This is a genomic window from Chryseobacterium indologenes, assembly GCF_002025665.1.
Lineage (GTDB): Bacteria > Bacteroidota > Bacteroidia > Flavobacteriales > Weeksellaceae > Chryseobacterium > Chryseobacterium metallicongregator.
The window spans coordinates 1,902,877-2,133,562 of the sequence record NZ_CP018786.1; the positions used below are offsets into that span (position 1 = coordinate 1,902,877).

210 protein-coding genes, 4 tRNA genes and 1 riboswitch (2 of these 215 running past the window's edge) are annotated in these 230,686 nt (G+C 36.3%); of the genes, 114 read left to right on the top strand and 100 right to left on the bottom strand.

From position 1 onward, the window contains the following. The 5 genes from BUE84_RS08595 to BUE84_RS08615 form a co-directional block, all read right to left on the bottom strand. Positions 1-19, bottom strand: partial view of a DUF2000 domain-containing protein gene (locus BUE84_RS08595; RefSeq protein WP_079241275.1) — the start only. It extends 392 nt beyond the left edge of the window; the window shows 19 of its 411 coding nt (coding positions 1-19); it begins with the start codon at positions 17-19; the stop codon falls past the left edge of the window. Positions 20-22: 3 nt separating this feature from the next. Next, complete coding sequence (locus BUE84_RS08600; RefSeq protein ID WP_079241276.1) at positions 23-985, bottom strand: helix-turn-helix domain-containing GNAT family N-acetyltransferase; 963 nt, start codon at positions 983-985, stop codon at positions 23-25. Between the two features lie 16 nt (positions 986-1,001). Then, positions 1,002-1,820 (bottom strand): 3-methyl-2-oxobutanoate hydroxymethyltransferase, encoded by an 819-nt coding sequence (gene panB / locus BUE84_RS08605; protein ID WP_079241277.1) that lies wholly within the window; start codon positions 1,818-1,820, stop codon positions 1,002-1,004. Positions 1,821-2,093: 273 nt separating this feature from the next. Then, positions 2,094-3,869, bottom strand: a complete 1,776-nt coding sequence (locus tag BUE84_RS08610; RefSeq protein WP_079241278.1) for a flavin monoamine oxidase family protein — start codon at positions 3,867-3,869, stop codon at positions 2,094-2,096. A gap of 12 nt (positions 3,870-3,881) precedes the next feature. After that, positions 3,882-5,069, bottom strand: coding sequence for an FAD-dependent oxidoreductase (locus tag BUE84_RS08615; protein WP_079241279.1), 1,188 nt, complete (start codon positions 5,067-5,069; stop codon positions 3,882-3,884). A gap of 684 nt (positions 5,070-5,753) precedes the next feature. Between BUE84_RS08615 and BUE84_RS08620 the strand changes: the two genes are divergently transcribed. From BUE84_RS08620 to BUE84_RS08635, 4 genes are all read left to right on the top strand, one after another. Next, positions 5,754-7,487 carry a sensor histidine kinase gene (locus tag BUE84_RS08620; RefSeq protein WP_079241280.1) on the top strand — a complete coding sequence of 578 codons (1,734 nt, stop codon included), beginning with the start codon at positions 5,754-5,756 and terminating at the stop codon, positions 7,485-7,487. Next, positions 7,465-8,118, top strand: coding sequence for a response regulator transcription factor (locus tag BUE84_RS08625; protein WP_099049839.1), 654 nt, complete (start codon positions 7,465-7,467; stop codon positions 8,116-8,118). The genes BUE84_RS08620 and BUE84_RS08625 overlap by 23 nt, the downstream gene beginning before the upstream one ends. Positions 8,119-8,597: 479 nt before the next feature. Next, positions 8,598-9,005: an ACT domain-containing protein gene (locus BUE84_RS08630; RefSeq protein WP_079241281.1), complete on the top strand. Its 408-nt coding sequence runs from the start codon at positions 8,598-8,600 to the stop codon at positions 9,003-9,005. 149 nt (positions 9,006-9,154) lie between these two features. Continuing rightward, the gene (locus BUE84_RS08635) at positions 9,155-10,102 is read left to right on the top strand and encodes an alpha/beta fold hydrolase (RefSeq protein WP_079241282.1); all 948 of its coding nucleotides are present in this window, start codon (positions 9,155-9,157) and stop codon (positions 10,100-10,102) included. 68 nt (positions 10,103-10,170) lie between these two features. Here the strand turns inward: BUE84_RS08635 and BUE84_RS08640 are convergent, their stop codons facing one another. After that, entirely contained in the window at positions 10,171-10,566 is a 396-nt protein-coding gene (locus tag BUE84_RS08640) for a VOC family protein (protein ID WP_079241283.1), read from the bottom strand. Positions 10,567-10,667: 101 nt separating this feature from the next. Continuing rightward, positions 10,668-11,354 carry a Crp/Fnr family transcriptional regulator gene (locus tag BUE84_RS08645; protein ID WP_079241284.1) on the bottom strand — a complete coding sequence of 229 codons (687 nt, stop codon included), beginning with the start codon at positions 11,352-11,354 and terminating at the stop codon, positions 10,668-10,670. Between the two features lie 398 nt (positions 11,355-11,752). On the opposite strand from BUE84_RS08645, the gene BUE84_RS08650 reads away from it, so the two are divergent. Then, positions 11,753-12,478, top strand: coding sequence for a YoaK family protein (locus BUE84_RS08650; RefSeq protein WP_079241285.1), 726 nt, complete (start codon positions 11,753-11,755; stop codon positions 12,476-12,478). Between the two features lie 51 nt (positions 12,479-12,529). Here BUE84_RS08650 and BUE84_RS08655 read toward each other — a convergent pair whose 3' ends face one another. The 3 genes from BUE84_RS08655 to BUE84_RS08665 all read right to left on the bottom strand — a co-directional run bounded on the left by BUE84_RS08655 (position 12,530) and on the right by BUE84_RS08665 (position 16,988). Further along, entirely contained in the window at positions 12,530-13,348 is an 819-nt protein-coding gene (locus tag BUE84_RS08655) for a DUF4249 domain-containing protein (RefSeq protein WP_079241286.1), read from the bottom strand. 3 nt (positions 13,349-13,351) lie between these two features. Then, the gene (locus BUE84_RS08660; RefSeq protein WP_079241287.1) at positions 13,352-15,682 is read right to left on the bottom strand and encodes a TonB-dependent receptor; all 2,331 of its coding nucleotides are present in this window, start codon (positions 15,680-15,682) and stop codon (positions 13,352-13,354) included. 322 nt (positions 15,683-16,004) lie between these two features. Next, positions 16,005-16,988, bottom strand: a complete 984-nt coding sequence (locus BUE84_RS08665) for a helix-turn-helix transcriptional regulator (protein ID WP_079241288.1) — start codon at positions 16,986-16,988, stop codon at positions 16,005-16,007. A 199-nt stretch (positions 16,989-17,187) separates the two neighbouring features. Here BUE84_RS08665 and BUE84_RS08670 point away from each other — a divergent pair, with 199 nt between their 5' ends. From BUE84_RS08670 to BUE84_RS08695, 6 genes are all read left to right on the top strand, one after another. Further along, positions 17,188-17,907, top strand: a complete 720-nt coding sequence (locus BUE84_RS08670; protein WP_079241289.1) for a DUF6796 family protein — start codon at positions 17,188-17,190, stop codon at positions 17,905-17,907. Positions 17,908-18,064: 157 nt separating this feature from the next. After that, a complete protein-coding gene (locus tag BUE84_RS08675; RefSeq protein ID WP_079241290.1) occupies positions 18,065-18,667 on the top strand; it encodes a TlpA family protein disulfide reductase in 603 nt (200 codons plus the stop codon). A 38-nt stretch (positions 18,668-18,705) separates the two neighbouring features. Further along, the gene (locus BUE84_RS08680) at positions 18,706-19,269 is read left to right on the top strand and encodes a Crp/Fnr family transcriptional regulator (RefSeq protein WP_079241291.1); all 564 of its coding nucleotides are present in this window, start codon (positions 18,706-18,708) and stop codon (positions 19,267-19,269) included. A 100-nt stretch (positions 19,270-19,369) separates the two neighbouring features. Then, positions 19,370-19,759, top strand: a complete 390-nt coding sequence (locus tag BUE84_RS08685) for a RidA family protein (protein WP_079241292.1) — start codon at positions 19,370-19,372, stop codon at positions 19,757-19,759. A gap of 97 nt (positions 19,760-19,856) precedes the next feature. Then, positions 19,857-20,645, top strand: coding sequence for an SDR family oxidoreductase (locus BUE84_RS08690; RefSeq protein ID WP_079241293.1), 789 nt, complete (start codon positions 19,857-19,859; stop codon positions 20,643-20,645). 87 nt (positions 20,646-20,732) lie between these two features. Continuing rightward, on the top strand, positions 20,733-24,218 hold the full coding sequence (locus BUE84_RS08695) for a DUF2723 domain-containing protein (RefSeq protein ID WP_079241294.1): 3,486 nt from the start codon (positions 20,733-20,735) through the stop codon (positions 24,216-24,218). 57 nt (positions 24,219-24,275) lie between these two features. Here the strand turns inward: BUE84_RS08695 and BUE84_RS08700 are convergent, their stop codons facing one another. The 7 genes from BUE84_RS08700 to BUE84_RS08730 form a co-directional block, all read right to left on the bottom strand. Next, positions 24,276-24,728 (bottom strand): hemerythrin domain-containing protein, encoded by a 453-nt coding sequence (locus tag BUE84_RS08700; RefSeq protein WP_079241295.1) that lies wholly within the window; start codon positions 24,726-24,728, stop codon positions 24,276-24,278. A gap of 62 nt (positions 24,729-24,790) precedes the next feature. Then, complete coding sequence (locus tag BUE84_RS08705; protein WP_079241296.1) at positions 24,791-27,034, bottom strand: nitric-oxide reductase large subunit; 2,244 nt, start codon at positions 27,032-27,034, stop codon at positions 24,791-24,793. A 13-nt stretch (positions 27,035-27,047) separates the two neighbouring features. After that, on the bottom strand, positions 27,048-27,773 hold the full coding sequence (gene ric / locus BUE84_RS08710; RefSeq protein ID WP_079241297.1) for an iron-sulfur cluster repair di-iron protein: 726 nt from the start codon (positions 27,771-27,773) through the stop codon (positions 27,048-27,050). Positions 27,774-27,816: 43 nt separating this feature from the next. Then, complete coding sequence (locus BUE84_RS08715; RefSeq protein ID WP_079241298.1) at positions 27,817-28,245, bottom strand: c-type cytochrome; 429 nt, start codon at positions 28,243-28,245, stop codon at positions 27,817-27,819. A 14-nt stretch (positions 28,246-28,259) separates the two neighbouring features. Further along, complete coding sequence (locus BUE84_RS08720; RefSeq protein WP_079241299.1) at positions 28,260-28,709, bottom strand: hypothetical protein; 450 nt, start codon at positions 28,707-28,709, stop codon at positions 28,260-28,262. Between the two features lie 54 nt (positions 28,710-28,763). Then, positions 28,764-29,195, bottom strand: a complete 432-nt coding sequence (locus BUE84_RS08725) for an RrF2 family transcriptional regulator (protein ID WP_079241300.1) — start codon at positions 29,193-29,195, stop codon at positions 28,764-28,766. A 102-nt stretch (positions 29,196-29,297) separates the two neighbouring features. Beyond that, positions 29,298-30,110, bottom strand: a complete 813-nt coding sequence (locus tag BUE84_RS08730; protein ID WP_079241301.1) for a helix-turn-helix domain-containing protein — start codon at positions 30,108-30,110, stop codon at positions 29,298-29,300. Positions 30,111-30,242: 132 nt separating this feature from the next. Here BUE84_RS08730 and BUE84_RS08735 point away from each other — a divergent pair, with 132 nt between their 5' ends. The 6 genes from BUE84_RS08735 to BUE84_RS08760 all read left to right on the top strand — a co-directional run bounded on the left by BUE84_RS08735 (position 30,243) and on the right by BUE84_RS08760 (position 36,456). Further along, a complete protein-coding gene (locus tag BUE84_RS08735) occupies positions 30,243-31,565 on the top strand; it encodes a TolC family protein (RefSeq protein ID WP_079241302.1) in 1,323 nt (440 codons plus the stop codon). A gap of 4 nt (positions 31,566-31,569) precedes the next feature. Continuing rightward, on the top strand, positions 31,570-32,634 hold the full coding sequence (locus tag BUE84_RS08740; protein ID WP_079241303.1) for an HlyD family secretion protein: 1,065 nt from the start codon (positions 31,570-31,572) through the stop codon (positions 32,632-32,634). After that, positions 32,627-34,219: a beta-carotene 15,15'-monooxygenase gene (locus tag BUE84_RS08745; protein ID WP_079241304.1), complete on the top strand. Its 1,593-nt coding sequence runs from the start codon at positions 32,627-32,629 to the stop codon at positions 34,217-34,219. The genes BUE84_RS08740 and BUE84_RS08745 overlap by 8 nt, the downstream gene beginning before the upstream one ends. A 195-nt stretch (positions 34,220-34,414) precedes the next feature. Then, complete coding sequence (locus tag BUE84_RS08750) at positions 34,415-35,416, top strand: GlxA family transcriptional regulator (protein WP_158521350.1); 1,002 nt, start codon at positions 34,415-34,417, stop codon at positions 35,414-35,416. A gap of 105 nt (positions 35,417-35,521) precedes the next feature. Continuing rightward, positions 35,522-36,154 (top strand): DJ-1/PfpI family protein, encoded by a 633-nt coding sequence (locus BUE84_RS08755; RefSeq protein ID WP_079243895.1) that lies wholly within the window; start codon positions 35,522-35,524, stop codon positions 36,152-36,154. 229 nt (positions 36,155-36,383) lie between these two features. After that, positions 36,384-36,456, top strand: a tRNA-Lys gene (locus BUE84_RS08760). Between the two features lie 164 nt (positions 36,457-36,620). Here the strand turns inward: BUE84_RS08760 and BUE84_RS24395 are convergent. Further along, positions 36,621-36,782, bottom strand: a complete 162-nt coding sequence (locus BUE84_RS24395; protein WP_156106559.1) for a hypothetical protein — start codon at positions 36,780-36,782, stop codon at positions 36,621-36,623. Between the two features lie 326 nt (positions 36,783-37,108). Here BUE84_RS24395 and BUE84_RS08765 point away from each other — a divergent pair. The 3 genes from BUE84_RS08765 to BUE84_RS08780 all read left to right on the top strand — a co-directional run bounded on the left by BUE84_RS08765 (position 37,109) and on the right by BUE84_RS08780 (position 38,508). Beyond that, positions 37,109-37,181 (top strand) — tRNA-Lys (locus BUE84_RS08765). Between the two features lie 584 nt (positions 37,182-37,765). After that, positions 37,766-38,146, top strand: coding sequence for an alpha/beta hydrolase (locus tag BUE84_RS24685; protein ID WP_202971513.1), 381 nt, complete (start codon positions 37,766-37,768; stop codon positions 38,144-38,146). A gap of 289 nt (positions 38,147-38,435) precedes the next feature. Then, positions 38,436-38,508: transfer RNA gene (locus BUE84_RS08780), tRNA-Lys, on the top strand. 110 nt (positions 38,509-38,618) lie between these two features. Here BUE84_RS08780 and BUE84_RS08785 read toward each other — a convergent pair. Beyond that, positions 38,619-39,485: a serine aminopeptidase domain-containing protein gene (locus tag BUE84_RS08785; protein WP_079241307.1), complete on the bottom strand. Its 867-nt coding sequence runs from the start codon at positions 39,483-39,485 to the stop codon at positions 38,619-38,621. Positions 39,486-39,640: 155 nt separating this feature from the next. Continuing rightward, positions 39,641-40,129, bottom strand: a complete 489-nt coding sequence (locus tag BUE84_RS08790) for a GNAT family N-acetyltransferase (protein WP_079241308.1) — start codon at positions 40,127-40,129, stop codon at positions 39,641-39,643. 407 nt (positions 40,130-40,536) lie between these two features. On the opposite strand from BUE84_RS08790, the gene BUE84_RS08795 reads away from it, so the two are divergent. From BUE84_RS08795 to BUE84_RS08805, 3 genes are all read left to right on the top strand, one after another. After that, on the top strand, positions 40,537-42,030 hold the full coding sequence (locus tag BUE84_RS08795; protein ID WP_145953227.1) for a tetratricopeptide repeat protein: 1,494 nt from the start codon (positions 40,537-40,539) through the stop codon (positions 42,028-42,030). A gap of 171 nt (positions 42,031-42,201) precedes the next feature. Then, on the top strand, positions 42,202-43,626 hold the full coding sequence (locus BUE84_RS08800; RefSeq protein ID WP_145953228.1) for a tetratricopeptide repeat protein: 1,425 nt from the start codon (positions 42,202-42,204) through the stop codon (positions 43,624-43,626). Positions 43,627-44,271: 645 nt separating this feature from the next. Continuing rightward, a complete protein-coding gene (locus tag BUE84_RS08805; protein WP_145953229.1) occupies positions 44,272-47,274 on the top strand; it encodes a reprolysin-like metallopeptidase in 3,003 nt (1,000 codons plus the stop codon). Positions 47,275-47,388: 114 nt separating this feature from the next. Here the strand turns inward: BUE84_RS08805 and BUE84_RS08810 are convergent, their stop codons facing one another. Together BUE84_RS08810 and BUE84_RS08815 are read right to left on the bottom strand one after the other, a co-directional pair. After that, positions 47,389-48,549, bottom strand: coding sequence for an FAD-dependent oxidoreductase (locus BUE84_RS08810; protein ID WP_079241312.1), 1,161 nt, complete (start codon positions 48,547-48,549; stop codon positions 47,389-47,391). Between the two features lie 27 nt (positions 48,550-48,576). After that, positions 48,577-49,332: a helix-turn-helix domain-containing protein gene (locus BUE84_RS08815; RefSeq protein ID WP_079241313.1), complete on the bottom strand. Its 756-nt coding sequence runs from the start codon at positions 49,330-49,332 to the stop codon at positions 48,577-48,579. A gap of 184 nt (positions 49,333-49,516) precedes the next feature. On the opposite strand from BUE84_RS08815, the gene BUE84_RS08820 reads away from it, so the two are divergent. The 3 genes from BUE84_RS08820 (at position 49,517) to BUE84_RS08830 (ending at position 52,083) form a co-directional block, all read left to right on the top strand. Then, positions 49,517-50,311, top strand: coding sequence for a class I SAM-dependent methyltransferase (locus BUE84_RS08820; RefSeq protein WP_079243896.1), 795 nt, complete (start codon positions 49,517-49,519; stop codon positions 50,309-50,311). Between the two features lie 190 nt (positions 50,312-50,501). Continuing rightward, on the top strand, positions 50,502-51,083 hold the full coding sequence (locus BUE84_RS08825) for a Crp/Fnr family transcriptional regulator (RefSeq protein ID WP_079241314.1): 582 nt from the start codon (positions 50,502-50,504) through the stop codon (positions 51,081-51,083). Positions 51,084-51,147: 64 nt separating this feature from the next. Continuing rightward, the gene (locus tag BUE84_RS08830) at positions 51,148-52,083 is read left to right on the top strand and encodes a ketopantoate reductase family protein (RefSeq protein ID WP_079241315.1); all 936 of its coding nucleotides are present in this window, start codon (positions 51,148-51,150) and stop codon (positions 52,081-52,083) included. Between the two features lie 90 nt (positions 52,084-52,173). On the opposite strand, the gene BUE84_RS08835 is transcribed toward BUE84_RS08830, so the two are convergent. The 6 genes from BUE84_RS08835 to BUE84_RS08860 form a co-directional block, all read right to left on the bottom strand. Then, entirely contained in the window at positions 52,174-52,524 is a 351-nt protein-coding gene (locus tag BUE84_RS08835) for a 4Fe-4S dicluster domain-containing protein (protein ID WP_079241316.1), read from the bottom strand. A gap of 144 nt (positions 52,525-52,668) precedes the next feature. After that, a complete protein-coding gene (locus tag BUE84_RS08840; RefSeq protein ID WP_079241317.1) occupies positions 52,669-52,992 on the bottom strand; it encodes a 2Fe-2S iron-sulfur cluster-binding protein in 324 nt (107 codons plus the stop codon). Between the two features lie 5 nt (positions 52,993-52,997). Then, positions 52,998-54,050, bottom strand: a complete 1,053-nt coding sequence (locus BUE84_RS08845; RefSeq protein ID WP_079241318.1) for an NAD(P)/FAD-dependent oxidoreductase — start codon at positions 54,048-54,050, stop codon at positions 52,998-53,000. A 1-nt stretch (position 54,051) separates the two neighbouring features. Continuing rightward, the gene (locus BUE84_RS08850; protein WP_079241319.1) at positions 54,052-54,621 is read right to left on the bottom strand and encodes an NADPH-dependent FMN reductase; all 570 of its coding nucleotides are present in this window, start codon (positions 54,619-54,621) and stop codon (positions 54,052-54,054) included. 4 nt (positions 54,622-54,625) lie between these two features. Beyond that, entirely contained in the window at positions 54,626-55,126 is a 501-nt protein-coding gene (locus BUE84_RS08855; protein WP_079241320.1) for a DUF2480 family protein, read from the bottom strand. Positions 55,127-55,149: 23 nt separating this feature from the next. Next, on the bottom strand, positions 55,150-55,776 hold the full coding sequence (locus BUE84_RS08860; RefSeq protein WP_079241321.1) for a superoxide dismutase: 627 nt from the start codon (positions 55,774-55,776) through the stop codon (positions 55,150-55,152). Between the two features lie 195 nt (positions 55,777-55,971). Between BUE84_RS08860 and BUE84_RS08865 the strand changes: the two genes are divergently transcribed. Next, positions 55,972-56,592, top strand: a complete 621-nt coding sequence (locus BUE84_RS08865; protein WP_079241322.1) for a helix-turn-helix transcriptional regulator — start codon at positions 55,972-55,974, stop codon at positions 56,590-56,592. 36 nt (positions 56,593-56,628) lie between these two features. After that, a complete protein-coding gene (gene hxpB / locus BUE84_RS08870; protein ID WP_079241323.1) occupies positions 56,629-57,276 on the top strand; it encodes a hexitol phosphatase HxpB in 648 nt (215 codons plus the stop codon). Between the two features lie 86 nt (positions 57,277-57,362). Here hxpB and BUE84_RS08875 read toward each other — a convergent pair whose 3' ends face one another. After that, positions 57,363-57,989, bottom strand: a complete 627-nt coding sequence (locus BUE84_RS08875; RefSeq protein ID WP_079241324.1) for an RNA polymerase sigma factor — start codon at positions 57,987-57,989, stop codon at positions 57,363-57,365. Between the two features lie 240 nt (positions 57,990-58,229). On the opposite strand from BUE84_RS08875, the gene BUE84_RS08880 reads away from it, so the two are divergent. From BUE84_RS08880 to BUE84_RS08920, 9 genes are all read left to right on the top strand, one after another. Then, positions 58,230-59,186: a FecR family protein gene (locus BUE84_RS08880; RefSeq protein WP_238594391.1), complete on the top strand. Its 957-nt coding sequence runs from the start codon at positions 58,230-58,232 to the stop codon at positions 59,184-59,186. 51 nt (positions 59,187-59,237) lie between these two features. Continuing rightward, on the top strand, positions 59,238-62,540 hold the full coding sequence (locus BUE84_RS08885; protein ID WP_079241326.1) for a TonB-dependent receptor: 3,303 nt from the start codon (positions 59,238-59,240) through the stop codon (positions 62,538-62,540). A gap of 56 nt (positions 62,541-62,596) precedes the next feature. Next, the gene (locus tag BUE84_RS08890; RefSeq protein WP_079241327.1) at positions 62,597-63,883 is read left to right on the top strand and encodes a hypothetical protein; all 1,287 of its coding nucleotides are present in this window, start codon (positions 62,597-62,599) and stop codon (positions 63,881-63,883) included. A gap of 321 nt (positions 63,884-64,204) precedes the next feature. Further along, on the top strand, positions 64,205-65,497 hold the full coding sequence (locus BUE84_RS08895) for a hypothetical protein (RefSeq protein ID WP_079241328.1): 1,293 nt from the start codon (positions 64,205-64,207) through the stop codon (positions 65,495-65,497). A 76-nt stretch (positions 65,498-65,573) separates the two neighbouring features. Further along, positions 65,574-66,497, top strand: coding sequence for a T9SS-dependent choice-of-anchor J family protein (locus BUE84_RS08900; protein WP_079241329.1), 924 nt, complete (start codon positions 65,574-65,576; stop codon positions 66,495-66,497). Positions 66,498-66,677: 180 nt separating this feature from the next. Then, the gene (locus BUE84_RS08905) at positions 66,678-67,421 is read left to right on the top strand and encodes a hypothetical protein (RefSeq protein ID WP_238594392.1); all 744 of its coding nucleotides are present in this window, start codon (positions 66,678-66,680) and stop codon (positions 67,419-67,421) included. A 6-nt stretch (positions 67,422-67,427) separates the two neighbouring features. Next, positions 67,428-68,768, top strand: coding sequence for a S41 family peptidase (locus BUE84_RS08910; protein ID WP_079241331.1), 1,341 nt, complete (start codon positions 67,428-67,430; stop codon positions 68,766-68,768). A gap of 80 nt (positions 68,769-68,848) precedes the next feature. Then, positions 68,849-69,118, top strand: a complete 270-nt coding sequence (locus BUE84_RS08915) for a hypothetical protein (RefSeq protein ID WP_034698669.1) — start codon at positions 68,849-68,851, stop codon at positions 69,116-69,118. Between the two features lie 80 nt (positions 69,119-69,198). Continuing rightward, positions 69,199-69,921 carry a sterol desaturase family protein gene (locus BUE84_RS08920; RefSeq protein ID WP_079241332.1) on the top strand — a complete coding sequence of 241 codons (723 nt, stop codon included), beginning with the start codon at positions 69,199-69,201 and terminating at the stop codon, positions 69,919-69,921. Between the two features lie 10 nt (positions 69,922-69,931). Here the strand turns inward: BUE84_RS08920 and BUE84_RS08925 are convergent, their stop codons facing one another. Further along, positions 69,932-70,354, bottom strand: coding sequence for a MarR family winged helix-turn-helix transcriptional regulator (locus BUE84_RS08925; RefSeq protein WP_079241333.1), 423 nt, complete (start codon positions 70,352-70,354; stop codon positions 69,932-69,934). 51 nt (positions 70,355-70,405) lie between these two features. On the opposite strand from BUE84_RS08925, the gene BUE84_RS08930 reads away from it, so the two are divergent. Further along, complete coding sequence (locus BUE84_RS08930) at positions 70,406-72,655, top strand: ATP-binding cassette domain-containing protein (RefSeq protein WP_079241334.1); 2,250 nt, start codon at positions 70,406-70,408, stop codon at positions 72,653-72,655. Positions 72,656-72,985: 330 nt separating this feature from the next. Here the strand turns inward: BUE84_RS08930 and BUE84_RS08935 are convergent, their stop codons facing one another. From BUE84_RS08935 to BUE84_RS08965, 7 genes are all read right to left on the bottom strand, one after another. Then, positions 72,986-74,020 carry a phytase gene (locus BUE84_RS08935; RefSeq protein ID WP_079241335.1) on the bottom strand — a complete coding sequence of 345 codons (1,035 nt, stop codon included), beginning with the start codon at positions 74,018-74,020 and terminating at the stop codon, positions 72,986-72,988. Between the two features lie 7 nt (positions 74,021-74,027). Further along, the gene (locus BUE84_RS08940) at positions 74,028-76,838 is read right to left on the bottom strand and encodes a TonB-dependent receptor (protein ID WP_079241336.1); all 2,811 of its coding nucleotides are present in this window, start codon (positions 76,836-76,838) and stop codon (positions 74,028-74,030) included. A 133-nt stretch (positions 76,839-76,971) separates the two neighbouring features. Then, positions 76,972-77,355: a hypothetical protein gene (locus BUE84_RS08945; protein ID WP_079241337.1), complete on the bottom strand. Its 384-nt coding sequence runs from the start codon at positions 77,353-77,355 to the stop codon at positions 76,972-76,974. 66 nt (positions 77,356-77,421) lie between these two features. Beyond that, positions 77,422-77,955: a Crp/Fnr family transcriptional regulator gene (locus tag BUE84_RS08950; RefSeq protein WP_079241338.1), complete on the bottom strand. Its 534-nt coding sequence runs from the start codon at positions 77,953-77,955 to the stop codon at positions 77,422-77,424. Positions 77,956-77,965: 10 nt separating this feature from the next. Further along, positions 77,966-78,502: a TetR/AcrR family transcriptional regulator gene (locus tag BUE84_RS08955; RefSeq protein WP_079241339.1), complete on the bottom strand. Its 537-nt coding sequence runs from the start codon at positions 78,500-78,502 to the stop codon at positions 77,966-77,968. Between the two features lie 51 nt (positions 78,503-78,553). After that, on the bottom strand, positions 78,554-79,267 hold the full coding sequence (locus tag BUE84_RS08960; RefSeq protein ID WP_079241340.1) for a hypothetical protein: 714 nt from the start codon (positions 79,265-79,267) through the stop codon (positions 78,554-78,556). 123 nt (positions 79,268-79,390) lie between these two features. Next, on the bottom strand, positions 79,391-80,275 hold the full coding sequence (locus BUE84_RS08965) for a cupin-like domain-containing protein (protein WP_079241341.1): 885 nt from the start codon (positions 80,273-80,275) through the stop codon (positions 79,391-79,393). Positions 80,276-80,511: 236 nt separating this feature from the next. Between BUE84_RS08965 and BUE84_RS08970 the strand changes: the two genes are divergently transcribed. From BUE84_RS08970 to BUE84_RS24400, 3 genes are all read left to right on the top strand, one after another. Continuing rightward, entirely contained in the window at positions 80,512-81,813 is a 1,302-nt protein-coding gene (locus BUE84_RS08970) for an Ig-like domain-containing protein (RefSeq protein ID WP_079241342.1), read from the top strand. Positions 81,814-81,852: 39 nt separating this feature from the next. Further along, entirely contained in the window at positions 81,853-82,098 is a 246-nt protein-coding gene (locus BUE84_RS08975; protein ID WP_079241343.1) for a hypothetical protein, read from the top strand. A gap of 69 nt (positions 82,099-82,167) precedes the next feature. Then, entirely contained in the window at positions 82,168-82,332 is a 165-nt protein-coding gene (locus BUE84_RS24400) for a bacteriocin-like protein (protein ID WP_158521351.1), read from the top strand. 54 nt (positions 82,333-82,386) lie between these two features. On the opposite strand, the gene BUE84_RS08980 is transcribed toward BUE84_RS24400, so the two are convergent. Then, positions 82,387-83,361 carry an MFS transporter gene (locus tag BUE84_RS08980; protein WP_238594393.1) on the bottom strand — a complete coding sequence of 325 codons (975 nt, stop codon included), beginning with the start codon at positions 83,359-83,361 and terminating at the stop codon, positions 82,387-82,389. A 38-nt stretch (positions 83,362-83,399) separates the two neighbouring features. Further along, positions 83,400-83,525 carry a hypothetical protein gene (locus BUE84_RS24935; RefSeq protein ID WP_262487983.1) on the bottom strand — a complete coding sequence of 42 codons (126 nt, stop codon included), beginning with the start codon at positions 83,523-83,525 and terminating at the stop codon, positions 83,400-83,402. A gap of 107 nt (positions 83,526-83,632) precedes the next feature. Between BUE84_RS24935 and BUE84_RS08985 the strand changes: the two genes are divergently transcribed. From BUE84_RS08985 to BUE84_RS09000, 4 genes are all read left to right on the top strand, one after another. Next, positions 83,633-83,989, top strand: coding sequence for a winged helix-turn-helix transcriptional regulator (locus BUE84_RS08985; protein WP_079241344.1), 357 nt, complete (start codon positions 83,633-83,635; stop codon positions 83,987-83,989). Positions 83,990-84,055: 66 nt separating this feature from the next. Continuing rightward, positions 84,056-85,051: an MsnO8 family LLM class oxidoreductase gene (locus tag BUE84_RS08990; RefSeq protein WP_079241345.1), complete on the top strand. Its 996-nt coding sequence runs from the start codon at positions 84,056-84,058 to the stop codon at positions 85,049-85,051. A gap of 64 nt (positions 85,052-85,115) precedes the next feature. Next, on the top strand, positions 85,116-85,667 hold the full coding sequence (locus BUE84_RS08995; protein ID WP_079241346.1) for an AAA family ATPase: 552 nt from the start codon (positions 85,116-85,118) through the stop codon (positions 85,665-85,667). A gap of 42 nt (positions 85,668-85,709) precedes the next feature. Continuing rightward, positions 85,710-86,273, top strand: a complete 564-nt coding sequence (locus BUE84_RS09000) for a DUF6624 domain-containing protein (RefSeq protein WP_079241347.1) — start codon at positions 85,710-85,712, stop codon at positions 86,271-86,273. A 60-nt stretch (positions 86,274-86,333) separates the two neighbouring features. Here the strand turns inward: BUE84_RS09000 and BUE84_RS09005 are convergent, their stop codons facing one another. The 3 genes from BUE84_RS09005 to BUE84_RS09015 all read right to left on the bottom strand — a co-directional run bounded on the left by BUE84_RS09005 (position 86,334) and on the right by BUE84_RS09015 (position 88,305). After that, complete coding sequence (locus BUE84_RS09005; protein WP_079243897.1) at positions 86,334-86,678, bottom strand: YciI family protein; 345 nt, start codon at positions 86,676-86,678, stop codon at positions 86,334-86,336. Between the two features lie 61 nt (positions 86,679-86,739). After that, complete coding sequence (locus BUE84_RS09010) at positions 86,740-87,075, bottom strand: nuclear transport factor 2 family protein (RefSeq protein ID WP_079243898.1); 336 nt, start codon at positions 87,073-87,075, stop codon at positions 86,740-86,742. Between the two features lie 93 nt (positions 87,076-87,168). After that, positions 87,169-88,305: a tetratricopeptide repeat protein gene (locus tag BUE84_RS09015; protein WP_145953230.1), complete on the bottom strand. Its 1,137-nt coding sequence runs from the start codon at positions 88,303-88,305 to the stop codon at positions 87,169-87,171. 157 nt (positions 88,306-88,462) lie between these two features. Here BUE84_RS09015 and BUE84_RS09020 point away from each other — a divergent pair, with 157 nt between their 5' ends. From BUE84_RS09020 to BUE84_RS09050, 7 genes are all read left to right on the top strand, one after another. Then, positions 88,463-88,966 carry a DinB family protein gene (locus BUE84_RS09020; protein WP_079241349.1) on the top strand — a complete coding sequence of 168 codons (504 nt, stop codon included), beginning with the start codon at positions 88,463-88,465 and terminating at the stop codon, positions 88,964-88,966. A 547-nt stretch (positions 88,967-89,513) separates the two neighbouring features. Then, on the top strand, positions 89,514-91,676 hold the full coding sequence (locus tag BUE84_RS09025) for a type VI secretion system Vgr family protein (protein WP_079241350.1): 2,163 nt from the start codon (positions 89,514-89,516) through the stop codon (positions 91,674-91,676). Positions 91,677-91,681: 5 nt separating this feature from the next. Continuing rightward, positions 91,682-92,941, top strand: coding sequence for a tetratricopeptide repeat protein (locus BUE84_RS09030; RefSeq protein WP_079241351.1), 1,260 nt, complete (start codon positions 91,682-91,684; stop codon positions 92,939-92,941). Positions 92,942-92,959: 18 nt separating this feature from the next. Next, entirely contained in the window at positions 92,960-97,762 is a 4,803-nt protein-coding gene (locus tag BUE84_RS09035) for an RHS repeat-associated core domain-containing protein (RefSeq protein ID WP_079241352.1), read from the top strand. Between the two features lie 2 nt (positions 97,763-97,764). Further along, positions 97,765-98,430: a hypothetical protein gene (locus BUE84_RS09040; protein WP_079241353.1), complete on the top strand. Its 666-nt coding sequence runs from the start codon at positions 97,765-97,767 to the stop codon at positions 98,428-98,430. 86 nt (positions 98,431-98,516) lie between these two features. After that, on the top strand, positions 98,517-99,011 hold the full coding sequence (locus BUE84_RS09045) for a hypothetical protein (protein WP_079241354.1): 495 nt from the start codon (positions 98,517-98,519) through the stop codon (positions 99,009-99,011). 216 nt (positions 99,012-99,227) lie between these two features. Next, positions 99,228-99,312: transfer RNA gene (locus tag BUE84_RS09050), tRNA-Ser, on the top strand. Between the two features lie 123 nt (positions 99,313-99,435). Here the strand turns inward: BUE84_RS09050 and BUE84_RS24560 are convergent. Beyond that, positions 99,436-99,582, bottom strand: coding sequence for a bacteriocin-like protein (locus tag BUE84_RS24560; protein ID WP_165835290.1), 147 nt, complete (start codon positions 99,580-99,582; stop codon positions 99,436-99,438). A gap of 444 nt (positions 99,583-100,026) precedes the next feature. Between BUE84_RS24560 and BUE84_RS09055 the strand changes: the two genes are divergently transcribed. The 6 genes from BUE84_RS09055 (at position 100,027) to BUE84_RS09080 (ending at position 104,721) form a co-directional block, all read left to right on the top strand. Beyond that, positions 100,027-100,887 carry an alpha/beta fold hydrolase gene (locus BUE84_RS09055; RefSeq protein WP_167595387.1) on the top strand — a complete coding sequence of 287 codons (861 nt, stop codon included), beginning with the start codon at positions 100,027-100,029 and terminating at the stop codon, positions 100,885-100,887. Between the two features lie 7 nt (positions 100,888-100,894). Beyond that, positions 100,895-101,263 (top strand): VOC family protein, encoded by a 369-nt coding sequence (locus tag BUE84_RS09060; protein ID WP_079241355.1) that lies wholly within the window; start codon positions 100,895-100,897, stop codon positions 101,261-101,263. 105 nt (positions 101,264-101,368) lie between these two features. Beyond that, entirely contained in the window at positions 101,369-101,911 is a 543-nt protein-coding gene (locus BUE84_RS09065; protein ID WP_079241356.1) for a hypothetical protein, read from the top strand. Between the two features lie 211 nt (positions 101,912-102,122). After that, entirely contained in the window at positions 102,123-102,860 is a 738-nt protein-coding gene (locus BUE84_RS09070; protein WP_079241357.1) for a hypothetical protein, read from the top strand. 67 nt (positions 102,861-102,927) lie between these two features. Continuing rightward, a complete protein-coding gene (locus BUE84_RS09075) occupies positions 102,928-103,950 on the top strand; it encodes a sensor histidine kinase (RefSeq protein ID WP_079241358.1) in 1,023 nt (340 codons plus the stop codon). Positions 103,951-103,953: 3 nt separating this feature from the next. Continuing rightward, positions 103,954-104,721 (top strand): LytR/AlgR family response regulator transcription factor, encoded by a 768-nt coding sequence (locus BUE84_RS09080; protein WP_079241359.1) that lies wholly within the window; start codon positions 103,954-103,956, stop codon positions 104,719-104,721. Between the two features lie 23 nt (positions 104,722-104,744). Here BUE84_RS09080 and BUE84_RS09085 read toward each other — a convergent pair whose 3' ends face one another. After that, the gene (locus BUE84_RS09085) at positions 104,745-105,206 is read right to left on the bottom strand and encodes an Lrp/AsnC family transcriptional regulator (protein ID WP_079241360.1); all 462 of its coding nucleotides are present in this window, start codon (positions 105,204-105,206) and stop codon (positions 104,745-104,747) included. A gap of 195 nt (positions 105,207-105,401) precedes the next feature. Then, positions 105,402-105,588: riboswitch (cobalamin riboswitch) on the top strand. Between the two features lie 177 nt (positions 105,589-105,765). Here BUE84_RS09085 and metE point away from each other — a divergent pair. Together metE and BUE84_RS09095 are read left to right on the top strand one after the other, a co-directional pair. Next, complete coding sequence (gene metE, locus BUE84_RS09090) at positions 105,766-108,069, top strand: 5-methyltetrahydropteroyltriglutamate--homocysteine S-methyltransferase (RefSeq protein ID WP_079241361.1); 2,304 nt, start codon at positions 105,766-105,768, stop codon at positions 108,067-108,069. Positions 108,070-108,259: 190 nt separating this feature from the next. After that, positions 108,260-108,970 carry a hypothetical protein gene (locus BUE84_RS09095; RefSeq protein WP_079241362.1) on the top strand — a complete coding sequence of 237 codons (711 nt, stop codon included), beginning with the start codon at positions 108,260-108,262 and terminating at the stop codon, positions 108,968-108,970. Between the two features lies 1 nt (position 108,971). Here the strand turns inward: BUE84_RS09095 and BUE84_RS09100 are convergent, their stop codons facing one another. Next, positions 108,972-109,769 (bottom strand): helix-turn-helix domain-containing protein, encoded by a 798-nt coding sequence (locus tag BUE84_RS09100; protein ID WP_079241363.1) that lies wholly within the window; start codon positions 109,767-109,769, stop codon positions 108,972-108,974. 115 nt (positions 109,770-109,884) lie between these two features. After that, complete coding sequence (locus BUE84_RS09105) at positions 109,885-111,300, bottom strand: aldehyde dehydrogenase family protein (protein WP_079241364.1); 1,416 nt, start codon at positions 111,298-111,300, stop codon at positions 109,885-109,887. A gap of 491 nt (positions 111,301-111,791) precedes the next feature. Between BUE84_RS09105 and BUE84_RS09110 the strand changes: the two genes are divergently transcribed. Beyond that, positions 111,792-112,439 (top strand): DUF1062 domain-containing protein, encoded by a 648-nt coding sequence (locus BUE84_RS09110; RefSeq protein WP_079241365.1) that lies wholly within the window; start codon positions 111,792-111,794, stop codon positions 112,437-112,439. 47 nt (positions 112,440-112,486) lie between these two features. On the opposite strand, the gene BUE84_RS09115 is transcribed toward BUE84_RS09110, so the two are convergent. The 8 genes from BUE84_RS09115 to BUE84_RS09150 all read right to left on the bottom strand — a co-directional run bounded on the left by BUE84_RS09115 (position 112,487) and on the right by BUE84_RS09150 (position 119,600). Next, entirely contained in the window at positions 112,487-113,725 is a 1,239-nt protein-coding gene (locus BUE84_RS09115) for an RNA polymerase sigma factor (protein WP_079241366.1), read from the bottom strand. A gap of 90 nt (positions 113,726-113,815) precedes the next feature. Beyond that, entirely contained in the window at positions 113,816-114,727 is a 912-nt protein-coding gene (locus BUE84_RS09120; protein WP_079241367.1) for a PhzF family isomerase, read from the bottom strand. A 139-nt stretch (positions 114,728-114,866) separates the two neighbouring features. Next, the gene (locus BUE84_RS09125; protein ID WP_079241368.1) at positions 114,867-115,268 is read right to left on the bottom strand and encodes a DoxX family protein; all 402 of its coding nucleotides are present in this window, start codon (positions 115,266-115,268) and stop codon (positions 114,867-114,869) included. A gap of 13 nt (positions 115,269-115,281) precedes the next feature. Then, positions 115,282-115,902 (bottom strand): hypothetical protein, encoded by a 621-nt coding sequence (locus BUE84_RS09130; protein ID WP_079241369.1) that lies wholly within the window; start codon positions 115,900-115,902, stop codon positions 115,282-115,284. 65 nt (positions 115,903-115,967) lie between these two features. Then, a complete protein-coding gene (locus BUE84_RS09135; protein ID WP_079241370.1) occupies positions 115,968-116,567 on the bottom strand; it encodes a Crp/Fnr family transcriptional regulator in 600 nt (199 codons plus the stop codon). Positions 116,568-116,711: 144 nt separating this feature from the next. Beyond that, the gene (locus tag BUE84_RS09140; protein WP_079241371.1) at positions 116,712-117,125 is read right to left on the bottom strand and encodes a hypothetical protein; all 414 of its coding nucleotides are present in this window, start codon (positions 117,123-117,125) and stop codon (positions 116,712-116,714) included. Between the two features lie 197 nt (positions 117,126-117,322). Next, positions 117,323-118,525 (bottom strand): MFS transporter, encoded by a 1,203-nt coding sequence (locus BUE84_RS09145; RefSeq protein WP_079241372.1) that lies wholly within the window; start codon positions 118,523-118,525, stop codon positions 117,323-117,325. 118 nt (positions 118,526-118,643) lie between these two features. Further along, positions 118,644-119,600: a helix-turn-helix domain-containing protein gene (locus tag BUE84_RS09150; RefSeq protein ID WP_079241373.1), complete on the bottom strand. Its 957-nt coding sequence runs from the start codon at positions 119,598-119,600 to the stop codon at positions 118,644-118,646. A gap of 273 nt (positions 119,601-119,873) precedes the next feature. Between BUE84_RS09150 and BUE84_RS09155 the strand changes: the two genes are divergently transcribed. Further along, on the top strand, positions 119,874-120,719 hold the full coding sequence (locus BUE84_RS09155; RefSeq protein ID WP_079241374.1) for a hypothetical protein: 846 nt from the start codon (positions 119,874-119,876) through the stop codon (positions 120,717-120,719). Between the two features lie 135 nt (positions 120,720-120,854). On the opposite strand, the gene BUE84_RS09160 is transcribed toward BUE84_RS09155, so the two are convergent. The 3 genes from BUE84_RS09160 to BUE84_RS09175 all read right to left on the bottom strand — a co-directional run bounded on the left by BUE84_RS09160 (position 120,855) and on the right by BUE84_RS09175 (position 125,853). Further along, positions 120,855-121,466, bottom strand: a complete 612-nt coding sequence (locus BUE84_RS09160; RefSeq protein WP_079241375.1) for a response regulator — start codon at positions 121,464-121,466, stop codon at positions 120,855-120,857. A 5-nt stretch (positions 121,467-121,471) separates the two neighbouring features. Then, positions 121,472-124,462, bottom strand: coding sequence for a sensor histidine kinase (locus tag BUE84_RS09165; protein WP_079241376.1), 2,991 nt, complete (start codon positions 124,460-124,462; stop codon positions 121,472-121,474). A gap of 743 nt (positions 124,463-125,205) precedes the next feature. Continuing rightward, the gene (locus tag BUE84_RS09175) at positions 125,206-125,853 is read right to left on the bottom strand and encodes a DUF1349 domain-containing protein (protein ID WP_079241378.1); all 648 of its coding nucleotides are present in this window, start codon (positions 125,851-125,853) and stop codon (positions 125,206-125,208) included. A gap of 89 nt (positions 125,854-125,942) precedes the next feature. Between BUE84_RS09175 and BUE84_RS09180 the strand changes: the two genes are divergently transcribed. From BUE84_RS09180 to BUE84_RS09220, 9 genes are all read left to right on the top strand, one after another. Beyond that, positions 125,943-126,680 (top strand): LuxR C-terminal-related transcriptional regulator, encoded by a 738-nt coding sequence (locus BUE84_RS09180; RefSeq protein ID WP_079241379.1) that lies wholly within the window; start codon positions 125,943-125,945, stop codon positions 126,678-126,680. A gap of 97 nt (positions 126,681-126,777) precedes the next feature. Next, a complete protein-coding gene (locus BUE84_RS09185) occupies positions 126,778-127,131 on the top strand; it encodes a helix-turn-helix domain-containing protein (protein WP_079241380.1) in 354 nt (117 codons plus the stop codon). Positions 127,132-127,559: 428 nt separating this feature from the next. Continuing rightward, positions 127,560-128,816, top strand: a complete 1,257-nt coding sequence (locus BUE84_RS09190; RefSeq protein WP_079241381.1) for an aminotransferase class I/II-fold pyridoxal phosphate-dependent enzyme — start codon at positions 127,560-127,562, stop codon at positions 128,814-128,816. A 5-nt stretch (positions 128,817-128,821) separates the two neighbouring features. After that, positions 128,822-129,454: a TetR/AcrR family transcriptional regulator gene (locus tag BUE84_RS09195; RefSeq protein WP_034698548.1), complete on the top strand. Its 633-nt coding sequence runs from the start codon at positions 128,822-128,824 to the stop codon at positions 129,452-129,454. 98 nt (positions 129,455-129,552) lie between these two features. After that, complete coding sequence (gene dnaX, locus BUE84_RS09200; protein WP_079241382.1) at positions 129,553-130,638, top strand: DNA polymerase III subunit gamma/tau; 1,086 nt, start codon at positions 129,553-129,555, stop codon at positions 130,636-130,638. A gap of 38 nt (positions 130,639-130,676) precedes the next feature. Continuing rightward, positions 130,677-131,252: a hypothetical protein gene (locus BUE84_RS24810; RefSeq protein WP_238594394.1), complete on the top strand. Its 576-nt coding sequence runs from the start codon at positions 130,677-130,679 to the stop codon at positions 131,250-131,252. 400 nt (positions 131,253-131,652) lie between these two features. After that, entirely contained in the window at positions 131,653-132,732 is a 1,080-nt protein-coding gene (locus BUE84_RS09210) for a chorismate mutase (protein ID WP_079241383.1), read from the top strand. A 163-nt stretch (positions 132,733-132,895) separates the two neighbouring features. Further along, a complete protein-coding gene (gene rsgA, locus BUE84_RS09215) occupies positions 132,896-133,822 on the top strand; it encodes a ribosome small subunit-dependent GTPase A (RefSeq protein ID WP_079241384.1) in 927 nt (308 codons plus the stop codon). Positions 133,823-134,410: 588 nt separating this feature from the next. Then, positions 134,411-134,827 (top strand): nucleoside-diphosphate kinase, encoded by a 417-nt coding sequence (locus BUE84_RS09220; RefSeq protein ID WP_034687444.1) that lies wholly within the window; start codon positions 134,411-134,413, stop codon positions 134,825-134,827. 79 nt (positions 134,828-134,906) lie between these two features. Here BUE84_RS09220 and BUE84_RS09225 read toward each other — a convergent pair whose 3' ends face one another. After that, positions 134,907-136,754: an alpha-L-fucosidase gene (locus BUE84_RS09225; RefSeq protein ID WP_079241385.1), complete on the bottom strand. Its 1,848-nt coding sequence runs from the start codon at positions 136,752-136,754 to the stop codon at positions 134,907-134,909. Between the two features lie 154 nt (positions 136,755-136,908). On the opposite strand from BUE84_RS09225, the gene BUE84_RS09230 reads away from it, so the two are divergent. The 3 genes from BUE84_RS09230 to BUE84_RS09240 are packed head-to-tail and all read left to right on the top strand — an operon-like array spanning position 136,909 to position 138,755. Next, entirely contained in the window at positions 136,909-137,130 is a 222-nt protein-coding gene (locus BUE84_RS09230) for a hypothetical protein (RefSeq protein ID WP_079241386.1), read from the top strand. Positions 137,131-137,133: 3 nt separating this feature from the next. After that, positions 137,134-138,231, top strand: coding sequence for a DUF692 family multinuclear iron-containing protein (locus BUE84_RS09235; protein ID WP_079241387.1), 1,098 nt, complete (start codon positions 137,134-137,136; stop codon positions 138,229-138,231). 38 nt (positions 138,232-138,269) lie between these two features. Continuing rightward, entirely contained in the window at positions 138,270-138,755 is a 486-nt protein-coding gene (locus BUE84_RS09240; RefSeq protein ID WP_238594395.1) for a DUF1772 domain-containing protein, read from the top strand. Between the two features lie 215 nt (positions 138,756-138,970). Here the strand turns inward: BUE84_RS09240 and rpe are convergent, their stop codons facing one another. Then, positions 138,971-139,621: a ribulose-phosphate 3-epimerase gene (gene rpe / locus BUE84_RS09245; protein ID WP_034698534.1), complete on the bottom strand. Its 651-nt coding sequence runs from the start codon at positions 139,619-139,621 to the stop codon at positions 138,971-138,973. A 340-nt stretch (positions 139,622-139,961) separates the two neighbouring features. Further along, positions 139,962-141,035: a M42 family peptidase gene (locus BUE84_RS09250; protein WP_079241389.1), complete on the bottom strand. Its 1,074-nt coding sequence runs from the start codon at positions 141,033-141,035 to the stop codon at positions 139,962-139,964. 51 nt (positions 141,036-141,086) lie between these two features. Here BUE84_RS09250 and BUE84_RS09255 point away from each other — a divergent pair, with 51 nt between their 5' ends. Next, complete coding sequence (locus BUE84_RS09255; protein WP_034698532.1) at positions 141,087-141,791, top strand: DUF4294 domain-containing protein; 705 nt, start codon at positions 141,087-141,089, stop codon at positions 141,789-141,791. Between the two features lie 25 nt (positions 141,792-141,816). On the opposite strand, the gene BUE84_RS09260 is transcribed toward BUE84_RS09255, so the two are convergent. Beyond that, a complete protein-coding gene (locus BUE84_RS09260; protein ID WP_079241390.1) occupies positions 141,817-142,233 on the bottom strand; it encodes an NUDIX domain-containing protein in 417 nt (138 codons plus the stop codon). A gap of 213 nt (positions 142,234-142,446) precedes the next feature. Next, on the bottom strand, positions 142,447-143,121 hold the full coding sequence (gene mnmD / locus BUE84_RS09265) for a tRNA (5-methylaminomethyl-2-thiouridine)(34)-methyltransferase MnmD (RefSeq protein ID WP_047431425.1): 675 nt from the start codon (positions 143,119-143,121) through the stop codon (positions 142,447-142,449). Positions 143,122-143,206: 85 nt separating this feature from the next. Here mnmD and BUE84_RS09270 point away from each other — a divergent pair, with 85 nt between their 5' ends. The 5 genes from BUE84_RS09270 to BUE84_RS09290 all read left to right on the top strand — a co-directional run bounded on the left by BUE84_RS09270 (position 143,207) and on the right by BUE84_RS09290 (position 147,199). Next, positions 143,207-144,277 carry a branched-chain amino acid aminotransferase gene (locus BUE84_RS09270; RefSeq protein ID WP_034698529.1) on the top strand — a complete coding sequence of 357 codons (1,071 nt, stop codon included), beginning with the start codon at positions 143,207-143,209 and terminating at the stop codon, positions 144,275-144,277. Positions 144,278-144,448: 171 nt separating this feature from the next. Then, positions 144,449-144,961, top strand: a complete 513-nt coding sequence (locus BUE84_RS09275) for an FKBP-type peptidyl-prolyl cis-trans isomerase (protein WP_079241391.1) — start codon at positions 144,449-144,451, stop codon at positions 144,959-144,961. A gap of 82 nt (positions 144,962-145,043) precedes the next feature. Beyond that, complete coding sequence (locus BUE84_RS09280; RefSeq protein WP_238594424.1) at positions 145,044-146,081, top strand: peptidylprolyl isomerase; 1,038 nt, start codon at positions 145,044-145,046, stop codon at positions 146,079-146,081. 173 nt (positions 146,082-146,254) lie between these two features. Continuing rightward, entirely contained in the window at positions 146,255-146,830 is a 576-nt protein-coding gene (locus BUE84_RS09285; RefSeq protein WP_079241392.1) for a hypothetical protein, read from the top strand. A 147-nt stretch (positions 146,831-146,977) separates the two neighbouring features. Next, positions 146,978-147,199, top strand: a complete 222-nt coding sequence (locus BUE84_RS09290; protein ID WP_079241393.1) for a hypothetical protein — start codon at positions 146,978-146,980, stop codon at positions 147,197-147,199. A 169-nt stretch (positions 147,200-147,368) separates the two neighbouring features. On the opposite strand, the gene BUE84_RS09295 is transcribed toward BUE84_RS09290, so the two are convergent. After that, positions 147,369-147,599 carry a hypothetical protein gene (locus BUE84_RS09295; protein WP_145953231.1) on the bottom strand — a complete coding sequence of 77 codons (231 nt, stop codon included), beginning with the start codon at positions 147,597-147,599 and terminating at the stop codon, positions 147,369-147,371. Between the two features lie 596 nt (positions 147,600-148,195). Here BUE84_RS09295 and BUE84_RS09300 point away from each other — a divergent pair. Further along, positions 148,196-148,867 (top strand): hypothetical protein, encoded by a 672-nt coding sequence (locus BUE84_RS09300; protein ID WP_079241395.1) that lies wholly within the window; start codon positions 148,196-148,198, stop codon positions 148,865-148,867. 221 nt (positions 148,868-149,088) lie between these two features. Here BUE84_RS09300 and BUE84_RS09305 read toward each other — a convergent pair whose 3' ends face one another. The 7 genes from BUE84_RS09305 to BUE84_RS09335 form a co-directional block, all read right to left on the bottom strand. Continuing rightward, positions 149,089-150,447: a M20/M25/M40 family metallo-hydrolase gene (locus tag BUE84_RS09305; protein WP_079241396.1), complete on the bottom strand. Its 1,359-nt coding sequence runs from the start codon at positions 150,445-150,447 to the stop codon at positions 149,089-149,091. Between the two features lie 3 nt (positions 150,448-150,450). After that, positions 150,451-151,809, bottom strand: a complete 1,359-nt coding sequence (locus BUE84_RS09310; protein ID WP_079241397.1) for a M28 family peptidase — start codon at positions 151,807-151,809, stop codon at positions 150,451-150,453. Positions 151,810-151,811: 2 nt separating this feature from the next. Next, complete coding sequence (locus BUE84_RS09315) at positions 151,812-153,215, bottom strand: M28 family peptidase (protein WP_079241398.1); 1,404 nt, start codon at positions 153,213-153,215, stop codon at positions 151,812-151,814. Positions 153,216-153,269: 54 nt separating this feature from the next. Further along, on the bottom strand, positions 153,270-154,514 hold the full coding sequence (locus BUE84_RS09320) for a DUF1015 domain-containing protein (protein ID WP_079241399.1): 1,245 nt from the start codon (positions 154,512-154,514) through the stop codon (positions 153,270-153,272). Positions 154,515-154,516: 2 nt separating this feature from the next. Continuing rightward, positions 154,517-155,482 carry a D-2-hydroxyacid dehydrogenase gene (locus tag BUE84_RS09325; protein WP_079241400.1) on the bottom strand — a complete coding sequence of 322 codons (966 nt, stop codon included), beginning with the start codon at positions 155,480-155,482 and terminating at the stop codon, positions 154,517-154,519. Between the two features lie 109 nt (positions 155,483-155,591). Beyond that, on the bottom strand, positions 155,592-156,656 hold the full coding sequence (gene serC, locus BUE84_RS09330) for a 3-phosphoserine/phosphohydroxythreonine transaminase (protein WP_079241401.1): 1,065 nt from the start codon (positions 156,654-156,656) through the stop codon (positions 155,592-155,594). Between the two features lie 107 nt (positions 156,657-156,763). Beyond that, on the bottom strand, positions 156,764-157,114 hold the full coding sequence (locus tag BUE84_RS09335) for a 4Fe-4S binding protein (protein WP_034698512.1): 351 nt from the start codon (positions 157,112-157,114) through the stop codon (positions 156,764-156,766). A gap of 59 nt (positions 157,115-157,173) precedes the next feature. Here BUE84_RS09335 and BUE84_RS09340 point away from each other — a divergent pair, with 59 nt between their 5' ends. The 3 genes from BUE84_RS09340 to BUE84_RS09350 are packed head-to-tail and all read left to right on the top strand — an operon-like array spanning position 157,174 to position 159,422. Then, positions 157,174-158,208, top strand: coding sequence for an acyl-CoA reductase (locus BUE84_RS09340; protein WP_079241402.1), 1,035 nt, complete (start codon positions 157,174-157,176; stop codon positions 158,206-158,208). A 47-nt stretch (positions 158,209-158,255) separates the two neighbouring features. Continuing rightward, positions 158,256-158,693, top strand: coding sequence for a peptidylprolyl isomerase (locus BUE84_RS09345; protein WP_238594396.1), 438 nt, complete (start codon positions 158,256-158,258; stop codon positions 158,691-158,693). A gap of 39 nt (positions 158,694-158,732) precedes the next feature. After that, positions 158,733-159,422: a Bax inhibitor-1 family protein gene (locus tag BUE84_RS09350; protein WP_079241404.1), complete on the top strand. Its 690-nt coding sequence runs from the start codon at positions 158,733-158,735 to the stop codon at positions 159,420-159,422. 868 nt (positions 159,423-160,290) lie between these two features. Here the strand turns inward: BUE84_RS09350 and BUE84_RS09355 are convergent. From BUE84_RS09355 to BUE84_RS09375, 5 genes are all read right to left on the bottom strand, one after another. After that, entirely contained in the window at positions 160,291-160,539 is a 249-nt protein-coding gene (locus BUE84_RS09355) for a DUF6952 family protein (RefSeq protein WP_002980002.1), read from the bottom strand. Next, positions 160,539-160,847: a thioredoxin family protein gene (locus tag BUE84_RS09360; RefSeq protein ID WP_034698499.1), complete on the bottom strand. Its 309-nt coding sequence runs from the start codon at positions 160,845-160,847 to the stop codon at positions 160,539-160,541. The genes BUE84_RS09355 and BUE84_RS09360 overlap by 1 nt, the downstream gene beginning before the upstream one ends. Positions 160,848-160,964: 117 nt before the next feature. Then, complete coding sequence (locus BUE84_RS09365; protein WP_034698496.1) at positions 160,965-161,597, bottom strand: peroxiredoxin; 633 nt, start codon at positions 161,595-161,597, stop codon at positions 160,965-160,967. 146 nt (positions 161,598-161,743) lie between these two features. Continuing rightward, positions 161,744-164,683: a M16 family metallopeptidase gene (locus BUE84_RS09370; RefSeq protein ID WP_079241405.1), complete on the bottom strand. Its 2,940-nt coding sequence runs from the start codon at positions 164,681-164,683 to the stop codon at positions 161,744-161,746. Positions 164,684-164,716: 33 nt separating this feature from the next. Continuing rightward, positions 164,717-165,910, bottom strand: coding sequence for a pyridoxal phosphate-dependent aminotransferase (locus BUE84_RS09375; protein ID WP_079241406.1), 1,194 nt, complete (start codon positions 165,908-165,910; stop codon positions 164,717-164,719). A 178-nt stretch (positions 165,911-166,088) separates the two neighbouring features. On the opposite strand from BUE84_RS09375, the gene BUE84_RS09380 reads away from it, so the two are divergent. The 7 genes from BUE84_RS09380 to BUE84_RS09410 all read left to right on the top strand — a co-directional run bounded on the left by BUE84_RS09380 (position 166,089) and on the right by BUE84_RS09410 (position 175,303). After that, positions 166,089-166,925, top strand: a complete 837-nt coding sequence (locus BUE84_RS09380; protein ID WP_079241407.1) for a GLPGLI family protein — start codon at positions 166,089-166,091, stop codon at positions 166,923-166,925. Between the two features lie 69 nt (positions 166,926-166,994). After that, positions 166,995-168,332 (top strand): M20/M25/M40 family metallo-hydrolase, encoded by a 1,338-nt coding sequence (locus tag BUE84_RS09385; protein WP_079241408.1) that lies wholly within the window; start codon positions 166,995-166,997, stop codon positions 168,330-168,332. 98 nt (positions 168,333-168,430) lie between these two features. After that, complete coding sequence (gene rsmG / locus BUE84_RS09390) at positions 168,431-169,066, top strand: 16S rRNA (guanine(527)-N(7))-methyltransferase RsmG (protein WP_034698484.1); 636 nt, start codon at positions 168,431-168,433, stop codon at positions 169,064-169,066. Between the two features lie 62 nt (positions 169,067-169,128). Beyond that, complete coding sequence (locus BUE84_RS09395) at positions 169,129-169,533, top strand: hypothetical protein (protein WP_034698481.1); 405 nt, start codon at positions 169,129-169,131, stop codon at positions 169,531-169,533. After that, on the top strand, positions 169,533-170,069 hold the full coding sequence (locus BUE84_RS09400) for a DUF922 domain-containing protein (RefSeq protein ID WP_079241409.1): 537 nt from the start codon (positions 169,533-169,535) through the stop codon (positions 170,067-170,069). Before BUE84_RS09395 ends, BUE84_RS09400 begins: the two co-directional genes overlap by 1 nt. Next, on the top strand, positions 170,066-172,753 hold the full coding sequence (locus BUE84_RS09405; protein WP_079241410.1) for a PD-(D/E)XK nuclease family protein: 2,688 nt from the start codon (positions 170,066-170,068) through the stop codon (positions 172,751-172,753). The genes BUE84_RS09400 and BUE84_RS09405 overlap by 4 nt, the downstream gene beginning before the upstream one ends. A gap of 186 nt (positions 172,754-172,939) precedes the next feature. Beyond that, positions 172,940-175,303, top strand: coding sequence for a patatin-like phospholipase family protein (locus BUE84_RS09410; protein ID WP_079241411.1), 2,364 nt, complete (start codon positions 172,940-172,942; stop codon positions 175,301-175,303). 98 nt (positions 175,304-175,401) lie between these two features. On the opposite strand, the gene BUE84_RS09415 is transcribed toward BUE84_RS09410, so the two are convergent. The 8 genes from BUE84_RS09415 to BUE84_RS09450 form a co-directional block, all read right to left on the bottom strand. Continuing rightward, the gene (locus tag BUE84_RS09415; RefSeq protein ID WP_079243900.1) at positions 175,402-176,541 is read right to left on the bottom strand and encodes a cytochrome c peroxidase; all 1,140 of its coding nucleotides are present in this window, start codon (positions 176,539-176,541) and stop codon (positions 175,402-175,404) included. Between the two features lie 7 nt (positions 176,542-176,548). Beyond that, positions 176,549-178,063, bottom strand: coding sequence for a DUF6850 family outer membrane beta-barrel protein (locus tag BUE84_RS09420; RefSeq protein ID WP_079241412.1), 1,515 nt, complete (start codon positions 178,061-178,063; stop codon positions 176,549-176,551). A gap of 1 nt (position 178,064) precedes the next feature. Further along, positions 178,065-179,285 carry a DUF4876 domain-containing protein gene (locus BUE84_RS09425; protein ID WP_079241413.1) on the bottom strand — a complete coding sequence of 407 codons (1,221 nt, stop codon included), beginning with the start codon at positions 179,283-179,285 and terminating at the stop codon, positions 178,065-178,067. Positions 179,286-179,306: 21 nt separating this feature from the next. Then, positions 179,307-182,102, bottom strand: a complete 2,796-nt coding sequence (locus tag BUE84_RS09430) for a TonB-dependent receptor (RefSeq protein ID WP_079241414.1) — start codon at positions 182,100-182,102, stop codon at positions 179,307-179,309. 302 nt (positions 182,103-182,404) lie between these two features. Beyond that, complete coding sequence (locus BUE84_RS09435) at positions 182,405-184,363, bottom strand: T9SS type A sorting domain-containing protein (protein ID WP_079241415.1); 1,959 nt, start codon at positions 184,361-184,363, stop codon at positions 182,405-182,407. A 159-nt stretch (positions 184,364-184,522) separates the two neighbouring features. After that, positions 184,523-185,701 carry an acyl-CoA dehydrogenase family protein gene (locus BUE84_RS09440; protein WP_079241416.1) on the bottom strand — a complete coding sequence of 393 codons (1,179 nt, stop codon included), beginning with the start codon at positions 185,699-185,701 and terminating at the stop codon, positions 184,523-184,525. A 128-nt stretch (positions 185,702-185,829) separates the two neighbouring features. Then, a complete protein-coding gene (locus BUE84_RS09445) occupies positions 185,830-186,618 on the bottom strand; it encodes an NUDIX hydrolase (protein ID WP_051934549.1) in 789 nt (262 codons plus the stop codon). Positions 186,619-186,634: 16 nt separating this feature from the next. After that, positions 186,635-187,819 (bottom strand): MFS transporter, encoded by a 1,185-nt coding sequence (locus BUE84_RS09450; protein ID WP_079241417.1) that lies wholly within the window; start codon positions 187,817-187,819, stop codon positions 186,635-186,637. A gap of 176 nt (positions 187,820-187,995) precedes the next feature. Between BUE84_RS09450 and BUE84_RS09455 the strand changes: the two genes are divergently transcribed. From BUE84_RS09455 to BUE84_RS09480, 6 genes are all read left to right on the top strand, one after another. Continuing rightward, entirely contained in the window at positions 187,996-190,914 is a 2,919-nt protein-coding gene (locus tag BUE84_RS09455; protein ID WP_079241418.1) for a SusC/RagA family TonB-linked outer membrane protein, read from the top strand. A gap of 9 nt (positions 190,915-190,923) precedes the next feature. Continuing rightward, positions 190,924-192,453 (top strand): RagB/SusD family nutrient uptake outer membrane protein, encoded by a 1,530-nt coding sequence (locus BUE84_RS09460; protein ID WP_079241419.1) that lies wholly within the window; start codon positions 190,924-190,926, stop codon positions 192,451-192,453. Between the two features lie 3 nt (positions 192,454-192,456). Next, a complete protein-coding gene (locus BUE84_RS09465) occupies positions 192,457-193,881 on the top strand; it encodes a glycoside hydrolase family 30 protein (protein ID WP_079241420.1) in 1,425 nt (474 codons plus the stop codon). A gap of 9 nt (positions 193,882-193,890) precedes the next feature. Further along, positions 193,891-196,113 (top strand): beta-glucosidase BglX, encoded by a 2,223-nt coding sequence (gene bglX, locus BUE84_RS09470; protein ID WP_079241421.1) that lies wholly within the window; start codon positions 193,891-193,893, stop codon positions 196,111-196,113. An 86-nt stretch (positions 196,114-196,199) separates the two neighbouring features. Further along, entirely contained in the window at positions 196,200-197,009 is an 810-nt protein-coding gene (locus BUE84_RS09475; protein WP_079241422.1) for a family 16 glycosylhydrolase, read from the top strand. 39 nt (positions 197,010-197,048) lie between these two features. Beyond that, positions 197,049-198,488: a glycoside hydrolase family 30 protein gene (locus tag BUE84_RS09480; protein ID WP_079243901.1), complete on the top strand. Its 1,440-nt coding sequence runs from the start codon at positions 197,049-197,051 to the stop codon at positions 198,486-198,488. Positions 198,489-198,649: 161 nt separating this feature from the next. Here the strand turns inward: BUE84_RS09480 and BUE84_RS09485 are convergent, their stop codons facing one another. Both BUE84_RS09485 and BUE84_RS09490 read right to left on the bottom strand, forming a co-directional pair. Next, positions 198,650-199,459 carry an enoyl-ACP reductase gene (locus BUE84_RS09485; protein WP_034697597.1) on the bottom strand — a complete coding sequence of 270 codons (810 nt, stop codon included), beginning with the start codon at positions 199,457-199,459 and terminating at the stop codon, positions 198,650-198,652. A 120-nt stretch (positions 199,460-199,579) separates the two neighbouring features. Further along, complete coding sequence (locus BUE84_RS09490; protein ID WP_034697596.1) at positions 199,580-199,879, bottom strand: hypothetical protein; 300 nt, start codon at positions 199,877-199,879, stop codon at positions 199,580-199,582. 139 nt (positions 199,880-200,018) lie between these two features. Between BUE84_RS09490 and BUE84_RS09495 the strand changes: the two genes are divergently transcribed. Both BUE84_RS09495 and BUE84_RS09500 read left to right on the top strand, forming a co-directional pair. Further along, positions 200,019-200,573: a DNA-3-methyladenine glycosylase I gene (locus tag BUE84_RS09495; protein WP_079241423.1), complete on the top strand. Its 555-nt coding sequence runs from the start codon at positions 200,019-200,021 to the stop codon at positions 200,571-200,573. A 258-nt stretch (positions 200,574-200,831) separates the two neighbouring features. Next, positions 200,832-202,109, top strand: coding sequence for a hypothetical protein (locus tag BUE84_RS09500; RefSeq protein WP_079241424.1), 1,278 nt, complete (start codon positions 200,832-200,834; stop codon positions 202,107-202,109). Between the two features lie 78 nt (positions 202,110-202,187). Here BUE84_RS09500 and BUE84_RS09505 read toward each other — a convergent pair whose 3' ends face one another. Beyond that, positions 202,188-202,454: a hypothetical protein gene (locus tag BUE84_RS09505; protein ID WP_079241425.1), complete on the bottom strand. Its 267-nt coding sequence runs from the start codon at positions 202,452-202,454 to the stop codon at positions 202,188-202,190. A gap of 160 nt (positions 202,455-202,614) precedes the next feature. Here BUE84_RS09505 and BUE84_RS09510 point away from each other — a divergent pair, with 160 nt between their 5' ends. Continuing rightward, positions 202,615-203,043 carry a MarR family winged helix-turn-helix transcriptional regulator gene (locus tag BUE84_RS09510; RefSeq protein WP_079241426.1) on the top strand — a complete coding sequence of 143 codons (429 nt, stop codon included), beginning with the start codon at positions 202,615-202,617 and terminating at the stop codon, positions 203,041-203,043. After that, positions 203,040-203,801, top strand: coding sequence for an NAD-binding protein (locus tag BUE84_RS09515; RefSeq protein WP_079241427.1), 762 nt, complete (start codon positions 203,040-203,042; stop codon positions 203,799-203,801). Before BUE84_RS09510 ends, BUE84_RS09515 begins: the two co-directional genes overlap by 4 nt. A gap of 295 nt (positions 203,802-204,096) precedes the next feature. Here the strand turns inward: BUE84_RS09515 and BUE84_RS09520 are convergent, their stop codons facing one another. Beyond that, positions 204,097-204,951 carry a nucleoside phosphorylase gene (locus tag BUE84_RS09520; RefSeq protein ID WP_034696753.1) on the bottom strand — a complete coding sequence of 285 codons (855 nt, stop codon included), beginning with the start codon at positions 204,949-204,951 and terminating at the stop codon, positions 204,097-204,099. A gap of 22 nt (positions 204,952-204,973) precedes the next feature. Continuing rightward, positions 204,974-205,459, bottom strand: a complete 486-nt coding sequence (locus tag BUE84_RS09525) for a hypothetical protein (RefSeq protein ID WP_079241428.1) — start codon at positions 205,457-205,459, stop codon at positions 204,974-204,976. Positions 205,460-205,689: 230 nt separating this feature from the next. On the opposite strand from BUE84_RS09525, the gene BUE84_RS09530 reads away from it, so the two are divergent. After that, on the top strand, positions 205,690-207,519 hold the full coding sequence (locus BUE84_RS09530) for a cytochrome-c peroxidase (RefSeq protein WP_079241429.1): 1,830 nt from the start codon (positions 205,690-205,692) through the stop codon (positions 207,517-207,519). 216 nt (positions 207,520-207,735) lie between these two features. Here the strand turns inward: BUE84_RS09530 and BUE84_RS09535 are convergent, their stop codons facing one another. Beyond that, the gene (locus BUE84_RS09535) at positions 207,736-208,146 is read right to left on the bottom strand and encodes a helix-turn-helix transcriptional regulator (RefSeq protein WP_079241430.1); all 411 of its coding nucleotides are present in this window, start codon (positions 208,144-208,146) and stop codon (positions 207,736-207,738) included. A gap of 338 nt (positions 208,147-208,484) precedes the next feature. Here BUE84_RS09535 and BUE84_RS09540 point away from each other — a divergent pair, with 338 nt between their 5' ends. Next, positions 208,485-210,638, top strand: a complete 2,154-nt coding sequence (locus BUE84_RS09540) for an alkaline phosphatase PhoX (protein ID WP_079241431.1) — start codon at positions 208,485-208,487, stop codon at positions 210,636-210,638. Positions 210,639-210,695: 57 nt separating this feature from the next. Continuing rightward, positions 210,696-211,595: a leucine-rich repeat domain-containing protein gene (locus tag BUE84_RS09545; RefSeq protein WP_079243902.1), complete on the top strand. Its 900-nt coding sequence runs from the start codon at positions 210,696-210,698 to the stop codon at positions 211,593-211,595. 2 nt (positions 211,596-211,597) lie between these two features. Here BUE84_RS09545 and BUE84_RS09550 read toward each other — a convergent pair whose 3' ends face one another. Beyond that, complete coding sequence (locus BUE84_RS09550; RefSeq protein ID WP_034696743.1) at positions 211,598-211,921, bottom strand: translation initiation factor; 324 nt, start codon at positions 211,919-211,921, stop codon at positions 211,598-211,600. 193 nt (positions 211,922-212,114) lie between these two features. On the opposite strand from BUE84_RS09550, the gene gpmI reads away from it, so the two are divergent. From gpmI to BUE84_RS09575, 5 genes are all read left to right on the top strand, one after another. After that, positions 212,115-213,656 carry a 2,3-bisphosphoglycerate-independent phosphoglycerate mutase gene (gene gpmI, locus BUE84_RS09555; RefSeq protein ID WP_079241432.1) on the top strand — a complete coding sequence of 514 codons (1,542 nt, stop codon included), beginning with the start codon at positions 212,115-212,117 and terminating at the stop codon, positions 213,654-213,656. A gap of 150 nt (positions 213,657-213,806) precedes the next feature. Continuing rightward, positions 213,807-214,784, top strand: coding sequence for an acyl-ACP desaturase (locus tag BUE84_RS09560; protein ID WP_034696739.1), 978 nt, complete (start codon positions 213,807-213,809; stop codon positions 214,782-214,784). Positions 214,785-214,883: 99 nt separating this feature from the next. Then, positions 214,884-215,315, top strand: a complete 432-nt coding sequence (locus BUE84_RS09565; RefSeq protein WP_034696738.1) for a BT0820 family HAD-type phosphatase — start codon at positions 214,884-214,886, stop codon at positions 215,313-215,315. 156 nt (positions 215,316-215,471) lie between these two features. Next, on the top strand, positions 215,472-216,281 hold the full coding sequence (map, locus tag BUE84_RS09570; RefSeq protein WP_079241433.1) for a type I methionyl aminopeptidase: 810 nt from the start codon (positions 215,472-215,474) through the stop codon (positions 216,279-216,281). Further along, on the top strand, positions 216,281-217,048 hold the full coding sequence (locus BUE84_RS09575) for a class I SAM-dependent methyltransferase (RefSeq protein WP_034696735.1): 768 nt from the start codon (positions 216,281-216,283) through the stop codon (positions 217,046-217,048). Before map ends, BUE84_RS09575 begins: the two co-directional genes overlap by 1 nt. Before the next feature lie 57 nt (positions 217,049-217,105). On the opposite strand, the gene BUE84_RS09580 is transcribed toward BUE84_RS09575, so the two are convergent. The 3 genes from BUE84_RS09580 to BUE84_RS09590 all read right to left on the bottom strand — a co-directional run bounded on the left by BUE84_RS09580 (position 217,106) and on the right by BUE84_RS09590 (position 219,081). Further along, positions 217,106-217,816: a T9SS type A sorting domain-containing protein gene (locus BUE84_RS09580; RefSeq protein ID WP_079241434.1), complete on the bottom strand. Its 711-nt coding sequence runs from the start codon at positions 217,814-217,816 to the stop codon at positions 217,106-217,108. Positions 217,817-217,956: 140 nt separating this feature from the next. Then, positions 217,957-218,289: a DMT family transporter gene (locus BUE84_RS09585; protein ID WP_034696733.1), complete on the bottom strand. Its 333-nt coding sequence runs from the start codon at positions 218,287-218,289 to the stop codon at positions 217,957-217,959. Between the two features lie 228 nt (positions 218,290-218,517). Beyond that, the gene (locus tag BUE84_RS09590; RefSeq protein ID WP_079241435.1) at positions 218,518-219,081 is read right to left on the bottom strand and encodes a Crp/Fnr family transcriptional regulator; all 564 of its coding nucleotides are present in this window, start codon (positions 219,079-219,081) and stop codon (positions 218,518-218,520) included. A gap of 350 nt (positions 219,082-219,431) precedes the next feature. Between BUE84_RS09590 and era the strand changes: the two genes are divergently transcribed. Both era and BUE84_RS09600 read left to right on the top strand, forming a co-directional pair. Continuing rightward, positions 219,432-220,307: a GTPase Era gene (gene era / locus BUE84_RS09595; RefSeq protein ID WP_079241436.1), complete on the top strand. Its 876-nt coding sequence runs from the start codon at positions 219,432-219,434 to the stop codon at positions 220,305-220,307. A gap of 68 nt (positions 220,308-220,375) precedes the next feature. Next, complete coding sequence (locus BUE84_RS09600; protein WP_034696730.1) at positions 220,376-220,804, top strand: DoxX family protein; 429 nt, start codon at positions 220,376-220,378, stop codon at positions 220,802-220,804. 58 nt (positions 220,805-220,862) lie between these two features. Here BUE84_RS09600 and BUE84_RS24405 read toward each other — a convergent pair whose 3' ends face one another. Then, positions 220,863-221,012: a bacteriocin-like protein gene (locus BUE84_RS24405; RefSeq protein ID WP_156106471.1), complete on the bottom strand. Its 150-nt coding sequence runs from the start codon at positions 221,010-221,012 to the stop codon at positions 220,863-220,865. Positions 221,013-221,130: 118 nt separating this feature from the next. Between BUE84_RS24405 and BUE84_RS09605 the strand changes: the two genes are divergently transcribed. Further along, positions 221,131-223,533 carry a prolyl oligopeptidase family serine peptidase gene (locus BUE84_RS09605; protein ID WP_079241437.1) on the top strand — a complete coding sequence of 801 codons (2,403 nt, stop codon included), beginning with the start codon at positions 221,131-221,133 and terminating at the stop codon, positions 223,531-223,533. An 87-nt stretch (positions 223,534-223,620) separates the two neighbouring features. Here the strand turns inward: BUE84_RS09605 and BUE84_RS09610 are convergent, their stop codons facing one another. Further along, on the bottom strand, positions 223,621-224,310 hold the full coding sequence (locus BUE84_RS09610; protein ID WP_079241438.1) for an HAD family hydrolase: 690 nt from the start codon (positions 224,308-224,310) through the stop codon (positions 223,621-223,623). 76 nt (positions 224,311-224,386) lie between these two features. Here BUE84_RS09610 and BUE84_RS09615 point away from each other — a divergent pair, with 76 nt between their 5' ends. Both BUE84_RS09615 and BUE84_RS09620 read left to right on the top strand, forming a co-directional pair. Further along, positions 224,387-224,950 (top strand): Crp/Fnr family transcriptional regulator, encoded by a 564-nt coding sequence (locus tag BUE84_RS09615; protein WP_079241439.1) that lies wholly within the window; start codon positions 224,387-224,389, stop codon positions 224,948-224,950. Between the two features lie 486 nt (positions 224,951-225,436). After that, entirely contained in the window at positions 225,437-225,940 is a 504-nt protein-coding gene (locus BUE84_RS09620; protein ID WP_079241440.1) for a GNAT family N-acetyltransferase, read from the top strand. Positions 225,941-226,080: 140 nt separating this feature from the next. On the opposite strand, the gene BUE84_RS09625 is transcribed toward BUE84_RS09620, so the two are convergent. The 5 genes from BUE84_RS09625 to BUE84_RS09645 all read right to left on the bottom strand — a co-directional run. Then, positions 226,081-227,442: an MATE family efflux transporter gene (locus BUE84_RS09625; protein ID WP_079241441.1), complete on the bottom strand. Its 1,362-nt coding sequence runs from the start codon at positions 227,440-227,442 to the stop codon at positions 226,081-226,083. Positions 227,443-227,541: 99 nt separating this feature from the next. After that, positions 227,542-228,726, bottom strand: a complete 1,185-nt coding sequence (locus BUE84_RS09630; RefSeq protein ID WP_034696726.1) for a sigma-54-dependent transcriptional regulator — start codon at positions 228,724-228,726, stop codon at positions 227,542-227,544. Positions 228,727-228,782: 56 nt separating this feature from the next. Beyond that, entirely contained in the window at positions 228,783-229,442 is a 660-nt protein-coding gene (locus BUE84_RS09635; RefSeq protein WP_079241442.1) for a YggS family pyridoxal phosphate-dependent enzyme, read from the bottom strand. Positions 229,443-229,516: 74 nt separating this feature from the next. Then, a complete protein-coding gene (locus BUE84_RS09640; protein ID WP_079241443.1) occupies positions 229,517-230,383 on the bottom strand; it encodes a polysaccharide deacetylase family protein in 867 nt (288 codons plus the stop codon). A gap of 297 nt (positions 230,384-230,680) precedes the next feature. Further along, positions 230,681-230,686, bottom strand: partial view of a DUF72 domain-containing protein gene (locus tag BUE84_RS09645; RefSeq protein WP_079241444.1) — the 3' end only. 723 nt of this gene lie beyond the right edge of the window; only the last 6 of its 729 coding nucleotides appear in the window; its start codon lies off the right edge, out of view; its stop codon occupies positions 230,681-230,683.

Consider the following 230,686-nt stretch of genomic DNA (forward strand, 5'->3'; position numbering starts at 1 on the left):
CTACTTTTTTATCGTACATATCTTAATTTTTTAGAGATAATTCCATTTGAATGTTACAGCGCTGATAAGGTGTTGTGCGACCGGATACTTTTTGGAATCCCAGTTTATAATACAGGTTAATGGCGGGCTTCAGCATGGTATTACTTTCGAGATATATTTTTGATGCACCGGATTCTTTGGCTGTGTTGATGATTGCCTGTCCCAGCAGCCAGCCTATGTTTTTTCCCTGTGCTTTTGGAGAAACAGCCATTTTTGCCAGCTCAAAATCATAATCAGGATCTTCCATTTTGATGAGAGCACAGACCCCAAGCGGTTCATCATTATAGAGGGCGATAAGTATTTTCCCTCCTTTATTTAAGATATATTCTTCAGGGTTATCCAATGCTTTATAGTCGGCGTCTTCCATTTTAAAATAAGCGGAGATCCATTCTTCATTAAGTGCTTTGAATACAGATTGGTATTTCGGATTATAATCAACGATTTTTACGTTTTTACTTTCGCGGGTCTTTTTCTGTTCCTTTACTCTTGAAAGCAAGGATTTCTGTTCAAAAAGATGTTCCCATTCTGCAAGTGCTTCCCAGAGATTGTGTGTAGCTTCTTCAATAATTCCGTCAATAGCAAGATCTATATCTGCACATTGTATTGTTACCATTTTCTCTGCGATCTGTTTCCCTTCCGCAGTTAAGCCTACAATATTTCTTCTCTTATCACTTGATTTCAGATTATCCTCAACCAATCCTGCCTTCAGCATTTCCTTGATAATTTTTGTTACTGAAGGTTGAGAGTGTCCAATTTGTTCGGCAATCTCAGTAATGGTTTGATTGCTTTCTTCATGCAATACAAAAAATACAGGAAACCATTTGGGTGAAAAGTTTTCTACATTATACAACTCATAAATTTTAGTGGCATCTTCAGTCACTTTTGCTGTAAGCAAACGGAGCCTGCTACCTAACGCCATTTTACCTGTTCTGTTGAATAAGTCCATATTTCAAGATTTTTTATTAATAACTCTCAGTTTTGGCAGGGAAATTCATTGTTTTTACATCATCTATGTAATTCTGTGTAGCTTCTGTCATTACGGTGTGCAGATCTGCGTATCGCCTTAAAAATTTGGGTGAAAAATCTTTATTCATTCCCATTACATCCTGTATGACCAGTACCTGTCCGTCTGTACTCACACCGGCACCGATTCCTATTGTCGGGATAGAAATTTGTTGAGAAATTTGAGCAGCAAGATCAGCAGGTATTTTTTCAAGCAGTATTCCAAATGCTCCTAATTCTTCCATTAAATGGCAATCTTCTACCAGTTTTTTTGCTTCGTCTTCATCTTTTCCTCTTACAGCATACGTTCCATATTTATTGATGGATTGAGGCATTAACCCTAAATGAGCCATTACAGGAATACCGGCATCAATTATTTTTTTTACATCCTCCCTGATTTCTGCACCACCTTCAATTTTAATAGCATCTGCACCAGTTTCCTGCATCATGCGGATAGCTGCATCAAGAGATTTCAAGGGATTTCCAGACACGGTCCCAAATGGCATATCAGCGATCACCAAAGCTCTTTTGGTACCATTCACTACTGATTTTGTGTAATAGATCATTTGATCCAAGGTGATGCTTAAAGTCGTTGGATTTCCAATCATTGTATTGGATGCACTATCTCCCACAATGATTACATCAATTCCTGCTTCATCAATGATTTTTGCGGTTGTATAGTCATAAGCCGTCAAAACACTTATTTTTTCGCCTTGCTCCTTCATTTTTTTTAATTGAAGCGTGGTAATCTTTTTCTTATCGTCTTTATGAACTGACATTTTTATGTTTTTTGTTTTACACTAAATTCCTGTACTTTATATAACTATTATAAAATAACCAATTATATAACTAGTTATGCAAATGTAATAAATTAATAAGTACCATCATAAAAGTATTGAGTTAAAATTATTAATTGTATTTAAAACAGTGTCATAGAAGATCTTACAGAAGATTGTCCGTGCAATGATTTACTGTAAATAAGGAAATAATAAAGCTCCGAAATACTCCGGAGCTTTATCTATACACATCATCTTACTATTATGTATTTAAGATTACCATCCTAAATAATAATCAGGATCCAGCCAGTACGGCCAGTCTAATTTATAATGGGTCTGGAGCATTTTTTCTGCTTCACAGAAAGCACCTTCCACCCATCCTTGTTGGTCGGAATAAGCCTCCCCGATAATATGAATCTGCTCATCTATAAGCGGTTTTCTCATATAAGGCATTACATCTTTTACGGAAAAACCTGCTTTCCATGCATGGTATCCTGCACCGTAAGGGTCATCTGTCCAGTCTCTGAAATACGTTACATAGGGTTGTGGAATATCTATCCCATGTAATTCCTTCAGCTGATTCATCAATTCATTCACCATGAATTCTGTAGCCTGAACATCATCGAACTTATGCAATTCTTCTAATGAGGCAGATCTGGCAGCTCTTACTTTAAACAGAACTTTGTCATCAGAAAGCGCTTTCCAGAATGTTTCTGTTTCCATATCTCCGTAGCTTCCTAATAACATTGAGTTTTTGGTTTCAGTATCGGTACCGAAATAATAGCATTGTCTCATCGGTAAGTCTGTGATAGAATGCCCGGAATCTATTTCCAGATCTTCTCGCCACCACGGGCCTTCGAAGCCCATGAGGATTTTAAATGCGGGCTCCATAATGATAGAGCGCATATTTTCGTTCAGTTTCTGGTGTCTGCTGGCGTCAAAAAAGAAGTTGTTCTGATCCAGAAGTTCAAGTGATTTTCTTGGCATACCCAATACGATTGAATTGGCGTAAACTTTCCATGTTTCGTTACTTTGTATATTCAGAAAAGTTAATTCATATTTATGAGTAGCGGTCAAGTGATGGTCTTTGGTGAAAGTAATCAGTTTGTTTTCTGACCAGATGCGTGCTCCTTCATATTCCATATAAGTGTTGGCTACTGCATAGGCAATACTGTCATAGCCTTCCTCAATGGTTTTGTAGGTAGTATCAGCAGAGAAATCTCCAACCATATACGGAAAAGCTTCTGCAGAATTCCAGTTGATGGTATTGGAATAATAGCCGCCGGCATTGGCTAAGAATTCATACCCCTCCTGAGAAACCTGGTCTTTGATTAAGTTCCAGAAACCAATATCGTTTACCAGGCGTTTATCATAAGGAGAACTAGGGAAGTTGTAAACCATTCTTGGTTTTATAGCATCCCAGTCGCGGCTGGTTAGTTTGAATGTATAGTCATAACCATTAGGGTCAGCAATAATCAGGTTTTTATAGGTTTCAGCTACCCATGGATCTGCCATTAAGACATTATAGATAATTTTGTTGAATAGCTGATCAGAGCTGAAACCTTCATCATTTTCATTCAGATAATAGCGTGTAATCAGTTTATTGCCTTGTTTCTGTTCTTCTGTCCATGCATTTTGTTTGAAACGTTCTTTTCTGATGTACATCAACAGTTTCTCAGGTTCTCCCATATGGAAAGGGATAGGAGTCATTTTATCTTTCAGAACCTGGCTTCTTTTGCTCAGATCTTTTTCTGTTAAAGGATAACCTTCAATCAGTGTTGTTACAATTTCCTGAGAAGTCAGATAGCGCATTCCTCCGAGCTCACCCCAGAAATTCATTCCCGGCATAATTACGGATTCAAGTCTTCCACCTAATTTGTCACTCATATCGAAGATCTGTACTTCATGAGCTTTGTATTTATTATCTGTTACCAAACGGAAAGCGGTGTATAATCCTGAAGTTCCTGCACCGATGATGGCTACTTCTACTTTCAGATCGGGCTGCATTCCCGGATACAGCGGTGTATTTTTATTTACGTTTTCTTGATTCATGGTTCTATAATTTTAAAGTGCTAAGAAATATTTATATCCTAATCGGAAGGGTGTAATATCGAAATCTGTATGTCCGTCCAATGCAAGATCCGACATGATTTTTCCTAGGAAAGGAGTGAATTTGGCTGCCCATCCGGTAGCGTACACCACAATGTTTTTGTGGTTGGGAACATAAGATGGAGCAAAATCAATCAGCAGTTCTTTATTGGGGATTGTGCTCAAAGCGATAAGGCATGTTGAAGTATACTCCGGAACAATGCTGAGGCCAGTCATATGGTTTTTTATCCATTCAGAAGTGTAGGCCAGTTCCTGGGGATTCGGGATTAATGTTCTGTCGCTTGGTTCTTCCAAGGGTTTGATCACAAAATCCGGTGCTACACGGATGTACTCCGGATGATCCCATCCCACGGAAGGAAATCCGTAGAATTGATTCCCGTTTTCTCCGCTTGCATTCTGAAATACAAACCATGTTGGATATTGTATAGTTGGGTCGGTCTTTTTAAAATAAGCAGAAGACATATTCCAGTAAGTGGCTTCTATTTTAAAATCAAGCAGATTGATCACACTGTTGATATAAGGTCCGGGAATGATGGCCAGCTTTTTGGCGATATAAATACCATTAGGAGTAGTAAGCTCGAAAAGATCACCGTTTTGTTTGATCTCAAGCACCGGAGAATCTTCTCTTAACTCTACGGTTTCTTCCTTTTGACAAAGATCTAAAAGTGTTTCAATAGTTGCTTTAAAATTGATACTGGCACCATCGGGTTGAAATAATCCTGTATAATTATCCGGCAAGTTTTTGAAATGATACTGCTCTTCAATCTCCTTTGATGTTAAAGTAGTATAAGGAACTCCTAAAGCTTGTAAGGCTTTTTCTGCTTCAGCAATATTTCCTTCAGTGGAGTGTACTTCAGGATCTCCAAACCATAGGGTTCCTACCTTATCAAGCAATTGGGCATCTGTCTTTTTCTGCAGTTCATCCCAATAAGGCTGTGCATCCAGAGCCATTTGTACCATATATTCATCCGGATAAGGAATCCGGAACTGACGTGATACCCCTGCAGAGCTGCCCAACTGATTCACAAAAGTATATTGTTCCAATACTAAAGTCTTAGCCTGACGCTGGCCGAGATGATAAGCCGTAGCAAGTCCTATTGCTCCTCCGCCAATGACGATTACGTCGTAATTTTCTGTAATCATAGGTTATTTGTTTTTATGTTTTATAATCGTAAGAAGAGATACAGAAAAGTAAAGACATCAATATGAAGAAATGTACCATCATTACTGATTTTTAATACTCTCCGAACCTTATTTGCTACGATAGTTTAAGTGTAGAGACGAATCTTCCGGTACATGTGAATATTCTGGTTTTCCATTGAATATTGTCACTGTTAATAAGCATTTCAAAGTAACAAAGAAGAGGGAATAAGTTCTTAGAGTGTAAATAACCAAATATTGTATTGAGTAGAAATACGGAATGATAGGAAATCCATTTCCGGAAGGTTATTCAGCAATTATAAAGAGGGTATGGAATTAATGGTCTATGAATTATCTGTTCATTTTTTTGACTTATTGTTTACTATTTGTAATAAAATGAACAGAAAAATAATATTTTACTGAACCTCAACTTTTTGCAATTGATCTAAAAAAATAGATTTACATACATAAAACTGAGTGTTTACAAAGCGTTTTAATAGTAAAAAAAAATAAATTCTGTGAGTTTAATCAAATATTCATTATTATAAGAAGACAAAAATTACTTTAACTTTGCCAATTGAATGATATATGCTTATTATGAAATTATTGAAAATAATGCTATATTGTTAAAGGCTAATATCTAATGGACTTATGTCATCAGGAAATTAATTTAACTGATAAACAAATATGAAAAATAAATTCTTAAATTTTAAATTGAGAAAACTTGTTCATTACTCTTTGATCCTTTGTATTTTATTGATACAGGTCATTATTGCCATATTTTTCTACAATGAATTTGTCAACGGGAAGAAGCTGAAGTTTATTAAAGATCAGCTTGAGGAAAGCCGTGCATTGGGAGGATTGACTGATAATTCCAGGAAAGATTTCATGGATGCACAGGATCATCTTCAAAAATATATGGCTACCCAGGATAATAATGATCTGCAACTATATTTCCAGTCGTTGAGAAAACTTAAGACTAATTTTGATAAAATTGGTGAATACGAAAATACAAGCCCAAGATTGAAAAAAAATCTGGCACTTCATAGCCAGGATACTTTGAAGACGGCAAAACTGAAAACATTAATAGATTCAGTGTATCAGACTTCCCTGAATCCACCGGCAAAAATTGAGGATAAACAGTATGAGCCTGCCAAGTATAAAAATGATTTTGAAGATTTCAAGATTCAAACCCGTACTTATGCGGATACTGTAAAAAAGAAAGGCTTTTTTGGGCGCTTGAAAGATGCTGTAACAGGGAAAGTAGATGTTCAGAAGGAGAGTACGGTGATTACGATGACCAACAACAAAACCATAGATCTTTCCCAGGTAAAATCCAAAATGGACAATACGATAAAGTCTATTGACAAGCATTATGCAGCCGAAGTGAAGAAGGTTCAGCTACTTGCAGCCCTTAGTCAGAAAAATAATTTACAGTTTTACAGTAATTTCAGTAAGCTTTTGGTGTATAGTAATAACTTAATAGAAGTGTACGAAAATGCCATCAAAGATTTTAAATCTGAACTGGAACGAGAATACAACGAACAGAGCTCCAACAATAACAAAATCAGAACGTATCTGGTATTGGGACTGATGATTCTGATGTTTATTGTCTCTATTCTGATCATGTATTTTACAAGAATGGCTTTTGTTTATGAACAAAAACTGGATGCAGCCAATAAGGAAATTAAAAAGAACCTTAATTTCAAAAACAGGATTCTGGGAATGCTAAGTCATGATCTCAGATCTCCTTTGAAAATCATTAATATTTTCATTGATAAAATCCACAGAACTACTGAAGATGAAACGATAAAGGATTATCTTAAATCCATCAAGTTTACCAACAGCACTTTGCTTCTGCAGTCTAACCAGATTCTGGAATATACCAAAAACGAAAATGCTGAAAAAGAGCTTATACAGTCAGTTTTCAATCTTAAAGATGAAATAAGTTCTATTGTAAAGGTGATTACTCCTTATCTGGAAACAAGAAATAACAGGTTTGTGGTGACAGACAGAATTCCTGAAAATGTAGTGGTGTATTCGGATAATATCAGAATCAATCAGATTTTTATGAATATTCTGGGAAATGCCAACAAATTCACAGAAAACGGACAGATTGATCTCGTAATGTCAACAGAGTCTCTAGGAGACAATAAAATTTCTTTGATTACAACGGTAGGAGATACCGGAGTAGGAATATCAGAATCGGATCTTGGTAAAATTTTTGATCCTTATTATCAGGGAATGGTTTCTGATGAAGTTGATAATCTGGGAGCGGGACTTGGGCTTAATCTGGTAAAAGAAATTGTAGAACTTTTCGATGGCGATATATCCGTGGAAAGCAAATTGCATAAAGGAACGAAAGTGACATTCAGGATCAATTTAAATAGTAATAATAATGGAAACACCAATTCAAAATAAAGAAATTATATTCCTTCTGGCAGACGATCACAGCATTGTACGCCAGGGAATGGAAATTGTGATTAGTGATATTGTTCCTAACGCTAAAGTGTATCAGACATCATCTCTACATCAGGTATTGGAGCTCATAGAATCAAAAGGAATAGAGATGGCTGTCATTGATGCCCATTTCCCGGATGGAAATAGTCTTCATATTTTACCGCAGATGAAAAGTGTAAATCCTGATCTTAAAATTTTGATTTTTACAGGACTTGAAGAAGAGCTTCATGGTCTTAAATTCATCAAAGCAGGTGCTGACGGTTATCTGAGTAAATTGAGTGAAGAGGAAGAGGTAAGGGAAGCAGTCACAACCTTTATCGAGAAGGGAGAATATTTCTCTGCTCTTTTACGAAATCTATTGGTACAGTTTGTATACAACCCGGATCTGATAAGTCCACTCAACATTTTAACCAAAAGAGAAATGGAGATTGCAGAACTTTATGCTGATGGATATGGAAACCTGGAAATTTCAAACAGTCTGAATATCAAACAAAATACAGTAAGCACAATCAAAAAAAATATCTTTGAAAAACTAAAGATCGAAAATATGGTTGAGCTTGTAGAACTTGTCAAAACCCATCATAAACTATAGTGTTTCAAGGTAATCATCACTTCAAAGAGTCAGAATATTATATTTCATCGATAAATATCTACAAGTCGGTCGATATGTATCGATGGGGTTTATAGGGGATTTTATTTGGGAATGTTGTTCCTTTGTAATGTGAAATTTAAGTAATGAAAAAGCAACTGAGAAATGCTTTTTAACTTCTGAAATTTCAAACACAAAAACAACAAATGATTATAACTATACAAATAATAAACGGTAGTTATAGAAACACAAATGATGAAAAATTAATAAACACTGATGAAATTAAAGAAGTGTATGAATAACCTTAACCGGACTTCTTAAAAAAGCCAAATGATCAGAAAAAAACACAAACACATATAGTGAGGTTCAGTGATAGGTTACATTACAAACACAAAAAGGAGGCATACAGCCTCCTTTTTGTGTTTTTTATCAAATGATAAACAAATGCTGCCATTGATGCCTTAGTTTTGTATCAAAAAAAGATGTCAGGAGAAAAAGACTTAGCGGTACTGATTCAGAATATGGAACCAGTAGTGAATACCGGAGAATATGTATTTTGTACTGTTGAAACCTTAAGTGAAATACCGGATATTGAAAGAATTCTGTTTTTCTTTCGGGAAGCTGAAGCGGTGACTATTGTTTTAGAAAAAAATATTGCAGATGAATGGTCTTTAGACTATAGTTATATTTCTTCCTGGATTACCTTGAACATTCATTCTTCTCTTGAAGCGGTAGGACTTACTGCAGCTTTTGCCAATGCCTTGAAAAAGGAGAATATAAGCTGTAATGTAGTGGCTGCTTATTTTCACGATCATATTTTTGTAGCTGAAAAGGATGCTGAAAAAGCCATAGAAGCCCTTTATGCATTGAGATTGGCTCAGAAACCTTAAAAATTGTTTTTTGAATTTTTCACTTTTTTATTTTCACCTTCTAAAATGTCTAATTGGGCTGCTAAAATGTCCTGTTGATAAAGCTTTTGAGTGTTCTGTGAGTTTTTGTGTTTTATGTTTGCACCATAATCATACAAAAATAAACAACAATGAAAACAATCAGAAAAATCTCTGCCGTAAGCTTATTATGTTTAACTCTTTTTATGGTAGTGACCGTATCCTGCAATGAAGAAAATGAGCCTCCCACGACGCAGGAAGTACAAAATAACAGCCACCAAACTGCCAAAACCCAATTCATAACCGTTAAAGGAAATGCCATAGCATACCGTGTTTTAGGAAAAGAAGACGGAGTTCCTTTGGTTCTTCTCCCGGGATTAGGAGGCTCAATGGATGACTGGGATCCTGCAGTAACCGATGGATTGGCAAAGAAATACCAGGTCATTATTTTCGACAATAAAGGTGTCGCTTCTTCAAAAGGAACAACGCCCAATACTGTTCAGGCGATGGCAGATGATGCTGTAGATTTTATTAAAGCTTTAAATTATACCAAAGTGAATATTATGGGATTTTCTATGGGAGGATTTATTGCACAGAGAATAGTACTGACCAATCCATCCCTGATCAATAAAGTGATTTTAACAGGTACTGGTCCGCAGGGAGCCATAGGATTATCTAATCTTCCAAATATTATTGCAGGAACAGCAGGATTAAGCCCGGAAGCTTCCTTCCTGAAATTTGGTTTTACAGAATCTGCTCAAAGCATTGCAGAGGGGAAAGCTTCTTTTGCAAGAGTTCAGCTTAGAACTACAGATAGGGATTTTCCTTTAAGTGATGCCACTTCAAACTCGCAGTTTACCGCTGTATTGAGTTGGGCTCAACCTAATGCTGATGCCCTTACGGAAATTCAAAAGATTAAAAATCCGGTACTGATTGTTCATGGTGAAAACGATCTTCCGGTATCTGTTCAGAATGCGAAAAATATGGCTCAGCATTTAGACCATGCGGAACTGGTAATTTTCCCGGATTCAGGGCATGCTTCTTTCTATCAGTATCATGATACATTTGTTGGAAAAGCCATTGAATTCCTTGGAAAATAATATTGATTTTTAAAAATTAGAATAAAAACCTCACTAATCAACAGTGAGGTTTTATTTTTTACAGAAACTTAGCTGAATTTCTTCACAGCCTCTTCACTCACAGGAGTAAAAAAGTTGATCATATTGCCGTCCGGATCACAGAACAGGAGAGATCTGTTTCCCCATGGCATTGTTGTTGGCTCCTGAATAATTTCGGAAGTTATATTTTTGATTCTTTCATATTCTTCGTCTACGTTTTTAACCAAAAATTCGATAATGGTTGATTTTGTTCCTGCGAAGTCAGTCAGGCCTTCCGAAAATAGTTGCATTGTCCTTGTACTTCCGATAGCAATAGTAATAGAATCTGTAGCAAGTTCTGCAAAATCTTCCGTGTACCATGTAGCAGTTATACCACTTATCTGTTCATAAAATGCTGCTGCTGCTTTAATGTCTTTGCTGATAATTCTTAATGAGGTAAGTTTCATAAGGATACTTATTTGTTTAAACTAATTTTCAACAAAGGTAATAGGTAGTTATGACAACAGACTGTCAGTAGAAGTGTGAGATTTTAATCTGAATGGCTTTATTAATAAAAATTAGCAATATGAATTAACCGCTTAAAGTTGATGATCTGTATCTTCCTTCCTTCAGACCTGATGAGTTTTTCCTGTTTGAAATCATTGATGATACGGGCCAAAGTTTCTCTGGCAGTTCCTACCATATTGGCAAGATCCACACGGGAAAGAGTAATAAATACTTCGTCATCAGGTGTATCATTTGATTTATATTTATCATGGAGAATCAGCAAGCTGAGAGCAGCTCTTTCTCTTACGGTGCGATGAGATAGAACAGCAATAAGGTTGGCCATCACACTGAATTCATGACTCAAAGATTTAAGTAACAGCCTTGAAAGCACTGATGACTGGCTTAGAATCTCCAGAAAGCTGTCTTTTGAAATAAAGGAAATGACAGAATTCTCCAGTGTTGAGGTCGTATCTCCATAAGATTCGTTGCTCAGGATCGCAGAATACCCGAAAAATTCACCGGAACTGTAGATGTAAATAATCTGTTCCCTTCCATCATTATCAACTTTGTATTTCTTTATTTTACCCTCATTAAGGTAGTAAACACCGTTAGGTTTTGTTCCGTCAGTAAATATGGGTTCATTTTTACGGTAGTTTTTGGTTTTCATAGCTCCTGTAAGCAGATTTTTATCATACTCTGGGAGTTCATCAAAAAGATATTGATTGTTAAAAATAAATTTTGAGATCATAATTTTTCTATACAGGCTATTGAATCCGTACTCAGTTTTTAACTTAAATCACATTTTAAACCCATGTATGTCACAAGGTTTTTTTTCTGAACGAATTACTTTTACAAAAGTAATAAAATTGGTGCTGAAATAAGAAACAGAACATTTCAGAGAGGTTTTTGAAAAGTATTTTCACTTCATATGCCGATCTGTCATTTGTTACGGAAAAAGTAGGATTTTACGTTAGGGCACATAGTAACTCTATAAAGAACACTGGATAAATATTTAAGTGGACATGTTTTTCACGGCTTTATGCTGACATTTCTAATTTATTTTTTTTGCTTATCTATTTTATCCAGCTGTTTTTTTGAGTAAAATCTTAAAAAAAGAAAAATACACAACCCTTATAGAGATTTATAATGTTCAGGCACAGAGGGAAATACAGGACTTATTTTCACAATCTTAAGCTTGCATCCGTACTTTCGTTTGTTGCAGGAATAGTGAATATTGTAGGAGTAATGTCCGTTAAAGTGCTCACCACCAATATAACGGGGCACTTTGCCTTCTTTTCCGAAGAAATTCTACTCAGTCATTATAGTAAAGCTCTTACTTATCTTGTCTTTATTATGTGTTTTCTGGGAGGAGCATTCTGTTCAAGCTTTATGGTTGAATTTTCTTCCGGACGTAGCATGTTTCGCCCACATCTTATTCCTTTGATAACTGAAATTCTGATATTAGGTTTTGTGGGACTATCAGATGATGAGACACTGAAACTATCAATATCTTCTTATACTACTGCCGGTCTTTTGCTTTTTGCAATGGGTGTTCAGAATTCATTAGTAACAAGAGTATCCCAGTCTGTGGTGAGAACGACTCATCTTACGGGATTATTTACTGATCTGGGAATAGAACTTTCAAAACTTTTCTTTAAAGAACGGGAAAATGAAAAGAGACAACTTAAAAAGAATATCGCTCTTAAACTGGTGATTATTGCCTGCTTTTTTTCAGGATGCATCATTGGTGGTTTGGGCTACAGTATGATCCGCCTAAAAACATTGATGGTGACAGCAGGATTACTGTTTTTGGTGATCAGGTATGATAAGCTTCTGTACAGATATTATGCCTTAAAAAGGAGATTAAGATAAAACAGAAAATAAAAAAGGATATTCCAATGATGGGAATATCCTTTTTTAAATTTATGGAGTGGTCATCTGTTCAATGACAAAAGTTTCCGTATCTGTTGTATGGGCTGAAAAATATCCCAATGCTCCATTACTGATATTACTTGGTGGATTGGCAGGAGTAGCTGTTCCGCCATTGCCTCCTGAAATCTGAAGCAAAGAACTGTAATATGTGAATATATTGTTGTCAATACATTGCATTTCTACATGAATTTTATCTCCAACTACCACTTCATGATCTCTGCCTTTATTATCGTCATTAGGAAGAATTAAAGGCTGTTGATTGGGTAATCCGTTATTTACATTATCTGAAAAAGTATTCATGTACTTTTTAGTAAGATCATTGATGGTAAAGCTAAAAAGGTAGCGGTTTCCTAATGGTAATGGATCTGTAAATAATGGCAAGAGGGTATATGTAGTTTTATCTCCGAATTTGAAAGAACTCTGCTGTAATCCGTCAAAATAAACTACTTCAGGCATTTTGCTTTGAGCCGTATATTGTTTTCCTTCGGCCTGAACTTTTAAAGTATAAGTTCTGCCAGGCTCTCCGGTGAAAGTTGTCGTTTGATAGATTCCGTTTCCTACATAATGAAGGGTTTCTGTTTGTCCTATATCGTCACTTAAAATAACCTCAGCGCCAGTGACCGCCGGATATTGATTAGGTGATGAAAAACTTACTGACTTTGTAATTTTTACGGTATAAGGTCCTGATTGATTGGTTACATTTCCTTCAATGACAATATTTCCGCTTTGATCATTCAGATCCAGGTCGATCTCTTTTTCACAAGAAGTTAATGCAAAGAAAGATACTATGATATAAAATAAATTTTTCATGATTTAGAATTTGAAATTATAAGTGATATTGGGTACCCAACGGAATAAAGAGGTCTGCATTGCACGGGTTGTTCCGGGACGGTCAGGATTGTCTTCAAAGTTGATGGTGTAGGCATTTTCTCTCCCATATAGGTTGTAAATACCAAATGTCCATGAACCACGGAATCGTTTATTGGTACTGGGTTCATAAGTAGCACTCAGATCCATTCTGTGATAGGCCGGCATTCTGTCTGCATTTCTGTTGCTGTACTGGAATATGGTTTGTCCGTTCAGTTCATATTTTCCAGTAGGGAAGGTAACAGCATTTCCTGTGCTATATACGAAAAGCCCTGAAAAACTCCACTTTGGATTAAGCTGATAGGTGGCAACAATAGAGAGATCATGGGTTTTATCCATTCTGGCGTTATACCATTCGTTGTTATTGATTCCGTTGATTTTTCTTTCTGTTTTAGAAAGGGTATAGGAAATCCATCCTGTCAGTTTTCCGCTTTTCTTTTTGGCAATAAGTTCGAGACCGTAAGCTCTTCCTTTTCCGAATAGCAATTCACTTTCTACATCTGCTCCTGTATCAAAACCAATTTGAGCTCCATTTTTGAAGTCGATTTGGTTTTTCATATCTTTATAATAAATCTCAGCGTTCAGTTCATAATTATTGTTGTTGAAATTTCTGCTGTAACCAAGGCTGATCTGATCTGCAATTTCCGGTTTTACCGTGTAACTGCTTCCTATCCACTGGTCGGTAGGATTTCCACTGTTGCTGTTGCTCAGAAGGTGAAGATTCTGAGTATTTCTGGAATAACCTCCTTTTACACTGCTGACTTCGTTGATACGGTAGTTGGCACTAACACGTGGCTCAATATTCACGTAGGTTTTCCCGAATTTTCCTTTTTCTAAGAATTTACTGTCGGTTAGCACACCATTCTCATAGGTATTGAATGTGTCTCCTCCCAAAACACTAAACATGGAGAGTCTTGCACCATAATTAATCGTTAGCTTTTCCGTTGCTTTATAATCATCATTAATGTAAACAGCATTCTCCCATGAATATCTCGGATTTCTTGAAAAACTACTCACCGTAGTACCCGAAGCACTGCTCGGAGTAAGCGTATGATAAATAGATTGCAGACCGAAACGTACAGAATGTTTGTTTCCTGCAAACCAGGTAAAATCCTGCTTAAGATTCCAGTCACGGATTTTTGAATTTAAATCAAATACGGTATCATCATTTTTCAGACTGATCTTGTAATCATAATTACTGTAAATGAATGATGTATTGGAAAATAGTTTACTGCTGATAATGCTGTTCCACCTCAACGTAGCGGTAGTATTTCCCCAGTCTGTATTGAAAGTATCTCCCAATCCCAGAACATCTCTTCCAAAATATCCGGACAGGTAAATACGGTTGTTTTCATTAATCTGATAATTGGCTTTAAGGTTCAGATCATAGAAATATAATTTGTTGTCTTTATAATCTTTGTTGGTTTTAAGAAACAAATCGGCATACGTTCTTCTCCCTGAAACAATGAATGAAGATTTTTCCTTCTGGATAGGGCCTTCCACACTTAATCTGCTGCTGATAAGACCAATTCCTCCGTTGACGTTATAGTCTTTGTTGTTTCCATCCTTCATTTTAACATCTAGTACAGAAGAAAGACGGCCTCCGTACTGTGCAGGGCTGTTTCCTTTAATGATGCTGGCATCTTTCAGGGCATCACTATTGAATGTACTGAAAAAACCAAGAAGGTGAGAGGCATTATAAACCGGAGCTTCATCCAGTAAGATCAGGTTTTGGTCGGTAGCACCACCTCTTACACTGAACCCGCTGCTTCCTTCACCACTGCTTTTAATACCGGGTAAAAGCTGTATGGTTTTCATTACATCCTTTTCTCCGAACAGGACAGGAAGTTTTTCTATATTTTTAATGCTTAACGTTTCTGCTCCCATTTGAGCTGATGTTAAGTTTTTATCCTTTTTAATGCCGGTTATCACCACCTCATCAATTGCTTTTGCTACAGTTTCTGCAGGAAGGAGGGGAAGGTCAACTTTTATATTCTGATCTACTTTGATCTGCTGTTCAAAATCCTGATATCCAGGGTAGGAAATAATCAGGGTGTAATTTCCCTCAGGTAAGGAAAGTGAGTAAAATCCATACTCATTGGCTACAACATTAATAGTAGGATCTTCACTTACTTTTACAGAAACTCCGATGAGCAATTCACCGTTTTTTTTGTCTTTTACGGTTCCACTTACGGAATACGTTTGTTGGGCTATTGCCAGGCTACTGAAACAGAGCGCAGCAGTGGCTGCGGTGATTTTGAAAAAGGATGTTTGCATTAGTTTATTTTAAAGTAGTAGATCTCTTGTATAGGAATTAATGTTTAATTGATGTATGATTAGTTAGATGAATAGGGGATTTGTTACACGTAACAATTTAATTATGAAATAAATCCGGTGAAAAAACAGCTTCCCGGAAATGGTAAAAGCAAGGATAAAATAAGATGGTTACATAAACAATAATATTATGCATTGTATATTGATTTATTATTGTTTTTCAGTTGGTTTTATTGAAAAACAAATTATTAACGGGGATTGTTTAGTTTTTATTATTGTCCCGTATAAAAAATAGACAAATGAGCTCTTAAAAGACTGTACGATGTTATCTCTTTCTTACTTGACTGGGAAGAATATTGAATTTTCTTTTAAACGCCGATGAAAAATGTCTCGGATTTTTATAGCCGATATGATCAGAAATTTCACTGATATTCAGATTACTATCGAGAAGCATTCTTTTTGCCTGTTCCATTTTGAGATCGTTCCAGTATCCGAAAACGGTAGTTCCGAAAAGTTCTTTGAAGCCTTTCTTTAAAGTAAATTCGTTGGTTCCCACCAGATGCGCAAGATCATTCAGAGAGCTGTCTGCATTCAGGTTCTTTACAATATAATCTCTCACAGCGTACATTTTTTCTATATCTTTTTTCTGAAGAGAAGAAGGTAAGGATTCACTGTCAAGAAACTGTTCAAGCTGTAACAGAAGAAGTTCATTTACTTTAGCTTCAATATAAATTCGTTTGAATATCCCTTTCCTGTTACAATAAATGATATCGTTCAGAATCTGATACATTTCATGGGTAATGCGGTTATGCTCAGTCTGAATGAGAGATGAATTCTGCTTGTCAATCGAACTTCTGAATATTTCAAACAGTCCTGAATGTTCAGGCAGAAATTTTTTAAAGAACTCAGGGGCAAGGTTGATTTCGAATACATACATTTCCGGACCTTCGAATTCCATTCTGCCTTCCATATGATGGGCATAAATAATGTTGTGCTGATAGCTGTCAAACACTACAGTTTTCTGGAAGTTACCCGAAATTGCTTTGCTTTTTCCTTTCAGGGTAAAATGCATTTCTACCGAATCAAAATCACTTTCAAGGTATATTTCAAGCGGTTTGTTCAATACAATGTTTCCAAAACCGATGTGGACATGAGTAAAACTAATTTCGTGATAAAAACCATTTCCATAAGGAGGAATGAGCTGGGTAATACATTCCTGGATGCCTCCATCATGTAAGAAATAAGAAGAAGGATAATTTCGCTCCATGAGCATATTCCCAAGGTTTTCATCATATAGCCGTACTGTCATTTCCTTTTTTTGTTAGAATTTCCTTTTTACGGACTTTTTATTCCGTTTTACAGACCCTTTCTGTTGAATGTTTAGACTAAGTTTGCACAAAGGTAATAATTATTTAGAATGATTCTTAATAATTAAAATTTGCTTTTAAATAATGGAAAAAAATAATGAAACGATGTACATTTTATATAAAATTAATTGTTGAAAACTTATGAAATATTCAGGTAAAATAAACTGGTCTTTTGCTGCAGCAATTGCAGTGTCAATATGTTGGATTATTGGTGATATTTACGTTGCCGGATTTGATCCGAACCCTTCAGATTATCCATTATTTTCAAAGACCTATGCAGATCAGGTGAATGTAGAATTTGCAACTTTAATGCTGGAAGGTTCCACTCCAAGGTTGATGTTTGGAGCTTTGATTGGTGCTCTTACCGGACCCTTACTGCTTCCTGCCACGTGGCTAGTGTATCAGTTTTTCAAAGACACTCAAAAATGGTACGCAGTCTTGGTGTACTGGATCTTACTGGCAGGAGCGGTTTTATCACCTTTAGGACATGCCGGATTCTTTTATGTTGGGGAGATTTATAAAGCGGTTTACCATACAGATTCTGCTTCTCACCCTTATCTTCTGGAAACGGGAAGAAGTTTTATGAAAATGCTGAACATCGCCTGGGGAACAGCTATTGGTGTACTGGCAGTCGGATGGATTTCCTTTGCTGTTTGTATTCTTTTCAATAAAACCCTGTTGCCGAGATGGATGGCTTTGCTGACTCCATTTGCACTTACTTTGTTTATCATTCCTGTAAAAAATCTTTTACCTCTTCCTTTTTCAGGTTGGGTAGGAGGAGCGATATTCAATATTGCCTATCTGACATTTTTCAGTTCACTGCTTTTCCTTTTCAGAAAGAAACTGTTCCATAAGATATAGTTTTTAAAGAATCTTACCATGATAATAACTTAAAATAAAGCACAGAGAAAGGCCTTTAAATCTTAGTATTTTAAGGCTTTTTTGTTTTAAAAACAGTCCTTCCTTTCTTTTGATCAAAATATTAATCCTATATTGGCAGGGAATTAAGCGGGAGAATATGGAAAATCTGAAAATCTGGTTAAGAAAAAATGGCTCTACTGTAGTCCTTACAATATTGTTTATTATCATTTTGGTGAATAAAGATGCAAAGGCATGGCTGATGAGACAGGTGGCTTCCACAGGAATTCTCAATGCCAGTATATCAGAACCAAAAGAAACACAAAATACTTCAGCTAAAGTTTCCTATGCCGGATTGATGCTGAAGAATGAAGAAGGAAAGATTACAGATACTTCGGCATTACAAAATAAAGTAGTCTTCATTAACTTTTGGGCATCATGGTGCCCTCCGTGTCGTGCCGAGTTTCCGTCTGTTCAGAAACTGTATGATCGGTACAAAAACAATCCGGATATGGTATTTCTTATGGTAAACCTTGATGATACTCCTGCTCCTGGAAAATCTTATTTAAAAGAAAAAGGCTTTACGGTTCCTTTTCTTACACCGGCTGGAAATATTCCTGATGCATTATATAGTGGATCTTTACCAACCACTGTTGTACTGGATAAAAAGGGAGAAATACGCCTGCATCATAAAGGGCTGGCAGATTATAGTAAAGATTCATTTTATAAACAGATTGACGAGCTTTTGAAACAAAATCCCTAGCTATTTAAATCGTATTTTTAGATCATAAGAAACAGAATATGATGCAACAGCTAAGAACACACATCGAAAAAATAGTTCCTCTTAACGATGATGAATTTGAATTCATATCATCATGTTTTACCTATAAAAAATATAAAAAGCATCAGTTTTTAGTACAGGAAGGAGAAGCTGTTCCTTACAACTATTTTGTCTTGAAAGGTCTGTTAAAATTGGTTTATGCTGACGAAACCGGAAAAGAACATATTATAGGATTTGCTATGGAAGATTGGTGGGAAACAGATTTTCCGGCTTATTATCAGCAAACTGCAGCAACAATGTCTTTGGAATGCATTGAAGAGACAGAAGTATTATGCATTAAGCTGGATGATTATAAAAAACTCTGTGCACAGCTTCCGAAACTGGAACATTTCTTTCTTGAAAAAGCTTATATGGGATTTATTACCGCTCAGCAGCGGACTATTTCCATGATGACAACCGGAATAAAGGAACGGTATCAGCAGCTTTTGAAAAAATATCCTTCGTTGGTTCAGCGGGTTCCAAAATCTCTTTTAGCAGCTTATTTAGGAGTCTCAAGAGAGACCTTAAGCCGCCTGTCACTATAAAATTGTGACGATGATCACAGCATAATCGTGACTCTGATCACCGGAATTTGAGGCTTTTGTTCTGCAATTTTGTAGAGTAACATATAACAAATTCAAAACAATGGAAAAAAGAACCATTAATCCATGGAAATGGCAGGAAGAGAGAAGCTATTCTCAGGCTGTAGAAGTAAAAAATGTTGAAAGTACTTTATACTGCTCCGGACAGGCAGCTATTGATCCTGATGGAATATCCAGTACTCATGATATGAAATCGCAACTGGAACAGGCTATTGCCAATCTGGAAGAAGTGATCTATTCAGCAGGATATGAATGTGGAAATATAGTAAGATTAAATATCTATACAACTTCTACTGAAGAGCTCTGGCCTCACTTTCCCATTCTTCAGGAGTGGATTGCAAGGCATAAGCTTCAACAGGCCGTAACAATGCTTGAAGTAAAAAGTTTGTTTGAAACTTTAAAGGTGGAACTTGAAGCTACAGCCGTAAAATAAATGAGAAACAGAGCTTAAAAAATTAAACCTTCAAAATATAAATTTGAAGGTTTTTTCTTACATTTATCCTATACCAATTAGTATATCCAAAGATCATATGAATATTCAACTTTTTTCAAAAAATGCTTTAATAGGTGGAGCTACACAGGGAATCGGTGCCGGAATTGCTTTAGAACTTGCGAAATGTGGTGCTAATGTTACCGTTATGGCTCGTAATGAAACAAAACTTAAAGCCTTTGTTTCTTCACTGCCGGTCATCAATCCGGAACAGGAACATGGATATCTGGTAGCTGATTTTTCGGATTTTGAAAATTATAAGAAAATTATAAAAGGATTTTTTAATGATCATTCGATAGATATTCTGGTCAATAATACAAATGGTCCTGAACCTGGTTTAGCACTGGATAAAAGCGCAGATGATTATCAGAAAGCATTTGACCTTCTCTTTAAAACTGTTTGCGAAACAACATTATTGGCTTTACCGCATATGATTCAACAGAAAAAAGGGCGTATCATTAATGTTTCTTCTTTATCCGTAAAAGAACCGATTGGAAATCTGGCCTTGTCCAATTCTATACGTTCTGCAGTAATCGCTTGGGCAAAAACCCTTTCTAATGAGATTGCACAGCATAATATTACGGTAAATAATGTCTTAACAGGATATTTCGATACTGAAAGAATTCAAAAACTGGTGGCTCATGAGGCTCAGCAAAGTGGTTCAAAAGCAGAGGAAATAAGAATGGCGAGGGAAAATAAAATTCCTATGAAAAGATTCGGAAAACCTGAAGAATATGGACATCTTGTAGCTTTTCTCGCTTCAGAATATGCAGGCTATCTTACCGGAACAAGTATTCCTTTGGATGGAGGATTGAATAATACGTATTAATATCAATCAATTATTAAGAAAATAAATAAAATTTTCATGTAATAAACTCTTTCCTCTGGTTGTCATATCAATATTGGAAAATATGATATGAAAAACTGGTCTTTTAAAAAATGGAACACCGTACTGGGATGGTTCCTTTTCGCTATTGCGCTTATTACTTATCTTTCAACGATCGAACATTCCCTGAGTTTTTGGGACTGCGGAGAGTATATCTCTTCAGCCGTGAAGCTGGAGGTAACCCATGCTCCGGGAGCGGCTTTATTCCAGATTATGGGAGCGGTAGCAAGTATTTTTGCATTGGGGAATGCAGAAAATTATTCTATTGTAATCAATGCCATGTCAGCATTATTCAGTGCATTTACAATCCTGTTTCTGTTCTGGACGATTACCCATTTTTTAAGAAGACTTTTACATAAAGATGTTGAAAAAATTACAAGACATCAGGAAATATCGATTCTGTTTTCCGGAGTAATCGGAGCTTTATGTTTTACGTTTTCAGATACATTTTGGTTTTCAGCAGTAGAAGGAGAAGTGTATGCAATGGCTTCGATGTTTATCGCTTTGCTGGTATGGCTCATCACCAAATGGGAAAACGAATATAAAGCAGTCGACAGCGAGAGATGGATTATTCTTATTTTCTTTATCATAGGGCTTTCTGTGGGGGTGCATATGATGTGTATGCTGGCTATTCCGGCCATATGCCTGGTGTATTATGCCAGAAATTATACTTTTTCGTGGAAGAGTTTTATAGTAGCCAATTTGGTTACACTTGGAATTCTTGCCTTCGTATTCAAGATGATTTTCCCTTTGATAATGACAATGTTTGGAAAGCTTGAAATCTTCTTTGTGAACGGACTGGGACTTCCTTTCCATTCAGGGACCATTGTGGCGTTTGTTCTTATGACAGTCATAAGTTATCTCCTGATTAAATATGCCCGAAAAACAAAAAGAAAACTTTACCAGACTGTTGTTTTATCTCTGGTCTATATGATCATAGGATTTTCATGCTGGCTGGTAATTCCGATAAGAGCCAACGCCAATCCTCCGATGAACCTTAATGATCCTGATACCGCCATCGGAATGAGAGATTATTATAACAGAGTGCAATACGGTGACTGGCCTACGATTTACGGACAGAATTACACTGCATTTCTTGATAAAAACGGACTGGAAAAAGATGAAGACGGAAGTTACAAAAGGGAGATTACCGGAGATATTTACGAAAAAGATGAAAAAACCGGAACGTACAGAAAGACCGGAGAAAGATTCAACTATGTGTTTAACAAATCCCATATAAGTTTCATGCCAAGGATGTTCAATGAAGATAAAGAGGTGACCGCCAATTATATTTCTTTATATGGAGCACCTGATTTTACTTTTAATTATGATAATGAAGATGTTGCAGACAATCCCGAAGCAAAAAGAATTTTCGAAGAACTGAGAGCAAAATATGAAGGAGACTCCATCACAGCAGAAGATTATCTGAAAGTGAAACCTTATGATCTGATCAAGGTACAGCGTCCTTCTTTTGCCCAGAATATGGATTATTTTATTTCATTCCAGAACGGATATTATTTTGTCAGATATCTGATGTGGAATTTTGCAGGAAGACAGAATGATCTTCAGGGACACATGGAAAACACCAATGGAAATTGGATCTCAGGATTTTCTTTTATTGATAATGCTTTATTGGGAGATCAGGATCATATGCCTGCCCAATTTAAAAATGAAAGTACCGTAAAGTTTTTCTTTCTTCCATTGATTGTAGGATTGATTGGTTTCTTTTTCCAGCTGAACAGAGATTTTGGACGGTTTTATGCCATTCTTTCCTTGTTTATTCTGACAAGTATGGGAATTGTTTTCTATACCGGAGTAAAACCATTTGAAGTAAGAGAAAGAGATTATGCCATGGTAGGCTCATTTTATGCCTTTGCCATCTGGATTGGTCTGGGAGCCGGAGCCATCCTTTTGATGATTCAGTCTAAGGTTAAATCCAATGCTGCCAACATTATTCTTGGGCTTATTTTATTAGGAATTCCTTTGATGATGGGATTTCAGAATTACACTTCGCATGACAGAAGTAAGAAGACTGCAGCTCGTGACTATGCCTGGTCATTTTTACGGTCATTGCCGAAAGATGATATTATTTTTATTTATGGTGATAATGATACCTTTCCGGTATGGGCCATTCAGGAAACAGAAAGATTCAGGGATGATGTGAAAACGGTCAACTTTACCCTTTTGGCTACTCCATGGAATATAGATCAGGTGAAAAGAAGAACTTACAATGCGAAAGGGATTCCGGGTGAATTAACGCATGAAGAATATAGAGATGGCGTTAATGATCAGGTTTATCTGATGAAAAAAGAAAACTGGGAAGAACTTTTCCAAATGCTGAAAGAACAGGGAGCTCCGGATACTGCTTTTCAGGAATTCAGAAAATATCTGACTCAGGATTCTCTGACTTTGAAAGATGCTATGAAATTTCTGAAATTGAAATCTTCTGATAAAGATGAATTGCTTAAAATGTATTTCGGAGAAAAACAATATGAAAAATACAATATTCTTCCGGTGAGTAAATTTATTCTTCCGGTAAATAAGGCAAATGCGGTGAAAGCCGGGATCATTACTCAGGCAGATCTTCCAAAAGCTGTAGATCAGATCACGATTAATTATGAAGCCAACACACTTTATAAAAGTAATTTGATGATGCTCGATATGCTGGCTAATTTCGATTGGAAACGTCCGATCAATTTCTCTTCTGGCGGAATGTATGACAGCGAAAATATTTTTTATCTGGATGAATATCTTCAGTTTGACGGTTTCAGCTACAGGCTGGTTCCTATTCATACTCCACAGAGTCCGGATGGAGACAAAGGAAGGGTAGATGCGAATTCTCTTTATCATGTGGTAAAAAACTTCAGATGGGGAAATTTTAAAGATCTGAGTATTTATTATGATGAAACGGCTACGTCAAATATCTTGGGCTACAGAATGTCTGTCAGCAGGGCAGTGTCTGCATTGGTTGTCAATGGGCAGAAAGCTAAAGCGTTGGAGTTACTGGATCTTGCCGCAAAAGAAATTCCTGTGGAGAAATACAGTGATCCACGTTCATTAAGTGCAATGGTTACAGGATATATTGTTGCAGGAAAGGAACAAAAAGGTCTTCAGCTGGCAGAAATGCTCAAAAAAAGAATATTTGAAGAATATGATTATTACCAGAATCTTTCTCCTTCATTTAAAGCAATGGCTAAAAGGCAGATGAGGTCAAAACCAATGGAATATGCACTTGTTGTTGCAGCTGTTACAGATGCCTACAAAACTTTGGGACAGAATGAAAAAGCCCATGCTTACCTTTTACAATCAATAGAACCTATCGATAAGAAATTCAGTGTTTTTATCAAAGGACTTCAACAGATGGGCAAACAAAAAGCAGTGAAGGAAGCTGAAAATATACGCCAGATCGCTCCTTTTTATCAATATTTGTTCAATGTCATGCAGCCTTTTGATTCCACATATTCCAGAAAAAAAGAAATTGAAATCACCAATGCAATGATGAAAGTGACACAGTAAAACTTAAATAAAAGCCTTTAAATTAGATGTTTAAAGGCTTTTTAATTTACTGCAGATTTATTTCCAGAACTCATCTTCATAGTCGTCCTTTTCGTTATTATGAATCTGATGCAGCTCTGATCCTATTTTCTCAAAAGCAGAAGGATCCAGCTTTTCCTCCAGATGGGGAAACCATTCCCGTTCTTCAAAGCGGATATGCTGCTCCAGAAGATCGGCAAAACCTGACATAAGATCTGTATTTTCTGAGGAACTTATTTTTGAAACAATATCCTCAATATCTCTATGTTCTTTCTGTATACGAACTCTATATTCATCTTCAAGATAATGAAATAAAATCTGTTCTTCTTCCATGAAATGTTTTTCCAGATGATGTTTCCAGAAATACAGGATATAATTTCTTATCCGCGAAACCTCAGTTTCTTTTTTCAGTCCCTGTCTTACTTTCCAGCTGCAAAGAAGCCCGAAATGATGATCTTTGGAAAGCGGGATAATATTTTGATTGCGTTTCATGATTTTTTATTTAAAGATAATCAAACCTCATAAGTTAACTCATGAGGCTTGAATAAAGAATGCTAACGTTTTTCTTTCAACGACCAACCCAATTTAAGTCCGATGATGAAAATTACCAGAAGCAGCTCACCAGCAGCCAGTAAAATATCTCCCGGCACACGCATCCATCTCAGAAAATGCATGATGTCCGTTTGCATGAATTCTGCAGAACGTGCATACCAATAACCTTCTTTTATAGAGGCTACCGACTGCATAATACCTATCGGCAGAAGACTTATCGTTACCATTACCAGCAGTCCGATATTAATCATCCAGAAAGCCCAGCCAATTAATTTATCATTCCATTGTCGGTCAGGATAAAGTCCTCGCAAAACAAACATCATTAATCCGATTCCCAGAATCCCATAAACTCCGAACAAGGCTGCATGACCATGTACTGCAGTGGTATTCAATCCCTGGATATAGTACAATGCGATAGGTGGGTTGATGGCAAACCCGAAGATTCCTGCGCCAAGGAAATTCCAGAAACACATGGCAATGAAGCAGTAGATAGGCCATTTGTAAGCCTGAATCCATGGGGTTGATTTACTCAGTTGATAATTCTGGTATGCTTCATAGCCTATCAGAACAAGCGGCACTATTTCCAGGGCACTGAAAGTAGCTCCTAAGGCGAGTACAGCGGTAGGCGTAGCACTGAAATACAGATGGTGAAATGTCCCCAGAATTCCTCCGCCAAGAAAAATAATGGTAGAAAATAAAACGGCATTGGTGGCAGATTTCAACCTTAATAATCCCAGCCTTGTAAATAAAAAGGCAGCCACTACCGTTGCGAATACTTCAAAAAATCCTTCTACCCAAAGATGAACAACCCACCATCTCCAATATTCGGCAATCGCCATATGAGTTTGTCTTCCATACATTAATCCTGCTCCATAAAATAATGCAATGGCTACGGATGAAAGGGTAAATAGGGTCAGCAAATGACGGTCTCCATCTTTACGTTTCAAGGCTGGAAGCAATGCTCTGACCATTAAAACCAACCAGAGAATAAGCCCGATAAGCAGTAAGATCTGCCATACTCTTCCCAGTTCCACATATTCATAACCCTGATGTCCCCAAAGAAAATTATCAACCAGACCAAGCTTTTGCATTACACCAAGCCATTGCCCGGTTAATGATCCCAGTACAACAATCAGTAAGGCTCCGAATAATATATTGACTCCCAGTTTCTGATATTTCGGTTCATGCCCTGAAACTGCGGGAGCTATATAAAGTCCTGTGGCCAGCCATGAAGTGGCAATCCAGAATATTGCTAGCTGTACATGCCAGCTTCTGGAAACCGACTGTGGTAAAAACTGATCCAAAGGAATCCCATAAAATCCGCTTCCTTCCACACCATAATGGGCTGTAACTACACCGGCAAGCATTTGAACAAGGATCAGCAGAGCAACGACCCAAATATATTTCAAAGTGGCTTTCATAGAAGGGGTAGGTTTCATATTTCGTAATGGATCTTCCAGTGGCAGAGCTTCACTGATTTCTTCCTCTTTGTTTCGGGCATGATAAAATACCAAAAGACCTACGCAACCTAATAAAAGTAATATACTTAACCCTGACCATAAATGTAATGAAGGAGGAGGAATGTTTCCAACCGATTCATCATGGGGCCAGTTATTGGTATAGGTTACATCATCTCCTGGTCTTTCTGTGATGCAAACCCATGTGCTCCATGCAAAGAAAGCATTCATTTTAGCCATTCTTCCGGTATCTTTAATGGTATTCTCAGGAATAGCATACTGATCACGAAGTTTTGCCATGGAAGCATCATTCATGAATAATTTTGAATAATACTGTGAAAGCTGTTTCTGCACTTCAGCCCGTTCCGGGGAGAAAACAATTTCATTATTGCTTTCATTAAAAGTATTGGTACGAAGTTCTTTTTTTAACAGTACCTGATATTTTGCCTGTTCTTCATCCGGAAGTTCTTGATAAACTTTTCCATCCTTTTTTGCCAGTTCATCAAGCAGAAGAATAGATTCACGGTGAAGATAATCAGCCGTCCAGTCCGGAGCAATATAGGCACCATGTCCCCAGATACTTCCTACTGTTTGCCCACCAATAGACTGCCAGACGTTCTGTCCGTCTTTAATATCCTGTGCGGTAGCCATCACAGTTCCATCTGTGCTGACTATTTTGCCCGGAATGGGTGGTATTTTCCTGTAAATTTCAGTCCCGTAGAAGATAAGAACCGCAAACGAAGCAACCATTACTACAGCAAGCCATATCCAAAGTTTTTTAGGTGTCATTCTATATTAATTTTTAAGATTCAACGGCAAATTCTTTTTCCAGTCGGATGGCTTTGGGGAAAAGAATATTATTCTCAAGGTGGATGTGTTTATGCAGGTCATTTTCGAAATCCTGAAGCATCGCAAAAGCTACTTTATAAGTATTGCAGGCATCTGCAGGTGGAAGATATTCTTGGGTGATTTCTGCGATCCTTCTGAAACGGTCTCCTTCTACTGTGTGATCATGTTCCATCATGTGAACCGGATTTTCTACAGTTCCAAAATGAGGCTTTGGAAGAGAACTTCCGGATATTTTAGCCTTCACCATATTTTTTACAAACGGGAACAGAATCAGCTCTTCTTTTTTCATATGGGCAGCCAGATCGTGTGCCGATTCATTAAATAAAGAATTGATTTCAAACAGTTCAGGATGTCTTCCTCCATGTACTTTGCACAATTTATCAAGAAATGCCTGCAAAACCGGGGTCTTTTCTTCTACATAACGGTGATGGGTTTTCTCAATATAATCTGTCAGAAGATCTAGCGGCCAGCTGTTAAAGTCTATTGCAGAATCTTGATTTTTTGGAAGGGCTTCCAGTGCTTCATAAATCTTTTCAGGAGCAAGTTTCTTATTGCTACATGCCTCTTCAATGGTTCTTCCTCCTTTACAGCAGAAATCGATACCATGTCTTTTAAAAATTGCAGCTGTTCTGAAATCTTCAGCCACCATATTTCCTATAAAGTCTGTTCTTGTATTCATAATATAATACTTTTTTGTCTTTTATTATTTTAAAATTTTTTAATTACTTTTTAAGAGATAAAATATATTTTACCATCTGTCGGGCATTCTCTTTACTCAATCCTGTATGAGGAGTCATGGGAATTTCGCCCCAATTGCCTTTGCCTCCTTCAATGATTTTCTGTGCCAGCATATCAAGATCAGCATCTGTATATTTTGCTGCAACTTCCTGATAAGAAGGACCTATTAATTTTGAATCTATTTTATGACAGGTAAGGCAATCCGTTCCTTCAATTAATTTCAATCCTTCATGTTTTGATGCACCTGAGGAAGCTGCAGTTTCAGGAACTGTTTCGACTGGCTGTGGTTGGGCAACTTGTTGTTCGGAATAAGGTTCGGCCTGTGGAATGGGAGTTGTTTCCGGTTTTGAACAGGAGAATAATAATGTAGTTAAAGTCAATACAATAATGGTATTTTGAACGAGTTTTTTCATAATGAATAGTGTTATTATTGAACTGTATTTCTTTTGAATTGTAATATGATTGCTGTAATGAGCATTAATGCTTTTGCGGTTTCAGCATAAATAAAATAGTCGTGTAATGGAGTAGGAGATAATGTTTTTCCTGATGTAAGTAAATCAACACGGGAATCAAGTACCGGCAGAAGCCAGAACTGTTCTGCAGCAAGGATAGAAACTAAAACAGCCAGAATTATAAAGTCAGTTTTCGTATAATTTTTCCAACTGACTGACATCAGTATTAGTATTACAATAAGAAATCCCCATTGTATTTTTGAAGAGAATCCAAACATGAACTTTCCTAAACCTAATGCGGTAGGAAGGGTAATTCCCGGAACCTGAAACTTCATTGGTGTTTCCAGAAAACTGATGGTAAAAAACATTCCGGTCATCAGACAGAGTAACATCAATACGAAAGGATTTTTGAGTTCTAATTTCATTTTGATTCATTTAATATTAAAAGATCTTTTTATCTTTTATTTGTTTAAATTTTTTTAAGCCCTCAAATGAGTAAGCTGTAAGTCCAGATTATCAACAAACATTTGAATTTTTGAGGTTTCAAGCATAATTCGAAGATCCTGTCGGATACTTTTGAACTGATCATGGAGTGGGCACGGATGCGTTTCCGAACACTGATCAAGCCCAAGACCGCAACCGGTAAAAAGTTTGTCTCCGTCAATTTCTCTGACAATATCGGCAATGGAGGTATTCAGGTTTTTCTGATCCATATAGAAACCTCCGTTCGGACCTTTGGCAGATTGTACAAATCCTTTTCTGCTCAGATCCTGCAAAATTTTAGCAATAAAATGCTCTGGTGAATGGATGCTTTTTGAAATGTCTTTAATCCCGACCCTGCTGTCATTTTTAGACTGCTGGGCAATATAGATCAAGGCTCTTAAAGCATATTCGCACGTTTTTGAAAACATTTTACTGATTTTTATAGGACAAATATAGAAAGATATTTTTAATAAAAGACATATTAGTCTTTTATTTTTTTATCAATGTGATGAAGATCATACGTGAAGCGTTTAGCCCATCATGTTTTGAATTGTTTTATTACTCTTTCTAAGATCAGATGGTCTCGATTGGGTAAACTCATGAAAAGTATCACTGAAAGCACTGATAGAGCTATAACCCACATCATCGGCGATTTCATTGATGGGTTTGTCTGTATTTAAAAGCAGTTCAATCGCTTTGATGATTCTTAATGTTTTTAAATACTGGAGGAAAGAAATATTCATATCAGCCTTGAAAAGTCGTGACAGAGAACGCTCACTCAAACCAAATTTGCTGCTGACATTGGCCAGAGTCAATTTTTCTCCGATATTCCATTCCAGATAAGATACAATTTTCATCATCTGTTTGTTATGGGTTGCGGGCAAAATAATGGGTAATGGCTGTTTGTGAGTTTTTGGGAGGATTTTTTTTAAAGCTACCAAAAATTCAAAATTTTCATCTTTTGCCGTTACATGTTTTTCATCCCAGATTTCAGAATATTTGATCATCTGGATCAGGAGTTCTGATGCCGGATAAATGCCCAATCTGCTGTAGAAAGGATCAGAGACATCATCATGGGCATAGAAATAAAGAGAACGCAGAACCGTTGCCGTATATCCGATTTCTAAAATATGTTCCATTCCTTGCGGAATCCAGAAGAAATGTCTTGCCGGAACCACATAGGTTCTGTTATCAATCGTAATATAGGCGATTCCTCCTTCCACATAGCTCAGCTGTCCTTTCGTATGTTTGTGAAAAGGAATCAGTTTTTCTGATTTTTCGTGCATAACAAATACACTTTTATCGTCTTTATCAATGTCCGGAAGGGCAGCAATTAATCCCATAAAAAATTTTAAAATCCCATTGGAAATGCAAATATAATCATTTGGCCGGAATCATGTAAAAGTTGACTATTTTAGATAAATAAAATTTCCGGATTGCTGATAAATTTGCAATGCAATAATTCAAAAATTCAAATGAAAATTTATGTCGCCGGATTGCTGATGCTCGGAATTTCCTCCACTATATCAGCTCAGACCGGCAGTCCAACAAAGGATACCATACGACTCTCCCTAAAAGACGCATGGCAAAAAGCGGAAGAAAATAGCCGTCATATCAGAATCAATACCATCAATGTAGACATTGCTGAAGCTGAAGTAAAAGATGCCAAAAGAGAGCGCCTTCCGGAAATAGAAGTCAAAGGTTCTGCAGAAAAAGCTTCCAACATTCCCATCTATGAAAACGGAATTTTTTCCAAACCTACACAGCATGAAGTGATTCATACGCTTTACAGAGCCGGAGCAGATTTTTACCTTAACATTTATAACGGAAATAAGCTGAATCTTAAGATCAAGGAAAATCAGACGCTTCAGAAAATTAAAGATATTCAGAAAGAAAAATCGGTTTCTGATATTCATTACAAAACAGCAGCTCTTTATCTTGAATTACAGAAAACATTAATCTTCAGAGATCTTATCAAACAGGATATCACTGATCAAAAAACACAGCTTAAAGAGATACAGACTCTTTATAAAAATGGAGTGGTATTGAAAAGTGATGTTTTAAGGATTGAACTGGAACTTTCCAAAAGAAAAATGACTCTGGTGACTATAGAAAATGATATCCTGATTGCAATGCAGAAACTGAATATTATTCTTGGAATTCCGGATGAGCAGATTGTTATTCCTGAAGCACCGTTTAATCAGTGGAATGAGAGTACAACTTATAATGAGTATCTCAAACTGGCATTGGATCATTCTTTTGATTATCATGTTTCTGAGCAGCAGACAGCGCTTAGCATAATCAAACTGAAACAGGTAAAAGCCAATGTAAGACCTAAAGTAGGGATGTATGGTGAATTTTATTACGCCAATCCGCAGATTTTCCTTTATCCCTATAATCCTTATTGGTATTCACTGGGAATCGTTGGAATTAAAGCATCGTTTTCTATTTCTTCCCTTTACCACAACACTCATAAAGTGAAAGCTGCCCAGCTGGAGTTTGAAAAAGAAGAAGAAGTACACAAGGATACGGAAGATAAAGTAAGGCAACAGGTGAAAGAAGCTTATCTGCGTTACCAGGAAGCTTTAGAACAGATAAAAGTGGCAGAAGCCAATGTTGCTCAGGCAAAGGAAAATGCACGTATTATCAAAAATACTTACTTCAGCCAGACCTCACTTATCACTGAACTTTTGGATGCAGATATACAGCTGCTTCAGACAAAATTTGAGCTTGAAGCGGCAAAGATTATGGCACAGAACAATTATTATTTACTACAAAACATTACAGGCGTTTTATAATACAATGAAAAAAAAATATACTCCCACCGATAGAATGATCACGAAGATCACAGGATGGATTTCAGTTGTAATCGTTGCTGCACTTACTGTCTGGGGCGGTTTTACCTTAAAAAATTATTATGCATATGAGCAGACCAATGATGCACAGGTTCAGGAATATGTAAACCCTATTATTTCAAGAGCTGGAGGATTCATTGTAGCTGTAAAGTTTGAAGAAAACCAGGAAGTTAAAAAAGGTGATACTCTTTTGATTATTGATAACCGAGAATATATTCTTCAGGAAAAACAGACACAGGCTGCCATTCAGAAAGCCCGTGCACAACTGAGAGTATTGGAAAGTACTACAGGTACTACAGAAAAGGAAGCAGCAGCAGCAATGGCTCAGATAGATGCAAGCAAAGCGAAAGTCTGGAAACAGCAACTTGATTATAACAGATATAAAAAGCTTTATGATGAAGAATCTGCTACCAAACAACGTCTTGAGGAGGTGAAAGCAACCCTGGATGTCAATGAAAGCGATTATCAATCTTCACAGGATAATTATGCAGCTTCGGTATCCAAGATCAATGATATACGGGCAGAAAAAACAGTTGTTTTAGCCGAAATTGCAAGACTGGAAGCACTGCTGGACCGTCATAAACTGGATGTAAGTTATACGGCTGTTACCGCTGCATATGACGGAAGAATGGGAAGAAGAACCGTTGAGGTTGGGCAGATGATTGATGCCGGAGAAACGCTGGCCTTTATAGTCAATAATGAAACTGATAAATGGGTGGTAGCCAATTATAAAGAAACTCAGATTAAGGATATGCATATCGGAGATCATGTGAAAATTGTGGCGGATTCTTATCCGGACAAAGAATTCCAGGGAACTATTATTTCCCTTTCTCCTGCAACAGGTTCAAGTTTTTCACTGCTTCCACCAGATAATTCCACCGGGAATTACGTGAAAATTGTCCAGCGTATTCCTGTAAGAATCAGAGTGGATGGACAAAGAAGTCAGATTGATGTTCTGAAAGTAGGAATGAATGTGAATGTTTACGCCAATAAAAAGCATTCCAATGGCTAAAAGACAAATGCCCTATTTCAAAAAATGGGCTCCGGAATGGTTGGTGAAGATTATTCTTTTTTCAATGACGCTTCCGGGAATCATTATCTTTTTTCTGCCATTGTCTAATCTGAATGCCGCAGCCGGATATTATGGATGTGAACCAGCGGATATCCAGTTTTCAGTAGCCATGTTTTATGCAGGTTATGTAGGTTTTTATAGCCTGGAAAGACGATTTTTTAGTTTTTTGGCTGCAAAAGAATATTTTCTTCTGTTCACCACATTGCAGATTCTGGCTTGTCTGATATGCTATTTCACCCGTGAAGTCTATATTTTGTTTCCGGTTCGTTTTGTGCAGGGAATGTTATTTGCCGGAAATGTAAACCTTTCGCTTACCCTTATTTTTACGAGACTAAACAACGAGAGGGGGAGGGAAATCAGTTTTTCAGTATTCTTCGGAATTCTGATCTGTGCTTTGCCATTCAATAATCTGATTACCGCAGATCTTATTGATTCCTACAATTTTAATATTGTTTATAAAACAGCAATTTTCTCATACCTTCCGGGACTTATTTTCCTCACTCTTGCAATGAGCAACTACAGAACCCATGCGAGATTTCATCTCTATAAACTCGACTGGCAGAGTTTTGGACTTTTCAGTACGATATTGGTTTTAATAGGATATATTACCATTTTTGGTCAGGAATATTATTGGCTGGAAGATAGCCGGATTCTGGGAAGCGTCATTGGGATTGTTGTATTGGCGGGAATATCAATATTCCGTCAGCAAGCGATCAAAAGACCTTATATTGATCTGCAGGTTTTCAGATACAGGAACTTTAAAGTAGGTTTACTGATTCTTTTTGTCATGTATATATGCCGGTTTGCCTCAGGAATTGTCAATACCTATTTTGCCTCAGAGCTGCATTTAGATCCATTCCATATATCCTATATTAATATTTTCAATCTTGCAGGGTTGGTTATTGGGGTCATTATTGCCTGTTGTATGGTTTTGCAAAAGAAAGATATACGATATATCTGGGGACCAGGTTTTTTAATGCTATTGATCTTTCATGGATTAATGTATTATTCTTTTGATGTTCAGGCTGATGAGTTTAATTATTACGTTCCGTTATTTCTTCAGGGATTAGGGGTAGGATTGATAATGGTTCCAACGATTATTTATATTATTTCTTCCGTTCCCGCTATTATTGGACCTTCAGCTGCCGCAACAGCGTTAGCAATACGATATCTTGGATTTTGTATCAGCATTGCTCTGATCAATTTTTTTGAACTCTTTGAAAAAAGCCGTCATTACAATGCTTTTCAGGATCATTTAAGTGCGGTAGATCCGGAAGTTAAAAATTTTCTTCACCATCAGACGGCTAAGCTTGTTGCAAGAGGAATGTCTGAAGATAAGGCTGTAAAAGCTGCTGATAAGTTATTGGTAGGAAGAATGAATATTCAGAATCATGTGCGTTTTGCGATGGATTATTATGAAATGATGGTGTGGCTTCTTGCCGCTTCACTGCTGTTGATTTTTCTTTTCCCATACCTCAACCGAACCGCTCTTTATCTGAAATCCCGCAGACTGTCACCTGCATAAGTGAAATTTTATCGTTTATCAATCAAAAGTATAGCTTGTTAGCTAATTTTATAGTAGAGTGCTGAGACTGTCTGATAAGGCAGTCTCTTTTATTTTGTTAGAAAATGGATGAACACTTCTGGCCGGAATTGTATGTTTTTTGTCATTGCAGACAAGATCCTTTCTCTCTACATTTGTACTCATACAGAACGAGATATGAAGAAAGAAGGAAAACATAAAGGAATAAAAAATATAGTACTTCTGGCGTTACCACAGGTGCAGCTGCTTGATATTGCCGGACCATGGGATGTTTTTACAGCAGCCAACCGTTTTCTGAACATTGATAAAGAGGATAGCGGCTATCATGTATATCTCGTTTCCGGAACATCAGAGAAGATTATCTATTCCAGCTCAGGAATGCCATTATCATGCAGCCATACCATTTATGATATTGATTTCGCTGTAGATACTTTGCTTGTAGCAGGGACAACGTTGAGTGTACTGGAGGAAATCAGCCATGATCTCTATCATTATCTTCAGAATATAAAATCAGATGTAAGACGGCTGGGATCTGTCTGCGTTGGGGCATTTGTTCTTGCCAAAGCAGGTCTGTTGGATGGCAAGCAGGTAACTACCCACTGGAAATTTGCAGATACACTTCAAAAGTGTTATCCAAAGCTGGAAGTGAATGTCAATCCTTTTTTTATTTGTGATAAACCTATCTATACTTCAGGAGGTGTTTCTTCCGGGATGGATCTTGCACTGGCACTTTTAGAAGAAGATTTTGGAAAGCCTCTAGCTACAGAAGTTGCCCGTCATCTTGTTTTGCCTTTAAAAAGATCCGGAATGCAGTCTCAGTTTGGAGATGCGCTGCCGGAATATGAAATAATGTCTCCTTTTACAAAAGAAGTCCGTGACCTGTTGAAAGATAAACTGAATGAAGCCATAACAGTAGAATATATCGCTGAGTCACTGAATATGAGTCCCCGTAATTTTTCCAGGGTATTTCTAAAAGAATCAGGAATGACTCCCGGCCGGTTTCTTGAAAAAATGAGACTGGATCAGGCTAAAAATATGCTGGAATATACTGAGATGAGTGTTGACATGATTGCCGTTAAATGTGGATTTAGCAATGCCGTTTCGCTTCGCCGGGTATTCCTTAAAAATATTTCCCTTTCTCCGGCTCAATACCGGAAAGCGTTTAAAACTACAGAATAAATTTTTTCTCTTACGGATTTAAAATGAAACTGATCGTTATCAATGATCGGTAGGGAAGAACTATGTCTTTATCCAAAAAATAATCATCTTAAAAATAAAAGAATTATGAAACAAGATACTAAAACAATGAATGTCGCATTTTTAATTTATGATCAGGTAGAAGCTCTTGACTTAAATGGGCCTTTGGATGTTTTCGTTAAGGCGAATGTTGTACATCCCAACTCTTATCATTGCTTTACGGTCGGAAAAACAAAAGAACCAGTGTATATGGAAGCTAATACGATGGCTGTTATTCCTACTTACGATATACATACCTGTCCTAAGCTGGATATGATTGTTGTCCCCGGAGCAAATCCTGAACATATTATGAAATATATCAAGGATATGGATTTTCAGGAAACAGTTCTGAAATGGATCAGTAATAATTATAATGAAGGAACTACTGTCTTTACAGTATGTACAGGAAGTATGCTGCTTTCCGGAACAGGTATCCTTGAAAACCATGATATTACCACCCATAGCATGTTGTTAGATACTTTAGAACAGTATAATCCGGAAGCAAATGTGATCAGAAATGTTCGTTATGTGGATCAGGGACAGTTGATAACTACAGCTGGAATTACCGCTGGAATTGACGCTGCTCTTTATCTGATTGGAAAACATCTCGGTAAGGAGACAATGGATAGCATTATTGAGATTTTTGAATATCACAACAGAAAATCTGAAAATTCTCTTTAAAATATACAATCTTGAATTAAAAGTTTTCGCCGATTGTATACTCAGCGAAAACTATACCTTATATTTTTAATGAATAAAATATAATCTGTAAATGATTTATAAACAGGTGTTTAAATTTTAAAGAATAAAATTTATCATAAAAAAGCTTGAAAAAATTTGGATTTAAAGAGGGTTTTTCTATCTTTGCAGTCCCTTAAACAAAGGGATTTACTTGAAAAAGTAAGTGGCCGACTCGGTAGCTCAGCTGGTAGAGCAATACACTTTTAATGTATGGGTCCTGGGTTCGAATCCCAGCCGGGTCACAATGTGAAAATGAGAATTTTCAAAAGCATAAAAAACCTGCAAAAATAATTTGCAGGTTTTTTATTTATAGTGTTTGCTATAATGTTTCAAAATGGCCGATTATTTAAATTAACGGACCAGTTGATTGTACTCGTACTTTTGCAATTGAAATTCAGTTATATCTTTACTCCTCATTTTTGGGCTTAAAGTTTCTCCCGACTCCCTGACGGAGAAATGTAATTTTTCCCTGTACTTTTTTCGCTTTTTCAAGGACTTCCAATGCTTTTGTTCGTTCGTTAATTTTGCCAGCGTGTGTTATATTGTCCTGACGTTCATTTTTTTTCATATATCAATATAGTGAATTTATTTGAAAAAAACAAATTATTGATTGTAAGGCTGTTTTAAATTTTTAAAAATGAGATTTTTGTAGTAATAAATCACGATAAACAAGAGATTCAGTGAAGTGCTCATTTTTTCATTGAAAGCCTTTTTGTTCATCTTTGAATTTCAAACTAACCAATCTGCTCCAGAGCGTAAAATTTTTGTCGCTGATTTTATAAAAGTTAGCAAAATTCAGTTCGTGAAATTTTGCGAAAGTATTGTAAGTAAAGAAAAAGTTTCTATCTTTGCAGTCCCTTAAACAAAGGGATTTACTTAAAAAAGTAAGTGTCCGACTCGGTAGCTCAGCTGGTAGAGCAATACACTTTTAATGTATGGGTCCTGGGTTCGAATCCCAGCCGGGTCACTTGAAAAAGCTTCAACACACGTTGAAGCTTTTTTTGTATTCTGTTCTATTTAATATTTTTAATTTTCGTCATTCTGATAGCCTTATTTTATACCATCCATAAATAAGAAGAAGATTATAAAAGCACTCGTCTTTGAAAATCGGTAAAATGTTTCTTTTTTACCTTAAAATGTATCCTTATGTTAGAAGATAAAGAAACTACTTTTGTATACACATTATTTCTGAAGCAATGGCTAATAAAATATTTAATATAAAAGAATTTGCATCATGTTGATCGTCCGCAGAACAATCTGGATATTAATACTCCTAAGTCCGGCTATAATATTCTGGTAAGCGCCAAATATATCAAAAGCAGAATCATTTTTCACACAACCGCTGCTGGCAATTGTAGGAAGTGGGGCGAGAAGTGCTTGGATGAGTGATGGTCTTCTAAAGATTGCAGCAACTTCAGATAAGAAAAATATAGCATAGAAGGAGCAAACCATATGTGATTGTACGACAGAGAAAATAATGTAAATGACGCTGTTGATCAGCTGGCAACTTTCTTTTCTGAAAAATTATAAACATTATCAAATTTAATCACAATGATTACACAAAAAATAACATTTAAAAACGTAGCTTGGAACAATGCTGGGATTTTGCATTTTCCAACCGATTTCAATCAGAATAAAAAATATCCAACTATTATTTCCATGCATCCTTCACGCTTAGGAATAGGAATGGGCAGGGATGCGTTTGATCTTGCTGAAACCCTATTGGCCCAACCCATTCTGGTAGTGGTAGGTGATAAGCCAGGTGGATTTGGAGCATATAGGGACGGATACGAAATTACTCGTCGTGCTGCATCAGAAAAAAAAGAATTATTAGTTATAAAAGGATTTTCCCATTATGATCTTTATGACCAGCCTGAGCCGGTAAGACAGGCACTAGAAAAAGTTGTTCCTTTTTTTAAAGAAAATTTATAAGAATTTTAGGAAAGAAAGTCGCTTTAACAGAGACTCTGGTTTTTATGATAAAAAGGATTGTTCAATAGAATAATCCTTTTTCATTGAAAGTCTATTTTGGATCCGTTTTACAAGATTTGAAATTTAAAATTTATATCTGTGGCAGAAGCATTAAAATTTTTGTCTCTGATTTTGTAAAAGTTAACGAAATTCAGTTCTTTAAATTTCGGGAAAGTATTGTAAATAAAGAAAAAGTTTCTATCTTTGCAGTCCCTTAAACAAAGGGATTTGCTTAAAAAAGTAAGTGGCCGACTCGGTAGCTCAGCTGGTAGAGCAATACACTTTTAATGTATGGGTCCTGGGTTCGAATCCCAGCCGGGTCACAACAAACGGACAAACTATTTTATAATGGTTTGTCCGTTTTTCTTTATACTGAGATTTTAATTTTGTGATATCAATACAAGTTGAGATGAATACATTCAGAATTACATGTTTAAATAAAATGATTTAATTTATCTACGACATGTATCCAAAGCCTGTCTTTCATATTTTTTTTGAAAAAACCGAAATGGTCTATTTTTTTCAATCCTAATTCTGAAGGAACCAGTTTTGTGAAAGTGATATCTTCTTTACTGCCAATATGCTTCCAATATGTTTCGGTGTTTTTCTGGCTTGAAATGGTATCATCAGTAGTCCAGAATAGATGAATGGGGAATGTATAATTCTTGAAATGCCCTATAGGAACAGTGGTACCATAAAATTGAGCATCAAAAAAATAATCTTTCTTTTCAAGCCAGTTTCGCCACTCATATACTACATTTTTGGGCAGGTTTTCCATTAATCCAAAGGTTTTGGCTTTTACGTATCCTGTCATCAGAACACTTATGGGAACAAACATATAAAAATAAAAATAGGCCTTAATTCTGTATGAGAACGGCATATTCATATAATAGCCTGCAGATACAGCAAAATTGATCATTCCCTTTACATTATCCAGGTTTTTCATAAATCCGATTTGCTGCCCACCGGCACTGTGCCCTACAATCATAAACGGAAGATCGGGAAACTTTTTATTTAAAAAATCTTTGATGGCAGGCATATCTTTTACTCCATAATCTGAAAAGGTAAACTCACAGGTTTTCAGATTTCCGGAAAAAGAATCTCCGCTTCCTCTGTAATCCCAAAGACAGCACAGAAAATCATTTTCAGTAAGATAGGTAAGGAAAGACAAATAGAATTCTTTTTTTGTTCCGGTGCCACAGTTAAACTGAATTACTGCTTTTGGATGATCCGGAATAAGAAGAATACCTTTAAGCTTTATACCGTCATCACATATTGTTTCAAAATTTTCCGTTTTCATGTTTTAATTTAACTTAAAAAATTAATGATACATTGTATGGTATATAGCTGTATCCTTTTTTCGTTGTTAAATTTAGTAAATAGCCTGATTCCATTATAATATTTAACTATGCAGTACTAGGTTTCTGCATCAGGATTTTGAGGGGTATTCAATTTTTATTTAGGCATATATTTCATCATAATACAATTGCTGATATCTTGGGCAGAATTGTTTTCTACTTCCAAAAATCCTGTCTTTCTGTATAAATTGTAAGCTTTATCATTTCCCGGAGCAACTTCTAAAAAAATTTCAATATCATTAAATCGTCTGCCTGCTTCATGAATAACAGCTTCAATCAATCCTTGACCTATATTCTTTCCTTGAAATTGCTTTTTTACATACATTTGGTAAATAGTACCGGAGTTTTCGTCACTTTTAACAAAAGTACATATGCCTATAAGCAGATCATTTGCGTAGGCACCCAATACAAATCTTCCAAAAGTCTGTTCTTCAATATCGCTTTCTATTTGAAATTTTTCAATTTTCAGAGCTTCATAATAATTGGCTCCAAATGATTCCGGGAACTGCTCCAGACTTTCCAGGCGGATTGTTCGGTATGCTTTACTTTCTTCGGGAAGAAGTTTTCGATAGCTAATAATATTCATGCTGATCAGGTTTTCATTTACATCAATATACAAAGATGGAGATAATTTTATTTAGCAACAGAATTTTATATAATTGGTTAAAATTTTAAAACGATCTCATCTATTTGTAACAATTTTCATTTCAGATAGTCTTATTATAAACAAAACATACCTTTTTTGATCAGAAAAGCACATCAATGCAGTCTGTAAATTTTGAAAAGTGTTTGTTTAAAGGGGGAATATTACATTACTTTATTTGAATGTTACATTTTTGCGAAATAACTCGTTTATTTCATAAGGAACATGATAAATTATGTATATTTATAACACTCATTGGGGAATAATATTTAAATAACGACAAAAAATTATCAACTTATTTGCAAATAAGTGAATAGGTAGATATGTAGATATAGGGAAAAGTGGTGGTGATGGGAAAAATTGACTTAATCATCTTTAAAAATATAAAGACAAACTCAGAAGGTATAAAGAAAATAATAGCCTTTACAATCTGTATGGGAATATTTTTGGTTATATTTTCATGTCATAATGAACCTCAAAATACAGATAGAGAAAACTTTGATGTATCTCTATTGACTGAAAGTTCAGAACTTCAGCTGTCCGGTGAATATGAAGCTTTCGTCAAGCTTAATAAAGAATATCTGAAGAAAGCCGCCAAAATGCAATATACAGGAGGAAAAGGACTCTGCTATCTGAATATGGCAGGGGTAAATGTTTCTGCAGGGAATTATGAAAAAGCCCGATTTTTTTTCAATAAAGCCGAAAAAGACCTGATCAACTCTGAAAATACTTACCATAAAGCAGTCTTCTATGATGATTACAGCCTGTATTATTCTCATCTTAAACTCAATGATAAGGCGATAGAATGTAATAACAAAGCATTTTATTATTTAAAACAGGCAAAAAAAACGAAACTCACCCAAAAACTTCTGCCGAGACTTTATGTAAACAAAGGAATTTACTATGCTTGGAAAGGATGGTTTGGAACTTCTTTGAAATGTTTTACCAAAGCAAATATGCTGGAAAATTCAGCGTATACCAATTGTATGGTAGCACAATATTATTTATTTACCCATAAACCTGATTCTGCGGGTATATACATTGCCAGGGCAGATGAAAAAATGATCAGCCAGAAAACAACGGATGTGGAATCTCTTTGGGTTTATTATACAATGGGATATTACTATAATGAAATTGATAATAGCGAACAGGCTGAAAAAGCATTACAAAAAGCACTGGAGATCAACATTAAGACAAGACGAACCTATTCATCCCATATAAAAGAAGTTTACAAAGCGCTTGCAGAATTATATAAGAAAAAAAATGACGGAGGTAAGGCTTATTTTTATCTGAAGAAATATATGGAAGAGGAGGGAAGGTTTGATGCAGAACGATTTGCTGTTATGAATAAAGCTACCGAAGATTTTATTTCAGAAATGAAGCAGGAATCAGACTGGCATAAAAATGATCTTCCGTTGTTTATCGCATTGTCTATCACAGTACTTACCGTTTCAGGGGTATATGTGCGGAAAATAATTAATAGGTTACAAAAGAAGAAGAATACTTTAAAAGAACAAACCGATACGTTGAAAAACCATGTCCAGACAAAGCAGCGACAGGAAGTGATTGAACTTGCTAAAAGGAATGATTCTTCTTTCTTATTGAAATTTAAAGAATTCTACCCTGAATTTATTAAGTCGCTTCTGGAGATTAATCCGGATCTTGAAAATTCAGAGCTGGGTTTCTGTGCAATGCTGAAATTACGTTTTTCATCCAAAGAGATTGCAGATTATACTTTTGTACAGCATAAATCTGTTCAACAAAAGAAATACAGGATCAGAAAAAGACTGAATATTCCAGGGGAAACAGATATTTATGATTTTTTTGAAAACTTAGCAGAATAAAGCATTATATCACAATAAAAGCAGGAGGATTCTGTTTTATGAAGAGATTTTATTGTTGATCTCATCCGAAATAACCATTGAAAATATTATAATTATACAAAATCGTTATCTTAAGAAGATCATTGTTAAATCATAAATTTATATAGGAATTTAGCTTAATTAGAGAAACACATGATGCGTATTTTTCTTTCTGTCTTACTTTTTGTTTTAGTTTCGTGCCATTCTCATTCAAAGAAAGAGGCTGAAAAGAAATTTGACGTTGCCTTGCTGAAACAGAATGAAAAGTTCAGAATTGCCGGAGCATATGATTCATTGATTAATCTTAATAAAAGATATTACAAAAAGGCCGATGAAATGAATTATGCAGATGGGAAGGCACTCTGCTATATCAATTTGGCAGAACTCAATATATCCCTGGAAAATTTTCAGAAATCACAAATTCTCTTTGATAATGCAAAAGAGATTCTGGATAATTCGGAGGACAACATACACAAAGCCAGATTTTATAACGTCTATGGCCGTTTCAATATAGAACTTCGAAGGCTTGATAAAGCTTTTCAATACAATAACGAAGCCATGAACTTTATAAAGAAAAGTGATCCGTCAGAACTTAAAAACGATCTGCTTTTTAGTATTTATTTCCGACAGGCTATTTATCTTGTTCAAAAAAAAGACTATGGAAAGGCCCTTGAATATTTCCATAAAGCGAAAAAACTGGATGGTACAGGTCTTACAGATTGTGCGATCAGTGATTATGTTTATATACGGAGAAACAAGGATTCTGCCTATAAATATATAACGACAGCTTATAACAAAGCCAATATGAGAGGTAAAGAGGACGGAATAGCTCTTTATGCCAATACCATTATGGGGGAATATTTTCTTTATTATAAAGAATATGATAAGGCAGAACATGCTCTGAATAAAGCATTGAAAATCAATGATAAAACAAAACGGGTCTATGCTTATTATGGTAAGTATATCTATAACGATCTCAGAATGTTATATGAACGTACCGGTGATAAAGAAAAGGCCTATTTTTATTTGGAAGCCTATACAGATGCTTTTTATCGGACCAATACCTCTTTACTGGCTACCATCAATCAGGATATGGAGTCTTTTATTACAGTTGCCCAACAGGATGCTAATCATCATAAAAGTAAAATCTATTGGATTGTTTCTCTGTCGTTTATTGGTCTTTGTCTGCTGGGATTATATGCCTGGAGAATTATTCTTGCTTTAAGGAAACGGAAAAAAGTTCTTGCTATAGAAGCTGAAAACCTGAAAATAAGAATGAATGACAATAAGCAGGAAGAAGTTATAGAACTGGGTAAAAAAAATGACCCTGAATTTCTGGATCGCTTTAAAGAAACTTACCCTGAGTTCATCGCTCAGCTTTTAACCATTAACCCAAATCTTGAAAATTCTGAACTGATTTTTTGTGCGATGCTTAAACTTCATTTTACTTCTAAAGAAATAGCAAACTATACGATGGTTCAGCATAGGAGTATTCAGCAGAAAAAATACAGGATCAGAAAAAAGTTAAATATTCCGGGTGAAACAGATATTTATCATTTCTTTAATACCTTACAATAATCCAAAAAAAACTGTCTGATTTATCAGGTCAGACAGTACTCGAAATATTCTCTTTTCACCACTCGGTTTTTTTTAGTGGTCTCAATGGTCAAATATGAAAATTTTTAATGGAAACAAGAAAAAAGACTATACTACACGGGTACTACATGGTATATTTGATTGTTTAAATGTCTGATATTTAAATAATTGTGATTTCTTGTCGATTTGTTGACTTATTTTTGAAAAAGAGCAAGAGTTCTTGGGATGTCTCCCTTTTTAGACTACGTTTTTGATTATTCTTTTTTTAATTCATCTTTTTTTTATCTGATTTTCAGTATTGTTTTTTCATCCGTTTTGAAGGTGCAATTTTTAATAATACTTACTGATAAAACAGAGCTATTTGAGACAAAATTTGACATTAAATATAAGTGGTTGATAATTAATTGATTGTCGTTGCTGTTGTATACGTGTAGTATCATTTATTTTTGTTTTTTATTTAGAATATACAAGTTTTGCGAAGTGATTTGTTGTGAATTTCTCATCATTGATTTTGTTTTGTTGAATTTATGGCAATTTTTAAATGGTATTAATTACACTCCAAAATGATCTTTGATAAAAAATAAGAAACCTATTAATCATACAACCAAAGTAATTATAAATAAATCTATGAAAAAAAGAATTTTATTCGTTTGTGCATTAGCATCTTGTTTTACGGTTTTCAATGCTCAGAGATGGGAATCTGTCTCTCAGAAAACTTCACAGATAAGAGAAGGAGTAGCAGTACAACATTCTTATAGAGTGGATCTGAAATCTCTTCGAGAAATGCTAAGAAATGCTGAAGAAACCGGGAAAAGTGCAAGACCGGTAATTATTTCTTTACCTACTGTAGAAGGAAAGATTGAAAAATTTGCTGTTTATAGCAATCCTGTGATGGATGTATCACTGGCCGAAAGATATCAGCTCGGATCATATGTAGGAGTGGGCGTAGATGATCCGTCTAAGTATGTAAGATTCAGTACATCTCCCAATGATATGCAGTCTATGATCATTAAAGATGGTATATTCCAGTTTATAGAACCGATAAGTGCTGATAAACAAACTTATGGAGTATTCTATAAAACAAAGGATGAAGGAGAACATGGCTTTAAATGTGATACCGGAGAACATGATTTTAAGAATATTAATAAACTGGTAGAGAATGGTAAAAAAATGCTTTCGGGAGTAGGAATCGCCAGCAGACCTACTAATACAAAATACAGAGATTTTAGAATGGCATTGTCCGTTACAGGAGAATACAGCCAATATCAATTAACGGCAGCAGGAACTCCGGCCAATGCGACCAACGATGTAAAAAAAGGAGTGGTACTGGCTGCCATGAATAATACGATGACCCGCATAAACGGAGTTTTTGAACGTGATTTTGGAGCTCATCTAACCGTTCAGAACCTTCCGGATATCATTTATCTTGATCCGGCAACAGATCCTTACTCTAATAATTTAAATCTTCAGCTGCAACAGACCCTTACCTCTGTAGTTGGAAATGCCAACTATGATATCGGGCATGTTTTTAACCAAAATGCAGAAAGAAGCGGAAATGCAGGAGGAATCGGAATTGTCTGTGTAGATCCGGCCACTAATACTGAAATAAAAAAGGGTTCCGCTTACACTCAGGGACCTGTTCCTGTAGGTGAAGTTTTCGACTTTACTGCAGCTCATGAAATGGGCCATCAATTAGGAGCTAATCACACATTTTCAAATACTTCTGTCACAGATGCCAATCAGGGAGCTAATGTAGAACCTGGAGGAGGTACTACTATTATGGGCTATGCCGGGATTACGTATGATAATGTGCAGGCTAATGCTGATGGATATTTCCATTATAAATCCATTGATCAGGTATTAACTAATTTAGAAAATAAACTTAATTGCGGAGCCTCTCAAAATATAAACAATAATACTGCACCAGCTATTAATCCGTTGGTAGCTTATAATATTCCTAAAGGAACCGCTTATTATCTTGAAGCTTCAGCTACTGATGCCGAAAATGATCCTGTAAACTATACCTGGGAACAGAATGACAGTACAGATGAGTTTTCTACAATTTCAGGGGATAGTGGATGGGGATACAATCCAAAAGGAGCTTTAACAAGGTCAGTTCCTGGTACAGCAAACGGAAGAAGATATTTTCCAAAGCTAGCGAGTGTTATGAACGGAAACCTAACAGACAAGCAAACATGGGAAACGGTATCTTATATCCCTCGAATATTGAATTATGCTGTAACAGTAAGAGATCAAAACGCTCAACGTCCTATGGTTTCAAGTTCAACAACTACAGTGACCGTAGGGAATGATGGACCGTTCAAATTCAATGGGCTTACTGCATCTTCAATATTGTATAATGATGCTGTAAACATAATCTACTGGGATGTTGCCAATACAAATGCGGCACCTTATAATACAGCGAGTGTGAAAATAGATTACACTACAGATAATGGAACAACCTGGACAAATCTGGTTGCTGCAACACCAAACACCGGAAGTTATAGCGCACAAATGCCAGGAAATATAAATGGAGCTATAAAACTAAGAGTTTCAGCTGTAGGAAATATCTTTTATGCTGTTTCTCCTGCTATAAATGTGGGCAGTGCACCTACATCTCCTACATCAGCACCTACGGGCATTTCTACAACAGATACTGAGATTTTCAAAACAACAGCAAGAGTATCCTGGAATAGTGTTCCGGGAGCTACTTACTCTGTTAATTACAGAAAAACAGGAGCAGGAAATTGGTCTAATGCTGTGAGTCAGGCAAATTCTGTAGTTCTGAATAATTTAGAAGATGAAACCAATTATGAAGTACAGGTAGCTGCTGTAGTTAATTCTGTTTCCGGGACTTTCTCTAATAATTATACATTCAAAACAAAAGGATTAAAGACAGGAGTTGATTACTGCCTTTTAAATTCAGGTTCACCTTATGTAGGAGCCATCTTAAAAGTTACCGTTGCAAATCTTGATTATAGTGATCTTACAGCAAGATCCTATAAAGATTTAAGCGAAGATCTTACTAAGGTTGTTAATTTGACACAAGGCAGTACCTATACGCTTACGCCTAGAATAGGGAATCTGTTGCAAAACGGAATGCCGGTAAATCTATCTGCCTGGATAGATTACAATAGAAACGGAGTATTTGAATCTACAGAAAGGGTAGGGCAGACTTCAGCGACAACGAATGCAGGTAATATAGGGTTACCAAGTTTTAACTTCACCGTTCCTGCTACCTCTTACTCTGGAGATAAGGTGTTAAGAATGAGAGTGGTTGGTAAATTCGCGACGAGTGCTTTGAATAGCGTATGTGGTGAGCTGGCAAGCCAGGCCGGAGGTATTATGGATCTTCCTGTGAAAATTACTGCTAGCACCCTTGCTGTGAGAGAAACGGTAGATACAAAATCATCAGAGGTATCTATTTATCCTAATCCTGCAGATACATTTGTAGAAGTGAAAAACCTTAAAGGTAAAGGTGATTACAAAATTTACAGTGCGGATGGAAGACTTGTTCAGGAAGGTAAGATTGATGGAAAAATAAATGTAGTTTCTCTTGTAAAAGGAATGTATGTGATCACCATAAAAGATGAGAAAAATACTTACAACACCAAATTAATCAAAAAATAAACAGCATGAATGAATCTCCGTATCAGGATCTAAAAGCGGAGAGAAAAAGAATTATTTCAAGAGGGAAAAAAGGCTGTTTTCAACAGAAGGCAGCCTTTTGATTTTTGACGATAACTAATCCAAATGGCTATTAAAAAAATCAAGCATAGTGGCTAATGATTTTTCAGAATGCATTCGTTCTCCATTTTCAAGGGATTCTTCCGTGGCAATCGCAGCTCTTGTTCGCATTGTCTGTTCGTAACCGGAAATAGCTTCCTGTAAAGTATTATAATGATTATCCGTTAAATATTCACTCAGTTCAAGGGCATCCAGCATAGCCATATTAGCGCCTTCTCCAGCAAATGGAGGCATTACGTGAGCTGCATCCCCAATCAGTGTGAGGTTAGATTGAGTTTCCCATGTTTGATCTAACGGCATATAGTAAATCAGACGTGGAACAAAAGGAGTTGCAGCATTTTCAAACAATTCCTCCCAGATAGAAGCCCATTCCGAGTATTCTGTTTTGAACCATTTTAGCATCTGTGCACTATCAGAAAAATCAAGACCGCTAGTGGCAGGCCAGTTTTCATCTGCTTTAAAACTTGCATAAAATCCGAGATCTCCATTGCCTTTTTGTCCCAGTAAAATATTTTGAGAATTTCCGAATGCCATTATTTTTCCCCCTTTGATCAAAGCATCAATCTGAGGGGCATTTTCTTTTGAAATATTTCCTTCCAGCATAATGATTCCTGAATAAACAGGTTTATTATCAGTAAGATAAGGGCGGATTTTAGAATTGGCACCATCTGAAGCAATGACAAGATCAGCGTACACAGAATTTCCATTTTTAAAATGTAGCAGCCAGCCTTTATCCTGCCGCTCCATAGAGAGAAAATGACTGTCCCATACTACCGTTTCAGGAAATAGGGATTCCAGCAGCATATTTCTTAATGGACCACGATCTATTTCAGGGCGAAAATGTTCATGTCCAAAATCTTCTTCAGGCTTTGTTTCATGATCGTTAAAAAATATTTCGGCCTTTTCATTCATGATCAGAGTTCTGTCTGCACCCGGACGGAAAGTCTTTTTAAACTCCTCCAGAAGTTCTGTTTTGCGTATGGCAGCCAAACCTGAATCTTCATGCATATCAAGAGGGGAGCCCTGTACACGGGCATTTTTATTAAAATCTCTTTCATATACTTTTACATCTGCACCTTTTAATTGTAAAAGTCTTGCCAGTGTAAGCCCTGCAGGGCCACCACCAACGATTGCTATTGATTTATTGTCTATCAGCATTGTTGATTTAAATTTTACAATGCAAATTTATTTTCCTTTCAATACAGATAATAGTACAAATCGGTCGTTTTTATTTTTGGATAATTCTTTAGGAGCAACTCCTGAAAATTTCTTTACTTCTTTGATGAAATGATTCTGATCGGTATAATTGAGTTCCGGGAAAAGTCTTCCCTGAGCAATGTGTTCCAATGATGCTCTGAAACGCAAAATAGTAGAGTAGGCTTTTAATGACAAACCAAGTTGTTTGGTAAAGTACCGGTTGATCTGTCTGCTGCTCCAGCCTGTTTTCTCTGAAAGTTCCTGTACGCTCATTTCCCCTTTTGAAGCATACACCAATTCAAAAAGTTTGATTTTTCTTTCATCTGCTTTTTGAGGTAGCAACGCTTGTATTTTTTGAGTGGCTTTCGTACAGCAATGATTAAAATCCTTTAAGTCATCACTTTTAAAATTCCAGAAATCAGGAGAAAGCTCTTTTCCGATATTCAATAAATCTGCAATGGAGGTATTTAAAATATATTCCACAGCAAGAGGTTTAAAACTAACGATAAAAGCTGTTGTATGGGGATCGATATACCTTTGTTCAGGATAGGTTTCCAGTCCGAGAAGGGTAATATGAAATGGCTCTGAAGCCGACTGTGAGAAAAATAAATCAATTCTTCCGTCAGGAATGATAACCACTTCTTTCGCTTCATCCGAAAGGTTCTGAAAAGTTCCCAGATTTTCAACAAAATCTGCGATCTCTTTGTCCGGTTCTATGAAATGATAAGAGAAGTCATTGTCCATAATTATTGTCTGTGCAGACTGTTTTTAGATGAAGAAAATTACAAAAATTGTTGTAAACTACAAAGTACAATACAATTTGAATATTGAACTGGACTAGTACATTTTAGGAAATCTGTACCAGCTGATTTGCCTATGAATATGATATTTTTGTAAATTAAGAGTTAATGACCGGAAAATGAAAAATATGCAGGAAAGAGAAATCAATTTTATACAGCACAACGAAGCGGCCTGGAACAAACAGGCATTAGCCCAGAATGAATGGTCAAAAGCGGTAAGCACCGAAATAATCAATAACGCAAAAGAAGGAAAATGGGAGGTTCACCTGACTCCAAAACCACTAAATAAAGAATGGCTGGGAGAGGTAAAAGGAAAGAAGATCCTGTGTCTGGCATCAGCAGGAGGGCAGCAGGCTCCGGTTTTGGCTGCTGCAGGAGCTTCTGTTGTAGTTTTTGATATTTCCGGGGAACAGCTGAAACAGGATGAAAAAGTAGCAGAACGTGATGGACTGTCATTGCAAACACTTCAGGGCGATATGAGAGACCTGAGTGTATTTGAAGACGAAACCTTTGATATTATATTCCATCCGATTTCCAATCATTATGTAGAAGACGTGAATCCGGTTTGGAGAGAAGCTTATAGAGTCTTGAAAAAAGGAGGAGCATTGCTGGCAAGCTTTTTCAATCCTGTGGTGTTCGTAGCAGACAGGAATCCTCAGGATATAAAAGAGGGAATTATCAGACCGAAATATACGCTTCCTTATGCCGATATAAAAGATTTGGATCAGGATCAGATTAATAGAAAGCTGGAAAATAATGAAGCTTTGGTTTTCGGACATACCCTTTCAGATCTTATCGGAGGACAGTTGAAGGCAGGTTTTATGATTGCAGATTTTACAGAAGAAATGCAACCCAATCCACGTTTTTTAATTGATCAGTACCTTCCTACTTTCATAGCAACAAAAGCCGTGAAATTGAAATAATACAAGTCATGTAAGTCTCAACGGTTTTTAGGAGTGTCATTTCTAATGACGTGAGAAATTCCTCTCCTTTGGAAGGGTGGCGAAAATTCAAAAATTTTTGACGGTCTGGTTTTACCGCTTCAAATTAACCATACTTCCATGAATTATCGCTACTTTAGACGGCTCAACGTATATTTAAGAGGACATTTTAATGGACAAATCATCACTTAATACCTACTTTCATTCCTTATTCAGTATTGAAAAAGAAGTGGTTGAAAAGATCACTGAAAAATTTAATTGCTTTGAATTGAAAGCCAATACAATTTTGCTGGATAAAGATGCCATCAGTACCAAAACCTATTTTCTTGAAAAAGGGTATGTCCGCTCGTATATACTGAATGAAGATAATGAGGAGATTACCACCAATATTTATAAAGCTCCCTGCTTTGTTAATGATTTTTTATCCTTTTTCAGGCAGCAGCCTACCAAAGAAATATATCAAACTGTTACAGATTGCATTTTCTGGGAAACAGGATTGGAAAATGTACAGCATAATTTCCATAATATTCCTGAGTTTAGAGAGTTCAGCAGGCTTCTTTTTGTTCTTAATTATTATAATATTCATGACAGGTTGATCGAAATGGCGAGTCAGAAGGCTTCCACAAGATATTTTAACCTGATGAAGAAAGATCCGGATATTTTTCAGCATGTCCCTTTGAAGATAATTGCTTCTTACCTCGGAATTAAAGACAGTTCCCTGAGCCGGATCAGAAGAGATATTCATAAACTCTAATTTCTTTTCATTTGTCAAGTGATACTTTAAATGTCATCCCTGATCTTTGCTTAAAAATAATTTCATGAACAAAAAACATATTGTTGTAGTAGGATTGGGTGGTGTAGGTGGTTATTTTGGTTTTAAAATCAATCAGACCAATGAAACTACAGGAAAATATTCTGTTTCTTTTGTAGCCCGTGGAGAAACTTATGAGAAAGTAAAAGAAAACGGATTGACATTGCTGTCTCCGGAGCATTCCAATTCACAGACTCATCCTAATAATATAGTAGAGAACATCAGTGAGATCAAAAATCCTGATCTCGTGTTGATTTGTGTAAAAGAATACGATCTTGAAAATGTCTGCAAACAATTGCTGCCAGTCATTAATAAAGATACTGTCCTTCTTCCGATGATGAACGGAGCAGATATCTATGACAGAATACGTACCGTTATTCCGGATCATACCGTTCTTCCAACCTGTATTTATGTAGCTTCTCATATTAAAGAGAGAGGAATTGTAGAGCATAAAGGAAAAGCCGGGAAAATGGTTATTGGTAGAGATCCTGAGCATTTTTCCACTCCAGTGGAATGGGTTACAGACCTTTTGAGTGAAAGTAAAATTGATTTTGATTTCAAGGATAATTCATTAACGGATATCTGGACAAAATTTATTTTCATTGCCAGTGTCGGATTGGTAACGGCAAAGCATAATTCATCCATCGGAACCGTATGTACGGACGAGCAACAGAAGAAGGAAGCGACTGAAATTATGAAAGAAATACAACAGATTGCTGCTAAAAAAGAAATCCATCTTCAGGAAGATATCATTGATAAAACATTTGAAAAAGCCTCTACATTTCCTTTTGAAACGCCTACTTCCTTACAGCTTGATATCCATTCTGGAAAGAAGAATAACGAACTGGAATTGTTTGCAGGTGCTGTATTGAAATATGGTGCTGAAACAGGTGTAGAAACTCCTTTCACTCAAAAAATTTATACTGAGATTAAAGCAATATAAGTTGAGGCTAAAGCCGAATGAAAAAGAATGATAAAAAAGGCGGGTTTAAACCCGCCTCTATTGAAATTAAATATAAAAGATAGAAGTTGATTAAGCACTGTGCATGAATTTTTGTCTGTCCAATAGTACTTCTTCCGTTTCCCTGTGATCAGGATCATCTATACAACAGTCTACAGGGCATACAGCTTTACATTGAGGCTCTTCATGAAAACCTTTACATTCCGTACATTTTCCGGATACGATATAATATACTTCATCCGAGACAGCCGGATGGTAGGTATCAGCATCACCTTCTGTGCCGTCGGGGAATGTAATATGTCCTGAAAGCTTGGTTTTGTCTTTCCAGCGCCAGTCGATAGCACCTTCGTAAATGGCTGAGTTGGGGCATTCAGGCTCGCAGGCTCCACAGTTGATACAGGCATCTGTTATTTTTATAGCCATATTGTTTGAATTTAAAGGGTTTAAAAAAGGGATTTCTTCAACGCTGAATGGTTCGGAAATCCCCGCTAAACTTAATTACAGCAGTTCAACACTGTTCTTTGAAAATAAGCAGCATAAAGTGTGCTAATTTTTATTTTTAACTCATTAATCTGCAGCAATTTCTACCGACAGCCCATCCATTTGAGCTGTAAGATGAATCTGGCAGGCTAATCTGCTTGTAGCTTTGGAGGTAAATAGCTCTGATAATAAAGCTTCTTCAATATCATTTTTTTCAGGAAGAGCAGATGTTTCACTCAAAACAAAGCAATGACAGGTGGCACACATGGCCATACCTCCACACATGGCTTCCATAGGTAATTCATAAGCTTTGCAGATATCTTTAAGGGTAAGCCCCATTTCTAAAGGGCATAGCAAAGTGTGTGTATTACCGCTTTGGTCGATAACAGTAATGGTAATCTCGTTCTCCATAATCCTTAGTCAATAGTGGTTACTATCTGTTTTTCTGCTTGTTTTTTTGTTCCGTCAAAACCTTCGATTCCGCTTACTGTGGTATATTTTAAAACAAATTTTTTATTTGGATTAAGACGCTGATAAATACTTTGGCAGGCAATGGCCGCTTCATGGAATCCACACAGGATCAGTTTCATTTTATAAGGATAAGTATTAATGTCACCCACAGCATAGACTCCCGAAATATTGGTTTGAAAATCGGTACTGTTGTTTACTTTTATGGCATTCTTTTCCAGTTCAATTCCCCATTCTGTTAAAGGTCCCAGCCTTGGAACCAATCCGAAAAGAGGAATGAAATAATCTGTTTCAATAGACTGTATTGAACCTTCTTTTTCAACCAGAATTTCCTTTAAATGATCATTACCTTTTAATCCTATTACTTCTGCAGGAGTAATCAGATTGATTTTGCCTTCCTGTTTTAATTTTTTCACTTTTTCAACAGAATCCAGCGCGCCACGGAACTCATTTCTTCTGTGAATAAGAGTAAGAGAGGAAGCTATCTCAGCAAGATGAATGGTCCAGTCCAGTGCTGAATCTCCACCTCCGGCAATTACCACATGTTTTCCGGCATAGTCCTCCGGATTTTTGATGAAATAATTAACTCCACGCTCTTCAAACGCTGAAATATTTTCAATAGGTGGTTTTTTAGGCTCAAAACTTCCCAGTCCTCCGGCAATAATAACGGCTTTCGCTCGGTGTTTTGTTCCTTTATCAGTAATGACTTCAAAAAGATTTTCTTCCAGTTTGAGAAGATGTATGGCTGTTTCATTAAAGGTAAAGCCTGGTTCAAACTGTTTGATTTGTTCATAAAGGTTATCAATGAGCTCTCCGGCAAGTACAGTTGGAAATCCGGGAATGTCAAAAATAGGTTTCTTGGGATATAATTCTGATAACTGGCCTCCCATCTGTGGCAATGCATCGATAATATGGCATCGCATTTTGAGAAGGCCGGCTTCAAATACCGTAAATAACCCTGCAGGGCCGGCACCAATGATCAGTATATCTGTTTCTATCATGTTATGAATGGTTTATAGTCGTTTTTTCTATTTTTTTAGAAGTTGCAATGGTGATAAGCTTATCAAACTTACCGGAATAGAGATCCGAAATTTGCGTAGATTGGTCAGCTGCGAATAATGATGATCTGACAATGGGAACGCTGAATGGCAATGGCCAGGCACGCAATGATTTGGCAATAGAATCCATAGCATTGATTCCCTGCATAGCCTGCAGACCATCTGCCCAGCACACCAGGCCTACCATTTTATCTGTAAGATAAGGCTCATACCTGTTGGCGGTCACTTCAAGCCAGTCCAGACAGTTTTTCATCACGCCCGGAATGCTTCCGTGGTAAAGAGGAGCCAGCCATATATGAAGATCAGCATCAGTAAACATCTGAGTCATACGTTCTACAGCCAAAGGGGTTTTGGTAAGAGTAACATCGAATAACGGAATGCCGGAATCTGCAAGCGTAAAAATATCAGTCTGAATTCCCAGCGTTTTCAGACGTTCCGACAAATAATCTGAAATCAGTCCGGAAGTAGATAAAGTTCTTCTTTCCAGTGAACCGTTGAATATAATTGCTTTCATTTTGTTATTGTTTAAAAATTACTTTTGGTAATCCTATCTCACCGTACATCAGTGTTTTTACTAAAGGTTTTAATAATCCTGCTGCTAATAAATACAAAGCAGGATCATGACTGGTACTTGCCCGGACTACAACTTTTTGATTTCTATATTGTTTAAGGTCAGCATAAATAAGACGGCGTTTCCAGAGATCAAGCAGTATTGTTTCTGCGTTGTTTAAATCCACATAAGAAGCATAAGGAGACAGTTTTTCCATAATGAGCATGTAAGCCCAGGGAGGAATAATGGCATCCGTAGAGCAGATAATACCTACTGCTTTTTCATTGTATATAGAAAAATCCACCACAGCAATTGATTCCTTAAATTCTTTCTCCTTCACAATCATTTCCATAAAAAGATGATCTTTAATATCCAATTCTACAATTTCCGTAGTGGGTTTGTATTCTGAAAGGTCAAGGGCAATAATGCCTGAAGCCTTTGCTTTATTGATAAAATTTTCCTCAGTCATAGTTTGTTTATATTCAATATTATTTATCTTACTTTTGACAAAGCTTCTTCATATTTTCTTTCAACGGCAGACCAATCCAGTACAGACCAGAAAGCATCAAGGTAATCTGCACGTTTATTCTGATAATTCAAATAGTAAGCATGCTCCCAAACGTCTATTCCAAGAATCGGAAAACCTCTGTTTGTGGGAAGGATATCCATCATCGGATTATCCTGATTAGGAGTAGAACTGATGGCCAGAGATCCGTTGAACTTCACAAATAACCATACCCATCCGGAACCAAACTGTGACAAACCTGTTTTTTTCATTTCTGCTTTTAGATTGTCAATACTCCCGAAAGTGGCTGTAATATCATCATGAAGCATCCCTTCAGGCATAAGCTTAGGCTGAGACGAAAGAGTTTCCCAGAATAAAGAATGGTTATAGTGGCCGCCACCATTATTTCTTATGGCAGGACTGTATTCGCTGATTCTTTGTAATAAAGAATCCAGATCGGGATTCGTTTCGTTGGTTTGTGCCAGAGCATTATTCAGATTATCTACATAAGCCTGATGATGCTTTTGATGGTGAATCGTCATTGTTTCTTTATCTATAAATGGCGCTAAGGCATCGTAAGCATAAGGTAATTGGGGTAATGTAAATGGGTTCATCGTCTTTATTTTTTTTGATTACTATGTGACAAAGGTAGAAATATATTTCAATAAAACAACTTTTAGGTTGTTTTATTGATTCTGTCGTTTGAAAGTATAATGTCTTGTAAATGTTTGTTTTAAGCTTTGATTTTTGAGGTTATAGAAAATGACTATATTTGTTGTTGAAAAATAAAACAACCTAAATATTGTCAAATGAAGAAGCCGGCTGTGGATCGTATTCTGATGTTTTTAAAGATGAGAGGTGAAGCTACATCACTTCTTATTGCTGAAGAATTGTCGATCACTAAAGAAGGAGCAAGAAAACACTTGCTGAACCTTGCTCAGGAAGGATTGATCCGGTCTTCGGTGAAAAGTGAAGGAGTGGGCCGCCCTTCTACCTATTATACACTTACAGAGAAAGGATTGTCTCAATTTCCGGATACGCACGCAGATGTCACGGTTCAGATTTTGAAATCAGTAAAAAATCTTTTAGGGGAAAATGCTTTGGAATTATTGATCAGTGATCGGGAAAAAAATACCCATGAACGGTATGAAAAAGTTTTGTCTAAGGCGAAATCTCTTGAACAGCGTCTTGAATCTCTTTCAAAGGTTCGTAGTGATGAAGGTTATATGGCAGAATGGAAAAAAGAAGGTGAAGATTATTTTCTGATTGAAAACCATTGTCCGATATGTGCTGCTGCAACAGAATGCCAGGGTTTCTGCCGGGCTGAATTATCCAATTTCCAATCTCTGATAGGAAAGGAGTACAAAGTGGAAAGAGTAGATCACATCATTTCCGGCGGACAGCGCTGCGTGTATAAAATCAGCCAATAATTCATTATTCATAATCCCTCATTTATCATTCAAGAAATGGTTTTAAAAGCAGTAATATTTGACATGGACGGTGTTTTGATAGACTCAGAAAAATTCTGGACTCAGGCAGAACTGGATGTATTTTCATCCTATGGAGTGCAGGTTACAGATGATCTTGCGGCACAAACCAAATATATGACCACTCAGGAAGTCACAGAATTCTGGTATGAAAGATTCCCGTGGGAAAATTTTGATGCCTCTGAGTTGGAAAATAAAGTAGTAACGAGAGTAATCGAAATGATTCAAGGTCAGGACTGTACAATGTCTGGTGTACAGGAGTTTATTAAAAATCTTAAGAGTAAAGAATATAAAATAGGGCTCGCAACCAATGCTCCTTTGCGTGTAGCCCATGTGGTTCTTGAAAAGCTTCAGGTTCGTGAACTGTTTGATACCGTTCATTCATCAGAGTTTGAAACTCAGGGAAAACCCCATCCGGCCGTATATCTTACTTCTGCAAAAAATATGGGAATTTCTCCGGAACACTGTATTGCTATTGAAGACAGCCACTCAGGATTAAAGGCTGCAAAGGAGGCCGGAATGCAGACCGTAATTTTCACGAATAATAATGAAAACATAGATTCAAACCTTGCAGATTTTAAAATACTGGACTTTAATAAAGCTTTGCTCCCAGTGTTTAGTGAATAGTGAATACGCTTCGCTGTGAATCTTGATAGCTGTTATAAAAACTGACGATTGACTCGACCCAGAATCCCGAACCTCGCATCCCATTCTCAATACCTTGTCAAAACCTCCATTAAAAGCAGGATAGAAACCAGTTTCTTTGACGACTGATACTCAGGGTTCAGCTGTTCTCGGATTTCTCCCAACGCTTTACTTAATTTATTACTTACCGTCTTGTTGCTGATTCCCAGTGCTTCTGCTGTTTCATTGACCGACATATTTTTCCTGATTCTCATATCGTAGACCTGCTGCTCCGTTGAGGGAAGTTGAGCAACCACCTCGTCAATCATGGATAACAAAGCAGAAATTTCATTTTCCTCAAGAATTTCAAAATAATCTGAATCTGCGATCTCAATTTCATTCGGAATATCAAACTCATCAATGCTCAGCGTAGGAGGTGCTTTTTTGTAGCTGTTATAAAAATCAATGATTCTGTAATGAAGATGGCGGAGAAGGTAGCCTTTCGCACTTTCTGTATCATCGGTTTGTATCACGTCTGTATTTTCAAGAATCTTCATCCATAAGTTCTGGAGAATTTCTTCAGAGACTTCTTTATCCCGTGTCCGTATAAAAACAAAGCGATATAGACTATCCCAGTATCGGTCATACAGCAGCATAAATGCAGGATGATCGCCTGATTTTATTTTCTTTAATAATGTATAGTCTGTTGGGCTCATATTGTGATACAAAATTACCTAAAGGAAAATTAACTTTTTGTGAACTTTGGGTGTGATAAGATTAAATATTTCTGAAAAACAGGGCTCAAATGTGACGTTAATGTTGAGTAAATGTGAAAAAGGATGAAAATTATTAACAATTTGGTTGTAATGTGAATATAACATTAAGGATGCCCTGGGGAAGTTTTTCATTTTCACTGTCTTATAGATAGAAGTATCTGTGAATACATGAAAGACCTTATGAAAAAACGTTTACCATATAAAAATATTGAAGCCTTTGTTTTCAGACTTTGGGAACGGGAAGTTTCGGAAGACTCAATCTCTGAAAAAGAAAATGAACTTTTAAATCAATGGAAGAATATTGCAGAAAAAGACCTGGATATTGTTCATCTTAAAGAATCCAGAGAAAGGATATTATCCGGGCTGGAGTATTACTTTCCTCAAACAGATATTATTTCTATCCAATCTGCAAAGAGCTTTACAACCCATCTCTATAAAATAGCTGCAGTTATTATTCTGCTTTTATCATTGGGCGGAATATTTACCTACACCATGTTCATTAAACCTGATGTATATATTGCAAAATCCGGAAACCGTATTGTTCATCTTGAAGATGGATCTGTAGTTACTCTTTTATCAGGCGCTGTACTGACTGTAGAGAAATCTTTTCCTGCGTCCACAAGGATAGTAGATTTAAAAGGAGATGCAATCTTCTCTGTGGCAAAATCTAAAATACATCCTTTTATCGTTCGTGCGGATGGCTTCAGTACCAAAGTATTGGGAACGGTATTTAAAATCTCACAATCAGGGAAGAATAAAGCTGTGGATCTGTATGAAGGCAAGGTAGCGGTATCCTCTCCTGGAGTTGCTGTTTCTTTCCTTACACCGAATCAGAAGTGGACCAATTTCGGAATTGCTCATACTACAGCGGTTATTTCATTGAAGCCTGTAAAAAACTCAGTAAATAAAGCTCCTGCAATATTGTCTTTCAGCTTTAACGATGTTCCTTTAAAAGAAGTAGTAGCAGTCCTGGAAAGCAATTACAGTACAACGGTTCTATATCCTAAAGAAGCTGAAAATAAAAAGATTACTGCCGATTTTACTGGAGGAACCGTCGGTGAAAATATTGAATCCCTGGCCTTTATCCTCGGATTGGAAGTACAGAAAAAAGAAAGCACCTATATCCTTAAGAAATAAATCATTATTCAAAAAAATTAAATAATCATAATCAAGAGAACACTATTAAGTATGAAAAGTTTGAAATGTGGGATTACCATAGCAGCCTTATTTTTTACTGTAGCCGCAGAAGCTCAGGAGCTGGTGCAGAAAGTGACATTTTCTGTACCTGCCAACAGACCGTTGATTGAAGTTTTAGAAGAATTTGCCGGAAAAACGGGAATGAGACTGGCTTATTCCAAGGTAGACATTAAAGAGCTGAAGGTAAAAGGAGTGAAATGTGAAAATACTTCTGTCAACAATTGTCTGAAGGATATTACCAACGGACTTCCTATAGTGTACCGACTGCATGGTGACCTTATTTCGATAAAATATGAAAGCTCTACTATTTCTGCAGTGGGAAACGGACGAATTTCCGGTAAAATAGTGGATGAGGTGGGAAATCCCATTACCGGAGCAGAAGTTACTATTGCTCAGAAAACTGTAGTCACAGATAATAACGGAGATTTCACCATAGATCTTCCTTCAGGAACATATAATCTGACGATAAAAGCTCCTAAATATAATACGCTGAGAGTTGAAAAACTATCTGTTACCAATAAAGAAACCAATGCTGTTTCATTTGCTTTAAATAAGGCTTCTGATAAAATTACAGACATTAAGGAAGTTGTGATTACTGCATCTCGTAAAGCAGATACTCAGGCGGGACTTCTTGCCCAGCAGAAAAAAGCAGCCCAGATGAGTGATGGTATTTCAGCGGAGCAGATTTCCAAAACGCCGGACAGCGATGTGGGAGGAACTTTGAAAAGAGTAACAGGAATCACCACTATTGATAATAAATATGTAGTGGTACGATCTATGGGAGAACGCTGGAATACTGCTGCCATGGACGGAATCAACCTGCCAAGTACGGAAGCCTATAACCAGAACTTTTCATTTGATATCATTCCTACAGCAATGGTAGAAAGTGTAGTGGTAAGCAAATCTGCAACACCTGATATGAATGCAAGCTTTGCAGGAGGCTACGTAGAAGTAAGGACCAAAGATATTCCCAATGAAAATTTTACAACCGTAACGTTGGGAACTTCTTATAATGATCAGTCGGCCTTCAAGGAATTTCTGACCCGTAAACGTGGAAAGTATGATTATTTCGGATATGATGACGGAAGCAGGGATTTCCCTAAAGGACTTGAACCGATGAACTGGACAGATCCAAGATTTTTTGAACAATCCAGACAGTTTACCAATGATAATTTCAGCACCTATAAAACCAGAGGTGACATGGGATCTAATATACAGCTGGCATTAGGAAGAACATATGCGCTTAAAAACAATAATAAATGGGGTTTTGCAGGAGCATTTGTCATCAGAAATGAACAGAATAAACTGGACATTGACCACACAGGAAGAGGAAACTGGCTGGATACCACGGGACCTTATATTGCAGATTGGGAAACAAAAGGAGTCGCTCCTATACCATTTTATAACTTCAAAAATAAAGGTGCTTCCTATAATTACAACTCTACAGTTGCGGGGATGCTTAATTTCGGACTTCAGTTAGGGAAAAACAGAATTTCATTCCGTAATTCCTATACCCATATTTTTGATAATACCCTGACCAGAGTTACCGGTTGGAATGAATATACTACGGGTAGTGCCATGGCTTCCAATGCAGAATTAGCCTACAATTATTTTTATAACGGAATTATACCCAATAATGATCCTGCTCAGATCAAAAACTTAGACAGGCCTTATACTGATAATACGAATTATCCCATTTTTCAGATGCTCCTACAAAATAAACTGGAAGGGAATCATAAAATAGGAAATGCGGAAGTCAACTGGTTTGCAGCAAGAACCGGGATAACATCCGATACTAAAGATTATACCCAGTATCTGACGCTATATGATTTTATTGGGAGTGAGATCCTGACTTATCATAAAATCTATAACACAGGAGGAAATTTTTATAGAGGATATATAGCCAATAAAGAAACTGATTACAATTATGGTGCTTCAGTTAAATGGGATCTGGATTTTGGAAACGTAAAAAATACGGTGAAGACAGGATATGCAGGAACATTGAAAAATAATACCAATCAACAACAAAAATTCTTCCTACGGGTGGATGAGAACAGAAATGTTCCGAATAGTGAAAAAAATTATTTGACAATGTATGGAGCTCTTGCAGATTGGTTCAATGGATCTCACTATGTACCGGGAGGTATTGGATGGGAAACCCGGGCACTGTATAAAAATGATAAATATGAAGGAGAAGTTAATCAGCACGCGGTTTTTGTCATGTTTGATAACCGTTGGAAGAAATTAAGGTTAGTTTGGGGACTTCGTGCAGAATATTTTAAATATAATCTTATCTCACAACAATTAGACCCCAGTGATACCAAGAATGTAGAAAGAGCGGCCATTGAGGATAAACCGTGGCAATGGATGCCCTCTATGAACTTTACCTACAGTCCTACGAATAAAATGAATCTCAGGCTTGCCTACAACAGATCTGTAATTCGTCCGCAGTTTAATGAAAGAACTGGTTTACCCTATTTTGACCCGATAGCTAATGGTTTGATTTATAATACAGAAATGACATCTTCAGTCATCAATAATTATGATTTCAAATTTGAATGGTTTCCCGGATTGGGAGAAATCTTTTCTGCAGGGTTGTATTATAAAAATATAGACAGACCTATAGAACGTGAGGGACATATTTCCAGCGAAGGAAATCTATATCTCTATAATGGTAATTCGAAAAACGCAAAATTATTGGGAGTAGAGGCTGAGGTAAGAAAGAATTTAGGATTTATTGCAGACGGAACCTTTTTGGAAAAACTTTTTATAAGCGGAAACTTCACCTATAATCATACAAAGGTAGTAGCCTTTAAAGATCTTTATAAAACAGGTGAGAATGATGAAACCTATGAAGTAAAACGTCCGCTCTATGGACAGACTCCTTATGCCTATAATCTTGGATTGACCTATGATGGTGATCGTTTGGGACTTAGCTTTTTATATAATGCTAAAGGCGATCAGTATATTACTGTTGGGTATGCTTACAAAGGAGAAGAAATACAGCGTCCTTATGCTGTGGCAGACGCACAGATCTCCTACAAATTTCTTCGGAATAAAAATCTTGAATTAAAATTAAACGCCAGAAACTTATTCAACAGAGTGAAGGAATACTATAATAATTATAATTCCTATGTGATACCCTTGGGATTGGGGAGTGCCATTGGAACTGAGCGGGAAGCCTGGGGACTTTTGCCCGGTGCAACAGACAGATATGATAAGAATATTGATAAGATTATGTTTCGGGCCTATAGTGGAAGAATGTTCAGCCTAAGTGTGAACTATATGTTTTAAAACATAATCAAGATATAGGTCTAAATAAAATAGAATACAATAATTAAAGCGGTACAATGAAAAAGTTAATTCCAATTATAATATTATCATTCCTTACAGCTTGTCAGCATGACAGATTAGAGGATAAGAAATCTTCGTTTGAAATAAAGGCTACTTCATCTGAATATATTACAGCTTCTGCACTTCCGGTAACTACTGTAAGTGGTAATATTACCACTAATACAATCTGGAGTGGAGTCATCGAAATGGATGGAATAATAACAGTAAAAGATGGAGCTACACTGACAATCCTTCCAGGAACATATATTAAAGCAAAACCAAAAGGAACAACAGCTCCGTCAGGAGTTCTGATCATCACAAAAACAGGGAAAATCAATGCAGTAGGAACAGAAAGTCAGCCGATTATTTTTACAAGTTATAAGCTGTTGGACGGTAATGAAGATACTATTGGAGAGCCTGGCGACTTTGGTGGATTGATCCTGCTGGGGGATGCTTTAACGAATACTCCTTCTACAACAACCATTGAAGGACTTTTTGGACCTGATTATTATTATGGTGGGACTAACCAAAATCATAACGCAGGAATCGTGAAATATGTACGTATTGAATTCGGAGGAACAGATATATTCCCCTATACAATCCATGAAATTAACGGCCTTACTTTAGCCGGAGTAGGTAGTGGTACCACTATCGATCATATTCAGGTGTCTTATGATAAAGACGATTCCTTTGAATTTTATGGAGGAAACGTAAATGCTTCCAATCTCATTTCTTTTGCACCAGATGATGATAATTTCGATTTTAATAATGGATATACTGGGACTGTTACATGTGCACTTGCTTTGGCAGACTATAATTCTACACATAGTCTCAGTGGGGCCGTCAATGATTCTCACGGTATTGAACTCGATAATAATATTGATGGAACATCTACACCATTAGTAACACATCCTGTAGTGAATAACCTTACAATAATAGGTTCTTGGAAATCCACTATGGGTGCTAGGTACGGAAATGGAATTTATATCAGAAGAAATGGAAGATTAACATTAAATGATGCTACCATTACAGGATATCCTGTTGGAATCAAAGTAGAAGGTACAGGTTCAATGCTTGCTTCTGCCTCTAATTATAATACAATTTTTGTTCACGGATTTACAATTTCCGTCACAGGGGCTGGTACATCAGGAATTCCTATGGCTAACTTATCTACTGGACTTTCTGCTTCCGGTTGGGGAATGAATCAACCATTTTTTAATGAGGGAGGATGGAATGTATCACCAAGAAATTGTGGCAATTTTCAAGGACTTTGGACCAAATATAATTTCTCCATTCTAGAATAAGGAAATGAGCCTTATGAGCATGGAAATAGAAACTTAGAGTAAAAAGATATCTTAATTATAGAAGCGTACAGGTTTCGGTAACCTGATCAAAACTGAAAAAAACTGATGATGCGCACAGCAGTACAGTTCTGAAAAAACCGGACGTTAACAGCTTTTCCCACGCTTTAACGATTTCCATGGGAACTCCCGCAATGCAGTTCCTCCTGCAGCGATGGGATGAACACCAAAAAACAAATCGAAGGAATAGAGAGGAAGATATTCCTGAATAAAAAACTGATCTGGTATAAAATAACACGACCGGATTTATTAAAAATTATAACAATGAAAAGACTAACTCTAATTGCAGTGGCAGCATTATCTCTTACAGCTTGTCAAAACGATCAACTGGCGGATTCATCTTCTCCATTCGAAATGAAATCTACTTCTGCTGAGTACCTTACAGCTTCTGCTCTTCCGGTAACCAGCGTAAGCGGTGATATTACTTCAAATACTACATGGAGTGGTGTAGTTGAATTAAATGGAGTTGTAACCGTAAAAAATGGTGCTACATTAACAATTCAGCCGGGTACATTCATTAAAGCTAAACCAAGCACAAACAATACCGCTACAGGAGTTTTGGTAATTTCTAAAACAGGAAAAATCAACGCAGCGGGTACAGAAGCTCAACCTATTATTTTCACCAGCTACAAATTGTTAGACGGAAACGAAGATACAACTGCTGCTCCTGGTGATTTCGGTGGGGTTATCATTTTAGGGGACGCTCCTACAAACACACCTTTCACAAAAACGATTGAAGGATTATCTGGACCTGATTTCTATTACGGTGGTACAAATGCTTCTCACAACGGTGGAACATTGAAATATGTACGTATTGAGTTTGCAGGGTACGATCTTTTAGCGCCAAACTCAGGAAACGAAATCAATGGTCTTACATTAGGAGGAGTAGGGAACGGAACTACTTTGGATCATATTCAGGTATCTTTCGGAAAAGATGATTCTTTTGAATTCTTCGGAGGTACAGTAAACGCTTCAAACCTTGTTTCTTTTGCAGCAGATGATGATAACTTCGACTTCGATAACGGATATACAGGAACAATCACTTGTGCATTAGCTTTGGCAGATTACAACTCTACACACAGTCTTAGCGGATCAAGCCCGGATTCTAACGGTATCGAGCTTGATAACAACGCAGACGGTTCTTCTACAACATTGTTGACTCACCCGGTAATCAACAACCTTACCATCATTGGAGCTAAGAACTCTAATAAAGGAGTATTGTATGAAAACGGAATCCACATCAGAAGACACGGAAGATTAACATTAAATAACGCTGTAGTTACAGGATATCCTGTGGGAATCAAAGTAGAAGGTACAGGTTCTGAGCTTTCTTCAGCTTCAGCATACAACACGATTCAGGTTCACGGATTTACTACTTCAGTTACAGGTACAGGAACAGCAGGAATCCCTGCAGCTAACCTATTAACTGGAACACCTGCATCTCTATGGGGGATGAGCCAGCCATTCTTCAACGAAGGAAGCTGGAATGTATCTCCAAGAAACTGTGGAAACTTCCAGGGAATCTGGACAAAATACAATTTCACAATTGTAGAATAATAAAAACTTCTAAAAAGCAGGGAACAGCACATGCTGATTCCTTGCTTTTACTTCAAAAACATTAATAATCAGTATTATGAAAAAAATAATTTTATCATCTGTTCTGTTTTTATCTCACCTGGCTGCAGCGCAGTCTCTGGTATGGGGAAATTCTTTTGATACTCCTGCTGATCTTCAGGGATGGACATTCCATGATCTGAACAGCAATGGTAACGGATGGGTACAGGGACAAAACATTTACCATAACGGAACTACTCTTACTTATGGAACTACCGGCGTTCTTCGTCATTCTATCAGTTTGGTGCCAAGTGGAAATGCTAATGGCTTTACTGGGGAAAACGACTGGATCATTTCTCCTCAGATTGATCTTACCAATACTGCAGGTACCGTTACTTTAGCTGCGAATATCGGAAGGCAGAGAACTACCCATACTATTGTTGCCAGAGATCTTTTTATCTATGTAAGTACACCACAAAAAGAAGTTCCTACATTAGCTGATTTTCAGGCTATGACGGTAGATGCAGGTGGTAATGATATTCAGAGTCTTTATAAAATACAGGTAGGAGATTCAGCCAATCCATTTCCGGCAGATCTTACCGAGTTTGTACAATCTCTTGTAGATCTTTCTACTTTCGCAGGGAAGAAAATCTATATCGGAATGTGGGCGAACAGAAAAGCAAGTGGAAATAATATCCAGAACATTAATATTGATGAAATAGGAATTTATGCTACTTCATTTTTAGGAACTAAGGAGATAAAAAGAAACAAAATTACAACACAAATAGCTGAAAATCCGGTAAAAGAATCTTTACAGCTGCAGCTTAATCCATCATTGAAAGAAACTACAACGGTAGTTAATATTTACAATGCAGCTGGACAAAAAGTATTGACGACTCAGTATTCCAAAGGTATTCATATAGCTGGTCTTATAGCAGGAGCGTATATCGCAGAAGTTACAGACGGAAAGACAACGGAAAGACTGAAATTTATTAAAAAATAAGCATTCTGGCTCCTTAAAATCTGATTTTAGGAACACCATGAAATTTTATATAAAATAATGGGTAGTCTTTGAAAGAAGGCTATTCAGAATATATCCAACTAGTTTTTTTATAATTATATATTGCCCCGCTTATAGGGCTGGGCAATATTTTTAAGTTTTACAATGAAATAATTGAGAAAGATGAATAAAATCTTTGCATTACTCCTATTTTTTACGGTACTTTTTTCATGCACAGACAGCAATACGATGGAGTTGTCTGATAAGGTACAGAAACCCGGAGACGTTAATATCAAGGGATTTTCCAAACCGGATGCTCTTCAGCTGAGATTCAACGGACAACCTGTATCCATTGACGGAAAAACGTCCTATACCAATAAAATAGAAACTCAGCTTCAGTTTGTACTGGATCAGGGAGAAACCAATAAACTGTCTGTCTATAACCATGAAACAGGCACCGAAATTGCAAAATACAATATTACATATGACAATATAGAAGACTATAAAGACCTGTACTTTTTTAATCTTCCGGGAATTTACCTGCAGACGTATGCGGTAAAACCTCAGGTTAATTTTGGGAAAGTAGGTTTTGAATTTATTTTTCCCAATCTGGGAGAATTTTCAGGAACCTCACTGAAAAATGTGAAAGGTATTTTGAAAAGAGAAAACGGAGTAGTACTGGCAGAATTTGATAGTATAGGGAAAGACAATTTTACGGCTGTAAAGATTTATAATTTTTTCAGTTCCACAGCTCCGGTATATCTTGAATTATACAAACCGGGAGCTACGGAGCCTTATGCAGGAACTAAAATGATTCAGGTAAAATTAAAACAGCACACAGGGGCTAACATGATTATCCTTCAGGAAAAAATTGAAAATGGAGAATGGGTGGTAAAAGGAGATATTGACGTAGCAGAATATCTGTAATTATATATGGAAAACTTTTTAAAACTTCAATATATTGCCATCATAATCTTTCTCATTTCGTGTACCAATAATAATGACGAAAGCGCACCCGTTTTTCCGGAAGGAAGTACAGAATCTGTGAATCTATGGGTTCAGGACAGTATGAAACGTTATTATTATTGGGCAGATGAGATGCCCGTAAAACCGGATTATCAGCTTCCAGTAAAAGATTTTTTCAAAAGTCTGTTATCTTCCAAGGATCGGTTTTCTTTCATGGTGAATACGGAAGATTCCTCTTCGTATCCACGTTCAATAAGGAATATGTACGGTTTTGATTATACGGTTGTTCAGCTTAGCAATAATGAGGTTGCTACGGTGGTTAAGCTGGTGCTTCAAAATTCTCCTGCTTTCAATTCAGGACTGGAAAGAGGAATGATCATTACCAAAGTGAATGGAAAAGTAATGACAGCCGCAAATGCCGAAGCAATGGCTTCATCCATTAAAGACCAGACGGTTGTAGAACTTACCGTTGGAAAGTGGCAAAATGGAAGCGTTACGGATGAAAAAAACATTACCGTGTACTATGGTTTCTCTTTTGAGCAGCCTGTTTTATCCAAAGTTTTTGAAAAAAATGGTAAGAAAGTAGGTTATCTGTATATCTATGATTTCCCTGACGGAATGACTCAAACGCTATATCAAAAGTTTGGGGAATTGAAAGCCGCAGGAGTAAAGGAATTAATTCTGGATCTTCGATACAATTATGGTGGTTCGGTATCATCTGCCGCAGCACTTTGTTCCCTGATTCCTTCAGGATTATCATCTGGTTCACCTTTCATCATTTTTAAAGGAAATAAAAACGGAGGCGAAGTAAAAAGAACATTTGCCCAACAGATTGCTTACGATCCCAAAGCTTTGGACTTTACGGTTTTGCGTGCGAATGCATTGGGGCTGCAGAAAGTGTTTATCCTCACATCAAACAGTACGGCTTCTGCAGCCGAAATTGTAGTTAATAATCTGAAACCTTATATGCAGGTTATTCAGCTGGGAGATACTACGCTGGGGAAAGATATGGCAGGATTTGTTGTGGAAGACAAGCGTAAACCGAGAAAAATTTCCTGGCAGATTCATCCGGTGATCTATAAAGTCTTTAATGCCAACGGAGGCGGAGAATACAGCAATGGAATTTCACCACAGGTCAATGTCAATGAATTTGCCGGACTGCCATTACTACCTTTGGGTGATCCTAATGAAACCCTTATTTCTTCTGCTCTTAACGGAGGATATTTCAAATCAGTAGCTCACGAAAAGAATGGACATATCAAAATTTTATTTCAGAGTGATGTACCTCCGGTTATGATGGAAAAATAAGCTGGATCCAAAAACAAAAAATAATATAAAAAATATCTTTATCCTTTACCAATTCACAAAATAACTAAAATGATAAAATCATGCAGGGAATAGAACCAAAACTTCACATGAACCTGACCAGCCGTATTGAATATTACCGTCTGCTGATAGAAGCTGCGGAAGATCCCGAAAGCCAGCCTTCAGAAGTCATTACTCAGATTTCAGAACTGGGTCATCTGTATGAGGAATATCTTCTGAATAAGAAAAATCTGGAGAACAGCATTAAAAACTATCGGGAATATCATAACAGTTTAAGAAAGAAACTGACGTCAAGACTGCGGGAGTTGAGAAGAAAGGCAAGACAGAAATAAGGTCTGGAATATAACTTTATCGATTAATTTTACTTTGAAATTCATACCTTTATGACATCAAGCTGAAGGATGAAGGGCTTATGAATTTTAATCAAACAGAACTTTCCGGTTATTTACAGATATTTTGGCAGTTTTCCTGGCCACAATGGATTATATTCAGCCTGATTGCTAATATTTTCCTATATCTGTTTTCTATAGGGTTGTATATTTTTATTGAAAAGACTTGCCATAAAAGTCAGTTGCAGGAAAAAAATCATCCTGTTACCAGATCTGACTTTTATCTTAGTCTGCTTACTATAGCATGTAACAGCTTTGTAATGCTTTTGGGAGCTTTCTTATGGAAAACCGGATGGATTGTATTGGGACAGAATCAATCTGTAATTGGGATAATAGCGGAAGTTGTTGCTTTGCTTCTCTTAATGGATCTTCTGATGTATTTTTTTCATTGTGCTGCACATTTACCTTTTATCTACAAAGTTTTGCATGGAAAACATCATGAACATATCAGTACCAACTTTTTGAGCCTTTTTGTTCTGCATCCTTTTGAAACCATAGGATTTGGACTAATGATGCTGGTTTTACTTTTAGGCTATGATTTTTCTGTGATTTCCATTTCAGTTTATCTTTTGCTTAATCTCATCTGGGGAACGATAGGACACCTTAACAGAGAATTTTTTCCGGCTTCTTTTGACCAGTTCTTTGTAGGAACAACCAGATTTCACAACCAGCACCATTTGGATGAAAGTAAAAATTTCGGATTCTATACTTCTATCTGGGACAGAGTATTCGGCACCTATAAATAAGAGGCGAATACTACAATTTTATTTCATTCAAAACTTTGGCCAGCAGATTATTAAAATTTTCCAGTTCTTTAGAAGTAAGTATAGAAGCCGTTTGCTGGGTGATCGCTTTGCGGAAAGTTTCAGAATTATCTACAATAAACCTGCCCTTATTCGTGACTGAAAGGTTGAATTTTCTATGATCTGTTTTCTCCTGTTTCTTAATAATCAAATCATTGCTGATCAAAAATTTCAATTGCTTGGAGATAGCTGCCTGGCTGATATTAAATGCTCCTGAGATTTCCCTTCCTGTGGCTGTTCCTTTTCTTAAAATAAATTCAAGGATATTATAATGTGCTGCAGTGACTCCATTGATATTTCCCCGGTTCATATGCGCCAGAATAAGACATTGGAAACTTGTAAATGTGTTAAAAAATTCTTTTTCAATGGGTTTCATGATAAATATACTTAACTTAGTTAATTATTAACAAAGTTAAGCATTTTAAATATGGAAAATATAGAAATTACCAATGCCCGGCAAAATAATCTCAAAAATATTTCCATAAAAATTTCAAAGTACAGGATTGTCGTTTTTACGGGAGTATCAGGATCTGGAAAATCATCATTGGTTTTTGAAACCATCGGAGCTGAAGCACAAAGACAGATTAATGAAACACAGAACAGTTTTATCAGAAACCGTCTGCAGCACTATGGCCTGCCTGATGTAGATAAAATTGAAAATTTGAATGTTCCCATCATTATCAATCAAAAACGTTTGGGGGGAAATGCCAGATCTACTGTGGGAACAGCGGCAGATGTGTCTGCTTCCCTACGGTTGCTGTTTTCGAGAATGGGAGAGCCTTTTGTAGGATATTCTAACGTTTTTTCATTTAATCATCCTCAGGGCATGTGTCCTGAATGTGAGGGATTAGGTTTTGTTCAGACTTTGAATGTGAATGCGTTAATTGATCAAGAAAAGTCTTTACATGAAGGAGCTGTCCGTTTCCCTACTTTTCAGCCTGGAGGATGGCGCTTAACAAGATATACTTTGTCAGGTTATTTTGATAATGATAAAAAGCTAAAGAATTTCACCGATAAAGAATGGGAAACTCTGTTGTATGCACCGGAACACAAACCGAAACACCCTCATAAAGAATGGGGAAAAACAGTAAAATACGAAGGAATTGTTCCAAGAATTGAAAAAGCGTTTCTGAAAAAAGATTCTAAAGAAAACATCACAAGAAAAGATGCTCTGAAGAATATTGTGATCACCAAAACCTGCCCGTCATGCAACGGAAAACGGTTGAATGAAAAAATATTGTCCTGCAAAATCAAAGGTAAAAGTATTGCTGATTGTATGGCTCTTTCAGTGGATGAACTGCTTGAATTTATTACTTCACTGGATTCAAAACCATATGAAGTTGTCATCAAAGAACTTTCCGCAAAACTGCAGAATATCATCACGATAGGACTACAGTATCTGACGCTGGACAGAAGTACCAATACGCTTTCCGGAGGAGAATCTCAACGTATCAAAATGGTACGGAGCCTTGGAAACAGCCTGATTGATCTTTTATATATATTTGATGAACCCAGCATTGGCCTTCATCCCAAGGATCTGCAGAATATCATCACTATTATACAGCAGATAAGGGACAAAGGAAACTCTGTTTTAATCGTAGAACATGATCCGGATCTGATCAAAATGGCGGATCGGATTATTGATATAGGCCCTGGTTCAGGAAGAAATGGAGGAGAAGTGGTATACGACGGAACATTTAAAAACCTGAGAAACTCGGCAGGTAAAACAGGTTCTTATTTCGCAAAGAAACCTTCCATCAAACAAAAATTCAGAAAGCCGGATGACTATCTGAAAATAAAAAACGCGAATAGATATAATCTTAAAAATGTGACCGTAAATATTCCGACCGGAGTAATGACCGTCGTAACAGGAGTTGCAGGATCTGGTAAAAGTACTCTGATTAATCGTATTCTGCCAGAACTTTATCCGGATGTGACCATTGTTGATCAATCTTTGTTTGCTGCAAGTGTCCGTTCCAATCTGCTTACGTATCTGGAAATATCGGATATTGTCCGTAAGCTTTTTGCACAGTCTAATCATGTTTCAGATAAGCTGTTCAGCAGAAATAGTGAAGGAGCCTGTAAAAACTGTAAAGGATTGGGGATAGAAAAAATTGACCTTGCTTTTATGGACGATATTGAACAGCCTTGTGAAGTGTGTGGAGGTTCGGGATTTGATCCTGATGTACTGCAATACAGATACAACGGAAAAACAATTGTAGAAGTGATGAATATGACGGTTTCTGAAGCATCTGATTTTTTTAAGAAAGAATTTATTCTTAAAAATTTTGATCTGCTGATACAATTAGGTCTTGATTATCTGACATTAGGACAAAGGCTGGATAGCTTTTCCGGAGGTGAAAGACAGCGTCTGAAACTGACAAGAGAGCTGAAAAATACCAATCAGATCATTATTCTTGATGAACCCAGCACAGGACTGCACCCCAGTGATACCCAAAAACTGCTGACATTTTTTAATGGTCTTGTAGATCAGAATAATACGCTGATTGTTATAGAACACAATCTTGATATTATTTCGCAGGCAGACTGGATTATAGATATGGGGCCCGGTGCAGGGAAATTTGGTGGGGAAGTATTGTTTGAAGGAACTCCGGTGGAGTTATTGAAAAACAAAATATCATATACCGCAGAGTTTTTGAGAAAACAAGTGCAGTAAGAAAGTAATATTAAATGCAAAGTTTATCATATAAATGACTTATTTTGAAGAGGCAATGTACAGCAGCATTGCTGCTTATGAATAAACATTCTGCTTTATCAGTCGATTAAAAATCGACTCTTCTTAGCTACCTTAAAATAATATGTAATGCAAAATAATCTTTGCGTTGAAAAACTTTAAGATATGAACCATTAAGAAGAATGAAAAAGTGAAGAGTATTAAGATGAGCTATGTTGTCATTGCGAGCCGCAGGTGAAGCAATCTCGTGACTTTAACTCAACTTAATACTCTTACAATCTTATCCACCTTAATGGTTTAAAAGATTAATTTTTATTTTGCAGATTTCACGGCAGACTTAATGGCTTTTTCAACGATTCTCCAGTCATAAAAGTGAAATACCCTGCCATTACTCATGGCAACAAAAACGCCTTTGGGAAATTTTGAACCCAAATTAACATTCGCCACCTCAGACCCATCACTTTCCAGGGTAGAAACCGGAATTTCTGCAATTCTTCCTTTTGACTGATCCTCTCTTAAATAAACATTGAAGGTATCATTCTGCTGATTGGAAACAAGGATATATCCTTTCCCTTTAGAAGTAGGGTAGATGGAAATTCCTTCCACATCAGATTTAAAATCCCCTTTCCCGAAAACGGCTAATTCCTCATTGCCTTTCTCCGGATCTGCATAATATTTATGAACCCCGAACTGTTCATCAGAATAATAGATATAACCCATTTCGTCATCTACTGCGATGCTTTCAATCTCCTTCAGACCACTGTATTTTCCAAATTTACGAACCACCTCACCTGTTATAACACCATTCTTTTCAACCAGTTTATATTGCCAAAGGTAGCCGTCACTTGGTCCTGATTTTCTTCCGGCAATGACAAATATTTCTCCAGTTTCCGGATTTTTATACATTGAAACTCCCATCGGACCACGTTCTGTTTCTCCTTCAAATACTGAGATTTCTCCCACTTCTTTTAGTTCAGGAAGCGAGTATAATTTTACTTTATTGGTTTCCCTTTCAGTTACCGCTGCAATATCTGTTTTTTCCCCATTTAAAATAAAACCATATTCAAGATCAACATTGTTGGGACGTTTCAATCCTAGCACTTTATTGATAATTTTCCCGTTAAGATCAAAGGCATACAATCCACCGTCTGTATCCTTATCTGTTCCAATGATAATACTTTTTGAAGCATCCTGAGGATTGATCCATATGGCGGGATCATCCGTATCATGAACCACTGTTTCTGTGATCACTGTAGGTTTTAATTTTTCTGTTACTTCTTTCTGCCCGGTACAGTTGATCACAAGTGGAAGAACTGAAAGGGCTATTATATAATGTATGTTTTTCATGTGTATTTTAAAAATCAAATTTCACTCCCATCGTAAACCTTGGTCTGTAATATTCAGCCTGAGCGGTTCTGCTTTGGATTCCCTGGTAGTATCTTAACGGTTGATTGGTCAGATTATTGGCTTCCGCAAAAATTCTCAGCTGGCTTGTAATTTTGTAAGAAGCATTGGCATCAAGGAAAAACTGTTTGTCGTAATAACGATCATCAAATGCCTTGCCTCCAAGCTCATCAATATAATGAGAGGCATAGTTCATGGAAATTCTGGCTGAGAAACGTTTGTTTTCCCACGAAAGCGATCCGTTGAACATATGAGGAGCAGCTCCCGGAAGCCCTACATCTGTTCTTTCCACCCCATCTTCATTGGTAATTCCTTTTGCCTTGGATTTGGTATAGGTATAGTTTACATACACTCCAAGCCCTTTCCAGAAAGCTCCGGGAATAAAATCAAGCTGCCTTTGCAAAGCGACTTCAAATCCATAAATATCTACATTGTCACCATTGCGCTGCTGGGTAAACTTCCAGTTGCTTTCTCCTGCAGGAATAGGGTTGGACTGTCCTGCAAAATCGCTGGCAAAATCATTAGCCGTATAATTTCTTTTGGAATAGGTATAAATAAAGTCGTTCAGGTTTTTATAGAAAATACCTCCGGAAAGAATTCCCACAGACTTAAAATATTTTTCTGCCATGAAATCAAAATTATAAGCATAGGTTGCCTTTAAGTTTGGATTTCCTGCTGCAACGATCTCATCCTCTGAAATAACATTCAGATAAGGAACCAGTGAATAATAGTTCGGGCGGGCAAGAGCTGTTGTAAATGCTGCACGAAGTACCAGATCCTGCATCGGAACATATTTAAAGGAAATATTAGGAAGGACGTTTGTGTACGTATTGGTATTATTAATTTGTCCTACCAGATCTTTTTCATTCATCACATAATTTCCGGTATAATCTATCTGGGTAGTTTCAATACGTGCTCCAACAATCATGGATAACTGATCATTGAAATCCTGATCCCATCGGATATATCCTGCATAAATCTGTTCCTTTGCATTGTAATTGCTGGAAAGATACTTTTCAGGTTTCAGCTTACCATTAAACAAATTTGGATTGAATAAATCTAATCCTCCAAGAAAAGAAGGATCAACAAAAGTTCCCGGCACATAATTTCCGGCCTGGAAATTCTGACCATCAAGATTGATCGTTGGTACAGATAAGAGACTTCCCATATTGCTGACCGGAGTAAAAGCATAGAAATCATTCTCTCTTTCCTTCTTCTTCAAACGCATACGGAAACCGGTACGAAGCCTTCCTTTCTGACCATCAATAACAGAAAAAGGAAAACGTACATTCACTTTGGCACCAAGCTCTTTTTCCTGGGTAAAGTTATTGGCATCCGAAAGATCACTGAGTTTATAGCTTCCCAAATTGTCTGCTGCCAGAAGATTGAACATTGGTTTTTCAGGATTACTAAGGTCTGGAGCAAAATTCATCTTGCTGTTTTCAAATTCTATATAGCGTTGATGAGGCTTATCCTCACTGGCTATGGCATAGTTGACAGACCAGTCAAGATCTACTTTAGAACCTAATAAATGTTCTCCTCTTAAAGCATAGTTCTGAACTCTTTGTTTTTCCAGACGGGTATTGTCGTTATCGGCATCACCGCCTTTATTCTGTCTTGTAATACTGCCTTTCCAATCAGTAATCTCCGTTTCATCGGCGCTGTAGACAGGTTTTATTTTATATCCTAAGGCCAGTCTGGTTTCTTTATCATTTCTGAAATTGTACATGGCAGAAGCATAGATCTTGTTTTTAGAATTAAACTCATAATCCATATTAAGATCAAAACTGTGTCTGATACGATGTTCATTATAATAACGTACGCCCATTTTGCTGACATACACCGTTTGGGCAAGATCATTAGCCTGGCTCCATACAGGTTCAATATTATCTGAACCAAAATTGTTGTTATTATAAGAAAAACTGAATACAGCTCCTAGTTTTTTATCCAGAAATCTATTTCCATACACAAATCCCGCTGTATAATTTCCTTTTTCACGAATGGGATTGTATCCTCCTGCAACTGTCGCAGAAATCCTCTGTCCGTTCGGAGAAGCTCTGGTAATAAGGTTCACGGAACCTCCGATGGCATCGGCATCCATATCCGGAGTCAGGGTTTTATTAACTTCTATCGTAGAGATCATGTCGGAAGGAATCAGGTCCATCTGAACATTACGGTTATCACCTTCAGCAGACGGAATTCTGTCTCCATTCAGGGTAACGGAGTTCAGATTCGGTGCAAGCCCTCTGATGATAAGGTTTCTGGCTTCACCCTGATCATTCTGTATGGTAATTCCCGGTACACGTTTCAGGGCATCCCCGATATTGGCATCAGGAAAACGCCCGATCTGATCTGAAGAAATCACATTGGTAATATTGGCGTTATTTTTTTGCTTGTTTAAAGCTCTCGCCTGATTTTTTAAAGTAGCTCCTGAGACTACAACTTCTGCAATAGACGTTTCTTTCTTGTCGAAAATAATATTCTGACGGGTATTTTTCTCAGATTCTACGGTTACATTATATTCATGTACGCCATAACCTAGATAATCAATTTTCATGGTGTAACTTCCTGGTGGGACATTCAGGAATACAAAGTTTCCATGTTCATCAGAAGTTGTATAGATATTTCCCGGACTTAGGGAAATCTTGGCTCCTGGCAGGGCTATCTTCGAATCATCGTTGATATTTCCGGAAAGAGAACCGGTTTGTGCATAGAAAAAAATTGAAGCACAAAATAAAACAGACGTAAAAATTTTTTTCACTTTTCTTAGTTTTAGATAAAAATCACAACAAAATTAAACGTCTGTTTGGAAAAGGAGTTGAAGAGAAAATTAAGGTTTTCTTAAGAATTGTTAACATAGAAACTGAGTAGTGAAGGGGACATAAAGGTGTTATCTACCTCTCAGATCCTAAATTCTTTGCAGCATCATTACCCTCCACAAGTAAAGTCAATTCATCACATCGTATAATCTGATAATTTTGGATTGTAAATTCTGCCAGTACTTTGTGTACAACCTTACTTCCATCTTTTAGGGTAGATTTTGCGATGTGGTTGGTAAATATGATATTACCGTTTTCCGCATGGCTAATAATCTCAAGCTTTTGTTCACTTACTTTTTCTTTGAGCTTTTTGATGTGAAGGACAAATTCATCGTAATTCAGTTGAGCATGATCTACAAACTGAATGTATTCTTTTGAAAAATACTTTTCGATTAATACTTCTTCAAATACCGGATTTTCCAGAACTTCGCTGAAAACCTGTTGGATAAAATGCTTCATAACTTTATTATTTGAAACAAAATTACCTTACAGACTCATGACTGAACGATAACAATTGTAAAGAAATTACCTACGGTTGCGTATCCTGCTTAATGAAACACTTGTAATCCCAAGATAAGAGGCAATATAATGCTGTGGAAAGCGCAGAAGAAGCTCAGGTCGGTTTTTGAGAAGCTGTTCATACCTTTTCTGAGGAGAATCCCTGAGAAAAGAGATCAGCCGTTTATTGATTTCACTGAAACGTTTGTAAAAAAGCGGATAAAAGGTACGTTGGAATTCCTGATCTTCCAAAAGCTTTTGAAAAGTGTCAGCATGAAGTTCATAGACTGTAGCAGGTTCCAGGGTTTCAATAACAAAATCAGAGGGAATGCCATTCAGGAAACTGTCAAAAGATGATACAGCCTGATTTTCTGTTATAAAATCCAATGTAAGTTCCTTTCCATCCTGATAAAAGAATACCCTTAAAGCTCCGTTTTTTACAAGGAACATCTTATCGGAAATTTTTCCTTCCTCAAGCAGGATTGCTTTAGCAGGATAAGTAATTTCAGCTGATAAATGAAGATCAGTTTTCAAAAAAGAATGAAGATCCGGAATGTGCATATCTGAAGGATTAATGGGAGACGTTCAATATATCCTGTACGATTATTTTAGATTTTTCGATCAATTCATTCGATCTATAAAGCTGGCTGGTCAGTATGGAGCTCTCAAAAAGAAGATAGATATGTGCTGAAATTATATCGTTTTGAATGTCTTCATTGAAACATTCTCTCAATTTATTTTTATGATGACGGATGACTTTGTGAATTTCTTCTTTATCAGCTGGAATTTCCGACAGAATATTCAGAAAGCTGCATCCTCTGAAATCTTCTCTTTCATTCATGTAAATCAGGAAATCAAAGGATTTCTGGAACTTTTCCTGCAATGTTTCAGCTTCCGATGTGAATTTTTCAAGCTCAGTCACCCAGTAATCATACCTTTTGTTAAGGAATTCAATACAAAGATCATCTTTAGATTTAAAATGCTGGTAAAAACTTGCTTTGGACACATCAGCTTCATCGATGATTTGATTGATGCCCGTGTTGTTGTAACCTTGTCTATGGAAGAGAACCATAGCAGTGCTTACTATTCTTTCTCGAGGTTTGGGCATGATGTAAAATTTTTACAAATTTAAATAAAATATGAACAGACTGGTAGGTTTTTAAATAAATCCTCTCGCATAATATAGCTGAATAACAAAGAAAAGTACCGTGAAAAACCATACAACATACGGGTGATAGCTGAAGTTATTTTTCAGAATATAATGCAACGCTTTGAAAAGCTTGAAAACACCGATGGTTCCAATGATGATGAAAACAAGGAACACCAGGAAAAACAAATAGTCTCTGGTTCCATATTCACTCAATTTGCCCAAACGGTCAATATAAGCATCTACATTCAATGTTTGCCCCAGAAACATAGCCGAACTGATTAATATAAAAAAAGGAGTAGAGGTATACACCGTTGTATAAATGAAAGAAAATAATAATGTCCGGAAGGTTATTGTATTCACTTTCTCTTTTTTGTACCATAATAAAGCAACACTGAATACAACTGCAGTAATATTATTCATCAAAAATATAAATAGAGCTTTTTCTACCATACTTAGCCCTTTGATCTTTGAGATAATATTGTGCTCACCACCATAATCCATTAAAAGTACGGAGACAATGACTGAGGTGTAAACAGAAAGTTTGATAGGAGAGAGGTAGTCGTGGAAACGCTCAGTTTCTTCTTTTTCCATCTCATGAACAGACAGGTCATAGCAGCGGCGGGGATCCTGAAACAATTTGAAGATGGTTACCGGAACCAACAATATTTCAATAATAATCTGCAGGCATAGCTTCTCAAAGCTATCGATCAACTTTTCAAACATATAGACGGATATTAAGGGAACATTTTGCAATTTAACTAATTTTTGAATTGCATCTTAAAAGATAATAAAAAAGTGGATGATTCAGGTTAAATCATCCACTCATTAATTATTTAAAAAGTTTTATTACTTTTTGGGAAGCCCTTTTTTCAAAGCAATATGAGCTCTTTCTACTGCTTTTCTTTCTTTCCAGTCCATATACCTTTTTTTGTATCGGCCTTTCATGAAATTATCAAAATTACGCTGAACAGCAAGATTCCAAAGAGAATGTGCTTTTACAGCCCAGCTTTTATCCCATGCACGCAGGGAAATAGAGAAAGATCCATCCAGATATTTCATCCAGTGCCACCAACCTGTAGGCATGAATAATGTATCTCCATGTTCCAGGAAGCATTCAATTCCTTCAATACCATCCAATGCCGGGAATTTTTCAAAATCAGGATTGGCAATATCATAATCTTCCAGTGCATAGGTGGCATAAGGAAGCTTATACAGACGTGTTTTCCATTTGTATTCAAAGAGAAGGACATGTTTTCTTCCATTGAAGTGAGTATGGAAAATATGTGGCATGTCGATATCATAATGAAGAAAAGTCACAGAACCTTTACCTCCGAAAAACATACTTGGATATTTATCTAAAAAACCACCCATAAGGTTTTTTGGCGGAACATAATCGTCCAGCAGTTTTGGGGCAAATTTTATAGGGTCAAAGAAGAAAATTCTCAGATCTGTAGGCTCTCTCTGAATAAGGTCAACATAATCACGAAAAGGCATCTTCGTAGTCGGAGTATTGATAGGAGCGGCAGGATCTGCTTTGGAACTGTCATAAAGGGGAACTTCAACGTCGCCTACTACTTCCTTCATGTAATCCATCGTCCATTTTTGATAGGCGGGCCACTTTCTTGCCATATTTCTGATTACCACTGGCTTACATGGCTTTAGATATTTTTCACGGAAATCTTCTTGTGAAATGTCATCTACAATATCAATTGGTTTAAGGATTATTCCCATTCGTTCAAATTATTAAGCTAAAGTATTAAATATTTGCGACAATAAAATGGAAAGAATTAAAATTATTTGGAATTAATATAAATAAATAATAAAACCCCTATTTCGGTTGTGCTTTTTTTAGAGTTATTATAATATGATTTTACCTTCTATTCTTTTAAAATCTATAGTGTTTATGAGGTAAAAGATGGTTGTGAAATACAATAATTGTATGTATAATTGCCATATTAAAAATAGCCATGAAACGTTTTACTACAATTATTTTTTCACTTGTATTTGCCACTGCTTTTTCACAGAAATCAACCAGGATTTTCACTTCAGATATTGATAACTTTTGGGTGGCTTATGACAGCATTCAAAAAACAAATGATTATTCCGGAAAGCTGGATCTTATCAAAAGATTATATACTGATAAAGCAACAAAAGGCTTAAAAGCTTTTATGAATGCCAGAGATTATAACGATAGTGTGTATGTAAAAGTCATAGAAAAATATCCTAAATTCTGGAATTCAGTAAGGCCGAATACCTTAACGATAAAAACTAAGACCAAAGAGTTGGAAGCAGGTGTTGTCAGGCTGAAGCAATTGTATCCTGAACTTAAAGATGCCGAAATGTATTTTACAATTGGCGGGCTTAACGCTGGAGGAACTGTGAGTGGAAATATGGTATTGGTAGGCACTGAACTTGCTACGGGGATTGGCTCTACAGATGTCTCAGAATTTAAAGATGAGTGGCTTAAGGGTATGTTTGCAAATCAGTCTCTGGATAATATCGTTTTTCTGAATATTCACGAATATATACATACTCAGCAGACCGGATATCAAAATAGGGTTTTAAATCAGGCTATAAAGGAAGGATCATGCGATCTGATTGCAGAACTTGTGATGAATGAATCTCCGCAAAGAAAATATATTTCTTACGGAATGGCTCATGAAGCTGAAATTAAAGCTCAATTTAAAAAAGAAATGTTTACCGGTAATCTTGCCAACTGGTTTTATAATGGAAGACAAAAAGGAGAGGGCGCGGATTTAGGTTATTATGTGGGATATGTGATCAGTAAAATGTATTACCAGAATACCAAAGATAAAAAACAGGCCATCAAAGATATTATTGAACTGAACTATAGTGATAATAAATCTGTTGAAAGCTTCCTGAACAAATCAAAATTTTTCAGTGAAAAAATTGATAAGCAAAAGCTGATCAATGAATATGATAAGAATCTACCTTATATCGTAAAAATAGAGCCTGAAAACGGTTCTGCAAATGTAAGTGCAGATACAAAAGAAATAAGAATTACCTTTTCAAAAGAAATGACTCCCAAAAGCTATTCTTTTAACCTTTCTGATAAAGGAAAAGAGTATTTTCCATTTACTAAAGTTGTAGGAATGGAAAACGATAATAAAACGTTGGTTTTGCAGGCAGATCTTAAACCTAATAAAGAGTATGAATTTGTAATGACCAATAAAAGTTTTATCTCAAAAGATGGGTATCCTCTGAAAGATGAGAACCTTCTTATAAAGTTTAAAACGGGGAATAAATAGTTAGATAGCGATTCAACTTTTTTATTTTTAAATATGACTATGAAGAAAAATATACTAAAAGTGTTGATGATAAATATCTTGATATTGTCTTTGATAGCCTATATTTTAGGGCTTACAGACTCTGCTTTAGGACAGGTTTATCCATCAGAGAATCTGATTTCTTATCTGATGAACTCCATGAAATATTTTGTACTCTGGGTTTTACCTTATTGGTGGCTGATCATTATGGGAGGTGCTTTATTACTGACTCTTTTATATTATATATTAAGAAAAATAAAACTTTAACAATTGGAATCAAACCTGTTCAATGATTTTTTTATTAAATTACTTTTTCAAACTAATAACTTATTTATTATGAAAAATCTAAAGAAAATCGCGAGACAAAGTTTAAAGACAATCACGGGTGGTCGTCCACCTGCAGAGAGTGAGTGTATAGCATGTGGATGCCCTACATCAGCATGTTATTACAAAAACGGAAACGGAGGTGGTGGTGGTTGTGCTGATATCAGATGTGCATAATCATCTTTATAAAGAAAGAAACCTTCCGGAATAAGGAAGGTTTTATTTTTTATATTAAAGTTTAGTTTCTGTATACTTCCTTTTGATAAGCACCAGTATAAGAGCGAGAGTTAATCCTATAATGCTTGACCAAATTATGTGCTCTAACCCATAACGGGCAATCCAGAATCCTCCGAATAGAGTGCCGGCAGTAACAGCAAAATTCCCGCAGGAAGTAAAAATACTATTGATAAACTCCGAAGGACCGGAAATGGAAGAAGTGACATTCATATTACTGATCAGAAAGCCTCCGGAATGAACCAGCCCCCAACATCCGATAATCCATATCATAGGTAGAAACTGATTTCCATAATGTCCTATTAACAAATGAATTCCTGATAATAGAATTAAAAACAGAAGAGTGGTCTGAAACGGAAATCTGCTCATATATTTTCCCGCAATTTTATTTCCTGCAATTCCCACTGTTCCAAAAAGGAAGAGCATCAGACTGATCTGTTTTCCGTTCATTTTGGTAATACTCTTTAAAAATTCTGCCATATAACCATAGGTTGAATACATTGCTGTAATCGTAAAGAATGCCAGAAAAAGCCCAATCCATAGATGTTTATTGTTAAATATTTTAAAGGGAAACTTATTTGATGATGCATTGGTATTTTGAATCGATGGTAAATAAATCCATACTCCTGCCAGTGCAACGCCATTAATAAAAGCAGTAAGTAAAAAAGAAGACTGCCAGGAAAACAGATCAGACATAAAAGTAGCCAATGGAACACCCATGACGGTAGCCAGGGTAAGGCCTGAAAAAATAATGCTTACCGCTTTTGATTTCTCTTTAGGATCTGAGGTCTGTCCGGCAGCAGATAAGGCAATGGACCAGTATACCGGATGAAAAAATGCCGGAATCATTCTGACGGCAAGCAGCAGATAAAAATTGGTGATATACGCAGATAGAATATTAGCGGCAACAAAAATAAATAAGGAAAAGACCAGTAGATTTTTCCTTTTGAATGAAGAACATAAAAGCAGCATAAAAGGTCCAAAGACAGCCACAATCAATGCAAATACACTCAGCCTGCTTTTTCAATGGATATCCGGAATGTAGAAGCAATTTCTGGCAATACTCCAATCACTCCGAATTCAGTAGTGGTAATTCCGAAAACACCGAGTGCCAGCACATAAAGATTTCTGTTCATTTTCATTATTTTTTTGCAAATTTGCAGAATAGACTTTCAGAAAACTATATACTTACCTTTTAGTTCTATACTTACCTTTTTGAAAGTGATCCTAAAAAAAAATTATTATGCCTGAATTTTTCCATGATAAAAGATTGTACTATACTCCTATTGAATTCGCTTTAAGTCATATCGGAGGAACCTGGAAAATGCTTATTCTGTGGAGATTACAGGAGAAACCTCTTCGTTTTAGTGAACTTAAAAAAGACATTCCGCATATCACAGACAAGATGCTGACCAGCCAGCTGCGCGAACTGGAAGCGAAAGAGATGATTTACAGAGAAGTGTTTCCGGTAGTTCCTCCAAAAGTAGAATATAGTCTTACAGAAAAAGGAAAAAAAGCCATTCCGGTGATTGAAACCATTATGAAGTTTGGCTATGAGCTGATTAAGGATGAAGGAATTGTCTTCCCGCCTAAAGAATGATCAGATTATATTTTTCCATTACGTAACGCTTTTTTCATAACTTCACCATAAAATTGATTCAATAGTATGAAGCTGAAATTGGGGATATTAGATCAGTCACCTACAACCATGGGTGGCAATGCAGCATCCGCATTGAAAAACAGTATTAACCTTGCTGTATTGGCTGAAGAAATAGGATTTCATAGCATTATGTATTCCGAACATCATGGCGTAGAAGCCTATGGAAGCTCCAGCCCTGAATTATTAGCTGCTATTGTTCTCAGTAAAACAAACAGGATCAAAGTAGGAACAGCCGGTATTATGATGAGAAATTATTCTGCGTATAAAATTGCGGAATGGTCCAAAATGCTGTCAACCCTTTATCCTGAACGGTTTATTCTCGGGTTGGGAAAAGCACCGGGAGGATTAAAAAATGCTGTAATGGCACTGAACAATCATAAACCAGTCATTTTATCCAATATGGAAACAAAACTGGAAGAGATCATTCAATTCATAAAAGATGAAGAAGGGATATATGATGGGCTTATTGCACAGCCGACTCATGTACTGCATATTCCGGAAATTATGTGGCTGGGTTCAGGAATAACTTCTGCCAGAGAAGCAGCCAGGCACGGGGTCGGATATTCATTCGCTGCTTTTATGAATAGTAAAAATGGAAAGGAAAATACCGATACTTATCTCAAAGAATTTGATAGCACGCAATATTTTCCTCAGCCTTCATTACAGGTTGCTATAGCTGTATCCGTAGCAGACAACATTGAAGATGCCAAACGTAATGCTTATGGAATGGCCTATCAGTTTTTGCAATCCAGACAATTGGCAAGTCCCAATGCGGTTCTTTCTCCGGAAGCAGTAGAACAGAAAATTTTGGGAACAAAGGATGAAGAAGAATTCTTTACTACTTTAAACAGAATTATGATTGAAACACCAGAATCCGTAGATCAGAAATTACATCAGGTTGCGGAAAGGTACAATACAGATGATCTCCTGATATTGTGTAATATGTACCGGGAAGAAGATCGTATCAACACTTATAAAAGTATCATTAAAAACAATAACTAACCCTACGGCTTCTATAAAAATTCTGTTGTGCTATGGGGTTATAAATACACTAGAATGTACACTCATGAAGCAGAATATTTCAACATTGTATATCATTACCGGAGGTCCCGGAGCAGGAAAAACAACATTGCTGGATGAATTAACCCGTCATGAATTGATAACTGTGCCTGAAGAAGGAAGAAAAATCATTAAAGAGCAGATTGATTCTGGTGGTGAAGGGCTTCCATGGCTTAACAAAGAACTTTTTGCAGAACTGATGTTTAAAGAATCTGTAAAAACCTACATGGAAATAAGCAAGTTGTCCCATAAGAAACCTGTTTTCTTTGACCGTGGGATATTGGATACGTTGGGCTATATGAAACTTGAACACATTTTAATTCCGGTATCTATGGTAGCAAAAGCAAGAGAAATGGCTTATCATCATAATGTTTTCATTCTTCCCCCATGGAAAGAGATTTATGAAAACGATCCTGAAAGAAAACAAACCTTTGAAAAAGCGGTGGAAACCTTTGAGTGTATGAAAGACATTTATCAGGAATATGGTTATACTGTTATCGAAGTTCCTAAAGTTTCAGTAGAAAACAGAGCGCACTTTATTCTTGATCGAATCACATAGAGAAAGACGCTCATTCATCAATCATCATTTATCAACTACTATATGAACAATCTTCCTTTTGAAAAAGAACTGATCGAAATGGCTGGCCAGGATCTGTCCGTCAGAGAAAAACTATTGCTGGCTGGAAAATTATCCGGAGGCTATCATCCTGAAATGGAAAATATTCATAGAGCCAATGCAAAACGGCTGCGGGAAATTATAGCAGAAATAGGTTATCCTACCATCTCAAAAGTCGGCGAGAAAGCTAATGATGCAACCTGGCTGATTATCCAGCATGCCATCGGTGAACCTGAATTTATGAAAACGTGTTATGCTATGATGGAAGAGCATTCCAATGATATTAATCTTTTGCATAAAGCCTATTTATACGACAGGATTCAGGTTTTTCAGAGTAAACCTCAAAAATATGGGACACAGTTAACCTCTGAAGGAACAATTTATCCCGTAGAAAATAAAGAAAACTTAAATGCAGAACGTAAAAAGGTAAATCTGCGGGTCCTGCCTGAATCAGATATTAACAAAATTCCGGAACCTGAAGTCATTCCGGAAATTGATAGCAAAGACGTTGAATATACAGTTTGGAGAAAAAAAGCAGGCTGGATTTAAGCAATGCTGAATGCATGAAGAAATTTTCAACTTAAACTGTAATTCCTCCCAAATTCCACCTTACTTGCCGGTCTTCAAGACTTCACGAACTTCAATATTTCCTCCAATTTTAAAAATTGGGTTTCCTTTCGCTATTTCAACGGCTTCATCAATAGATTCTGCCCGTACAATAATATATCCACTAATGAATTCTTTGATCTCGGTATAAGGGCCATCCGTTACCATATTATCTGGTTTTACAGTTTTGGCAGCTCCCGGAGCGGGTAATAAAGTATTTCCTTCATCCACCAGTTTGTTTTGTGCAGCAATGTTTCCAAGCCAGATCATGCGCTCCCGGATCTGTTCAGGAGAAGGTTTAAAATCAGAAATGTCTTTCAGTCTGAAGATCAATGCAAATTCTTTCATAATCATATTTTTTTTATGACGATTAAGATAGATGAACAGGGACAGCGTTTTTAATGTGTTTTTATTTATCCAATAAAGGTCTGGGATCAAACAGAACTTTTAAGGTTTTGATTTTTCCATTCTGTATGTGATACCATCCCGAAGATTCTATTGTTTTTTCTCCCATGTTAATATTATACCAAAAACATACATCTTCACCGGAAGTAAAAGTCCTGAGAATTTCATACTTAAATTTCATCTGCTTCATATCTTTCATATAAACAGAAGCTCCTTCTCTCATACCTAATACTCCTATAAATTTAAAGCCAGGATCGAGACAGCTTTCCGCCTTGTCAAAATTTTCTTGATTTAAATAGTGGATAAACTGTTCTGCAATGTTTTGAATGGTATTGCTCATAAAGATTGTTTTTATTGTTGAATACAAAATTAAAGGTTCACTGAGCATTCCCTTGTGACTATAATCACAAAATGCTTTTATCTCTTTTTGAATTTATTTTAATACAGGAATTCTTCCTTTTGCATAGGCAATCTGTTCTTTTTCTTTGTTCTGATCCGGATTGTTTTTAAGATACATCTGATAGTATGTCGCTGCATTCTTAGGCTGTTTCAGGTTGAGATCATAAAGAAGTCCCAAACGGTAATAGATAATATTGCTGGTACCAAAAGTCAGTCCTCTTTTATAAGCTGTTACCGCCTCGTTATATTGGTTTTGGGCTTCATAAATACCCGCCAGCGCAGCATAGTAAAGGTTGGTGTGGTCTGAAATAGCTTCATCAATAGTCTTTTGTGCATAGATGGCTGCATTGTTATAATCTTTCTGTTCACGATAGCTCAGTGCCAGAAAATATAATGTGCTTTCATTTTGTACACCCATATCTTCCATCGCTTTGTAAAGCATAATGCATTTCTGATAATCCTTTACATAAAAATAAGCCTGTCCCATATCGTTCATTACATTCACATCAGCATGATTTTTCAGTAGTTTTTCACCAATTTCAATCACTTCAGAATATTGGGTTAACTGATTGGCAACCGGCAATAGAGCTTGTTGTAAAGTAAAGTTTTCAGTATCAGCAGCGATTGCTGTTTTCAATACATCATAAGCGGGTTGATATTGTTTGAGACCGCTGTAAGTTATGGAAAGATCATAAGCTACATCAGGATCGGTGGCATTCAAGGTATTGGCTTTTTTAAGATAATTAAGTCTGGATTCAGGTGTTTCTGCATAAGCCGCAAGTTGTTTATAAGCATTGAAATTAAGACTGTCAAGCAGAATAATCTGTTGAAGATAGGTTTTGGCATTAGAAACATTTCCACGTCTGGAATTAATACTTGCTAAGCTGAATAGAGTAGGCAGGTTGTTGGGTTGAATAGTGTTGATTTTCAGGTAACTTTTCTCTGCATCCGGCAGTTTTCCAGCCATCATATTACAGTAAGCAATTTGTGAAAGGGCTTTTATATCCTGTGTATCTCCGGGATATATGCTCTGAAGATAAGTAGCTGCATCAGCATAACGTTGTGTTTCATAATACTCAAGAAGTTTTTCAGTATCAATTTTTGCAGACTGGGCAGTAAGATTTTTAAAACTTAACAGGATAATACACAAGCAAATTCCTCTTTTCATCATGGTTATTTTTTAACTAAAATATTGGTTATTTATTGAGCTTCCAAATTTTAGACTCACTTATTGGGGATTTTTTTAATCTTATGATTGATTTATGATAAAACCCTAAACCAAATATTATTAGATTTCTTATATTCACTTTACAGAAAAAGCAAAAGATATGGAAATAAAAACTGTACACTCATTCCTTGAGTATTATAGGAAAATAAGAGAAAGAACCAATCGTATTATTGAAGTTGTTCCTCCTGAACATATTGATTTTTCTTATAAACCCGGGAAATTTACTATTGGCGATCAGATAAGACACATTGCTGCCATTGAACGGTATATGTATGGAGAAACTATTACAGGAAGGAGAAGTGCTTATCCTGGATGCGGTAAGGATCTTGCCGACGGTTATGAAAATACAGTGAAGTTTTTCAACGAAATGCACAGACAGACTCTTCAAATTATTGAAGGACTATCAGATGAAGATCTTACCAGGAAATGTCTTACACCTGCCAATAGTGAAATTTCCGTATGGAAATGGCTTCGTGCCATGATAGAACATGAAATTCATCACAGGGCAGAATTATATATCTACCTGAACCTTCTGGATGTAAAAACACCTCAAATTTACGGGCTTTCTGCAGAGGAAGTGCAGGAGATCAGTGTGAAATTATAAAAGATCATCAGACTATTAAAAATACAAACCAGCTGTCAATGTATAGCTGGTTTTTCTTGTTAAAAGATCTTATATTTTAATTTATTTCTATTTTAAGTGATAAATTGTTTGTTTGCGTTTATTAAAAATTGTTAATTATTTATTTGGTATAGAGGTATTTATTCCTTTTTTTTAATCATTCATTTTAGAATTATTTATGAAAAGTCGTAGAACTACGACAAAATTTCAGATTAAGTGTCTAAAATTTTTCGAATAGCAATTACCGTTTTATCTTTGTAATACCACAAATCCAATTACAAAAAATTAATAATGATTAAAACCCACATATTACAAGAATAACATCAAGAGAAATCTTGAAATTCCAACAGGGTTATAAAGTAAGCTTACTCTTATATTTTTCCTTTTTAATACCCTGTTATGATATCAATATCCGGATTTTACCATTACCAATGGAGTGCGGATAACGAAAAATGTATCTGAACCTTGCTGTCCAGATCAATTTCAGACTTAAAAAAACTGACACCCAATCAATCAAAATATTACAATTATGTTTCAGGACGATCATTCACCCAAAATGCCTGTTTCCAAAGATAAAATTTCAACTGTAAAGAATATTAAAGAAACATTGACAGATCAGGCTGTCAGCAAAGCTGCTCAGGAAGTACATGAAAAATCGAGCGGAACCATTAAGAAAGCTACAGAAAAAATGGCTCAGGCTCAGGCGTATACAGGGCTGGTTCAAAACGGTTCTCAAATGTTTATGAATCAGGTTAAACAACCGAACCCTCCCACACTGGTAGAAGATAAAGTATGGTCCAAACAGCCAACTTCAGGAATTTATAATGCCAATACAATCCCTGGAAATCAGGTTGCAGGAATTAATCGTGTGATAAAACTTGAAATTGTAATTGACGGAAAGGTAATTAAACATTTCAAGCATTTTCAGCTTAAACAAAGTGCTGTAAAACATCATGAATTTGATTTGATGCTGGCCCACGATACCTTAGGAAGCTCAGAAAATCATAATCTTGAAGAGGCCCAAAACTTTCTTGGAAAGAGAATTACTGTGATTTTCAGATATAAAGACGTTGAAGACGGCCCGGAAAGAAACTTTGTAGGAGTGATCACAGAAGTAGGTTTCAGCCAGGAAAAAGGAAGCCTGGGAAATATTGTTCTTACAGGATCAAGCCCTACGGTTCTTTTGGATGCAGCTCCTCATATTCAAAGTTTTGGCGGAGCACAGGAAATCAGTCTTAACAGTATTGCAGATCAGGTGATCAAAGAAGGACTCGGACAAAACAGTTTTGATTTCAGGGTAGATGCAGCCCATGGAAATGTTTCTTACAGCTCACAATATGAAGAGACTCATTATAACTATCTTGCCAGAATTGCAGAAGCCTATGGCGAACAGTTCTATTACGATGGTGAAGTATTGCATTTCGGAAAGCTTCCACCTCAGGAAAAACCTGTGAAACTTACGTATGGAAGCAGTGTAAGTGATGTCAAGATAAAAATGAAAGCACAGCACGTGAATCCTTCATTTTATGGCTATAACAGTAGTAAAAATGAAAAATTAACAGCAGGAAATTCAAAAATTAATCATACCTCAGATATAGCCAAAAGAGCATATGAAATTTCAGAAAAAACTTTTACAACTCCCTCACTGAGAGTAGCTCCCATAAAAGCTGTCTCTTTCATGGATGTGGAAAATTCCCAGAAAGGAACTGCCGGAAGTAAGGCTGCTGAAGTATTTGTTATTTCAGGAATTACTACAGTGCCATTTCTTTATCCTGGCTGTATCGCGGATATCGAAATGAGAAAAGCAGAAAGCAGTGAAACGACTTATTTTACCAAACTGATGATTACAGATATGTATCATGAGGTAGATGCCAGAGGATATTATACCGGAACTTTTGAGGCAATAGCTTCTGATACCGGATTTATTCCCCGTCCGGAGTTCCATACACCAAAAGCAGATGCTCAATTTGCCAAAGTAATTTCCAATGTAGATCCTTTGAATCAGGGTAGAGTTAAAGTACAGTTCGACTGGCAAAACGGCTCTACCACAACAGAATATATCAGGGTAATGACTCCAGATGGCGGAGGAAGTGAAAAAGTGAGTAAAAATCGTGGTTTCATGGCGATTCCGGAAGAAGGAGATCAGGTGGTGGTCAATTTCGCACATCAACATCCTGACCGTCCGTTTGTGATGGGAGGAATGTTCCATGGAGGCGTTGGCGGAGGCGGTGGAGCCGGAAATAATATTAAAAGCTTAAGCAGTAAAAGCGGACATACGATGAGTCTGGACGATGCTGGTGGAATTACAGTAAAAGATAAAGATCAAAATTCTGTTTTTCTAGATGGAGCCGGAAATATAACGATAGACAGTAAAATTTCTATTACCCTGAGTTGCGGAAACAGTTCAATCTACATGGATAAAGATGGAAATATTCAGATTAAAGGAAAAGAAATATTTGTACAGGGAGTCAATATTGGTGTTGGTGGAACAACGAGTATCGGAGTAGGAGTAGGACCTGAAGACGGTGAACCTACTTCGGGTGTCGGAATCAAATCTGATACGCTCGATATCGGAACCAATACACTTTCTATGAGGGGTGATACTGAAGCTAATCTTAGCAGTGGAGGAAAAATCAATGTTGGAGGAGGAAGTGAAACAAATATTGTAAGTGGAACTGTAAAACTGAATTAAGGCAGATGAATCCAGTAGATTTGGAGTTGGTGAAGTTAAAAAGACAATGGCAGAAAGTCGTTTCAAAAAATGAAGAAAAACCCATGCTGATCTGTATAGGAGAAAAACATGAAACGGATCTTTTTGACGGGTTTATCAAGTCGAAACTTTCTGAAGATGAAGAAAGTGATGATGTTTTTTTACTCCACTATCAGGAATTTAACGGAATGAACTCTTTCGGGCAAACCTTATTGGATGAATGGACTGAGTTCTATGAGATGTTAAAAAAAAGCGAAGAGAATATTCCCCAATGGGACCTGAAAAACCCAGAAGAAAACTTTACAACAGATGCATATAAGGCATTTTATCCTTTGATGGAATTAAAGAAGAACTTCCCTAATATTCAGGATGCTAAAATCTATATCTACATTGCTCCGCTCAGGATCAGTGGTATCGAGGAACTTTCTTTGTGGGTGAAAGAGTGGTGCAGGATCTGTGAGATCTCAGAAAATAAAGATATTAAACTGGTTTGGGCGGAACATCATACCTACAGAACCTTGCCCAATATCTCTTCTGCGCATAGCTTCAGAGTGGAAGTAGACATTCATCAGTTAATGCAGAATACGGCAGCTCATACTAACCGTAAAAAGAATAGTCCTGATACGGATTTTCAACAGCAGATTCTTATCGCAAGTAATCATTTAAGCAAAGAAAGATTCAAAGAAGCAGAGCATGCATTGAAAACAGCTGTGAAACTTGCTAAAGAACAAAAGAATAAGCAAGGAGAGATTTCTGCTTATTTTATGCTTACCCAGGCTTATACCGCAGACAGGAAGAAAGAAAAGGCAGAAGATACCTACCGTACAATATTGGAAGAAGTAGAATCGGAAAGCCCTTTAGCAGTTCAGATGTATATGAATTATGGTAGTTATCTGTTAGGAAACTCCAAAAAATCCAAAGCAGAAAAAATATTTGAAAAAGCTGCAGAAACCGCTCAGAAAATAGAAGAATATGCAATGGCAATTGAGTGTTACAGAATCATCGCTACATTGAATGATACGGTTCTGACAAAAGATAAAATGATCAGATATTTTGAAAAATGTCTGGATATAGCAAAAGTAATGGATTCCTCAGCAAGAGAACAGAGCAGTCTGAGGTTTGTAGCCTCAATGCTTATTCTAAAATATGAAAGCGACACTGATAAAAAAAGAATACTAGACAATGAAATGAAGACTTATTTTGGTGATGACTGGAAGGTGAGTGTAGAAAAACCAAAAGCAGGGTAATCTCAAATTAAAAGAATCATGGCAGATCTGAATAAAAAAACAGTAAAACCGATCAAGGTAGCAAAACCGGACATGAACCCGGACCGCTCCTGGAAGGTAAACGCAGACGTTACTTCGGTAAGTTGGGATAAAACCACACAGGGCTGGAAGAACGGAATGAAAAATAATTTTGATTCCCTGAATCCTGTTTCTATGGTGAAGTCCATTGCTGGCGGAGATGCAGATCAGTCAGCAAAAAGTAGCGGAGGCGGAGGTGGAGACAGTGCTGTGACCGCAGAAAGAGCAGCTCCGGAAAGCAAAGTAAAACTGATTAAAATCAATAACCCTGCAATGCCTTCCACAGCCATTCAGCATACAAGTAAACATTTTGATATTGTGCTGGCCATTGATATCCATTGGACTCTCATTCCGCCACCACCTTCATTCATGTTTATTCCGTTGCCATTGCCACATCCGTTTATCGGGATTGTTTTTGATATTATGGATTATATTACTATCAAGATTCCGATTCCGCAATTTGCAAGAAATCTGATGCCCTCTCTTCCGGAAAGTATTCCGATGGGAGGCTCAATATATGTTCACGGAAGACATAAGGCAACCACTACAACCAGTGTGATGGGAGTGGTTATTCCATTCAGACACGTTACATCGCTTATTCCGGTGTATCTCATTCCTTTCCCTCAGGAAGCTCCCCATGAAGGAGAAGTGTATTACGGTTCACAGACCGTTCTGGCACAGGGAAGTAAAATGAGCGGAAATCAGCCTCAACAGGTATTAACCTGTATGGGATTCCCTTTCGGAATGACCATGCTGCCTGCAATGCCTGATAAACCGAAGAAAAATCCATTGGCTTATTTTGCTTTCTATAATAACTTTTCAAGCATATATATCCAGATCAATACGGGCGGACCTGTATTGGTGGGAGGAGCATTTATTCCTCATACTTATACACCCGGAGAAATGCTGATGCGTCTTGCCGGAATGTTTTTAATGAGAAGTTTAACCAAGAAAATAGGGAAACTGGGAGCGAATGGTTTAAAAAAGCTTAATAACAGTGTCCTTAAAAAAGCTCCTTTCAATAAGTTTAAATTTTCAAATGCTCTTTCTAAGAAATTATGTCATTGGGGACTGGAACCTGTTAATTTTGCAACGGGTGCTATGTTTTTTGAATGGGAGGATTTCGAAATTCTGGGGAACACCCCTTTAATCTGGAAAAATAAATGGCACAGCGATAGACCTTATGATTTTGGACCTTTAGGAAACGGTGTTTTTAATAATCACGATCTGTTTATCCTTCCTGAAGAGAATAACAAATTTGCCGGATGGATGCATCCTGAAGAAAATATAGCCATGCTTGTTCCCGTACCTGAGATCGGAGAAGGAATGACCTACTTCAGAGATCAGAAAATCTGGCAGTACAGACCTAACAGCAGCATTTGGGTTGTTCGCAAAGGTACTGATATCTACACTTATACCCGCTTTCATCATGTTACAGAAGGAGTGATATATAAAGTTGCAAGGATCGAATATGGTGACGGAACCATTCGTGAATATGAGTATGAAGGCCGCAATATTGCTCTAAAAAGGATAAAAGATGTTAATTCTGAAACGAGTATAGAAACCACTATTCACCCTGAGTATAAAAAGATAACGGCAGTTTATTACTGTTATAAAAACCAAAAAGATGTGCAAGTCCGCTACGATTATGATGAACGGGGTAATCTTACTCATGTCTGGGATATTCACAAAAAACCGATTGTCTTTGAATATAATGGGAAAAATCAGATTGTAAGAAGAGTCAACCGGAATGGGATGAGCTATATCTGGAAATATGATAAAAAAGGTAGGGTAGTATATACTAATGGTTTGGATGGATATATGGAAGGAAGTTTTCATTATAATGATGAAGAAGGCTTCACAGAAGTAATATACCCTAAACAAGATAATAAAACAGAACGTTATTATTATGATGATCATTTTCTTGTATATAAAAAAGTAGATGGAGAAGGCGGAGAAACCTGGTATGACTTTACAGCATACAATGAACTGAAAATGATAGGAAGTCCGGAAGGACGTGTTCAGGGGTATACGTATGATGAAATGGGAAATATCAAGACTTTTCACAGTCCTGATGGAGAAGAATATCATTATCAGTATAATGAGTTCGGACAGGTTATTGCCCGTTTTTCACCTTCGGGAGCTTCTGAAACATGGAATTATGATGAGCACGGAAGATTAATCAGTCATACAGATGCGGCAGAAGAAAATGTTTATTATGAATATGCTGATGGGAAAAGGCTTCCGGAAAGGTGCATAAGAGAAAATGTTACGGCATCTTACGAATATAATGATAGAGGGCAGCTTATTCAGCTTACCAATACTATCGGAAGTGAGCAATTTTGGAAATTTGATGCCTATGGAAGGTTGCTGGTCTTTAGCCCGAAACCTTTAAGCAGAACTCTTTGGAAAAGAGATAAAATGGGAAGGGTGGTTGAAGTGAATGAACAGGGGCAATTGCCATTGAAACTTCGCTACGATGCCTATGACCTCCCTGTCTATGCTACAGATGGCCGTGCAGAATGGTTGATGAGTTATACTCCAATGGGAAGCTTGAAGCGGCAGATCCGCCGGAATGCATTCACCAATAAAAAAGAAGAAGCACTAGCATTTGGCTATGATGCTTACGAAAATTTAGTAAGCATGACCAATGAAAAAGGAGAGGTCTATATTTTTGAAAGAGATAATAATAACAAAATTATTGGTGAAACAGACTTTGAGGGACACAAAACTGTCTTTATCCGTGATAAAGATGGTTTGATAACCCAAAGAAGAACCCCTCAGGGAAGTACAATCTTTTATGAATATGATCTGGCAGGAAGAATAACACAGGTGGATTATCCGGACGGAGCCTGGGAAGCATATCAGTATGATACTTCAGGATTGCTTATCAAAGCGGATAACGAAGATAGTAGTGTTAGCTTTCAGAGAAACCAGTTGGGGCAGATTACCCATGAAAAACAAGGGGAACATTTAGTTCAATATAAATATGATCAGCTGGCTAATCTTATTGGTCTGGAAAGTAGCTTAGGAGCGAAAATTGATTATTCCTATACTGATCTGGGACAGCTTAGAAATATTTCCGCCAGCACTACAGAGGTAATTTTACCCTGGCAGATGAATGTTGAAACCCGTAGAAATGAGCAAATGATTTGCCGTCAAATGACCGGGAATGTGGAAAGTACTTTTGAATTTGATCATCTCGGAATGCCTATTAGTCAGAAAGTAATTACTCATAAAACAAATACTACTTTTCATAAAGACTATATATGGGGAGAAGGAAACCGTTTGTTGACTATATTTGACAGAGTAAAAGGTGGTAGAACAAGATTTGATTATGACGCATTCGGGAGTCTTGCTGCTGCAGAATATTCCAACGGAAAAGTTCAGCATAAAAATCCTGATGAAACAGGCTGTTTATATGAAAGTATACAACGTACCGACCGTATCTATGATAAAGGTGGAAAGCTGATGCGTGACAAAAACTGGTTTTATCATTATGATGAAGAAGGAAATTTGTTATTAAAGAGCAAAAGGGTGATCAATAATGTAAGACCGGAACATCAAGAAAAATCAGACAATGCCCATCCTTATTACAAAGCTATTGCCTCAGATTGGCTTAGTCGCCCGAAAATGCCGGAAGGTATTATTTTACCTAATGTGAATGATAGTTCCTCAGCAGAAATTCAAAAAACGGAATGGGAATCCGGTGACTGGGCTTATTCCTGGAGTGCTAATGGAATGCTGGCCAAAATTAAACGTCCGGATGGCAAGGAAGTAAGCTTTGAGTATGATGCACTGGGGAGAAGAATTTCTAAAATTGGCTGGCAGAAAATAACTCGTTATATTTGGGATGGTAATGTTCTTTTACATGAATGGAATTATGATATTGAGGCAAGACCTGTCAATGAAATTGATGATGAAGGAAATATTATAAATAGGCAAGAGCCCATAGAGAATTTAATAACATGGGTTTATGAAACAGGAAGCCATGTGCCATCTGCAAAGATTGAAGGAAACAGAAAGGCCTCCATTATTTCAGATTATATAGGGAGACCTGTGCAGGCTTATAATGAGGATGGAAATCTGGTCTGGAGTGCTGAATATGATATTTTCGGAAGAATTGAAAATGTAAAAGGAGAAGAATCCTTCATTCCTTTCCGGCAGCAAGGACAGTATGAAGATGAAGAGACGGGACTTTATTATAATAGATTCCGGTATTATGATGGGAAAAACGGGAATTATCTTTCTCAGGACCCAATAGGCCCGCTTGGAGATAATCCTAATCTGTATGCTTATACTCATGATAGTAATTCGGAAATTGATCCGCTGGGATTAATAGAGGTTGATGGTGGTTGGTCACGAAGAAAAGCAGAACGAGGCTCAATTATAAAATCAAAAAGGCCTACACCTCCGTCTATTCACGCTACTAAACATATTCAGGCAACTTCTATGGAAGATGCTAAAGCCAGAAGTATTAAAGGAGTAGGTGGCAAACCCGAAGGATCATATTTCCCGGATGTAGTAAAAGATAACTTCAAAAATTTTGAGAAAAAAGCTGCATTTGATGCTATGAGAAAGGGTAATGTAGTGCCGAATGGTGGAGTTACTTACTATATTTATGAACATCCTACCGATATTGGATATAATATGGGAGAAAAAACAAGGTTTATGAGAGTGGAAGTGGCTTCTGGTACCATACACAGCCATCCGATATCAGAAGCAGATGCCAATAGTTATATAAAAAAAGCAAATTATCCATAACAATGAAAGATAAAGGAATCGTAAATACTGGAATTCAGGTGGAAGGCGGATGGAGTATTGATGCAAACGTTTTTATAGACAAAAATTATAATATAGAGGATATCCCTTTTGATGATACCTTATTGTTTAGTGCTGTAAATCACATTACAGGAAAAACTATTTCAGTTTCCTATGAAAATATCAATGTAGGATATTCTTTTGATTTATGCATGTTATCCAGAAGGCTAGGAGAATGGCATCATGATGGTGCAACTATTTATAAAACGATAGAGACAGGTCATCAAATTGATAAATTCTACAATGCATTATCAGAATATCTGAATCCATCAAAAAAAGAGCTCATCCCTTTAAAAATTTCAAGCTGGACCATTGTTTATAATAATCTGATAAGAGATGAAGGTTTGTATGATGATATAGAATTGATTTTTTCAGCAGTAAGAGGAAAACTTTTTATAGACATAACCTACAATCGGAATTCCGAAAAACCTTACTATATCTATATCGGATTATCAAAATATGAATATTCCCAAATTGTTTACAGTTTGGATAAGCCGGCAAGAGAATATCAGGAAATCTTTTTAAAAAATATAGATGAAGTTGTTGTCATAATTAATGATTTTCTCATAGAGAAAGACAATTATTTATCTGAAATTCTAAGAAAAACCTGATTGCTGTATTGATGTGGAATGGACCGTAAGTCAAAAGCACAGCAATAGAGTTTAAATATTTAATCCAAATCCAATTCAAATATATTATGAAGAAAATATTCTCAGAACTTAAAGGCTTCGTGGTGTTTAGTCCACAGCTTTTAGCAAAATATCTGGAAGAAAATCATCTTGCAGGTAATAATATTTTAAAATATTTTGTAGAAAACGAACATGGGGATGAAATAACAAAATCAGGAATTGCTATTCCAATTATAGGGGTGGAGGAAGACTATTACGCATTCCGGGTTTCTGTAAATGAAGAAAAAATTCTAAATGATGAGGAAGTAGAGGTCGAATCAAGAGGCTGGGTATTTCAGACGGCTAATAATGAAGTGAAAATTGTAGGAATTGGCTATTTAAAAGATATTACTACCATTAATGAGGAAAACAGTATTACGCTTTCGTTGGAAAATGGATGGCATTCTTTAAAGATTCGGGGAGGAAGTCAAAATGGCGAAAGATTATTTGAGCTACATATGGAGAAACAGGATGCATACCCAGCATTCAGCGGAGATGTTACTACCGAATATTATTACGGATAAAAAATATTTTTAAAAAAATATACAAGTAGAAATATTTCGTTTCTGAGTTTAAATATCTGATGTTGAGATTGTAGAGTCTATGTTTTCTCTAATTGAGAACACAACTGTCCCTTTAAAACTCCAAGAAATTCGAATTTTATTGAAAAAATATTTTGTCAGTAATAAAAAACTTTCTATATTTGCACCACTGAAAACAACGGTACTACCGGAGTTAAAGGAGAGTTGGCAGAGTGGTCGATTGCGGCAGTCTTGAAAACTGTTGACTGTAACAGGTCCGGGGGTTCGAATCCCTCACTCTCCGCAAAGAAAAACCTTAAATCAATTGATTTAAGGTTTTTTTATTTTTACATCATGTAAATGAAGAATAAAAAAGCCCTGCAATATTTTGAATTGCAGGGTTTATTTTTGAGTATAAAGTCTTTTTTTAACTTAAAATCTCACATGGCGCTATGCAGATCACCCATGGGCATCTTTTGATTCCCGGAGGTGGGCAGCATGCTTCAGAACAGCTTACCGCTCCGCCATTAATACTCTTTAATTGGTCTCTTGAAATTTTTTTAGAATTTTTCATAGTCAAGTAATTGTATTAAACTTAAGATTAAGGCTGGTTTCCACCACCACATCCGTCGTAAGGCATACATTGCCACTTACCACCGATTAAACATAGCTGACCACCTCTGCAGTCAATTCCACCTTTAATTGTTTTCAATTCTTGTCTTTCGATTTTCTTTAAATTTTTCATAATAATTTTTAAGTTTAGTTCTATTCGAAATTAATCAAATTTTATCAACTATTGTAGAATTATTGTAAAAATATTTATTTTTAATTGATTAATTGTATGATGTTTTGTATTTGTTTTATGGAATTGCGTAAAAATATTTTGTGGAGAAAGTTTTGAGATTCAGTTGTTTTAAATTCATTTTATTTCAATAAAATCTTGCCTTGTGACAAGTCTGGTTTCAGAATGACTTGGTAATTTTGATTAAAAGTTTAATCCACCAAATCTGATAATATTATGAAAAATTTATTCAAATTCTCTGCATTATTGGTCCTAACTGTTTTTCTTACAGTATCTAAGATATATGGGCAAAAAATAAAACCATCTGAAAGCGGCTATGCACCTGCTAACGGAATCAAAGTGTATTATGAAGTTTATGGTAAAGGAAAGCCTATTGTGCTGTTACATGGCGCCTTTATGACCATTGATCTGAATTGGGGCGAGTTGATTCCTGAATTGTCTAAAAACAGGAAAGTAATAGCGATTGAATTACAGGGACACGGACATACCCCGTTTTCAGAACGGAAGTTATCCCATGCAACTTTAGCCAGTGATGTTACAAAGGTAATGGACTATCTGAAAATTGATAAAGCTGATGTTGCAGGATATAGTTTTGGTGGGGAAGTGGCTTATCAATTAGCGATACAGAGTCCGGAAAGATTGAACAAACTGGTTATTATTTCGTCAACCTATAAAACTAACGGCTGGCTGCCCGAAGTAAATAAAGCGCTTGAAGGAATGAAACCCGACCTCTTTACAAACAGTCCTATGCATACTGCCTATAATGCTGTAGCACCAGATAAAACAAAATGGACTCCATTTCTGGAGCAGATGATGGCTTCCGCCGGACAACCTTTTGATCTTGGTGATAGTAATATTTCTAAAATTCCTGTACCTGTTTTAATTATAGCCGGAGATAATGATGGACTGGACAAAACAGAACTCTCAAAAACCTATAAACTATTAGGCGGTGATGTTTTTGCAGACATGGGGGCTATGCCGAAATCTCAATTGGCTATTGCCCCGGGACAAACTCATGTGAGTCTGATGATGCAGACGGCAATGATTCTGAACTATCTGAATAATTTTTTAAAATAGCTTGAGGATGAATCCAAAATTTGAAGCAGGAATTAATATCGCTATAAAAATTCCCAAAAATAAATATGAAAAAACAGTTACCTTCTACAGAGAAATTTTAAAATTAGAAGTGGAGGAAAGACCCATTAATAATCCTACTGTTTCCAGAACTCACGAGGTAAAATTCGGGAATAATATTATTTGGCTGGATTGCGTCGACAATTATACCCATTCCGAAACCTGGTTACAACTCACTGTCCCTGACGTAGAAACGGCAACAGAATATTTGAAGTTAAATGGTGTGGAAACCTGTGACGAGATTGAAGAACTTCCTGACAACATGCACTGGATTACTGATCCTGCTGGTACGGTGTTTAATTTGCAGCAAAAGAAGTAAAATCGGGAATTTTACAGATAAGGTTTCACCATAGAATTATATCACACAAATTGTGTAATTTTAATACCTTTAATCATCAAATTATTAAAATTTTAAAACATTCTCATGCAGACGAAACCATTTAATTTCATTGTAACCCTCTTTTTTCTGGCATTAAGTGTGACTGTATTTTCACAAAAAACAGCCGCTTTGAATTCTTTATTGGATAAGAATTCAGAATTTATCTTCCCACAGACACCCGATAAAATATCAAAAGCACTGAATATAAAAACCGTTTTTTATGAAGATGCCAATGAAGAAAAATATGCAAAATGGCCAATGAAAACAGGGTTGGAGCTTTATTGTGGTCTTGCAAAAGATAATGTTGTCAATGAGATGTTTTTCACAACTTCAGACAATAAATCTTTAGTGGTGGAAGGACTTCCTTTTGGCCTTGTTCTGAATAAAAGTACATTACAGGATAGTAAAACCAGGTTCACTAAATACAATGCTAAAACACAAAAATTAGGAGCTGACAGTGAATTCCCAGGTGGATCAAAACTGGTTTTTAAAAAAGGAAAACATTATGCAACATTGTTTTTTGACAGCAAAAACCTGTTGAAATCATTAGGTTTAACACCAACGCTTATTGATCCGGCAGTCAATTAATTGCTGAAAATTACCATTATATCTCACCCGTCATTTTTTGATGGGTGTTTTTATTTCCCGGATCAAATATGAAAGAAGAAGGATATAAAAATACTCAATGGTGAAAGTCATTCATTCATCTCGTTATTTCCTTAGTTCATTGTTTTCTGATTGAATGACATACACGGTTATCATAGCTTTGACCTGTCAAAACAATTAATAAGATAACAGTATGAACAGAGAGCTCATTTTTTTAAGAACATTTGCCTTTACAGCAGTCATTGGAATTGTATTTTTAACAGCTTCAGCCTTTAAAACATCCGGAAATCAGAAATTTACTGAAATAGATGTGGAAAGAATCAATATCGTCGAAAAAGACGGTACGGTAAAGATGGTTATTACCAATGTTGGGAAATTTCCTGCCGGAGAAGATAAAATAAACAGCAGGCCTACCAATAAAACAAGAAAGAAACGTTCCGGTATGCTCTTTTTCAATGAAGAAGGAATCGAATGCGGAGGTTTTATCTATGACGGACAGAAAAATCAGAACGGCCACAGTTCAGGATTATCTCTAACTTACGATCAATATGACGGAGATCAGGTCATGCAGCTTTTGACCCAGGATTATAAGAAAGGTGACAAAAGAGTAGTATCCAGCGGACTTTATTTCAATGACCGTCCTTCAAAAGAATCACAAATAAAAACAGGGGAAATCTTTGCGGAGCTGGATCAGATGAAAGATCCTGAAGCAGCACAGAAAAAGTACAAAGAATATGAACAGCAGGGACTTATTGGAGGCGCACCAAGAATGATGCTTGGGAAAACCAAAGATGAACATAACGGGCTCTTTTTATTTGACAGCAAAGGAAAGCCCAGAGCCAGATTCTGTGTAGATAAAAATAATGAAGCCAAACTGGATTTTTTAGATGATAACGGAAACGTTACCGCATCATTTCCTGAAAAAAAATAATACTGTAAAAACACCCCTGTAAAAATATAAGGCTATTTTTGTAAAAAAGTGATCCTTCATAAAACCGATGAAAACCCTTTTAAACAAAATTAATCAAAACAGATATTTCCTGCTGTTTATCCTTTTGTTTGCCTATGTACAGTCTATTCATACCCGTATTGGCATAAGAAGAACACTGGATTGGTATATTTTCACTCCGGAAGCGGCTGTTGTTACACTCATCAGTTCCTGTATTCTGTTTTTTGTCATTGATTTTTTTATTAAAAACTGGCAGAAATCATCAACGTTCAGCATTGCTGAAGTCTTGAAAATATTCAGCTTTTCATTGCTGACTTACTTGTTGGTGATGAAAATAATAGGCTTTGTGATTGCTCTTATTTTTGGAAAAGTTGAGAAAAATTTTAATCAGGAAGTTGTTATTCTTTCTACTTTTTCAGATTTGATCGGAGGCTTTATCTATGGAAGTTTTTTTCTGGCGTACCGTTACTACAAAAAAAATACAGAATATCAGAAACAACTGGCTCTATATGATCATGCCCTGTCTGAAAGTAAAATTAATCAGTTGAAAACCCAGCTTAATCCTCATTTTTTATTCAATAATCTTAATGTCCTTGATCAGTTGATAGAAGAAGACAAACACAAGGCTTCAGATTTTCTGAATGAATTTGCCGAAATATACCGTTATGTTTTAGACGTTTCTGATAAAAAATTAGTGTCTGTGGAAGAAGAACTGGCCTTTGCAGAGAAATATTTTAACCTGATACAATACAAATACGGAAATGCGTATTCATTAACAATCAATTCTGTTAAATCATCAGGTTATATCATCCCGCTTTCATTACAATTGTTACTTGAAAATGCGGTTCAACATAACCTTGGTACTGTTGATAAACCTGTCCGGATCATAATAAAAATAGACAAGACAATAACCGTTTCGAATAATGTAATCCCTAAACGAAACCGTAAAAAAACTTCAGGGAGGGCACTGAACAATCTCAAAGAGCAATATACTTTATTAACTGATCAGCAGGTAAATATTTTAAAAACAGAAACTGAATTTTCAGTTACCATTCCTATAATTCAAGCATAAAATATGATAAAAGTAGTAATAATCGAAGACGAAATTCCTGCAAGAAACAAATTAAAACGTTTCATCAGCGAACTTGAAACTCCTATTGAAATTGTTGCGGAAATTGATACCATAGAACAGGCTATTGTTTTCTTAAAAAACTCATCTGTTGATCTGATCTTTTCCGATATTGAATTATTGGATGGAAATGCCTTTGAAATCTATGATCAGGTGAATATTTCATGTCCGGTTATTTTCACCACAGCGTATGATCAGTTCTGGATGAATGCCTTTGAAAGCAATGGGATTGAATATTTACTAAAACCTTTTTCACAGAACCGTTTCCAAAAAGCATGGGACAAATTTCTTTTATTGAGAAAAGCACCTTCAGAATCTCAGCAGGTTTTGGCAAAACTTCAGGAAATGCTGAACAACAAACATACTCAGAAAAATTACAAGAAAAGATTTACTGTCAGTTCATACCAGGGACTTTATTTTATCAATACGGAAGAGATTTCTTTCTTTGGAGCAGAGGAAGGAGTTGTTTTTGCCTTTGATACAGCAGGAAAAAAACATCTGTTAAATGAATCTACTTTAAAAGAAATTGAAATGCAGTTGAATCCTTCTGATTTTTTCAGGATCAACCGGAGTGAACTTGTTCACAAAAATCATATTGAAAGAATAGAGCGGTACAATAAAAATACACTTTCCGTTCAGATAAAAGGGCAGAAAGATCATCTTATCACAAGCCAAAGCAATACTTCCACGTTCAGAAAATGGATTGAAGAATAAATGGGTTCTCCGGTTTTATTCCATTAAATGGTGAGCCCATGGTTATTTTTTACCTCAGCCATCACAAAAGTACTGTGAGTACTTCCTATGGAATCTACAGATCCCAGCTTATTGAATACAAAATCCTGATAATGCTTCATATCTCTTACCTGAACTTTCAGAAGGAAATCAAAATCTCCGGAGATATTGTAGCATTCGGCAACTTCTTCAATTTCTAAAATCTCTTTTACAAAATCATAACCTACAGATCTGTCGTGAATTTTGAGTTTGATCTGGCAGAAAACAGTAAATCCGCGATTCAGTTTTTCAGCATCAAGAACGGCTGCATATCTTTTAACAAACCCATCCTGTTCCAGTCTTTTTACTCTTTCAAAAACAGGTGAGGTGGATAGGTTCACTTCTTTTGCAAGCTCCTTGACAGTAAGTTTTGCATTTTTCTGGAGCAGCCTGAGCAGCTGTAAATCCTTATCATCGAGTTGTTCCACAGAATATTATTCTTTTAAATGATTAAAACAGTCAAATGTACAGAATTATATTCTTCTATGTGTATATTATAAAGTTTAATTTGCTTAATTATTTAGTGTTAGTTGTGGTTTTATTCTGTATTGTTAATTTTACACAAAATTAAAAACTTTTACTGATGGCCATAGTCAAAGGTAAAAGTACAGTTCTTTACAGATACTTCATCAAACAGGAAAGGTTTTACTTAAGGTAGATTAATAGGGAATCGTGTGTAAATCACGAGCTGTCGCGCAACTGTAAGTAACACACCAAAGGTTTCTGTCCTTGCAGATCCACTGCCAAAAGCGGGAAGGATGGCGGAAACTGTTACAAGTCAGGAGACCTGCCTTTACTGAATTGACAATGCTTTCGCGGTCTGAAGCTTTGGGTCATACAGATGATATACCGGATTCGAGTATTTTCTTTTTTAAAAGGAATTACCCTGTCTGCTATGTCATGACTTTCCTGAAACTTCTTCCGCTAAAACATACCGAAGCCTTTTAAAGAACTTTCCCAATAAGTTTAATTAAAAAGTTTAAAAAAATGCAAACTCACATCCTTGGCTATCCGCGTATTGGTAGCAAAAGAGAACTTAAAAAAGCCTGTGAACAGTATTGGTCAGGTAAAATCCTTTTGGAAGAACTTCTGAATACCGGAAGAACTATCTGTAACCAAAACTGGAATTTCCAGAAAGAAGCAGGGATAGACCTTATCCCGTGTAATGATTTTTCATACTATGATCAGGTATTGGATATGAGCCTTGTAGTAGGAGCAATTCCAACACGTTACCATGAAGTGGTGCTGAAAAAGAACAATACTGAGTTGGATCTTTATTTTGCGATGGCAAGAGGATATCAGAAAGACGGGTTGGACATCACCGCAATGGAAATGACCAAATGGTTCGATACCAACTATCACTATATCGTTCCGGAATTTTATAAAAATCAACAGTTTAAACTGAGCTCAGATAAAATTTTCAATGAATTTGCAGGAGCAAAACAAGCGGGAATTAATGCAAAACCGGTAATTATCGGACTGGTTTCTTATTTGTTATTGGGAAAAGAAAAAGAAGAAGGATTTGATAAGCTGGATCTGGCTGGAAACCTTCTTCCTGTTTATACAGAGATTTTAACTAAACTTCAGGACCAGGGAGCAGAATGGATTCAGTTTGATGAACCTTTTCTGGCGTTGGATTTATCAGAAAAAGCCAAAGAAACGTATCTTTCTGTATATGCCGAAATCAGAAAATGTTTCCCGAAACTGAAATTTATTGTGGCTACTTATTTCGACGGAGTAAAAGATAATGCATCATTTGCCGTTTCCCTTCCGGTGAATACATTGCATATTGATCTGGTGAGAAATCCTGAACAGCTGGACGAAATTCTGAACGTTATTCCGGACAGTTTAAGCCTTTCATTGGGGGTCATTGACGGTAGAAATATCTGGAAAAATGATTATGAAAAATCATTGTCATTCATCAGAAAAGCTGTTGAAAAATTAGGCTCTGGAAGAATTTTCATTGCACCATCATGTTCATTGCTTCATTCACCTTGTGACCTTGATTTTGAAACCAATCTTAATCCTGAAATTAAAAACTGGCTGGCTTTTGCTAAACAAAAAGTAAAAGAAGTCGTGACACTTAAAGAACTGGCTTCCGGAAATGAAAACGAGCAGATTCTTGAAGAGTTCGAAGAAAATAAAAAAGCAATTGAGAGCAGAAAAACTTCTCCTCTTATTCATAATCACCAGGTAAAGCAAAGAGCAAATGCTATTACTGAAAAAGATGCCCAAAGAATAAATAAATTCAAGATCCGTAAAGAAGAACAGCAGGAAGTGTTGCAGCTTCCTTTATTTCCAACCACGACAATTGGGTCATTCCCACAAACTACGGAAGTAAGAAGCTGGAGAGCAAAATTCAAAAAAGGAGAGCTTACCGCAGAACAATATGACACCTTGTTGAAAGAAGAAACTCAGAGAACAATCCGCTGGCAGGAAGACATCGGAATCGATGTATTGGTTCACGGAGAATTTGAGCGTAATGACATGGTGGAATATTTCGGAGAACAGCTGGAAGGATTTGTATTCACTAAAAACGGTTGGGTACAAAGCTATGGAAGTCGTTGTGTGAAACCTCCTGTGATCTTCGGTGATGTTTCCCGCCCGACTCCAATGACGGTGTATTGGTCTGAATATGCACAATCTCAGACTGAAAAATGGGTAAAAGGAATGTTGACAGGTCCGGTTACGATTTTGCAGTGGTCTTTTGTACGTGATGATCAGCCTCGTTCAGAAACGTGTAAGCAGATTGCTTTGGCAATCCGTGATGAAGTGGTCGATCTGGAAAAAGCAGGGATCAGAATTATTCAGATTGATGAACCTGCGATCAGAGAAGGACTTCCATTAAGAAAAACAGACTGGCAGAATTACCTGAAATGGGCTGTGGAAGCTTTCAGAATTTCTGCAAGTGGAGTAGAAGATGCCACTCAAATTCATACTCATATGTGTTATTCTGAGTTCAATGATATTATTGAAAACATTGCCGATATGGATGCAGACGTGATTACTATAGAATGCTCACGCTCTCAGATGGAACTATTGAATGCTTTTGCAGATTTCAAATATCCGAATGAAATTGGTCCGGGAGTATACGATATTCACTCACCAAGAGTTCCGTCAAAAGAAGAAATGATTGAACTGCTGAGAAAGGCTCAGAATGTCATTCCTGCCAATCAGCTTTGGGTAAATCCTGATTGCGGACTGAAGACAAGACACTGGGAAGAAACTGAAAAAGCTTTGATCGCAATGGTTGCCGCTGCTAAAGAAGCTTCAGTAGAATATGCTGTTTAGAAAAATTTTAAATAATTAGATTCTATAATTCAGATCGTGTTATGATTTTCATGACACGATCTGTTATTTTTAAAGGTTAAAATAATGGATATTCTATAATATTCTATTTTTGCAGCTCGGCAAATTTTGATATACTATCTTTAAATAGATATTAAAAGCTGGTCAAACTAATACACTATACATTAAAACCATGAAAGAAGCATTTCCTGAAATGAGATCGGAAACCTATAATCCTCAATACATTGCCAGAGTGAGGTGGAGTATTGTTATTCTTTTTGCAGCCATTGCTGTTGTTTTACTGAGGTTTTTTATTGATGCCCTATCAGATCCTTCTACAGACACAGCTTCTGATATGATCTTTTTATTACTGTTTTTTATTGCAGCTTCACTGGCTGGTTGGCTGGTGTATGAAATGATGAGGAATCAGGATGAAAAAATCAGTGGTCTGCTCATCAATCATCAGGGAATACTATTTCTCAACAGGAATGATGAAGTGCTGTCAGCAATCAAATATTATGATTTGGTAAAAAGTGACAATCCCTATACAAAAGATATATTTTCAGAATCCCGAGCTTCCGGAAAGTACAGCGATTTTAGAAAGAATCTGTATGTTCATGAAAAAGATGAAAACAGAAACCCTCAGAAGAAACTGGTCAATCTGGATGTGATTCCGCTTAAAAACCGATATGATCTTATCGGGCATTTTCTGAAAGGTGTACATGTGTTTCGCCCAGATCTGAAAATTAACCCTGAGGTATACAAAGACTTTTATCTTGATGAAAAAACACTGCGTTATGCTCCTGAAAATCTTAAGAGTGATATGAAGATGAAAATTATTACAATAGCAGTCGTTATTCTGGTGATTCTTGCTTTCAGGTATTTCTTTTTAGAGGAGATCTAAGTTATTTTGCCTGTAATGCGCTTGGCGGATAGCCGAACTGTTTTTTAAATGCAAACGAGAAATGGGATAGATTTTCAAACCCAAGATCAAGATAAATATCAGAAACGGATCTTCCTTTTTGAGTAAGCAGAAAATGGGCTTCCTTTAATCTACGAAGCTGCAGCCACTGTCTTGGCGGAACTCCGAATATTTTTTGAAAATCTCTTTTGAACGCAGACAGACTTCTCCCCGTTAAGTAAGCAAAACGCTCTACATTGACATTGAAATGAAAGTTTTTATTCATAAAAGTTTCAATATCTATCTTATATGGTTCAGAAAAGTCAAATAAAACATCCTTAAGACCCGGATCATAATTCAGCAGCAAGAGGAGAGCTTCTTTTTGTTTAAGCCGAAGAATTTCCTCAGAGGCAGGAAGATCTTCATAAGGCAATAATGAGTACATAAATGAATGTAATGCCTTTTGTTCCGGTTTTATATAGGCAGGAACATTGTCTTTCTTTTCGGCCTGATATCCATACTCGCGGCTGAAATCATGAAGCATGGCATCATCAAAATAGATGGATATGGTTCTGATTTCTCCATTTTTAGGAGGATATTTTGCGAATTTCAGTAAACTGTTTTTCCTTGCAGAATAGAGTTCTCCTTCCTTGAATATCGTTTTTGTGATTCCGTCATTCAGTTCCATTTCCCCCGAAAGAACAAGACCCAGACTGTGAATCCGTGCAAATTGTTCTCCTTCCCTGAATTCTGAAAAGTGACAGGAATAATTGATGGGAAAAGGAATATTATTTTCGCTCATGGCTCAGATAGGTATTTCTTGATAGATTCTTATTCAAACTTACAAAACTTTTTAGGATGATAGAATCTTCACAGCAAAACAATCATAAGAATATTTTGCTGTGAAGAATATCATATTAAACCAGAATTGCTTTGGGTTCCAGATAAGCTTCCAATCCGAATACACCAAACTCACGCCCGATACCACTTTGTTTGAAACCACCGAAAGGAGCATAAGGATCATGGGCAAACCCATTAATGCAGATTCTTCCGGCATCAATCTGTGCAGCTACACGTTCTGCATGTTCCTGATCGGCAGAACTGATATAAGCTGCCAGACCATATGTGGTGTCATTGGCAATAGCAATAGCTTCCTCTTCATTGGTATAAGGAATAATAGACAGTACAGGCCCGAAAATTTCCTCTTGCGCAATACGCATATCATTACGAACATTGGTAAAGATGGTCGCTTTCACGAAATTACCATTTTCAAGACCTTCCGGTTTACCTTCACCACCTGCAAGGAGAACAGCACCTTCTTCCTGTCCCAGACGGATATAACTTTGTACTCTTTCAAATTGTTTGGCACTTACCATTGGACCTACAAGAGTATCTTCTTCGTTAGGATTTCCTACTTTTACCTGTCCTGCAGCTTTTTTAGCCAGTTCATTTACTTCCTCCAGTTTGTTTCTCGGAACAAGAAGGCGGGTAGGAGCAATGCATGCCTGTCCATTGTTCATATAAGCCCCGAAAACTGCCATAGGAATTGCTTTCTCAAGATCGGCATCTTCCAGGATAATATTAGGAGACTTTCCTCCAAGTTCTAAGGTTACTCTTTTCATGGTGTCTACAGCTCCTTTAGCAATTGATTTTCCCGTTAATGTAGATCCGGTGAAAGATATTTTAGCGATATCATGATGCTGTGTAATTTCATTTCCGACTACATTTCCTAACCCGTTGACAATATTGAATACTCCTTCAGGTAACCCTGCTTCATGAAAACATTCAGTAAGCAATTGGGTTTGTGCAGCACTCATTTCACTAGGTTTGATGACGGCTGTACATCCGGCAGCAATGGCAGTAGCCAGTTTATTACAGATGAAGCTGTTGCTGGCATTCCATGGAGTGATAATTCCAACTACACCTAAGGATTCAAAACGTACTTTAGAATGTCCTGCCGTTCTTTCAAAATCATAAGATTCTAAGGTGTTGATGGTGGCTGTAAAGGCAGAGATTGCATTTTGAACACTCATTCTGCAGAATTGTAATGTTCCGCCATATTCATTCACCATAGCAGAAACCAGTTCATCTTCTCTTTTGCTTACGGCTGCGTGTAGTTTTCTAAGTAGGCTGATTCGTTCTTCTTTTGTTGTTTTTGAAAATGTTTTAAAAGCTTTTTTTGCAGCTGCAATAGCTATTCTTGTATCTTCTTCATTTCCCAGAAGCACTTCTCCTGTTTTTTGATTGGTAACCGGATTGATAAGATCAAAAGTCTCTGTTCCTTTTGGCGTAACAAATTCGCCGTTGATGTAAATTTTATTAATCTGTCTCATTTTGATGATTTTAATACCACAAAGTTCGGCAGAAACGGAAAGGATAGGTTTGTTGTATAGTTCAATTTTTCTTTGTTGTATAGTCCATTTTATAGATTGTCCATTTTATTTTTTGAATTTACCTTTGAAAATGCTCTGTTCTTCAATAAAATTGACTATTTTTATCATAACCAAGTAAATAACTCGTTTTGAGAACCTCTCTTAAACTTATTTTCGCTTAGTATCAGTCTCAGTAACCACAGGCTGATCGTTCTTTCGTTTGGGTAATTCTACCCGAACAGGTTTTTATTTCATCATATTATTTTATCGTATTACCTAAAGGTGACTTTATCTGCTGTTTTTGCTTTGAGTATTGATCAAAACTGAAATATACAGCAAGACCATGGCTTAAGAAATAATCTTTGAGCTATAATCCGGATATATGTAACCCTTGTAATGCGTGAATACTATGGAAAAAATCCAACAAAGAATATTAAGCACGATTATAAGTAATGAATACCCAACATATCTGGGAGGTAAAAGCGAAAAATACTCCCTTACTCAAAAAGAAATGCAATCAATGTAGCAGCGACAGATTTCAATGCAGCGATAAATTCAGACTGAATGCGCAGAAAAAGAATATTGATATATGGCTGATTTATCGATGTGTAAAATGTAACAACACCTATAATATGACGGTATTTTCAAGAATCAGAACAGAATCTATCAGTAAAGAAATATTCAACAAATTTTCAGAAAACAATACGGAAATTGCCTGGCAATATGCCTTTTCACAGGAAATAAGAAGAAAAAATAATGTAGAGGCCGACTGGGAAAGTGTAGAGTATGAAATTCTGTATCCCAATCTTCCGGTAGAAGATCTTATCCATATGGAGAGCGAGGTAGTTTCGTTTCAAATACAGTCTCTTTTTAATTTTAATATGAGAGTTTCAACAGTACTCAGAACCTGTTTAGGTCTTTCATCCTATAAATTGAACTTCCTGCTTGATTCTGATGCAGTTTATTTTAATCAAAAACCGTTGCTGAAGAAATATAAAATTACCAACGGTGACCGGATCGAGATCAACAGGCATGCATTGATTAATACATACCTTATAGGAAAAGAAGATTTTTTTCTCAATACGGTAGACGATCAATAATTAAAACCGCCTTCCGGTTATTGATCGGAAGGCGGTTTATTTATATTTTAGTTTGGATGTTGTAAAAGATGAATATGTTTCCGTAAATTCTGCTTTTCCTGTTTTGATTGGGTCAGACGAATCGCTTCTTCATAATGATGAATCGCCTTATCAATATGAAGTTCAGAATATAAATATCCAAGTAAACCATGATAATACCCGTTGCTGATGAGATTGAGTTTTTCTGCTTCAGCAAGTGCTTTCTCATTTCCATAGACTTTGGAAAAAGCAAAAGCTCTGTTTAAAGCAGTAACAGGAGAATATTCAATAATGATAAGCTGATTGTAAAGGGTTAAAATATGCTGCCATTTATCTTGGCTGGCAGATGTAGTATGCCAATACGCAATTCCTGCTTCAAGATGGTATTTTGAAACTTCATTGCTGTGAGTTTGGCAGGCTTCTATCAGATAATAGTTACCTTTTTCAATCAAAGCTTGATCCCACAATGATTCATCCTGTTCATCAAAAAGAGTAGCTTCTCCTTCATCATTGATTCTCGCTTCCAGCCTTGAACTCTGAAAACACATCAAAGCGAGCAAAGCATTGGTTTTAGGGGTGTTGGTAAAGGTGTTGTCAGTAAGAATCAGAGTAAGTCTTATCGCTTCCAGACAAAGGTTTTTCCGGATTAAAAGATTATTAGTTCTGGAAAAATACCCTTCATTAAACAGCAAATATAAAGTAGTCAGTACGGTTTCCAAACGCTGATAAATATCCTTTTCGCTCAAAGAATCTATGGTAAAATGATGCGTTCTGAGAGCTTGTCGCCCCCGCTGTAATCGTTTTTTTATGGTTTCTTTTTTGGAGAGAAAAGCATTGGCAATTTCCTCTATGCTGAAACCGCAGAGAATCTGCAATGCCAGAGATATTTGGGTTTCCTGAGAATTGACTGGGGTGCAGATCGCAAAAATCATTTCCAGCTGACTGTCGGAGATGTTTTTGGTATCAAAGTCTATTGCTGGAAACTCCATTTCAGTTGTTTTTATATCTTCCTGTTTGTTTTTTTCAACCACGGAAAGGTGTTTGAAATAATCTTTTGTTTTATTCTTGGCCACTGTGTAAAGCCACGCTGCAGGATTATCAGGAATTCCGTTTACAGCCCAATATTCTGAAGCTTTCAGAAAAGTTTCGCTGGCAATATCTTCCGCAATTTCGATATGTTTTATATCAAATATTTTGCAAAGCACCGCAACGATTTTGCTGTATTCGGTTCTGAATAAATGTGGAGTAATTTCCTTCGGATTTGTCATGGTATATGAAAAGGGTCTGCCCAATTTTTATTTTACCTTTAATGACGATCAATGGTCTTCAATAGGGACATTTTTCTCTTAATATCGGTATTATTGCAGATTCATAGTCGTTCTGAAAACACATACTGCACTTCCGGTGATATGTATGATATCAGGTTGATTGTCTTTGATACTGACCTTTACTTTTACTTTACCAATCCTGTTGATAGCTTCACCTTGCTTTCCAGTGAATTCAAAAATACCATCAGCAGCTTCTTTGATTTTGTTTTGAATAAGATAACCTCCCAGAGGACCGTTAGCATTTCCAGTCACCGGATCTTCAGAAATACCGATGGCTGGAGCAAACATTCTTCCATTGGTTAAAATATCTTTTTCATCTGTATCGAAAGTAAATACAAAATATCCGTTACATCCGATTTCTTTGCTAAGCTTTGCTAAAGCTGAAAGATCAGGTGTCAGTTGATTTAAAATTATATTGCTTTTGATGCCGATCATTACTTTTGAATGGCCTGTTGAAGCAATCTGTACCGGACATTTTTCATCAAGATCATCTATGGTCAATCCCAAAGCCTGCACAATTTTTTGAGTGGCTTGAACATCAAAAACAGGACTCAATTCAAAACTTCCCTGTGTCATCGTGATGAGATAATCATTGTTTTTTCTTTCAATATAAATCGGTAATATTCCGATTTGTGTTTTAATTCTAATGGTACAGGAATCCAATTGCTCTTCCTGAGCTTTTGCATACAGTGCTGCAATGGTAGCATGCCCGCAGGATGGAACTTCCGTGGTAGGAGTGAAATAGCGAACGTTATAATCAAAGTTTTCTTCTTGAGAATCAGATGTAAAAACAAATGCGGTTTCAGAATTGTTCAGTTCTCTGGCGATAAGCTGCATTTCCTCAGAGGTCATATTTTCTGCATTTAATACAACTCCGGCAGGATTTCCTTTGAATTTTTCTTTGGTAAAGGAATCAATTTGATACACGATTACTTCTTTCATGACTAACGATTAAGGTTACTGTAAAAATACGGAATGAAACCGGTGTCTAATGCCTGTTTTTATTGTCATTTGGTAAAAAATAAACCAGAATCCTGAGATTCTGATTTATCAATGAATAGAAAGTTTTTGTGGGGGAATTTTAATCCCATTTATTTTGGGTTGAAACGGCATATTTTCCAGCACCAGTAAAGAAAAAACTTAGACTTACAAGCATATAAATCACAAGCAGTTCCAAAGCCCAGCCTCCAAATTCATTAAGCTTGAAAATATTGGCTGTTTGTGCCAGTATGGTAGCCGTGAAGCAATTGGCAGCAAAGATCAATCCTGCAAGACGAGCCCTGAATCCTATGATTAGCAGTACAGGAGCTATAATTTCTCCGGCAAACACACCATAGGCAAAGAATGATGGTAAGCCATGCATGATCATCATGTCTTGAATAAACCCAATTCCGTTAATCAACTTACTGATTCCATAAACAGACATGGGAAACCCGATTGCTACTCTGGTAATAAGTAGTCCTAAATCAATGTTCTTTTTCATTTCTTATCATTATTTAAAAGTTATATTTTACAAATGCCCCGATATTTTCCAGGGTCTTTTTTCCATTATTAAACTGGTCGAAATTGGAAGCCAGTCCGTACATCATTTTATCCTGTTTTACTCCTAGTCTGATAAACTGCAAACCTCTGGGATATCCGCTGTCATCAATATTCCCAATAGCGAGTACACTGAAATATCCTTTGAAATTTTCTGTCAGATAAGGTGTGTACTCAAATGATATAGATTGTTCCAGAGAAAACCCTTTCTGATACGTAGTTCCTATAGAATAGGAGAGAGAATAGGAGGGTTGGATAATCTTATACTGCAGGTAAGCACTGAAAAATGCTCCCGGGTTTTTCATTCCAAATGCAGCATTGGCACTCAATCTTTTGGTAAGAGAATAGGATAGGGTATTTCTGATGAAGAATATATTCTCTTTGTCTTTGGTATATTCTGTATCAAATAAGGTGAGATTGTTCAATTTCAACCGGTCATTCAGTTGAAAATTGACATTATGCATATAAGTATAGGAACGATGTCCTAAAACAAGATCCGGGGTATAGGAAAGTTTCTGTGCATTCAGGTTCAAGGAAGCTGATGCCAGAGCTGTTATAGCGATAATTTTTGCCTTCATATTTCACTCTTTAAATTTCTGAGAGCAAAATTATTCGGGCTGGAGGGGAATAAACTTAAGAAATCTTAAGAAACATCAGACAGGTGTTTTTTTCTCAGATAACTCAGATATTCTACCGTTATTCCAAGGTAGGAAGCGATCATGTATTGAGGGAAACGCTGCTCGATATTACGGTAAGTAGTGACAAATGTTCTGTATTTGGTGTAGGCATCAACGCGAGAGTGCTCAAAAGTTCTTTCCTGTAAAGTAACATAGGCAGACTGCATTTTCAGACGCCAGAATTCTGAGATAGCCGGAACTTCTTTGTACAGTAATTCCAGATTGCTTTTACTGATCTGGATGATGGTGGTATCTTCATTAGCCTGAATAAACATTCTTGAAGGCAGCTCACTCAGATAGCTGTAAAGATCATTTACCCACCAGGTTTCAATGCCTAGCTGGGTGGTATTCTCTTTTCCTTTTTCATCAATATGATATGCATACAGACTTCCCTGCGCAATGAAACGCATATGTCTGGATACCTGCCCTTCACGAAGCAGATAGTCTTTCTTTTTAAGCTGTGTGATTTCTAATTTGGATAGGATACAGTCAATATCTTTCTCTTCTAAAAAGACAATTTCCTTAAAGTGTTCTATGAGTTGCGAAAGTATTATATCTGTATCCATTATGAAGTCTTGTACTGATAGTGTACGGGAACAAATTTACGGAAATATTAAATTATCAGGACTTACTTACATGAAGCTATTATACATAAGAAGACCACAATTTACGGGCTAAATTGTGGTCTTCCTCAACTAAGAACTATTTAACTACGATTCTGTTTTCAAATAACCATAATGTGAAATAGTTTCCTTTCCGAATAAGCTTGAGAAAATATTCTGAAACTCATGGATGTATTTACATTTTATGGCGTTCCCGTATATTTTTAGTCCTTCCAGTATTTTTCTGGAACTCAGGTCTATATCATATTTTATAAAGGATTCCGGTCTTTCATACCGGATGCTCTGTTCTGAACTGTACGTTCTTGAGAATCCTAGTTTTTCAAGCCATTCTTCAGTGATCTTAATGGGCTTGATAGAGGCTGCCGGAACTGAAATACTTTGAATATCATTTTCAATTTTAACAAAATAAGCCTGCTCAACATTGTGAAAGATCTCAGTGATGGTATAAATCTGATTTTTGTACTCGACCAAGTTCTTGATTTTTAGATCTGCTACGTTCATAATATTTTGAATTTTAGTTGATGATATGGTCTCAAATAAACAGCAAATAGTATGCCCGGCATTGTATTGTTAAGCCTTGTTTTAGTGAAGATTAGGTTAAATTTTTGCTATAAAAAATTAATGATATGTTAAAATAGTACACTCATAAGCGAATTATCAGCTTTCCGTGAAAAACAGGATGTGGTATGTATGTGGTACTAGTTTTTTATTCTTGCTTTTGGAGTGGTATTAAAAGTTGTCAGAAGAAGAGCTATAATAACGGATATCATAAGAACTCCTATGAAGACATTCCAGGAATAAGCATGAAGCAGATAGCCGGTACCACTTCCCAGAATACTTGAACCAAAATAATAAAACAGCCAGTAAATAGAAGTTGCTGATGATTTTCCACGTTTGGCATACAAAGCAGTCATCTGACTGGCCATAGTATGTGCTGCAAAAAATGATAAAGTAAAAAGCCCGAGTCCAAAAATAAGGATATAAATATTTTCAGACAACAATAAAGCAGCTCCGATAATCATAGACAGGATGGATGCTTTAAGAATATTATTCATGGGAAATCTCCTTGAAAGGCGACCTACGATCATTGTCCCGAAAACTCCAAAAATATACATCAGAAAAATAAAGGCAATGATAAAATGGCTTAATGAAAATGGTTTTGCTTCTAATCTGAATGTCAGGTAATTATAAACGCTCACAAAAACTCCCATCAGTAATGCCGCAGTAAAATATAAACGGAGCATATAAGGATTGGTAAGGAAAAATTTCATCTGTTTTATCTTAAGGTGATAATCCGTTTTCTGTGGATTGAAAAATTTTGACTCCGGAAACATTTTCCAGAATACAGCTCCCAGAATGAAACTTTCTACACCAATCAGAAGAACAGCATTACGCCATCCGAATTCTCCAGCAAACAGAGTAGCCATTATTCTTCCACTCATTCCACCGATTGTATTCCCACTCAGGTACATGCTGATGGCTGCCGGTACTGCCAGAGCGCTCACTTCTTCTGTAAGATAGGCAAGAGCAACTGCGGACACTCCGGAAACAACAAAACCTTTCAATACTCCGATGGCAATCAGGAGGCTTAAACTTGGAATCCAGGTTGAAATAATGGTGAGAATGGCAGATGAAATCAATGAAAAGACCATCAGATTTTTTCTGGAATAACTGTCAGCTTTAAAAGCAAAAAACAATAATCCCAATGCCATACCTATTGTGGATGATGATACCAGCAGGGAAGTATCACCTACAGACACTCCAAACTGTTCTGCCGCCATGGGCAGCATCGGCTGAAAAAGATAAAGTTGTGCAAAAACTGACAGCCCGGAAAAGAATATACAAAGTTTTATATATCGGAGACGTTGGCTTCCCTGAAGAGCTTTTTCAGATGAATTCATTATGATTTGCCATTAAATAAATGCAGTGGTTTGACAGAAAAATTAAGTTTTGTAAATTTCCTGATTATTTTCCGAATTTAAAAATCATTATTTCAATGATATTGATTGGTGAAACAAATCAATGAAGTTGCAGGCTGCTAATGTATTCTGAAGGAGTAGTGTTCTCCATCTGTTTGAAAACCCTGTTGAAGGTAGACTGATTAGAGAAACCAGCCTCTGTGTAAATGTACATAAGGGTAACTTTTTCAATATCATTTTCATTAAGCAACCTTTTTACACACTCAATTCTGTGCATATTCAGATAATTATTGAAATTGGGATATCCTTTTGCACGAATTGATTTTGAAATATAACTGCTGTTAATGTCCATTTCTGTAGAAAGTTTTGAAATATTAAAATTGACATCTTTATACAGCTGTTTTTCTCTCATGACATGCTCAATTTTTTCAAACAATTCATCTGCAAAGGGTGTTTTCTCTGTCACCGAAACTGGCTGAATTACTGTATGTACATTCTTTTCTTCAATTTCATGGTAAATTTCAACACGTTTTATTTTATCTTTAAAATAGAGCAGAAGTGATATTACTGCCACATTAGACATCATAAGAATGGTATCAGTAATTCTCACGTCTTCAGGTCTGTGTATCGGGAATTTAAAGCTGAAGGTTTTGGAAATAAGGTATCCCGCAATAATATTCACTAAAACAAACATGCTGTAAATGAAGACATACTTTCTTTGGAAGAAAACGTAGGCAGCAAGAGGAATCGGGATAAGCCACACAAAACTTGCAATAGAATTGTTCCAGAAAGCAAGCATAATGTAGAAATTATAAAGAGTAGCAATAATGATGTAGGAATGTACCATTACATTCACCGAGTAGGTTTTACGTACAATAAGATACGTATAGACCATTAAAAAAAGTCCACCAAAAAGATACCAGGCCATTATTTTATCCGGAATGATAAAGGTGTATATCAAACCAAATACAGCAAGAATGACAGACATCAGAATGTTATAATAATAAACGAGCTGTCTTTTGTAGTGTTCAATTTTTATGTCTTTTTCGGTGGTCATTTGTGGTAACAGATAATTTTAAATCATTTTAATAAGTTTCCATATCAGTCAAGTTTCGAAAAATGACTGGGTTAATATTTTGATTATTAGTTGTTTGTGTTTTGTTGAGCCGTTTCCGGTTTTTCATTGATTCTTCATGAATTTGATTTATCAATGCCGGTAACTTTGCACCAGCTAGCTCAATAAGAGGCTGATTGATGATCTGTCAATTGACCTCACATGATTTATTCATTCCTTAAATAAATCAAATAATTTTTAAACAAATATACTAAAATGAAGAAAATAAAATTACCTCTTGCCAGCATAATGATGTGTTTTTCAATAGCTGCATATTCCCAGGTAGGCATCAATACGGACTCTCCTAAAGTAACATTACATGTGGAAGGAAAACCAGACGTGGCTACCGTACCTGATGGTGTAATGGCTCCCAGAATGACAGGAGACCAGTTAAGAGCTAAAGACGATGTCTATTTAGCGGCTCAAACCGGAGCTTTGGTCTATGTAACTCAGGCTGTAACTGCCCCTTCAGTAAAAACGGCAAAAGTAGATAAAGCCGGTTATTACATGTTCAACGGAACAACCTGGAAGTTTGCTTTCGGAGGAAAAGATGATGACATTACCATTGGAGATCTGATCTACTATCATGGAAGCATTCCTGCAGGTACTTCCGGGGCCACCACATTAGCCAGTACCTATCTTACTGACCTTCCTGTTCTGGGAGGTTTCCTAAGACTTGATGCGCAATTTAACAGCAGTTCAGCAGGAACTGGAGCGGCTACCACTTTTAATCCGAGACTTTATAATGTAGGAACTTCAGATGTGAAAATCTGGGTCTCAGAAATGTCTACCCATACCGGTGATTCTGACAACGGAAATATTAAATTATCACCAGGTGCTTACAGGCAATTTGATGATGGTGTTTATCTTACTCAGACTCATAATGAGACTGTAACATTTGATATTACCATACAAGAACCGGAACCAAGGTGGTACAGAGTGTATTATGCATTCCGCGTAGATAATAAATCTACAACGGGAAGCAGTGATGCTACAACCACAGATTCCAATACTTCTGACAACACTAGAGAACTGTTTCTCTCTGTACAGAGACTGTATTAATTTGTTGCCTGAAGATTCTAAAAATACAATGATTCTATAAAATTATACAAAATCAATGGGTTAGCTGTTTAAAAATCTAATGAGATTTGTGTTTTTTCTGGGGCTGGAATACTATGAAGTTCCGGCCCCGTTTTCTTAATGCATCATTTCATAGACTTTGATCAGTTCTGCAATATTTCCAACATTAAGCTTTTGAAAAATCCTTTTTTTATAAGTACTTACTGTAGACATCTGAATATTGAGCCTGTTGGCAATTTCCAGATTGCCATTACCGTCCGCCAGAAGTTTGAAGATTTCGTATTCTCTGGACGACAACTTTTCTACGGGATTATTTCTTTTGTTTTGAATAATAAGACCAATCAGCTCTGCAGGGTAGAAATATCCCTTTTCAATTACTGTTTTCACAGCATTTTTAATTTCCTCTTCACTGCTTTGTTTATTCAGATAGCCTTCAGCACCTTCTCTGATATATTGGATGGCTACATCTTTGTCATATCCTGAGAATATGAGAATTTTAAGGTCATTCTGTATATCTTTAAGCTCCGGGACCATTTTTTTATACTGAGTTCCCGGCATATCAATATCTAAAATAATAAGGTCATACCGTTGATTTTCCAACTTCTTTTTCACCTGGTCATAATTTTCCGCAAAATCTATATTCAGCCCCGGATAAGCAGTTTCAAGAACCAGAGAGGTTCCTGCTCTTACCACATAATGATCATCAGCGATTAAAATTCTTTCATTCATAAAGATTAGTTTTTTTTGAGTGTTATTTCCACAACAGTTCCTTTAGGATGGTTTTGTCTGAAGTTCATTTCAGCATTGATCTTTTTTACCAGATGGATAACCATATGCAGACCCAATCCTTTTCCTTTAAAGCTGGGTGTTTCCAGTTTTGGATTTCTGAACAGGTTCATATAAATAGAAATCTGTTCTTCAGACATTCCTGTTCCTGTATCAGTAATGAGTATGGTGGATTTTTGTGGATTTTCGGTAATAGTAAGGGTTATATTTCCTTCAAAGGTATTTTTCACTGCATTATCAAGGATGTTATGAATAATAGCAGTTAAAATACTTTCGTTTACCCTAGAAAATATAATACCTTCAGTAAGATTGGTAATTGTAGTCCCTTTTTCTTTTGCAATTTCACAGAATAATTTATTCTTGATTTCCAGAATTCTGTTGATGGGATATTCTTTTTCTTCAAAAATATTTTCAGCCTTATAAAGTTCAGTGTACTCTTTCAAATTCAGGGTAAACTGATACAGTTGTTCAGAAGATTTATAAATACTGTCAAAGTACTTTTTCTGAAGTTCTACATCATCAGATTCATGCAGTTTCTGAGAAAGCATGGCAATAAATCTGATCGGAGTGGTAATGTCATGACTGATAGTTTCCACAAGTTTCTTCTGATATTCCGTTTCTTTCTGCAGGTTGTTTTTTACGACCTCCAGGTGAAGAGAGGTTTCCTTCAGTTCAGAGTTTTTATTATGAACAATCTGTTTTAAAGCTTTATTTTTTATCCTTAGAAAATTAGTGGTTAACTGAACAATAATGATGATGATAATAAGGATAATAATGGACGCAGAAACCCTGAAAAGCAAGGTCTGATAAAAAAGAGGCTGGATTTTAAAACGTATGGTCTTTTCTTCATATTTCCCGTCAGCAGAAATCAATACCCTTACACTCAAGGAGTAATCTCCGGGAGAAAGGTTGCTGATGGTGTATTTTAATTCTTTTCCTGTGGCAATCTTTTCCCATTCGGTATTTTCTTTTCCTGATATTTTTGCCTCTATATAAAGGTTTTCAGGATTGGAAAAATAAGGAATATCAATAAAGACATCCGCTGTTTTGTAATCATTTTTCAAATCAAGGATCTGATGAAAATACTGAGGTTCAGAATTTCCTATTTTTACCCGTTCAATGTAAATTTTATTTCTTCCAGGATAATAAGTCTGAATATTTTCCGGATTGAAAAATACAAAACCATCCATGGAAGGAAACACAAAATCTCCATTTTCAAGAGCGTAAGCATTAGGTTCTGAACTTCCATTAAATTCATTGGTCAGAAAACCATCTTTTTTAGTGAAACGATAGTAAAAAACCGGAGTTTTTTTGCCTTCCGCATACTGCAGTAATTGTTTCTTAGCGACTTTAAACATTCCATTATTCGAAGAAATCCAATAATATCCTTTCTGATCTTCAAGAATATAATGAGCCGACTGGAGATAATCGTTCACGTCGTTTGGCATCTTGATAAGCTTGTGATTCCTGAAAAGATAGAATCCGTTTTTGTTTGTAGTAATCCATATCAGATTGTCCTTTGTTCTGATAATACTTTTGACATGTATGTTTTTGATTAACGGAGTTATGGTATTGCTGCCAAGTGTGATAGAATAAAGTCCGTCACTGTTTCCTGTCAGAATTTCATTCTCATTGTATTGATAAAAAATATTGACAAAACTTTTAAAAGTATAGGTAAAATCCGGTTGTTTAAATATGTCCTTTCTGTAAAGATGAAGCTGAGTTCCTGAAAGATCTGTAAAGGTAGTTCCATAAAGATTTCCGCTTTTCATAAACGTTTCAAGCCCTTTTTTAACAAAAGTAGAATCCTTTTTTTTGTACCCTGAATTTTTATAAAACCTGATAATAGTGTTTCGTTTTCTGATCAGAATATTTCCGGAATGGTCATACATCATCAGATAATTGTCATTGTTTCCGAATAGATGGTTTTTTACAATCCCATTTCGTCCGAATTCTGTTCCGTCCTCAGCAATAATCGTATTTTTACTGAAAGGAAGTGATGCAAAATATACATTACTGGAAAAATCGGCCTCTTTCCTTGAAACATAGAAATTGGAAAGTTGCAGCACATTCAATCCATTATTAAGAGTTCCCAGATACAATTTGTTGAAACTCTCATCATAGTACATGGAGCAATATGAGTGATTACCGATTTCTTCAAAGTTGACAAGAAATTTCAAACGGAGATCCTTTTCATTTCCTTCTAAAAGGTAAATATTGTCATGATTGATAATAAAAGTCTGATTGGTGATCTGTTGCCAATAGATTTTAGTGTCAGGATGATTAAAAAGTGTAGGTTTATCAGAAACAGAAAGGTGCCCTTTGTAGATGGAGTAGGTTTTTCTTTTTTTCAGATCATTGACGAACAGGTGGTTATTCAGTACAAAAATATAGTTCAGGTCTTTATTGGTAAAAGGAAAAGCAATTTTTATTTCCTTTTTTCCTTCCTTATAGATGATGGCATTCTTTTCTGTAAAATGATAAACAGAATTTCTAAGCTGAATAAAATATTGGATGTCATTATAGAAATCCGATGTAATGATATTATTGGCAATGCGATGCAGGATATCTGTACCGTTAGAATAGGTCATTTTATCACCCTTAGTAAGGCTTGCCAACTTTGGAAACCTGTTTCTGATAATGATTTTATTTTCCTGGAAATTATTAAGAACGGTGATGCTGTCAAGGCAGGGATCTCCTATAAACTCACCAAAATGAAGATTATTTACCCTGAAATTATTAAAGGTAATAAAAGAGCTCCCGTCATACCGTACCAGCCCGTTTTCAGTAGAAATCCAGATGAAGCCATATTTGTCTTTGACAATGGCCTTTGCACTGCTTTGGGGAAGCCCGTTATCTATGTTATACCACGTAGATGTATAGTGCTGCCCGGAAATGTTTAGATAGATACAAGCAAAAATTAATGCCCAAACTCTCATATATGTGCAAAACTGATCTATATCTGCTGCTAATGCAATAGACGGTTAATAATAGTATTTGTACAAGTCAAAGTTTTTTTAAAGGGCAGGAACGATTGAAAATAAATTTTTATCATTGAAGTTTTCTGGTCTTTTGTGTTTTATATTTTTTGATCGTGTAAAAATAGTGAAATTATGGCGATAAATTAGTATTGCATATTTTGTTTTCTATAAGTTTTATCATGTATTGCAGACAATAGGCCATTCAATTTTTTTTGACAAATTATCATATTTCAATAATAAGTGATAAATTTATATCACATTCATTTTAAATCATCTTTTGTAGATCTCTGTATTGTGCTGGATTTCTGAATTGTTTTAGAATTTTATAAATGAGAAATATTTTCGTGCTTGAATAATTTTATTAGTTTTTAAATTAATGGTTAAAGTTTTGTTTAATTGATTTTGTAGTAAAACTTCGACAAAAAAAAGATGGTTTATTCTACATGATAACTTTGTCAGGGCTTATGGATATTCATATTTTTGCAAAAATATTCTCACAACAATTAAGAAGCTTTATTGTCAAAATAATGATTCTAAGAACACAAACGGTTTTTATCTCAAAAACAAAAGAGACTGTACTAAAAGTAAACAGTCTCTTTTTTATTTTTAAACATTCAGAATCCTTTTTAAATCAAAAAAAACCTCCCGGAAATGATGGGAGGTGAATAAAATTGACTGTATATTGAAGTGTAATTCAATCGTTATTGGTGGGTTTCAAGCCACTTGAGTCTGCGCTGATCCGGCAGATGTTTTACTCTGAAGTTTTCAAAAACCGCAGTGAATCCTTCTCCGTCCGGACAGGCTGCCATTAACCCAACCATTACAGGAATATTATCCTGAAGAGGCGCATTTCGCATCATGATATAATTTTTATCATCAAAAGAATAAAATATCTCAACAGCATCCAGTCTTCTTACTGCTTTGATCCATATAGCTGGGGGCGTTTTTTCTAATGTAATGACACTCCAGTCACTTTTATTATGGGTGACCACAGTGCTGAGATTGTATTTGCCATCTACGAATTCTACTCCGGCTTTGATATAATGTTCCTGATCTGTTCTCAGCATAAGCCCCATCTGGTCAAATCTTGCTTTATAGCTGCCGGTTATTTTTACTTTTGCCTCAAATTCACCGCCATATGTTGTGTAGTAAAAAGGGGCATCATCTACCGTAAATCCATAATGTGAAACCCTCCAGTAATCGCTCTGTGGTGTTACAAACACAGAAAGGCTATTATTTTTGATTTCCCATTTTTCAGGTTCATTAAACCATGTCATTTTCTCAAGACTCTGGGCGGAAAACTTTTGAATCAGGAATAAGATGCAAAAGCCGAAAATCAGTTTCTTCATTCTCTTTGGGATAAGTTCTAAGGGTAAATTATTATTTTAGCAAAAGTATTATTAAACTTTATTTGCGTCAATACTGATAAATAACCATTATGGAAATCCGTGAACAACTTAGTGATCAATTACTGGATAACGCTTCGAAAAAATGCCAACTTGATCTAGAGATCTATAAACAGAGAGCATTAGCATACTCTCAGATGGAAGGTGCAATATCTGTGCTGAGCGATATGCAGGAGAATAAAAGTTTTATTTATAAATCTGCGGCAGCAGACGAACTTGGGCTAAAGATGGATGAAAACCCTACAGAAATAGACTCTATCTGGGAAGAAGAAATGCTGAAAAAGATACATCCTGATGACCGCCTGAAAAAATACATCCATGAACTCCGTTTTTTCAAATTGCTGGATACCATGGAATTAAAAGAACGTACGGCATATAGTGTGGTTTCAAAAATAAGAATGAAAGATAAAAATGAAGACTACAGATGGGTGAAGCACCGTATGTTTTATGTTTATTCGCCCGATAACGGCAGGCTTAGGCTGGCTCTTTGTCTTTATAATATTGCATTGACTTCATCTGGTGTTCCTGATTTTATGATTGTTAATATGATAAAAGGGGAAGTAGTTGTAAAAGATAAACTTGATTATAAAAATATTTTAAGCCTCAGAGAATTGGAGGTTTTAAAATGGATTGGAGAGGGATATGCAAGCAAAGAAATTGCAGGTCTTCTTTCTATAAGCGTCAATACGGTCAACAGACACCGTCAGAATATCCTGGAAAAGTTAAAAGTAAAAAATTCTACACAAGCTTTTAAAGACAGTTTTTCTTAAATATCCAGCTTGAAATATCCGAAAAGCTTACCTTGTTATTTTGTATCTTAATGATTAAATTTATATCTTGAATACACATTAGCAAGAAACATACACGATGAAAAGAAGCGAAGAAATTACCCGCCAGTATTTTACTTTTTTAGATAAGCACATTCAGGAGGTTATTTCCGGTGTTGTTCCTGAATTTATGGAACTGAATGAGATCGCCAGAGAGCTCGCTATATCCCATAAGCACCTTACCGATACCGTTAAAAAAGAAACCGGACAGCACCCTTGCTCCTTTTACGATGAAAAAATTATTGATCAGATCAAGAAAATGCTCGTGGGATCCGATCAGTCTGTGGCAGAAATTGCCCGTATTTTTACTTATGATCCTTCCAATTTTTCAAAATTTTTCAAAAAAATGACTGGCTTTACTCCCGGAAATTTCAGAAATTCCAAAAAAGTTTAAATTGACTACTTTTTTTGTTTAATATTGTTGTTGCAAGAGATTTGCGCTGGTTTTTGTCTCAGAGTAGGGATTTGAACGTTCGGATTGATGTGTTTTAAAGGCTGTTTAGTGAATTAAAATGTTAAAATAATAAAAAAATAATCTTTTATAAATGAGTCGTTTGTGAAAAATAATTACAATTTTTTATTATTTATGTATTAATATTTCTTTATTGTTTGATTTTTTTATTAAATTTAGGTAAGAAAAAACTAATTAATTCAAAAGCAGAAAACGTTAAAAAAGATAGATGTATATTTAAATACTTTGGTTTCCAGATAATAAGATAAAAATATTGTGTCTTTAATAATATTTAATCTTAACAGAGGCACTTAAGCCTTTTAAATAGTTATATATTTGTTTCTTTTAAACCACAACAAACAAGATTAAGGATGAGCATCAATTTCACAACAGCAACTATTAAAGACTTTGAGAATATACCAGATAATGATATGGCTCAAAGAGCTGAAATTTTTTATGAATATTTAGACTTTGTAAAGTCTAACGGACACATGAATTACAGACTGAAGAATACTTCAGGAACCAATGCAATACTGAATGTAAATATTGCAGACCAAAACAGAGAATTTGTTAGTTTTGTATCAAGTGATTATTTAGGATTTACACAACACCCGAAAGTAAAGCAGGCTGCTATCGAAGGAATAGAGAAATATGGAACGGGAACAGGAGCTACGCCCCTTATCGGTGGCTACTTTGATTATCACAATGCTTTAGAAAAAAGAATTTCAAGTTTTTTTCAAAGAACAGAAGATGAAGCCGTAGTGTTTACTACCGGATATACTGCTAACAGCGCTAGTTTACAGTGTTTAATGCAGAAAGAAGATCTTGCTATTTTAGACATGGCAGTGCATGCCAGTGTACATGAAGGATGTGCTTTTACCAATAAAAAAACATTTCCGCACAATAATTTGGAATCTTTGGAACACATTTTGAAGGTATCTGAAAATCTGTACCGTACGAAACTCGTTATTGTGGACGGAGTGTATTCCCAAGATGGTGATACTTCCCGTATTAATGAGATCTATAACCTTGTGAAAAAGTACAATGCCTTTCTAATGGTAGACGACGTACATGGTGTCGGCATCCTTGGAGAAACCGGAAGAGGTACTTTGGAGCAGGCTGGGTTATTGGATAAAGTAGACATCATCACAGGTACATTCAGCAAAACATTTGGAAATCTGGGAGGTTATGTCATTGCAGATAAAAAAATAGCTGCCTTTATAAGATTCCATTCACGCCAGCAGATCTTCTCAGCCACAGCTCCACCATCATCCGCAGGAATTGTTAAAGCCATTGATTTAATTGACGAAGAACCTATCTGGAGAGAAAAACTCTGGGATAACATCAATTATTTCAAAAAAGGACTGGATGATTTAGGATTAGATACAGGAGTTACCTGCTCCGCGATCGTTCCCGTAAAAATTGGAGATCCTTATGTAACAGGAGATGTAGGAAAACTACTAATAGAAATGGGAATCTATACCAACCCGATTCTTTATCCGGCTGTACCAAGAAAAGACGCACGTATCAGGATGAGTGTAACGGCAAGACACGAAAAAGAACATCTCGACAAAACGCTTAATGCGTTTGATGATATTAATAAAAAATTGCATATTGCGAAAAAATAATAATTATGCCTAGAAAAGTAGTGCAGGGCCCCATTAGGGACAAAGAAAAAACAAAGCAGAAACTGCTTGCTGCAGTTGGTAAAATTTTAAGAGTAAAAGGATATTCCGGATTAAAAGTAAGCAAGATAGCTGCCGTTGCCGGATTTGATAAAAAATTGATCTATGAGTACTTTGGAAGTACTGATAAACTGATCGATGAATATATCAAATCTCAGGATTACTGGAGCCAGGTCAACCAGGATGTTGATATGGATTTCTCGGACGGTGGGCACGAACTTACTAAAATGGTTGTATTGAACCAGTTCGAAAACCTGAAGAAAAATAAAGAACTTCAGAAGATCATCCTTTGGGAGCTTTCGGAAAGTAAGCCTATTCTTAAGAAATTGGTTGAACAACGTGAAGAAGTAGGAGAGGTTTTATTTGGAAACATCTCAGATCCTTACTTTGGTGAAGGAGTAGCAACAAGACACAGAGCAATTATGGCTTTGATTGTGTCTGGAGCTTACTATCTCAACCTTTATACAGGATACAACGCCAATAAGTTTTGTGGTATTGATCTGAAAACTGAAGAAGGAAGAAAAGAGGTTGAAGCCGCTATTGTTGAGTTGATCGACTTTGCATACAGCAAAAAGAAATAGAAATTAAAAGTTTTCCGATTTGAGCAGAAATACGTTTTTGTTAATAATTTGAAAACTTTTAATTTTCAAATTAAAACTATATTTCTTACTTTTGGCCAATGGAAAATTTTATAGTATCTGCAAGAAAATATCGTCCTCAGGAGTTTGATACGGTTGTAGGGCAATCCCATATTACGGATACTTTAGAACATGCAATTGAAGAAAGTCAATTAGCTCAGGCATTACTTTTTTGCGGTCCTCGTGGTGTGGGTAAAACTACCTGTGCCAGAATTCTGGCAAGAAAGATCAATGAGAAAGATGGCTCGGTTTCAGAAGATGGCTTTGCTTACAATATCTATGAACTGGATGCAGCATCCAATAACTCTGTAGATGATATCAGAGAACTTATAGATCAGGTACGTTTTGCACCTCAGGTTGGTAAATACAAAGTATATATCATTGATGAGGTTCATATGCTGTCTTCTGCCGCTTTCAATGCTTTCCTGAAAACGCTGGAAGAGCCGCCTGCTCATGCTATTTTTATTTTGGCTACAACGGAGAAACATAAAATTATTCCAACAATTTTATCCCGTTGTCAGATTTATGACTTCAAGAGAATTACCATTGAAGACATCCAGAATCATCTGAAAGATATTGCCCAAAAAGAAAATATTCAGTATGAAGATGACGCGCTGTATCTGATTGCTCAGAAAGCAGATGGCGCATTAAGAGATGCACTTTCTATCTTCGACAGACTTTCTACCTTCTCCCAGAAAAATATTACACTGGCAAAAGCCGCAGAAGTACTCAACATTCTGGATTATGATCAATATCTGAACATTGTGGATCTTGCGAAGGAAAACAAAATTCCTGAAGTGCTTTTTGCGTTCAATGAGATTGTGAAAAAAGGTTTTGATCCCCATATTTTCATTGCCGGATTAGGAAATCATTTCAGAGATTTGATGATGGCACAGAATACTTCCGCCATGGAACTCATTGAAGTAGGAGAGAAAACAAAGGCTAAATTTGTAGAGCAAGGACAGAAATGGGCCGCCCAGCAGCTTATTGATGGCATTGAGATCTGTAACCATGCAGATATTAATTATAAGAATTCCAAAAACCCAAGACTTACGGTTGAAATTGCTTTAATGCAGCTGGCTTCACTGACAGCTAATTTAGGTGATACTAAAAAAAAAAGTTCCTGATACTGGCTCCGTTTCTCAGTGAGAAACAGGAGGTGAAGATGCCGGAAAAGGCCCAGGAGAAGAAAGAAATTAAAACAGGACAACAACCTGCTGCTTCCCAGGCAGTTCAGGAAGTTTCAGTAACAAAAACCACCAAGCCATTGTCAAGACCGGGAATCTCTTCCGGTTTCAGCATCAATTCCTTTTTGAATAAAGAAGATAACGTAGAAACAACAGAAGATGTTGTGGTAAAAACTGATAATCTTCCTCAGAACCATTTTACAGATACAGATCTGCAGGTGGAATGGAAAATTATGCTTAAACAGCTTCAGGTAAAAAATAATTTTGTATTTAATGCAGTTAAGACCTTCAAACTGGTAAAAGCTGAAGAGCATAAAATCAAAGTTTTGTTCCCTTCAGATTCTGCAAAAGTAGAATTTGATAAAATAAGTGGAGAATTTTTTAATCATTTTAAAAGAAAAATTCAGAACCATATTATCGAGGTAGAATACGTCAGAGACGTTGAAAATCTGAAGATTGAGGTGGTGACGAAAAGAAAAATGTTTGAAAAATTTATAGAAAAAAATCCACTTTTGAAAGATCTTGATGATTTAATGAAGTTTGATTTGACATAATTTTTATATATTTGTCAAATATTTCTGTCGAAAATAAGTTTTTGACAAAAACAAATTACAACCAGAAACGCTAAATAAAGACATTTCCAGAATAAAATGGAAAATTTGACTAACACATATCAGTCTTTTTTTGCACCCGCTAATTACTTTTTTAGCGGTTATTTTAGTTTTTCTGCTTCTTATTATAGAAATTTCAGAACGTATTACCGATTTTATTGGTACTGTTAACTGAATTTCTTTCCAAAAAATACAGGAGAAGTAGAGCCCTATTATTTTCCTGATTCCTTTAAACAATTTTGAACGGCATTTTTTGAAAAGAATTATAAATTAAATTTTATAATCCAAAGGGCTATTGCTGTTAACGAAAAAATTATATAAAAAAACAATAAAATTTAGAATAATGAATTTAAATGATTTAAAAAATGAGTGGATCGATGGGCTTACACAACCTCTAATGATTGCAGGGCCATGTAGTGCAGAAAGTGAAACTCAAATGCTTGAAACAGCCAGGAGAATTAAAGAATCCAATGCTAATGTATCGGTTTTCCGTGCAGGAATCTGGAAACCTCGTACCAAACCAAACGGTTTTGAAGGAGTAGGAGTGATCGGTTTGAACTGGCTAAAAAAAGTAAAAGAAGAGTACGGTTTTAAAACGGCGACTGAGGTAGCCAATGCACACCATGTGTTTGCAGCTCTGGAAGCAGATGTAGATGTTCTTTGGATCGGAGCACGTTCTACAGTGAACCCGTTTACAGTGCAGGAAATTGCGATGGCTTTAAGAGGAACCGATAAGCCTGTCTTCGTGAAAAACCCTGTGAATCCGGATCTTGCACTATGGATCGGAGCTTTGGAAAGACTTTTAGGACAGGATATTAAAAACCTGGGAGTAATCCACAGAGGATTTTCAACATACCAGAAAACAAAATACAGAAACAATCCAAACTGGCAGATTGCCCTTGATTTCAAAAGCCAGTTCCCAAATATTCCAATGTTAATCGATCCTTCTCACATCTGCGGAAACAGAACTGGTCTTGCTGATATTACACAGGAAGCACTTAACGTAGGATACCAGGGAGCGATCATTGAATCGCACTGCAATCCTGACGAGGCGTGGAGTGATGCTTCTCAGCAAATTACCCCTGAAGTTCTTGCAGATCTTATTGGTAATCTGAAGGTAAGAAGCTCCAATCTTGCAGGTTTTGAGGGAGAGATGGGCAGACACAGAACTTTGATCTCTGATCTTGACTTCCAGTTAATTGAACTTCTTTCTCAAAGAATGAAAATTTCTGAGAAAATCGGTAAACTTAAAAAGGAAAATGACATTGCAATCTTCCAGCCTGAACGTTGGAAAGTAATTACAGAATACGCTACTCAGAAAGCAAAAGAAACTGGAATGTCTCAGGAGTTTATTGAAAAAGTATTCAAAGCTATTCACGAAGAGTCTATTGAAGTTCAGAATAACATTATGATTGAGAGATAAGCTGTGGATAAAAAGTAAAAGAGACTAATACTTTTACTAAATTTTCAGCTAAAAAATAAATTAGGGCTTAGACATCAGCATTTAGGGCAATTGAAACATGTGTTTTTAAACCTATTTCCTGAATGCTAAGCCCTAATTGCGTATATTTGCACCAGCATTATCTATGAAAGGAAAAATCATTAAATCTACAGGCAGTTGGTACCAGGTTTTGGAATTGGAAACAAATAAAATTTTCGAGGCCAGAATCAGGGGGAAATTCAAATTAATAAAAACTAGACTTACCAATCCACTTGCTGTAGGAGATTTTGTTGAGTTTCAACTGGAGCAGGATGATATCGCATGGATCACAAAAATTGAACCGCGCTCCAATTATCTAATCAGAAAATCCGTAAACCTTTCAAAAGAAGCCCATATTATTGCATCCAATATTGATTTGGCATGCTTTATCTTCACTCTGAAACATCCTGAAACATCTTTAGGATTTCTGGACAGGTTTCTGGCATGTTGTGAAGCCTATAATATTACCCCACTCATTCTTTTTAATAAGATCGATGTTTTACACGACGAAGAAATTGAAATTGTAAAGGATGTTGAATTCCTATATCAGGAAATTGGATATGATACTTTGGAAATTTCTTCCTATTCTAAATTGAATCTTGATCAGCTTCAGGAGATTCTTAAAGATAAAACTTCAGTATTTTTCGGCCACTCAGGTTGTGGGAAATCTACTTTAGTGAATGCTTTACAGCCAGGATTAAATTTAAAAACATCTGAAATTTCAGATACTCACCTGAAAGGAAAGCATACCACAACCTTTGCTCAGATGCACTTCTGGCATTTTGGCGGAAACGTTATCGATACTCCGGGAGTTCGTGAATTTGCAATGATTGATATTGAAAAAGAAGAAGTACAGCATTACTTTCCTGAAATTTTTAAAAAGAGAGAAGAGTGCAAATTTCACAACTGTCTTCACATCAATGAACCGAAATGTGCCGTTATCGATGCTCTTGAAACAGGCGAGATTCAACATTCCCGCTATGCTACATATATTAAATTGATGGATGAAGCAGAAGAGGCTTCTCAAAAATAAACAGCAAAAGACATTCTCTTTTTAACAATTACAGATTAATTCGGACAATCTGTACTATTTTATGTATCACTATATTAGAATAATATTCTAAAAAATCATTTCTCTAAAGATTGTATTTAATTCTGTTTTGAAATGTGTATTTTTTTAGCTTATTTTTTTTAGTTTTTAATGAAAAAAAATCTCTTTTTAGATAACTCTACTTTCTGGCACTCTTTTTTCGGCACATAACTCCACTTTTGTCACATTTTTTCCGATCTGAAAAATGATATTACTCGATTTTTGGATATTGTATTAATTTCAATAAAAGTTTCAATAATGTTGTATATGGGGCTATTTGAGTTAAAAAATTATTAAATTGATAAAAATATAGAGTTTTTTTTGAAAATAAAAAACCCAGCCGAAGCTGGGTAAAAACTAATAACCATGAAAACTCAAATTAAACATGAGAATCGCAATAGAATAAACAATTACTGTGCCAAAGTTTAGTTTACAATTTCTTAATAAAAGTTATTTTTATGTTAAAAAAAAATTAAAATAAAAATCAAAGATATTTTTTGTAATTTTGCGCCATTAAAAAAATATACATTTATGTCTAACATTACATTCACTATGATTAAGCCTGATGCTGTTGCTGACGGACATATCGGTGCTATATTGGGTAAGATTGCTGAAGGAGGTTTTAAAATCAAAGCTTTAAAATTAACTCAGCTTACAGTTGCTGATGCAAAAAAATTCTATGAAGTACACGCTGAAAGACCATTTTATGGAGAATTAGTAGAATTCATGAGCTCTGGTCCTATCGTTGCTGCAGTTTTAGAAAAAGACAATGCGGTTGAAGACTTCAGAACATTAATTGGTGCTACTAACCCTGCAGAAGCTGCAGAAGGTACTATCAGAAAAATGTTTGCAAGAAGCATCGGAGAAAATGCTGTTCACGGTTCAGATTCTGACGAGAATGCATTAATCGAAGCTCAATTCCATTTTTCAGGAAGAGAGATTTTCTAAGAAAATCATCTTACAAAATAAAAAATCCGGAGAATTTTCTCCGGATTTTGTTTTTATATGAATGCATCTTTCAGATATACTAAAGATTGTTTTCAATTGCTCCCACATTTTCTCTGTAGAGTTCTAGAGGTTTATTCAATAATACAGCAATGATGGTCATTTGCTTGTCCAGTTTTTCCTTTGGAACGTCAATATAAATAATTCCCGGTCTGTCACTCCAGTACAGCTTATTGTAGATGGTATGAGGCAGCATAGTGCCTTCTCCAACAACTCTTATTCTGGCAATTTCATTTTTTATTCCTTTCAGAGCAATAGGCCCAGTAGGTATTCCTTCTACAAAAAGATAAAGAGTCTGTTTGTCTTTTGATAAAGCGCTCATTCCTGGGTAGTGACCAGCCGGAAGACCTTTTCCTGTCTCAAACAAAGCTTCAGTATGCTTACTTATCCATTCTATGGTTTCCGGATTTGTTTTAGACGTTTTTTTAATTTTTATGTCAAGACCATCATTTGTAAGACCATCATTTGTAACTAAATTCTGATCATAGTTCAGGGCATTGGCAATCTCATAGACTGCTTTCTGGGTGTTTTTGTTTTCCAGTATTTCGGGAAGAGTATGTTTTTCCTTCTTAAAATCTTTCAAAAATGCAGGAGATGTGTCAAAAGTAATTTCTGCCACAGTGACATCATTGTCAAATTTTACATTGGAGAAATTCAGTGTCAGTGTTTTTTCTGCATTATAATTCATTGTAACAACAGCGGATGGATCTCCAATGATTTTTACTGATGCAGGCGGGGTTGCCAGTCCGTAAATTTTTGTGAATTTTCTGGTTTCTTCCAGATATAGGAATAAAGATTTTTTAGAAGTTGATAAAGAAGACTTCCCTTTATAATTATCAAAAGGAATTCCGCGGGTTGTTTCATAGATAGCATGCTGATTTTTGGAAGTCCAGCGCCCAAGATTTTTAAGAATCTCAATTTGTTCCTCAGGAATCGTTCCATCTGATTTCGGACCCATATCAAGAAGAAGATTTCCTCCCATGCTGATCACATCAGCCAGAGTTCTGACAATCATATTGGGAGTTTTGTAATTTTTATCAAAAGGCTGATATCCCCAGGAATCATTCATGGTGTAACAAAGCTCCCAGTATGGATTTTGTGGTGGAACAACAGGAATGCCCTGCTCGGGAGTATCATAGTCTCCGTGATGATTAAGCCTTGAATTAATGATAATATTAGAATTGTATTTTTTGAGTAAATCCAGGGTCTGAGCCGATTTCCATTCTTCAGAAGTATGTTCCCAGTCTCCATCGAACCAAAGAAGATCAGGAGAATATTGGATACAAAGCTCATTGAGCTGATCTTGGTAGTAGCGGATAAAATTCTGCCAGCGCTTTGGATCATTTTTGAGTTCGTAGCGTTTTTTTGTCCGGGTATTGATATCATAATAGGGATGGCTCCAATCCGGCAAAGAGAAATAAAGTCCTGTTTTTAATCCTGATTTTTTCAGCGCTGATACAAAAGGAGTTAACACATCCTTTTTTGCCAAAGAGTTTTGAGGAATGCTTGTCGCTTTTTCTGCTCTTGAATTCCATAGCGAAATTCCGTCATGATGTTTGGTGGTAATGACAGCATATTTTGCTCCGGATTCCTTAATGAGATTTACCCATTGTTCAGGTTGATATTTTGAAGCTGAAAAACCATTCAGCTGTTTCATATAATTTTCGTGGTTAATATAATTATTGAAGAATGACCAGGATTCTGAGATTCCGTTAACAGAGTAGATTCCCCAATGAATAAAAATACCCAGTTTTGCATTGCTGAACCATTCCATTTTTTTGCTGTTGTCAGCTATCTGAACCTGTGCGCTGATATGATTTGCAGATAATATCAACCCAAGGAAAACAGCTTTAATCAGACTTATTTTCATATATAGATTTATTTTAACACTAAATATAGATAAAGATAATGGTATCATATATAAGGGTTGCTGATATTTATTAATAATTGTTATCAAAACGTTTCTTATTATTGTATTTTTATAAATGGAACGTTTATTGTAAAATTTATCTGAAAAAGAAATTATGAAAATTCCAGCAATATTAATGGCAAGTTTATTAGCGGTGGGCGTGTCTGCACAAACGACTAAACCGGAAACTAAAACGAAAAAACCTGTTAAAAAAGTAAAGAAAGCCACTTCTACGGATACCGTTGAAAAGAAAAAACCGGGAATACCTAAACCGGTTGTTAAAAAAGATACACTTGTGCTTCGTGGACACGGCTGTCCGGCTTGCGGAATGGGGTAGAAGATGAGAAAGCCAATGTTAGGTGTATCCATGATGGCAGAGGCAGATTTTGTTTCTGCTATTTTGCCATTGTTGCAGAATAATTCTATCAAAGTGATGGAATGGTCTTTTGATACCCTTTATCATACCAATGAACCGGATTGGCTTCGGGATCTGTTGAATTTCTACGCAGAAAATGACCGTCTGATAGGACATGGAGTGTATTATTCTTTGTTTGATGCGAGATGGACAGAAAGACAGGAAGAATGGCTGAAAAAATTAACAGAAGAAGTCAGTCTGCGGAAATACAATCATATTACGGAGCATTTTGGTTTCATGAATACTGAGAATTTTCATCAGGGAGTACCTTTGCCGGTATCTTTACATTCCAAAACTTTACAAATAGGAAAAGACAGGTTATGCAGACTACAGGATGCTGTAAACATTCCTGTAGGGGTAGAAAATCTAGCATTCTCATTTTCTATAGATGATGTTAAAGAACAAGGCGTTTTTCTTGACAAGCTGACGGAAGATACCAATGGCTTCCTGATTCTTGATCTTCATAATATTTACTGCCAATCATGTAATTTCGAATTAGGAATGCAGGAGATCATTGATTTATATCCTTTGGATAAGGTAAAAGAAATCCATCTTTCCGGAGGAAGCTGGCAGGATAGTGTATATGGAAAAAAGCAGGTGAGAAGAGATACTCATGATGATATTATTCCCCAGGATATTCTTTCTGTTCTGCCATCTGTACTTACACAATGTGGAAACCTGGAATATGTGATCATTGAAAGGCTGGGGCATACTATGAAAACAGAACAAGAAAGAGATGATTTCCTGAATGATTTTAATCAAGTTAAAGCCATTATTGAAACTTCAGATTTTAATGGGAAGGAAAAAAGTAGCTGGAATAAGATGGAAGTGGAACACTCGGAAAAACCTTTAGAAGACTTGGTGTTATATGAAGAACAATCAAGGCTTACCCGATTTCTGTATGATAATTCAAATGTTGAAACCATTAAAGATCTGGATTTTCATTATTTTAAAACAGAGAAATGGGATTCTGAAATGATTCTTACAGCAAAGAATATCATTAAAAAATGGAATCCCTATTAATTCTATTCTTCTGATAACCAAAATCAAATTATATGAAAATGACAACACTAGTATTGATCATTACCGCTGTCCTCACTGCTCTGATAGGAGGACTTTTCTATGCTTATTCATGCTCAGTTGTTCTTGGGCTCGGAAAACTTTCTGATACAGAATACCTGAAAGCAATGCAGAACATTAACCGGGAAATCCTAAATCCTGTTTTCTTTATGAGCTTTATGGGAACAGTGATTTTTCTTCCTGTATCTACCTTCTTACTCCGTGGACAGCAACCTGTTTTTATTTTTCTTCTGTTGGCTACACTGGCTTATGCGATTGGTGTTTTTGGAGTAACAATTGCCGGAAATGTTCCTATGAATGATACTTTGGATAAGTTTGATATATCCGGATCTACAACAGAAGTCATCAGAAAGATGCGGGAAAATTTTGAAAACAGATGGAATTTTCTGAATAATATCAGAACAGTCTTTTCAGTTATTTCGATCATTCTTGTAGTCTGTGCCTGTGTCTGGAATAAAGAAGTTTGAAAAATATAATGGAATTAAGTAAAAATACTTACTGTTAAATTAGGTGTTTCTACGGATGTGTACGTAGGGTTTTATTCAGATCTTTGTGTTGTTAGCAAGATAGTTTTAAACATTTTCAAATAAGTTGAAAAAAAGATTATAACCAAGACGACTTAAATTTCCAAACAAGAGAAAAGGCAGCCACTGGCTGCCTTTTGTTTTATAAAGATAATTTTTTAGATCTTTAAAAGTTCAATTGTTCTTTCAGGACTTTCAGCTGAGAAAACAGCATTTCCTGCAACAAGAACATCAGCTCCGGCTTCAAATAATTTAGAAGCGTTGTCAAGGTTTACTCCTCCGTCTACCTCGATAAGTGCTGTAGAGTTGTTACTTAAGATCAGATCCTTGGTTTCAGCAATCTTTTTGTAAGTATTTTCAATGAATTTTTGACCTCCAAATCCTGGATTCACACTCATTAATAATACAAGATCAACATCTGCAATAATGTCTTCAAGCATTAATACCGGAGTAGAAGGATTTAAAACAACACCTGCTTTTGCTCCTTTGCTCTGAATGTGATGAATAGTTCTGTGAAGATGGGTACATGCCTCATAATGTACAGAAACAAGATCAGCACCATGATTGATAAATTCATCAACATATTTTTCAGGTTCCACGATCATCAGGTGAACATCTACAAATTTCTTAGCATGCTGCTGAACAGTTTTCATCACCGGAAAACCAAAAGAAATATTGGGAACAAATCTGCCGTCCATTACATCAATGTGGAACCAGTCGGCCTGAGAATTGTTCAGCATTTCAATGTCTCTCTGCAGATTCCCAAAGTCTGCTGATAAAAGGGATGGAGCAATAAGCTTCGTTTTCATTTTTACTTTTTATACTTTTACTTAGATTTCTTTCTTTAAAATGGATTAACAACCAAAAAATAATATAAGGAAATACCTCCAAATATAATAGTCTCTATGATTGTTAATTTCATATTATTAATTTTAATAACTAATAACCTGTCAATTATAAATAATCCTAAAGGTACAACACTGACAATTAACAGCATCTCAAGGATCATATTATATGCCGACCCTATTTTGGGAGGATAAAATATTTTATATACCGCTAAAAAAATGATATAACTAAAAAAGACAGCAGTTAAAATTGATATTAATGTTGGTTTTCGGATCAGATGATAAAAGAGGTTTTTCATTTTAATTAATGATACTTCAGTTTCATTTCCGGCTTGATCTTAAGAACGGTTTCATAGATAAGTTTGATCACATTACCTACATCTTCTTTAGATACCATTTCTACCGTAGTATGCATATAACGCAAAGGTAAGGAAATTAAAGCACTTGGTACTCCGCCATTAGAATGGGCAAAGGCATCTGTGTCGGTTCCTGTAGCTCTGCTTGCTGCGGCTCTCTGAAAAGGAATTTTCTTGGTTTTTGCGGTATCAATAATTAATTCTCTGATGGTATGATGAACACTTGGAGCAAAAAATACTACTGGTCCTGCGCCACATTTCTGATCTCCTTCTTTTTTCTTTTCAATCATCGGAGTTGTAGTGTCATGGGTAACATCTGTTACAATCGCGATATTGGGTTTGATGGTGTCAGCAATCATGTCTGCTCCGTATAAACCTACTTCTTCCTGTACAGAGTTGGTAATATAAAGCCCGAATGGGATTGATTTCTTATTTTCTTTTAAAAGTCTGGCCACTTCGGCAATCATGAAACCACCGATTCTGTTGTCAAGAGCTCTGCAGACGAAATATCTGTCATTCATTTCAAAGAATTCATCTGGATAAGTAATCATACATCCTACAAAGATTCCCATTTCTTCTACCTCTTTTTTGGAAGTAGCACCACAGTCGATAAATATGTTTTCGATTTTTGGAGTAGGCTCATTTTGATTGGTTCTTGTATGAATAGCCGGCCACCCGAATACTCCTTTTAGAATTCCGTTTTCACCGTGAATATGAACTACTTTTGAAGGGGCAATGGTTTGATCTGAACCACCGTTTCTGATGACGTAGATCAATCCGTCATCCGTAATATAATTGACGTACCATGAAATTTCATCAGCATGTGCTTCAATCACTACTTTAAATTCAGCTTCCGGATTAATGATCCCATAACAGGTTCCATAATGGTCTACTTCTATTTTGTCCACATAAGGTCTGATGTAGTCCATCCAGACTTCTTGTCCTTTGTGTTCGTAACCTGTTGGGGATGATGTGTTTAAATATTTCTCTAAAAATTTCAAAGATTTCTTTTCAAATTTCATAAAAAGGAATGATTTTTGCGTTTAATTTTTCTTCTTATAAGTGTAAAAATAATGAATTTTAGTAAGATTATCTGCCTTTTTATTTTCTTTTTTGGAGTCAGTGTTTTTGGTCAGAAAGATGGAATAGTGGCAAAACCACTCAATCAGTATCCGCCCGAATCCCTGAAAGTGGATGAATTTGGTAATAAGTATTATTATGACGAACAGCAGAAGATTAAGGTGTATGAAATCAATGGAGAGCCTGTAGTTGTATTGGATGAGTTGGTTTTAGTGAATAAACCGAGATTTAATAATCAGCTGGATAAGAATTACTATTATTTTCTGAATAAAAAGCTGTACAGAGTATATCCTTTATTTGTTACTGCACTACAGCAGTACAGAGATATCCAGAAAGACATGAATGATATGGACAGCAAAGCCAAAAGAAAGTTTGTAAGAGAAAGACAGAATATGCTTGCAGACCAATATGAAAAGCAACTAAGAGATCTTACTACTACCGAAGGGCAGGTTTTTGCAAAGCTGATGAACAGAGCAACCGGAAAAAACGTATTTGAGATTATCAAAGAATTAAGAGGCGGATGGAGTGCTTTCTGGTGGAATGTAAAAGGAAAAATGGCTGATATTGATCTGAAAGAGCGCTATGATCCTCACGCTAACAGAAGTGACGAATTTATAGAGTCATTACTACAGTCTAATTGGAATTCAGGTTATCTGCAGCCTTATCCCGGAGCAAATGATTTTAAAGTAAAGAAATAATATAAAAATTCCTGTAAGAATATGCTTACAGGAATTTTTCTTTTAATTTATCGAATACAATTTTATCTATTGGCAGAGGAAAAGGATTGTCTGGTCTGTCTATATCAATCCATTCTGTTTTTTCGATGCAGGGATCCAAAATAATAAAGTCTTCCTCGTTGACGATGTCTACTATATAATATATGGTAAGAAGCTGCTCGTTTTCTTTGAAACGGGATACCAGAAAGTTTTCCTGAGTATAGAAATGTTCCAGCACATTGATTTTTACATTCAGTTCTTCATCAAACTCACGATGCAGACATTCCAGTACTCCTTCACCGTATTCCAATCCACCACCCGGAAATTTCATTAAAGGCTCGCCGGCATATTCTTCAAATAAAGTCAGAACTTGTTTATCTTTTACCGCACAGGCATACACTCTAATGTTGATCTTATCTATCATATATATAATGTATAATATTTGTATAGCTAATGTAAGGAATTTTGTTGGAAAAATCCGAAAGCTGGAAGTGCGAAGCTGGAAGTTTTAACACTATTTATTCTTAATAATGTTGAACTAATGTATCTTATTATTGATTATTATTTTAAAATAAAAAATCAGAATTAATTTAAGGAGCCGACCGTAAACATCCAGCTTCCATCCTCAAGCTTCCTTCTACAACTTAATGGCATTAATCATCTCTCTTTTTCCTGGAGGGCCTTGTTTTTTCTCTACCTGGAAATTCAATTCCTGCAGGATTCTTCTTACACTTCCTTTAGAAGAGTAGGTGGTTAATAATCCGTTAATGGCCATTTTGTCAGATACCAGTTCGAATAATGGTTTTTCCCAAAGATCTGGCTGTACTCTGGCTCCAAAACAGTCGAAGTAAACAAGGTTGATTTTGGGCAGATCAATGTCTTTCAGGTCGAAAAAATCACATTCTATCTTTTTTAAATTGAATCCACTAATGATTTCTACTGACTTTTCCCAATCTGCCAGATGAATTTTCTGATAAATATTTTTAAACTCTGGGTTATCAAAAAGTTCAAAGTAAGCCAAATCCTTAACTTCGGATTCATTTATGGGGTATTTTTCTAGCGAAAAATAATTGATGACATGATTTTTGTCAGTTTTTAAATATTCATTAATTGTTACTAAAACATTCAAACCTGTTCCAAAACCGAGTTCTAAAATATTAATTTCGCAATCATTTATTAAATTAAGTCCGTTTTTGATAAACACGTGTTCGGCTTCCTGTAGTGCCCCATGATGAGAATGGTAGTTTTCGTTTAAATCATTGATAAACAATGTTTTACTACCGTCGTTTGTGGTCTTTATTTCTCTTTTCAAGCTATTTTTTTGTCAAATTTACTCTAAAATTTTTATATTTAGAAAATTATGTTAAATTTGTAGAACATCGTAAAAATTTTAAAAAATGATAATTCAAAAAACTGAAAACTCCAGAATTTCTACATTTGACCCTAACAATTTTTCATTTGGTGGTACTTTTATTGATCATATGATCATTTGTGAGTACGAAGATGGAAAATGGGGTGATGTAAAATTAGTTCCTTACGGTCCGATTCCATTTACACCTGCCATGATGGGAGTAAATTATGGACAAGCTTGTTTTGAAGGTATGAAAGCCTATAAAGACAAAGACGGGCAGGTTTTCCTTTTCAGGCCTGAAAAGAATTTTGAACGTATCAACAAGTCAGCGAAGCGTCTTGCAATGCCGGAAGTGACTGAAGAAATGTTTTTAGACGGATTAAAGGCATTAGTAGATATCGACAGAGAGTGGATTCCACAGGGGGAAGGAATGTCTCTTTATATCAGACCTTTGATTTTTGCTACTGAAGAAGCTTTGAAAGCAAGAGTATCTAATAAATATATGTTTGCTATCGTTGCAACACCTGCAAAGAGCTACTATTCTGAACCGGTATCTGTAAAAATTTCTGATCACTATTCAAGAGCTGCAAACGGTGGAGTAGGTTCCGCGAAAGCTGCAGGTAACTATGCTGCTTCTTTCTATCCAACTCAGTTGGCAATCGAAGAAGGATATGAGCAAATCATCTGGACAGATGATGCTACTCACGAATATTTCGAAGAGAGTGGTACAATGAATGTATTTGTAAGAATTAACGATACCATCTATACACCTCCAACATCTGAGAAAATCCTTGACGGAGTAACAAGAGATAGCTTCATCCAATTAGCTAAGAAAAGAGGTATCGAAGTAAAAGTAGAACCAATTCCTGTGAAAACAGTTATTGAAGCTTTAAAGAACAATGAGCTTAAAGAAGTATGGGGAGTAGGTACGGCAGTAGTAACTACACAGTTCCAGGCTTTAGGATATCAGGGTGAAAAACTTGAACTTCCAAGATTATCTGATGAAGAAAGCTATGCGGCTCTTCTTAAGAAAGATTTGGTAGACCTTCAAAATAACCTTTCTGAAGATCCGTTCGGATGGAGAGTTATGGTTGATCACGCTCTTGAAACAGTTTAATAGTATTTAAATAACTATATGAAAGCCGGGTTTTTCCCGGCTTTTTTGTATTTATGCATTGATATAAAATAGAAGAATAGTTTTATTGAAGATGAATACATTCCTCCATTCACATATTTCTGTGTCAAGTTTTGTAATTGATTCCCGAAATGTGTATTTTCGCAAAAGTTTATGAGAAAAATACTCTTCATATCAGCCATAAGCCTGTTGAGCTGCAACAGAAATGCACAGACGGCCCATCCTCCTGTAGGCGGGGTTTTAAGCCAAAAAGATCTGGATGTTTCTAAGAACAGGATGAAAAATTTGAATGTCATAGAAAGAGGGCAGATTCAGGATTGGATCAGCGGTCAGTCTGTGAAGTATTATCCTACGCAGCTTAATTATTGGGTAACGGTAGAGGGCTATGATCAAAGAGAAAGAAGGAAGGATGAAACTACAATTTCCTATTCTTATGATCTGTATGATTTTGACCAGACTAAAATCTATGATCAGCCTTTTGAGAGAAGAGATGCCAGATTCGGGCACTTTGATGAACTGAGAGCAGTGGAGAACGCTTTGCGTTTTATACATGATGGAGAGGAAGTAACTCTTTTGGTACCGTCTTCTTTAGCCTACGGAACTTACGGAGACGAAAAGAAAATAGACAACGATATTCCATTAATCATAAAATTAAAAGCTTTATAAATACATGAAATTGTTTAACAAGAATATAATTCTGGCAGCGGCAAGTATTTCGCTGATGAGTTGTACCCCAATTTATAAAAAAATGAACGTAGACAAAGAAACTTACGAAGGTCTTAATGACGGACTTTATGCCAATCTTCAAACTACAAAAGGTAACTTAATTGTAAAATTTGAAGACAAGAAAGCACCAGTAACTGTAGCCAACTTTATCGGTCTTGCAGAAGGGAAAATCGACAACAAAGCTAAGGCTAAAGGAGTTCCTTACTATGACGGAACTATTTTCCACAGAGTAATCAAAGATTTCATGATCCAGGGAGGAGATCCTCAGGGAACTGGAATGGGAGATCCTGGATATAAATTCGAGGATGAAAGAAACGACCTTAAACATACAGGAAAAGGAGTTCTTTCTATGGCAAACTCAGGACCTAATACAAATGGTTCTCAATTCTTCATCACTGAAGTTGCTACCCCTTGGTTAGACGGAAGACACACAATCTTCGGAAAAGTGGTAAAAGGAAATGATGTAATTGATGCTATTGCTAACGTTGAAAAAGGAGCTCAGGATAAACCTAAAACTGATATCGTTTTAGAAAAAGTTTCTGTTTTCAGCAAAGGTGATGAGTACAAGCACTACGATGCAGCTAAGACTTTCAATGAAGGAAAAGCTAAAATCGCAGAAAATAATAAGGCTTTTATCGCTAAAGAAGAGGCTGAAAAGAAGAAAAGAGAGGAAGAATTCAAAGCTAACCAGGAAAAAATGGTGGAAAACCTGAAAGCTGGTATGCAAAAAACTGAATCTGGTCTTTACTATAAAATCACAAAAACAGCCGACGGTAAAGCTCCAAAAGCGGGTGACAATGTATCTGTACACTATGCAGGTAAATTGGTAGACGGAACTGAATTTGATTCTTCATTCAAGAGAAACGAGCCTATCGAAATTCCAATCGGAATGGGAAGAGTAATCAAAGGATGGGATGAAGGTATCCTATTGTTAAAAGAAGGCGAAACTGCTACTTTATTGATCCCGCCGGCAATGGCTTACGGAGAAAGAGGAGCAGGAGGAGTGATCCCGCCAAATTCCTGGTTAGTTTTCGATGTTGAGCTTGTAAAAGTAAAATAATTGAATCTTCAAGATATTATCAAAAAGCCGTCCGGAAGGATGGCTTTTTTTTATTGGTCTCAAATACATTCTGTAACGATTGACGTACAGGTTACGACCCATTTTAGTATCTGGAAAGATTATCCGTTTTTTCAGTAAAAAGTAATTTTCAAATTTATAATAACCATGTAACAATGAAAACCAAATCACTTCTGTTTCTGTTCGTTCTGCTGTCGTTGATGACTTTTTCACAGACTAAGGCCAATCCTGATGATTCAACGATAAAAAAATCACTTACTTATTTTGTAAACAGTATTCAATCTAAACAGATAGATCAGGCGGTAAGCTGTATATATCCCAAATACTTCAATGTCGTTTCAAAAGAGCAGATGACGCAGATTTTAAATATGACTTACAATAATCCATTCATGAAAATTGAAGTACAGGATCTGAAGTTTGGAAATATTGAGAAACCCGACCTCATTACCGGGGAATATTTTTCCATTATCCATTATTTTTTGAAACTGAAGTGTAATGTCAGTTCATTAAATGATGAAATAAAAAAGAAGATGAACAGTGCTTTAACATCTAAATATGGTGCTAATAATGTGAAGTATCTGGCCAACGAGGGTTCGTATCTCATCAACGCTAATATGAAAGCCTGTGCGGTTTCAAAAGATAAAAAGGCATGGAAATTTGTGATTCTTGAAAAGCAATATAAAAAAGAACTTTCGACCGTTTTACCGAAGAAAATTCTGGATAAATTCTAAAGGGTTAAGCATTAACTTTTATAGTTAAGATTATACGTCTTAAAAAAGCTGTTTTTTTTGTTTTGTAAATACCGTAGAAATACGGATTTCGGCAAGGCTTTATTACTTCTATCTTTATCATGCACTTAAAGAATAAAATAAAAGAATATGTTTAACCTGAATTACGACCAGATAAAGACAGAAATAGAATCTGAAGTATGCGGAGAACATGGCATGCATCCGGAATTTGTAAAGACAGATGAAGGCTTTGGAATAAAGGCCTGCTGTGAACCTTTCAGAGAAGAGCTTGTTGAAAAATCAGGAAAAATGATTGAAGAAGAAACCCAAAAGATCCTTGAAGAAATGATGAAGGATCTGTTTAAAGAATAAGTTTTTACGATGTTAAGATAACTTTGTTATCACCAGAGCTGCTCCGGATGGAGTGGCTTTTTTTTGTTGGAAATACTGATGATATAATAATGGAGTAGGACTGTAAACAAAAAACCACCCTAAACAGGATGGTTTTTCAGTAAAAATAAATTGAAAGTTATATGTTCTGTTATCTTTTCTTCATACTCGTTCCGGCTAAGGAACTGATGAATACAAGGCCAAACCCGATATAAACGGCAAATGCCGTCAGGTATATAATTAAGCTGTTAAAGCTTGGTTCTAGGGCGTATACCAACACAGAAAATGCAGCAAAACTTAATACCAGCAATAGGCTCCATATATGCAATTTTGCAGCATCTTCATTTCTCTTAAAAATCATTTCAAAAAAGGCTCTCATCATTACTAACATTTTAAGGGTTATACATTAATTAATAGAATAAAGGCGCATCCATCACGGTAAAAAGAATAAATTCCTTTACTGGGCTAAGGTTCACGATGACTTTGCCATTTATTTATATCATAACACCGGGCTGAAAGTCCGGGATATTTTTGTTTTTTTGAATCAATAAAGATTCTTGCTTATTGTGATACCAGTTAGATACGGGGTGCAAAAGTGCTGTGAAGAACTAACGGGGGTTAGTTAATCACGAACCCGTATCTTTTACGGCATCGTAGAAAAAAAAGGATTCATATACTAGATATGAACTTGAATCGGTGGAAAAACTGAAAATCCACAGAAAACCTCTTTTCTCATCCTTAGTGTTTTTTTAATTTTTTCTCAATATTTTACATGCTAATATCATGCCAAAGTTCTATTTTTGTGATTATTGCTTTGTTTCACAAGGGTAGTGAAGTCGTGAGTCCGAATGTTTTTTTATCTATCATTTGGTGAAATAAAGAAAAATTTTCTGCTTTTTAAATGGTATAATTTGAAATGCAGAAAATATTACGGTGAAATGATGTTTTTGTCAATTAAAATAATTATATAATAACCTAATGGAAGATTATTCAGCATTACAAGAAGAATTGGAGTTGCCTTTTCCTGAAGAATTAAAAAAGCTTCTTACCCATAAAAATCTGAGTGAAATCAGTCTTCGTGCCTATGAAAAAGACAACGAGGGCAGCTTTATTTTTACTTTTTCTCTTACAGTCACTAATAATGGACTGTATGATTATCATTTCTGGAAACTTATTTGTGAGAAGAATAAGAGGGTGAAAATAACTCCGGACGAATTAGAACTTCATTTTTCATACTATAAAGAACACTTTTTATTATCAGAATTCAGGGAAGGGGTAACAGAACTGTACTTCAGAAAAAAATCTCAGAATCCGGATAAACTGGTAAGTGAGTTATATGCCCTCCATAAAAAGACTTTTGAGGATCTCTTTGCTATTGAAAAGTTTTTACATGCTGACCTCAATGCAGTTTGCCATTATGCAGGCGGACGCTTTGCTGAGGGACCTGTGAGCATCCTGAAGCACTATTATGCGCTCCTTGAAAAGCATAATATGGAACCTTACTATTATCAGTCGGAAGGTGAGAAACGAAGAGGTGAAGAACGTGCAGAATTTTTTAAGGATTATAAGCTGGTCATATTGGGAAACACGTATTGTATCGGAGAAAATTTTACATTTGAAAAAGATGAATCAGGAAAGTTTAAAAAGTAATTCCAGAAAGGTTATAAATCATTTTAAGTTTTGGCTAAAGCCATCGGAAAAATATTCATAAAAATAAATGGGCCAAAGCCCATTCCTATTGATATTATTGAATTCGTGTTATTCGTGAAATCATTTGTTTAATTTGTGTTTAACAATGAATTGGACGACTCTGTGAAGAAAATCATGTTCATAAAAAATAAAAACCGTCTATACAGACGGTTTCTTATATATTACCAGTTTTTATCAACCATATAAATAATCTGGGTTAAAGCGGTTGCTCCCAATAAAAGTTCTCTTCGGTTCACCTTTTCAAAAGTATCTTCTTCTGTGTGGTGAATATCGAAGTAGCGTTGAGAATCCGGCATCAGCTCAGCTGTGGGAATGCCCATGTCGTGAAGCGGATAAAGGTCTGTTCCTGAAAACCGCTCTTCAAAATTATAAACTCCATAGGGAAGGAATAAATTCGACCAGCTTTTAATCTGATTTCTTTTCACATCATCCATATCCAATGCAATACCTCTCGGTGCGAAACCTCCGGCATCTGTTTCAATGGCAAAAAGATGTTTTTCGTTTTTCTCTTTTACGGTTTTACCATATTGGATTCCGCCTTTTACTCCATTTTCTTCATTGGCAAAACAAACAACTCTGATGGTGTGGTTGTTCGGAATACCTAACTTTTTAAAAGTCCTTAATACTTCAATGCTTTGTACAATTCCGGCTCCGTCATCATGTGCGCCTTCGCCTACATCCCAGGAATCAAGGTGTCCACCGACAACAATGACGCTTTGGTCTTTTTTACCTGTAATTTCTCCGATCACAGAATGGGATAGTTTTTCTCCTTTCATTCCGCAGTTGGAATTGAGTTTTGCAATAACTTTCTGGCTTTTCAGTAAAGCTTCCAGTTCATCTGCAGTTGTGCTTCCGATAGCAATTGCCGGTATTTTGGAAACCTTGTCTTCGTAGCGCATTGCTCCTGTGTGAGGTACGTCATCAAAAGCAGAAGACAGAGATCTTACGATGGCAAATTTACCTCCTTTTTTAGCGGTTAGAGAAGCTGCGGTAGTTCTGTATTTTGCAGCATCACCATAGGCTTTAAAGGTTTCTATGAAAGACTGACTGAAAGCATAGTTGAAGAATACAATTTTATCTTTTACTTTTTCAGCGGGAAGTTTATCATATTCTTCCATAGATTTTACCATGATGATTTCTCCGGAAACATCTTTTCCTCCGGTTCCTTCAGAATTTCCAAGGGAAAGCATTTTAAGGCTTTTCCATTTTCCGTTGGAAGTCTGGATGTTCAGAGATTCTTTTCCTCTTACCCATACTGGGATCATCACTTCCTGAAGCCATACTTTATCAGCTCCTGCATCACGAAGTTTCTGTTCAGCCCATTTTACGGACTTTTCATAGGCTTCTGATCCGCTTAAACGGTGGCCTATGTTTTTTGTAAGCTCTCTCAGCTCGCTATATCCTTTTCCGTTGTTCAGGATTTCTGTTGAGATTTTTCTGAACTGGATAGAATCATCTTTAGACTGGCCAAAAGCGACCATTCCAAAAAGTAATAATGAAGTTCCTAGTATCTTTTTCATTGTTTACCAATTTTTGTCAATCATATAAATAAGTTGTGTCATCACCGCAGACCCGAGCAACAGCTCTCTTCGGTTGACTTTTTCAAAAGTGTCCTCTTCGGTATGGTGAATATCAAAATAACGCTGTGGATCAGGAACCAGTTCAGCCGTGGGAACTCCCATTTCATGAAGTGGGGCGATATCAGATCCGGAATATTTACCTTCAAAGTTGTAAACGCCATAAGGTAAAAACAGATTTCCCCAGCCTTTAATCTGGTTTCTTTGATACTCATTCATTTCCAGAGAAATTCCCCGTGGTGAAAAACCTCCTGCATCCGATTCTATGGCAAAGAGATGCTTCTCGTTGTTTTCTTTAGTAATTTTGCCATATTGTTTTCCGCCTTTCGTACCATTTTCTTCATTGGCAAAACAAACGGCGCGAATGGTATGATTATTCTGAATACCTAATTTTTTAAAGGTTCTTAATACCTCAATACTTTGAACAATGCCGGCTCCGTCATCATGAGCACCTTCTCCAACATCCCAGGAATCTAAATGTCCACCAACAACAATAACACTTTGGTCTTTTTTACCGGTAATTTCCCCAATAACAGAGTGGGAAAGTTTTTCTCCTTTCATTCCACAGTTGGAATTGAGTTTTGCTGTTACTTTCTGGTTTTTCAATAAAGCTTCAAGTTCATCAGCAGATGTATTTCCAATGGTTATGGCTGGTATTTTGGAAATATTTTCGTCATAGCGCATATTGCCTGTGTGAGGAACATCGTCAAAAGCGGAAGAAAGTGACCGGATGATGGCAAATTTTCCTCCTTTTTTAGCTGTCAATGAAGCGGCAGTTCGTCTATAAGCTCCTGCATCACGATAAGAAATGAAGGTCTGTACATTTTCCTGATTAAAAGGGTAGTTGAAAAATACAATCTTATCTTTCACCTTTTCTGCAGGAAGTTTATCATATTCTTCCAGTGATTTTACCATAATAATATCACCTGAGACATCTTTTCCTCCTGTTCCTTCGGAATTTCCAAGGGAAAGCATTTTCATACTTTTCCAATTTCCATTAGAAATTTTGATGTGCAATGACTCTTTTCCTCTTACCCAAACCGGAATCATGACTTCCTGAAGCCATACTTTATCGGCTCCGGCATCACGAAGCTTCTGGGCAGCCCACTGTACGGATTTCTCATAGGCTTCAGAACCGCTTAAACGGTTGCCTATGGTTTTGGTAAGTTCTCTAAGTTCATTGTATCCTTTACCGTTATTTAGAATTTCAGTGGAAATTCTTTTGAATTGGATGGAATCATCTTTAGTCTGTCCAAAAACGACCATTCCGAAAAGCAATAATGCTGTTCCTGCTATTTTTTTCATTGTTACCAGTTTTTATCAACCATAAAAATCATCTGTGTTATGACGACAGCCCCAAGAAGAAGCTCTCTTTTATTTACTTTATCAAAAGTATCCTGCTCGGAGTGGTGATAATCAAAATATCTTTGTGTGTCTACCACAAGCTCTGCTAAAGGAATGTCGAGTTTTTTTAAAGGTGAAATATCCTGAATTGCTTCTGTCTGGTCGAAATCATAAACGCCATAAGGAAGGAAATATTCTTTCCACGGATACACCAGTCTTCTTCTCTGAGGAGACATATCCAAGGAAAATCCTCGTGGAGAATATCCTCCGGCATCGGTTCCTAAGGCAAATACATGCTTTTCGTCTTTCTTTTTTACATATGCAGCATACATCTCACGGCCTTGTCCTCCGTTTTCACTGTTGGCATACAAAACTACACGGATGGTGTGGTTATTTTCATATCCAAGTGCTTTCAAAGTTCTTAACACTTCGATGCACTGCACTACACCTGTTCCATCATCCACTGCACCTTCACCAATATCCCACGAATCCAGTTGAGCCCCTAAAACAATTACTTTAGAGTCTTTTTTGCCTCCAATTTCAGCAATGATATTGGGATTTGTAGTGTCACCTTTCGCTTCGGCGGTCATATTGATTTTAGCTGTGACTTTTTGCTTTTTTAAAGTTTTCTCCAATTCATCTGCAGATCTTACTCCAATTGATAAAGCTGGAATTTTAACTTTATCATCAGGTTCGTAATAAATCATTTTAGCATGAGGAGTGTCATCATTAGCTGTGGTCAGCGACCTTATAATTAATGCTTTTGCACCTGTCTTAGCAATCACAGAAGCGGAAATTAATTTTGATTTTGCAGTTTGTAAATAGGAATCACTTGTATTAATAATTTTCGGGTCCATAGGAACATTCACAAAAACTATTTTATCTTTTAACTGGCCTATTGACATGGCATTCAGCTCTGATGTGGAATTGATTAAAACGATTTCACCCACCAGATCTTTTCCGCCTGTTCCTTCAGAATTTCCGAAAGAAAGCATTCTGATGTTTTTCCAATCTCCATTTCCTGCTTTGATTTGTAAGGATTCTTTTCCTCTGATCCAGACTGGTGCTTTGGCTTCCTGTCTCCAGATCATATTAATACCGATTTCCTTAAATTTTTTTTCTGCCCATTCTACAGCTTTGGTATAACCGGGAGTTGCACTGAAACGCGGACCAATTCTTTTGGTGAGTTCTCCAAGATTATCATAAGCAGTACCGTTAGCCATAATTTCATCTGAAATTTTTCTGAACTCATCATGATAATTAAATTTGGCAACAGTACCTTTTTTTGCCGGGCTTTTTTGTGGCTTTTTCTGAGAAAATAAAAATCCACTCAAAAAGAGTGGAAGTATAATGAATATTTTTTTCATTTTTTATTTACTTATCTTTTCCATTGATAAAAGTAGGGAAAAAATAGGAATTTATTAAGGTTTCATGTCGTACATTAATAAGGCTGTAATTAATTTGGGCTCAATAAATGTACATTTTGGAGGCATGCTTAATTTTAAGTCTGAAATTTTAATCATATCATTAAAACTTACAGGGTAAATTCCAAAACCAACTTTACCTTCACCGTTGTCTACTTTTTCTTTTAAAAGATTAATTCCATTGATATTGGAAGTTCCCTTTACATAAGAAATAAGTTCAGAGCTGTCCGGATCTTCAATTTTCAGAATGTTTTTGAAAATATACTTATCTAAAAGATGGTGATCCAGATTGTCAAGAGACATTTCTTTGGAACGAAGATCGTGCTTCACGTGAAGAGAATAGAACTTCCCATCCATATACATTGAAATATGGAATTTTTGAGAAGGATAGTATGATGCTTCTCCTTTTTCGTGAATCAGGAAATATTTCTCAAGCTCTTTCAGGAAATCTGCCGGAGAAGTACCATTCAGATCGTGTAAGATTCTGTTGTAATCATGAATCTTTATCGACTGGTTGGAGACAATAAAGCTGTATACAAAGTTGTAAAGTTCTGTACCATTATGCTTTTTGTTTTTCTCCTTGTGATATTTTGCATTGATTGCAGTGGAACCAATTCTGTGATGTCCATCAGCAATATAAAACGAATCAATCTGATCAATCACTTCTTTAAATTGCTGTAGCTTCAGGCGGTTGTCTATTCTCCAGATTTTATGTCTGATACCCATAGAATCTACATGATTGAAGATAGGAACATTTTTTTCCTCATGATTCATCAGCAATTCAATTTTTGAATTGGCAGGGTAGGTAAGAAGCACAGGTTCAGCCTGCAGGTTTACTTTTTCAAGGTAGTGAGCCAGTTTTTCCTTTTTTTGCGGGATGGTACTTTCATGTCTTTTGATTTTTCCATTCCAGAAATCTTCAATACTTGCCAATCCCAGAAGTCCTCTGAACATCTGTTTGTTGGGGTAGATCTGCTCATAAAGATAGTAGGCTGAGTTGTCCTGGACCAATTTCTTTTCTTCCAGAAGCTCTTCAAATGTGGAACGGATCTTTCGAAGGTTCCGGTCAATATCTTTAGATTTACTTACAACATAAGGTTTAATCATATTGATGTAAGTATTTTCAACTTGAGCCTTCTCTGCGATCTCTTCCTGGGTGAAATTATCCAGTGGATGGGTAGGGAAAGTGCTCTCAAAGTCTCTATGAGGTCTTATTCCACGGAAAGGTTTAAAAACAGGCATATTTATCTTATAGTTTCTTTTTGTAGCTTAATAATTTGTTCTGCAAGTTCGATACCGATTTTTTCTTGCGCATCCACCGTATTGCCACCTACGTGAGGGGAAAGTGATAATGCAGGGTTCATCAGTAAAGGCAGTTCCGGACTTGGTTCGTTTTCAAAAACATCCAATGCAGCTCCGGCTACTTTTCCTGACTCGATAAAATCGATAAGGGTCACTTCATTGATGACACCTCCTCTTGCAGTATTTACAATATAGACTCCATCTTTCATTTTTTCAAACTGAGGGGTGTCTATAATATACTCATTCGTTTTCGGCGTATTAATACTGATGAAATCCGCCTCTTTAAGGAATGCATTCATATCATTGGTGGAAGTGATTTCAAAGTTCACAGACTGTCCGTTGAAGAAGTTCAGTGTAAGAACTTCTGTTTTCGGGCTTCTTGTCAGAACGATTACTTTCATTCCTAAAGCAATCCCTATCTTTATGACTTCCTGGCCAATGCTTCCAAAGCCGATTACTCCTAATGTTTTTCCTGAAAGTTCATACGCATTGCTGAATGACTTTTTCATAGCATTGAAATGAGTTTCTCCTTCCAGAGGCATCAATCTGTTCGATTCGTGAAGGAATCTTGCTAATGAAATGAAGTGTCCGAAAACCAGTTCTGCCACTGATTTTGAAGATGCTGTAGGTGTATTGATGACTTTGATGCCTTTACTTTTGGCATATTCTACATCAATATTGTCCATTCCGATACCGCCTCTTCCGATAATCTTAAGGCCCGGGCATGCATCAATCAGATCCTGTCTTACTTTCGTTGCACTTCTTACCAGAAGAACATCCACATTATTATCGTTGATAAAATTAATAACGTGATCCTGAGCCACTCTATTGTCCAGAATTTCAATTCCGGCTTCTTTTAGAGCCTTTTCTCCTGCTTTTGAAATTCCGTCGTTTGCTAAAACTTTCATGAGTTATTTTATTGATGTTAGATTAAAGATGTCAGAAGTTAGATTTTGAGGTCTGTTATCTGACATCTTTTGTCTTATATCCTTTTATTTTTCGGTCGCCTAATATAAGCTATTTTATTGACTTCATTACATCCACCAAAACCTGTACACTTTCGATAGGTAAGGCATTGTATAAACTAGCTCTGTATCCGCCCAGGCTTCTGTGTCCGTTTAATCCGCTGATCCCTGCTGCTTTCCACGCATTGTCAAATTCTTCTTTCTTGCTTTCGTCTGTAATTTTGAAAGAAACATTCATGAGTGAACGGTCTTCTTTTACACAGAAAGTTTCGAATAACGGGTTGCTGTCGATTTCGTCATATAAAAGTTTGGCTTTAGCTTCGTTTCTTTGTTCTGCAGCAGCAATTCCTCCATTTCTTTCAAGATACTGAAGAGTAAGTAAAGAAGCATATACAGGGAATACCGGTGGAGTATTGTACATGGATTCTTTAGCAATATGCTGAGAATAATCCAGAATGGAGAACATATTTTCTCTTCCTGTTTTACCAAGAATTTCTTTTTTTATAACTACTAAAGTAACTCCTGCAGGTCCCATATTTTTCTGAGCTCCGGCAAAGATCAGATCAAATTTAGAGAAATCCAGTTGTCTTGAGAAAATATCAGAACTCATATCACATACCATCAGTGTATCTACTTCAGGGAAGGATTTCATTTGAGTTCCATAAATGGTGTTGTTGGAAGTACAGTGGAAATAATCATATTCTGCACCTACCGTATAATCTTTAGGAATAAAAGAATAGTTTTCTTCTTTTGAAGAACCTACTACATCTACTGTTCCTACTTTTTTTGCTTCTTTAATAGCTCCGGCCGCCCAAGTTCCTGTATCCAGGTAAGCTGCTTTTCCTCCTACTTTCATCAGGTTGTAAGGAACCATTGCAAATTGCAGGCTGGCACCACCTCCTAAATAAAGTACTTCATAATCATCACCAAGATTCATCAATCTTTTTACAATGGCACGCGCTTCATCCATTACAGCAACGAAATCCTTACTTCTGTGGGAGATTTCAAGAAGAGATAATCCAATACCGTTAAAGTCCAGGATAGCCTGTGCTGATTTTTCAAATACTTCCTGTGGCAAAATACATGGCCCTGCGCTAAAATTGTGTTTTTTGTTCATATTTTTATTTTTGGATGCTTTGGGAATTAATTATCCTTCTGCTTTATTTTGATTTAATTGGATTTTGGGTTAAAAAAACCGCCTCACAGATGATGAGACGGAATTTTTTATTCACCGTGTAAGAATGCTTTTTTATTAAGAAGAGCTTCTTCAGATTCTACGTGATCTTCATCAGGTACACAGCAGTCTACAGGGCATACCGCTGCACACTGAGGTTCTTCATGGAATCCTTTACACTCTGTACATTTATCTGTTACAATGAAGTATACATCATCACTTACAGGTTCCTGTGGTGAATTGGCATCTACAGTAAGTCCTGACGGCATCGTAATCGTACCTTGAAGAGCCGTACCGTCAGAAGCTTTCCAATCTACAGCTCCTTCATATATTGCATTGTTTGGGCATTCCGGTTCGCAAGCCCCACAGTTAATGCATTCATCAGTTATTTTAATAGCCATCGCTAATTTTTTTTAAATTTGCACAAAATTACAAAATTTTACCCAATTTTAAAGTAATTATGAATACCGAAAATCAAGTTTTAGGACTTATTAAATTAAGTGGTTATATAAAAGCGTTTTTAGCTAAGAAACCGGAAAATCACAATGAAGATGATGTTGATATTGAATTATTGTTAAAAAGATCTGAAATAGAGAATCCGTGGTTTACCATTGATAATCAGAAATTTGCTTTACAGCAATGGACAGATCTTCTGACTGAAGAAAATATCAAAAACTGGCTGAGAAATTATTCAATCTCTAAAATTTCTAAAAGAGTTGGACTTATTTTAGCCGGAAATATCCCTTTGGTAGGGTTTCATGATGTGATGTCTGTTGTGCTAAGCAACCACATTCCTGTCATTAAGCTGTCTTCAAAGGATAAGTATATGATCCCGTTTTTATTAAAAAAGTGGAATGAGTTTTCCAATGGGAATGTAGCTTTTGAATTTGTTGAAAAATTGGAAAATTTTGATGCAGTTATTGCTACCGGAAGTAATAATACAGCAAGATATCTGGAATATTATTTTAAAAATCATTTAAATATTATCCGTAAGAACAGAACTTCCGTTGCAGTGTTGAAAGGAGATGAAACGAATGAAGAATTGCAGCTTCTGGCAAAAGATATTTTCCAATATTTCGGATTAGGATGCAGAAATGTGACGAGAATTTTCATTCCGCAGGATTTTATTATTGACAGGTTGTTTGAAAACTTCATAGGCTTCCAGGATATTATCAATCATAATAAATATGCAAATAATTATGATTATAACAGAGCGGTTTATCTTTTGAACCAGGATAAATTCTGGGATAATAATTTTGTAATGCTGAAAGAGGATGATAAGCTATTCAGCCCACTTTCTGTAATTAATTTCAGCAGATATGAATCGTTGGATGATGTGAAAAGCTTTATGGTTGAAAATGAGGAAAATATCCAGTGTGTAGTAGCAAAAGAAGAGGTCGGATTGGATGCTATCCCATTTGGTGAAGCACAAAATCCGGGACTTGATACGTATGCGGATAATGTAGATACAATGAAATTTTTAGAACTGGTCTGATTTTCGTATCTTCCATCACTTATTTCACCAGAACAAAAATGAATACTATGAAAAAATTATTGCTGGGACTTGCTCTTGTGGGCGGACAGTTGATTTTTGCACAGAAAGTAACAGGTGCAAAGATTGAAAACAGTCCCAAAAAAGAGCAGCAGGCTAGTATAAGTAAGGAGAAGGTTAGTTTGTATAATGAAAACTTCCTGAAGTTCGTTGAAGCTTTACAGGCTTCTGACCGTACAACCATTGATGGATTGCTTTCTGATAAGGTAAAGGAAATTGTTACGGATGATGTTCTTAAAAAAGTCAAAGAAGGTATTAATCCCAATAAAAAGCTTGAAATCTTAAAAGCAGGATACTATAAAACGATGGATGGAACCAATCATCCAAGTATTAAATATAAATATGCAGGAGAATCATCTTCAAAAGAGGCCATTACAGCAGTATTTGAAGATGATGGTAAAATCCTGGGTGTTTTGCCTGCGAAGTAAATAAAATTTATTTTCGATTAACTAAAAAAAATATTAACTATGATGACAGATGTTTTAGTCGCTCATTCTTCGGACGTGGAGAAGGCGAGTTTTTACAAGAAGACGTATTTGCATGTTGCTTTATCTATTCTTGCATTTATTGGAGTTGAAACGATATTATTGAAAACTGTTCCGGCAGAACTTATTGCGATGATGTTTAGCCAAAGGTATATCTGGCTGTTGATTATCGGAGTTTTCTGGCTAGCTTCGGTTTTAGCTTCCAAATGGTCACTTTCGCAAAGTAAATCTACCCAATATATGGGGCTTGGTTTTTATATCTTGCTGGAAGCGATTATCTTTTTACCTCTGCTTTTTATTGCAACCAATATGACGGGTGGTACCAATGTAATCTTCCAGGCTGCTACTTTAACGATTGCTATGTTTGCAGGGATTTCTGCAGTAGCATTCACTTCTAAAAGAGATTTTTCTTTCTTGAGAAATATCATTGTAATCGGTGGATTTATTTCCATTGGATTAATTGTAGGAGGGATGATCTTCGGATTTAACCTTGGGTTGTGGTTCTCTGTTGGAATGGTGATTTTAGCGTCAGCTACCATTCTATATCAGACAAGTAAATTAAAAGATTCTTATGGAACGAATCAGTATGTAGGAGCGGCATTGCAGCTTTTTGCTTCAATTATGCTTTTATTCTGGTACATTCTGAGTATTCTGATGAGCAGAAGAAGCTAATTGATAAGTAGATTTTATCTTTTAAAATATAGAGTCCCGGTGATCTTTCATCGGGATTTTTTTATTATTTAAACACAAAATTTAAACACAAAGTTCACAAATGTTTTCACGAATAACACGAATGTAATAATATCAATAGAAACAGGCTTTAACCCGTTTTATATTTTATGGATGCCTTCCAACGACTTAAGCCGAAACTTATAAGTATCCCACAAATTGACACGGATGCTTTCGTATATTTATTTGTGTTACTTGTGGTTTTTAAAATTAAACACAAATGTCACTATAATTTCACGAATAAACACAATTTAATATATCAGTAGGAACGGGCTTTAGCCCGTTTTATCATTATGAACATCTTCCAACGGCTTAAGCCCAAACTTATAAGTATCCCACAGATTGATACGGATGCTTTCGTATATTTATTTGTGTTATTTGTGAAGGAATATTTGTGTTACTTGTGGTTTTTAAAATTAAACACAAATGTCACTAATAATTTCACGAATAAACACGAATTTAATAATATCAATAGGACGTGTGATTTGTATATCTTTTTTTTGATGAATGATTTTTGAACAGCTGTATTAATATTTGTGATATCGGTGAAAATTATTTGTGTTATTCGTGGTTTCAGAAGTAAACCCCAAAAATCCTGATGAAAATATCACCAGGATTTTAATTGGTTATTCTTTACAATTTTTCATACAACTTCCAACCTCATGTGACTGATTACAGTCCTTTGAAGTACATTTTATAGTTGAAAGAAAAGATTCTTAAAGAATAGAAAAAAGTATAGTAATGAGGAAAACCTCAGGTATTGTATAGTTTGTGTTTTTACAGTCTTCTGATTAAAAATAATCGAGAGATGTTACTTGTCAATGGATCCTAAAACCTTCTGAGCAAAAGAGTTTAAAGCATCTTTTTCGCTCATTCCATTTTGTACATTCGCGTGAACTTCTAAAGCTCCACAGATGTTGGTGATCAATTCTCCTGCAACATTCAGATCTTCTTCGCTTGTTCCTCTGAATTCGCAGAAACTTTCCAGTACTTCTAAAGTCTTTTCAAGATTTTCAGGAGTCTGATTCTGATAAAACTGTCTGATTACGGGTAATTTCATTATGCTAATTCGTTAAAAAGGTTAATTAAACTTTCCGCCTGGTTTGATTGAACTTGGTTAACCAATTCTCCGTTTTTAAAGATTGCGAAAGTAGGTAAGTTGTCTACTTTTGCTAATTTTCTGCTTTCAGGAAGCTTTTCAGCATCAACATATAAAAATGGAATAGAGTCATTTTCAGATGCTAATTTTTTGAATTTCGGCTTCATAATTCTGCAGTTTCCGCACCATGTTGCGCCATACTGAACAACTACTTTTTCATTGTCGTTCACTATATTTTGTAATGTATCTTCGGTTAATTCTGTGTACATGATTGTAATTTGAAAATTTATTAATTTGAAAATGTGCTAATGCTTTGTAAAGAAGAAAATGAGATAATTTTTGATAATCCTCCAATTATCTCATTTTCAATATTTTAACACATTCTATTAGTTCTTCGCTAAGTATTCTGCTGTAGAAGTTCTGTCAGCTTTCATAGCGTCTTTCCCTTCTTCCCAGTTTGCAGGACATACTTCACCGTGCTTTTGTACGTGTGTGTAAGCGTCGATTAATCTTAAGAATTCTTTTACGTTTCTTCCTAGAGGCATATCGTTTACCGCTTCGTGGAAGATTTTTCCAGTTTCGTCGATAAGGTAAGTTGCTCTGTAAGTTACGTTAGAACCTGTGAAAACTTCATTTCCATCTTCGTCATATTCGAAGTCCTGATCAACAATTCCCAAAGTGTTAGCCAATTGTCTGTGAGTATCAGCTAAAAGTGGGTAAGTTACTCCTTCAATTCCTCCGTTATCTTTTGGTGTGTTCAACCATGCGAAGTGTACTTCGTTAGTATCACAAGATGCACCGATTACTTTAGTGTTTCTTTTTTCGAATTCACCTAAAGCCTCCTGGAAAGCGTGAAGCTCAGTAGGACATACGAAAGTGAAATCTTTAGGGTACCAGAATAAAAGAACTTTTTGCTGGTTGTTTACTGCTTCATCAAGGATGTTGATTCTTAAATCGTCACCCATTTCAGACATTGCGTCGATTGTTAAATTTGGGAATTTTTTTCCTACTAAAGACATAATTTTCTGTTTTATATTTAAATTTCTAATGCAAATATATAAAAGATTCATCTATCAAACAAACTAAAATCGATAAATAAAATCTATAATTGTTTTTGGTGTGATGTTAAATAAAAAAGCCCTGATATCAGGGCTTTTTGTTTATTTTAATAACCAAATATTTCAGTTAAATTAAGTTTTTTTACTTCGCCTAATTTCTGCATATCAGCCTCATTCACTTTGTCTTGAGAAGCGACAAGGCAGTAGGTGTAGTTCTTGTTTTTCATTTCCTTATCATGGAATGAGTTGATGTCTGTGAAAGACAGTTTTGGTGCCTGTTCATAAACATTCTTTCTCATATCAAAGTTGTTTCCAAGCTTTTGAGATTTCAGATAAGAGAAGATGATTCCGTCCTGAGTAATTCTTTCAGAAGCAATTGATTTTTTCAATCCGCTTTTCGCTGTTTCGAATAACTGCTCAGACTTTGGAAGGGTCGTCAGAAGCTCATTCATAGCCGTTGTAGACTCATTGAATTTGTCTGCCTGCGTTCCAACATAAGCCATAACCATGTCTTTGTCTGTTTTCTTACTTGGAAGTGCAAAATAAGAATAGGTAGAATAAGCCAGTGCTTTTGATTCTCTGATAGTCTGGAATACAATAGATCCCATTCCGCCTCCGAAATAGTTGTTAAATAAGCTTACCGTTGGAGTAGTGGATGCATTGTACGGATCAGAATTTCTTACCCAGAAAACTTCAGCCTGTACCATATCATAATGAGCAAATAAAACTTTGTTCTTATCAGTTGGGATCTGAGCGAAAGTTTTAGACTTAGGAAGATCTTTCAGGGTAGCAGGAAGTTTGTGAACAGGTTTCAAAGCTGCTACTACATCATTTCCTGATTTTGGACCATAATACAGTACTTTGTGCTTGAAATTGAATAAATCATGAAGAACATTAATTAAGTCTTCAGCTTTTAATGCATCAAGTTCAGCATCGCTTAGTACATTATTGAAAGGATTCTGTGCACCGTATTGAGCATAACTTCTCAACCCGGACATAATTACTCCTTTATTCTGTTTTGCGTTTGCTCTGGCTTTCTTCAATCTAACTTTGTAAGCATCAAGAGCAGCCTGGTCTGCCTGACAGTTTTTGATTAAATCTTCAAATAAGGAAATGGTTTTATCAAAGTTTTCATTTAAACCTTCCAGTGATACGTAAGTTTCCTCGTTTCCTGCACTCACATTGAAGCTTGAGGCAAGTTTGTAGAATTCCTTACTGATGATTTCAGAAGACTTGTCTTTCGTTCCTAAATACTGAAGATATTCTGCTGCTAATGGAAGAATTTTGTTGGTCCATTTTCCTGAATCAAAGTGATAATACATTCTGAACAAAGCGTTGTCTGTATTTTTTACAGAAAGTACATCTACAGCAGCTAATTTGTTTTTAGCGATGTCTTTGTCATAATTCAACCATACCGGAGCGATAGGGTTTTCAGGCATTTCATCAATCTTCTTAAGAAAAGGAGACTGGTCTTCTCTGTTAACGGAAACCGGTGTAATGGTTGGTTTATCAACTTTTACAATGCTCTTATCTTCCCCTTTTCTTTTGTAAACTGCAACGTAGTTATTGTTCTGAAGATATTTGGATACAAAATCCATGATATCTTTTTTCGTTAGTTTTGAAATCTCATCAACATACTCAAGCGATGCTTTGTGATCAACTTCTGAAGTGAATTCATCCATCAGGATGCTTGCTCTTGACGAATATTTTTCATCTTTCTGAATAATACCTTTCTTCTCGTTGTTTACGATAGACTGGATAAGGTCATCAGAAAAATCCCCTTTTCTTAATTTATCAATTTCCTGAAGAAGAAGATTTTTTACTTCATCCAGAGACTGTCCTTCAGTGGGCTTACCCTGTAAAAGTAAAACAGAATAATCTTTCAAAGCATAAGCTCCGGCATAAGCACCCAGTAGTTTCTGTTTTTTTACCAGATCAAGATCGATCAATCCTGCTTGTCCGTTAGTAAGCATGTTTCCAACAAGATTCAGCATTCTGGCATCTTTGGTAGAAGCTCCCGGAAATCTGAAACCAAGCATTACGTTTTCAGGATTCGGTCCTACCACTTCTTTTACAACCGGAGCGGTGATAGGTTTTTCCTGCCCGACTTTATATTCAGGAATTGCTTTAGGTTTCATGTAAGAGAAAGCCTTATCAATTTTTGCAATCACTTCATCCGGATTAAAATCTCCGGACATGATGATTCCCATATTATTCGGAACGTAATAATTGTTATAATATTCTCTGATCGCGTGTAGAGAAGGGTTTTTCAGGTGTTCAATGGTTCCGATAGTGGTTTGCTTTCCATAATTGTTATTAGGGAAAAGGTTGGCAAACATCGTATCGAAAACTTTATCTCCGTCATCATCAAGAGATCTGTTTTTTTCTTCATATACCGCTTCAAGCTCTGTGTGGAAAAGTCTTAGAACCGGTTCTCTGAATCTTTCAGACTGTACGGCAAGGAATTTGTCAAGAACATTTGCAGGTACATCTTCTGTGTAGACCGTTTGTTCAAAAGAAGTGAAGGCATTGGTGCCATCAGCTCCCATACCAGCCATCATTTTATCGTATTCATTTGCGATTGCAAATTTTGCTGCCTCTCCGGAAACTCTGTCAATTTCTTTGTAGATTTCTTTTCTTTTGGCTTCATCCTTGGTCTGGTTGTACTTTTCGTAAAGAGCGTCAATCTGGTCTAAAAGAGGTTTTTCTTTTGCCCAGTCTTTAGATCCAAACTGGTTTGTTCCTTTGAAAAGCATGTGCTCCAGATAGTGGGCAAGACCTGTGTGGTCTGCAGGATCGGTTTTGCTTCCTGCTTTTGTTGCAATATACGTTTGTATTCTCGGATCTTTATTGGTGGGACTCAAAATTACCGTTAATCCGTTTTTCAAAGTATAATACCTTGCGGAAGTTGGGTCATTGGTTACATATTTATACTTGTAGCCATTGGAAGTCGCTTCTTTCCATTGGAAATCCTGGCCAAAAGCATATCCTGCGAAACTTGCAGCGGCAATACTTGTAGCGATGGTTAGTTTTTTTAACAGATTCATTGCTGTCGTGTTTTATGTTGGGTTATTAATTTGTTAATTGAATTTTTCCAATAAATTTTTAATTCGTTTCATGGCCTCTCTTAAATCTTCCTCAGAAGCGGCATAAGAGAATCTGATACATTCCGGGCTTCCAAAAGAGAATCCACCTACACATCCAACGTGAGCATTTTCCAGAAGGAACATGGCAAAGTCGTCAGAGTTTTTAATTTCTGTTCCATCAAGGGTTTTTCCAATATAGTACGAAATATCCGGGAAGAAATAGAAGGCAGCCTTTGGAAGTACCACTTTGAATCCTGGGATTTCTTTGATCAGTTCATAGACAAGATCTCTTCTTTTTTTGAAAGCATCAATCATGTATCTGTATTCGGAAGGATCTGCTTTCAGGGCAACAATAGAAGCTCTTTGTGCTACCGTATTGGCGCCGCTGGTCATCTGTCCCTGTACTTTTTCACAAGCTTTTGCCAGCCATTCCGGACATGCAGAATACCCGATTCTCCATCCGGTCATAGCAAATGCTTTTGACATTCCATTGATTACCGCAGTCTGTTCATACACTTCTGGGAACTGAGCAATCGAAGTGGTGTTCGTTTCATAATTAATGTATTCATAAATCTCATCAGAAATTATCGTTATCTGAGGGTATTTAGCAATTACTTTGGCAATGGATTTCAATTCGTCATAGGTATAATATCCTCCTGACGGATTACATGGCGAGCTAAAAAGTACAGCTTTGGTTTTCTCAGTAATAGCTTCTTCAAGCTGTTCTGCAGTCACTTTGAAATCGGTAACATAAGATGTAGGAAGCATTACAGAAGTTCCACCCATCATTTTTACCATTTCATCGTAGCTTACCCAGTATGGTGCAGGAAGAAGAACTTCATCACCATCATTGATAATAGCGGCCAAAACGTTGATAATAGCCTGCTTAGCTCCATTGGAAACACAAATCTGGGTAGGTTTATATTCCAGATTATTATCTCTTTTTAATTTATATGCAATAGCCTCACGCAGTTCCAGAAATCCGGGAACAGGAGAATAGTGGCTGTAATTTTGATTGATGGCATCGAATGCTGCCTGTTTGATATTGTCCGGAACATCGAAATCCGGTTCGCCAAGAGTTAAGCTAATCACATCTATTCCGCTGGCTTTCATTTCTCTGGCTTTGTTTGACATTACAAATGTCTGGGAGTATCCTAATCTTTTTACTCTATCTGAAAGTTTATCCATTGTATTTTTTTGAATTTTAACAAATATATAATAAAAACGTGGTGTGGAGGTAATAAAAATAAAGGTACTTTAAAGATTTTTGTCAGGTTTTAGTCAAAACTTCTTTTAGGTTATAAAAATCATTTCTTTTGGTGTATGAGACTAATTTTAATCTTATTTTAGCCAAAAACTTAATTCCATGAAGAAGATATTCAAAGCACTTTTTTTGTTATCCGTGCCGCTTTTATATGCACAGAATTACCGTTTTGTCTACGAGTATAAGATGAAACCAAATATTGAAAAAAAGGATTCTGTAGTGATTGATTATATGAACCTGGATACGGATGGAAAAAAATCCTATTTCACTAATGCTGTTAAATATGAAAGAGATTCAGTATATCAGGCAGACAAAAATTATTCTGCATTGTTGAAAGGCAAAAATTATGACCGTAATCTGAACTATATTATTGAGAAAAACTATTCCCAAAAGACGATAAACCTGTATGATAAATACAAAAGCGTAAGTCTGGTAACTATAGATCAGGAAATCCCAAAATGGAAAATTGAAAATGAGTTTAAAAAGATTAACGATCTGAACTGCCAGAAAGCGGTTGCAGATTATAAAGGCCGAACTTGGGAAGCGTGGTTTAGCAAGGATTTTCCCATAAGCGATGGCCCATACAAATTCAGTGGTCTTCCGGGGCTTGTTGTTGCCATTAAGGACGGGGACAATGATCATGGTTTTGAATTGGTTCAGATTAAGAAAATTAAAGCAATCACAGCTTTTGTACCGAAAAATAATAAGCAGATGAGTGGTGAAGAATATAGAAAGCTTATTAAGAATTATACTTTTAATCCGGCAGAAGACATTGCGGCGATGAATATGGATTCCAAAAGCGGAACGATGGAAATGCAACTGAAGGACGGTTATGTTGCTCAGCTGGATATCAATAAGCTCAAAAAATATGGAGCAAAAATGGATGATGTGATCGCAGAAATGCTAAAAATGGGCACTAATCCTATTGAAAGAGATTAAAATAATTTCTCATAAGGGATGATTTTGCAGCGTAGGGTTTTGTATCTTTAACAATCTAAGATCTGTTATATGAGGTATTCCGTTTTTTTATTACTGATTTCCTGTACTGTTTTTTCTCAGAAGCATTCAAAAGATGACGAAGTGAAAAAATATGTCTCGCAGGTGAATGAGGATTCATTAAAATCATATATAGGAAAGTTGGTAAGCTTTGAAACCCGGCATACCTTGAGTTCGATAGATGATTCTAAACACGGAATAGGTGCCGCAAGGAATTGGGTGATCAGGAAATTCAATGAATATGCTAAAAATTCCGGTGGAAGAATGGAAGTATATCTACAGCAGGAAGATATTCAGCCGGATGGAAAACGAATTGATAAAGTGGCAAATCTTGGAAATGCTGTTGCTTTTCTCAAAGGAACAGATCCGAATGATAAGAGAATTTTCCTGATCGGAGGCCATCTGGATTCAAGAGTTACTGATGTGATGAACAGGACTTCCAAAGCACCTGGTGCCAATGATGATGGGAGTGGAGTAAGTGCTGTGATAGAGTCTGCGAGAATACTGAGCAAATCTTCGTTTCCGGCGTCTGTCATTTTCGTGGCCTTTTCGGGAGAAGAACAATCTTTGTTAGGCTCTAAACAATTGGCTGAAAAAATTAAAAGAGAAAATGGGCAACTGGAAGCTGTTTTGAATAATGACATGATTGGTAATCCCAAAGCAGGAGAAACTGGAGAAATCAACACCCGTATACTTCGTGTGTTTAGTGAAGGATTGCCTTACAAAGATCTGGATAAAAAGGCAATGACAATCAGAAATCTTGGTTTTGAAAATGATAGTGAATCCAGGCAGCTGGCTCGTTATATCAAAGAAATTACAGAACAATATGTCAACGGATTAGAGATTAAACTGATCTATAGAAATGACAGATTTTTGCGTGGAGGAGATCATACCAGCTTTGTGAATAACGGATTTCCTTCTGTAAGACTGACCGAATATTATGAAAATTACGATCATCAGCATCAGGACATAAGAATTGAAAATAATAAGCAGTATGGTGATCTTCCTGAGTTTATAGATTTTAAATATCTGAAAAAGAATGTCGCAGCCAATGTTGCCGTATTGGCAAGTCTTGCAAAATCTACCTCGAAACCAGAGAAAGTTGAAATGGATGTGAAGGAACTGACAAATTCAACAACTTTACATTGGGAAAAGCCAAAATCCGGAATCCCCGCAGGATATTATGTGCTGGCAAGGGAAACAGACAGTCCGGTATGGCAGAAAAAAATATTCACCACTGAACTTTCTATGAAGATTCCGCTTTCGAAAGACAATTATATTTTTGCTGTACAGAGCGTGAGCTCGTCAGGAAACCTGAGTGTCCCTGTCATACCAGGAATTGCAAAGTGATGGATTTTACTGAAAACCAGAATTTACTGCCGGATCAGGAAAAGTAGATTTGAATACAAGAGAAATAAAACTTATTTTTGCGGTTTATAATAATTCACATGTCTGCATCGTTACTATTAAAATATTTCCCGGATCTTACTGAAAAACAGAAAGAACAGTTCTCAAAACTGGAAAGTCTGTACAATGAATGGAATGAAAAGATCAATGTAATTTCCAGAAAAGATATGGAATCACTGTATGAAAAGCATATTCTGCACTCGTTGGGAATTGCAAAAGTGATGGAATTTGCACCGGGAACCAAAGTTTTGGATATCGGAACCGGAGGTGGTTTTCCAGGTATTCCTTTGGCGATCCTTTTTCCTGAAACAGAATTCACGCTGATTGATTCTATTGGTAAGAAAATCAGTGTGGTACAGGCTGTGGCAGATGGAGTAGGACTTACTAATGTAACGGCTATCCATGGAAGGGCAGAAAAGCTTAAAGAAAAATTCCACTTTGTAGTCAGCAGAGCGGTAACTCAAATGCCGGAATTTTTAAGATGGCTGAAGGGGAAATTTGAAAAAGAACAGTTTAACCCTAAACATAACGGAATTTTATATTTGAAAGGCGGTGATCTTGCTGAAGAGCTTGCCGGACTTAAATGTGAAATTTTCAATCTTAAACACTATTTTGATGAAGAGTTTTTTGATACGAAGAAAGTAGTTTATGTATCAAAAGGTAATTTTAATTCCTGATTTTTATGTGAATAAGGAATAATTTTTGCTAATATTTGTTAATAATCAGAAAAGTAAAGGTTATGAAAAAACTTTTAAATATTGGATTTTCAGTATTCGTGCTAGGCGTGCTTCTGGTTTCGTGTGATGATGATGATTATCATACCATTGAATCTATTGGTAAAATCAAAATAGACAGCGTAAAAATTGTCAATGATACCATGGATGTCTTTGCGATACAGAGTATCAAAACTTATTCCACTTATCCGTCTCATTGTGAGGGTTTTTACGGATATGATTATGTTTACAATACCAATCTGGAAAGAACGGTTACTTCCTATAAATATATTACCAACGGACCTTGTACACAAGGGAATTACGTGGGAGCGAATCAAATCAACTTCAGCCCTCAAAGAAAAGGTACTTATACTTTTAAATTCTGGAATGGAGGAAATAACTGGATCACGAAAACAATTGTAGTGGAATAATGAGATTGACTTTTGTATTATGTTTATTGGCAGCGCAGGCTGTATCCGGACAGAAAATTATCTGGGAAGAAGGCAAAAAATTAACATGGGATAACTTTAAAAGCCCGGTTAGCAAGAAAAAGAATCCTGATGTAGCAGCATATACCCATTGTGGCTGGGAGTTTTATTCTGAAAAATCTTCCAATCCAAAAGCGCCGGTTACGATTACCATTAAAACGCTCTTTCATGAAGATAAATCCTGGAAAGATGTCAAAAGAATGGATGATTATATCCTGCTGCATGAACAAAAGCATTTTGATATTGCAGAATTATTTGTGAGAAAATTCAGAAAGGCTGTTGCTGAAAAAATTAAAAATTCTGGAGATTATAATAAATATTTCAAAGCAATTTATAACGGAATCGCTATTGATTATAAAAACTTCCAGATGGCCTATGACAGCGAAACCCGTCATGGAATCGATAAAGAAAAACAAACCGAATATAATCAGTTGATTTCTGAACAACTAGACAACTTAAAAAGCTATAAAACCCTTTGAAATTCCTCAATAAGATCATCCACGAACTGCTATCACAAAACACTGACCTTTCTGCGTTTAATATCATTCTACCCGGAAAACGTCCCATTGTGTTTGTCAGACAGATTCTGGAGGAAAATAACTATTCAGGGTTTCTTCCCAACTTTTTTACCATCGAGGAGCTTATCAATAAAATAGCGGATCATCAGACTATTCAGGGAATTCCGTTGTGGCTTTTCTCTTTTGATGTATACCGAAGCCTGAATCTTATCCCAAGAGATGATTTTTCCGATTTTCTGAAATGGTTTCCCACCTTACAGAAGGATTGGGATGATATTCTCAAATTTTCAGACAGTGATCAGGCAGTTCTGCAGTATATGTTTGATGAGGAAAGGATCAAAGAATGGGCTCAGGACCTTGGAGAGGATGACGATGTTCCAAGAAAAAAGTTTCTTAATTTCTGGCAGAATATGAACGTTTTTCTCCCTGTTCTAAAAGAAAGATTGCAGGAGAGGAACTGGGCAACTTCCGGAATGATTCACGAGGTGGCTAAAGCCAGGATTGCCGACTTTGCAAAAAATACCAAAGAAGAATTTGTTTTTTGTGGTTTCAATGCCTTTACTCCAGTAGAAGAAAAGCTTGTAAGAAGCCTTTTGCAGTGGAATAAAGCGCAGTGCTTTTTTCAGGCAGACCGTTATTATTTCGATGATGAGAGACAGGAAGCCGGAAAATTCCTTAGAAATCATAAAACATGGAAAGAGTTTGATGATAACAGGGCTTTTCAGTGGATAGAAGACGATTTTAATCAACCTAAAAAAATTAAGGTATACGAAGTGTCCGGGAATGTAACCCAGACCAAAGTATTGCCTGAGATCTTTAAAGAGATCAATAATAAAACTTACTCCAATACTGCGGTAGTGCTGCTGGATGAAAACCTTCTTCCTGCCAGCCTTGATGTGATGCATGGTGTTGATAATTTGAATATTACAATGGGATTTCCGTTGAAAAACTTATCTTTCTCCAATGCAGTGAAACGTCTTTTCTACCTGCAGAAACAATTGGAAAAAAACAAACTGTCTTATTATTACAGAGATGTTTTCCCCATTTTGGAAGAACTTCCCAAATCTGTAGAAGATGAACAGATTATCAATGATTTTAAAGCCAAAGTAGAAGAGAGGAATATTGTCTATATTTCTCGAAAACTTTTACATGAACTGCTTAGTGGTCTGTCTTATTATGGACTTCTTCAAAAAGCAACAGGAACCAACGGCTATCTGGATATGCTTATTGAGTTCTGTCAGCAGGTAAAATGGCTTGAGATAGATGATATTCAGTATGAGAATGTCTCTCACTTTGAAAATGCATTCAGAATCATCAAAAACCAGTTGACTCCCTACAATATTGAGATCAAAATGGAAACGCTGGAAATCCTGATTAATCAGCATATCAATTCTGAGAGTATTGATTTTCAGGGAGAACCTCTGAGAGGACTTCAGATCATGGGACTACTGGAAACGCGTCTTCTTAACTTTGAAAACGTTATTCTGCTTTCTGTAAACGAAGGAAAACTTCCGCTTGGAAACTCTCAGAATACCTATATTCCTTTTGATATCCGAAGGTTCTTTGATCTTCATACTTTTCTTGAAAATGACAGCATTTATGCCTATCACTTTTACAGGCTGATTCAGGATGCGAAAAATGTACATTTGCTGTACAATGCTTTAAGCTCTGGAGTGAATACCGGCGAGAAGAGCCGTTTCATTACACAGATCGAGATGGAGAGTTCTCATGACATCGAACATCTCATTATTGAAAATTCTTCTGAACCTATTGCCACCAAACCCATAGAAATTTCCAAGACACAAATTGTACAGGATCGTCTTCAAAAATGGAAGGAAAAAGTATCAGCTTCCCATCTGACGAGTTATCTTTATAATCCGATTGATTTCTACCTTTCCAAGATTTTAAACACTTCGGAAACGGATGAAATTGAAGAGGAGCTGTCGATAAAAAATTATGGAAATCTAGTCCATTATTCACTTCAAGAAGTTTATGAGGTATTGAAGGGTAAGGTTTTAAAAGAAAGTGATTTAAAGAATTCAGTTAAAGCAGTAGATGAATATATAAATATTGCTATTGAAAAACTGAAGCACCAGCCGGAATTCTATGAAAAAGGAATGAATTATATCCATAAGGCCATTGCTAAAAAGGTAATTGAAAATGTGCTGAATCATGATCTTGAACTCATAAAACAGGGCAATAAACTGGAGATCATTGATATTGAAAGAAGGTTTGAAAATATAGATTTTCCTCTCGATGGAAATGATAAAATTTCTTTCTTTGGATTCATTGACCGGATTGATAAGCTGAACGGTACTCTAAGAATTATTGATTATAAGACAGCGAAGATTAAAAATCTCAATGTAAAGATTGATCAGGATAATGTAGATGAATATTTTCATAACAGCGACAGGAAGCAGGCACTTCAGCTTTGTATTTATCATTACGTTGTTCAGCACCTTCCTGAGTTTTGGGGATTCCCGATTGAAACAGGAATATGGAGTTTTGCAGACGCTAAGAAAGGAATGGTTTCATTGCAGTTCGATAAAGGAAATATTGACGATGCCATGAAATCGGTTAAAAGCCTTATTCTTGAAATCCTTAACCCGGATATTAATTTCGTGGAAACTATAAAAACGTATTAAAAATAGCTGACATGTATTGGGAAACATGTCTGGTCTGAAAAATGAGGGAATATTTGTTTTTAAGTTATAGACTGAAATGCATTTATTTACTTCACAGAATAGTCAGTTAATCAGGTAACTTTTTGTGTATCTTTACTACTTATTAAAAACTTTTAAAGTTTAAATCAGATACATTAAGCAGCACCAATGAAAAAGATCCTGATATTTTTAGCTATTGCTTTTTCTCTTATTATCAAATCTCAGCAAAAGAATGATTCTCTGAATATTGCTCTTCAGAATGTAACTAAAGACACAAAATTTGGGCTTGCTCTTAGTGGTGGAGGTGCAAAGGGGTTTGCCCATATCGGAATTCTCAAGATGATTGATTCATTGGGAATTAAAGTAGATTATATCACAGGAACCAGTATGGGAGGTATTCTGGGAGGTTTATATGCAATGGGATATAACGCAGATCAGCTGAAACATACAATCTATAAAATGGATTGGAACAGGATTCTGAGCAATAAAATTCCTTATAATAAAGTAAATATCAGTGAAAAGGATGAATACGACAAATATATTCTTGAATTTCCGGTAGTCAAAGGATTTCCGACTCTTCCGAGTTCTTATATTGAAGGACAGTACATGGGAGAGGTTCTTAATACGCTTACTTTCAATGCAAAACATATCAACGATTTCAGCAAACTGAGGATTCCCGTGCAGCTTACTTCTTCCGATATTGAAAACGGAGGTCTGGTAATGCAGAAAGAAGGATCACTACCGTTGGCTATTCGTTCTACACTGGCCATTCCTGCCGCTTTTGCTCCTGTTTATATTGATGGGAAACTTTTGGTGGATGGCGGTTTGGATCGTAATTATCCAGCCAATGAGGTGCGTGAGATGGGTGCTGATTTTGTTATTGGTGGATACACGGGTTTCAGGCTTTTTACGAAAAAGGAGATTGAAAACCCGATGAAGATGATTTATCAGACTCATGCTATCCGTTCGGTGGAGGATTTTAAGCATCAAAAAGAACTCTCTAATATTCTCGTAGATTTTGTAGATCCATTGGGAGAAATTACAACGAAGGATTTTGCCAGATTCAGAAAGATTATCAAAATAGGAGAGGTTGAAGCCAGAAAGCACCTGCCTGAGTTTGTAGCTCTTGCAGAGGCGCAGCGAAAAGCCGGAATTACGTATGAACATATGATGATTGAAGAGGTGAAACTGCCCACCACAAAATTTACTTTTAATGAAGAAGACGGAACGCCTATTACTGATGCGGCAGAAATTGAAGTACTGAAAAAGCAGATGGGGCTTACGGAAGGGAAGTATTACGATGCAAAAACCGTTAATGAAGCTATAGACCGTGTGTTTGGAATGCGCCAGTACGTTAAAGTGTATTATACCTACACGAATGTAAACGATGGTCTTGTGATGAATGTATTTGTGAAAAGAGCGAAAAAAGGAGCGTTTAAACTCGCGCTGCACTATGATACTGAACAGTCCGTAGGGATTATTGTCAATTATACGTACAGAAATATTCTTCTCAACCGATCAAGATTTCTGGCAACAGTGGATATTTCTGAACGTTTCAAAGCTAAACTTGCTTACCAGCAGTTCTTAGACAGTGGAGAGCGTCTGTGGCTGGATCTGGAAGCCAAAATGGTTCACCTGAAAAGTAATGACCTGAACTTCAGGCTGTATGATATCAGTGAAGATGGCGGGGACCGTTTTCCTAACCATATGTACCGTAATATAACCGGAAAGATTGCGCTGAATTATAACATCAATCCCAATGCTTATCTATCTCTGGGAACGGAATTTAGTACGGAAAGAATGTATAGTTTACTGGATAAGGTCGATCAATCAAAAGTAGATAATTACAGCAAGAAGCTTTATAACCACAGTAATTTCAATACTTTCCTGAAATTTGAACAGAACAATCTTAATAAAAGATATTTTACTACAAAAGGAAATCATCTTCAGGTGAGTACAAGATTTTATTACGGAGATCAGTATGAGCTTTATGATCTGAACACCGTGCAGCCTCTCTTGTACCTGATCCTTAATCCAAAAGAATCTTACTATTCCGAGCCTAAAAACCTTGTTTCATTCACATTAAATGAGAACTTTTTTTACCCGATCACAAGAAGGCTGACGGTAAAGGCTAACGTGTTTTTGGGTGCGAGTTTTGGATCAAAGAAAGAAGATCAGGTTCCCTATCTGTTTTTGAATCAAAAGTATAATCTGGGAGGGAGCGAATACAATTACGATCTGCTAAGCCCTGAATTCAACGGTCTTCGCCAAAAAGAACTTCCGATGACTTCGGTAGCTAAGGCTGCCATTTCATTTCAGTACAGAATTATGAAAAAACTTTATCTTACCCCTTCGTTCAGCTATGGAAAGGTAAGTGAAGAACTTTCTCCTTTTAATGACAGTTTTGATATGTTTGGTTATGGACTAAACCTTGGCTACGAATCTCTTATCGGTCCTATCAGTATGAATATTTCCAGAAACAGCCAGCTTGACTTTTCAAGGATCTATTTCAGTATTGGCTTCAAATTCTAAACAAAAATTTTATCAATTTAGAAGATAGTAAAAATCCTTTTATCTAAATAAGTACTTTAGATAAAAGGATTTACTGTTTATAGAATCAATTATTTAATCTATTTTCTTGGGATTTCCGGTCTTGGCATTTTGTAATAGCTTCCGGACATACTTTTTAAAAATGCAACAATGGCATCTATCTCCTGCTCATTCAGATGTAGAGGCTTTATCAGATGATCTGTGACCGGAAAATTAGGATCAGCTTTTTTTTCTTCCGGAGTAGGGTTAATCATCTGCATTCCGCTGTTGTATAAACTGACAACACCATGCATGTCATCCATCAGTCCGTTATGCATCCATGGAGCAGTGTAATCAAGATCTCTCAGCGAAGGGGTTTTAAATTTACCGGTATCATCAGAATTTTTGGTGATATGATAGAGACCCAGATCCTCATATTCCCGTTTGTAATAAGTAAGCCCTATGTTGTGAAAAGATTCGTCTGTAAGATTTTTTCCGTAGTGACAGTTCATGCACCTTGCTTTGGTACGGAAGAGATGCATCCCGTAGATTTCCTTATCACTCATGGCTTTATAATCACCTTTAATGAAATTATCAAGTTTGCTGGGCTGACTTCTGATTGTCCTTTGGAAAGTAGAAAGAGCTTTGGCGATTTTATCAAATGTAATCTTATCAGTTTGATAGACATCTTTAAAAAGCTTCTTGTATTCTTTAAATTTTGAAAGTTTTCCGGCCAGCTTTTCCGGCTTCATATTCATTTCGTTATGAGCAGAAATAGGTCCTACAAGTTGTTCTTCCAATGTCTTGGCTCTTCCGTCCCAGAAATAGGATTGGCGATCCGCAATATTGAAAAGCGATTGTGTATTTCTTTTTCCCTGCAAATGATCGGTTCCCAATGCCACTTCCTGACCGTCTGCCCAGCCCAGTTCAGGGTTGTGACAGCTGCTGCAGGATACCTGGCTGGATTGTGACAGTTTGGGATCAAAAAACAGCTTTTTTCCAAGTATTACTTCGGGTAATTCCTGTGTATCATAATAATTGGAATCCCATTCTATGGCTTCAAATTCTTTCCATTTCACCTCTGCATCCACTGTAGGTTTGGGCCAGTATTGTACAGGTCTTTTATATTGTTCTATAGTTTCTCCATAGTCTACTTTGTATTGTTGAAGAGTATGCTGCATAGAGAATAGAGCAATTCCTCCAAGAACAACGAATAATTTAATATCTGAAAATTTTATCATCATGTGTTTAAAATATACTTCCTATACTGACTGCCAATAAAGTATTGCTGCCATTGTTAAAATTACTGTAGATCATCTTAGCTCCTACAAAAGCATTTTTCACGACAGGGAAGTTGAAATGAAAATGAATATCAAGTTTTGCCTGCCAGAAATCCGAAGACTGAAAGACATAATTTTCCTGAAGCATTGTATTGATGGAAGGTTTTCCGGAATTGTTGAAAAGCGCATCTTTTTGATAGACATTGGTAGCTGAAAGTCCTGTTACAACAGACAAGGTCTGCAGATTTTCGAAAGTTTTCAACCATTGATAATCCGCTCCATACATAAGTTTACTTAATTCTATTCTTGATAGAGGACTGCTGTACTTTTCTTTTTCCTGAACCCATCCAAAGAAGGGAAGCAGAGATGATTTTGCCTTTTCATTGCCCACCTGTATAAGCCCTTTGAAAATAATAGTATTGATCTTATGGTTGTATTTTTCCACACTTCCGATCTGTATATAATTTCTTGAGTTCTCGTTCATAAAGAGGTTTTCTGTTCCTTTTCTTTCTGTACTGCTTCCTTCTGCAGAAATTCCCCAGACTGTTTTTTCTGAATCAAAGAATTTTCCAGCCGAAAAGGTAAACTGCTGTTCATCAATTTTTGAGGCATTCAGATCTGCATATTCTGTCAATAATTTATCAAGATTAAACTTTTTAAGACCTATATTCAGATACCAGTTTCTGTTGTCTGCTTCAAAGATCTGTAAACCTCCTCCGTAAGACCAACCTTCGTAATAGGCCTGACGAAGTTTTCCGGAAAGCAGCTCGTTGTAATTTCCCAATCCACTCATATTATAAATCATAGGGTATCCCTGATTGCTTACAAAGCTCAGATAGTGTTTTTGAGTATATTTTTCAGCATGTACATAAGCTCCAACTCTGAACTTCTCCAGAATCAGTTTATCAGCTCCCATTGCCAAAGAAAAATGAGCCGCTGTATTTTTCGGTCGTGGATCTATATCTCTGTAACTCAATGTTGCCTGGTAACTTCCTGTAATTCCTAAAGTGTAAGTGTCTATTTTTCTGGAATATCCTCCTGAAAAGCTATAGTTTTCAAATTTCATATCACCACCCACACTGTCCGCTGCTACATAAGGATAGATGAGATCATAATCTGAATTTTCATTCCATACCATGTGCTTATTTTTCCCTTGTGTGTAAGAAGCATTTCCCCAAACTGAAGTTTTATCATCGAGCTTCTGTAAACTGTACACTTCCGCGCCCCATAAGTTTATTCCTTTTCCTTTTTGTTGCAGCTGGTTAGGAGTGTTGCTTTTTTCTGTCAATACATTAAAAATAGTGCTGCTATACTTCCTTGCCCCGGAATAACTGGCCGGATTAATGGTAATACTGTTTTTAATAAGCCTTTCAAAGCTATATTCTTCACGCACTTTCTCTGTGATAGTGTCATTGATCTGGGCATGCATTCTTATCCCTGAAAAGGAGCTGAACAGGATAGATATGGAAAGAAAATATTTCATTTTAATTGAATAAAGATGGCTTTACACCATGTTCAAAGTCTGTTGTGGAGTTATTGGTATCTTTAAGGATATTTTTACCATCTATTGTTTTTCCTGTCACTTTTCTGCGGACAGCTTTTCCGAAACGATTTTTATCTCCGTCAAAAGTAGTTACAGAAGTCCATCCCATATCTAGAGAAGGTGAAGTTACCAGCCATTGGAATGAATCCTGTACACTTAAATTAACGGCATCTGTGATCCACTCATTAGGAATTTTAACAGCAGTTCCGTCCATGGGATATACATCACCGTTAATGGTAAGGTTATATGTGTAAGTATAAGAGTTTTGAGCAACCAGAGTTTCATTAGTCATTCCCTGTGGCATACGTGCCAAAGCATAGGCATAATATCCTTGGGTATGAATTACCATTTTTTCAAAAACATTCACCATTTTCGGAACGGTAGGATTGTCAATGTCATCTGAGTCTTCCTTGAAAATCTGGAAGTTGGCATTGGATAGATTAATAGAAGAAGGGTTGAAATCTTTATGATTAATAGCGTCTTCTGCAATAATAATGGATTCTCCGGCTTTTACGGGATAGATGGTTCCATTTCCCGGAATTCTGATGATGGCACCTGCAGATAGAGTAGTTGCCATGATATTGGGGCTGTAATCCTGTTTTTCATTGGTCATAAAACTGGATTGAATTAGTAGCATACCATCTGCATACAAAGTCTTGTCCGTATTATTGGTAATTTTAAAATACTGATCACCGAAATACATCGCTCCCTGTGGTGTTTTTGTTCCGGTAAAGAAGACTTCTTCTAAGATCAGATCACTGCTGTTACCTGATTTCAAAGAGAGATCCAGCGTTTTGCTGGTTTCATTACCATTGATAACGATTCCGTTTTGTACGCCGGCAACTTTAGCTTCTACCGATCCGGAGTTATCACCATATATAATGCTTCCTTCCGCAGTAATGTTGTACGTTCCTGAAGGAAGGACAACTTGCAAAACGTTGGTGTTTTTAAGTTCCTGAGTAATAGTAAATCCTGAATTTAACTCTTTGAAACTGATCGAAAGGTTTTTATATTCTTTAACCTGAATATTGTCAGGAACTACTTTAAGTTCCAGCTTTAATGAGGTTTTTGCTTCCGGAGCTTCATTGGAATCTGAAGAACAGGCTGTAATGGCAAAAGCTGCGCACAATACGAACAGTGTTCTTAATACATGTTTTAACATAATTTATTGAATTGAAATTGTTTATAAGTTGAAATTGATTTCCATTCCGAAATAAGGATCATAAGCTCCTTTTCTGTTGATGGTAAATCCGTTGATGTTGTAGGGAGTATAATAATTGAATAATCGGTTTGCAAACATAGAGACCACAACTGCTTTATTTCTGAAGCTTTTGGTTACTTTCATATTGAGATTCATTTCCATAGGCCTTCTTGTGGTATTGTATAAATCCTCATTCTGAGCAATGATCAGGCTTTCCAGAATAGTTCCTTTTACAGAATCAGGGTTATAGGGAAGTACAGAGCCATTCTGGTCCACATAATGACTTGGAATTCCGCTCATAGGAAGAATTTGCCTCGTAGAATACCAGGAAAACTGGAATGATGAAGAAAAAACAAGATCCAGACGGGGAAAATAAGTATCCAGCATCAGATTAGTATTCAGCACTTCATTCACCGAACTGGGTTCCATTCCTTCATACAATCCAAGGTAAGGATAAGGTCTTCCGTTGATCAGTAAATCTCTTCCTCTGTATACCGGCAGACTATTGCCATATTTTGTTCGGAACCATGCTCCGTTTAAAGTAAATCTTGTATTGATCCCAGGAATTCTGTTGGAAGAATATTGAAATTCAATCCCTTCTTTGTCCACTTTGCTGCCATTTCGCTGAGTCGTATAGAGAAAGTTTTCATTCACTGTCTGGTAGGGAAGTGTATTCACATCCGGCGGGGAAGTGATGGCATCATGATTCAGTCCTGAAGTATCATATTTTTTATATTGATACAGAGCATATTCATTCATAGAACGGAATGCATTACGCATATTTTCTTTGAAAACCGTCACAGACAGCTGATGTGCTCCCAGACTGAAATCAACTCTTGCTTCAAATTTTTCATTCATAGCAGGTTCTATATCTGGATTCTGTGGATTGTAAATCAGTGTTTTATAATTGATTCTTCTGTAGTTTGGGTTATTATGAAAATAATTCAGCTGCTGGATATCTTTATAAATGAGTTCCGGATACAGAAGATTGAGATCCGGGAATAGACTTTGCTTACCATATCCTAATGTTAATGCTAAAGTTGTCTTTTTGTGCATCAACTCAAAAGAGGGAAGTTCCCATTGAAAATTGGCTCTGGGATCTGCATACCAATTTCCGTTCATTTTGAAAGAAGAAGGTAAATTCATCATGGTATTTCCTCTTAATCCTAAAGCCAGTGTAAGTTTGTGCTTACCCACATTCAATGAGTTGATAGACTCCAGGAACAATGCAGAAGTCATGTAAGCAGGAATATCACGATACGCACGCGGTCTGAAGGTAGCCTTAGGGTCTATAGGTCTGTAGATGTCAAATAATTGTCCTTTGCCCCAGTTTTTACTCATTTGCCAGTCGAATCCGGCGTTGAACTCATGCGTCGTCGATTGAGAATTAAGCTGAAAATTATTAATCATTTTGACAAAAAGATCAAGAGGCTTTCCGTCTACTGTATAATTTGAAATATAGCGTGGTTCAGGGTAGTAACCATCGTATTCTCCTTCGATTCTGGATAGAGGAAAGGCCGTGGCATTTTCAAGCTGGATAAATTTAGTCTGCTTTATTTTCTCAAACCTCTGATTGATCGTTGTCTGAATTTCAGTGGAACGGTAGAACGATGGTTCGTTTTTAGTATAATTGAAGATATTGGAAAGGCTCAGGAAATGATTATTCACTTCATAAGAATTCAGTTCAGACAAATCGATATCCGGATCAGATTTTGAACCATCCAGAGAACCTGTATAACTGAGATTACTTTGCCATTTTGCCGTTCCATGATCATATTTTTTTTCTTTAACAATACCAAGATGGGCGGTGATTCTTTTATAGCTTTCCAAACGGTCTCTTGGGTCGGTCTTTGCATTCAGATAATCCAGTCCTGCATTGATTTTCAGATCTTTTTCTTTATTTTCAAAACCTTTGCTCACTGCAAATAGTTTGCTGTAACCATCTGCCTTAAATCTTGCCTTCCATCTTGTATAGCCGGATTTGTTGGTAATTTTTACAATTCCTGAGGTAAGATTTCCATAGATTACAGAAGGAATTCCACGAAGAACCTCCACACTTTCAATTTGGTCTGTAGAAATGGTTCGCATGTCTACACCGCTGTTTACAGTAAGTCTTCGCTTCAGTCCGTTATTGGTTTTGTCTAAAAAATCATAGGAATACTGAAGATTAGCATTAGAATTTAAAGGAGCACCATCCACCAAAAATGTTGTTCCCATAGAAGAGGTGTTGTAATCAGTACCTGGTCTTCCGGTTTCACGGAGACTGATTTTGTTTGCCTGATTAAGAACCGGATCATTGGATCTTCCGCCGGGAAGAAGCTCCAGAAGCTCGGAAAAACTTGACGGCTGCAAATGTTGCATAGCCCGTTGAGTAATGATGGAAGAAGAGGTAAGCCCTTTTCCTTCTTTGGCTGTAATCACGACTTCTTCGATGGTGTTGAGTTTCTCCTGGACGGGTAAGATAAATGTTTCTGTTTTTGATACAGATATTTTACCGGAATATCCAAGAATTCCATTTTTCCAGGCTTCTGTTTTATATTTTCCAGGAATTAATGAAATTACTGCTATTCCTTTTTCATTTGTAGAAACTGAATAGAAATTTTCTCCGTTGTAGATCTTGATTTCAGAGCCATTTATCAAATTTGAATCAAGACTTTTTATTTCAAACGTGATGGTGAATTGTAGGTTTTGCGCCTTGACGGCTGTCATTGTAATGATAAAAATAAGAAAACTGAGAAATCGAAGCCTCAAAGGAAAGCGGGAGTCATGATGTACCATCTGGCATTATTCTTTCGGCAAAAGTAGCGTCCTCAATGCAAGTTTACTAATTTTATTTAGAATAATTCAAAATAAATGACAAGAATCATTTGTTGTATTTTGATGTAATTTTTGTTAAAAGTTTAAAATGAATGCTGTAAAATGATAAATTATAATGGATTACGTAATTTTATGAATTTCAAAATAAAATTTATCTCCAATTATTTTTAGTGGAGTTATTTGGGCTGTTTATTCATAAAAAAGCACTTCATTGCTGAAGTGCCAAAAATTAACTTGAAATGAGATATGAAGAGTGATTGATTTTACAGTTTTATTTTTTTGTTGATGGTTTTTCCGTTAGAAAGTATGATTTGTACAAGATATACTCCAGATTCTAAGCTTCTGGATTCAAAAATTGGTTTATTAACTTCCTGCTGAACGATCAAAGCACCGGAAATACTATAAATAATAATGTTTTTAATATCATTACCGGATTTAGCTACAATTTGTTGTCTCTGGGTGTAAATATCAGTACTGTTCTCTGATGATATTGTTCCTCCAACCGCTTTACTGAACTGAAGATTGTAGTAAAGAGTAACAACTTCAAACGTATAGTTTCTATTTTCCAGATCCTGAATGTTGATTCCTCCGGCTTCACGATACTGTTTTTGGGAAATACTTTTGATCAATGTTTTATTTTCATCAAAAATATTCACAGCAATAATCTCCTCCTGATCTACTTTTAATTGCAAAACAGATGCATTCACAGATTGTACAATTTCATTTTCGGTAACTTCCTTAGGCGTGTTTTTGATATACGGAATTATTTTATTTTCATTGTTTTCTGATACTTTCAATAAATAAACCCCATCATTTAAATTTGATAAATTTTGGTTACTGGCTGCTCTGCTCTGGGTTTTTTCTTTATTGAAATCTGTAATTTCTATCAGCTGCATATTACCCAGATCCGGTTTGATCTGTGAAGACAGAAGGGAAGGGTTTTCAGATGTTTTCTCTGCAGACTGCTTACCGAAGATTGATCCTGCAATGGCCCATTCATTAAGAAGCCCGCCGCTTCTCAGCGTATTGAATTTAGCATTGGATGCTAAGGTAAAGGGAAGAATTCCTCCCACATGTCCCAGCGGTCCCCAGTAAAAAGAATCCAGTTTATACTTATTCAGATCCCACCATGGATAATAGCCACGCTGAACATCAATAGTTTTAGAAGTATTTTCTGGCGGAATAGCTAAATCTACGGTAGAATGTCCCAATGTCATTGGTGTTTTATTGTACCAGTCATACACATCCTTAGGTTTCATGCATAGTCTTAGCTTGTTATTGGGATTGTTGGTGACATCATTTACGAAGTTGGTGGTAAAGAGCTTTCTCCATATAACAGGACCCCACAGAAGTCCGCCATTATCCTGAACAACATGATAGTTGTATTTATCGAGGTATTCTGCAGATATAACTTCTGAAATGTCATTATTATAAGTTTTATAACCTGTATTGTTGCAGGTATGAAGAACATTTGCCAGGAATGAGGTGAAAGGGTAAATATCTTTTTCAAGGACTCCTTTATTTAACGTTACTCCGGAAAAGTCATAAGGCCCGTCTCCCATGTAGGCATATTTGAATTTTATATTATTGGGATTTGAAATGCTTAATCTTTTCAATGTAGACATCGCAGCATGGGCGCCCTGAGAATATCCAGCTAAGAAATATTCGTCATAACGCTTAATATTCAGTTGGGACAATACTTTATTTGCTGCGGTTATAAAATCTATGGTAGCACCGGCTTCTGTAGCATAATCTACATATGGGTGAGTTCCGTCTCCAGTTCCCATCCCTACGTAGTCGGGTGCCATCAAAATATATCCGTTGAGTACATAAGATAGTTCCACAACAAATCCTGCTGTTAAAGCCCCTTTGAAATTAGACGGAACATTATTTCTGCTGTCTGTAGTTCCGTGATCGGATACTACTGTTGAGAGTTTGAAGGGTACGTTAGGGTACATCAATAATCCTGTAGCTTTTACAAGAACATTGTTTTCATTTTTGGTGTAATAGGTGATTTTGTAACCTTTCAGTCCAAGATTGAAGCTGTTCAGGTAGTTGGCAAATTCCGGAGCATTCTGATCACCAAGATTACCGGCGATAAAATTGATGACTCCTTGTGGTGTTAAATCCAGTTTTTGCTCGGAACTTACAACATCACCCGCCTGCTGTGCAAAGTAAAATGAAGTTGTAAGACTTAATAAAAAAGTTGTAATTTTTCTCATATTGTTTGTTTTTGTGTGGTATTAAAGTAATAATTTTAATAAAATCACAAAAACTTTAGAGTATTAATAATTATTCATTGAATATCAATTCTCTGCAAAGTGAGTAAAATCAAAGAGTCTGACCATTGGCCAGACTCTCTATTTATATTTTTATCTTTTTTAGAAAGCGTTGATTCCTGTAATATCCAATCCGGTAATGAGCAAGTGAACATCATGCGTTCCTTCATAAGTAATTACAGATTCAAGGTTTGCAGCGTGTCTCATCATCGGGAATTCACCCATGATTCCCATACCTCCAAGGATCTGTCTGGATTCTCTGGCAATTTCAATAGCCATATGTACGTTGTTGCGTTTAGCCATAGAGATCTGAGCAGGAGTTGCTTTGTGGGCATTTTTAAGATTTCCTAGCTGAAGACATAATAATTGAGCTTTTGTAATTTCTGTCAGGAATTCAGCCAGTTTTTTCTGCTGAAGCTGGTAAGAACCAATTGGTTTTCCAAACTGTTTTCTTTCTTTAGAGTATTGAACAGCAGTACAGTGGCAGTCAATAGCAGCACCAATTACTCCCCATGAAATTCCATATCTTGCAGAGTTCAGACAAGATAAAGGTCCTTTTAATCCTGTTACTCCAGGAAGAAGATTTTCTTTCGGAACTTTTACATCATTAAATACCAGTTCTCCGGTTTTGGAAGCTCTTAAGCTCCATTTATTGTGAGTTTCAGGAGTGGTGAAACCTTCCATTCCTCTTTCAACGATTAATCCCTGTACTTTTCCTTCCTCATTTTTTGCCCATACTACAGCGATGTGGCATAAAGGAGAGTTAGTGATCCACATTTTAGCCCCATTTAAAAGATAATGATCACCCATATCTTTAAAATAAGTTTCCATTGAACCCGGGTCAGAACCATGGTTAGGCTCAGTCAATCCAAAAGATCCAATCATTTCTCCGGCAGCAAGCTTTGGAAGATATTTCTTTTTCTGTTCTTCAGAACCGAATTCGTTAATGGGGAACATCACCAATGAACTTTGTACCGAAGCTGCAGAACGTACTGCAGAATCTCCTCTTTCCAACTCCTGCATAATCAGACCATAAGAAATCTGGTCTAATCCTGAACCGCCATACTCAACAGGGATATAAGGTCCCAGTGCTCCGATTTTCCCCAATTCTCTCATAAGATTAGGAATATCTGTATGATTTTGAGCGGCCTGATCTATCTGCGGCATTACAAAACTTTCCACCCAGTCTCTTACAGATTGGCGGATTAGTTTATGTTCTTCAGTAAGTAAAGCATCAATTCCATAATAATCAGGGATGCTAGTAAGAGGATAATATGACATGATTTTTTGATTTGGTTAAAAGTAACATTTTTCGTGGTGTCTAGAAAATTTTTTTGAAAACTTGTTTTACTATTGATTTTCAGAGGTGTACTGCTACTTTGTTTATGATTTTAATTAAATTTATATTTTTATGACTCCTCATCATTAGAGATAGGATACTGATTGGTAGAATTATGAACTTCAGTTTTAAATTTATACAGATATGGGGCTTTATTGGCTGAGCCGTCATACAGTTTTTCCATTCTGTCCAGAATATTTAAACTTAAAATTTTTCGCTGAAAATTATTTCTTCTGAATTTCTGTCCTAAAATAGTTTCATAAAGAGCCTGAAGATCTTTCATTGTAAATTTTTCCGGAAGAAGGTTACTTGCTGCAACCTCTGTATTGATATTCATTCTCAGATATTCAAGACCTGTCTCTATAATTCTGTCATGGTCGAATGCCATTTTAGGAAGATTGTTTACTTCAAACCATTCACAGCTTTCATTGAAAGCATCAGGGAAAGTGTCAGTTAGTGAAAAATCGATAAGGCTGCAGTATCCTACTGTAACGAACCGTTGGAAAATCCAGTGATCTTCAGGAACTGTTATTCCTTTATTTTTAAGGAGAATCTGATGTACATTGTTCTCTGTACGGTCTATTCTTCCGAAGGTATGAAATTGTTTCAAAAATAATCCTTTAAGATGTGTTCTTTCAAACAACACTCTTTCAGCAGCTTCTCTAAGATCTTCGTCATTGAAAACAAAACCTCCCGGAAGTGACCATAGATCCAGATCATGATATTTTAAAAGCAAAACTTTCAGAATGTTATTATGAAAGCCGAATATGGTGCAGTCAACAGAAATATGCGCTACGAAATCTTTCGTGTCAATGAGTTCCTGTAGCGTTTCTTTACTTTTTGTGTCTTTGATTTTCATGGCAGTAAAAATAAAACTATTTTCTATTTGTGACAGTAAAATATATAAAACTAATCACAAAAAGCAGAATTACAGAAGATAAGATGTATAATGGATAATAATTTAACAATTGCTTTTCAAACAGAACAGCCATAATAATAGAGCTTACAGAGCTACCCAGGGAAGAAAATATAACAATAAGAGAGGTGAAAAGATTAATCTTATCTTTATCCACCTGCGCAATCATTCTTGAGTTGATCACAGGGTAGAGGGGTGAAAGAAACAAGCCAATAACCGGAAATAAAAAAAGTAAGAATCTGGAATCTTCGGAATCAAAATACTGTATGCCCAGTATAATGATCAGTAAGGTGATAATCAAAGTCATACAAGTAATATAATATCTGGGTAATGAAAATCTTTTGATGATATTGGCTGTAACCGTTCTCCCGGCATAAGAAAAAATGGATAAAAAAGAAGTGGCCTGAAGTGCGAAAAAGGAATTGACCTTCAGGTGGTTTTTATAAAAAGAAGGAAGCCATGAATTGAATCCCTGTTCTACGAAGACAATAAAAAAGACCACTCCTAAAAACAAAGCTACTGCTGGTGTAGTAAACCCTGATAGTTCTGAGAGAATACTCTTGCTTTCCATAGGCTTGGACTCTACTATTTCTATCTTCGAAAGCAGAAAAATGGTAAATACTGATAATAAAGCAATCAGCAAGAAACCAAACTTCCAGAATTCCGAATACTGGCTGGAGATTACCCATCCAAAACCGGTATTCACTACGAAAATTCCAATCATAAAAGAGGCTTCTACATTATTCATCGTCTTTGCCAGAGATTTTTCATCCGAAATATTATTCCTTATAATCCCAAAAACACAGATTTTACCAATAGCGAAACAGGCTCCTATAATCGCAAACCACAATTTATAAAACCAGAAAACCTTTACAAAAGGGAGAAGGCAGGAACAGAATCCAACAATAGCCAGGGCCAGGATCAATGCTTTTTTAGGACCGGTTTTGTTGATAAAGCTCACTGCAAAAAGTGAAATAAAAGCAATGGGCAGATCTTTAAAAGATTCTAAAAGCCCCAGTTCTCCATAGGTGATTTTCTCTTCTGACAACTGCAGAATCACCAATCCCATACAGTTCAAAACCATTGAAAAAATAAGAAAGGTAAGTTTTAGTGGAAGGGAAATTTTGGATGGCTTGACGATCATTTTGGGAGATAACTTTATTAATTTTTTATGATATTTTATGAAATATTGATGCGAAGATAGGGCTTCTAACCCTGAAAAATAAAAGAAAAATTAAAATATTTATGAATAGAATGTTAATTAATTAAAAAAAAATATATTTTTATTGTCTCAATTTGAGAATTAAACAATAACTGTATATGAATGTAAGAATATCAAGAAGCGTAGGAGTGGTTGCCGTCCTCTATTTTACGGCCAACTTCAGTGCCCAGACCAACAAGGCGAAGGACACACTTGCGAAAGAAAACAAAATAGACGAAGTGGTAGTCATCGGTTACGGTACTCAGAAAAAGAGTAATGTAACAGGAGCTATCTCCAGTGTAAGGGCGAAGGATATTGAGGATATTCCTTCAGGAAAGCCTGAACAAGTCCTTCAGGGGAGGGCGGCTGGTGTTTCTGTGGTCACCAATTCCGGACAGCCTGGGTCTGCAGCCACAGTGAGGGTTCGTGGTGTTACGAGTTTTGGTGCAGGAAGTAATGATCCTTTGTGGGTTGTAGATGGTATTGTTGTGGATAATATTGCATGGCTCAACCAGTCTGATATAGAAAATATGGAAATTCTGAAAGATGGTGCCTCTGCAGCAATCTACGGGGTTTCTGCAGCGAAAGGTGTTATTCTTGTAACGACCAAGAAAGGGAAAAAGGGAAAGATGAATTTAACCTATAATGGTTTTTATGGGGTGGGATCGGCGTCAAAAAAATTAGATCTTTTGAATGCCAGCCAATATGGAACTATTATTAATGAAGCTTTAACTAATGCTGGGAAGGCCCCTCGTTTTACTAATCCCCAATCTTTTGGAACTGGTACAGACTGGCAGGATGTTGTTTTTAACACTGCTGAAAGAAAGTCTCATGAATTCAGTCTGAGTGGAGGAAATGACAGATCTACTTTTTATTCTTCTTTCGGATATTATGAACAGGACGGAATTGTCCTGAAAGATATCTCAAATTACAAAAGAATGAATGTAAGGCTGAATTCTACCCATAAAGTTTTTGATTTCCTTACCATTGGACAAACATTCTCCTATACTCATCAAAAAACGAAAGGAGTTAATGCAAATGACGAATTCGGAGGTCCTTTAAGTTCAGCGATCAATTTAGATCCTATCACACAGGTAGTGGTTACAGATCCTGCCTTATTGAATACAAGCCCATATAATAATGCAGGTATTTCTCCTTATCTGATTAGAGATGCTTTCGGAAATCCGTATGGTGTATCAACTATTGTAGAGAATGAGATGACAAACCCACTGGCATTCAGACAAACTCAGCTTGGAAGATACAACTGGTCTGATGATTTTGTGGCGAATATATTTGCAGAGTTAAAGTTTTTACAACATTTTACTTTCAAAACTACCCTTAACGGAAAGCTATCTTATTGGGGAAAAGAGCAGTTTACCCCTAAATTTTATCTTAATACCAATTCAAGAAACACAGTATTTAACAGCTTCTTAAGGGAAAGCAATAGAAAACTGGAATGGAATACAGAAAATACATTGACGTATCAGAATAAATGGGGAAATCATAATTTGAGTGTATTAATCGGACAGGGAGCTTACTTTTATAATATAGGTTCTGGAAATAATACCACCTATATCAATCTGCCGGTTAATAACTGGGAGGACGCGTCCTTTAATTTTGATGTTCCTCAGGAAAATCGTTCAACATCGGCTTATGATGGTGTTGAAACCCATAAGGCCTCTTATTTTGCCAGAGTGATTTATGATTATGAAGATAAATATCTGTTTACAGGTACAATCCGTAGAGATGGTTCTTCTAAATTTGCAAAAAACAGACACTGGGGGAACTTTCCTGCCTTCTCTTTGGGATGGAATGTCTCCAACGAAAATTTCTGGCCGGAGAATAAGATCGTTAATACTTTGAAGTTCAGAGGTGGATATGGTGTTTTAGGTAATGATGCTATTGAAAACTTCAGGTTTGCCAACTTCCTTAAATCAGGAAGCAACTATACCTATGGTGATAATAATATCATTATCGGATATGCTCCAACTACTCTTGAAAATCCGGATCTTCGCTGGGAAGAAACTTCTCAGTTGAATATTGCTGCCGATTTAAAATTCTTAAATGATTTTACTTTAACCGTGGATTGGTTTAAGAAGAAAACAACGGATATCCTTCGCCAGGTGGATATTCCAGGATATGTAGGTGCTCCGGACAGACCTTGGAGAAATGTGGGGGATATGAACAATACTGGAGTTGAAGTTAATCTGGGATATAAAAAGACCTGGTCTGATTTCGGAATTTCAGTAAATGGTAACTTCTCCTATTTAAAGAATGAAGTAACAAGACTTGAAGATGACAAGATCTACGAAAACTTTGCCTCTTTCCAGTCTATGGGACCCGTAACAAGATTCCAGGTGGGTTCTCCCTATGGAGCTTTTTATGGATATCAGAATCTGGGTATTTTCCAGACACAGGCAGAAATTGATGCCTATAGAAATGCCAGTGGAGGCCTGATACAACCTAATGCTAAGCCTGGTGACTTTAAAAGACTTGATGTAAATGGTGATGGCAGAATCAATCAGGATGATTATGAATATCTGGGAAGTTCTGTCCCTAAGTTTACCTATGGTTTGACATTAAACCTTAATTATAAGAACGTAGATCTGATGGTATTTTTACAAGGCCAGGGAGGAAATAAAATTTTCCAGGGTCTCAGAAGACTTGATCTGTTCTACAGTAATTATCAAACTACAATTCTTGATCGATGGACAGGACCAGGCACTTCAAATACAGTGGCAAGATTGGATGCTGATGATAAAAATGAAAATTATACCAAAATGTCTGACTATTATCTTCAAAAAGGAGATTTTATGAGAATCAAACTGGTTCAGCTGGGATATACCCTGCCAGTAGATATTTCCAAACGCTTTGGTGCCAGTAAAGTAAGGTTTTATGTAACAGGAGAAAATCTTTTCACTTTTACAAAATATACAGGATATGATCCTGAAATTGCAGTTAATGATTCCTATGGTATAGATAGGGCATATTATCCACAGGCCAGAACATTCATATTTGGTGCTAACATTCAATTTTAAAAAACAAACATGAAAAATAGATTCTATAAAGCAATAGTACTGATTGCACTTACATCAGGTATTGGATTCAGTTCCGTATCTTGTGGTGATGAGTTCATTGAAGATGTACAGAATAAAGGAGCTTTTGACTCCAATAACTACTTCCAGAATGAAGAGCAGTCTTTTAGTGCGCTGGTATCAGTATATGACCTGCTAAGAAAATATTCTGGCGGGTTTGAAAATACGGTCACTTTCTTTAATGCTGCTTCCGATGATTTCTATTCCGGGGGTGGAAGTCCTACAGACGGTACCGGAATACAAAGTTTCTCTAATTATTCTATTGATCAGATCACGGTTCCTAAAACCTATTGGAATGATTTCTATCAGGGAATTGCCAGAGCAAATCTCCTTATTCAGAGAATTCCGGGTGCTAAAATGAATGATCAGGTACGCAACAGATTTATTGCTGAAGCTAAAACGCTGAGGGCTCTTTACTATTTTGAGCTGCTGAAAATGTTTGGAAATATTCCTCTTATCTTACAGCCTATTACAGCAACTGATGATTATTATAATATCCCTCAGACGGAGCCTCAGAAAGTGTATGAGCAGATTGAATCAGATATTGTAGCATCCATTAATGATCTTCCACTATCTATTGCACCTACTAATAAAGCTGAGGTGGGAAGGATCAGCCAGGGGACAGCCAGAGCTATTTTAGGAAAAATTTATCTGTATAACAATAAGAAAGATCTTGCTGCAGCTCAATTTGCAGAAGTGAACGGAACGCCGGGACAAGTCAGCCAGTACGGATATAAATTAATTGCCAATTACAATGACCTGTGGAGAGTGGACAATAAGTTCACCACAGAATCTATTCTGGAAGTAATGCACACCAATAAAGGAAATTCGGATTGGGGCTTCTGGGGCCAAGGGAAGGATGAAGGAAACTCTATCTGTATAATGATAGGACCGAGAGGATATGATAGGTTAAAGACTACAGCACCTGATATTGTTTCAGGATGGGCATTTAATACAGCAACAGAAGATCTTTATAATTTCTTGAAAGACGATCCTAGAGTCAATGCCACTATTCTGAATGCAAAACAACTGACTGCAAGCGGAGAGATCAAATATTCACCTGCTCATAATGATACGGGTTATTTTTTGAATAAATATCTTCCGAGAAGAGATGAGGTATCTAATCTTCCCGGAGCTCCGGAGCTTAACTACAACAGGAATTATATCGTAATAAGGCTGGCAGACACTTACTTAATGGAAGCAGAAGCATTGAACGGCTCAGGTGCGAGAGCCCAGGCTTTACTGGATGCAGTAAGAGCCAGAGTTGGACTGCCTTCTATACCGGTAACCCTGCAAGCTGTTAAAGATGAACGTAGACGTGAACTAGCTGGTGAAGGGCACCGATGGTTTGATCTCGTAAGATGGAAAGAAGCTCCTTCCAAATTAGCATCAAGAGGATTTAAACCCAATAAGAATGAGCTTTTACCGATTCCTTATAATGAACTTCTTAATACGAAGATCAAACAAAATCCTGGTTACTAAAATATGAAGTTTCACAACTTATATAGTTTCTTTAGAGGTGCCGCACTACTTAGTGGTGCGGCCCTTTTTCCTTTATCATGTACCTCAGTGGTTTCTAATAAAGGAAACGAAGTGCAATACTGGCTTACAAAAGGTGATGAAAGTGTAAAATTACAGCAGCAGACTCCCGTTAAATTTGTAAATAATACCAACAGCTTTCAGAATATTGAAATTGATGATACTCAAAAGTTTCAATATGTTGACGGCTTTGGATATACATTAACAGGAGGAAGTGTTGAGGTAATCAACCGGTTGTCACCTTCCAAAAGAAAAGCATTGCTTAACGAACTTTTTGGAAATGATAAAAATTCAATCTCCATCAGCTATTTAAGATTAAGTATAGGAGCTTCCGATCTTGATGGTGAAGTGTTTTCATATGATGATCTTCCTGAAGGGCAGACTGATCCTTCGCTTTCAAAATTCAGTCTTGCAAAAGACAAAGCTTTGATTGGAATGCTGAAAGAGATTCTGGCGATCAATCCTTCTATTAAAATCATTGCTGCTCCATGGTCTGCTCCGGTTTGGATGAAGGACAATGGAAAATCGAAAGGAGGAAGTCTGAAACCGGAATTCTATAAAACATATGCTGAATATTTTGTAAAATATATTCAGGGAATGAAAAAAGAAGGGATCACCATTGATGCCATAACTCCTCAGAATGAACCTTTACATCCGGGAAATAATCCAAGTTTGTATATGCCGTCTGAGCAACAGAGAGATTTTATTAAGAACCATCTTGGTCCGGTTTTTAAAGCCAACGGAATTACTACTAAAATTGTTGTGTATGACCACAATTGCAACAAACCTGAGTATGCGATTGATATTTTAAAAGATTCTGATGCCAATCGGTACATAGACGGGTCTGCATTTCATCTGTACGAAGGAGATATTTCAGCTTTAAGTACAGTACGTGATGCTTTCCCTGATAAAAACTTATATTTTACCGAGCAGTGGACAGGTTCAAAAGGAACTTTTACCGAAGATCTGAACTGGCATTCGAAAAATGTAATCATAGGCTCTATGAGAAACTGGAGCAAAACAGCTCTTGAATGGAATCTTGCCAATGATCCGAAATTTGCCCCTCATACAGATGGCGGATGTACAGAATGTAAAGGAGCTATAACCGTTTCCGACAGCGAGAATTTCACCAGAAATGTGTCCTATTATATTATTGCACACGCTTCAAAATTTATTCCTGCAGGTTCTCAGCGCATCGCTTCCACACAGACGGATCAACTTTCAACGACTGCTTTTAAGACTCAATTTGGGAAAATAGTTTTAATTGTACAGAACGATAATCAGGCAAATGAGAATTTTAATATTAAATTTGCCGGCAAAACCGCTGCAGTAACAATTTCAGGACGTTCTACAGCAACCTATATTTTTTAATTTGATACTATGAAAAGAGTTTATTTCTTACTGGCATTTTCTGCATTTGGATTGAAGGCTTACGGACAAAAGACCATTGATCAGAAAGTAGCAGAGCTATTGTCTAAAATGACTTTGGAAGAAAAGGTAGGGCAGATGGTTCAGTACAGTGGTTTTGAATATGCCACAGGACCTCAGCAATCCAATTCTGCTGCTGTTTTAGAAGAAATTAAAAAAGGGAAAGTAGGTTCCATGCTGAATGTAGCAGGTTCTGAAGAAACCAGAGCTTTTCAGAAACTGGCTATGCAGTCAAGGCTGAAAATCCCTTTATTGTTTGGGCAGGACGTTATCCACGGCTATCGTACCACATTCCCTGTCAATCTTGGACAGGCAGCAAGTTGGGATCTGGCCATGATTGAAAAATCAGAAAGAATTGCAGCAACAGAAGCTGCCGCTTACGGTATTCACTGGACGTTTGCCCCGATGGTAGACATTGCCAGAGATCCTAGATGGGGAAGAGTAATGGAAGGTTCAGGAGAAGATACTTATCTTGGAACAAAAATAGGACTGGCAAGAATTAAAGGATTTCAAGGGAGAGGTTTAGGAAGTCTTGATGCTGTAATGGCCTGTGCAAAACACTTTGCAGCCTACGGAGCTGCTGTAGGCGGAAGAGATTACAATTCTGTAGATATGAGTCTCAGACAATTGAATGAAACTTATCTTCCACCATTCAAAGCTGCAGCAGAAGCAGGAGTGGCCACTTTCATGAATTCTTTCAATGATATTAACGGAATTCCCGCAACAGCCAATCAATATATCCAGAGAAACCTTTTAAAAGGAAAATGGAATTATAAAGGTTTTGTAGTATCAGACTGGGGAAGCATCGGAGAAATGGTGCCTCATGGTTATGCTAAAGATGGTGCCGAAGCCGCTGAAAAAGCAATACTGGGAGGAAGCGATATGGATATGGAAAGCCGTGTGTATATGGCAGAACTTCCCAAATTGGTTAAAGAAGGAAAAGTAAATCCTAAACTGGTAGATGATGCAACGGGAAGAATTTTAACCAAGAAATTCGAAATGGGTCTTTTTGATGATCCTTACAGGTTCAGTAATGAGAAAAGACAGAAAGAGCAGACCGATAATCAGGAAAACAGAAAATTCGGAAGAGAATTCGGTTCAAAAAGTATTGTTCTTCTTAAAAACCAGGGAAATATTCTCCCACTTTCAAAAACTACAAAAACAGTGGCTCTGATCGGCCCTTTCGGTAAAGAAACAGTAGCTAATCATGGTTTTTGGTCTGTTGCGTTCAAAGATGATAATCAAAGAATCGTTTCACAATTTGACGGAATTAAAAACCAGCTGGATAAGAACTCTACTTTATTATATGCAAAAGGCTGCAATGTAGATGATCAGGACAAAAGTCAGTTTGCAGAAGCTATAGAAACTGCAAAAAAAGCTGATGTTGTCATCATGACGCTGGGAGAAGGTCATGCGATGAGCGGAGAAGCAAAAAGCAGAAGTACTATAGGATTTACAGGTGTTCAGGAAGATTTGTTAAAAGAAATTGCCAAAACAGGTAAACCCATCATTCTGATGATCAATGCCGGACGACCTCTGATTTTCAACTGGGCATCAGACAATATTCCTGCCATTATGTACACATGGTGGCTGGGAACAGAAGCGGGCAATTCTATTGCAGATGTAGTATTTGGTTCTGTAAATCCCGGGGGAAAACTTCCAATGAGCTTTCCAAGAACAGAAGGTCAGATTCCTTTGTACTATAATCATTATAATACAGGAAGACCTGCAAAGAATAATACAGACAGAAACTATGTTTCAGCGTATATAGATCTTAATAATGATCCAAAATATCCGTTTGGATATGGTTTAAGTTATACAGATTTCAAATATTCTGATATGGTTTTAAATTCCACAAACCTTACAGGAAATCAGACCTTGAATATCAGCGTTACTGTTTCCAATGCAGGGAAATATGACGGGGAAGAAGTGGTACAGCTTTATATCAGAGATCTGTTTGGAAAAGTAGTAAGACCCGTAAAAGAACTGAAAGGCTTCCAGAAAGTATTCATCAAAAAAGGAGAAAGCAAAAAAGTTGATTTTAAATTGACACCGGAAGATCTGAAATTCTTTGACGATAATCTGAATTTTGACTGGGAAAGCGGAGAGTTTGACATTATGATCGGAACTGATTCTCAAAATGTTCAGACCAAAAGAATCACCTGGACAAAATAAATTGAGTTCAATTTAATTCAATAGGGGTGGGCTTTAGCCCACTTATGAAATATAAAAAGAACGGCTTTAGCCAAAACTTAATACACATGAAAATCAAATTCAGAAATACAATAAGTACCTGTGTAATAGGAATATTCTTTCTTTCGGCTTTCAACTGTGCTTCAAACAAGTCAGATTCCCGCAGGATGCTGATTTGGAGTGATGAATTTAATGGCAAAGGACTTCCGGATTCATTAAAATGGAATTATGATATCGGAGGAAGCGGTTTTGGAAACGAAGAAGCTCAGTTTTATACCAAAAACAGGCTTGAGAATGCCAGAATGGAAAAAGGAAATCTCATCATTGAAGCCAGAAAAGAAAACCGGGAAAACAGTAAGTATACCTCTGCAAGACTTTTAACCAAAGGGAAATTTGCTTTCCAATATGGCACAATTGAAGTCAGGGCAAAACTTCCTAAAGGTCGCGGAACCTGGCCTGCCATCTGGATGATGAGCGAAAATATGAAGAAGTGGCCGGATGATGGTGAACTGGATATTATGGAACATGTAGGCTATCATCAAGGTTATATCCATGCTTCTGTTCATACAAAAAAATACAATCATATCCTGGGAACACAGAAAACAGATACTTTGTTTGTAAAGGATGCAAGCGAAAAGTTTCATGTCTATAAAGCAGACTGGACACCCGAAAAGATCGATGTTTATATAGATGATAAAAAATTTTTCACCTACGAGAATAAAGAGAAAAATAATGAAGCATGGCCTTTTAACAGACCTTACTTTATCATTCTGAATCTTGCTGTAGGAGGATTTTGGGGTGGAAAAGAAGGTATTGATGATGCAGTTTTTCCACAGAAGTATTACATAGATTACGTAAGAGTCTATCAAAATAAATAATGAAAATGAGGACCAATGAGTCCGGAAACAGAAAAAATCATGAGAAAACTAATTGTAAGTTGTTTTGTAGTAGGCGTTGTCATGAATGTCAATGCTCAGAATTATTGGAAAAAAAATGCAGGAAAAACAGCTAAAGTAATTCTTACCAACTCGAAAGTAAATGAGAAGATGGTGGATAAAGGAGCTGTTACATTTGTGCAGTTCGGACAGCCTAAAGAAACGGATGCCTGCATTTTTGTAGCTCCCCATTTTAAATATCAGAAACTGATAGGAATAGGAGGTGCTATTACAGACGCCTCAGCAGAAACTTTTTATAAAATGCCAAAGAATAAGCAGAAAGAAATTCTGGATGCTTATTTCGGAAAAAGCGGATTGGGATACACAGTAGTTCGTACCAATATGAATTCCTGTGACTTTTCCAGTGATTCTTATACCTATGTAGAAGATAATGATACTTCGCTAAAGACCTTTAACGTGGCTCACGATGAAAAGTATAAAATCCCAATGATTAAAGAAGCTCAGAAAGCTATTGGTAATAATTTTACGTTTTATTTCTCGCCATGGAGCCCACCAGCATGGATGAAATCAAATAAAAGCTTGTATAAAGGCGGAAGATTGGAAAATCAATACTACCAGACCTGGGCAGATTATTATATCAAATTCATCAAAGAATATGAAAAAAGAGGAATTAATATCTGGGGATTAACGGTGCAGAATGAACCGATGGCTACGCAAAGTTGGGAATCATGCATTTATACTGCTGAAGAAGAAGGAGAGTTTCTGAAAAAGAACCTTGGACCAACCCTTTGGAAAAACGGATATAAAGATAAAAAAGTAATGATCTGGGATCATAACAGAGACTTGATCTATCAGAGAGCAACAACTACTTTAAGTGATCCTGAAACCTCAAAATATGCCCATGGTATCGGTTATCACTGGTATGAAACATGGAATAACAAAACACAGCTTTTTGACAATTTAGCAGAAACCCACAGAGCTTTTCCTGATAAATTCCTGGCGTTTACTGAAGGATGCAAAGAACAGTTCAATATGGATAAAATCTACGATGTAAGCCTGGGAGAACTGTACAGCAAAAATATGCTGAACGACTTCAACAAAGGAAATGCTTTATGGACTGACTGGAATATTCTGTTGGATGAAACCGGTGGACCTAATCATAAAGGAAATTTCTGCTTTGCCCCAATTATTGCTGATACTAAAACAGGAGAGGTATTTTATACCTATGAATACTATTATATAGGGCATGTTTCAAAATACATCAAGCCGAATGCCCAGAGAATCGGAAGCTCTTCCAACAGAGCAGCGTTGACATCTTCTGCATTTATGAATGAAAACGGACAGCTGGTAACAGTTATCATGAACGATTCAGACAATGATATTGAAACCAATCTATGGATAGAAGGAATGGCTGCCAAGCTGAATGCTCCTGCACATTCTATACAGACCGTAATTTTATAATTTCATATTAATTTAATATTATTTTTGACAGAATCGGCGGCCTCGAAGAGGCCGCCGGTTTTATTTGTGAATGATGAATATCAGAATGATAAAAAACAAAAAACCCATGAAACAATTCATGGGTTTTATTTATTTTGAACGGAACTTTTGTTAGTTCGTTATTATTCAGCGTCATATTTACTGATCACTTTCTGAGTAACCCCTGAGCTGCTGAAACCTCCATCATGGAAAAGATTCTGCATGGTTACTTTTTTAGTAAGATCAGAGAATAAAGTTACACAGTAATCTGCACATTCAAGAGCTGTAGCGTTTCCTAGTGGAGACATATCTTCAGCATATCCAAGGAATCCTCCGAAACCTTTCACTCCACTACCGGCAGTAGTCATTGTTGGAGACTGAGAAACCGTATTTACACGTACTTTTCTTTCTCCCCAATAGTTTCCGAAAGTTCTTGCGATACTTTCCAGATACGCTTTGTTATCAGACATATCATTGTAGTCTGGGAATGTTCTCTGAGCTGCAATATAAGTAAGGGCCAAAATACTTCCCCATTCATTCATACAGTCTTTTTCCCAAGCTACACGCATTACTTTATGGAAAGAAACAGCGGAAATATCCCAGCCTTTTTCCAACCAGTCGTAATTCATTTCTGTATAGTGTTTTCCTTTTCTTACGTTGATAGACATTCCGATAGAGTGAAGGATAAAGTCGATTTTTCCAAATTTTGCAACAGCGGCATCAAAAAGTTTTTCAAGATCTTCTATAGAAGTAGCATCAGCACCTATTACTTCAGAACCTGTTTTTTCTGCTAAACCATTAAGTTCTCCCATTCTCAAAGCAATAGGAGCGTTAGATAAAATGAATTCAGCACCTTCCTCATGGCATCTTTCAGCAACTTTCCATGCGATAGATTGTTCATTAAGGGCTCCAAAAATAATTCCCTTTTTGCCTTTAAGTAAACCGTATGACATAATTTTTTAATGTTTATTATAATACAAATGTAACAATAATTGTGCTTATGGCATAATAAAAAATGGAGCCTTATCAATTTAAGACTCCATTTTATTGAAAATATTTATATGACTGAAATACTAATTGGTTTTCTTATTCCATTCTGCCTTTACATCCTCTGCCGCATCTTTGGTTTTTTCCCATGCTTCATCCGCTTTATCTTTGATATCCTCCCAGGCATCGGATACATTAGCTTTTACCCTGTCGAGCCAGTCTTCCTGGCTGGCTTCCTGATCATTATTCCTTTTCTCATTGATATAATCTTTAGCCTTGTCTGCCAATTCATTGATTTTCCATTTGGCTTTGTCCGTTGCATTCTGTAAAGAATTTTCTACATTATTTACTGCATTTTCCGCTTTGTTGTACTCTGAATTGTTCATAATAGTATAAATTTTAGTTTGGTATCAGTAATTAAACAATAACCATTCCTAAAACTGAACCTCTTTGTTAAACTTTTCATAATATTTTGTTATATTTTTCTAAATCAGTAGTAACTTTAAGTGATAAAAATTGATTATTATGGAAAAAATACGTTGTGGCTGGTGCGAAAAAGATGATCTCTACAGAAAATATCATGATGAAGAGTGGGGAAGACCTGTGTATGATGATGAAACAATATTTGAGTTCCTGATTCTTGAGAGTTTTCAGGCTGGCTTGAGTTGGTATACCATTTTGTCTAAAAGAGAAAATTTCAGAAGAGCTTTTGATCATTTCGATTATAAGAAAGTAGCAGCTTATTCAGATAAAAAGATTGAAGAACTCATGAACAATCCCGGAATTATCAGAAATCGGCTTAAAATTCTTGCCGCAGTCTCCAATGCTCAGAAATTTATAGAAGTTCAGAAGGAGTTTGGAAGCTTTTCCAACTATATCTGGGGCTTTATTGATGGAAAACCAATTGATAACAATCCTGAAAAGCTGTCTGATGTTCCTGCCACAACAGAGATTTCTGATCTTATTTCCAAAGAACTTAAAAAAAGAGGATTCAAATTTGTTGGATCTACCGTCATTTATGCCCATATGCAAGCTACGGGAATGGTGAACGATCATTTAAAAAGTTGTTTTATTAGATAATAACCGTTGATATTTATTCATTTTTTAGTGAAGTTTATTGCTAATTATATAATTAAAAAAATTAAGCAGAAAATTAGAGATATCTGAAAAGCCTAATGGATGCTGTATTTGATAAGTAGCTGATATTTAAACATTTTTCAATGTTTCGTGATTAAGTTTTATTTTAATCACCATAATGTGTTTTTAATTATGATTTTTTCAATAAAATTAATGATTTATTAAAAATTTGTATATTTGCACCTCCTAAAAATAGAGGAAATGCAAAAAAACTATAAACTAGACTACACTTTACTTTTATTATTCTTTACTTGTTTTATATATGCTCAGGTTGGGATAGGAACTCCTGATCCTGCACCTTCAGCAATGCTTCATATCAATGCCAGCAATAAAGGAGTGCTGCTTCCAAGTGTTGCTTTAACTGCTACAACAGACAATATTACAGTACCTTCACCGGCGGACGGACTTATCGTGTGGAATAACGGAAGCTCCACCCTTACAGATATTGGATTTTATTACTGGTTTGAATCAAAATGGAATAAAATTCTGGCAAACGGAGGTGACCCCACTAAAATAGAAGATGGAACAAACTGGAATCTTACAGGTACGAACGTTGGAAATTATGGAGGAGCGAATACAACGTTGGCTTTAGGAACAAAAACCTACGATGATCTGATCTTTAAAGTCAACGCTTTAACAGCAGGAAAACTGGGAGTTGACAATTCTGTAAGCCTTGGAATAGGATCTGTGGCCGGTCAGAATGGGATTGCCCTTGGAAGCGCCAGTTCGGCATTTATGGGAATTGCTATTGGGAGTGCAACAGCAGTTTCTGGTAATGAAGCCTTAGCAGTAGGAAATAAAACCACTGCAGCAGGATTCAGGTCTACAGCCATAGGTTTTCACGCGCAGACCGGCAGTAATGAATCTGTTGCAGTAGGAAACAACTCCTCAGCAGATGGATTTCAGTCCATTGCATTAGGATACAACGCAAAAACGAATACGAATAGTGAAACTGCCTTAGGATATAATGCGGTAACAAATAGTCAGAATTCAACAGCTTTAGGTTCAGAAGCCAATGCTTTGGGGCAATTTTCGACAGCAGTAGGATATGGAGCTACTACTTCACAGGCTAATGCCATTGTTTTGGGAAATAATAATGCTAATGTAGGGATTGGTACCGGAACTCCGAATGTCTCTGCAAAACTGGATGTAAGCGGACAGTTTAAATTAGGAGAAAAAGGCAGTGTTCAGAAAAGTCAGATCAGCTTTGAAGCATGGCCCGGAATTTCGATTAATAATTTGCCTCCGGGAAAATCTACAACCATTGATATTCCTATTCCATCAGGATATCAACCTGGCTCTACGCGAGCTGTAGTCGTAGTTTCTCCGGCAGGAGATTTTGTAGGAAATTCCTCATTTTCCATCTCGAATCCAAGGTTGACTTCTGCTTCCAGTATTACAATTAATCTCACTAATATTTCAGGAACAGCTAACAGTTTGTACTCCGGACATTTTTATGTGATGATCAATGAGTTTTAAATAATAGGTTTTTTATTATAGTTGATATGGTGTGAAGGACTTCCGGACTGGAAGTCCTTTTTTTATTGACCGTCAATTTCAATTAAGTTTTCGGGACTGAAGTTCCTTTCGGGCATTTTGCCAGCTTTTTCTAATAATAAGGTATAAAGGGGAAAAAGCCAGAGGAAGCGGAGTGATACCATTGAACCCTTTTTTAATGGTAACATAGATGCAGGCGCCTATCAGTATTCCCATAATAATACAAAAGGAAATATGAGCAGCAGAACGTTTTTTTTCTTCTTTTGTCAGTTCCTCAATGGAGAGTTCTGAAAGTTTATTGTTTCCTGTTTGAGGCGTGTTTTTCATGTTCACAGTGAGTTGTATGGTTTTAGTTGAGCTAAAATAACAAAATAATCACAGCCTGAAACTAAGATGTTTCTTTTTATTTAATTGAATAAAAAAATATTTTAAACAAAAATATTGTGCACAAAATAAATGGATTATCTTTGTTTCTTAAAAGAAAACGATGACCCCATTATCCGAACATTTATGTTTTAAAACGTATGCTGTTTCCAGATATATCACGGGCTTATATAAGCCTTACCTGGAAGAAGTTTTACTTACATATCCTCAATATCTTGTCATGACTGTTTTATGGGAACATGGCGGAATGAATATCGGAAAGATTGGTGAGCATCTGCATCTTGACAACGGAACACTTACCCCGCTTTTGAAACGTATGGAAAAAAACGGATTGATCATCCGAACCCGCAGTGCAGAAGATGAAAGAGTTGTATTGATTAATCTTACCGAAAATGGAATAAAGCTTAAAGAAAAAGCGAAACATATTCCCAAAGCTGTTCAGCAGTGCATGAATCTGAGTGAGGATGTAAAGACCCAGCTAATGGCTTCTTTAGAGAATATATTAACAATACAATCTGTTTCTGACATATGAAGAAAATAGGAATTATAGGCTGTGGCTGGTTGGGAGAAAGAATAGCCTCTTCCTTATCCGGAAAATATGACATAGCAGCAACGACTACAACAGAAAATAAAGTAAAGGATCTCAACAGTAAAGGAATTCATGCTGTACTTGCTTCTTTCCCGGACTATCAGCTGGCAGAACCCTATAATGAATGGTCTGAGATTAAGAATGCTGATGTTTTAATTATTACCATTCCTGTCCATGAAAAAAGTTGTTGTGTAAGCTCTTTATATAACAGGATTCAGAATTTGTCAACATTTATAGGGGATTTTAAAGGACAGATGTTTCTGATGAGCTCTACAGGTGTTTATCCTGATCTGCCCAAGGACTTTACAGAAGAAGACATTCCTTTGGAAAAAATTTCAGGTGAAAGAATGTTGAGAAGTAAATATCCCCAGCTTAATATACTAAGACTTGGTGGCCTGATGGGAGATAACAGACTTCTGAAAAACTATAATGTGAGCAATCTGGATCACGCTGTAAATCATATTCATTATGCTGATATCGGTGCCATCATCACACAAATGATTGAAAGGAAAACTGAAGCTAAACTTTATAATGTTACTGCCCCGATTCATCCTGCAAAGAGTCAGGTGATTAATGCACAGAAAAATATACCTGAGGAGGAAGTTTCCGAAGTAAAAGGTAAGAAGGTCTTGTCTTCAAAACTGGTTTCAGAGCTGGATTATGTATTTCAGTATCCGGATCCGAGAAGGTTTCATTTGTAATTATTTATGGTATTTGATTCATTTTACTTACAGAATTTCCTTTACTACCTTTGTCATTCCGTAGGAATCTCTACGTTATTTTTAAAGTTTTGTATTTAGATTCCTACGGAATGATAAGGAGAGTGATGAGCTTTATTCATGGTGAAAGGAACAAAATTCAACAGTATAAATTCAATAGGAATGGGCTTTAGCCCGTTTTCAGAATAAATCAAATTCCATAGGCTTTAGCCAAAACCTATAAAAAACCTCCGGAAAAAGCTTCCGGAGGTTTTTATTTTATCATAAACAGAATTGATTATTTAATAATTCTTTCCAACACCCATTCAATAAGGTTTTTCTCAGAAGCATGGTGATCTGCAGAGAATTCTCCACGTCTTCTGTTGGCAATAACGTTATTTACGGTAATGGCTTTATGTCCTAATAATTTTGAAAGAGCATAGATTGCAGAAGTTTCCATCTCAAAATTGGTAATGCCAAGATCATTCAGCGTTTCTAAGAATTGATCATCTACTGCTTTCAAACGAAGCTGTCTTCCCTGTGGAGCATAGAATCCCGGGAAAGTTGCGGTATTTCCATGGTATTTGGCATCTTTGTAGTATTCTCCCATTTCTTCTGCCCAGTCTGAGAAATAAAGCATTGGCTTGATTCTTTCATAAGGGAATTTTTCTAAGAAGCTCTTAGAAAACTCATTTTCGAAGTTGTAGTCCTGGTAGAAGTGCATCAATCCATCCAAACCTACAACATTCTGAGTAACCAGCATATTGTCTACCTGTACATCCGGGTTTACACTTCCGCAAGTTCCCATACGGAAAAGTTCAAGAGCCTTGTGCTCAGTCTTGAATTCTTTGTTTTGAAGATCAATGTTTACCAAAGCATCCAGTTCGTTCATCACGATATCGATGTTTTCAGTTCCGATCCCGGTAGACATTACGGTAATTCTTTCACCACGAAGTGTTCCTGTATGCGTATAGAATTCTCTTTTATTTTTTTTGATTTCTACGGTATCAAAGTATTTTGAAACTTTTGCCACTCTGTCAGGATCACCTACAAGGATGATTTTGTCAGCAATGTCTTCGGGTAAAAGATTCAGGTGGTATACACTTCCGTCTTCATTCAGAACAAGTTCTGAGGCAGCAAGTTTGTTTAGCATAATATGTATATTTTTTGTTTTTTTAATTAATCATAATGGCTTCTTTATAAGGAGATGCCATAACTTCGTAGATGTCATTGTATTCTTCTACAATCCTTTTCTGGCCGTTCATTACCTCATATACAGTAATGACAGTCTTTTCAATGTTTTTAGGATCTTTCCTCTGTGAAGTGATTTCGTAGAAGTGATCATCTTTTTTAAGAATAGAAATCAGTTCTTCCTTTGTTGAATTGTTGGAAGTCATCATTCCAGGGAATTCTGTAACAATATCTTTCAGGTCAGAATAATTTTTATAAGGCTTGGTTACTCCATTGGAATGCACATAAACATTGGGAATGTTTTTATCTTTTTCCAGGCGAACCAAATAATAATCAGATCCTCTTTTCTCAGCATAGACAGCCATTTCCTGTGGTTTTCCGGATGGCTTTTCCGGTTGCTTTTTTTTCTGGGAAAATGCCGTCATAGAAAGGAAACTTGCCATAACAGCAAACCATAGTTTTGTTTTCATACTCCTATTTAGTTTTTTTGATGTGTTGAATTTAATTTAAAAAAATCCTCTCCCAATAATCTCCCGCCATTATTTTTCCGGTATTTCGAAGAACCGTTCTCTTTAGAATAATGAATTTGATTTCGGGGTTTAAAATTAGTGAAAAATATGTTATCAGAAATATAAACATTATTTAATCTGTTATTAAAACTGAGATAACATCAGTTTAATAGTTTTGCCGCTAAAAATTCATGAGATCTTACCCACTGCTTGTAATCGTCCTTCTGATAGGATTTGCAGTAATGTCTTTTAATCCTGTTTATAAAGGAAAAGAAAGCGAAAATACATTTATCAATAAAGGGTTGTCCGACTTTAAAACCAAGCTTGAACAGCTGAAATCAGATGTTGATAAGTTCTCTGAAGACCGTATTTCTCTGAAAGAACTGCAGAAATCACTAAGCAGCACAAGAAATTCATTCAAAGAAGTTGAATTCTATATCGCTTATCATTATCCTGAATTTACCAAGACTCACCTTAACGCAGCACCTTTGTTTCACATCGAAGCGGCAGGTACATCATCATATACACTTCCTCCTGAAGGATTACAGGTGCTTGATGAACTTATATTTTCAGATGAAGCAGGAAATGAAAAGGAAAAGATTAAAACAATTACTACTTTTTTGTATAACAGTTATGCCGGGTTTTATTTAAGTGCATTAAAAAATGGACTGAGTAAAGGAAATAATAAGACATTACCATTACGTATAGAACTGATCAGGATCTATTCACTTGGCGTATCAGGTTTTGATACACCGGGTTCGTTGAATATTTCTGAGGAAACAAGCCATGCTCTTGCAGGAATGCAGAAATACATCAATGATGATCTTTATTTTAAAAATTATAATACTGAAAAGGCTGACCAGATTTTAACAGAAGCCATTAGTTACCTTTCAAAAAATACCGATTTTGAAACTTTCGACAGGATTGAATTTTATAAAAAATATGTACAGCCTTTATACGAAGAATTAGGGAAATGGGATGGAAGACCGGATGATCTTAAAGAATTTTCAGGCTGGAACGTAGGAAACAAAAACTTTTTCAGCAGTGATTTTTTGGATCCTTATTTTTATACCTTATTGAAATCCTCAGAAGATAATCCGGAACTCCGAAACCTTGGAAAATCCATTTTCTACGATCAGAACTTAAGTGGTAACGGGAAAATGAGTTGTGCGACTTGCCACCTTCAGGAAAATGCCTTTACAGATCTGAAAGCAAAATCACAAAGTAATGTGGAAGGGAAAACGGTTCTGAGAAACTCTCCGTCTTTATATAATGCTGTTTTTGCCAAAAGGTTTTTCTATGATCTTCGTGCTTTTTACCTTGAACAGCAGGCGGAACACGTCATTTATAATGAGCAGGAATTCAATACGAGCTATGAAAATATTATTCAGAAACTAAAAACAAAACCTGAATATAAAAAGGCTTTCCGTGCAGCTTTCAAAGATGGAAAGATCAGTAAAGAGAATTTTTCAAAAGCATTAAGTTCTTATGTGGCTTCATTGTACTCATTTGACAGTGATTTTGACCGTTTCATGAGGAATGAAAAGAATGTTTCTGATGATGTAAAAAAAGGATTCAACCTGTTTATGGGAAAAGCCAATTGTGCAACCTGTCATTTTGCCCCTCACTTTTCAGGATTGGTACCTCCGTTTTTTAATGAAAATGAATCTGAAGTACTGGGAATCACTACCAGACCCATCAAACAGCTTCCTATAGAACTTGATCAGGACTTAGGAAGAGGAAACAGTCCGGTGAAAAAGGAAAAATCATGGATTTATGATTATTCTTTCAAAACAGTGACGGTTAGAAATATTGCCCTTACCAAACCTTATTTCCATAACGGGGCTTTCAATACTTTAGAAGAAGTTCTGGATTTTTATAATGAAGGAGGAGGAGAAGGATTAGGATTAAAAATGAAAAATCAAACCCTAGCACCAGATAAATTAAACCTTACCGAAACAGAAATCAAACAGATTATAGCCTTTCTGAATGCTTTTACGGATGTGAGTAAAGCGAAGTAGGCGGGTTACGGGGTTTGTGGGTTTGTGGGTTGGAGCGTGGGAGAGTTTGAGAGTGAGATTGTAGAGATTCGGGATTTCGGGTTTGCGAGAGCCGAGATTCGGTAGGAATGATAGGTTTTAATAAAAATAGGCTAAATTTTGAAACTTGTGTAAATGTGATCTACGAAGGTTTCAGAATTTAGCCTAAAGTTTTACAGATCGGATCAACCTGTCTGTTTATTTGTTTTGGATCAGCTTTTCCAGCTTATCAATCATTTCCTGCTGTTGTTTCAGCATACGCTCGTAAAGTTCAACCATTTTGTCAAGGGGATTAAAGGTGGGTTGGTTATTAAAAAAGGCTGGTTGTTGACAATTATCAAAAGACGCTGTATTAGAAATGATGTTTATCGCTTGTTCTTCATCAAAATTCTCAATCGCTTCTGCCGGAACCTTCAAAATCTGAGCTACCTGCATCAAAACATCAGACTCTACAGTTTCTTTTTGTTCCAAAAGAGAGACTTTCTTCTGATTCCAGTCGTCACCTAATTCAAAAGCTAAAGCTTCCTGCTTGATACCAAGCATTTCACGGAAACGTTTGATATTTCTGCCCTGATGTATTTTTTTATTTTGCATAGCTGTGTCAATCATAATAACAAATATAAAGTTTTAAGAGATAAGAATAAAGCTCGTTTTGAAAATAAATTATCTTCTAAAATACTCATGTTTCGAATAAAAATTTCTCTTTTCTGGCAGATTTATCGTGTTTAATAGATCTTGTTTGGTAACAATTAGTAAATAAAATAATTGCATTTCACTTCCAGCCCGAGATCCCGAACCTCGTATCCCGGATTACTTAACACAAAATTAATCCCCTTAACATTAGGTTTTTGATAAGTTAATATTGGGCGTTTTAGATTTAAAATCCTATTAACAGAGAAAAAGTTCTAAAAAAATAGTTTTGCAGGGTCTAATAAATCAAATAAAAAATGAAGAAAAAACTACTAACAGTGGGAGCTTTGGCTATACTGGCCAGTTCTGGTCTTCAGGCGCAGACTCTGATATTCAATAAGAATGCGTCATGGAGCTACAAAGATAACAACCAGGCGCAGCCAGCCGGATGGAATGCTCAGACGTATGACATTTCAACATGGGCAGTTGGAAACGGCCCGTTAGGATATGGAGATCCTGTAACAACGACAATCAACTCAGGACTTACAACTGCTTATTTTGCTAAAGATTTTACAGTAGATCTTTCAACACTTTCCGATACTATGGAACTTGGAGTAATGAGAGATGACGGTATTATTGTATACCTTAACGGAGAAGAAGTCGTAAGAGACAATATGCCTGCGGGTGCTGTAACATTCAATACTTTCTCCAGTACTACCATTGATGGGGCAGCAGAGAGCGTTTATAACATTTTCTCTATTCCAAAGTCAAAATTTGTAAACGGTGTTAACAGATTTTCTATTGAACTACATAACAGAAGTACAACCAGTTCAGATTTAAGAATTGATGCTTATCTGAAAACAACTACCAATACAACTATCCCTGTAGCTTGTAACGGAACACACATCAGCTGCTTTACTTCCATTGTTCCTACCGCACAGACTAATAAATTAATTATCCCTGCTGAGCACAAATACCAGCTGATTTTAAAAGAAGGAGACAACTATACTGAAGGCGGAGGATTGGTAGGTGGTCAGAATGACTTTACGGCTTATGTTCCAAAAACAGGAAGTAGTACCAACGGATATCTTTCTGTAAACCATGAAACCAATCCTGGAGGAGTTACCATGGCAGAGATTAACTATAACGCGACTTCAAAACTTTGGCAGCTGACCAAATCAAGAGCGGTAAGTTTCTCAGCTCCAAGTTTGGTACAAACGATCAGAAACTGTTCAGGAGGAATTACGCCTTGGGGAACTGTGGTGACGGCTGAAGAATCTGTTACTTCCAATGATGTGAATAATGATGGTTACAAAGATTACGGTTGGTTAGTAGAAATTGATCCTGCAACAGCACAGGTTATTTCTAAAAATGCTGACGGTTCCAAAGGAAAACTATGGCAGATGGGAATCATGAACCACGAAAATGTAGTGATCAATAATGCAGGAACTATAGCATATTATGGAGAAGACGGTGGAACTCACATGGTATACAAATATGTAATGGATACTCCAAATGATCTTTCATCAGGAAACCTTTATGTGTTGAAACTGGATCAGGGATTAACGGCTGCAGGAGATCCGGCAGGAACTACAGCAACATGGATTCAGGTTCCGAACAAAACTAAAGTTGACCAGAACAATACCAATACCAATGCGTTGTCATTAGGCGGAACAAAATTCAATGGAGTAGAAGATGTTGATATCAGCCCATTAGACGGGAAAATCTATTTTACTGCAAAAGGATTAGACAGAGTATACCGTTTACAGGATAACGGAACTACCGCTTCTCAGGTGGAGACATTTGTAGGAGGAGGTTCTTCTGTATATTCTTTCAATACTGCTCAGGGAATGAAATCTGAAGCTTGGGGAGACGGAAATGACAACCTTACTTTCGATGAGCTTGGAAACCTTTGGGTACTTCAGGATGGAGGAAAAAACTATATCTGGGTCATTGCTCCGGATCATACACAGGCTAATCCTAAAGTAAGATTATTTGCTTCTATGCCGGCTGGTTCAGAACCTACAGGATTGACATTTACCCCTGATCACAAATTCGGTTTCTTCTCTATTCAGCATCCGGATTCAACCATTTCTACAGATGTGGATGCAACAGGAAATACAATTGATTATAAAGGAAAATCAGCAACAATTGTAATTGCCCTTAAAAGCAACCTGGGAGTTGAAGGAACTTTAGGAACTATTGATAGTAAAATTGAAGAAAATACAGTAACAGTAGCTCCAAACCCAACTTCAGGAATCGTGAAAATCAATTCTGTAAAAGGATTGAAAGATATTTCTGTAACAGCTTACAGCATGGACGGGAAAATTGTTTATACAAAGAAGTTCAACGGGACCAACAAAGTATTGGACCTTGATTTCACACAGCAGTTGGAAGGATCTCGTGTTTTAGTTTTAAATATTGAAGCAGAAGGAGGTTTCCAGAAAACAGTTAAACTTGTAAAGAAATAAATTATTTATAATTCTTGTCTGTCAGTGACTTTTGTTGCTGGCAGACCTTTTATGTTTATGAAAAAGCTAGTCTTATTTATTGCCATACTCTCTCTTTCTCAGATCAAAGCTCAGATTGATCCGGTGAAGTATCCCACTTTTACTAATATTGAAGAGGCTCTGAAGAGTGAAAAAACAGTTTACAGTATGAGTTTCAGAGAGAAAGGGCTTTTTAATCTTCCTCCTCAGATCGTAAAACTGAATTCATTATTCTTTTTGAATATTATGGCGAATAAGCTTGAGAAAATGGATCATGAACTTTTTACCTTAAAAGAACTGGAAATTTTAAATGTGAATGAAAACAGCATTAAATATATTCCCGATGAGGTAAGCAAGCTTAAGAAACTGACCACTTTTTCAATGAATCTGAACAGTCTGACAAGTATTAATCCTAATCTTGCAAAACTTCAGAGCCTAAAAGTAGTGCATTTTGATGCCAACAATCTGAACACTTTTCCCGAAGCTCTTATGGAAATTCCGACACTGGAAGAAATAAACCTTCAGGGAAACCAGATCAGCTTTATTGCAGACAAACTTGATCAGATCAAAAACCTGAAATTTTTAAACCTTTCAGATAATCAGATCAATGATCTTGGGAATTTGTCTTTTCCTGAAAATTTAAAATATCTTGAACTGCAGCAGAATGCTATTATCAGACTTCCGGAAAATCTTTTCAGAGCAAAGAATCTGGAATTTTTGAATGTAAGTGGAAATAATATCACAGAAATATCACCCAAAGTAAAAGGGCTGAAAGATATCGTCAGTATGAATCTGGCGAACAACAAGCTGAAAGATATTCCTGAAGAAATCAAACAGCTTAAAAACCTGAAAACGTTGATTCTTACAGGAAATCCTATAGAAAAATCTAAAATTGAAAACTTAAAAACCTTACTGCCGGAAACCCAGATCTATTTCTAGAACTATCCGCCAACACGTTTGGTTTTATAGCCCATTTCTTTAAGGATATTCATGATTTTATCACGGTTATCCCCTTGAATGATAATCGTTCCATCCTTCTCAGAGCCGCCTATACCCAAGGTGGTTTTTATTTTCTTTGAGATTTTTTTAAGGTCTTCCTCACTGCCTTCCCAGCCTTCAACAATCGTTACAGGCTTACCGTTTCTTCCTTTCTTCTCAAATTTGCATACCAAAGGTTCTTTCTGCTTGAATTGCTCTTCAGGCATCTCAAAATCCTGCTCTTCGTGATCAGGAAAAAGATTCTTCAATTGATCTCGTAAATCCATACCGCAAAATTAAAAAGATTTACCGATTAATGGACTGAAATAATCAACGAAATTTCAATTTTTCTAACCTTGCCAAGGTTTTAAACCTTGACATGGTTAGATGACTTATCATCATCAGTCCATAAAATTCGAGTCTTCAAATTCTTCTATTCATAGGAAATTAGGTAAATTTGTCTAACAAAAGTTTTACAAAATGTCAAAAAAAGCAATATTGGCCATTCTTGACGGATGGGGATTGGGAACAAACCCTAACGTTTCTGCAATAGATAAAGCAAATACACCATTCATAGACAGCTGTTACCAGAAATTTCCACATACTACGCTTGAAGCAAGTGGATTGGCTGTAGGTTTACCAGCCGGACAGATGGGGAATTCTGAAGTAGGACACATGAACCTGGGAGCCGGAAGAGTAGTTTACCAAAATCTGGTAAAACTGAATATGGCCGTTGAAAACGGAACAATGGGTCAGGAAAAAGTGATTCAGGATGCTTTTGAATATGCCAAAAAAGAAAATAAAAAAGTACACTTTATCGGATTGGTTTCCAATGGAGGTGTACATTCACATATCAATCACTTAAAAGGATTACTGACCGCTGCAAAAGAGTTCGGATTGAATGAGAACGTTTTTGTTCATGCATTTACCGACGGTAGAGACTGTGATCCACATTCAGGATTAGGATTTATCGATGAGCTTCAGAAGCATATGGAAGCTACTACAGGAAAACTGGCAACAGTGGTAGGAAGATACTATGCGATGGACAGAGATAAAAGATGGGAGCGTGTAAAACTGGCTTATGATGCTCTTGTAGAAGGAGTTGGAGAGCCATCAACAGACGCATTAGCTTCTATTAAAGCTTCTTATGACAACAACGTTACCGATGAATTCCTGAAACCAATTATTCTGATGAATACTACGGCTACAGGAAATGTAGTGCCGGTGGCAAAAATCATAGATAATGACGTAGTAATCTGCTTCAACTTCCGTACAGACAGAGGTAGAGAGATTACGGAAGTGCTTTCTCAGAAAGATTTCCCGGAATATGATATGAAAAAGCTGAACCTTTATTATGTCACATTAACGAATTATGATAAAACCTTCCAGAACGTACAAGTAGTTTTTGATGAAAATGTACTGACGGAAACAATGGGTGAAATTCTTGAAAAAAATGGAAAGACCCAGATCAGAATTGCAGAAACAGAGAAATATCCACACGTTACTTTCTTTTTCTCAGGAGGAAGAGAACTGGAGTTTTCAGGCGAAAGAAGACTGCTTTGCCCAAGCCCGAAAGATGTTCCTACTTACGACCTGAAGCCGGAAATGTCAGCATATGATATCACCAATGCTATCGTTCCGGAACTGGAGCAAGGAACAGCTGATTTTGTTTGTTTAAATTTCGCCAATACAGATATGGTTGGGCATACAGGCGTTTTTGAAGCTGCTGTAAAAGCTGCTGAGGTGGTGGATCAGTGCATTGAAAAAGTAGCTACTGCTGCCTATGAAAACGGATATGCTGTTTTCATTCTTGCTGACCACGGAAATTCTGATGTTATGATCAATGCAGACGGAACCCCTAATACTCAACACTCAACAAATCTGGTTCCTTTTATCGTTATGGATAAAGACCATACATGGAATTTAAAACCAGGAAAACTGGGGGATGTAGCGCCTACCATTCTTAAAGTAATGGGCGTTGAAATACCAGATGCAATGACTGGGGAAGTTTTGGTTAATTAATATTCAATAATATTGTTAAAAAAATGCCGTTATGCTTTTGCAGCGGCATTTTTTTTATGATTTATGTCAGATAAGGTATGACTTGCATACTTTATTATGCGTTAAATAATAAATAAATCTTATCTTTGTAAATTAAAACTGAATAGTAAAATGTATCAAAAGCTTGTTAGGAAAGAAGTAATGGGATTATTGGAAAAGGAAGTAGGTTCTTTTCTTGATAAATTTTTAACGCCAATTGAAAAAATCTGGCAGCCTTCCGATTATTTACCAGATCCTTCAAGCGATGAATTTAAACATGACTTAGAAGAAATTCAGACTTTTGCCCGTGAAATGCCTTACGATCTTTTTGTAACATTGATCGGTGACTGTATCACAGAAGAGGCACTTCCTTCCTATGAATCTTGGTTGATGGGTGTTGACGGAATCAATCAGGAAGAAAAAGTAGGCTGGGCCAACTGGGTAAGAGCATGGACTGCTGAGGAAAACAGACACGGAGATTTATTAAACAAATATCTTTATCTGTGCGGAAGGGTAAACATGAGAGAAGTTGAGATCACTACTCAATATCTTATCAATGACGGATTCGACTTGGGAACAAGTATGGACCCATACAGAAACTTCATTTATACAAGTTTTCAGGAAACAGCTACCAATATCTCTCACAGAAGAGTAGGAACATTGGCAAAACAATCCGGAAACGGAAAATTAGCAAAAATGTGTGGGGTAATTGCTGCAGACGAAGCAAGACACGCTAAAGCATACAAACATTTCGTAGCAAAAATCCTTGAAGTAGATCCTTCAGAAATGATACTTGCCTTTGAAGATATGATGCGCAAGAAAATTGTAATGCCTGCTCACTTAATGAGACAGTCCGGACAAAAAGCTGGTGAACTTTGGGGACATTTCTCAGATGCAGCACAAAGATGTATGGTCTACACAGGTCAGGATTATATCAATATTATGAAAGACCTTTTAGATGAATGGAAAATTGAGCACGTAAAAGGACTTACAGAAAAAGCAGAAAAAGCTCAGGAATACCTGATGAAGCTTCCTGCAAGGCTACAGAAGATCACAGACAGGGTTTCTACTCCGGATCTTCAGTTCCAGTTTAGCTGGGTAAAAAGCTAATAAGATCTATATTATTATTTAAAATATAAAAGTAATTGAGTGCCTTTCTTTTGGGCACTCTTTTTATTTCTTATCTTTGCAAAGCTAAAAAAAGACAAAATGTTAAATAATAAAAAGATTGCTGTTGACTTTGACGGGACTATTGTTGATGATGCTTACCCGGCAATTGGAAAACCGAAAACTTTTGCATTCGAAACTTTGAAAAGACTTCAGTCTGAAGGATTCAGATTGATACTTTGGACATACAGACACGGAAAAACATTAGATGAAGCGGTAGAATTCTGTAAAAAAAACGGAATAGAATTTTATTCTGTGAACTCAAGCTTTGAAGGAGAAGTTTTTGATCCAGAAAATCAATCCAGAAAATTAGATGCAGACTGGTTTATTGATGACAGAAACTTGGGAGGATTTCCGGGATGGGGAGAGATCTACAATATTATTCAGGAAAGAATAGAATTTCGTGTTGAAGGAAAAGAAGTTCTTGCCTATTCAAAACTTAAAAAAGAAAAGAAAAAAGGCCTTTTTTGGTAAAATAGAAATTAGAAGCTAGATATTAGACGTTAGTTTTTAACGGCCAATCAAAGCTTCTGTTTTTTATCAAAAAGAGTTTATAGATTGTTATAATATAGAAATACACATAACGCTGTAATCTAGCTTCTAACATCTAATATCTAACATCTATATACAATGATTCAATTAAAAACGATAGACGAATTACGTCTGATGAAGGAGAGTGCCCGACTGGTTTCTAAAACATTGGGAATGCTGGCAAAAGAAATTAAACCAGGGATTACTACTTTATATTTAGATAAACTGGCTCATGATTTTATTAAAGATCATGGTGCTGAACCTGCATTCTTAGGGTATGGAGGATTTCCAAACTCTCTTTGCATCTCTCCGAATGAGCAGGTAGTTCATGGTTTTCCTAACAACGACGTAGTGAAAGAAGGAGATGTTCTTTCTGTTGACTGTGGGGTGATCCTTAATGGTTTCGTAGGAGATCATGCCTACACTTTTGAAATCGGGGAAGTGAAACCTGAGGTTAAAAAATTACTACAGGTTACCAAAGAATCTTTATACAAAGGAATTGAGCAGGTTGTCAGAGGAAAAAGAATAGGAGATATTTCCTATGCAATCCAGGCACACTGTGAAAAAGAAGGGTATGGAGTAGTAAGAGAGCTTGTAGGACACGGATTGGGAAGAAAAATGCACGAAGATCCACAGGTTCCTAACTACGGAAGACAAGGAAGCGGAAAAGTAATTAAAGACGGTTTGGCAATTGCAATTGAGCCGATGGTGAACATGGGAACCGAAAAAGTGAAGTTCCATAATGATGGCTGGACAGTAACGACTTTAGATAACATGCCTTCTGCTCACTTCGAACATGATGTAGCTGTGATCAATGGTAAGCCGGTATTGCTTTCTACATTTGATTATGTATACGAAGCTTTAGGGATTGTAAGTGATGAAGAAAAGCAGTTCCAACTGGATTTTTAATGAAAAAGGTAACTAAGCTTTTACTGAATAAAATTCCACGCCCTATGCTTATTAAAATGAGTATCTGGGCAAGACCGCTTATTTATCAGTTTTTCAAAGGTGACAAATTCTTTGATCCTATTGATGGAAGATCTTATAGAAAATTCCTTCCCTATGGATATGGAAAACAAAGAGAAAATGCACTTTCTCCGGGAACGTTAAGTTTGGAAAGACACCGTCAGATGTGGCTGTATCTTCAGAATGAAACTGATTTTTTCATTAAGAATTATAAAGTCCTGCATATTGCTCCCGAACAGGAATTTTTAAGGAAATTCAAGAGAATGAGCAATCTGAATTATATATCTGCAGACCTCTATTCTCCTATTGTAGATGTGAAAGCAGATATTCTGGATTTACCTTTTGAAAATGACAGTTTTGATATCATTTTCTGTAATCATGTTCTGGAACATATTGAAGACGATGCAAAAGCAATGAGCGAGCTTTACAGGGTAATGAAACCTGGCGGATGGGGAATTCTTCAGGTTCCGATGAAAAATTCGTTGGAGAAAACCTACGAAGACTTCACGATTAAAGATCCAAAAGAACGTCAGAAACATTTCGGACAGTACGATCATGTTCGTTGGTACGGAATGGATTATTTTGACCGCTTAAGAAAGGCAGGCTTCGAAATAGACCCCAACTTCTATTCACAGAAATTCTCTGAAGAAGAAATAAAAAAATTCGGGTTAAGACATAATGAAATCTTACCTGTAGTTTATAAAAAATAAAATAAAAACCGTTTCAATAGCTGAAACGGTTTTTTATATACATGAAATGTTCTGTTTTTATTTTTTAATAAAAGGGTAGGACTTATAATTTTCTATCGTTACGATATATTGCCCTTTCTGTAAACTGCTTGTGTCAATTGATGTTTTGTTGCTGTTAGTTGTAGTTTCAAATACCAGTTTTCCTGATAAATCGTAGATCTTAAGGGGAAGGTTTCTCTCAATATTTTCAAGATGCAAAACTTCTTTTACAGGATTGGGGTATGCTTTAAAATTTTTCGTTACTGCAGCAGTTTCTTTAGTGCTCAATTGGTCAGTATTGTTATAGTAAATTTTGTTTCCTGAAGGATCTGTAATCACCAAAGTTTTTACACTTCCGTTGGTTGTAATTTGGTAACTGTATATTGAGGCATAAGCTCCTAAACCATAAATATCACAGTTTTTCTGATCATAAGCACGAACAGGCGCTGCATTTCCTCCGTTATAAAACAAAAGAGTACATGCGCTTGATGTTTTGATAAGATTGTTGCTTCCGGGCATAATCCCGAAACCCATTATGGAAGTATTGTAATATCTGGAATTAATAACATAGCTTGTTCCTCCTGCCGAATTAAATGTAGTTGCGGGAACTCCATTATCTATTAAAGGTGTATTGGTAGTCTGGCCACTGCTTGTTACCATTTTGGAAATATACCAGTTATTGGAAAGTAATTCGGAGGTTTGCTGGGCAGTCAGTAAGCCACCTGCTAAAAGGAATAGAATTTTTTTCATAGGTTAAAAGTTTCTCACAAAGATAAAAGAATTTCGTCCTTCTCAATTCCATTAGATTAAATAAAAATAGAAACGCAAAAACCGCCTTCAATACGAAGACGGTTCCCATTTTTAAATATAGATAGAAGTTTATGCGCTTTTTAGTGTGAGGAAGAAACAGCCTTTAATCCTACCACAGAACCAATAAGCGTTACAATAAAAAATACTCTCCAAAAGCTTACAGGATCCTTAAAGAAAATAATCCCCATTAAAGCAGTTCCCACAGCCCCAATTCCTGTCCATACCGCATAAGCAGTACCGATAGGCAAGGTTTGGGTAGCTTTGATCAGTAAAAGCATACTGATTGTCATTGTTACCAGGAAACCCGCATACCACAGGTACATTTCAGTTCCTGATGTTTCTTTTGCCTTTCCCAGACATGATGCGAAGGCAACTTCAAATAATCCTGCGATAACTAATATTAACCAATTCATTTTTTAAAATTTTACTACTGCAAATTTCAGAATTTGACAGGAGAAAAAATTTTACAATTGTTAAAAAATGAAGATGGTTTTTAAGAAAGAAAGATGGAAGCTTGAGGAAAAAAATGGTTATATCAATAGGAGTGGACTTTAGTCCACTTTCAAAAGAAAATGATCATTCCTTTGGCTTTAGCCAAAACATAAGAATTTTTAAATATTTCAATTCTTAAATCTTTAAATTTATTTAATCTCCGCCCGAATTCTACTTAAACTCACCTGCGTAATTCCAAGATAAGACGCAATATAACCGAGCTGAACTCTTTTAAGTAAGTCAGGCTGATAATTAATAATATCTTTATAACGTTCCAAAGACGTTTTGAACTGTCTGGAAATAATCAGTTCCTCGGATTTTATCATCTCTGCTTCTGCCAGCTTTCGTCCCCAGTTGGCAATATGGATATCTTCATTGAACAGTTTCCTTAGATTTTCTGTTTCCATTCTGTACAGGTCGCAGTCTTCAAGTAATTCGATGCTTTCATAACCGGGTTTGTCCTCCACGTAGCTTTTCATCGAGAGAATACATTGTCCCTCGCTTCCGAACCAGAAAGTAATATCATTGTCAGCTGTTGAAGAATAAGCACGTGCAATCCCTTTCCGGATAAAATACAGATAAGGAATCACTTTATCAGCCTCCATCAGACAAAAGCCTTTAGGATGGGAAACTTCGGTGATATGCTCTTTTAAACTGTTTTTTGAGGTCTCAGGAAGAAGGTAAACCTTATCAAGAATCTGGTCTATATTCATAAAGATGAATTCTAATAGTCAAAAATATCAGTTTTAAGTAATGCAATACAAAATTATCAGGTAATTTTTATAATAAATATTACTATGTGTATATTCAAAATTCTTCCGAATTCAACTTATTTATCGTCAAAATTGCCAAGGAAAGAGCAAATTCCCTTCCTCTGGAGGGTGCCGAAAATTCAAATAATTTTTTGACGGGGTAGAGTTAGCCCAGCAATTGCTGTTCACTATAAATTTCCTTTCCTCACGATATATTTAAGCACATAACTCTCTTTTTTCTTTTAATTGTTAAGATTAACCGTAAAGACCAATTTTGTTTTACTAACTTTGCAGTTCGTAATATTATTTTTATGCACAAAGCTGGATTTGTAAATATAGTTGGAAAGCCCAATGCGGGAAAATCGACCTTGCTTAACCAATTGATGGGAGAGAAGTTGGCGATTGTAACGCAGAAAGCTCAGACAACCCGCCACAGAATTTTTGGTATTTATAATGAAGATGATCTTCAGATTGTATTTTCTGATACTCCAGGAGTATTGGATCCAAAATACGGACTGCAGGAGAAAATGATGGATTTTGTAAAGGACTCTTTGCAGGATGCTGATGTTTTTCTATTTATTGTAGATGTTACCGATAAAGCAGAACCATCAGAATTTTTAATTGATAAATTGAATAAAATCCCTGTTCCTGTACTTCTTCTATTAAATAAAGTAGACCAGACAGATCAGGCAGGTCTTGAAAAATTGGTAGAAGATTGGCATGCCAGAATTCCAAAGGCTGAGATTTTACCTATCTCTGCATTGAATGCTTTTAATACAGAAGTTATTTTACCTAAAATAAAATCTTTGCTTCCTGAGAATCCGCCTTACTACGATAAAGATCAGTATACGGATAAACCTGAAAGATTTTTCGTTAATGAGACAATTCGTGAGAAAATTCTTTTAAATTATGATAAAGAAATTCCATACTCTGTAGAAGTAGTGACTGAACAGTTCAAGGAGAAAGAAGGAATTATCTTTATAGACTCTATTATTTATGTAGAAAGAGATACCCAAAAAGGAATTATTATCGGGCACAAAGGAGAAGCTATTAAAAAAGTTGGAACTGAAGCCAGGTTAGACCTTGAGAAGTTTTTCACCAAAAAAATTCATTTAAACCTTTTTGTAAAGGTGAAAAAAGACTGGAGAAAGAACGATAGAGATCTTAAAAATTTCGGTTACAGATAGACTAAAATAGCTTGTAATCCCGTTGTATTAAAAGATTTTTTACTACCTTAGTATAAATTTTTTAGTACATGAACTATAATAATTCAAATTTCAGCTCAATACCTAAAGATATTATTTTACTGGCAGTAAGAGTGTTTGTTGGTTTTGCCATGCTTTCTCATGGTTTTCCAAAGCTTCAGATGCTATTGGCTGGTGGTAAAATAGAGTTTTTTGATTTTATGGGATTAGGACCACAGGTGTCATTGATTCTTACGGTTTTTGCTGAATTTGTATGTTCAATACTCCTGATATTAGGGCTTTTTACAAGAGTTGCTCTGGGATTTTTAATCTTTACAATGATCATTGCAGGTTTTGTAGTTCATGGAGCAGATCCATTCGAAAAAAGAGAAATGAGCCTTATCTATCTTTCTGTTTATCTTTTGCTTATGGTAATTGGAGCAGGAAAAGTTTCAGTAGATCATATGATTGAAAGAAGAAAAAGAGCTTCAGACTGGTAATCTTACAACCATACAAAATAAAGAAGGCACTTCAGAAAATGAAGTGCCTTTTCCGTTACTAATAATTGCAGTTAGGTAAGCATTCCCAGATCAGGGCTCCGTTTTCATCTCTTACTCTGCAAGCCATAAAGCCTGCATCACATAATGGAGCACTTCCTCCGTTAATCATTTTTAAATTTCCTTTTGATAATTTTTTTAAATTTTTCATATTATTTTAATTTGTAAGATAAATGTAATGAAAAAATAAATATGACACCAAAAGGAGTCTTATTTTTCAATGTTAAAATTATTTTAAAATTCACTACATTCGTAGAAAATGAATTTATATGAAGATAAAACTGACTATTTGCCTTCTGGCATTTCTCAATTTTTATGATGCACAGGAAAATATTACCTATCAGAAACCTTCTGCTGAGATTTTAAGACTCGCAGATTATGAAAGACCTCCAAGTGTTCTGATGAACAGCAAAAAAGACTGGGTTGTGTTTACGTATCGCCCTACATATAAAACATTGGAAGACCTCAGTCAGAATGAAATGAAACTTGGTGGACTTAGAATCAATCCGGTTACAAATATTTCAAGCAGCATGATCTACTCCAATAATCTGAAGATCAGAAAGCTTAATGATAAAAATGAGATTCAGGTTAAAAATTTACCTTCCAATTCAAAAATTGCCTATCTTTCGTTTTCACCGGATGAAAAGAAACTGGCTTTTACCAATACAACTGCTAAAGGGGTAGAGCTTTGGATTGTAGATATGGAAACAGCGTCCGCCAAAAAAATTACAGCAGATAATCTGAATGCTAATTTAGGAATGCCTTATATATGGTATAATGACTCTCAAAGCTTCCTGATCAGAACACTTCCACAAAACAGAGCTGCTCTTATCAATGCAAACGAAGATCTTCCGACAGGCCCGATTGTTTCAACAGCAGATGGTAAGGCTTCCCAAAACAGGACTTATCAGGATCTTTTGAAAAATCCTCAGGACGAAAAGAACTTTGAGACCCTTACTGCTTCTGAAATTTATAATGTAGATCTTACAGGAAATCTTAAGAAACTGAAAGATCAGGATATGTATGCCGGCTTAAGTTTATCTCCGGACGGAAATTACCTGTTGGCTACCGTTATTAAAAAGCCATTCTCCTATATTGTACCCCTCAGTAGATTTCCATCAACAACAATAGTGTATGATATGAAAGGAAATGCTGTAAAAACAGTAAATGACGTTCCTTTGAATGAAATCATGCCAAAAGGATTCTCCTCCGTAAGAACCGGGAAAAGAGAAATGACATGGAGAAGTGACGCTCCGGCTACTCTCACCTATGCTGAAGCTTTGGATGGAGGAGATCAGTCTAAAACAGCAGAGTACAGAGACGAGATATTTACCTGGGAAGCTCCGTTTACAGTGGCTCCGAAGTCTTTCTTCAAAACAAAGCAGAGATATAAGGACGTAACCTGGACTAATGATCATTATGCTATTGTTTCTGAAGGCTGGTATGATACAAGAAATACAAAATCTTACCTGCTGGATCTTAAAAGTGGAGAATCTAAAGTTTTCGATGACCGAAATTATCAGGATGTTTACAGTGATCCTGGAAATTTTAATACAACGAAAAACCAATATGGGAGATCTGTAATCGATATGAAAGGCGGAAAAGCCTATCTTATCGGAAATGGATTTACCAAAGATGGGCAGCACCCTTTTATTGACGAAATGGATATTAAATCATTGAAAAAGAAAAGACTTTATACCTCTGATCTTAAAAATGCCAAAGAAGGGATTGTAGATATTTTAAATCCTTCAAAAGGAGAAATTCTGACAACTCAGCAATCGCCGAGTCAATATCCGAATTATTTTAAAAAGAATATTAAATCTAATAAAGCAGAAGCCGTAACCAATTTTGCAAACCCTTTTGAAAGTATCAAAGACGTTTACAAAGAAGTGATTACTTACAAGAGAAATGATGGTGTTAGCCTAACGGGAACACTTTATTTACCTGCAAACTATGACAGAAAGGCAAAGAAAGAAAAACTACCTTTATTAATCTGGGCTTATCCTAGAGAATATAAAGATAAGGATACTGCTGGGCAGAGTACTCAAAATGATAATGACTTTACATTTCCTACATATGGCTCTTTTGTATATTGGACGGCCAAAGGGTATGCTGTTTTAGATAATGCAGCTTTCCCGATTGTAGGAGAAGGAAAAACGGAACCTAATGATACTTTTATTCCTCAGTTGGTAGCCAATGCTGCTGCTGCTATTGATGCCGTAGATCATTTAGGATATATCGACAGAAAAAAAGTGGCTGTAGGGGGACATTCTTACGGTGCATTTATGACAGCAAACCTTCTGACACATTCTAACCTTTTTGCCTGTGGAATTGCAAGAAGTGGTGCTTATAACAGAACTTTGACACCATTTGGGTTCCAGAGTGAACAGAGAAACTATTGGGATGTTCCGGAAATCTACAACACGATGTCTCCGTTCATGCATGCAGACAAAATGAAGACACCGCTTCTTTTGATTCATGGGGATGCAGATAACAATCCGGGAACATTTACATTGCAGACGGAAAGATACTTCCAGGCACTGAAAAATCTTGGAGCTCCGGTAAAAATGGTTCTTCTTCCGAAAGAAGCCCACGGATACCAGGCTAAAGAGAATATCTTCCACCTTTTATGGGAACAGGATCAGTTCCTTGAAAAGTGCCTGAAGAAATAAATAATAAAAGAGACTGTTTCCTATAAACAGTCTCTTTTTTTGATTAAAAAATATAATAAGGAAGTTGGGGACGTTACTATATCGTATTTAAAAGCGCTTCAAAATCTCATCAATACTCTTAAGCTCCATAAAATTCGGATGCTCCAGGTTTACATCATGCTGTTCATGACTCCAGGTGATATGATAAGGAATATGAGCGGCAGATCCACCGATTTCTAATACCGGCAAGACATCTGATTTGATAGAATTTCCAAGCATCAGAAAGTTTTCAGGTTGACAGTCCAGATGTTTCAAAAGCTTTTTGTAATCGTGTTCTTTTTTGTCACTCATGATTTCAATGTGATGAAAATACTCCTGTAACCCCGAATTTTTCAGTTTACGTTCCTGATCCAGCAAATCGCCCTTTGTGGCAACAACCAGTCTGTATTTTCCTTTTAAACTTTCAAGGGTTTCGGTAACGCCATCCAATAATTCTATTGGTTTCTGAAGAAGTTCCTGACCCAAATGAATAGCTTTGTTGACTAATTCCAATGACGCTGTATTATTAGAAACTCTACTTATGGTTTCAATCATACACAGCATAAATCCTTTTACTCCATAGCCGTATAAATGGAGATTCTGCATTTCTGTTGTAAACAATTCCTGTGATACCGAATGTCGTGGAAGATAATTTTCAAGAAGCATGCAGAATTCTTTTTCTGCTTCCTGAAAATAAGGTTCGTTGATCCAAAGCGTGTCATCTGCATCAAAGGCAATCGTAGTAATATGATTATTCATTTTTGTTTTGTAATTTTCTGTCCGCAAAATTCAATATAAAAACTCAATAAGAAAAGGACATTTGTCCCGGGTGAATATGTTAAGAACAAATCAGGAATTTCTAAGTTATTTTGAAAAGCTCTACCATAAGCAGGAGGGAAGAGAAGAAGTGGTATTAAAGTCTTATTCCCGGGATGAAAATGTATTGATACAGGATCAGCCGCTGTCAAAGGTTATGCTGATCAAAGAAGGTGTTGCCAAATGTTATCTCACTGAAGAAAACGGAAAAGAATATATTGTTGAATTTCTGGGAAATGGGGAAATCCTTGGAGAAGTAGAATTGATTAAGAATATCAGCTGTTTATGTGGGGTTAAAGCAGTATCTGAGGTGACTGTTTATGAAGTCAATGTTTCCTATTTCAAATCTTTGATTAAAAATGATCTTGCTCTTAACCATTTATTATTGGATTCATTTGCGGAAAGAATTATCAATACTTCCAGCAGAGCATCTTATCAACAGTTGTATACGGTAGAACATACTGTAACACAATTACTGAACATGCAGTCAAAACAGGGGATTCAGATTTCTAAAGAAGATATGGCTGCCTATCTTGGTATTACAGTGAGAAGTTTGAATAGAATCTTAAAGGATTTGAAATAATTTCGTTGACAAGCAAAAAGATGTAAAGATTTTCTCAATGCTCATTTATAATTTTTAAACATCATTCTTTTGTTGGAAAATCGCAAAGACGCAAAGTTTTATAATCCTTATTTATAATTTTAAGGCGCAAGAAAATCAAAGATTTTCAGCAAGCGATGACTATTAATTTTTCAGCAAGTTGCGGAAACTGTGCTAGCCCTTTTTTAATTAGAATTTGCTTAATTAAAAGAATCTTCAAATGATTAAAAAATAACCAGTATTCAATTTTATCGAAGATAAAATCTTTGCACCTTAAAATATTTGATCTTCAAATTCCATTGCGTCTTTGCATATATCAAAAAAAGTTTTTTTACTACTGATGTTTTGATGTGTTTTTAAGGGGTGTTTTGTTTTAAATATTAATATTTAATAATTTAAGTGTTGATTTTGATGGGGTGTTTTTGAAATTTAGTATTTTTGTGTAAAATTAAGTCGAATATTCGTCAAATGGAAAAATTAAAGTTCAGAAATGCTGAATTGGCAGATTTAAATAAAATTGTAGTCATATATAATTCAACAATAGCCTCCAGGATGGTGACTGCAGATATGGAAGAAGTTTCTGTAGAAAGCAAACTAAAATGGTTTGAGGAGCACAATTCTCAGACAAGACCACTTTGGATAGTTGAAGATGATCAGAATGAAACCGTAGGGTGGGTGAGCTTCAGTTCATTCCATGAAAGAGCGGCATACAATGGAACTGTAGAAGTAAGCATTTATCTGGATGAAACCTGCAGAGGAAAAGGATATGGAAAAACTATTCTTAAGTATTGTATTGATAACGCTGGAAAATTTGGAGTAAAAAACCTTGTAGCCCTTATTTTCCTTCATAATGAACCAAGTTTGAAGCTGTTCAGATACTTTGGATTTGAAGATTGGGGAAGTCTTCCTAATGTAGCCATTCTGGATGGTGTAGAAAGAAGTCTGAAGATTTTAGGGAAGAGGATAGATTAAATTGAGCAGATAAGCAAATAAGCTTGTGCCTATCTGTGAATTTAATTTGTGCTGTTTGTGTTTAGAAAATATGCATAGTTCTGTTGTAAATTAATGAATATAAAAAAGGCTGTCTCAAATATTGAAACAGCCTTTTATTTTTATGAATTCTGCTTAATTTTTTTTGCAGACATATTCAGGAATCGTTTCACCAGGAAAACAGCGGAGACTGTTAATCCCAGTCCAAGTGCGATCCACATTCCGAATGCACCCATTTCCAAAGTAACACACAAGAAATATCCTAAAGGAATAGTAATTACCCAATAGGCAATAAAGGTATAAATAGACGGAATTTTTACATCCTGTAGCCCTCTCAGCATTCCTAAAGCGGTCACCTGAATTCCGTCAGAAAGCTGGAATAAAGCAGCGATAATCATTAGTTTTGCAGCCAGGGTAATAACTTCGACTTCTTCTTTTTTTGTGAAGAAAGTCGGGAGTATGTTTCTGCCTAAAATAAATACCAATCCACAGATACACATGAAAATAAAGGCAATTTTCAGGTTGTTGATTCCTACCTTTCTCAGTTCCACAAAATTCTGTTCACCCAGTTTTCTGCCAATCATTACCGTAGAGGCAACACTGAACCCTACGCATAAATTGAAGGTAAATGAAGCCATGCTTAAGGCAATCTGGTGAGAAGCGATATCGTGAGCAGAAATCAGTCCACAGATAAATGCTGCTCCGGCAAAAGCGGTTACTTCAAAAAACATCTGTAAAGCCGTAGGTAATCCAAGTCTCACCATTTTATCAAACATCTGTTTTGAAAAATCCTGAATTTTTAAAGAGAAGTCTTTGATATAACGTCTTGTTCTTTTTTCTTTTACCAAAACAAAATAAAGAAAAACCACCATGAAAATTCTGGAAATCAAGGTTGCCAATGCAGATCCCTGTACGCCCATTGCCGGAATTCCCCAAAGTCCTTTGATAAAGACATAGTTTAAAGCAATATTGATGATATTGGCAATAATGGTTGCTTTGGTAACTCCAATGGTATAGGATAAACCTTCAGAAACTTCACGAAGCGTCTGAAATGCCATAATTGGTATCATGCTGACTACCATTATGCTTAAGAAGCTTACCGTATCAGGAATAATCTTGGCAGGCTGTCCGGAATGATAGAGGAGTGGCATTCCCAAAAGGAGAATGATCATCAGAATAACTCCGACAGACATATTGATAATAAAACCGTGGCTGAATACAGAATTGATTGTAGCATGATCTTCTCTGGAATGTGCTTCCGAAACCAACGGAGGGATAGCAAATGAAAAGCCTAATGCTAATACAAATATGGAGAAAAATACAGCATTTCCCAATGAAACAGATGCCAGTGCATCGGCACCCAAAAGTTGTCCGACAATAATATTATCGAATAAATTTACTGAAACTTGCCCCACCTGAGTAAGCATTACAGGCAGAGCCAAAGTCAGGCATTCTTTTGTATAATTTTTGTTTAAAAAGTTCATAATATTTTAAGATTCATATAGTTTATAATTCAAATTGGGTCAAAAAAAAATTTGCAGTGGAACACTGCAAATTTTTATATATTGTAAATAATAGCGTTATTATTTCCTTACAAAACTTGCAACGTCACCTTCAGAAACAGTGTTTCCACCAAGAATAATCAACCTCTCTACAACATTCCTTAATTCTCTGATATTTCCAGTCCATGAAAGCGCTTTTAAAGCATCAATAGCTTTATCTTCAAACTTTTTCGCAGAAGTACCGTGTTCATCAGCAATCATACCAGAAAAATGTTCAACCAATAATTTGATATCCTCTTTTCTTTCATCCAACGGTGGAACATAGATTTCAATAACAGAAAGTCTGTGGTAAAGGTCTTCTCTGAATTTTCCTTCCTCAATTTCTTTCTGCATATTTTTGTTAGTTGCTGCAATTACTCTTACATCAACTTTGATTTCTTTATCACTTCCCACAGGAGAAACTTTGCTTTCCTGTAACGCTCTCAATACTTTAGCCTGAGCAATAAGGCTCATATCTCCAATCTCATCAAGGAAGATAGTACCGCCATTAGCCTGCTCAAATTTTCCCTGCTTATCTTTAATAGCTCCTGTAAAAGACCCTTTTACGTGCCCGAAAAGTTCAGACTCAATAAGTTCAGATGGAATTGCAGCACAATTTACCTCTATCATAGGGCCTCTTGCACGCTCACTCTGATTGTGGATTGCATGAGCAACCAGCTCTTTTCCTGCACCGTTAGGTCCTGTGATCAGAACTCTGGCGTCAGAAGCAGCTACCTTTTCAATCATATCCTGAATCTTTTGAAGAGCAGGAGAGGTACCGATCATCTGGTATTTTTTACTTACTTTTCTCTTTAAAGTTTTATTTTCAGTCTGGAGATTTTTGTTTTCTTTCTTCAGGGTTTCTTTCACCAATGCATTTTTCACACTTGTAATAAGTCTGTTGATATCAATGGGTTTGGAGATAAAATCATATGCGCCCTCTTTCAAACAGGAAACAGCGGAATCAATGTCTGCATGTCCTGAGATCATGATAAAAGTAGTTTCTGGTTTTAATGCAAGACTTTGTTTCAAAAGCTCGGTTCCTGAAAGCTTAGGCATTTTAATATCAGAAATCACTAGGGCGAAATCTTCTTTTTCTACCTGTTTGTAACCTTCAAGGCCGTCTTCGGCAATAACAAATTCATAATCGGTTAGTTCATCCGAAAGAATACTGTGAAGTACTCCCGAGATTGCTTTTTCGTCTTCTACTATAAGGATTTTTTGCATAGTTGCAAATTTAAATTTTTTGTTTCAATTATTAGCAAAAACTGTACCTAAATATTCTATTTCGAGTAGTCTCTTTTCCCAAAAATGGCAGATCCAACCCTCACAGAGTTAGCTCCACACTCGATCGCTATCGGGAAATCATCACTCATTCCCATTGATAAGGTATTTAATGTTTTTAATTGATTTAATTCATCAAAAAGCTTTTTTAGGATTAAAAATTCATTTCTAATCTGCTGTTCATCATCTGTGAATGTTGCCATTCCCATTAAACCAGTCATCTCCACATTGGGAAAACTGCCTTCAATAGATTGTTGGAAAAGATTTTTCGCTTCAGAAATTTCAAGTCCGAACTTACTTTCTTCCGCCGCGATTTTTACTTGCAGAAGAACTTTAACCTTCCTGTTGTGCTTTCCTGCTTCTTTATTGATTTCTGTCAATAATTTTTCAGAATCCACACTTTGTATAGTATCTATGAAAGAAGCAATGTACTTCACTTTGTTGGTCTGTAAGTGACCAATTAGGTGCCATTGGATGTCCTGAGGGAGAAGAGGAGCTTTTTCCATCAGTTCCTGTACTTTATTCTCTCCAAAAACCTTCTGCCCGATATCATATACTTCCTGTACTGCAGAAGCCGGGTGGGTTTTTGAAACAGCAACCAGCTGAACATTTGATGGCAGCTGGTCTTTTATAGCTTTATAATTTTCTTTAATACTCATAGATGCAAATTTCCGAAAATTCCCTGACAGTTGCCAGTTATGAATACATTTTACACGGTACTTTTACTGTAAAATTAATTCAGGACCTCATTGATCTTTGGATACTGAGAGATTTTTCTGAACACAAACTTGTTGCTCTTCTGCAATTTTTCAATAAACATATCCAGTTCATTGATAGAGTCTGCATCTCTCAGATATTGGTCGTGGGTAAGGAATACCAGGTGTCTTGAAGTCTTCTCAAGGTCGTTCAGGAAAATACTGTCTACTTTCTTGATCATGGCTTCATGACTTCCTTTTAAAGTCATTTTTTGAGAAGGTCTCCATTCAAGATCCCAGCCGATAACTTTATAACCTGCTTTCTTAAGACCATCTGCTGCTGCAGTAGAACTTTTGATATCAGTTACGTTAATATTGTTGAGCCTCCAGATATTTCTTCCGGGAGTTCTTGCTATTTTATCAGTAAGCTTCAGGCTGTCTTTGGCGATATCAAAATCATGGACTACTGATTCAGTATTTTTATAAAAATCGGTGTATTTGTTATGGGCATGAGAGAAACTGTGATTGGCTAGCTCTACCAAAGGGTTTTGCTTAAGCAACAACAGATCATCCTTCTGTTTTTTACTTCCATAAGCATGTTTTCCTACCAGAAAGGCGGTTGCACAAACATTTCTTTTGTCCAGAATTTTTAAAAGATTTTCGGTTCCCTGATTGGGACCATCATCGAAGGTGAGGTAGATCACTCTTTTATCCGGGTCTACACCTTCATCGTCCATATTGGGGACTATTTCTGCGGAAGGATGTTCCTGTGAACTGACGACGGGGTCGTTATTCACTTCATTTTTAAAATTACAGCTATACAATAAAGCCGAAGTTGCACTCATCAATGCAAACATCCCTAGAAAAGTCGCATTTTTTGACTTTCCCGCAAAAATTTTTCTCATAAAGGTAATGGAATTTTAAATTGTTAAAAATCGTTAAAAATAACAATTGAAAGTTAACAAATTATATGCCATGCTGTGCAGTTATTTTTCTTTTTAAGTTTATTTTAAGAACTTTATTTTAAAGGCGATTTCCAATAAGAATTGAATTGTAATTATATGATTTTGTTTTTCTTATTTTTTAACATTTATAAATGCGAAACCAATGGTTTTTCTCTATATACATTGATGTTTTAATATTCTTCATTGAACGGAGAATTATTTTATTTTAACAAAAAAAAGATAATTTTTATAGAATCTTTATTT

Coding starts and splice junctions, on each gene's coding strand:
- BUE84_RS08600 (WP_079241276.1), bottom strand. CDS start 985: ATGGACTTATTCAACAGAACAGGTAAAATGGCGTTAGGTAGCAGGCTC.
- panB (WP_079241277.1), bottom strand. CDS start 1,820: ATGTCAGTTCATAAAGACGATAAGAAAAAGATTACCACGCTTCAATTA.
- BUE84_RS08610 (WP_079241278.1), bottom strand. CDS start 3,869: ATGAATCAAGAAAACGTAAATAAAAATACACCGCTGTATCCGGGAATG.
- BUE84_RS08615 (WP_079241279.1), bottom strand. CDS start 5,069: ATGATTACAGAAAATTACGACGTAATCGTCATTGGCGGAGGAGCAATA.
- BUE84_RS08620 (WP_079241280.1), top strand. CDS start 5,754: ATGAAAAATAAATTCTTAAATTTTAAATTGAGAAAACTTGTTCATTAC.
- BUE84_RS08625 (WP_099049839.1), top strand. CDS start 7,465: ATGGAAACACCAATTCAAAATAAAGAAATTATATTCCTTCTGGCAGAC.
- BUE84_RS08630 (WP_079241281.1), top strand. CDS start 8,598: ATGTCAGGAGAAAAAGACTTAGCGGTACTGATTCAGAATATGGAACCA.
- BUE84_RS08635 (WP_079241282.1), top strand. CDS start 9,155: ATGAAAACAATCAGAAAAATCTCTGCCGTAAGCTTATTATGTTTAACT.
- BUE84_RS08640 (WP_079241283.1), bottom strand. CDS start 10,566: ATGAAACTTACCTCATTAAGAATTATCAGCAAAGACATTAAAGCAGCA.
- BUE84_RS08645 (WP_079241284.1), bottom strand. CDS start 11,354: ATGATCTCAAAATTTATTTTTAACAATCAATATCTTTTTGATGAACTC.
- BUE84_RS08650 (WP_079241285.1), top strand. CDS start 11,753: ATGTTCAGGCACAGAGGGAAATACAGGACTTATTTTCACAATCTTAAG.
- BUE84_RS08655 (WP_079241286.1), bottom strand. CDS start 13,348: ATGAAAAATTTATTTTATATCATAGTATCTTTCTTTGCATTAACTTCT.
- BUE84_RS08660 (WP_079241287.1), bottom strand. CDS start 15,682: ATGCAAACATCCTTTTTCAAAATCACCGCAGCCACTGCTGCGCTCTGT.
- BUE84_RS08665 (WP_079241288.1), bottom strand. CDS start 16,988: ATGACAGTACGGCTATATGATGAAAACCTTGGGAATATGCTCATGGAG.
- BUE84_RS08670 (WP_079241289.1), top strand. CDS start 17,188: ATGAAATATTCAGGTAAAATAAACTGGTCTTTTGCTGCAGCAATTGCA.
- BUE84_RS08675 (WP_079241290.1), top strand. CDS start 18,065: ATGGAAAATCTGAAAATCTGGTTAAGAAAAAATGGCTCTACTGTAGTC.
- BUE84_RS08680 (WP_079241291.1), top strand. CDS start 18,706: ATGATGCAACAGCTAAGAACACACATCGAAAAAATAGTTCCTCTTAAC.
- BUE84_RS08685 (WP_079241292.1), top strand. CDS start 19,370: ATGGAAAAAAGAACCATTAATCCATGGAAATGGCAGGAAGAGAGAAGC.
- BUE84_RS08690 (WP_079241293.1), top strand. CDS start 19,857: ATGAATATTCAACTTTTTTCAAAAAATGCTTTAATAGGTGGAGCTACA.
- BUE84_RS08695 (WP_079241294.1), top strand. CDS start 20,733: ATGAAAAACTGGTCTTTTAAAAAATGGAACACCGTACTGGGATGGTTC.
- BUE84_RS08700 (WP_079241295.1), bottom strand. CDS start 24,728: ATGAAACGCAATCAAAATATTATCCCGCTTTCCAAAGATCATCATTTC.
- BUE84_RS08705 (WP_079241296.1), bottom strand. CDS start 27,034: ATGACACCTAAAAAACTTTGGATATGGCTTGCTGTAGTAATGGTTGCT.
- ric (WP_079241297.1), bottom strand. CDS start 27,773: ATGAATACAAGAACAGACTTTATAGGAAATATGGTGGCTGAAGATTTC.
- BUE84_RS08715 (WP_079241298.1), bottom strand. CDS start 28,245: ATGAAAAAACTCGTTCAAAATACCATTATTGTATTGACTTTAACTACA.
- BUE84_RS08720 (WP_079241299.1), bottom strand. CDS start 28,709: ATGAAATTAGAACTCAAAAATCCTTTCGTATTGATGTTACTCTGTCTG.
- BUE84_RS08725 (WP_079241300.1), bottom strand. CDS start 29,195: ATGTTTTCAAAAACGTGCGAATATGCTTTAAGAGCCTTGATCTATATT.
- BUE84_RS08730 (WP_079241301.1), bottom strand. CDS start 30,110: ATGGGATTAATTGCTGCCCTTCCGGACATTGATAAAGACGATAAAAGT.
- BUE84_RS08735 (WP_079241302.1), top strand. CDS start 30,243: ATGAAAATTTATGTCGCCGGATTGCTGATGCTCGGAATTTCCTCCACT.
- BUE84_RS08740 (WP_079241303.1), top strand. CDS start 31,570: ATGAAAAAAAAATATACTCCCACCGATAGAATGATCACGAAGATCACA.
- BUE84_RS08745 (WP_079241304.1), top strand. CDS start 32,627: ATGGCTAAAAGACAAATGCCCTATTTCAAAAAATGGGCTCCGGAATGG.
- BUE84_RS08750 (WP_158521350.1), top strand. CDS start 34,415: ATGAAGAAAGAAGGAAAACATAAAGGAATAAAAAATATAGTACTTCTG.
- BUE84_RS08755 (WP_079243895.1), top strand. CDS start 35,522: ATGAAACAAGATACTAAAACAATGAATGTCGCATTTTTAATTTATGAT.
- BUE84_RS24395 (WP_156106559.1), bottom strand. CDS start 36,782: ATGAAAAAAAATGAACGTCAGGACAATATAACACACGCTGGCAAAATT.
- BUE84_RS24685 (WP_202971513.1), top strand. CDS start 37,766: ATGATTACACAAAAAATAACATTTAAAAACGTAGCTTGGAACAATGCT.
- BUE84_RS08785 (WP_079241307.1), bottom strand. CDS start 39,485: ATGAAAACGGAAAATTTTGAAACAATATGTGATGACGGTATAAAGCTT.
- BUE84_RS08790 (WP_079241308.1), bottom strand. CDS start 40,129: ATGAATATTATTAGCTATCGAAAACTTCTTCCCGAAGAAAGTAAAGCA.
- BUE84_RS08795 (WP_145953227.1), top strand. CDS start 40,537: ATGGGAAAAATTGACTTAATCATCTTTAAAAATATAAAGACAAACTCA.
- BUE84_RS08800 (WP_145953228.1), top strand. CDS start 42,202: ATGATGCGTATTTTTCTTTCTGTCTTACTTTTTGTTTTAGTTTCGTGC.
- BUE84_RS08805 (WP_145953229.1), top strand. CDS start 44,272: ATGAAAAAAAGAATTTTATTCGTTTGTGCATTAGCATCTTGTTTTACG.
- BUE84_RS08810 (WP_079241312.1), bottom strand. CDS start 48,549: ATGCTGATAGACAATAAATCAATAGCAATCGTTGGTGGTGGCCCTGCA.
- BUE84_RS08815 (WP_079241313.1), bottom strand. CDS start 49,332: ATGGACAATGACTTCTCTTATCATTTCATAGAACCGGACAAAGAGATC.
- BUE84_RS08820 (WP_079243896.1), top strand. CDS start 49,517: ATGCAGGAAAGAGAAATCAATTTTATACAGCACAACGAAGCGGCCTGG.
- BUE84_RS08825 (WP_079241314.1), top strand. CDS start 50,502: ATGGACAAATCATCACTTAATACCTACTTTCATTCCTTATTCAGTATT.
- BUE84_RS08830 (WP_079241315.1), top strand. CDS start 51,148: ATGAACAAAAAACATATTGTTGTAGTAGGATTGGGTGGTGTAGGTGGT.
- BUE84_RS08835 (WP_079241316.1), bottom strand. CDS start 52,524: ATGGCTATAAAAATAACAGATGCCTGTATCAACTGTGGAGCCTGCGAG.
- BUE84_RS08840 (WP_079241317.1), bottom strand. CDS start 52,992: ATGGAGAACGAGATTACCATTACTGTTATCGACCAAAGCGGTAATACA.
- BUE84_RS08845 (WP_079241318.1), bottom strand. CDS start 54,050: ATGATAGAAACAGATATACTGATCATTGGTGCCGGCCCTGCAGGGTTA.
- BUE84_RS08850 (WP_079241319.1), bottom strand. CDS start 54,621: ATGAAAGCAATTATATTCAACGGTTCACTGGAAAGAAGAACTTTATCT.
- BUE84_RS08855 (WP_079241320.1), bottom strand. CDS start 55,126: ATGACTGAGGAAAATTTTATCAATAAAGCAAAGGCTTCAGGCATTATT.
- BUE84_RS08860 (WP_079241321.1), bottom strand. CDS start 55,776: ATGAACCCATTTACATTACCCCAATTACCTTATGCTTACGATGCCTTA.
- BUE84_RS08865 (WP_079241322.1), top strand. CDS start 55,972: ATGAAGAAGCCGGCTGTGGATCGTATTCTGATGTTTTTAAAGATGAGA.
- hxpB (WP_079241323.1), top strand. CDS start 56,629: ATGGTTTTAAAAGCAGTAATATTTGACATGGACGGTGTTTTGATAGAC.
- BUE84_RS08875 (WP_079241324.1), bottom strand. CDS start 57,989: ATGAGCCCAACAGACTATACATTATTAAAGAAAATAAAATCAGGCGAT.
- BUE84_RS08880 (WP_238594391.1), top strand. CDS start 58,230: ATGAAAAAACGTTTACCATATAAAAATATTGAAGCCTTTGTTTTCAGA.
- BUE84_RS08885 (WP_079241326.1), top strand. CDS start 59,238: ATGAAAAGTTTGAAATGTGGGATTACCATAGCAGCCTTATTTTTTACT.
- BUE84_RS08890 (WP_079241327.1), top strand. CDS start 62,597: ATGAAAAAGTTAATTCCAATTATAATATTATCATTCCTTACAGCTTGT.
- BUE84_RS08895 (WP_079241328.1), top strand. CDS start 64,205: ATGAAAAGACTAACTCTAATTGCAGTGGCAGCATTATCTCTTACAGCT.
- BUE84_RS08900 (WP_079241329.1), top strand. CDS start 65,574: ATGAAAAAAATAATTTTATCATCTGTTCTGTTTTTATCTCACCTGGCT.
- BUE84_RS08905 (WP_238594392.1), top strand. CDS start 66,678: ATGAATAAAATCTTTGCATTACTCCTATTTTTTACGGTACTTTTTTCA.
- BUE84_RS08910 (WP_079241331.1), top strand. CDS start 67,428: ATGGAAAACTTTTTAAAACTTCAATATATTGCCATCATAATCTTTCTC.
- BUE84_RS08915 (WP_034698669.1), top strand. CDS start 68,849: ATGCAGGGAATAGAACCAAAACTTCACATGAACCTGACCAGCCGTATT.
- BUE84_RS08920 (WP_079241332.1), top strand. CDS start 69,199: ATGAATTTTAATCAAACAGAACTTTCCGGTTATTTACAGATATTTTGG.
- BUE84_RS08925 (WP_079241333.1), bottom strand. CDS start 70,354: ATGAAACCCATTGAAAAAGAATTTTTTAACACATTTACAAGTTTCCAA.
- BUE84_RS08930 (WP_079241334.1), top strand. CDS start 70,406: ATGGAAAATATAGAAATTACCAATGCCCGGCAAAATAATCTCAAAAAT.
- BUE84_RS08935 (WP_079241335.1), bottom strand. CDS start 74,020: ATGAAAAACATACATTATATAATAGCCCTTTCAGTTCTTCCACTTGTG.
- BUE84_RS08945 (WP_079241337.1), bottom strand. CDS start 77,355: ATGAAGCATTTTATCCAACAGGTTTTCAGCGAAGTTCTGGAAAATCCG.
- BUE84_RS08950 (WP_079241338.1), bottom strand. CDS start 77,955: ATGCACATTCCGGATCTTCATTCTTTTTTGAAAACTGATCTTCATTTA.
- BUE84_RS08955 (WP_079241339.1), bottom strand. CDS start 78,502: ATGCCCAAACCTCGAGAAAGAATAGTAAGCACTGCTATGGTTCTCTTC.
- BUE84_RS08960 (WP_079241340.1), bottom strand. CDS start 79,267: ATGTTTGAAAAGTTGATCGATAGCTTTGAGAAGCTATGCCTGCAGATT.
- BUE84_RS08965 (WP_079241341.1), bottom strand. CDS start 80,275: ATGGGAATAATCCTTAAACCAATTGATATTGTAGATGACATTTCACAA.
- BUE84_RS08970 (WP_079241342.1), top strand. CDS start 80,512: ATGAAACGTTTTACTACAATTATTTTTTCACTTGTATTTGCCACTGCT.
- BUE84_RS08975 (WP_079241343.1), top strand. CDS start 81,853: ATGAAGAAAAATATACTAAAAGTGTTGATGATAAATATCTTGATATTG.
- BUE84_RS24400 (WP_158521351.1), top strand. CDS start 82,168: ATGAAAAATCTAAAGAAAATCGCGAGACAAAGTTTAAAGACAATCACG.
- BUE84_RS08980 (WP_238594393.1), bottom strand. CDS start 83,361: ATGCTGCTTTTATGTTCTTCATTCAAAAGGAAAAATCTACTGGTCTTT.
- BUE84_RS24935 (WP_262487983.1), bottom strand. CDS start 83,525: ATGAACAGAAATCTTTATGTGCTGGCACTCGGTGTTTTCGGAATTACC.
- BUE84_RS08985 (WP_079241344.1), top strand. CDS start 83,633: ATGCCTGAATTTTTCCATGATAAAAGATTGTACTATACTCCTATTGAA.
- BUE84_RS08990 (WP_079241345.1), top strand. CDS start 84,056: ATGAAGCTGAAATTGGGGATATTAGATCAGTCACCTACAACCATGGGT.
- BUE84_RS08995 (WP_079241346.1), top strand. CDS start 85,116: ATGAAGCAGAATATTTCAACATTGTATATCATTACCGGAGGTCCCGGA.
- BUE84_RS09000 (WP_079241347.1), top strand. CDS start 85,710: ATGAACAATCTTCCTTTTGAAAAAGAACTGATCGAAATGGCTGGCCAG.
- BUE84_RS09005 (WP_079243897.1), bottom strand. CDS start 86,678: ATGAAAGAATTTGCATTGATCTTCAGACTGAAAGACATTTCTGATTTT.
- BUE84_RS09010 (WP_079243898.1), bottom strand. CDS start 87,075: ATGAGCAATACCATTCAAAACATTGCAGAACAGTTTATCCACTATTTA.
- BUE84_RS09015 (WP_145953230.1), bottom strand. CDS start 88,305: ATGATGAAAAGAGGAATTTGCTTGTGTATTATCCTGTTAAGTTTTAAA.
- BUE84_RS09020 (WP_079241349.1), top strand. CDS start 88,463: ATGGAAATAAAAACTGTACACTCATTCCTTGAGTATTATAGGAAAATA.
- BUE84_RS09025 (WP_079241350.1), top strand. CDS start 89,514: ATGTTTCAGGACGATCATTCACCCAAAATGCCTGTTTCCAAAGATAAA.
- BUE84_RS09030 (WP_079241351.1), top strand. CDS start 91,682: ATGAATCCAGTAGATTTGGAGTTGGTGAAGTTAAAAAGACAATGGCAG.
- BUE84_RS09035 (WP_079241352.1), top strand. CDS start 92,960: ATGGCAGATCTGAATAAAAAAACAGTAAAACCGATCAAGGTAGCAAAA.
- BUE84_RS09040 (WP_079241353.1), top strand. CDS start 97,765: ATGAAAGATAAAGGAATCGTAAATACTGGAATTCAGGTGGAAGGCGGA.
- BUE84_RS09045 (WP_079241354.1), top strand. CDS start 98,517: ATGAAGAAAATATTCTCAGAACTTAAAGGCTTCGTGGTGTTTAGTCCA.
- BUE84_RS24560 (WP_165835290.1), bottom strand. CDS start 99,582: ATGAAAAATTCTAAAAAAATTTCAAGAGACCAATTAAAGAGTATTAAT.
- BUE84_RS09055 (WP_167595387.1), top strand. CDS start 100,027: ATGAAAAATTTATTCAAATTCTCTGCATTATTGGTCCTAACTGTTTTT.
- BUE84_RS09060 (WP_079241355.1), top strand. CDS start 100,895: ATGAATCCAAAATTTGAAGCAGGAATTAATATCGCTATAAAAATTCCC.
- BUE84_RS09065 (WP_079241356.1), top strand. CDS start 101,369: ATGCAGACGAAACCATTTAATTTCATTGTAACCCTCTTTTTTCTGGCA.
- BUE84_RS09070 (WP_079241357.1), top strand. CDS start 102,123: ATGAACAGAGAGCTCATTTTTTTAAGAACATTTGCCTTTACAGCAGTC.
- BUE84_RS09075 (WP_079241358.1), top strand. CDS start 102,928: ATGAAAACCCTTTTAAACAAAATTAATCAAAACAGATATTTCCTGCTG.
- BUE84_RS09080 (WP_079241359.1), top strand. CDS start 103,954: ATGATAAAAGTAGTAATAATCGAAGACGAAATTCCTGCAAGAAACAAA.
- metE (WP_079241361.1), top strand. CDS start 105,766: ATGCAAACTCACATCCTTGGCTATCCGCGTATTGGTAGCAAAAGAGAA.
- BUE84_RS09095 (WP_079241362.1), top strand. CDS start 108,260: ATGAAAGAAGCATTTCCTGAAATGAGATCGGAAACCTATAATCCTCAA.
- BUE84_RS09100 (WP_079241363.1), bottom strand. CDS start 109,769: ATGAGCGAAAATAATATTCCTTTTCCCATCAATTATTCCTGTCACTTT.
- BUE84_RS09105 (WP_079241364.1), bottom strand. CDS start 111,300: ATGAGACAGATTAATAAAATTTACATCAACGGCGAATTTGTTACGCCA.
- BUE84_RS09110 (WP_079241365.1), top strand. CDS start 111,792: ATGAATACCCAACATATCTGGGAGGTAAAAGCGAAAAATACTCCCTTA.
- BUE84_RS09115 (WP_079241366.1), bottom strand. CDS start 113,725: ATGACAAATCCGAAGGAAATTACTCCACATTTATTCAGAACCGAATAC.
- BUE84_RS09120 (WP_079241367.1), bottom strand. CDS start 114,727: ATGAAAGAAGTAATCGTGTATCAAATTGATTCCTTTACCAAAGAAAAA.
- BUE84_RS09125 (WP_079241368.1), bottom strand. CDS start 115,268: ATGAAAAAGAACATTGATTTAGGACTACTTATTACCAGAGTAGCAATC.
- BUE84_RS09130 (WP_079241369.1), bottom strand. CDS start 115,902: ATGAAGGCAAAAATTATCGCTATAACAGCTCTGGCATCAGCTTCCTTG.
- BUE84_RS09135 (WP_079241370.1), bottom strand. CDS start 116,567: ATGGATACAGATATAATACTTTCGCAACTCATAGAACACTTTAAGGAA.
- BUE84_RS09140 (WP_079241371.1), bottom strand. CDS start 117,125: ATGAACGTAGCAGATCTAAAAATCAAGAACTTGGTCGAGTACAAAAAT.
- BUE84_RS09145 (WP_079241372.1), bottom strand. CDS start 118,525: ATGAATTCATCTGAAAAAGCTCTTCAGGGAAGCCAACGTCTCCGATAT.
- BUE84_RS09150 (WP_079241373.1), bottom strand. CDS start 119,600: ATGACCACCGAAAAAGACATAAAAATTGAACACTACAAAAGACAGCTC.
- BUE84_RS09155 (WP_079241374.1), top strand. CDS start 119,874: ATGAAGAAAATAAAATTACCTCTTGCCAGCATAATGATGTGTTTTTCA.
- BUE84_RS09160 (WP_079241375.1), bottom strand. CDS start 121,466: ATGAATGAAAGAATTTTAATCGCTGATGATCATTATGTGGTAAGAGCA.
- BUE84_RS09165 (WP_079241376.1), bottom strand. CDS start 124,462: ATGAGAGTTTGGGCATTAATTTTTGCTTGTATCTATCTAAACATTTCC.
- BUE84_RS09175 (WP_079241378.1), bottom strand. CDS start 125,853: ATGAAGAAACTGATTTTCGGCTTTTGCATCTTATTCCTGATTCAAAAG.
- BUE84_RS09180 (WP_079241379.1), top strand. CDS start 125,943: ATGGAAATCCGTGAACAACTTAGTGATCAATTACTGGATAACGCTTCG.
- BUE84_RS09185 (WP_079241380.1), top strand. CDS start 126,778: ATGAAAAGAAGCGAAGAAATTACCCGCCAGTATTTTACTTTTTTAGAT.
- BUE84_RS09190 (WP_079241381.1), top strand. CDS start 127,560: ATGAGCATCAATTTCACAACAGCAACTATTAAAGACTTTGAGAATATA.
- BUE84_RS09195 (WP_034698548.1), top strand. CDS start 128,822: ATGCCTAGAAAAGTAGTGCAGGGCCCCATTAGGGACAAAGAAAAAACA.
- dnaX (WP_079241382.1), top strand. CDS start 129,553: ATGGAAAATTTTATAGTATCTGCAAGAAAATATCGTCCTCAGGAGTTT.
- BUE84_RS24810 (WP_238594394.1), top strand. CDS start 130,677: ATGCCGGAAAAGGCCCAGGAGAAGAAAGAAATTAAAACAGGACAACAA.
- BUE84_RS09210 (WP_079241383.1), top strand. CDS start 131,653: ATGAATTTAAATGATTTAAAAAATGAGTGGATCGATGGGCTTACACAA.
- rsgA (WP_079241384.1), top strand. CDS start 132,896: ATGAAAGGAAAAATCATTAAATCTACAGGCAGTTGGTACCAGGTTTTG.
- BUE84_RS09220 (WP_034687444.1), top strand. CDS start 134,411: ATGTCTAACATTACATTCACTATGATTAAGCCTGATGCTGTTGCTGAC.
- BUE84_RS09225 (WP_079241385.1), bottom strand. CDS start 136,754: ATGAAAATAAGTCTGATTAAAGCTGTTTTCCTTGGGTTGATATTATCT.
- BUE84_RS09230 (WP_079241386.1), top strand. CDS start 136,909: ATGAAAATTCCAGCAATATTAATGGCAAGTTTATTAGCGGTGGGCGTG.
- BUE84_RS09235 (WP_079241387.1), top strand. CDS start 137,134: ATGAGAAAGCCAATGTTAGGTGTATCCATGATGGCAGAGGCAGATTTT.
- BUE84_RS09240 (WP_238594395.1), top strand. CDS start 138,270: ATGACAACACTAGTATTGATCATTACCGCTGTCCTCACTGCTCTGATA.
- rpe (WP_034698534.1), bottom strand. CDS start 139,621: ATGAAAACGAAGCTTATTGCTCCATCCCTTTTATCAGCAGACTTTGGG.
- BUE84_RS09250 (WP_079241389.1), bottom strand. CDS start 141,035: ATGAAATTTGAAAAGAAATCTTTGAAATTTTTAGAGAAATATTTAAAC.
- BUE84_RS09255 (WP_034698532.1), top strand. CDS start 141,087: ATGAATTTTAGTAAGATTATCTGCCTTTTTATTTTCTTTTTTGGAGTC.
- BUE84_RS09260 (WP_079241390.1), bottom strand. CDS start 142,233: ATGATAGATAAGATCAACATTAGAGTGTATGCCTGTGCGGTAAAAGAT.
- BUE84_RS09270 (WP_034698529.1), top strand. CDS start 143,207: ATGATAATTCAAAAAACTGAAAACTCCAGAATTTCTACATTTGACCCT.
- BUE84_RS09275 (WP_079241391.1), top strand. CDS start 144,449: ATGAGAAAAATACTCTTCATATCAGCCATAAGCCTGTTGAGCTGCAAC.
- BUE84_RS09280 (WP_238594424.1), top strand. CDS start 145,044: ATGAACGTAGACAAAGAAACTTACGAAGGTCTTAATGACGGACTTTAT.
- BUE84_RS09285 (WP_079241392.1), top strand. CDS start 146,255: ATGAAAACCAAATCACTTCTGTTTCTGTTCGTTCTGCTGTCGTTGATG.
- BUE84_RS09290 (WP_079241393.1), top strand. CDS start 146,978: ATGTTTAACCTGAATTACGACCAGATAAAGACAGAAATAGAATCTGAA.
- BUE84_RS09295 (WP_145953231.1), bottom strand. CDS start 147,599: ATGATGAGAGCCTTTTTTGAAATGATTTTTAAGAGAAATGAAGATGCT.
- BUE84_RS09300 (WP_079241395.1), top strand. CDS start 148,196: ATGGAAGATTATTCAGCATTACAAGAAGAATTGGAGTTGCCTTTTCCT.
- BUE84_RS09305 (WP_079241396.1), bottom strand. CDS start 150,447: ATGAAAAAGATACTAGGAACTTCATTATTACTTTTTGGAATGGTCGCT.
- BUE84_RS09310 (WP_079241397.1), bottom strand. CDS start 151,809: ATGAAAAAAATAGCAGGAACAGCATTATTGCTTTTCGGAATGGTCGTT.
- BUE84_RS09315 (WP_079241398.1), bottom strand. CDS start 153,215: ATGAAAAAAATATTCATTATACTTCCACTCTTTTTGAGTGGATTTTTA.
- BUE84_RS09320 (WP_079241399.1), bottom strand. CDS start 154,514: ATGCCTGTTTTTAAACCTTTCCGTGGAATAAGACCTCATAGAGACTTT.
- BUE84_RS09325 (WP_079241400.1), bottom strand. CDS start 155,482: ATGAAAGTTTTAGCAAACGACGGAATTTCAAAAGCAGGAGAAAAGGCT.
- serC (WP_079241401.1), bottom strand. CDS start 156,656: ATGAACAAAAAACACAATTTTAGCGCAGGGCCATGTATTTTGCCACAG.
- BUE84_RS09335 (WP_034698512.1), bottom strand. CDS start 157,114: ATGGCTATTAAAATAACTGATGAATGCATTAACTGTGGGGCTTGCGAA.
- BUE84_RS09340 (WP_079241402.1), top strand. CDS start 157,174: ATGAATACCGAAAATCAAGTTTTAGGACTTATTAAATTAAGTGGTTAT.
- BUE84_RS09345 (WP_238594396.1), top strand. CDS start 158,256: ATGAAAAAATTATTGCTGGGACTTGCTCTTGTGGGCGGACAGTTGATT.
- BUE84_RS09350 (WP_079241404.1), top strand. CDS start 158,733: ATGATGACAGATGTTTTAGTCGCTCATTCTTCGGACGTGGAGAAGGCG.
- BUE84_RS09355 (WP_002980002.1), bottom strand. CDS start 160,539: ATGAAATTACCCGTAATCAGACAGTTTTATCAGAATCAGACTCCTGAA.
- BUE84_RS09360 (WP_034698499.1), bottom strand. CDS start 160,847: ATGTACACAGAATTAACCGAAGATACATTACAAAATATAGTGAACGAC.
- BUE84_RS09365 (WP_034698496.1), bottom strand. CDS start 161,597: ATGTCTTTAGTAGGAAAAAAATTCCCAAATTTAACAATCGACGCAATG.
- BUE84_RS09370 (WP_079241405.1), bottom strand. CDS start 164,683: ATGAATCTGTTAAAAAAACTAACCATCGCTACAAGTATTGCCGCTGCA.
- BUE84_RS09375 (WP_079241406.1), bottom strand. CDS start 165,910: ATGGATAAACTTTCAGATAGAGTAAAAAGATTAGGATACTCCCAGACA.
- BUE84_RS09380 (WP_079241407.1), top strand. CDS start 166,089: ATGAAGAAGATATTCAAAGCACTTTTTTTGTTATCCGTGCCGCTTTTA.
- BUE84_RS09385 (WP_079241408.1), top strand. CDS start 166,995: ATGAGGTATTCCGTTTTTTTATTACTGATTTCCTGTACTGTTTTTTCT.
- rsmG (WP_034698484.1), top strand. CDS start 168,431: ATGTCTGCATCGTTACTATTAAAATATTTCCCGGATCTTACTGAAAAA.
- BUE84_RS09395 (WP_034698481.1), top strand. CDS start 169,129: ATGAAAAAACTTTTAAATATTGGATTTTCAGTATTCGTGCTAGGCGTG.
- BUE84_RS09400 (WP_079241409.1), top strand. CDS start 169,533: ATGAGATTGACTTTTGTATTATGTTTATTGGCAGCGCAGGCTGTATCC.
- BUE84_RS09410 (WP_079241411.1), top strand. CDS start 172,940: ATGAAAAAGATCCTGATATTTTTAGCTATTGCTTTTTCTCTTATTATC.
- BUE84_RS09415 (WP_079243900.1), bottom strand. CDS start 176,541: ATGATAAAATTTTCAGATATTAAATTATTCGTTGTTCTTGGAGGAATT.
- BUE84_RS09420 (WP_079241412.1), bottom strand. CDS start 178,063: ATGAAATATTTTCTTTCCATATCTATCCTGTTCAGCTCCTTTTCAGGG.
- BUE84_RS09425 (WP_079241413.1), bottom strand. CDS start 179,285: ATGTTAAAACATGTATTAAGAACACTGTTCGTATTGTGCGCAGCTTTT.
- BUE84_RS09430 (WP_079241414.1), bottom strand. CDS start 182,102: ATGGTACATCATGACTCCCGCTTTCCTTTGAGGCTTCGATTTCTCAGT.
- BUE84_RS09435 (WP_079241415.1), bottom strand. CDS start 184,363: ATGAGAAAAATTACAACTTTTTTATTAAGTCTTACAACTTCATTTTAC.
- BUE84_RS09440 (WP_079241416.1), bottom strand. CDS start 185,701: ATGTCATATTATCCTCTTACTAGCATCCCTGATTATTATGGAATTGAT.
- BUE84_RS09445 (WP_051934549.1), bottom strand. CDS start 186,618: ATGAAAATCAAAGACACAAAAAGTAAAGAAACGCTACAGGAACTCATT.
- BUE84_RS09450 (WP_079241417.1), bottom strand. CDS start 187,819: ATGATCGTCAAGCCATCCAAAATTTCCCTTCCACTAAAACTTACCTTT.
- BUE84_RS09455 (WP_079241418.1), top strand. CDS start 187,996: ATGAATGTAAGAATATCAAGAAGCGTAGGAGTGGTTGCCGTCCTCTAT.
- BUE84_RS09460 (WP_079241419.1), top strand. CDS start 190,924: ATGAAAAATAGATTCTATAAAGCAATAGTACTGATTGCACTTACATCA.
- BUE84_RS09465 (WP_079241420.1), top strand. CDS start 192,457: ATGAAGTTTCACAACTTATATAGTTTCTTTAGAGGTGCCGCACTACTT.
- bglX (WP_079241421.1), top strand. CDS start 193,891: ATGAAAAGAGTTTATTTCTTACTGGCATTTTCTGCATTTGGATTGAAG.
- BUE84_RS09475 (WP_079241422.1), top strand. CDS start 196,200: ATGAAAATCAAATTCAGAAATACAATAAGTACCTGTGTAATAGGAATA.
- BUE84_RS09480 (WP_079243901.1), top strand. CDS start 197,049: ATGAGAAAACTAATTGTAAGTTGTTTTGTAGTAGGCGTTGTCATGAAT.
- BUE84_RS09485 (WP_034697597.1), bottom strand. CDS start 199,459: ATGTCATACGGTTTACTTAAAGGCAAAAAGGGAATTATTTTTGGAGCC.
- BUE84_RS09490 (WP_034697596.1), bottom strand. CDS start 199,879: ATGAACAATTCAGAGTACAACAAAGCGGAAAATGCAGTAAATAATGTA.
- BUE84_RS09495 (WP_079241423.1), top strand. CDS start 200,019: ATGGAAAAAATACGTTGTGGCTGGTGCGAAAAAGATGATCTCTACAGA.
- BUE84_RS09500 (WP_079241424.1), top strand. CDS start 200,832: ATGCAAAAAAACTATAAACTAGACTACACTTTACTTTTATTATTCTTT.
- BUE84_RS09505 (WP_079241425.1), bottom strand. CDS start 202,454: ATGAAAAACACGCCTCAAACAGGAAACAATAAACTTTCAGAACTCTCC.
- BUE84_RS09510 (WP_079241426.1), top strand. CDS start 202,615: ATGACCCCATTATCCGAACATTTATGTTTTAAAACGTATGCTGTTTCC.
- BUE84_RS09515 (WP_079241427.1), top strand. CDS start 203,040: ATGAAGAAAATAGGAATTATAGGCTGTGGCTGGTTGGGAGAAAGAATA.
- BUE84_RS09520 (WP_034696753.1), bottom strand. CDS start 204,951: ATGCTAAACAAACTTGCTGCCTCAGAACTTGTTCTGAATGAAGACGGA.
- BUE84_RS09525 (WP_079241428.1), bottom strand. CDS start 205,459: ATGAAAACAAAACTATGGTTTGCTGTTATGGCAAGTTTCCTTTCTATG.
- BUE84_RS09530 (WP_079241429.1), top strand. CDS start 205,690: ATGAGATCTTACCCACTGCTTGTAATCGTCCTTCTGATAGGATTTGCA.
- BUE84_RS09535 (WP_079241430.1), bottom strand. CDS start 208,146: ATGATTGACACAGCTATGCAAAATAAAAAAATACATCAGGGCAGAAAT.
- BUE84_RS09540 (WP_079241431.1), top strand. CDS start 208,485: ATGAAGAAAAAACTACTAACAGTGGGAGCTTTGGCTATACTGGCCAGT.
- BUE84_RS09545 (WP_079243902.1), top strand. CDS start 210,696: ATGAAAAAGCTAGTCTTATTTATTGCCATACTCTCTCTTTCTCAGATC.
- BUE84_RS09550 (WP_034696743.1), bottom strand. CDS start 211,921: ATGGATTTACGAGATCAATTGAAGAATCTTTTTCCTGATCACGAAGAG.
- gpmI (WP_079241432.1), top strand. CDS start 212,115: ATGTCAAAAAAAGCAATATTGGCCATTCTTGACGGATGGGGATTGGGA.
- BUE84_RS09560 (WP_034696739.1), top strand. CDS start 213,807: ATGTATCAAAAGCTTGTTAGGAAAGAAGTAATGGGATTATTGGAAAAG.
- BUE84_RS09565 (WP_034696738.1), top strand. CDS start 214,884: ATGTTAAATAATAAAAAGATTGCTGTTGACTTTGACGGGACTATTGTT.
- map (WP_079241433.1), top strand. CDS start 215,472: ATGATTCAATTAAAAACGATAGACGAATTACGTCTGATGAAGGAGAGT.
- BUE84_RS09575 (WP_034696735.1), top strand. CDS start 216,281: ATGAAAAAGGTAACTAAGCTTTTACTGAATAAAATTCCACGCCCTATG.
- BUE84_RS09580 (WP_079241434.1), bottom strand. CDS start 217,816: ATGAAAAAAATTCTATTCCTTTTAGCAGGTGGCTTACTGACTGCCCAG.
- BUE84_RS09585 (WP_034696733.1), bottom strand. CDS start 218,289: ATGAATTGGTTAATATTAGTTATCGCAGGATTATTTGAAGTTGCCTTC.
- BUE84_RS09590 (WP_079241435.1), bottom strand. CDS start 219,081: ATGAATATAGACCAGATTCTTGATAAGGTTTACCTTCTTCCTGAGACC.
- era (WP_079241436.1), top strand. CDS start 219,432: ATGCACAAAGCTGGATTTGTAAATATAGTTGGAAAGCCCAATGCGGGA.
- BUE84_RS09600 (WP_034696730.1), top strand. CDS start 220,376: ATGAACTATAATAATTCAAATTTCAGCTCAATACCTAAAGATATTATT.
- BUE84_RS24405 (WP_156106471.1), bottom strand. CDS start 221,012: ATGAAAAATTTAAAAAAATTATCAAAAGGAAATTTAAAAATGATTAAC.
- BUE84_RS09605 (WP_079241437.1), top strand. CDS start 221,131: ATGAAGATAAAACTGACTATTTGCCTTCTGGCATTTCTCAATTTTTAT.
- BUE84_RS09610 (WP_079241438.1), bottom strand. CDS start 224,310: ATGAATAATCATATTACTACGATTGCCTTTGATGCAGATGACACGCTT.
- BUE84_RS09615 (WP_079241439.1), top strand. CDS start 224,387: ATGTTAAGAACAAATCAGGAATTTCTAAGTTATTTTGAAAAGCTCTAC.
- BUE84_RS09620 (WP_079241440.1), top strand. CDS start 225,437: ATGGAAAAATTAAAGTTCAGAAATGCTGAATTGGCAGATTTAAATAAA.
- BUE84_RS09625 (WP_079241441.1), bottom strand. CDS start 227,442: ATGAACTTTTTAAACAAAAATTATACAAAAGAATGCCTGACTTTGGCT.
- BUE84_RS09630 (WP_034696726.1), bottom strand. CDS start 228,726: ATGCAAAAAATCCTTATAGTAGAAGACGAAAAAGCAATCTCGGGAGTA.
- BUE84_RS09635 (WP_079241442.1), bottom strand. CDS start 229,442: ATGAGTATTAAAGAAAATTATAAAGCTATAAAAGACCAGCTGCCATCA.
- BUE84_RS09640 (WP_079241443.1), bottom strand. CDS start 230,383: ATGAGAAAAATTTTTGCGGGAAAGTCAAAAAATGCGACTTTTCTAGGG.